A 230686-nucleotide genomic window follows, 5' to 3' on the forward strand; every position below is an offset into this window, starting at 1 on the left:
ATTATTTTTTCGACAAATTGCCAGCAGGAGTCAGTCATTTCAGAGAAATTCTCTTTCATTTAGCTTGTTTGAGGTGAGATTCAACAAGCTAACGACTGACTCCTTTTATTGGTTTTATTCAATCCAAAACATATTCTTAGAACTGTAAAATATGTAATACCGCTAACGGTGTTATTGTAAAATTGTGACTGGAGGTTAAGCATTCATCTACTGACAGACTTTATTAACCAAAGAAGAAAATTAAACGACTACAACCAATAGTTCAGGAAGCACAAGGGTATTAGCAACAAACAAGATTATATGCTGACAGATATAAATCCCAAATTACCAATGCGGGACAAGAGCGCAACGAAAGAGTTCTATTTAAACAAATTAGGCTTTCGGTCAGTAGGAGCCACAGACTATGACGGTTATTTGATAATCGGGAAAGACAACATTCAAATTCATTTTTTCGAGTTTAAGTCTCTTGATCCCAAAGAAAATTACGGACAAGTGTATATCCGAACCAACGACATTGAGAAGTTGTATCAATCTCTTTTAGACAACAAAGTACCCATTCACCCAAACGGGGCACTACAATCAAAACCCTGGGGACAAAAGGAATATGCTTTACTTGACCCTGACAACAATTTGCTGACTTTCGGACAAAGCATCTAGCAAATTTTTCGCATTTGTTAATGTTAGTACCAGCGAATCAGGTACTATGAATCGTGCGCTTAAAAGTTGCCGGTGAGAAATACCAGCTACGGCGGAATTAGAATCCCCTTGTAAGGCCTGGAATTTTACACGGGCAAAAGTATATGAAAGGTTGAGCCTATATTCATTTCGCTGGTTGCCCAAATGTATCCGTTATGGTTTTCTGTCACTTTTTTGGCAATGGAAAGACCTATACCCGTTCCAGAATATTCGGCCTGGCCATGCAGTCGATTAAACATCCGAAAGATCCGCTCAGCGTATAGTTGGTCAAACCCAATACCGTTGTCACGAACTTCTATTAAATAGTAGGTCCAGTTTTCCTGATCAACCGGAAGATTGATAGACCTTGCTACTTCCGAACCCATGACTTTACGGGATTGTATGGAAATTTCAGGAGGTGTAGCGGGTTTGCTGTACTTGAGCGCATTACCAATCAGGTTGTAAAAAAGCTGCTGGAGCTGGCGTTCGTTTCCTTTTACGGTGGGTAATGGACCTACCTCAACTCTTGCTCCTTTTTCCTCTACGGGAAGGTCCAGGTCGGCAAGTACCTTCATGACCTTTTCATTAAGATCAACAGAGTCCATTTCACGGGGACGTTCATTCACATGCGAAAACTCCAGCAGATCATCCACCAGCAACTGCATGCGTTCAGCAGCTGTTTCAATCCGGTCGATCAGGCCGGTATCTTTTTCATCTAAACCTTCGGCTATCTTAGTTTTTAACCGACTGGCAAATGTTCTGATTTTTCGGAGAGGCTCTTTCATATCGTGAGAAGCAGCGTGAGCAAATTCCTCCAGACTTTGATTTGAGCGTCTAAGTTCTTCTACCAGCCGATCCTTCTGTAACTGCGCTTCCTTAATGGGTGTGACATCAGTAAAGACGTGGATGAGGTGGTCCCGGTCCATTCTGGACACACTAATTTCCAGCCACCTTCCACTTAATTCAATGAAGTATTGTGTTATGAAAGGTTCGCCGGTTTCAAGGGTTTGTACGCACATTAGAAAATAGGGTGACTGGAGCATATCTGGCTCTATCTCCGTAACCTTCTTACTCAGGTATATATCCCTGGGAATACCCGCGATTTGCACTGCGGCATCATTCGCCAAAATGGTGCGGCCATCCACTACCTTGCCCTCTTCATTACGGATAACTTTGGAAACCGATATACCATTGGAAGATCCGGATAGTATGTTATCCAGCAGTCTTTTTTGCTCTTCTATTTTCTGGGCAGCTGTCTTTTGCTCCAACACATCTGCAAATGTTATCACTACCCCATTTTCTCCCACTTTTACAGAAGATGTGTCAAACCAGGCGTTGAGACCCTCTCCTTGATACCTGACGTCAAACCGGGCCGAAACACCCGTTTCTATCACGTTGCAATGAATAGCAAAAGCACCGGAAGGTACCGCAGTCGGAAACAGTTCCTTCATGGTTTTTCCCAGTACCTCTTCTTCAGTCTTGCCAATCATCTGCTTATACATCTCATTGATCTGGGTATAGCGCAGATCCAGGATAGTACCTTCTTCATCCCGTATGGCCTCACACGTAAAAACGGCACTGAGTGAAGCATTCAGAATACTATTGAGGTAGTCGGTTTGTTGTTGAAGTACTTGTTGTGATTGTTTCAACTCTGTGATGTCACTAAGCATAGCCAGAAAACCATCATCCAGCTTTACCGTAGAAATAGAAAGCCACTTCTTAGATCGTTCTACATATTGCTCACGCTGTATAAAAGTACCTTTTTCTACCACTTCAACGTACCGGTCAAAAGCGTTCGCCGAGCCTAAGATTTCTAGTATTTCGCTAAACAGTAGGGTAGCGCCTTCTTCTTCGGTAAGTCCCAACAACCCATTTCGCTGCTCATTATACACCCGTACCTTAAAGTCAAGGATGGTATCATCACTATTTCTAACCGCATCAAATACGGCTATTCCAATGGGAGAAGCCTTCACGATCGATTCCATGGTGCGGCGGGTTACCTTTTCCCTGAGTTCAGCCTGCCGTTGGGCTCCGCGGTCACAAGTAATACTAAGTACTCCCTCATTATGAGGTTGCCGTACTGTTTCATATACCCGATTGGTGTAAGGAGTTGAAAAAGTGAATTCTTTCACCTCAGCTGTCTGATATACCTCAAGAAAGTGTTTGAAATTTTCAGGAGCACCCTTTTCGGAAGGAACACCATCACGAAGGATGCGTAAACCTTTCAGGTTTCCCTTTGGATGACCCACCCCTTCGATTGCTGCTTTATTGGCATATCCGATCTCAAAATCCTCAATAGTTGCATCGCTGGTAAATACAGGTTTTACCCAGATCAGCGCATTGGGCACCAGGTACAATACGGATGCCTCAAGAGAGGAAGTCTTTAGATCGTTACTGATCATAAGAATAGGGACAGGATATAGTTTTTGTAGAATCAGACAAAAATAATCACAACCAGATAAATACCTATTATTTCGCCTATGCTGGCTTTATCACCGGCGAATCAGGTACTAGCGAATGAGTGACTTTAAAAGTTGCTGGTGAAAAACACCAGCAACGGCTGAGTCAGGTACTTGCGGGTGACTTTCAGGCAGGTATGATTATGGTGAATTCCGCTCCTTCACCCGGAGATGACTGGGCTTTGATGGTACCACCGTGGTTTTCCACAATCTTACGACAGATAGCTAGTCCCACTCCGGTACCTTCATACGTTGATTTATTATGCAGCCGGTCAAAAAGATTAAAAATTCTTTCCGCATATTCCTGCTCAAAGCCGATACCATTGTCCCTGAATTGTATCTGTAGATACTGTTCTGCCGGCCAGATCTCATCTGAGTCTACCATTTCTTTATCCAGGAACTCCCACGTGATGGTGATGAGAGGAGCTTCCTCCTTTCGGGAGAACTTTAAAGAATTGGAGATTAAATTCTGAAACAATCTTCCCATTTGGGATGGAATAACAATAGCTTCCGGAAGCTGGCTATATTTCACCGTCGCTTTCTTTCCTTCAATAGCGTTTTCAAGTAGTTCCAGTGATTCTTTTATAATTGTTTCCAGGCTACTTTTCTGAAAATGCTGCTTTTGAGAAAGAGAGGAGTAGTTTAATATCTCTTCAATCATCGTGTTCATACGCTGTGAAGAGACTATAATTTTATCAAGAAATTCACGGTGCTTCTCGTGGGGAGGATTTGTTTTATCTTCCACGACCCGGCTCGAAAAAATCTGGATCTTACGCAGAGGTTCCTTCAAGTCGTGGCTGGCAGTAACCGCAAATCGCTCCAGCTCTTTATTGGTTGCCTCTAATATAAGGTTAGCCCTGGTTAGCTGTTCCATTTCCTTTCGCCTGGTAAGATCGCGGGTTACTTTGGAAAAGCCAATGTGGCTGTCGGTGTAAATGGGTGAAATGGTGACGCTTGCCCAAAAGCGGCTACCGTCTTTTCTGATGCGCCATCCTTCCTCTTCGTATTTACCGGTTCTTATCGCGATGGCAAGCTCATTGGCTGGCTTATCGGCCGCTTTGTCTTCGGCGGGATAGAAAATAGAAAAATGTTGACCAATGATCTCATAGGCTGCGTACCCTTTAATGCGTTCAGCACCTTCATTCCAGGTCAGGATATCTCCTGTAGTATCCAGCATAAAAATTGCATACTCCTTTACCTGGTTTACCAGCAATAGATAAAGCTCTTCGTTTCTTCTTTTTTCGGTAAGGTCACGGGTTACTTTGGCAAAACCAATGTGTTTCCTGCCTTCGTCATAGATTGGTGTGATGATAATGTTAGCCCAAAACCTTTTTCCATCCTTACGCATCCGCCATCCTTCTTCTTCGTACCTTCCTCTGGTTAGGGCAGTACTGAGCTCCATTAGGGGTTTTTCGTTTTCCTGATCTTCAGGAATGAAAAACATGGAGAAGTTCTTGCCAAGAACCTCTTCTGTACTGTATCCTTTCATCCGCTGCGCACCAACGTTCCAGGTGGTTATACGACCTTCAACATCAAGCATGTATATCGCATAGTCCTTAATGGAGTCAATAAGCAATTGATAATCGTCCTGCATAATGTATAAAAAGGGTAAACGTTAACTCACGTTCTATGGCTAATTCTGATATACCTGATTAAGTTGAAACAATACGTTTCATTTATACTTAATGCTGATTCTATAAAAATGTTTATAGAACAATGAGTATTCAGGTTTTAACTTTTGGTATACATATGCCTCAACACAGGCCCTATGTATAATTTTCTTCCTTCTACCGGGGGGCAAGATTATAGCATCGGTGACGCAAATACTGGTTTCTGCTCCCTAACCTGTATTCTCAGAGACTAAAAGTTTTAATTTTCATAGTACTTCGACCCCCCATCTTTTCTACTGACAAGATAGGTATGGGAATATTTTTAGCTACTTCTTTGGTACTTTGAATTTTTATTCTACATTTGTAGAAACAAATCTAAGTTTGTAGAATGAAACTCACTGAAGCGGAAGAACTACTGATGCACCACCTGTGGCAATCCGGCAAAGCCTTTATGAAAGACCTGCTGGAAGCCTATCCCGAGCCCAAACCGGCCCCTACCACCGTGGCTACCCTGCTCAAACGCATGATAGATAAGGGATTCGTGGCCTACCGCGAATACGGAAACTCCCGGGAGTACTATCCGCTGGTGGCCAAGGATGAGTATTTCTCTAGCCAGATGAAGGGGTTGATCAGTAGTTTCTTTAATGATTCAACGGCCCAGTTCGCTTCTTTTTTCGCGCAATCATCTAATCTGACGACGGCCGAACTGGAAGATTTGAAGAAGATTATTGACCAGCAACTCAAACAGAAGAAGCCATGATTATCTACCTGCTGAAAGTACTGCTGTGCTCAGCCAGTTTGCTGCTGTTTTACCGGGCCTTGCTGGAAAAGGAAAAGATGTTCCGGTTCAATAGGTTTTACCTGTTGGGGAGTCTGGTACTTTCGGTGGTACTGCCGCTTATTCCGCTGGAAATTCTGTTGGAGGAACCCATTTTTACCCCGCCTCCTTCCACCGTAACCGATTTTAGTAACGGTAGGCCCGAGCCCTATACTGTAAGTCTGCTGCCTCAGCCTGCTACCCCGGAAAGTGTTCAGTGGTTTTGGCTGACCGGAGGAATGTACCTGTTTATAACCGCCTGGCTGCTTTTCCGCTACGGCAGGAATATTTACCGTTTAAGGAGCCGTATCCAGACCCATGAAGTACGGATACAGCAGGGGCTGAACCTGGTACTGTTGCCTACCGAAACCATGCCGCATAGCTATCTGAAATATGTATTTCTGACTAAATCCGATTACCTGAACGGTACCGTCGAACAGCAGGTACTGGACCACGAGATGGCCCACGTACGTCAGTTCCACAGCCTGGATGTACTTCTTGTGGAGTTGGTAAAGGTACTTTTCTGGTTTAATCCTGCTTTCTATTACTACCGGGACGCCATTGCGCTGAACCATGAGTTTCTGGCCGATGAGGCGGTACTTGGTACCTGTGAGGATGTACCCGCTTACCAGCACCTGCTGCTTCGGAAAGTACTTGGTGCGGCCGACCAACCCTTCATCAGTAAGTTCAATTATTCTTTCACCAAAAAAAGATTCGTCATGATGAACAAACACACATCCCGTCGCCGGGCCCTGCTGGCCCAGTTGTCTGTCCTGCCTTTGGTGGTTCTGGCCGTTTTCGCATTCAGTGATTTCTCCCTGGCCCAAGTTCCACCGCCACCCCCGCCGGTACCTGCGCCAATAAGCCAGATGAGTACTACTGATTTAGTAAAGGAGTATAATGAGTTGGTAGAAAGGTACCTGGAGAAGAAGGAGTCAGGATTCACTTTGGTAAAGAATCCCTCGGCTGCTGATGCCGAGCGTATGGAAGAACTGATGAAGGCCATGAATAAAGAGCAGTTGGCATCGTTGCAACATGTAATCTGGACTTTTAAACCTTCTCCCCCCAATGTACCTACCGAAACAGAGTATGAGAAGTACAAAAATCCAGCGGTTTATGGGGTATGGATTGATGATAAGAAGGTACCCAACAGCGAGCTGAACAAGTACAAACCGAAAGATTTTTCGAAGGCATCAGTAAGTAAGCTTTATCTTAACGCCCAAAAGACCATTGGTTATAAATACAAGTACCAGCTGAACTTGATGACTACGGCTCACTATGAGGCCTATCGTAAAGAGGCACTGGCAAATCCAAGAAAATACCTTGTTCCCAATAAAGGCAAAATCCCTGAATAGCTATAACCTTATGGTCATCAGGCTATCCGAAAGTAGCAGTAGAGGTAAAGGCAAGGGAACAGCGGTATTCTTCTTTGGCTGATTCAGTAAAACTGCCTCAAACTGTCTTCAAGTGGTCAGCCAGGTCCTGAAAGTAAGCCGCCGACCAGATATCCAGTACGCGTGAATCAGGAATAAAACGACTGATGTCGGACTTCACCCGCTCCATGTTGACCGAAGCGATCTTCTCCCGCAGCAGTTGGTGAAATTCTTCCGGCGTCATGGTCTCTTTGTCCCAGTCGCCGCTGTCACGGGCCCGTAGTACCAAGTGGTCAAGATGCAGCGCTACCCCTTTTCGGATGTACCATTCCAGATCAAACCAATCGCGCCCCTTTACGTTTGTACCCCATTTGCGGAATAGCAGCGCGTGCATTTTACCGGCAAATAGATCGGGCAGCGTAAAGCACTTTACATAGAAGGAGAAGGGCCGTAGCAATAGCCTTTCTTCGGTATCAAAACCCGGCGGGGGCAGGGTATCTACTTCAATTTTGATCCGGACGGGAGCGATCTGTCTGAGCCCGTGCTGGGGGATGATATCTTCCAATACCAGTTCCTTCCAGACGGTCTCGGACTTCAAAAAAGCAGAATCAATGGCCGAACGCTCCTTTTTCTGCTTTTCCCGGACAGAGACCTGCATACCTACGGCTTCAAATTCGGTAACCATGCCTTTTAGGTACTTTTCCAGCCCAAATTCCGGATCGGGGCTAAGCAACGAAAAGTCAAGGTCTTCCGAAAAGCGGTTCAGCCCGTAAAAGATCCGGAGGGCCGTTCCATCGTAGAAAGCTGCTTTCTCAAAAAAGCCGGTTCGGTACAGTCCCGCCAGCGCTACCTCCTGCATAATCTCCCGCAAAGCCTGGGTAGCCTCAGCCTGATTGGTGGGCTGGTAGGCGTTCAGCCAGTCCTTCATCATAGTTTTCGTAGTAGTTTCAGCATCATCGCTATGCTTTCTTTTTTGGGAGAGTCGGGTAGCCATGTTTCTATTTGAACGATATCCATCTCTCTCAGCATACTTTCGTCCAGGCGAAGATTTTCCAGCAGGTAATCGGCCGCCGCGGACTGGCTACGTAGTGTGAGCCCGGCGGTAGTAATTACCTTATCAAGCAGGGCCTTTTCCGGTGAAGCCATCAGAGCCCGCTGCCCCGGCGCTACTTCTTTCTGAACCTGCCCGAAAGAGTAGTAAGGCAAAGGGAGACGGGTGTAGGTAAAGGTACCTACCGGCGTATGAAAACGCCGCGACACCTTGGAAGTAGCCGAAGCCAGTTCATACACGCGCTCGGGAATCATGCCATAGAAAGACAAAGCACTTTCCATAGATACATAACTGGGGCCATAGATATGATTAGCCAGTAAAACAGGCTCCGGGGTACTGCTATCTGGAGCCGCCGCTACGTACAGCCCCTTCCTAACGGGTAGCAGTACGCCGGCCGCAAGGAGCTCGTGGATTTTATCGTTAGGCCTTTTGTATCCCTTCAGTACCGAGAGCAGTAGCTGGTGCGTAAGGGGCTGTCCACGATAAGGCTGTATTAGTTGCAGAAAGTCCATGGCTAAATGTAATAATAAAACAGGATAATCGGAATAATTCCGATTATCCTGTTTTAAAGTTGCAATTAAAGGTTGGCCAAGGTGGGGCAAAGACTTTTAGATTTGGATTAAGAAGTTAATGTTTAAACAATTTTTAGGGAGGTGAGAGTAGCTTTTTGATTAGTTGTGTTGTTTGAGAATGGGTTAAAATGGTTTCGTGGGTTGCTCCGGGTAAGGCTACAAATTGATCGTTGGAACCTAAATAGGCTTTAAGTTTATAAGCAGTACTGTTTGGGTTATCGGTACTGACAACGACAACCGGACTTGGAGCTTTTTGTACGTCCTCTTCGGTGGGAAAGACAAACCCGTTCACTGAGGGGAAAGGAAAGTAAAGTATATCGGTAAATCGGTCGCTAAAGTCACCACCGGCTGAGGCTGGATCAATCAATAGGGTAAATTTAGGTCGGTTCGCAGACGCTAAATGAGCCGCCACCCTGCCCCCTAACGAGTAGCCACAAATGACAATGTCGGCTTCCCGATACCTATGTTTTAAAGAGTCGTAAACTGTCTGTGCATCATTATTGAAATTGGCTAAGCTGATGGCCCCTTTACTTTTCCCGTGTTGCCGATAATCGGTTATTAATACGTCATAACCGAATTGCAGAAAGGTCGGAGCCATGGCCCCCCAGTTAGCTAATGTTCCCCCATTGCCTTTCCAGAAACAAACTACCCCTTTGGCTTTCGGCACCTTAAAGAGTAGAGCATTCAACAGGCCACCTTGTGGAGTTTGAATAGTTAATTCTTCTGTACTTTGTGAGAAGTTGTACTTGAAATCACTCGGTAGCGATGTTGACCTATACCGGGCAGTCTGCTGTTCTCTACCCATATAGAGCAATATATAGACGCCAATATAGCATAGCAAAACTATCAAAAGCCCTGCCCAGAGCCATCTGGTTCCTATTTTTTTAGCTGACATTCTCCTTCGATTTGAATAGAATCAAAAGTAGAGTGCTGTCTGATAAGTAACTAGTTAATAAAAGTTAAATAGTATTGTGTAATCAGTGTAGTTACCTATGGTATATGTCCCCAAAGACCTAAGGAGCAGGGGACTTTGAATAGGCAATAACAACTACTTAGAATAAGCTACAGACCCATCAAAATATTTGATAACTCTTTTGTATCCGCCTCCGGTAAAAGTAGCATTTTTCAAAATGTCATACTCAGACATAGTCTCTCTTTGTTCTTTAGACAGCTTGTAAGACTTTCCCTGAAGACTTTGAAACACGAAGTCTGGATCGAGTGCCATTTGTAAGGTATTTGTGACCAGTTTTTCAACCCGGATTCTACTTGCATACGTATAGAGAGGGGGCGAGATCCACTCCAATAGTTCATTGTATACCAGTACCAGTCTGCCATCTACTATAGAATAGTAGCTGGGAAACCGTGTAAGTGAGCTTTCGTCAGATAGAGGATAACTCCAGGTAGTTAGGGTGACAGAAGCTACCACCTCTTTGGCATGTTTTTCGGTTTCCTGAATGGGTATAGGTCCGGGAGGAGACAACTTGAGGCGATCAATAGTAACGAATCCAAATCCATCCCTGAAAAGAGCCGAGCTATCTGATTGCTCCTGAATGAACCTCCTGACCTCCCTGTATAGAAAAGAATTGGCCCGGAGGTCAATGAATGAAATCTCTAAGCTATCTGTACGATTTTTAATTAATCCAGGATGAAGCCCCCCTTCATCCTGAGCTAATACACTGATGGAAAGTAGTGCTAAAAGTGAGGTGAGGAAAATTTCTTTCATAAGGTAAGTTTTGTGATTAAGCCTTACAAACCTTCTACAAGCACTCGACCCACCTTAGCTAATCCGGCTCCAGTTAGTCTCGGCGTGGCGGAGGTTGTCCAGGTGCGAGCGGATAGGGTCGTGCTGGGGAAGTACCAGTTCCGGATCCTGATCAAGGATGGATTCGGCAGAGGCACGGGCGGCTTTGAGTATTTCGCCGTCTTTGGCCAGATCGGCGATGAGGAAGTCCATGATCCCGCTCTGCTGGGTACCCGAAAGGTCACCGGGACCGCGTAGCTCGAGGTCTACCTCCGCTATTTCAAAGCCGTTGTTGGTGCGGCACATGGTTTCGAGGCGCTTCTTAGTCTCCTTGCTCAGCTTGAAGTCGGTCATCAGGATACAGTACGACTGCTCAGCCCCCCGACCTACGCGGCCACGCAACTGGTGTAGCTGCGCCAGACCGAAGCGCTCGGCGTTTTCGATCACCATCACCGAGGCGTTGGGCACGTTTACTCCTACCTCTATCACCGTAGTAGCTACCATGATCTTGGTCTCCTGACGCAGGAAGCGGGCCATCTCGTACTCCTTGTCTTTAGGTTTCATCTTTCCGTGCAGGATGCTGAGAGGTACTTCCGGAAACGAGCGGGATATACTTTCGTAGCCATCCATGAGGTCTTTCAGGTCCATCTTCTCTGACTCTTCGATGAGCGGGTACACGATGTACACCTGCCGCCCCTTCGCGATTTCTTCTTTCAAAAAGCCAAACAGGGTGGCGCGGTGGGCGTCGTAGCGATGGACAGTCTTGATGGGTTTGCGCCCGGCGGGTAGTTCGTCAATTACGGATATATCCAGGTCGCCGTAGAGCGTCATGGCCAGGGTACGTGGTATGGGTGTGGCCGTCATCACCAGTACGTGTGGATTAACGCGCTCATTTTTAGCCCACAGCCGGGCCCGCTGGGCCACTCCGAACCGGTGTTGCTCGTCGATGATGCAAAGGCCGAGGTTCTGGAACTGCACCACGTTTTCGAGCAGGGCGTGGGTACCTACAATGATCTGTATGGAGCCGTCCTGCAATTGCTCATGGATTACATCCCGTTCCTTTTTTCGGCTGGAGCCGGTGAGTTTACCGATGTTGAGACCTAACAAATCAGCGAACTCTTTCAGACCATTGTAGTGCTGGTCGGCCAGGATTTCCGTTGGTGCCATCAGGCAGGCCTGGGCGCTGCTGTCTATAGCCATCAGCATGGTAATGAAGGCCACAATAGTTTTGCCCGAGCCTACGTCGCCCTGCAGGAGGCGGTTCATCTGCTTGCCGGTTTTAAGGTCCTCCCGGATTTCGCGTAGTACCTTCTTCTGGGCGTTGGTAAGTTCAAAGGGCAGGTGGTTGTCGTAGAAGTCGCGCAGGAGGGCAACGTGCGTGAATATTTGTCCCGGAAACTCATTCTTCTGCAGCAGCTTGTTCTTAATGAGCCGGAGCTGATTGTAAAAAAGCTCCTCAAATTTGAGCCGCCGCTGCGCCTGTACCAGGTGCGCCTGGCTCTGCGGCAGGTGGATGTTCCAGAGGGCGTCGGCTTTGCCAATGAGCCGGTACTGTTGCCGCAGCGATTCGGGTAGCGTTTCGCGGATGTTAGGAGCCGCCAGTTCGAGCAGCGTGCGCATCATCTTGCCAATGGCTCGGCTGTCCACAAACCGCTTGCGTAGCTTGTCGGTAAGGGGGTATACGGGCTGCCAGAATCCACCCGCTTCGTTTTCGGGAGTAAGAAGTTCTATTTCGGGATGGGTAATGCTGTACTTACCGCCAAACAGGACTGGCTTGCCGTACACGACGTATTCGGCATTTCGGCGTAGCATTTTCTCAAACCACGTAATGCCCTGAAACCAAACCAGGTCCAGTACACCCGTCCCGTCCGTAAACTGCCCCACCAGCCGCTTCTTGGCACCTTCGCCTATAATCTCCCACTCTTTCAGTCGGCCCTTTACCTGGGCACCCGGCAGCAGTTCGGTCAGTTCGCTGATGCGGTAAAAGCGGGTGCGATCTTCGTGACGAAATGGGTAGTGCTGCAGCAGGTCGCCATAATTGAAGATGTTGAGTTCCTTGTTCAGCAGGAGGGCCCGCTGGGGCCCTACGCCTTTCAGAAACTCGATTTTGGTATCAAAGAAGTTGGTACGTTCGGTCATTCGCTCTTGAGTGCTCCTTCTTCAAAATTACACAAATCCCCGAAAAGCATCCCAAAAAATAGAGCAGTTTTAGACACCCGACCGGCTTCTGCGTTTCGGGCTTTATTTACATCAATTTCTCCGTTATGAGGAGGAGTCTATTGCACCAATCAAACAACTTTTTAGTTTTGTAGGCGTTTTGCACAAGAATATCAACCATAATTCCTGTTACAACTATGAAAAAGATTCTTTTAACCCTGACCCTTTCCCTGATCGCTTTTACCTGGGCGGCTGCTCAGGAGGCTAAACCCAGCCCCCGCATGAAAGCAGAGGGAACAAATGTAAGTGTAGATTACGGACAGCCATCCAAGCGCGGTCGTACCCTGTTTGGGGCCGACGGCAGCGGTAGCCTGGAACCCTACGGAAAAGTATGGCGGACAGGGGCTAACGAAGCGACTGAAATTACGTTTAAGAAAGACGGTACTTTTGGTGGTAAGCCCGTGAAGGCCGGTACTTATACGCTGTTCTCTATACCGGGTGACAAGGAATGGACTGTAATCCTGAACAGCGAGCGGAAGCAATGGGGCGCTTACAACTACGATAAGATCAAAGACAAGGACGTAGTGTCGGTGACGGTACCTACCAAGAAGTACAATAATTCCGCTGAAAAACTGAACTTTAATGTAAAGGATGAGGCGGTGGATTTTCAGTGGGATAATACTGGTTTCTCAGTACCTGTAAAGTTCTAAGCGAAACAGATATTGCTTGTATAGAGAGCGCCTCAGACCTGGTCCGGGGCGCACTTGTTTTTATGTACTTTAGCTTAGCCTATTAATGGCACGAGTAGTATCACGTATCTTACGTTCGTTATGAAAACTAACCTGCCTGATACTTATTTTTAGCTTCTTGATGAATTAAAAGCCCAAATCCAACAGGCACGGTTACGGGCGGTTGTGGCAACCAATGCCGAATTACTTCAGTTGTACTGGCAAATAGGTAAGGGAATCCTTAGCCAGCAGAAACAGGCGGGTTGGGGGGCTAAGATCATTGATCAGTTAGCGGCGGATCTCCAGTCGGTCTTTCCTGATATGCAGGGGCTTTCGCGCCGAAACTTGTTATATATGCGGAAGTTTGCTGAAACCTATTCCGGTTCTGAAATTGTGCAACGGACCGTTGCACAATTGTCCTGGTCCCATCATATCATTCTGATGGATAAGGTCAAACAAGCTGAGGCCCGCGTCTTCTATATGGCTAAATCCATAGAAAATGGTTGGTCGCGAGATGTATTAAGTTTACAGATCAAGTCAGGATTGCACCAGCGACAGGGAAAGGCGATTACTAACTTCGAAAACCATTTACCTGCTTCGCAATCAGATCTGGCTCAGCAGCTAACCAAAGACCCTTACTTGTTTGATTTTTTAACTTTATCAGAGGATTTTCAGGAAAAAGACCTTGAGAATGCCTTAACCAATCATATCACAAAATTTTTACTGGAATTAGGGGCAGGCTTTGCTTTTGTGGGGAGACAGTATCATCTGGAGGTAGGAGATCAGGACTATTACATTGACCTGTTGCTTGTGCGACCCGTTTATACTCGAACTGTTAGAACAACGGGACAGTGTAGGGCGGCTCCGGCCGCTTAACTCTATTGCGGTATTGGTGAAATTCCAATCTCCCCGACATCGGGATGATGCATAGCCCACACTCGATGACTGACAATCAACCGGGTGCCTGCATGGGCTAAACGGGGGTAAGCGGCAGCCTTGAGCCGTCACTCCCCCAAGCACAGTCGGATATGATTACGCGAGGAACCTGTGTCTGACTCGTCGTAAGGTCGTAGAAAAGCGAAACAAGGCTGTTACGCTTTAACCAAAAGGGTACGGGCTATAGAGATGGCGGAGAGTTGAATAGGTCTCTGTCGATGTTATCCAGCCCCGGCGAAAAGCAGGAATCTGTCTCCGACGACAAACAGCAATAGGGAACGGAGTAACCCTTTCGATGGCTCTTCTTCATGAAGTAGGTAGTCAGCCGCAAGCCCCGAAAGGGAGGGATTGTCTCAGAAGCGAATGCCGGGAGTAATGCCCCGGATAGGCCCACGGAGACACGCTAATCAGGATGATAGAGTTGTTAGTAGCAGTTAACACATTATGAACCAGGTGACAACACTTAGGTATGACTGGGATACGATTCACTGGCCAACGCTGGAGAGAAACGTATTTAAGCTGCAAAAGCGAATCTATCGAGCTTCTCAGAAAGGTGACCAGCTCGCCGTCAGAAAGCTACAACGCCTATTAATTTGTTCAGCCAGTGCCAAATGGCTGGCTGTTCGCCGAGTAACTCAGGATAACCGAGGCAAGAAAACCGCCGGGGTAGATGGCCAAACAGCCCTAACCAAAAAAGAGCGACACGGGCTGGTGAGGACTTGCCCTTAAGGGCCAAAGCGATGCCTGTTCGCCGAGTATGGATACCCAAACCCGGTAAGGCAGAAAAACGACCGTTAGGTATTCCAACGATCCGGGACCGAGTCAATCAGGCACTGGTCAAGATGGGGATGGAACCGGAATGGGAGGCTAAATTTGAGCCCAATAGTTACGGTTTCAGACCAGGCCGCTCCGCTCAGGATGCCATCGCGGCTATCTTTGGGACTATCAACAGGAAACAAGCCTATGTGTTGGATGCAGACATAGCAGGCTGCTTTGACACTATTGACCAGACTGCACTCCTTAGAAAGCTCAAGTGTAGCCCTTTTCTACGTCGGCGTATCAAAAGCTGGCTAAAAGCGGGCGTACTAGACGGAACCGTATTCAGGCCTACTCAGCAGGGTACACCACAAGGGGGTATAATCTCACCCTTGCTGGCAAACATTGCCCTCCATGGCTTGGAAATGGATACCAAAAAGGCACTTGGCCGACACTTACAGCAGTACATGAAACAGAAATGTGGTAAGGGCTCTTATATGCTCTCAGCCCGCATGTTATCGATTATTCGCTATGCGGATGACTTTGTGGTTATCCACGAAGATCAGACCCTGCTGCTGAAAGCGAAGGAGTATATAGCCACATGGCTGAAACAAATAGGCTTGCACCTAAAAGACACCAAGACAAGGCTTTGTCATACCTATCAACCGATAGGAGACCAACCAGCCGGGTTTAACTTCTTGGGCTTTCATGTACGTCAATACCGGTCAACGACTCGACAGGGGTATTCCACCCTAATTAAACCCAGTAAAGAAGCACTACAACGTCATCTGATGGCTATCCGACAACTACTCCGGTCTCACCGAGGAGAATCGCAGGATACCGTCATCAGAAATTTGAATCCCCTGATTAAAGGCTGGTCAAACTACTACAAAACGGTGGTAGCCCGCAAAACCTTTGAGAAGGCAGATCATTTGATGTTTCAAAAGCTTTGGCGTTGGGCCCGTTACCGGCATCCTCAGAAAGGTCGGCGTTGGGTCAAAGACCGCTACTTTTTGCGGCATGGAAACAATCATTGGCGGTTTAAAACGATAGACCATAAGCTCTTGGCTATGCACTCGGATTACCGAATCAAGTACTTCGTAAAAGTGAAAGATAGGCGCAGTCCCTATGACGGCGACCACGTATATTGGTCAGCTCGAATGGGTCGCTATCCGACTCTATCTCCACGAGTAGCTAAGTTATTAATGAAGCAACAAGGCCGTTGTAAGGGCTGTGGCTTGTACTTTAGACCATTGGACATTCTGGAAGTCCATCATGCCGACGGGCAGCATAGCAACAACCAGCCATCCAATTTGGTACTTTTACATGGCCACTGCCACGATCGAGTTCACCAAAGGAGTATGAATGACAAACACCTGATTAGTGAGGAGCCGGATGTTTTGAAAGGAGCAAGTCCGGTTCTGGAGCCGAGCATGGGTGGCGACGCCCATGCTTAGGTTAACTACCATTTGAAACTACGCTGTTACGTCGTGATAGAATTGAAACGAGGCAAATTTCAACCCGAATTTGCTGGAAAGCTAAACTTCTATTTATCCGTAGTAGACGATCAACTGCGGACGTTACACGATCAACCTAGCATTGGCCTGTTGATCTGCCAGGACAAAAATAAAGTGGTTGCTGAGTATGCTCTAAAAGATGTAAACAAGCCTATTGGAATATCAGAATATCAATTGACAGAGAACATTCCCAATGATTTAAAAGGGACCCTGCCTACCATTGAGGATTTGGAGCGTGAATTAGGGGCCAGCACCAGAAAATAAAAATAAAGTAGTTCTATCTGAAAGTAGTCCCCAGCACAGGAAGTACCCTACCGCTCCGGTTCCAGAAAAAGCAGGGCGTCGCGGTTGCGGAGCCAGACGGCCTGGTTGAGCTGACTATTGGCTTGCATGGATAAAGTTGAGGACACCAGCCCGGTACCCAGCGATACCCAGAAGAAGGTCTTGACGTTATTGCGGTTGCCACTGACCAGGGAGTAAATTGACCCCACCGACCCCACCAGCGAAATAACCATGGCAAAGTTGCGGTTACGCCGGGAGCGCAGGTACAACTGCATACCTCCTTCCGACACCATAAACTCGCGCCGGAGCTGCTGATGTCCGCTGTACACTACATTGTTCTTGATATAACGCGTAGGCCCCGCCAGATAAATGGTTTCCCGGTCGTACCATTGACGCATCCGGGCCCCATCAGTAGTCCCGGACTGGACAGTCTGCGCCTGGCTACCGGCGGCAAGGAAAAGAACAAAGAAAACGGTAAAAACAGAGCGCATGATAGAGCTTTTTGAGTAATGGAAGTACTTATAGGAACAGCGCCAGCAGTTTGGGAATAAAAACCAGACCACCTACGATAACGGCTGACAGCGCCACCATCAGTACCCCGCCCGCCGCCAGATCCTTAACGGCTTTGATGGTAGGATGGTAGTCGGGAGATACGACATCGGCCAGTTTTTCGAGCGCGGTGTTGAAAGCCTCGGCCATCCATACCAGTCCGATCTGAGTAATGACCAGCCCCCACTCAGCCAGGGAAATTTGAAGACCTACACCCAGAAAAATAACCAACAAGGCCGCCAGCAGGTGAATCCGGGCGTTGTTTTCGTACCTGAACAGGCTCATGATGCCCGCGCCGGCAAATCTGAAACTTCGGAAAGCTTTGCTGGTATCAATTAAATTTTGATTCATGACAAGGTAGCAGGCAAAGTGTTCATGCAAAGTACTATAACACCGTCATGAACAAAAAGGAGAGCATTTTTTCATGGATGTAAGGCCAGTCTATTTTTTGCTTGAAAATGCCTTCATCATGGCCCATTCCCGACCGGCGGTTTTGGCCCGAAATGTTTCGAGGCAGCCGCGATCCTGTAAGGTTATGTAACAGGTCTTGCCTTTGCGCCCACCAAAACAGATGTTCGATACATTTTTGCCAATAGTTGTAATGGTTCGCAGTACTTTGCCCTGCGGAGATACCACGGCTACTTCGCCCTTACCGTAGCGGGTTATGTACAGGTTTCCGGCTACATCACAACGCATGCCATCCATACCGCCGTCGTCGAACTTAATCAGGAGCCGCTTATTCGAAAGGGTACCGTCCGCTGCCAGGTCAAACGCCCAGACGTTGCGCTGTACACTTTCGTTAACGTACAGTGTCCGCTCGTCCGGACTAACCTCAATGCCATTGGTAGTACCCATATTTTCGGCTACCAGGCGGGCTTTACCCTCGGGTGATACATGCCAAACCTGCCCGGTGCTTTCCTTCCAGTTGGGGTCGGAGCAGAAGAGGTGTCCGCTGCGCGTAATAGCCAGGTCGTTGGGCTGGTTCATGCGGGGTTCGTGAACAAACACCGTTACCTCGCGATCCTCAACACTAGCCTTAAGTACATTATGCCCCGTAAAATCGGCAATGTAGAAGGTGGTGGCGTCGCCAAACCGGATGCCATTGCCGGTGCTGCCTTTGGGAAGGGTCCGGAAAAAACTGGTGCGTCCTCTGGGAGTTACCTGGGCAACGGTACCATCCTGGGCAAAGTTGACGGCATAAATATTCCCGTCGGCATCAACGGCCGGACCTTCACAGTTACTGGTAAATTCTTTCTCGGCGGTGAATGTTTTGGTAACGGTCTGGGCCTGCAACGGACTACTGATCCATAATGCCAAAACCAAAATACCTGGTACGTATTTACGCATGGGATAAGAGTGGGTTGAAAAATGCAATGGTGTTCCAAGGTAGCGAGTAAAGCCGAGAAGGCAAAAAACAGCAAGACCTACTTAGTGTCGGGGATTACAAAAAAAGCCGGAGCAAAAGCCCCGGCTCTATAAACAGTAAATAATTCGATTATTACATTTCCCGCCATTTGATGGCGCATCCGATAGCCTTGGTCGAGGTAATGACCACGGGCTTGTTGGCCAGCAGGTTTGACACAGCATCATCAACGTACCGTTTGGTAACGCCGCTGGGGTCCTGGGGATTATCGTCCAGCGTACCCATGTACTGTACTGTAAACTTGCCACCGTTGTTTTTAAGGACAAATACGTGGGGAGTACGGCTGGCTCCAAAAGCCTGAGCCACGCCCTGGCGGTCGTCGGCCAGGAAAGGGAAAGAGTAGGCTTTGCTACGCGCCCGCTCCTGCATCTGGTCAAAGGTGTCGTCCGGGTAAGCTACCGGGTCACTGGGGTTTACGGCCAGTACCGGATAACCCAGCGAAGAATATTTTCGGTCCAGCGCGGTAATGCGGTCTTCGTAGGCTCTGGAAAAGGGGCAATGATTACTCATAAATACCACTATTACCCCCTTCTGACCACCAAAGTCCGACAGGGATATCATGCGGCCGTCCACGCTCTTCAGGCGAAAATTAGCCACCATGTCACCAATCTGGTAGCCGTCGGGCAGGGCCGTCGGGAAACCTTCGGTGTCGGTACCTGCCGGTACCGGCGCTGTAACGGCGGCCGTATGAGCCAGCGCAACACCCGCCAGAGTTGTACTGGAAAGCAAAGCCATTACCAGCCAGAAAGGTACCTGCAGTTTTATTTTTTTCGTTTCCATCTATATGTTCTGATGTTAATATTCAATAAAAAAGCTCAGCTCCCGCGCCAGCGTTTCGTAATCTAATGCTTTTTCAAAAAACACGCGTTTCGGGCGGGTCGAATTGATGATGAGGGTAGCCGGTAAAGCGCCCGACCAAGATTTATCTACTTGTTCAATCCAGCTATTGGCATCTGGTTCATTTAATAGCCAAACCGTACTCTTAAGTTTCATTTTGTCAACAAAAGGAATAACCCGGTCTTCAATATCCTTTGCAAAATCCATGCTAACTAGTAAAACCCTGACTTTATGGCGGGCGTAGTCTTGCTGAATCTGCTCAAAGTGAGGCAATTCGGCCACGCAGGGGCGGCACCAGGTGGCCCAGAAGTTCAGGATATAAGTAGTGTCAGTAGAACGGTTCAGAAGCGTATCCAGCGCTGCCCACTTTACCTCATGTACGACCACGGGGGCTTCTTCGATCATAGTCAGGGTGTCGGCCGGGGAAGAATCGGGCGGGGCAGAGTCCTGGGCCAGAACAGGAAAAAAGGCGGCCATTACATATACAAAAAGGATGTTTCTCATGGTGGTGTCAACACGTACAACTGGCAGCCTCTACGCAATCTCCCCAACTTTTCGCTTCCTGCCTCTTCTTTCCTACGAAAATACGTAAATCTTTGCGGTTAATTGCCCTGATAATCAAAATAATTCCGGAGCAGCATTGTTATTATGTTCATAGGTAATTATCTTTGCACCTCATTTCGAAAAAATAAGTTTAAATAATCAAAATCATGTACGCAATCGTAGAGATCGCAGGGCAGCAATTTAAAGTTGAAAAGGGCCGCGAAATCTTCACGCATAGGCTTGAAGGTGACGTGGACGCTGCACTTGTGTTTGACAAAGTCCTCCTGGTAGATAACGGAGGCGATGTACAGATCGGGCTGCCATCCGTTGGAGGGGCTTCGATAAATGCAACCATCGTAGAACACCTCCGGGGTGAGAAGGTGATCGTATTCAAGAAGAAGCGCCGCAAGGGCTACCGCGTGAAGAACGGCCACCGTCAGTACCTGACCAGAATTCGCATCGACGACATTTTAATTTAATTGTGATTGAGAGATTGAGAGAATGTTTTTATTCCCTCAATCAATGTAGAGTTTGTACTTAAGAGTACTCCAATATCACTCACTCATTCCGATCATTTAGACATTCAAAATTAGAAAAAAACATGGCACATAAGAAAGGTGTAGGTAGCTCGAGAAACGGTCGTGAGTCAGAAAGCAAACGCCTTGGCGTAAAGTTGTTCGGTGGACAGCTTGCCAAAGCGGGTAATATTATAGTGCGTCAGCGTGGTACCAGACACAACCCCGGTCGTAACGTGGGTTTAGGTCGTGACCATACGCTGTTCGCTCTTACTGATGGACAAGTCGTTTTCCGTAAAACAGCTAACAACAAATCGTACGTTCACATTGAGCCAATTCAGGCCCAGCCGGTTCAGGCCGAAGCTTAATTGGTAGAACTGCCCCGGTGGTACTCCTGCCGCCGGCGAATTCGATATTCCGGACAGCCCGCCCTTTCGGCGGGCTGTCTGTTTTTTGGGTAAACCGGGCCCACGTAAACCAAATTTTTTTTTTTGATGTTCTGGAAACGGACGTAAAAAACCTGTCATCAGGTAGTCCGTGAAATTATACCAAACCTCCAACCGCTACTTTTCTAACTACCATGTTAAAGCGACCCATCTATATTTATACTGAGCTTAGCCCCAATCCTAACTCTATGAAGTTTGTGTTGAACTTCATGCTGGCACCCGACGGTCTTTCGTTCGATTATCCTAACCTGAAAGCGGCCCTGGAAGAAGGAAAGGCTTCACCGCTGGCGGGCGATTTGTTTCAGTTTCCGCACGTACAGCGGGTTTTTATCGCCAGTAATTTTATTACCATAACCAAAGATGAAGAAACAGCCTGGGAGGATGTACTATCCGATACCAAGCAGTTTATAAAGATATACTTCGAAGAAAACCAACCGGTTTTTGAGCAGCGTACTATTGACAGCAATACCGTTATTGTAGATGCCAACGATTCCGAAACGGTGCAGAAGATAAAAGCGGTACTTGACCAATACGTTCGTCCGGCGGTAGAGTCAGACGGTGGCGCTATTAACTTCCACTCGTTCGACGAGGAAACCGGCGCGGTGAAAGTACTTCTGCAGGGCTCCTGCAGCGGTTGCCCTTCTTCGACCCTTACCCTCAAGGCCGGCATTGAAAACCTGCTGACCCGGATGGTACCCAACGTAAAGGAAGTAGTAGCCGAAGGCGTATAGGTGGTAGCTTTTAGGTTGTTAGGCGTTAGTTTTCTTTATCTGATTGTCTGAAACTTACTTTAGAAGATACCAGATTATAATATGTATAGTGAGAGAGGCTGCTCTAAGGGGGTACCCTCTCTTTTTTATTACCTGAATATCGTCACGCTGCCGCTGCGCGAAGGTAGCTGTTCGTGGAGTTTGATAACGTAGTAGTAGGTGGCAGCCGGCAGGTCCTGACCTTCGTAGCGGCCATCCCACTCTTTAGGGTACCCCACCGACCGGTACACCCGACTGCCCCAGCGGTTAAAGATTTCGACTTCACAGCCCGGGTACGCGACTATGTCGGCCATTTCCCAGGTATCATTGACCCCGTCACCGTTGGGGGTAAATCCATTCGGAATGCTCACCAGCGGAAGTACTTCTATCGTGATTTCGGCCTCATTGTAACATCCATCGGCCAGGGCTACCCGCAGGCGGTAGGTAGTGGTTTGGGCAGGAGAGGCAGTAGGCTGGGGAATGGCCGGGTTATCCAGTCCTTCGGGCGGGCTCCAGCTGTAAGTAGCCCCCTCAGTCACCGAACTCCGGATCAGGACACTGCTACCCGCCAGAATAGCCTTATCGCTGGCAAGCTGCACGCGCGGAGCCGGTACTACCTGGGCAGTACGGGTAACGGAGCGGGTACAGCCATTAGGGCTCGTGTACCGGTAGGTAATCGGGTGGGTACCTAAGCCAGCCTGCCGGGCGTCAAAAATATTGGTGGCTACTCCCTTGCCCGAAAATACTCCCCCCGCCGGACTGGCAGTCAGGGTAAGGCGGGCGTTGGCTTGCCCGCACAGTACCGGAATGGAATCGAAAAGTACTTGGGGAACCGGATTCATCCGGATGCGCAGCGGCTCCGACGTCCCCTTACAGCCGGAAGCCACATCGGTTACCTCTACCTTGTACTCCCCTTCGGTACTTACGTGAAGGGTGGGCGAGAGGGCAGCCGGAAGCGGTGCGCTGTTGCGGTACCATACGTAGCTCAGGCCGGTACTTTGGTTGGTCTGTAGGCGCAGGCTGTCTCCTTCACAAAACTGGGTAGCACTATGTACCAGTTTGGCATCCGGACGTTCCTTCAGACTCACCTGAACGGTATCGGAGGCTTTACAGCCGGTTGAGCTACTGGTGACCTGTATGACATAGTTACCCGCCAGCTTTACATCGGGTAGCGTAGTACTGGTGGCTCCGGGGATGGGTTGGCCGTTGCGTTCCCAACGTACCTGCCAGTCGGTGTCGCCGCCACTGGCCGTCAGGGAAAGGGCGAGTCCTTCGCAAATACTGGCCGTAGGGCCGGGCGTAATGTCGGGCTGCGACAAGCTGCGGTACTTCACCTGAATCTTTTCACCCATCGAGCTGGCGTTTCCACAGCGGTTGGCGTACGTTTTCAGGACCGAATACACCCCCTCCTGCGTAATATAGATAGCGGGTTTGTTGCCTTTTTCAATATTAACCCCGTCCCGCTGCCACTGGTACGACCAGTCGGGAGCTTTATCGGCTTCCAGAAAAATAGTGTCGCCCCGGCAGATGCCTACCTCGAGCGCTTCATCGCCCTCCTCCACCTGGGTACCGGGCGGGTACAAGGCATTGGTAAGGTCCACGGGCGGTGGGTTTTCGTTGGGGCAGTCCACCACCAGTATCTGAAAGTCGCGGTGTACCTCGCCGATTTTCTTGCCTTTGCGGTACTCTTCGGCCACTACTCTGAACACGAACAGGCCGGTTTGGGTGGGGGTGAGGCTTATAGAGCCTGAGCTCGGGTCTAACCTAAGCGCCGGACTACCGGGTATGACTTTGGAAAGACTAAAACCGGTCGCCCATTCGGTTTTGGGGTAGGGACCTGCGGTAGCGGGGGCTACCGGGTCAATGTTAAAGGGTGGGCGGGTACTGGTAAAAGGAGTTTCGAGCCGGTACCGGAGTTCATCCCCGTCGGCATCGGTGGCACCTCCCGCAAACTGATAGGGATTGTTGAGGCAGAGTATTTCGCCGTTGGCCGGACTGAATACGGGCGAACTGTTAAGTACCTGCACGGGCGGAAACTCCACGTACAGGACCATGGAGGCTACTCCCGCACTCTTTATATTCACTACCGAGCTGTTGAGGCAGCAGCGCTCCCAGGTAATATAGTAGCCGTCGGCGTCGCTGTACTGGCCGGGGGTAAGACGAACGTCCGCCGCAAACTTTACTACGTTTAGCTGTAAGTTACGGGAGCGGGCGCAGCCCGGATTGGTAAAGACCAGTGGTTCTTTGCTGAGGCGGGGGAGCCGCAGGTCCTGTACGCGCAGATTATCTTTTTTGCGAAAGAAAGAAACCGTTACTTCATTCTGGTCAGCGTTGGGGTCGCTGCTGTTGGCGTCGTAATATAAAATTACGCTTACCGTGAACAGACCGCTCTGTCCCTGCTTTGGTGTAAGTACTATATTACCCCCTATGATATGAGAAGCATGTACCGCCGAGGTTACCAGCCCCAGCATCAAACACGCTATGACGCTAATCCACCTGATCCTTTTCGTCATCGTCTGCCGGTTATTCCTTTGCCCCACCGCAATTTCAATGCCATATTTTTATTTACACTGGCGGAAATTACCTCCGTTGGACGTAATATCAAATTTATAACTGGTGTGAGGCCCATAAAAAATTGGAAGGTACCGTAGCGAAGGCCGTCGGACATTCATTCCTAAAAATTGAAAAGTTTTTTAGACCAAAAAATCCCAAAAGGCAGTATCTTTGGCAGTAGTAGTATGCTTGCATACTTATTTTGAAAATGACCTGTTACATGCGCAATAAGCGGAGAAGCCGGACTGTTATTTGTTAATCAACCCAATGTAGAAAAAGTATGACCCAGTACTTTAGCCGACGCAACCTTGATTTCCTGCTACACGAAGTGTTTTCGGTCTCCGAGCTGACCAGGTACCCGTATTTTGAAGCCCACGACAAGGAGACTTTTGCCATGGTACTTGATTCGGTAACGCAGATTGCCGACAACCACATGTACCCCTACTTCCGCGACGTGGACCGCAATCAGCCAGAACTCCGGGACGGCAAGGTAACGGTACACCCCCAGATGAAACCTTTCCTGCGGGCCATGGGCGAAGCCGGACTCATAGGAGCGGGTTTCTCGTTTGAAAACGGAGGACAGCAACTACCGGAACTGGTCAATGCCTGCGCGGGCTATATTCTGACGGCGGCCAATAATGGAATGATGTACACCGCCCTGACCTCGGGGGCCGCCAACCTGATAAATACCTTTGGTACGCTGGAGCTGAAGCAGCAGTACGTAGAGAAACTGCTGTCGGGCCACTGGCAGGGTACCATGGCCCTGACCGAGCCACAGGCCGGTAGCTCCCTGTCCGATATCACTACCACGGGCGAGCCGCAGGAAGACGGCAGTTACCTGATTCGGGGGCAGAAAGTATTTATATCGGCCGGTGACCACGATGCCGTCGACAACGTCATTCACCTGATGCTGGTCCGCATCAAGGGAGCGCCCAGGGGTACCAAAGGAATTTCACTTTTTGTGGTACCCAAGTACCGGATTGAGGCGGACGGCAGCCTGACCGACAACGACGTAACTTCCACGGGACTGTACCACAAGATGGGGCAAAAGGGTACCCCGGCCCTGCACCTGACCATGGGCGAGCGCGGCGACTGCCGGGGCTGGCTGGTAGGTGAGCCAAACCGTGGCCTTAGCTATATGTTTCAGATGATGAACGAAGCCCGCATCGGGGTAGGTATGACGGGAGCAGCCATTGCATCGGCGGCCTACTATGCCTCGCTGCAGTACGCCCGGGAACGCCCGCAGAGCCGTCGTCTGAACGAAAAAAATCAATTGGATTCACCCCAGATAACTATAATTCACCACCCCGACGTAAAGCGTATGCTGCTGTTCCAGAAGGCCATTGTGGAAGGCTCGCTGTCGCTGCTGATGGAGAGCGCCCGCCTGTCGGACCTGGTGCACGTGTCGGAGGGAGAGGAAAAAGAAAATTATTCGTTGCTGCTGGACCTCCTGACACCCATTGCCAAAACCTTCCCGACCGAAATGGGGGTACGCTCGGTGAGTGAGGGCATGCAGGTACTGGGTGGCTACGGCTATACCGAAGACTTCCCGCTGGAGCAGATGTACCGCGACATTCGTATTACAACTATTTACGAAGGTACTACTACCATTCAGTCGCAGGACCTGCTGGGCCGCAAAATGACTATCAAAGGGGGAAAAGCGCCGCAACTTCTTTTTCAGGAAATTGAAAAGACCCTGCGGGAAGCCGACACCCACGATGAACTTAAACCCTACGCCGACCTGCTGCGAAAGGAGCTGGGCCGGGTACAGGACGTAACCATGGCATTATTGCCGTACGCCCAGCAGGGTGACTTTGAGCGTTTCCTGATGGATGCGACCCTGTACATGGAGCTGTTCGGTATTGTAACGGTAGCCTGGCAGTGGCTGAAGCAGGGCGTAGCTGCCCGCAAAGCGCAGCTCACCCAGAACCCGGAGGGCGACGAAGCCACTTTTTACGAAAGCAAGCTGCATACCATGAAGTACTACTTCCACTACGAAGTACCCAAAACCAAAGGACTGGCGGCCCGCCTCAAGGATACCGAGGTACTGACCATCGCTTCGGACCGGGAAGTAGTTATGTAAAAGAAATATAGAGTAGCCTGTTCAGGAATAAAAAATCAGTAAAGCAAAACTCCTGACCGCTACCTACCGATAAATAACTTCAACAACTAAGAACCAAAACAATGGAATAGGCCCTGCCACTGGTGGGGCTTTATTTTTGGGATAAGGGGAATAAATGGCAATTCTGTCCTTTTCAGGCATCCTGCTAAGCTACTATTGTCTATATTTGATTTACAGTAACAGCCGTATTACGTTCCAATCAGCCCGCTTTCCTATGGATTTGTTTAGTGTTATCGCTATCCTCACCACCGTTTGCGCCTTATTCGCCTATATTAATTTCCGGTTTGTAAAGCTACCTACGACCATTGGGCTCATGCTTATAGCCCTGCTGTTTTCTCTGGTACTATTGATTATTGGCCGTTTCAGTCCTTCCTTTCTGGTTAATATTGAAGGCTGGGTCGGGGATATTGACTTCTCGGAAGTACTCCTGGAAGTACTCCTGAGTTTTCTGCTGTTTGCCGGCGCCCTGCACACCAATATGGACCTGCTGCGGGAGCAGAAATGGAGCATCCTGAGTTTTTCAACCATTGGCGTACTTATCTCGACTTTCCTGCTGGGAGGTATGTTCTTTTACGTGCTGAACGCCCTTGGCTACCCGGTACCTTTTATTCATTGTTTATTGCTTGGCGCCCTCATATCACCCACTGACCCCATAGCGGTACTGGGTATACTCAAGCAGGCCAAGGTACCCAAGAGCCTCGAGATAGTAATTACCGGCGAATCACTCTTCAACGATGGGGTGGGAGTAGTGGTTTTTCTCACCATACTACAGGTAGCGACCTTAGGAGTAGACCAGGTGACACCCGGCGAAGTAGCTTTTCTGTTTGGAGAAGAAGTAGGAGGAGGGCTCCTGCTCGGGTTAGGTCTGGGCTACATAACCTACTACCTCATGCGGTCCATTGACCACTATCAGACCGAGGTACTTCTCTCGCTGGCGCTGGTGATGGGAGGCTACGCCCTGGCTACTGCCCTGCATTTTTCCGGCCCGCTGGCCGTAGTGGTAGCGGGCTTATTTATCGGCAACCGGGCGCGGGCCGATGCCATGTCTGATGAAACGGTTGAGTACCTTGACAAATTCTGGGAGCTGATTGATGAACTGCTCAACGCCCTGCTCTTCGTACTCATTGGGTTGGAAATAGTAATAATTCCCTTCCTGGACGACTATTGGCTACCGGGCCTGATAGGAATTTTCCTGGCACTTCTGGGGCGGTTCATAGCGGTACTGGTACCCGTGCTAATGCTGCGCCGGCTGGTCAACTTTATGCCCCGCACGCCCCTGATTATGACCTGGGGCGGCTTGCGCGGAGGAATTTCCATTGCGCTGGCGCTGTCGTTGCCGGAGACCATGAACAAAGAAATAATCCTATCCATAACTTATTGTATTGTTATTTTCTCGATTCTGGTACAGGGACTTACCCTGGGACCCCTGGTGAAACGGATAAAAGCCCGTTACGATTTGTAAAACCCAGCGTGTGGTCAGGGAGGTACTTAAAAAAAAGAAAGCCGGAGTGGTGTGCTCCGGTCTTCCTATATCAAGAGGAGTTGTTTACTAAAAAGCGGTATTAAAAGAGCAGGCTCAGACCTCCGCCCAGGTTGAGCAACCCGACGACGGGCTGGCTCACCGGGAGCGGCTGGGAGGTAATTTGCTGTCCTATTTGTATTTCCTGGGTCATATTGTCGTATTTAATGTCGGCCGTGATGTACTGAGCCGAGGCGTGGGCAGCCAGCCAGCGATTCAGTTTAAAGCGGGCCGTCAGACCGGCGCCGACCGCCAGGGCTTTGGTCTTTTGGGACGGGGTAATCATGGATAGGGGCTGGCGGGAAAACTCGGAACGAAGCTCGGTATGGGGGCTGGTAGCCAGGGCATAACCACCCGTTAGCTGGGCGTCCAGCAGGAAGCGCCCCCGGGTAATGGTCACCATAGGGCCCACCATCAGGGCCTGTAGGGAGCAGTTGGAAGCAGAGGCTTCCCAGCTATCCTGGCCCAATCCCTGACCGGACGCGGACTCGATTAGTACTTCTTTCCGGATGGTATTGGTAACGTGGGAGAAGGTGGCCACCGCGCCTAAGCGCCGACCCAGCAGGTACCCTACCGAAGCTTGTCCGCTTTGCCCGTGCCCCATCATCTTTTCATTAATTTTGCCAAAAGGCGAAACAGTAGGCAGGCTATACCCGGCCGTCATACTTATAAAGCCTTTGTGTTTGATGGTAGAAAGAATAAACGTTTGCTGGGCCGAGGCTGCCCCGGTTATTCCCAGGGCTAATCCCATTATAAGTAATAATTTTTTCATATAAATGGTACGTTTTATGGGTTATGATAATTTTATGGTAACAACTACCGTGCCAATTTTGTAACATATTAATTTTGAGTGATTTAAAAAGTGTATTGGTCAAAAGAATAGCCTCGCTACAGTCGGTGGGGCAACCGTTTTTTCCGGCGGGGCTGTTTCCGGCTTACCGGACTAACCCGCTGGTCGGTTACCACCGGCCGGATACAACTATTTTTTTTTCGGCTATTATTTCTTTTACTCTGCAGACTATCCGGGATTCAGTAGCCGATGCCGAAACCCGGCAACTCATTGACGACATCCGTGAAAAGGTAGTTGCCAACTACCCGCTCTTCCGGAACAAGGACGGCCTGAAGACCTACAATTTCTGGCCAACGCGTCCCTCGCGGCACTTTCCCAATGGGTACCTGTTCCGTCACTTTGAACACTTCCGCATTCCCGACGATGTGGATGACACCGCCCTGGCCTACCTCACTACTACGCCCACCCGCGAGGAACTGCACTGGCTCAAGGAGAAGCTACCCCAGCACGCCAACGGGACCCGCCTCTGGATACGCAATACCTATCCCGAGTACCAGCAACTGAGGGCTTACTCCACCTGGTTTGGAAAAAACATGTACATTGAGTTTGACTCCTGTGTCCTCAGCAACCTACTGTACTGTATCTTTCGGTATGGGCTACCCCTCAACCGGCACGACGAAGACAGCCTCACCTACATCCGCTCCGTCATCGAGTCCGACCGCTACCGTACCGACCCCTTTCGCTGCGCGCACCAGTACCCCCGCACGCCGCTCATTATCTACCACGTTGCCCGGCTCATAGCCGCCTTTGACCCGCCCCAACTCAGGTCGGTAAGGCCGAAACTGGTGCAGGACTCACAAATACTTTTAGCAGAAATCACGCACCCGATGGACCGGGTACTGCTGGCTACCTCGCTGCTACGGCTGGGGGAGCGGCCGGAGCGCCTGCCCGTTGAAAATTATACCGGGAAAGACTTCCGGGGCTTTTTCTTTTTTATCGCCGGCCTCCTGACCGCCTACGAGCATCCGCTGTTGTATAAGATGGCTTCCTGCCCGCTCCTGCACATGCGCTGGGAGTGCGAGGCGCACTGCTGGACCCTGCTGGCGGAGTACCAGAGCCTATGTGAAAATAGGGCGGAAGGGTAGAAAAGGGAGCCTTTTGGTTTTAATTCTGTATTATCTACAGGAAGAAGTTTTATGAACAGAGCAAGTAGAAGATTTTTTTGTGCAGTTGTTGGCCTTATTGCGATTGTTGTCAGTCCATTATTCGCGCAGCAGGCCCAACTGGGGTTGTTTGAGGAAAATACGGACGTAGGTAAGGTAAAGGTAAAAGGCTCTGCCAGTTATAATCCGGCCGACCAGACCTACACCCTCACCGGTGCCGGTACCAACATGTGGTTCGGGGCGGATGAGTACCACATGGTCTGGAAAAAAATGAGCGGCGACTTTATTCTCCGGGCCGACGCGGCGCTGGTAGGTAAAGGCGTGGACCCGCACCGCAAGGTAGGCTGGATTATTCGGACAAGTCTGGATTCCAACGCAACGCATATCAACGCCGCTGTGCACGGCGACGGCCTCACGGCCCTGCAGTACCGTCGCACAAAGGGAGGCAACACCGAGGAGAAACGGTCGGCGCTGAACGGGGCGCAGGTAATTCAGCTGGCCCGCAAGGGAAGTACCTATACCATGTCCGTAGCCAAAGACGGAGGTACCTTTGTGAGCGAGGAGGTTACTGACCTGGCGCTGGGCGACGAGGTGTACGTGGGCCTGTTCATCTGTTCGCACAATGCGGGGGTACTCGAAAAAGGTACCTTCCGTAACGTCCGGATCGTGGTACCGGCCCGGGAGAACTTCGTACCCTACCGCGAGTACATCGGCAGCAACCTCGAACTCATGGATATTGCCACCGGACTCCGGCGGATTATTTACCAGTCGCCCGTGTCGCTGCAGGCTCCCAACTGGACGCCCGACAATAAGTACCTGCTCTACAACAGCAAGGGGCTGATGTACCGCTACGACCTGGCCAAAGGTACCCCTACCGTACTTAACACCGATTTTGTTACCAACAATAATAACGACCACGTCCTGTCGTTTGATGGAAAGATGCTAGGCCTCAGCCAGAGCAGCAAGGAAGAAAACAACAAGTCTATCGTGTACACGGTACCCGTAACGGGCGGAAAACCAAAGAAAATCACCCCCATCGGTCACTCGTATCTGCACGGCTGGTCGCCGGACGGCAAATGGCTTACCTACACCGCCGAGCGCGACGGGGATTTCAATATCTACAAAATACCTTCCGCCGGAGGAAAGCCCGAAGTACAGCTGACTACCGCCAAGGGCCTGGACGATGGCCCCGAGTACAGCCCCGACGGCAAGTACATCTACTTCAACTCTACCCGCAGCGGGCTGATGCAGATCTGGCGGATGAAGCCCGACGGCAGCGGGCAGGAGCAGATTACCAACGACGAGTTCAATAACTGGTTTCCGCACCCCTCGCCCGATGGCAAGTGGATGGTGATTCTCTCGTTCCTGAAAGACGTCCGGCCCGACGACCACCCTTTCTACCGGCAGGTGTACCTGCGCCTGATGCCCATGGTTAACGGCAAGCCGGATATCTCTCAAATGAAAGTTATTGCGTACGTTTACGGCGGGCAAGGTACCATCAATACCCCGTCCTGGTCACCCGATAGTAAGACAATAGCCTTTATCAGCAATACCGACCAGATAGACCGGCTGCGGATTGTCGAAGCAAAAAACTAGAACAAGTACCTAATCAATCAATACATCATGACAAAAATCTCTCGTAAGGAGTTTCTGAAAGCCGGTTCGCTGGCCGTAGCTTCTACCCTGCTCACCCGTTTTGACTCTTTTGCCAAGCCCTCTAAACCCATTGGTTTGCAGCTGTACACCCTGCGTAATGAACTGGGTAAGGATGTAGAAGGTACCATTCGTAAGGCAGCCGAAATTGGCTATAAGGAAGTAGAACTATTCGGATATGGTAACGGCAAGTTCTTTGGCAAGACACCGAAAGAATTTGCCGCGCTACTTAAAGAATTAGGGTTAAATGCCCCCAGCGGGCACTATATGACCGGCAACACCATGCCCAATGCACAGGGTACCCTGACAAATGGCTGGGAGAAGGCCGTTGAGGATGCCGCTACCATTGGTCAGAAGTACATGGTATGTGCTTTCCTTTTTCCTGATGAGAGAAAGACGCTGGACCAATACAAGCAGCACATTGACCTGTTCAATAAAGCCGCCGAAACCTGTAAGAAGAGCGGCATTCAGTTTGCTTACCACAACCACGATTTTGAATTTCAACCCATAGATGGCCAGGTACCCTACGACCTGATCCTGAAAGGAACCGATCCCAAGCTGGTGAAAATGGAGCTGGATCTGTATTGGGCTGCTTTTGCCGGCAAAGATCCGGTAGAACTTTTCAAGAAAGATCCGGGTCGTTACCCGCTGTGGCACATCAAGGACATGGAGAAAAGCGCCGAGCGTGCCTTTGCCGAAGTTGGCACCGGCTCAATAGACTTCCAGCGCCTGTTCAACGCCCAGAAAACCGCCGGTCTCAAGCATTTCTTCGTAGAGCAGGACGTAGCCAAGAAGAATCCGCCTCTCCAGGCTATCGAAATCAGCTTCAACAACCTGAGCAAGCTGAAGGTGTAGTAGCTGGTACCTATTATATGGTTAGGTGTTAGTATTTAGTTGTAAGACCGCTGTAGTTCATAGCTGCAGCGGCCTTTTTTTACTTCACCGTCAACCTCACACCTAGCCCCTCTCCTAGGAGGAGAGGAGAATTTTAAAGCCCTTCTCCTAGCAGGAGAAGGGTTGGGATGAGGTTTTTTCACGACCTTTACACTATGGAAAAAACTTTCAACGAACTACCCGGGCGACGTCAGGAGCAACTCATGGCCTTTGACCGCCTGCTAACCATCATGGACGAGCTACGGGAGCAATGCCCCTGGGACCGGAAACAGACCCTGGAAAGTCTGCGCCACCTCACCATTGAGGAAACCTATGAACTCTCGGACGCTATACTGGAAAATGACCTGCCCGAAATAAAAAAGGAAATTGGTGACCTGCTCCTGCACATGGTTTTCTACGCCAAAATTGGCTCAGAGAAAGGAGCCTTTGACATAGCCGATGTACTGCACGGCATTAGCGAGAAACTCATTTCCCGGCACCCGCACATCTATGGCTCCGTCGTGGCCGATACCGAAGAGCAGGTAAAGCAGAACTGGGAACAACTCAAACTCAAGGAGGGCAACCGCTCGGTACTCTCGGGGGTACCGCAGTCGCTACCGGCGCTGGTAAAAGCCATGCGTATTCAGGAAAAAGCCCGGGGCGTGGGTTTTGACTGGGACGAACGGCAGCAGGTGTGGCAGAAAGTGGAGGAAGAAATGCAGGAATTCAAGGCTCACTACAATGCCGATACCGGCGAAGCCATTGACGTAAAGGAGGCTGAAGGAGAGTTTGGCGACCTGCTGTTCTCGCTGGTCAACTACGCCCGCTTTGTGGATATCAACCCCGAAACCGCTCTGGAACGTACCAATAAGAAATTTATCAGGCGCTTCCAGTACATGGAAGAACATTCCAAAGCCGACGGCAAACAGCTCCACGAAATGAGCCTCGCCGAAATGGATGAATACTGGAACCGGGCTAAGAAAGAACTGTAAACCATGTCGTCGCACCACATTGTACGGGAAAAGCAGGAACCAGCCCTGATTATTGCCAACGGAGAAGCCTGCAGCGAAGAACTGTTGGGCCAACTCTTGGAATGGAGTCCCTTCGTGCTGGTACTGGACCATGCCATTTATAGGGTACTGGACCTGGGAATAAAAATTGACGCCTGGCTTGGTGACTTCGACCACCGCCACGATTTCGAAGCGGTGCGGGAGCGGCAGCATCCGCTGGAAATAGTACACACGCCCGACCAGGACAAAACCGACCTGGAAAAAGCCATTGAGTTTTTAATCGAACGCGGGTTTCCGGCTGCCAATATCGTGTGGGCCACCGGCCGCCGCGCCGACCACGCCATTACCAACATGACCAATCTGGTACGTTACCGGGAGCAGATACGACTGGTGATGTTCGATAACCATTCCAAGATTTTTCCCCTGGCAGGTACCTTCGAAAAGTGGTACACGGCCGGTACGCCCATTTCGCTTATTCCCGTAGGACGAGTGGAAGGAATTACCACGAGCGGACTGAAGTACAACCTCCACGATGAAACCCTGACGCTGGGGTACCGCTCCGGCAACAGCAACGAAGCAGCAGCGGACGGCTTCGTGCAGATTAAGGCGCAGCAGGGCGACCTGCTCCTGATGGAGTGTTGGGATTGACTCTTTTATCTTTTTGTCCTATTTTTATAGAAAAACAGAAAGCATGGGAGAAGCTCTTCAAACGACGCACCTGACCGCCGAGGCCTACTTCGACTGGGAAGCTCACAACGAAATCCGGCACGAGTACTACCGGGGTGAGGTATTTGCCATGGCCGGTGGTACGCTCAATCATAACGAGTTGATTGGTAACATGAGGCGGCTACTGGAAGACGAGTTTCGTCGGCGGGGCTGCCGGGTATTTGCCGAGAACGTGAAGCTGGAGGTACTACGCAACGAGTACTACCCCTACCCGGATGTGATGGTGACCTGCCACGGCATGGACCAGCGCGAGCGCTATGTGGTGCGGTACCCGAGTGTGCTGGTGGAGGTGATTTCCAAGAACAGCGACTACCAGGACCGGGTGTTTAAGTGGGAGCGCTACCAGCAGTTGCCTTCGTTACAATACTACCTGCTGGTGTCGCAGTACGAGCCTAAGGTAGAAATATACGGCCGCACCGACGAACCCAACTTTTGGACGTACCAGGTGTACGATACCCCGGAGCAGATGGTAGAGTTGAGTCGGCTGGAGTACTCGTTTCCGCTGTCGGCACTTTATGAGAATATTGAGTTTCTGGCTCCGGAGAGTAATGACTGAGTTACTCTTTGTTGGTAGTAGTAGTTTGTGGAAGTGCCTATAACAAACATAGGCGAAACACATTTCGTTTATTCATATGTTGTGTTTAATTTAAAATGAAAGAAGGATACATATACATAAAGCTTGCGGACGGAACTGAACGTGAAATTGATTGGGTAGAACTTAACCAACTCAAAAAAGATATTCTTTGGATTTATGACGAGAATTTTGGCGACATCGTAAATGCTTTCGTACCACCCTATTCTTTTAAGACTAACTATTGGGAATACTTGACTCTAAACGGTGACAAATATTTTAATGAAGAGGAAAAAGCCTTTTATCACATAGGTTCATTGATGATTTTACTTTGCTGCTGCTCGGAATATATAGACATAGCAGGTGGAAGCCAAGACGTTTTTAAAAGAAATAATTTATCAGTAATTACAGAATATGTAGAGCAATATCACCCAAAGAACCAACACGAGAAGCTGATTAGTGAAAAGGTGTTGTTAGGACTTAACTTAGCATACTCAATGACCATAGAAAATTTGAATGATAATAATTTCGTTCACGAAAGAACCGCGGAATATTATGATAGTTTGAATGATTTAGGAAATTCCGTAATCAAAGCCTATTACGAAAGAAAATTAAAAAACTAAACACAACAACATATAAAAACAATGCTTAAGCCGGTCTTGAATCGAAACTTCAGGCTCGCTTGCTTAGCGGATTGTCCTGCGGACAATCACGCTCACCAGCTCGCACTATTTTTGCCATTGCTGGTGTTTCTCACCTGCAACTTTTCCCCAGGTACTTATTCGTCGGGAATAAAACCGGCAAAGGCGAAGAATAAATTCAACTTTCACCTTTTAAATTTGTGTATTCGATCTATGGGAACAAACGAGTTAATTAAAGAAATAAAGAGGTTACCGATAAGCACAAGACTTAAGATCGTGGAGCAGACTTTAAAGTCCATCCGGGAGTCGGAAAACAAAATGCAGCTTGAAAAGGCTTCAGATGCCTTGTACGAGGATTATTCAACCGACAAAGAATTGACGGTGTTGACGGAACTTGACTTCGAGAATTTTTATGAAGCAAGGTGAAGTATGGCTGATTAACCTCGATCCGACTGTTGGTTCTGAAATTAAAAAGACCAGACCGGCAGTAATTGTAAATGATAACGCACTGGGGAAATTACCCCTGAAAGTCATAGTACCATTGACGGACTGGAAAGACCGATACGATATAGCTCCCTGGATGGTAAAAATAATACCTGACAAGAGTAACAACCTTTCAAAACTCTCTGCAGCGGATTGTTTCCAGGTACGCTCACTCTCAGAGTTCCGCTTCACAAAGAAGTTAGGGAAGATAACAACTGGACAGCAAGAAGAAATCAGGGCCGGACTTGCTAAAGTACTCTCAATAAAAGAATAGAGAAAAACATGTTCTACTATTTGGTAAACGCCTGTCCAGCCGACGGCCTTATCCGTCGCTTACGCTACTCCGTTGCCAGCAAATACGGAGAAGCACGGGCATCTGAATCTTTATGAAGAATATAGATAAACTGAGTCTGGAAAATGCTTATCGTTTGTTTGAGTCAGGCGATATCGACAAAATTGAAATAGGTACTACCAAAGGTTTACAGAAAATACATAACTACCTGTTTAGCGGCCTTTTTGATTTTGCGGGACAAATACGTACAAAAAATATTTCAAAGGGCGGTTTCAGGTTTGCAAATGCTTTATACCTAAAAGAGATTTTGGTAAAAATTGAGCAAATGCCCGAAAGCACTTTTGAAGAAATTATTGCCAAATATGTCGAAATGAATATTGCTCATCCTTTCATGGAAGGCAATGGAAGAGTCATGCGTATCTGGTTAGATATGGTCCTGAAGGTAAGACTAAGAAAAGTAGTAAACTGGCAGTTTGTAGACAAAACACTTTACTTTCAGGCGATAGAAAGAAGCCCGGTTAACGACCTGGAACTACGAACGTTGCTTTCCGCCAACTTAACCGACCAAATAAACGACCGGACCATTATTTTTAAGGGAATAGAGCAATCCTACTATTACGAAGGATACCAGAAAGAAGACGATGATGAATGATGGTTTAAGGCATAGTGGCAGAACGCCAGATGGTAAAAGCAAAATGTTAGGCCCCACCACTCACTACCATTGTCCCCAAACCCCATGTAGCTTGGCCATAACATCCGTCTGCGGAAGCAGGTGCAGCCAGGAAGCCAGCAGCAGAGCAAGGGCCAGGTACTTTATCCTTTTGATTGAAATATAAGGAGCCATTCGGATCAGAACTCCCCAAAGGACCAAAAAAGTAAAGGGCGAAAGCAGCCGGTAGCCGGGCGCATCGAAGGGACTAATCAGCCGGAGCACGAAGAGAAAAAGCAGGTAAGCCACCGCGGTCAGCCAAAAGTAAGGTACCTGTTCCGGCCTGTCCGTTTGATGAAATGTGCCTTTCCCGGAAATTACTTTACCCATCAGTCTCACCAGTACCAATTGAAGTATCGCCCCCAGCCAGAACAGTACATCACCCGACTCAAAGGTTGTATCGCGCAGCAGGAACAGTTCGTTGATTAGGCCTTGGGCAAACAGCAGAAGTACCTGTCCGGCCGCTTCACCGCCCGAAAGCCGGTCGCCCCCGTACCATTCACCTGACTGTACTTGATTAAGCCACAGGTACCCTATAAAGCCCAACGTCCACAGAAAAGCCATAAGAGCGGCATAAACGGCTTTTTGTCGTTGATTTTTTAGTAGCCAAAACAGAGCCATCGCCGCGGCCAGGGGTACGATAAATAGCCCCGCGTAGCGTACAAGCAGCAGGGCCAGACCTAGCGCGAGGGTCAGCAGGAAGTGGGTACCTTCAGAAAAAAAGTAATAGATCCAGACAAACAGCAACGTCAGGAAAAGCGGCTCCGACCAGGTGTGCGCCCACAACTTCACAAAAGGCCCCAGCAGCAGAAGCCCTCCCATGAGTAGTGCCTTTTTGGGCCCGTGTTTTCGTTGAATAAAACAAAGCAACCCGGCCGAAGCAAGTAGGTTAAGTACCTTGGAAGCCCACAGCACGGGTAGCTGGGTGAGGAAGGAAGTAGCGGCAATAAGAGCGGGATAACCCAGGGGAAAGATACCGTTCCAGACCAGACGGTCGCCTTCCTCGTATACATACCCCTGCCCGCTGAGCAGGTATTGGGCCGAGGTCAGGTAGTAGCCCGAGTCAATGGTCGTGAAATGATTGGGATTAAATAGGGCCAGCACCCCCACCAGGCCCAACTGCCCCAGCCAAAGCAGCAACAGCGTAAAACGACCGGTCATCTGGGCCTTTTTGGGAATAGAACCTACCATTGGCTACTGTTTTAGTATGCGTCCCTTTTGTACGTCGTTCCAGTCGCCGCCTGACAGTTCCATCCGGTACAGATACAGGCCCGGCGGTACGCCCTGCAACCCCCAAAGCAGCTCATTCAGTCCCAGGTGTGGCTCTTTTTTCAGGGTAGCCACCTGCCTTCCGGTTACGTCCATGATGTAGATGCGCCAGTGCTCCGGCGGGGCCGGGCCTTCCAGTTCTACCTGAAACTTCACCCACAGATTGGCCGGAACGGGCGACACGGTACTACTGACCACACGGGTCGTGTCACTGACCCGGAACCCAACCCGGTAGGGAGCCGCGGCGTTGCCAGTCACATCCGTAGCCGACACGTGCAGGATATAGTTACCCGCCGATAGGGGAGTCTCCGGCTTTATCCGTAGCTGAAAGTTTTGGGTAGCGACAGAGGACCATTCGGCCTGGTGAAGCCACAGCCGTTGGTACAGGCAAGTTGGACAGTCGCCCTGGAGCCACAACTGGATATTAGCCGTGTCTTTGCGGAGCAGTGTCTTGTTTTCATCCAGAATACGTACTTCAATCATGGGCCGGGGAGAAACGGCTTCGCCCTGCGTGGGGCGGCGGCCATCTACCATAACGTCCAGCACCGGCGGAGTACGGTCGGCCTCTACCCCAAAACTGATTTCAGCGGAGTTGTTGGAATAAAGCTGCTCGGCCAGTCGTAACTCGTTAAACCGGACCAGTACCCGATTCGGCCCCACCTTATTCAGGGTAGCCAGTGCCGGCTTTATAGAAACCGTTGCGTTGGCGGGTACGGGAGCGATGCGGTACTTCTGTTCGTGCAGGCCAGCGGAACTTTGCTGCCGGACCACCACCAGCAGCGAGTCCTTGAAGGCGACGTCTGTTATATTCTGAAAAAAGATTTCCGGCTGCACCGTAGCACCTTCGGGTACACTGGCCGAGGGGCTACTTTTGATATAGGCAATACCTTCCGGTAAGGTGGCAGTGGCCAGTCCCTTCGGATTGTAGCTGAATGAACGGGGAAGGGAGGGTTGCTCGCCCGTGATATACACCCGCCAGTACACTGTTTTGGCTCCCTCGCCGGTCAGCGTTATGGGTAAAGTAGCGTGTACGTCTTTGCTCTGCACCGTTTCCCGACGGAAAGCCGCCGAACCAAAATCAGGACTAAGGTCCCATTCAAACACGACACTATACCCGGCGGATTGGTAAGGTACCTGCGCCACCAGGTTCATTGCAGGCATAACAAGCGTAGCATTGGGGGCCGGGAGCAGCGGTGTGGCCCGGCCTTCGGCTATGTATATTTCGGTGGTGAGCCGGTTGTTGTTTTCGTCGGCTTCGCTGATGCTGTTTTGAGGGTCCAGTACCAGTTCCCACTGCTCATCGCCCCCCAGCCCGTCTTTTATTTTAGGTACATAAATTGTCAGCGTATCGTACAGAAGCACTGCCTTCCGGCTAAAGGTATATTCACCCAACAGCGCGTTGTTTTGGCTCCGGCGGACCCGCAGGGTGTAGGAGGTACCTTCGGGGTAGCGGCCGTAGTTGGCTACTACCGCCTGCACCCGCAGCGAATCGCTGGCCGCGTTGGGGGTACCACCTGTAGGGTCACTGATTTCGATGGTCGGTGTTTTCCAGGAATAATCCGGTAGCCGGGCCGGAAATATCCGGATAGCGGGGTCACCCTGTAGGGTCATTTGCTGAGCAGTGGCGCGGGCGTAAACCGACCCATCGTTTTGCATCAGCCTCCGGATGGTTTCCTGCTGAATAGTACCGAACGACTGGTTGATAAAAGCCTTGTCGGCCAGGACCTCGTAGAAAGTATTGGTATAGGCGATTAAGTTGCCGGTGCGGCCGTTGTGCGTATGGGCCACAAACAGCACCGCTCCCCGCTCGGGCGCATTGACCCAGCGGGTACTGGTTGTTGTGGGGCCAAAGTAAAAATTGCCAAGGGCGCAGCCGTTCATAAGTACCGCCGGATACCGCTCTCTGTTCCGATAACCCAGGGCATCGTTAGTTGGGTCACCAAGCTCTATATCTGTAACCTCCAGACTCGAATGACCGAACATCGTCATCAGCGCTACGCCTTCGTTGATATGGGGAGCCAGGTTCAATCGCTCCACGGGTTCGTCGGTCTGTTTGGAAAGGGTTTTAAAAGAAGCCCCCAGGTAGGTACTATCAACGATTTCCTTAAACTGATCCACAAAAGAGCGGAAGGTAGTAAGCTCGTTAAGAGAGCGACCGCCGCTCAGGTGCAGGATGTTTTTCCGCCAGGGTGCCAGGTCAGGCTGGGCCTCGTGCTGCTTTACTTTCTGGAGGTAGTCCCAAACGATCCGTCCGGTTACGGCCTGAAGGCGGCCAACGGGTACCAGCGGCACATCAGCCGGAGCGTTGCCCAGCCCCATGCTCAGAGCAGCGTCAGAGCCGGGCCATCCGGTGGTAGGTACCATGTCCTGGTCGCGTACATTGGGCGCGTGGCGGCCTGCCTGCGGCTCGCGGGCCTGCCCGATCAGGAATACATGCTTTAGTTTTCCCTTTTCAGAAAGCCAGGTAATCAAACGGCGCATCCCGTGCGGTCCCGGCTCGCCGTAATTAAACTGGTCAAATACCTCCTGGGCGTTAAGTACAAGCGGGTAGTAACCTCCTCCGGCGGCTGAGGCCCGGTAGTTGGCGTAGGCCTGTACCGCATCAGCCACCTGAGTACCGGGTACCGGCTGGCGCAGCAGTGGGTGGGAAATAATAAGGAAGTCGGTCCGGGTAGCCTCAATGGCTTTGAAGCTGATTTGTCGCAGACCGGTAACACCGAAGGGCTGCTGAACGGCAAGTACCTGACGGCTGCCGGCCAGGGGAACCTGTACCTTACTGCCCGTGCCGGAGGCGGAAAGCAGCCGGGGCAGCGCCGGATCGGACACATCAATAAACCGGGGAGTACCCGTAGCGGTCACGTTAAAGCGGGCAGGGGCCCCACCGGACGGGAAGTGCAGCAGTTGTTGCGGTGTGGTAGCAGCTAACTGGCCCGCCCGCGGGTACAGAAGGTTCAGGTACCCTACCGAAATCTCTTCCCGTTCTATTTTCGGCACCACCGACACGACCAGCCCCGTGGCCGGTAAATCGCTGCCCGGCAGGGTGGCTTTGAACAGCACCGACTTATAACCAATCCAGGTGACTTCTCCCAGTTTTCGGACCGGTGCCTGGGCGGTACCCAGCCATACTTCGGCCCGGTGGTTGCGGTCGGTGTGGCTGGTTAGCAGTACTTCCAGCTGTACAGGTTGGGCGGAGGAGCTTTTGACTTCCGTAAGTGGTAGGGTAAAGGTTTTCCAGGTATCGGTTTTAAACAGGGTACTGGTCCAGCCTTCGCTGTAGTCGTAGGGGGTAAGGGCGGTGCCATTGTCATAGTTGCTCCCTTCGGGGTACAGGCGTCCGGCCGGGTAGTTCTCCCGGATAATATGGAGGTCCTTAGCCAGGTACTCATTCGTACTACCGGTTAGGGAAGACTGAGGTACCTGGGCCATGCGTCGACCGGGCAGGCCGTCGGTACGCCAGGTAAGGAAGTAGGCGGCGGTGTCGGAGTAGAGGCTGTATTTTGTATGGGGCTGAGCTGCGGGAGCCAGGTAGAGGAGCGAGTCCAGGGTGCCGTCGTTTTTCTCCCCGTAAAATTCAATAAAATCAGTGGCGTCGAGTCGCCCGTCGGCTTCGCCGGTTACCGAAATGGCTACTTCCCGGCCGCGCCGAAACAACTGGAGCGAGCGGGCCGGCAGCGAAGCGAGCGGAATACCGGCGCGTTCCAGTTCGGCCGGGGAGAGGCGGTACCAGCCCGTCTGGACGACGGGGATTCGCAGGTACGTTTGCTGCGGATTGATCCATTCATTGCCGTAGGACGTTTGGGCCAATAGCTTTTCAGGAGCGAAAAGGAAAGCGACAAAGAGCAAAAAGGTACGTACTTGGGGTGGCCTCATGGTTCAAAAATACGATAAACTCCGCCACTACTTATTTTTAATCAGCTATTTATTCCGTTCCGCACGTACTGATTCATCGAAAAAGCATAGGCGTGGTCGGCGTCGGCCTCGTGCCGCTCCGACTGGACCAGGTGCCAGTCCGGCCAGTTTATTTCCGGAAAAAAAGTATCTCCCTGAATATGCGCGTGCACAATGGTCAGGTACAGTTTGTGGGTTTGGGGAAGCAATTTTTCAAAAAGGCTTTCGCCACCCAGAATGAATACCTCCTCTTCCTCCCGGAGCAAATCAAAGGCTTCGCCCAGACTGCGTGCCTGTTCTACGTTTTCGGGGAGGTCCAGGTCCGGTTGCGAGCTGAGTACCAGCGTACGGTAGGAAGAGTAAAGACCATCCTGCGATTCGAAGCTTTTCCGGCCCATCAGGAAAGGCTTTCCTTCGGTAACTTTTTTAAAATTGGCCCATTCGTCCGGAAGGTTCCAGGGGAGTCGGTTGTCCCGGCCAATGGTCCGGTTTTCGCTCATGGCCACGATGATTGATAATTGCATGAAGGCAGTTATAGTGCATGATTTCTGTATAAACCCCTGAATCGGGCCGTTGTTTGGGGGGCTGCCGTTATTTCTCCCCTAAAATTTACCATTCATCCTTTTATTTTTTCCGTTCATCCAAAGCAGCAAATTATTTTTACCTAGTACTTTGCATAACAAAGTACCTTTGCATACCTTTGTATTGTCGGAAGATCAAAAGGCCATTGATAAACCGATCATTTATTAGCCATGAAAATTTTAAAAAGTTAACCTTTTGGAAACGAAATGAATATCGAAAACGCCCAAGTGCAGATGCGCAAAGGAATCCTGGAATTCTGCATTCTGCACATCATATCGCGCGGTGAGGTATACGCTTCCGATATGCTGGACGAGCTGACCTCGGCCCGCATTATGGTGGTGGAAGGTACCTTATACCCGTTGCTGACCCGGCTCAAGAACGCCGGCCTCCTCGACTACAAGTGGGTAGAGTCCTCGTCGGGGCCGCCCCGTAAGTACTACGTACTGACCGATAGCGGAAAACAGTTCCTGGATGCCATGCAGGAAACCTGGCTTGATCTGTCCGACTCGGTACATACGGTGATCAGACGTACCGCCGAAGTACTGGAAAACCCCTCTACCAAAACATCCTGACTCTTTGATTTCCTAATGATATAATTATCATTTCAATCATGAAAAAAACTATCAGCATAAATATTAGTGGTATTATCTTCTACATTGAGGAAGACGGATACGATAAACTCAGAAACTACCTGAACTCGGTGCAGAGGTACTTCTCTTCCTTCGCCGACAGCAAGGAAATTCTGTCGGATATTGAAGGACGGATTGCCGAGCGGTTTCTGAACAAACAGAAAATCGAAAGCAAGCAGGTTATTTCCCTGGCCGACGTGGATGAGCTTATTGCCGCCATGGGTACCGTTGCCGACTTTGAGGCCATTGAACAGGCCGAAGACCTGTTGTCAGAGCCTCTACAGGCCGCATCCGGCGATGCATACAGCAGCTATCAGCAGACCCATACTTCTTACGAAGCTCCCCGCACCGAAACACACACGGCCACAGCCACCGCGCCCCGTAAGCTTTTCCGTGACCTGCGCCGGAAACTACTGGGTGGTGTAGCGGCCGGACTGGCCCACTATTTCACCGTGGATCCACTCTGGGTACGCCTGGCCTTTCTGATGGCCGTTATTGGACTGCCTGTTGGAGCCGGTGCCCTTAATCTGGAAGAAGTGTTCGGACCACTCGCGGGTATTACCGTTATATTGTACATAGCCATGTGGGTAGCGTTTCCGGGTTCGGCTACGCTGGAAGAAGACACCCAGATCAAGAAATTCTACCGCGATCCGGACCGTAAGGTAGTAGGTGGGGTAGCCGCCGGGGTAGCCTCCTACTTTGGGGTGGACCTGGGGGTGGTACGTTTCCTGTGGGTACTGGCTATATTTCTGTTCGGCTTTGGTTTCCTGCTCTACATTATTCTATGGGTAATTTCTCCCGTTGCCAAAACCCTCACGGAAAAAATGGAAATGCAGGGCGAGCCCATCACCTTGTCTAATATTGAGTCGAATATTAAGCGGGGACTGAACCTGAACGAAACCACCGGACAGGAAAGTACCCTTACCAAGCTGTTGCTGTTTCCCTTTCGGGCCATCGCCATCCTAATCAGCGGTCTGGGCAAAATTCTTAAGGGTATCGGTCCTATCTTTCGCATCGTGATTGGGGCCTTGCTGGTGGCCATGGCGGTACTGGCGCTGATCGGCCTCCTGATTGGCGGAACCGTAGGCCTGGGTATGCGCGACATGCTGCCCTTTGGTGATATTCCCCCGATGATGATCCTGCGCGAACTGCCGGGCGCTATGATACTCTCCATGATTCTGCTGACCACAATACCCTTTATTGTTATACTGCTGCTGGGCCTGACCCTGGTTGCAAACCGCCGGGTGGCGAGTGGTACGGTATGGCTGACGCTGGCGGGCTTGTGGGTAGTAGGAATCATAGGCACGGCCATAACCGGAGGCGTGTACCAGACCAACTTCTCACGCCGCGGCGAGGTGACCCAGACGGAGTACTTTCGTATGCCCAATAGCTTACTGACGCTTGACCAGCAGGAAAACGACGAGGATGATGATTTTAACTGGAGCGCGGGTATTATTCTGAACGGATACGAAGGCCTCGACAGCCTGCGACTTGAAAAGGAGATACGGGCCCGCGGCCGCAATACGGACGATGCCCGCAAAAATGCTTCCGACCTGAGGTACAATGTTGCCCTGCGAGATTCGGTGCTGCTGTTCGATGAGCAACCGGTACTGGCCGAAAACAGCCGCTTTCGCGGGCAGGAAATAACGGCTACACTATTTATTCCCTACGACCGCCCTTTTGCCATGACGCGTGCCTTTTATTACGACAGGTTATCGAGCCGGAGTTTTCAGGGTAGACGCTATGAAATAGAGTACCACGACAACAATGAGCAGGACTGGCGGAATCTGCGTTGGGTGATGCGGCGTGATTCGGGACTGGTATGCATAAACATGCCCGCCGGGTGGCTGGCAGAGAACAGCGGGGATAATGACGAATATACCTATGACAGTGACGACGACGACAACAGCGTAAACCTGGGCCAGCGGGGTAAGTTCATCAAGCAGTTTGAAGCCCGTGATTTTGAAGGCGTTGACCTGGGTGGTGCCTACGCGGTGGATATCCGCCAGGGACAGGAATTCAGAGTACAGGCCGACGGCGACGAAGAGGATATCGATAACCTGCAAGTAACCGTTCGGAACGGGATACTGCACGTGGAGCGTCCCGCCGAGTTCCGGCTGTTTAACGGCCGCTCACACCGGATTGGCCTGGTCATAACGATGCCTACTCTCAGAACGCTGGAGTTGGCCGGAGCCAATAAAACGCGCGTATCGGGCTTTACCGGTGGTACCGCTACCATGAGTGTAGATGTATCGGGCGCTTCTTCGACCGAGCTGAATGTAGACGTTTCCAAACTGGACATAGAAATTACGGGGGCTTCAAAGGTGTTGCTGAAGGGCAGTACCGGTACTCTGACGGCCGACCTGAGCGGTGCCTGCAAACTTGATGCTACCGGCATGCAGATTAATACGGCCGAAGTGGATGCCTCCGGCGCCAGCAACGCCCAACTGGGCCGCATCAACAACCTCAGGAAAAACTCAAGCGGTGCCAGTAAAATTGAAGCCTACGAGTAAATAACAGAGAGTACATGCAACCTTAGCCGACGTTCCGCCATCTTTCTTAAAACTAAAACTAATTGGTCATGAAAAAAATACTATTTATCTGTGTAGTGTGGGTAGCATCGGTAGCCGTGGCCGCCGCCGACGAAACCCGGACCTACAACCTTTCTAATTTCTCTAAGCTTTCCATGGGAAGCGCATTCAAGATTCAGGTAAAGCAGGGTAGTACCTACAGCGTAACCGCCTCCGGCCAAAAGCAGGACCTGGACGATATGGAAGCCAACGTTTCGAACGGTACCCTGCGCATCCGGTATAAGGAGCAAAAATGGAACAACCGCCGGCAAACGGTGAATATAAACATTACCATGCCTTCGCTGGACGCAGTAGATTTCTCGGGCGCTTGCGTAGCCAACGTAAGTGGCTTTGACAGCAATAAAAATATGGATATTGAGGTTTCCGGGGCTTCCAGGGTAACCATGGATGTAACAGCTGCCAAAGTACAGCTGGAACTTTCGGGGGCGTCGGTACTGACCCTGAACGGCAAAGCCGAAGTACTGAACGGGGAGTTGTCAGGTGCTTCTGTATTCCGGGGAAACAGCTTCCCGGTGCGGGAGGCCAATCTGGGTGCTTCCGGAGCCAGTAAGGCCTCCGTGGTTGCCAACGCCGCCCTCAGAGCCGACGCCAGCGGGGCCAGCAGCATAAGCTACTCCGGTAGCGCGCGGGAAGTCCGGTCCAGTACTTCGGGTGCCAGCTCCGTCCGGCGGATGAATTGATCCTAACGTACATGACTACCTACCAAAAGAGCCGGGCATTTGCCCGGCTCTTTTGGTAGGTAGCTGATAGTAATTATTAGTGTAGGTTTAGTGTAGTTTCGTGGCAGTAGTATCTATATATAAAGTACCCTTAAATCCTGAAGGGCTGTTCTGATCCGGGATTTTACCGTTCCTAAGGGCATGCTCAGTTTCTCCGAGGCTTCTTCGTGGGTATATCCCTGAAAATAGACCAGGTCTACCAGTACCTTCCGTTCTGGACGCAGCCGGTCCACCAGGTCTTTCAGGTCAAAGGTGGAAGCAAGTGGCTGGTAACTGATAAAAGGATTCAAACCGAAGTCCAGCCCGTTAAATAGGGTTCCTTTGCTATTGTCAACGCGTCTGTCTTTTCGGAGAATATCAATAGCCGTGTTGCGGGCAATATTTAACATCCAGGTAAACAAGGTCCCTTTATCACTACTATAGAATTGAATGTTTTTCCAGATTTTCAGAAAAGACTCCTGCATGGCGTCTTCTGCTTTCTGCTCATCCTTGATTATTTTACAAATAATACAATACAATGTGCCTGAGTAATTATCGTAAAGGTATTCAAATGCTTGCCTCTCATTTCTCTTCAGTGAGGCTATCAGATCACTTTCCGAATAACTGTATGTTTTCGTAGCCATAGACTCTGGGGCTTTTATTTTTCATTTATTAGTGGAAACTGACTTATTACTGAATTACTTTTATAAAGAGAGTTGAGAAGAGGAACTGGTCAGGGTGTACCTTTAACTAGGTAGGTTTATTCTGAATCACTTTTTCGCAACTGTGTGTATAGGATTGATGTTATAAAAATGGCGATTATTTGTATAATAAGTTTTTATGATGGCTATCAAAACCGGCCCCTGCTGGTGTTGAACAGCGTTTTAGTTTTAGGTGGTTATTATCTTTTATATTTTCACTACTTCACTCTTTCAACTTCACTTTTTAATTTCAGGATCTGCGTCCCGTCTTCCTGTTCTATAAGCAGGGCCGGGTCATTATTTGAGCCGTTTCGCTTTACAGGGGTACCTTTTATGGTTTTTTCTATTTCGCTGTTATAAGTTTCCTTTACTTTGCCCTCGGCATATCCCTTACCCCATTTCCAGCGCACCTGCGTACCTTGTCGTATCATATTGGTAAATACTTATTCAGTAGTATCCGGAAATGAACCCTTTGGCTGAGTGGCTGTTTTGCCACTGGCATACTTAACAGCCCTATTTGGCTTGTGTTGGTTACTTTTAGTCAATAATATTGTGCCAGAAGCAATTCAGCCAAGAATGGCGAAAGCAGCAGCGGGAGATGAGTATAGGCAGGGACAAATTGGGAAAAGTCTGAAACAATTTTGATTTTGTGGAAATTGCATTCCACAAAATCGCCAAAACTAATTTAATCATTAATAGTAATTCCCTATGCTTAAACCTAAACATGCCCGGGTATCAGAGGTGACGATGACTGAAATGGTACTACCCAACGATACGAATACCCTTAATAACCTCATGGGTGGGCGGCTGCTGCACTGGATGGACATCTGTGCCGCTATTTCGGCCCAAAAGCACTCTAATCGTATTGTGGTAACGGCTTCGGTAGATAATGTTTCCTTTACCGAACCCATAAAACTGGGCAATATCGTCACTATGAAGGCTAAGGTTACCCGGGCCTTCAACTCGTCGATGGAGGTGTTTATAGAAGTATGGGCGGAAGATATACCAGCCGGGCGGCGGGTAAGTACCAACCGGGCTTTCTACACTTTTGTCGCCGTTGACCAGAACGGCCGCCCCATTGAAGTACCCGAACTGCAACCCGAAACCGATGAGGATAATGAACTGTACGCCAGTGCTCTGCGCCGGCGTCAGCTGCGGCTGGTACTGGCTGGGCGCATGAGTCCGCAGGAGGCGACTGAACTGAAGGCCCTGTTTGAGATGGAGTAAAATCAGGGACGGCTGAGGAGGCGTTCTTTGGCCTGGAGGTAGTCGTCCCACTCATCGATATCGGTGAGGGGGGGCAGGAGCTGGTACTTAAGCCCGTGCTGCTGAAGTTTGAATATTGTCTTTTCCAGCAGCTCCGGCTGACTCCACGGCATCTCTTCAAACAGCATTTCGTGCAGTCGGGTCATGCCCAGCAGGTAGTAACCGCCGTCGGTAGAGGGGCCAAGTACTACATCGGACTCGTGAAGTACTTCAAAAGCCTGCTGCAGATGCGTAGGGCGCAGGTCCAGGCAGTCGCTGCCGATGATAACTACCCGCTCCGCCCCGGCTTCGAGCTGCTCCCGAAAGGCTTCCTGCATCCGCAGGCCCAGGTCGCCTTCGGTTTGCAGGTACCTGGCGTAGCCGTTCCAGAGGTCATTTTCATTTACAAAATCACCGTAGTAAACCGTGCGGTGCAGGTCTTCCGAAGGCAACGAATCAGTCAGATTTCGGGTGTATTCCAGCAACTCCCGGTATACCTCCACGGCTTTGGTATGGCCTACGGTTTTGGCCAGGCGGGTCTTTACTTTTCCTTCAATTGGGTTTTTTACAAAAATAATCAGGGCGTTACGCGGCATATTTTGGTAATTTTGCGGTCTGGTAGCTGGTAGCGGGTAGTACTTAGGTTAACTAATTACCTGATTCATGACAATTTGTATATATATAGTTTTAAGATAGTAGTGGGAACGACTTCTCAGCCTATCTGTAGATGCATCATCACAAACAAAATTCATTTAGCTTATAGCTACTAACAAATTACTAACAGCTAAAACCTAATTATGGGAAAAGAAATCATTTTTTCTGAAAATGCCCCGGCCGCCATTGGTCCTTATAGCCAGGCGGTGCGGGCCAATGGTACCTTGTACGTATCCGGGCAAATAGCCCTGGAACTGGCCACCGGCGGAGATGTACAGGCCGAGGCCCGCAAGGTAATGGAAAACATCGGACATATCCTACAGGCCGCCGGACTGGATTACTCCCACATTGTGAAAGCCAGTATTTTCCTGAAAAATATGGATGATTTTGCGGCTATTAACGAAGTATACGGAAGCTTCTTTACGAGCGAGCCTCCCGCCCGCGAAACCGTTCAGGTAGCCCGCCTGCCCCGTGACGTCAACGTTGAAATCTCGGTGATTGCCGTAGAATAGCCTCAAATAGCCCCGGCTACTGACACTTTATTTCCGGGCGGAGGTACTTAGGCAGGTACTTACCCGCTAATTATGAATATTTTAAAACAAAATGAATAAACAAAAAGTTAGAGTAAGATTTGCCCCTAGCCCAACGGGGCCGCTTCACATTGGCGGCGTCCGGACGGCCCTGTACAACTACCTGTTTGCCCGGCAGCAGGGCGGAGACATGCTACTCCGGATTGAGGATACCGACCAGAATCGCTACGTACCCGGTGCGGAAGAGTACATTCTGAAAGCCCTGGCCTGGGTGGGTATTCAAATCGACGAAGGCCCGCAGCAGGGTGGCCCACACGCGCCCTACCGGCAGTCGGAGCGGAAAGAGATGTACCGTCAGTACGCCGAGCGGCTGGTGCAGGAGGGCAAGGCCTACTACGCCTTTGATACCGCCGAAGAACTGGATGCCATGCGCAAGCGTCTGGAAGAAGCCAACGTTCCCGCTGCTCAGTACAACGCCATCACGCGTTTGCAGATGAACAATTCGCTGACGCTCTCCGCCGCCGAAACCCGGCACCGCCTCGATAGCGGTGACCCGTACGTAATCCGGATTAAGGTACAACCCAAGGACGACATCCGGTTCAACGACCTGATTCGCGGGTGGGTGGTAGTACATTCCTCGCAGGTGGACGATAAGGTACTACTCAAGTCAGACGGCATGCCTACCTACCACCTGGCCAACATCGTAGATGACCACCTGATGGGTATTACCCACGTGATACGGGGGGAAGAGTGGCTGCCGTCGGCGCCCCTGCACGTGCTGCTGTACCGCTACCTGGGCTGGGCCGATACCATGCCGCAGTTTGCCCACCTGCCCCTCCTGCTCAAACCCGACGGCAACGGCAAGCTCTCCAAGCGGGACGCCGACGTAGGAGGCTTCCCGATTTTTCCGCTGGAATGGACCGACCCCAAAACCGGCGACAAAGCCCTGGGCTTCCGGGAAGAAGGGTACCTGCCCGACGCTACCACTAACTTTCTGGCTTTCCTGGGCTGGAACCCCGGTACCGAGCAGGAGCTATTTACCCTGGACGACCTGATTCAGGCGTTCAGCTTTGACCGCGTACATAAGGCCGGCGCTCGCTTCGATATTCAAAAGGGAAAGTGGTTTAACCAGCAGTACCTCAAGCAGCAGGACGACGCGACCTTGGTCCGGGAGATACAACCGGTATTTAGCGGTAAGGGCATCCATATCACCGACGAGCAGGCGACCAAAATTGTCCAGTTGCTGAAAGAGCGGGTCTACTTCGCGCGGGAAATTGTGGACGAGTCGGCCTTTTTGTTCAGCGCTCCCGAAAGCTACGATGAAACTGTGGTAGCCAAGCGGTGGAACGAAGAAGCGTTACGTGCCATCGGTGGTTTCCGCGACGCGCTAAGTACCTACGAAGGTGAATTTACCGCTGATAACATCAAAGAACTCCTGCACCATACCCTGGAAAGCCTCGGCATCAAAGCGGGTAAAGTCATGCAGGCCCTGCGCCTGGCACTCACTGGCGTAGGAGCGGGCCCTGACCTGATGATTACGATGGAGATTCTGGGTAAGGAAGAGGTTATGCGCCGCCTGCAGCATGCCATTGATAAGTTGCCGGTGTAGTAGAATTGTTTTTTAGGTACATATTCAACGAAGGTCCTGACTGGAAGGCCCGAACCCTGTTCGGGCCTTCCAGTCAGGACTTTATTTGTTAGAAGTAGTCTTTGTTAAATTTATCTGGAAGATCACACGAACATTGACCCAGGTATAATTAATAGTGACAAAAGATAAAACTTCAATGAGCCTTCCGTACCTTACTTACTCACTCATTCACTCAATCACAACTCACTCAATGATTCTTCCCCTACCGCCCGCCCGTCTAAAACAACCAGGTATAGGGCAGTAGAACCGCTTACTGAAATCGGGTTGCCATTCGGCGGCAGGTTGTGTACTTTCGTGAAGGTGGCAGGTTTTTTTTGTTCTATACAAATCAGGTACTTAGTTTACGGTTCGGTACCTGTCCCACCCAAACTCAAACCACCTAACGCTATGGCGAAGAAAAAAAACACTGAAAACGAAAAGGACGAGAACGAACGCCCACGGGTTCACAAAGACCTGGAAGGTTTTGATATCCAGATCAACACCTTTGGGGAGATCAACACCAGCTACGATATGGACAAGATCAATGAGTTTCTGAATAAGAATGTAGATGATAAAAAACTTCGCGACCGCAACGACATACCCGGCCGCAAAACCCGGAAATCGAAACAAAAGCCGGAGGAGGGAGAGGAAGAAGAATAGTACTACGGCTTAATTATCAGCTACTTAACCAGTAAAACCACAAACCTTACATACCCATGACCTCACACGAAATTGATTACAAAATTATTGGTGAAGATATCCAGATCGTTGAAATAGAACTGGACCCCAACGAAACGGTGATTGCCGAAGCCGGTGCCATGCTGTTTATGGAAGACGGCATTCAGTTTGAAACCAAAATGGGCGACGGCTCGCAGGCCAACCAGAGTATCCTGGGCAAAGTATTTCAGGCCGGTACCCGTCTCATTACGGGTGAGTCGTTGTTTATGACCCACTTTACCAACCGCGGGTACGGCAAGCGCAAAGTAGCTTTTGCGGCGCCCTACCCAGGTACTATTATGCCCATTGACCTGAGCAAAATCTACGGCAACGAGTTGATTGTGCAGAAAGACGGCTTCCTGTGCGCTGCCCTGGGTACCAGCATGAATATCCACTTCAACCAGCGCATCGGCTCGGGCCTGTTTGGCGGCGAAGGATTTATCCTGCAGAAGCTGCGCGGCGACGGTATGGCCTTTGTACACGCCGGTGGTGTCATGATTGAGCGGCAGCTCAACAACGAAACCCTGCGGGTCGACACTGGCTGCGTGGTTGCCCTGGAGCCTACTCTGAGCTTTGATATTCAGCGTTCGGGCGGTCTTAAATCCATGATATTTGGCGGTGAAGGTATGTTCCTGGCTACCATTCGGGGTACCGGTCGCTGCTGGATCCAGTCCATGCCTATTTCCAAACTCATTGACCGCTTGTCGGTAGGTGGTCCCAACGCCAAAAAAGAGAGCGGATCGGTACTGGGTGGTTTGGGTAATCTGTTTGAAGATTAAGCCCGCTGACCGGCCCGGTACAGTAGCCCCGGTAACTGCGCAGGCAGTTACCGGGGCTGTTTTTTGGATACAATTAATACTGATTTTTCGGGTACTTTACATCCGGAATGGGCTTAAACCCGTATATATACTAAAATAAATGTTACACAGCGGGCAGAAATAGTTTTACTTTTGGTACTACTCATACTACTGACCTGCTACCAGATAAATGACTATGAACAACCTGACTAAAATAATTTTTGGCGTTTTTACCGTACTTCTCGTCGCTTGTGGTACTACGGCTCCCGCGTCCGACTCCGCCCCTTCTGATGTCAGCCATGACGTGTGGGACAAGCTGCTGAAAAAGCACGTGGATAATAAAGGAATGGTAGATTACAAAGGCTTCAAAGCCGACCGGGCCGAGCTAAAAAAATACCTGAAACAGCTGAGCAATAACGCGCCCAATCCCAAAACGTGGAGCAAAGACGAGCAACTTGCGTACTGGATCAATGCCTACAACGCCTACACCATTGACCTGGTACTGGAACATTATCCCATAAAAAGTATCAAGGATATTGGCTCTTCCATTAAAATTCCGTTTGTAAATACCCCCTGGGACATTAAGTTTATTGAAATAGGCGGGAAGAAAATGGACCTCAACAACATTGAGCACGGTATTATTCGTAAGCAGTTCGACGACCCCCGTTATCACTTTGCGCTGGTGTGCGCGGCACTGTCCTGCCCGCCCCTGCGCGACGAGGCCTATACACCCAAAGAACTGGACAAGCAGCTTGACGATCAGGGAAAAAGTTTTTTGAATAATCCCCGCACAAATGTCGTGACCAAGGACAAAGCCAGCGTTTCCAAGATTTTCGACTGGTACGGAGGAGACTTCAAGAAACAAATGTCCATTGAGAAGTGGATCAACAAGTACGCTTCAACTGACCTCAAAGAAGGAGGGTCTGTTTCCTATATGGAATACAAATGGCCGTTGAATGAACAATAGTAAAAAGTAGTACCCAGCCAATCCCACTTTAAGAGAGCCTATACCGGTATGGTATAGGCTTTTTTGTATTTCCGGGGTGTTTGTCCGGTTATCCGGCGGAAGTGCCGGTTGAAGTTGGACAGGGTATCAAAGCCACTTTCGTAGGCAATCTGGGAGATACTCAGCTTATCTTCCAGCAGCAACTTACAGGCCTGTCCGATCCGGATTTCGCTGACAAAGTCGGTAAAGGTTTTGTTGGCGCGGGTCTTGAAGTACCGGCAGAAAGCCGCCTCGCTCATACCGGCCAGCGAAGCGGCTTCGGTCAGGCGTATCTCCTGCTGGTAGTTTTGCATGACGTACTCGTGTACCTTCTGCATCCGCTCCGTTTCAGAAACCTTATGCGTATTGACGTAGCCAAAGCTGGCAATAGAGCTGCCTTCGGTGCTGTGCGCCAGTTCGTCGAGCAGCGCCAGCAGCCGCAGGATGCGCGGCAGGCCGTCCAGGTGAAGCAGCTCCGTTAGCTCTGACCGGATCTTTTGCCGCGCCCCGCCCACGTACTGAAACCCCCGCTTCGACTCTTCCAACAGCTGCGCAATGGGGTTTAGCTCGGGGCGGGTAAAGAAATCTTTCCCCAGAAAATCTTCCTGAAAATAAAGTACTATACCCCGGGTGGTCAGCTGCGCTCCTTCCTCAAAGTACCAGGCGTCGCTGCGCCAGAGGTGCGGTATATTCGGTCCCAGAAAAACGGTATCGCCGGGCTCAAACGGGGTAATAGAATCGCCGATGAAGCGGGTACCCGTGCCTTCCAGCACGGTGAAAAGCTGGTAGTGCGGGTGGAAGTGCCAGTTAGGGTCAAAATGCGGCTCCTGTAACTTCTGCACGGTAAAAGAGCGAACCTGACTTTCAATGGTTTTACGTAGAGCGGACTTCATCTGGCTAAATTTTATCTTAAAATTCGGGCTATTTTTATTTATAAGTCAAAATAAAGTCAGAACTAATCAATACCAGAAAAGTTTGTGGTACTTTTTTTTCGTAAAATTGTACTCTGGTTGTGAAGCTTTAAGCTGTATGCCTTAGGCAGTAGGCTCTTTTATGAAAAAAAGCAGTCTTGCCCGTTGTCTTGATACACGCTTTTTAGCTACTCTACGCGAATGAAATCAAACTCTCAAAGCATATAGCCTACAGCTTACGGCCTAAAGCATACAAAACATGAAATACAGTATGAATCTCCTCCTGTGGGGAACCCAGGTGGACGAGAGTCTTTTTCCTACGCTTGAACTCATTAAAGAAATTGGTTTTGAGGGCGTTGAAGTACCTATCTTTAATCCAAATCCGGATGCCTGGCACAGCTGGCGCAAAAAGCTGGACGAACTGGGGCTGCACCGCGAAGCCGATACTTTCTGCGGTGCCGACGTAAACCTCATCAGTCCCGATGCGGCCGTGCGTGCCCATGCGCTCGAGTACCTGAAGCGTTGCGTAGACTGTGCCGTAGTACTGGGTGCCGGCCGGCTCATGGGCCCTTACCACTCGGCCCTCGGGGTGTTTACGGGTAGTTCGGCTACGGCCGACGAATGGAAGTGCGGTGTCGAAGGTATCCAGATTCTGGCCGACTACGCGCAGCAGCAGGAGATTGTGCTGGGCATGGAGTACCTCAACCGCTTTGAAATGTACCTGACCAGCAGCAGCGACGAGCTGGCGCGTTTCGTGGATGAGGTGGATCACCCCAACTGCCGTATCATGTTTGATACCTTCCACGCCAATATTGAGGAAAAAAACATCGGAGACGCCATCCGGAAGTTAGGCGACCGCATTGAGTTTATTCAGCTCTCCGAAAACGACCGCTCTACCCCCGGCAAAGGCAACGTGGACTGGGCGGGCGTGTTCCGGGCTATCCAGGATATCAACTACGACGGCTGGCTGAGCATCGAAGCCTTCAGTCCCAAACTACCCGCCGCCAATATCTGGCGCCAGATGTTCGACTCGGAAGAACAACTCATGCGCGACGGACTGGCGTTTATTAAGTCAATGAGAGAAAGAGTGAATGAGTGAATGAGTGTTAGTAAGGAGGCTAATAACTAAGTACCTATTGATGAATCCCGGCTATAACCATTTTTGGAAAGCTCCATAGGAGCTACAACTTAGTAGTAACCAAATTTCAACCGGTAGTCTGAGCCCCGGAGGGGCGACACCTGCTAACTGTTACGTATCCTGAAACCATTTAGCTCCTGAAAAACAAAATCAATCAGCTAATACCTTTAACTACCAATGAAAAAGATTAACATAGCTATCGTTGGACTTGGGTTTGGGGCGGAATTTATCCCCATTTACCAGCGTCACCCGGACGTGAACATGTACGCCATCTGCCAACGCACGCAGTCAAAACTGAACGCCGTAGGGGACGAATTTGGTGTGGATGTACGCTACACCGACTACGATGAGCTGCTCAAAGACCCAAACGTAGACGCGGTTCACATCAACTCACCCATCCCCAACCACGCCGAGCAAACCCTGAAAGCCCTGCGGGCCGGTAAGCACGTGGCCTGTACGGTACCCATGGCTACGTCGGTGGAAGACTGCATGGAAATTGTGAAGGTATGCAAGGAAACGGGCCTGAAGTACATGATGATGGAAACGGTGGTTTACGCCCGGGAATTCCTGTTTGTCAAAGAAATGTACGAAAAAGGCGAGTTGGGTAAGGTACAATTCCTGAAGGCGAGCCACCAGCAGGACATGGACGGCTGGCCGGACTACTGGCCGGGTCTTCCCCCCATGCACTACGCTACCCACTGCGTAGGACCGGTGGCGGGCCTGCTCAAACTGGAAGCGGAGTATGTAAGCTGCTTCGGTTCGGGTACCATTCGTGAGGAACTGGCAAAGATCCACAACTCACCTTTTGCAGTGGAGTCGGCGCACATTAAGTTCAAGGACAGCGACCTGTCGGCCTACGTGTACCGTTCTTTGTTTGATACCGCCCGCCAGTACCGCGAGAGCTTCGAGGTTTACGGTAGCGAAAAATCATTTGAGTGGCCACTCATTGAAGGCGAAGACCCGGTAATACATACCGCCAAGAAACCCGAACACGAAATACCCGAGCGGGTCAAAACGCCCGACTACGCGCACCTGCTGCCGGAAGAAATCCAGCAGTTTACCGGACACGGGGTGTATAATCTGGATGAAAACGCCCACCTGTCATTTGTGCAGGGTGGCGGACACGGCGGTTCGCATCCGCACCTGGCCCACGAGTTTGTGCGGGCGCTCATCGAAGACCGCGACCCGTTCCCGAATGCCTGGCAGTCGGCCAACTGGACCAGCGTAGGAATCCTGGCGCACGAGTCGGCCCTGCAGGGTGGTAAACTCATTCAGTTACCTGATTTCAAAAATGCCTGATAAAATGACCCGTCCGAAGGTACTTCCTGCCTTCGGACAGGTACTTGCCTGATAATCATCAAAATAGTAGTAGGAGAATAGCCCTGACCAACCCTTTTATCCGAATACTTCCTTTTCATCTATCCCAATAGTCACTGCATGTGCCGGTACCTGTATTTCACGAAAACGCTCCTTTTGCTGCTGCTCAGCATGGGTTATTCGTATGGGGTAGAGGCTCAGTCGGCCAGTAGGCAGTATCCCTTGCGGCTCTGGTACCAGCAGCCGGCCGTACAGTGGACGCAGGCCTTGCCCGTGGGCAATGGTCGGCTGGGAGGGATGATTTACGGAGGAGTACCTACGGAGCAAATCCAATTCAACGAAGAAACCCTCTGGACCGGCAAGCCGCAGGATTCCTCCCATAAAGGAGCCCACCAGTACCTGCCCCAAATCCGGCAGCTACTCGCGGCAGGTAAACAGAAGGAGGCGGACTCGCTGGCTCTGCTGCACTTCATGGGTAATCCACTCCGGCAAATGGCCTACCAGGCCTTTGGTGACCTCTACCTCGACTTCCCCGGACACAGTACCTACTCGAAGTACCAGCGCGAGCTGGATATAGAAAAGGCGCTGGCGACGGTGTCCTATGAAGTAAATGGCGTGACCTACCGCCGCGAAGTACTTTCCAGTAATCCCGACCAGACTATAGCCATTCGGCTAACGGCTAGCAAAGCCAAAGCACTCAACTTTACCGCCCGTTTCGACGCGCTGCACGATCAGAAATCGGTAGAGGCAAAGGGCAATGAGCTGCGGCTGAACGTAAAAGTGAAAGATGGTGCTCTCGAGGCCGTAGCGCGGGTGAAGGTACTTACGGATGGAAAGGTGACGCAGGAAAACGGCGTCCTGCGCATTAGGAACGCCAGCCAGGCCACCCTCTTTCTGACGGCGGCTACCAACTACCTACGCTATGATAACATTAGTGGCAATCCGGCGGCACTATCAGAAGCCAGCCTCAAAAAGGTTTCGGATTATGAGAAAGTAAAAAAGGCCCACACGCAGGATTACCAGCAACTCTACAACCGCTTTGCCATTCAGCTGCCCGGAAGTACTACCGCCGAAGTACCTACCGACCAGCGGCTGATTCAATTTAAAAGTACTAAGAACGACCCCGGACTGCTGGCGTTGTACGTGCAGTACGCCCGTTACCTGCTCATTGCCTCGAGTAGGCCGGGTACCCAGCCCGCCAACCTGCAGGGCATCTGGAATGAGAGCCTGACGCCCCCCTGGGACAGCAAGTGGACGGTGAATATCAATACCGAAATGAACTACTGGCCCGCCGAACTGACAGGGCTGCCGGAATGCCACGAGCCGCTGTTCGCCATGATAAAGGATGTGTCGGAAACCGGCCAAAAGGTAGCCCGTGAACATTACAACCTGGACGGCTGGGTACTGCACCACAACACCGACATCTGGCGGGGTGCCGCTCCCATCAATGCCGCCGACCACGGTATCTGGGTGTCGGGCGGAGCCTGGCTGAGCCTGCACCTCTGGCAGCACTACCTGTTTACGCAGGATAAAGAATTTTTACAAAAGACGGGCTACCCGCTCATGAAGGGGGCTGCTCAGTTTTTTACCAATTTCCTGACCGAAGACCCCAAAACCGGCTGGCTCATCAGCACCCCGTCCAATTCGCCCGAAAACGGCGGACTGGTAGCCGGACCTACCATGGACCACCAGATTATCCGGGAGCTGTTCCGGGCCTGCGTGGAAGCCGCCGGAGTACTGCAGACTGACGCAGCCTTTGCAACGAAATTAAAAACGTTGGTGCCCCGCATTGCTCCGAACCAGATTGGTCGGTATGGTCAACTGCAGGAGTGGCTGACCGACCTGGACGACCCCAAAAACAAGCACCGCCACGTGTCGCACCTCTGGGGATTGTACCCGGGGAACGAAATTAATCCGGTCCAAACGCCCGATTTGTTCAAAGCGGCGCAGAAGTCACTGGAATTTCGGGGCGACGACGGTACCGGCTGGAGCCTGGCGTGGAAAATCAACTTCTGGGCGCGATTTCTGGACGGCGACCACGCCTACAGAATGATTACCCTGCTGCTGAATCCGGTGTTTGATTCAGATAAGAAAAATACGGGAGGAGGTTCCTACGCAAACCTGTTTGACGCGCACCCCCCATTTCAGATTGACGGAAATTTCGGCGGAGCCGCCGGTATACTCGAACTCCTGGTGCAGAGCCATCTGGATGAGGTAAATCTGCTGCCGGCCCTACCCGCAGCCCTGCCATCAGGTACCGTGTCGGGGCTGGTGGCCCGGGGTGGATTTGTGCTGGATTTAGATTGGAAAGACAATAAATTACAGGCGGTTAGGGTTGTTTCCAAAGCCGGAAAGCCCTGTACCCTACGCTATAAAGATAAGACAGTCACCTTCCCGACTGAAACGGGGAAGACCTACCGTTTCAACGGAGAACTGGTAATACTTAATTAAGCATTTGAACAAACCTGGTATATAATGAAGAAGATCGCTCTATCATTTGGATTGATGCTGGTAGCTCTGCTCGTGGGTTGTGCGGTGCAGCAATCCGCAAAAACGAGCAGTACTGCTCAGGAAACAGCAGTAAAGCCGCGGCGTCTGGAAATACTCTTTCTGGGAGATAACGGCCACCACCGCCCCATTGACCGGGTACCCACCATCATGGCGGCGCTGGGTGCCAGGGGGATTAACTTTACCTACACCGACCGGCTGCAGGACCTGAACGCGGAGAACCTCAACAAGTACGACGCCCTGATGCTATTTGCCAACTGGGACTCCATTGCTCCTCCGCAGGCGCAGGCGTTGCTGGACTTTGTAGCTTCCGGCAAAGGCTTCTTGCCCATTCACTGCGCTTCGTACTGCTTCCGTAACAATGCCGAAGTAGTAAAGCTGATGGGCGGGCAGTTCTGGCGTCACACCTGGGACACCATTCAGCCGGTCTGGACCAAGCCTGACCACCCGGCCATAGCGGGCGTGCAGCCCTTTAAAACGGTTGATGAAACCTACCTGCACACCCTGTTGCAGCCCGATAACATTGTCCTGACTGAGCGCATTATCGGGGCTGACCAAGCCAAAGACAAGCCCGGCCAAACCAAGGAGCCTTACACCTGGGTGCGTAACCACGGCAAAGGACGCGTATTCTATACCGCCTACGGCCACGATGAGCGTACCTGGTCGCAGCCTGAGTTTCAGAACATGATTGAGAAAGGTATACTGTGGGCGGTGAACGACGAGGCCCGGCAGGCCCACGCGGCGCTGAAGCCGCAGCCTTTTGCCTACCGAGAAGCCAAACTACCTAACTACGAGCAGCGCCCCGGCCCGCAGCTGCAGCAACTGCCCCTGTCGCCCGAGGAGTCGGTGAAGCATATTCAGGTACCCGTTGATTTTACCCTGGAAGTATTCGCGCACGAGCCGGACGTGATGCACCCCATTGCGATGTCGTGGGATGAGCGCGGACGCCTTTACGTATTAATTACCAAAGACTACCCCAACGAGCGTAAGGACACCGGCGGTAGTGACTATATCCTGATTTGTGAAGATACCAACAAGGACGGCAAGGCCGACAAGTTCACCCGCTTCGCCGACGGACTGAGTATCCCGACGGGGATGGTTTTCGCCAACGACGGTTTGATTGTTTCGCAAGCCCCGCATATGCTGTACCTGCAGGATACCGACGGCGACGACAAAGCCGATGTACGTAAAGTGCTGTTTTCGGGCTTTGGTACCGGCGATACCCACGCCGGTCCTTCCAATTTGCACTACGGTTTCGACAACTGGATTTACGGCTCAGTAGGGTACTCAGGCTTTAAAGGTAAATTCGGCACTAAAGATTCGCTGAACTTCGGTCAGGCGCTGTTCCGGTTCCGTCCCGATGGTTCCGACATGGAACTGATGACCCGTACCTCCAACAATACCTGGGGACTGGGCTTCAACGAAGCCGGTGACCTCTTTGGTTCGACGGCCAATAACTCGCACGGCTGGTACATGGCCATTCCGCACCGCTACTTCGGCGAGAGCCGGGCGGACAACGGCAGCCGCAGCACCGATACCCACAAGGACATGAAGCCTATTACCCCCAAAGTACGTCAGGTGGATGTATTCGGTGGTTTTACGGCGGCGGCCGGTCATAACTTTTATACCGCCCGGGCTTACCCTAAAAAGTACTGGAACACCGTTGCCTTCGTGTCGGAGCCCACTGGTCATGTACTGCACCAGAACGTAATGGTCAAAAAAGGTACTGACTACGTGGATACCGAAGGCTTCAACCTGCTGGCCGGAGCCGACGAGTGGGTGTCGCCCGTATTTGCCGAGGTAGGTCCCGATGGGGCCGTGTGGGTAGCCGACTGGTATAGCTTCATTATCCAGCATAACCCTACGCCAAGAGGCTTTCAGAACGGTACCGGTAACGCCTACGACACCGACCTCCGCGACTATACCCACGGACGTCTGTACCGCATCGCGTACAAGAATGCCCCGGCTTATACACCCGTTACGCTGAGCAAGAACCGTCCGGAGGAACTGGTCGCTACCCTCAAAAATACCAATATGCTCTGGCGTCGCCACGCGCAGCGAATGCTGGTAGAGCGCGGCAATCCCGACGTAGTACCCCAGCTGATTGCTCTGGTAAAAGATAATTCGGTTGATGAAATCGGGCTGAATACCGCCGCCATCCACGCTCTCTGGGCCCTGCACGGTTTAGGTACTTTGAGCGGTCAGGATAATCCGGCTCTGCAGGCGGCTACCGCCGCCCTGAAGCACCCGAGCGCAGCAGTTCGCAAGACCGCCGTTCAGGTACTTCCCCGTACTGCCGCCACGGCTCAGGCCCTGATGCAAACCAACGCCCTGAATGATAAGGAGCCACTGGTGGTACTAAACTCGCTGCTGGCCTTTACCGAAACTCCGCTGACGCCCGCTATCGAAAAGGCGGTACTGGCCCGCATGGAGCAGTCGACTGAGGCGGACGACCGCTGGATGCCCGATGTATTCGCGGTAGCTATGAACGCGCACGGGGGTAAAATGCGCCAGCAGTACCTGGCCAGCCGCAAGGCGAAGGCTAACCAGGCGGGTAGCCAGTCCGCTTCTGCCAAAGCCGGCATGGACCACAGTACTATGAATCACGCGGGGCAGCAGGCGAATAAGCCGGCGGCTGAGCTGGTACAAGGTACTTCCGAACTGGCTATTACCAACATCACCATTGAGCCCGGTACTCCCTACGTACGGGAGTACGCCCGGGTAGTAGTTGAAATTACCAACCAGGGTAGTGTGGCGGTTCCCAAAGACGTAGTACCCGTGGTAAACGTAGAGGTACGCGGCGGTGGATTGAACATCAATTACGTGAGCAAAAACCTGAATAAAGGTATTGCTCCGGGTGAAACTATTCAGCTTTCTGAGGGGAACAACGGTCCTTGGCGCGCCAACTTCGGCTTCACTTCCGAGCAAGCCGGTAAGGTACAGGTAACGGCCATCATTGACCTGGATAACGTAGTACCCGAAAAAGAAGAAAACCGCAACAACCGCCTCAGCAAGAGCTTTGAGGTACGTCGGCTGGATAAACTGTCGGACTTCGCTCTCGAACGCGCCGCCCGCAGCTACGCTTCCTTCGCCCCGGGCGACTCGGTACTGACGCTGCTGAAAACCGCGCAGACTCTCGATGCCGACGGACGGCTGGCGGTTGTGAAAGGAGTAGTAGGCGGCTGGAACGTGAAGCGTAAGGAAGCAGGGAACGAGGCCGCCCGCACGCTGCTGACCAGCCTGAAGAAAGAATTACCATCCGACCTGACTCAGCGCATGGCGGGCCTGCTGGAATCTTTCGGAGTGAAAGACGATGCTCCCGCCGACCCGAACATGCAGGTGGTACATATAAAGGCCGTACCGGAGGCGATGAAGTTTGATAAGACCGAGTTTGCGGTTATAGCCGGCAAACCCGTTGAAATTGTCTTTGAGAATCCCGACGCCATGCAGCATAACTTTGTGCTGGGTAAGCCCAAGACCCTGGAAATAATAGGAGCCGCGGCCGACAAGATGATCACGGCCAAGGATGGCGCCGAAAAGAACTACGTACCGTCTATCCCGCAGGTAATCATCGCTACCCCGCTGCTGAATCCGGACCAGACCTACCGACTGAGATTCACGGCTCCCGCTGAACCGGGCAGCTATCCGTTCGTGTGTACGTTTCCCGGCCACTGGCGCTTAATGAAGGGCGTGATGACCGTCACCAAAGAACAGGCGATGAATAGCACGAAATAATAGTATAAGTACCAATGAATAGCTCCCGCCCTCACTCAGCTTTTGAGTAACGGCGGGAGTTTTTATTTAGACAAAACAGATTTCATTTAACTCTGTGTTCTCTGTGCCCAACTCCATCCACCTCTGTGCCGGGCCGGTAAAAACCGTAAGTACTCATGAGAAAATTATACATAGCAAGTTTGCTGTTGCTTATCCGTACAGCTAGTATTCAAGCCCAGTCCACCGCCATTCCGGTACATGACCCGGTCATGATTAAGCAGGACAGCCTGTACTACCTCTTTGCAACGGGCCGGGGCATTGCCGTGTGGTCTTCGCCCGATAGAAAGGAGTGGAAACGCGAAAAACCCGTGTTTGAAGAAGCGCCGGAATGGGCGGTGAAGGCCGTACCCGGTTTCCAGCGCAACCATATCTGGGCCCCCGATATTTCTTACCATAATGGTACCTACTACCTGTACTACTCTATTTCGTCTTTTGGAAAGAATGGCTCCTGCATTGGCCTGGCCACCAACAAAACTCTGCATCCCGGCAGCCCCGACTACCGTTGGGTAGACCACGGCAAAGTAGTGGAGTCGGTACCCGGCCGGGACAACTGGAATGCCATTGACCCCAACTTGATCCGCGACGAGGAAGGTACCCCCTGGCTGGCCTTCGGCTCCTTTTGGGACGGATTAAAACTAGTCAAGCTCACCGACAACGCCCGCGCTATTGCTACCGATCCGCAAAGATGGTACACGATTGCCAGTCGCAGAGCCAGGAGTCCTACCGACTCCCTGGCCGGCAACACCGCCATCGAAGCGCCTTTTATTTTCAAAAAAGGAGACTACTACTACCTCTTCGCTTCAATTGACTTCTGTTGTAAAGGCGAAAACAGTACCTATAAAATGATCGTCGGACGCTCCCCAAAACTCACCGGACCCTACCTCGACAAAGCCGGGATTGAAATGAGCAAAAGCGGAGGTACCTTACTGCTGCGGGGCGACCAGGACTGGCACGGCGTGGGGCACAATGCCGTCGTTACCTTCGATGGAGTAGATTACCTGATTTTTCACGCTTACGACGCGCACGATAAAGGGCGTTCTAAACTTCGCCTGGAAGCGCTAACCTGGAACCGGGAGGGGTGGCCAGCGGTGAAGTAACCCGGGCGTTTGAGCGTGAAAGCCTGTAAACTAGAATAGTAACAACTATACGTACACGAAGTGAAGCTGGGTATCCTAACAAAATATGGGACAGAATTTGTACATTCGTAGCTGAAATTTAGCGCAGACCTCCCGAGAGAACATGAACCAGATTATTGAATTCTTTTCGAAATTAGGAGATACCTCCGACTGGCCGCCCCGCTGGTACTGTGGCACCTGGTCAGAATTTCACGGCTGGCTTTATATTGCTTCGGATCTGTTGATCTGGCTGGCCTATATGAGCATTCCACTGATACTTTTGCGATTTGTAGTTGTAAAGCGGGGCATACCTCTCAAACGTGTTTTCTGGCTTTTTGGGGCTTTTATCCTGCTTTGCGGCCTCACCCACCTGGTTGATGCCTTCATTTTCTGGGTACCTATTTACCGCATCAGCGCCCTGGTTCGACTTTTGGCAGGTATTGTATCTATAGGTACCGTTATTGCCCTTATCAAGTACTTTGACACCGCCGTAGGCCTGCGGACCTCCGATGAGTTTGAGTTTGAACTAAAGTACCGCCAGAAGGCACTACAGGCGCTGGAGCGGTCAAACGAAGAGTTGAAGCAGTTTGCTTATGTAGCCTCTCATGATCTTCAGTCGCCACTCAAAACCATAGAAGGGTACCTGGGGCTGCTGGAAAGTAAGTATAAGGAGCAACTGGATGAACCGGGCCTGAAACTGATAAAAACAACTACCAACTCCACCCACCGGATGCGGGATCTGATCAATGATCTGCTGGAATTTTCGCAGGTAGGGCTGGGGCAGGATTTATCGGAGGTACCTATGGATGACGTACTGGCCGAGGTCCTGGAAGAAATGCAGCAGGAGATAGATGAAAGCGGCGCCAAAATAACCGCTACCCGCCTACCGGTACTTCGGGCTTCGAGGATCGATATGAAACGGGTTTTTCAAAATTTGTTATCCAATTCAATAAAATATAGTCGCAAAGGTATTCAGCCGGAAATAAAGGTTTCGGTACGCGAAAAAGCTTTTGAGTGGGTGTTTTCGATTGAAGATAACGGGATAGGAATTGATGAAATTTACTTTGAAAAAATATTTCAAGTATTCCAAAGGTTACACGGACGCAATGAATACCCCGGTACGGGCGTTGGTTTAGCAACGTGTAAGAAAATTATTGAAACTCATAGCGGCAGAATCTGGTTAAATAGTAACCTGGGAAAGGGCAGCAATTTCCGTTTTACCATCCCCAAAGATTTAAAAACAATTTATGACTACGAATCGTGATTTGAGGTGTGTCCTATTGGTGGATGACGATCCGGATGATAACTTTCTGCACCAGATTGTTATCAAAGAAAGCGGGATGGACACCAGGGTAGTAGTCGCTGAGAACGGTGAGGTGGCCTGGCAGTACCTTACTTCCACCCGCTGCCCGGACTTTCATAAACCGGATGTGATTTTTCTGGATATCAATATGCCCCGGATGAATGGTTTCGAGTTTTTGTCATTGTACAAAACACTCGCCAACGAGCAGCGCGCAGGTACCAGGGTGGTGATTTTGTCTACATCGTCCAACCCGCACGATTTTGAAAAAGCCGTGTCAATCTATCCCGACGTCCATTACCGGACCAAACCGCTGACCGAAAAGATACTCCTGAATATCCTGAACGGGGAGTCTTCTTTGTCCAATGTTTAACGTAGAACCAATTAGTCAAAAATAGTAAAAGGGAAAAGGTAGCTGTGTCGCAGCTACCTTTTCCCTTTTATAAATCCGCCAGAACTTCCACCTGGTCCCCCACGCGTATAGTACCCTCAGTAAGTACCCGGGCGGTAATGCCGCCGTGCTGGCGCATGGCATTGTAGCCGCCGCTGCCAGGACCTCTTCCATGCGGCTGCAGGGGTGGCACTCGCCCGTATATGCTAGTACGGCATCACCGATTCGGAAGGTTTTGTCCTTCAGCGCCAGCAGGTTTATCCCTTCTACCACAATGTTACGGCGTACCAGCGCCGGGTCCAGGCTGTCACGGCCCAGGTAGGAAGCTACGGCCAGTAAGTGCTCCGCCTGAATCAGCGTAACCTGCCGCTTACTGTCGGGGCGGCCCCGGTAGCGGTCGCCGTCCAGGCCGGTCCCGCTGCGGGCGTAGGTTTCCGCTACGGGTAGTACGGGCTGCCGGGAAGCCGGGCGAACTCCCAGCCATACCACCCGCCCCGGCTGGGCGTACTGCTGCATGAGTTGGTACAGGGGCGAGGACTCGGGTAGTTTGGCCATTATAGATTATTCCCGGAAGTACCTCCTTACTTTTTGTGCAGCTTTTCGTAGTGCTGGCGCAGCAGGTCATCCCCGAAGTCGTTGGTCAGGTCGCGTACCACGGTATGAATATGGTTGGCGTCGTTTTGGGTATTATCAAACTCAATCAGCAGGGTAGGGCCGTGGATACGGTAGTAGTGGCCTTTGTCTTTCCCCATAATAAGTTCAGTGTCGCCAATCCAGGCAAAATAGATCTTGTTCATACCCGCTTTCTGAAGCTGCTCCATCTGCTGGTTTTTTAGCGTAACGTGGTAGCGGTTGAGATAAATACCAATAAGCTGACGAAAAACCTCCTGCTGAGCCGGTGTCATATCGCTGAGCGGAATACCTTCAAAGGTGGACAACTGGGCGGTACGGTTGTTGGAAGTAAACATTTCGTAGGGTGACTTATTACCAAGTATCACTTTCTGGCGCTGGGCGTCCGTGAAGGAGTTCAGGAGCCGGAAGCCCAGATCTTCTTCCTCTTTCAGAACCCGGCGGCCTTTCTGGGGCATATCCACCAGCACGTGGGCCGGATTGGTACCCATAAAGCTGGGGGTATACACCAGTTTGCCCGTTACCGACGAGAAATGCAGCGACAGGTGGTGCCCTTCGATACGCCAGCTCCAGGGATCCTTTTCGCCGGGAGTACCAAACACCAGAAACGAATAATTTTCGGGATCGCGGCGGGTGTCATTGGGCGGTCGGTTTTCTACTACCCGCAGTACATTTTCCAGGTCAATGATTTCGCTGATCTTGCGGTAGCCTTCGTCGCTCATCATTACTTTCACCATACCCATAGCGGCGGCGCGCTGCTTATCGTTCATTTGTTTCAGCGCCAGGCCCTTCCGCTCCCGTGGTACAAAGTGCCAGTCAAATCGTAGCGAATCATCAAACGCCCGTTGGGTTTGCTTGAGCTGGTCGGCATCCAGGGTACCCAGAAAAGCCCTGACCGCTTTGGTCATCTGCTGGTTCAGCGTTTCTTTTTTGCCGTCTTCTGGTGCGGCAGCCCACAGGCTGGTGGTTGCCATAAGCAGCAGGAGCAGGCTACGGGTCAGGAAGGCGGATTGGGTACGGCTTTGCATAGGTTTAAAAATTAAAATAGGATACAGACTGCCCCGGACGGACCAGCCGGTTATTGAGTAATTCTTATAGGGTACGAATGCGTATGTTACGGTACCACGACTGGTCACCGTGGTCCTGCAGGGCAATGTGGCCTTTGGCGTGGGCGGTAGCGTAGGGCCAGTTGGCAAACTTGCTTTTGGCTACGGTGGCTTTCCAGTCGGCCGAGCCGTATTCGTAGTCAACTACTTTTTCGCCATTGAGCCAGTGCTCCACGTGGTTGTCCTTTACTACTATGCGCCCTTTATTCCACTCACCGGAGGGTTTGACTACTTTCTTCGCCGGCGCATACATATCATAGTTGGCTCCGGTTTTCTGTTTATCGTTGATTTTTACCATTTTGCCTCCATCGTTAAAAGGCGGGTACCCTTCGTCGTCAATAACCTGGTACTCCGGCCCTGAGTAGTAGGTCGCGTTTTTGGGGTCTTCAACGACTTTATAGATCACCCCGCTGTTGCCTTTGGGGGCTACCTTGAACTCAAACTCCAGCTCAAAATTTTCAAACTGTTCATTGGTAACCAGATCCCCGCTTTTCCCGGGCGTCATCAGCACACCGTTCTCTACGGTCCAGCCTTTTACTCCTCCGCTGTGCTGGTAGCTGTGCCAGCCGTTGGTAGATTTTCCGTCGAAGAGGTTTTGCCATTTACCGGGCTGTTGGGCCCAGGCAGTACCTGCCAACAGGCAGGCGATCATAACGAAGCTTAATTTCTTCATATCCAGTATTGAATAATTATGGAGCTAGTACCTGTACATCCGGCGGGCGGACCAAAGTAAAAAGGAAATGCGCGTCTGGTTATACTGTTCCGGGCTTCTGTGAACCAGCGGAGGTAAGGCTTTGCCAATGGTGGCAGATTTGGGTGTGAAACCCAGGCCGGATCGGCTGCCTACGGCCTGTCTGGGAAGATTCCTCATCTGAGTACTTATTTCCTCAGCAACTGACGGGTAAACGGAAGTAAACCCCGTGGTGTAGTTTTTTTGCCAATGGAAGTACTTTGAACAACCAAAGAGAATATGAGAAGATTGAAAATTACCTCCGGACTATATGCTTTTTTGACGGTAGGCTGGCTGCTGGCCGGCTGTAATTCCGGCGGAGAAGACCGGGAACAAAAAAAGCTTGCGGAGGCCCAGGAAGAAGCCCTGGAAACCACCCAGGAAGCCTACGATGAATTACAGACTGAGCACGATAGGGATGACCTGGCGGAAGTAAGAGATGATTTGAAAGCAGCCAGAAAAGACCTTTCTGAAAAGCAAAAGGAATATACCCAGAAACTGCAGGATCGTCAGGAAAGGATTGAAAAACGTCTGGCTTTGATGGATTCCAAGATTAAGTCGGCCACTGGTACAACCAAAACCCGCTGGACCGAAAGACGTACCGAGCTGATTCAGGAGAGGGACCAGATTCAGGCCAATTTGATGGAGATGAAGAAGCCTATGACGGATGAGCGCCTGGCCACCATTGAAAAACAAATGGATGAGCTTATCACGGCCATTGATAAGGAATTGACAAACACAGCTAATCAATAACAAGTAGAGTATATATCCACAGCAGAAAATAACAAAAGTTCATATATCCACACCTAATAGTTGAGTAAAAAAGAGGGAGGGCCGAAAGGCTCTCCCTCTTTTTTTGTAAAGTCTTAGCCTACGCCAGCCGTCGCGTAATTAGGTTGCGGACCAGCTCGTAGAATGGCTGTGGCTGCATGGTACGCCAGTTATCAAGCTGTAAGGTACCTCCAAAGTTGAGGTAGTAGTCGAGGCGGTAGCGCTTCCATTCCTGCTCCACGTGGTCACGGAAACCCACGGCCGCAATCCAGCCGTCTTCCACATCCTCAAACCACTCGGCGTAGTACTCGTCGTCGGAGCCGTGGAAGTTCATTACGTTTTCTCCGATCAGGATAAACTGATTGATCCCCGCCGCTACCAGTTCATCTATAACGTGCCGTTTAAAGTGCATAATATCGTTGTGAAGCGTATCATTCCACTCTCCCAGTAGCTCAATCACCGCAAACCGTTGATTATAATCCGCAAAAAGAATCTTTACGTACAGCGTCTCCGAGCCTATTTCGTCCCAAAGCGGGTGGATATAGTACCCGTATATGTCGTTCTCGTAGTAGTTGAGGTTGTACTCCCGCCCGTAGAAGGGCGAGCGTTTATCCTCATTAGCTATATAATGTTTTTCCCAGTTATAAAAGGGCTCAATTTCCTGCATAATTGTCTCTGCTAGTATTCGACTATAAATACATTGGCTCAACAAAAAACATTCCCCAAAAAGATCAGCCAGCCTATAACCACTGCATGGGTCGCCGTATTTAATCATTGCAATGCTTTCAGCTTTTCCTTTTCCGGGTGTCTTAGGCCGGGAGGCTGTATTTTCCCTCTTCCCTTTAGGGGTATTAAGTACTTGTTAGGGGTATTAAGTACTTGCGCAAAATTACTTTGCATTAGAATTATTTACAATCCGTTCTTATACAGCAACTTAGAGAACTAACCACTAAAAGCTAATTTCTAATAGCTACTTAAATAGAATGGTATTACCAAAAAAGCGCAGTACCTGTGGGTAGTCAGGTACTGCGCTCTCCTAATTTTTAAAAGGAGTTACACTTTACCCAACGCCTTCTTAACCGCCGGGGCCACTACGGTACCCAATAGTTCAATGGAGCGCATGACGCTGGCATGGGGTAAGGTACCTACGCTGATGTGCAGCAGAAAACGGGTATTGCCGAATAGCTCATGTTCCCAGAGAATTTTGTCAATGACCTCCTGCGGGCTACCTACCAGCAGGGAGCCATCGGGCTCGCGCATCAGTTCGTAATGCTCCCGGTCCATGGGTGACCAGCCCCGCTCCCGCCCGATTTTGCTCATGACGTACGCGTAAGGTTTATAAAATTCATCGGCGGCTTTCTGGGAAGTATCCGCTATGTACCCGTGCGAATTGATGCCCAGCTGCAGCCGCGAAGGATCGTGTCCAGCCCGCTGATAGGTGTCTTTATAGAGTCGGGTAAACGGGACAAACCGCTCCGGCCCGCCGCCAATAATGGCCAGCGCCATGGGTAAGCCGTAGTTAGCCGCCCGCACCACCGACTCGGGAGTACCGCCTACTGCCACCCAGATTGGTAGCTCCGGTTGGTGGGGGCGGGGGTATACCCCCCGATTATCAATAGCAGGACGGTGTTTGCCTTTCCAGCTTACCTTCTCACTTTTATTTAGTTGTATGAGCAATTCCAACTTTTCGGCAAAAAGCGTGTTGTAATCTTTCATGTCGTTGCCAAAAAGCGGAAAGGATTCAATGAAAGACCCCCGCCCGGCCATGATCTCCGCCCGGCCTCCCGACAGCAAATCAACGTGGGCAAAATCCTGAAATACCCGGACCGGGTCATCCGAACTAAGGACCGTAACCGCGCTGGAAAGCCTGATCTGTTTGGTTTTGACCGCGGCGGCGGCCAATACTACCGCCGGTGAAGAAACAATAAAGTCGGGCCGGTGGTGCTCTCCGATGGCAAATACGTCCAGCCCCAGCTGGTCCGACAGTTCAATTTCTTCCAGGAGGTTCATCATCCGCTGGTGCGGACTGAGCAATTTTCCGGTAGCGGGGTCGGGGGTATTCTCGACGAAAGTAGTGATTCCTATTTCCATAATTAATGTAGGTACATCTATATTTTCCTAACACCAAAACCCGTCTAAAACGTTGCATGGGTTCCAGTTTCCGGAGCGGTTTCTTGCTATTTCGCTCTTTAAAACCCATTTTTAAATAAAGAACTAAAGAATACTCCTATGCTAGACATCGTGATTGAAGCCCGACAGGCCTCCATAGGGCCGGGCATGGATGTGCGGCGGATCTTACCTTTCCGCAAGCGCCGAATGGTCGGCCCCTTTATCTTTATGGACCACGCCGGCCCGGTACCTATACAACCGGACCTGCAAACGTCCATGGATGTACTGCCGCACCCCCACATTGGATTGTCAACGGTCAGCTACTTGTTCGGCGGGCAGGTTATGCATCGCGACAGCCTGGGAGTGGAGCAGCTAATTCGTCCGGGCGAAGTAAACTGGATGACGGCCGGGAGTGGTATTGCGCATTCGGAGCGATTTGAAGACCCGGCTGCCCTGGCCGGCGGACAACTGGAAATGATTCAGACCTGGGTGGCTCTGCCGGAAAAAGACGAAGAGGCCGCACCTGCTTTTGACAATTATAAACCCGAACAGCTGCCCATCTTTACCGACACCGGCGTTTGGATGCGGTTGATTGCGGGCGATGCCTTTGGACTAAAAAATGGCGTTAAGACCCATTCACCCCTATTCTACCTCCACGTCGTACTGGACCAGGGGGCGCGTTTTGGCTTACCCGGCGAGCATTCGGAGCGGGGTTTTTATCTGGCCAAAGGTAGGGTGGAGATAGGAGGAAGTACCTACAATGCGGGGCAAATGCTGGTATTTACAAAGGGCGTAGATCCCATCATTCTGGCCAAAGAACCCACTACCCTTATGCTGCTGGGCGGAGAGCCGCTGGGCGAGCGCTTTATCTGGTGGAACTTTGTGTCTTCCCGGAAAGAACGCATTGAACAGGCCAAAGCCGACTGGCAGGAAGGGCGTATACTTTTACCACCTACCGACAATCATGAATTTGTCCCGCTGCCCGGTGATGCCTCCTGCCCGGCAGGAAGTTCCCAGACAGGCAGTCCACCGCCACAGGCACTTTCGTGAGGGGAATATATTTAACTTCCTTGCCTGAACAATTTTAAGGTTGGCTCCATCAGAAGCTGAATGCTATCTTGAACCGAATGGCGGAGCTATAAATAGTAAAAAGCTTGGTAGTACCAGGTTGCCTCTTTCTGTACAATTAAAATTTCGTGGCTTTACCACTGCCATCTGCTGCGGAGGGTGCGTTCGATTACGGGCCGGAGTTTTGTTTAGCATCATCCCCAGCTATACCTTCTTTGGGAGTTTCTCGAAAAAAAAATGCACGTTCAATGATCCAAGTTGAGCCTTCAAGACGTAAATCCGGTGAAAAATCACTCCAACACTCAATTTTACGTAAATGAAGATTCAACACACCTGTTCTTTCCGCGGGCTTCTGGCCAGCTGCCTACTCGGCGCGTTACTCCTACTCCAGGCCTGTGAAGATCACCGCCTGGCACCGCCCGCGCCCGACCTTCCTGACCAGATTTTTTACGCCCTCACTGACGACAATCGTCTGTACGAGCTGAATGTCAAAAGTACTCAGACGCCCCTGCGCACCCTGACCATTACTGGTCTGCAAAGTGGTGAGCTGCTACTTGGCATCGACTTCCGCCCCGCTACCGGTCAGTTGTACGGTATTGGAAACAGTAGCAGGTTGTACCATATCAACTTACAGTCGGGAGCCGCTACGGCCCTGGGAACCGGACCTTTCACACCGGCATTCAGCGGGACTGTCGCCGGGTTTGATTTTAACCCTACCGTTGACCGCATTCGGCTGGTATCAACCACGACCCAGAATCTCCGTCTGCATCCCGAAACGGGCGCTGTGGCGGCTACCGACGGTAATCTGAACGGTTTCGCCAATCCGATGGTGGGCGCGGTAGCCTATACCAACAGCTTTGCTGGTACTACGTCAACGCAACTGTTCGACATTGACCCCACTACCGATAAACTGTACCTGCAGGACCCCCCTAACGCCGGTGGCCTTAAGGAGGTAGGTCCGCTGGGGCTAAACATTACTGCCGTGGGTGGCTTTGACATTGCCCCCACTGGTACCTTCGGTATTGCTTCGGTGCAGTTTCAGGGTGGTTGGGAGCTTAACTCCGTTGATCTAAGCACAGGTAGGCTACAAAAACTTGGCAACCTGCCGTCGGGTACTATTATTGGCCTGGCCATTCCAACCAATCCCGTGGCCTACGCGGTAGATCAGTCCAACAACCTGCTCATCTTTAACCCGATGTCCAGCCCCCTTAGCCTTATTACCAAACCTATCACCGGATTGCCCATGGGAGTAAGCATAGAGGGCATCGACTTCCGGCCTGTCAACGGTCAACTGCACGCGCTGGGTAGCAACAGTGTACTTTATACCATCAACCTCGCCAACGGCGAAGCCGCCGTGCGTTCTACCCTGAGCGTCAGCCTGAACGGTACCAGCTTCGGAGTGGACTTCAACCCCGTACCTGACCGTCTGCGGGTGGTGAGCAATACGGGTCAAAACCTTCGGATTAACGTAATGGATGGGGCTACGATCGTTGACGGTTCGCTCAATATACTGGCCCCGGCCACGGGAGTACCCTTTGTGAACGGAGCGGCCTATACCAATAGTTTTGCGGGAGCCACCACCACTACGCTCTTCGATATCGATAGCCAGTCAAATAAACTGTATCGTCAGAGTCCGCCCAACGACGGTGGTTTGCAGGAGATCGGTAATCTGGGTGTAGATGTCGAAGCGGCCAATGGTTTTGATATAGGTGGTACTTCAGGAAACGCCTACGCACTCCTGACCGTTGGAGGTACCACAGGGCTCTATTCCATTAACCTCACCACCGGTTTGGCCACCAAACTCGCTGACTTCCCCGCCCAGACTAAGGGCTTTGCCCTGGGCTTCGGCTTGTAGGCGCTGCCAGTCAGGATATTCATCCATCAGCGGTACCGATACGTTCGGTACCGCTGTTTTTTTGCTAATTCAGTAAGTCGGCAGTGACTATACAACCTGCTTTACGCAAGTTTATTTCTACCAGTTCCCGGTTATCCTGACCATAGGAACGTGTTACTACGACTCCTTTGTCCATAGACCGTAGTAGCAAGCCTCTTTGACTGTTTTAAAAGCAAGAATAAGGGGCTTATGAGGAGCATCATTTGGAGCCTCTGTAATGAAAGGCGACTTTGAATGAGCGATCAGCGAGGCACCCTTATTGCAGGAAGACCATCCACTTTGCCATCCTCCATTTTATGTAAGGGAACCCAACACTCCTATACGCAATAGAAGCGTACAAAGGCATATTTTAAAAAAAGTACTACCGTTTAATAAATTTTAGTGTGCTTTTGGATATTGTTTCTTTGAATAAAAGTCTTGATTATCTACATTTATTTCAGTTTCGAAACTACATCAATAGCCGGATCTTTATCAAGTTCTAAGTACCTTTTGTAAGCGGCTACTCCTACTACACTACCTGAGTCTTCAGGAAATACAAATAATCTTGGATAAGTAGATTGCACTACTTACATTTTATTTTATCGATTAATGATTTTAAATCTAGCTGTTCTTGCTAGGGATACTTCGTTGTTGGGTAATGGAAAAGGTTGGTGGTGAAAACACCAACAACGGCAAATTGTTCATTACTGTTAACGGAAATTGCCTTATCAGATGAAAAAGTATTTACCTATTTTTTGCCTCTAAATTTAAATACTATGAAATTATATCTATTTATCCGATTTTTGATTGTGCTTAAACTTTTTCTATTTATAAGTTATATATCAAAAGCACAATTTGCAAAAGAAGCATATGATTTCAAAGAGGTGGGTGAAAAAGGGTTAACGGAAATACAATTTGTTGGTACAGGTGATCTGCAAGTTTCTGTTAATGAAAAGAAAGACCTGCCTGCTAGTACCGGATTAGGAGCTATTTTTTGGAGAATTTGGCCAAATAACCAATTTGATGATGATATTGATGATAAAATATGGAATAAGAACCCTGAATGGAAGTCTGGCAGTAAGAAGATGCTAATGTCTGGAATGGAGCTTCAGTTAGAGGTAAAAATTAATGTTGCATCTACGACTGATACTATTTCTGCAAAATTTAGGAATAATAGTATAAATAGTATAATAAATAGTAGAGCTTTTGGTAGTTATACCCTTGCCCCTGTAAGTTCTGGACCATCAACCACAGTAAACTCTATCTTTTATTTCAAACCTAAATATTACAATGATTTCACTGGAGTAACTTATAGAGGTATACCGGGTAAGAGTATACTCGTGAATAATATCATTTTTAAATACATTGATGGTATAGAACTAGGTTTCACTGCTGCAAATCAAGTATGGAGTATTAATTCTGATACTTTAACAAAAGATGTTTCAATATATAGCTGGCGAGCAGGTATCTTTCATGAGTTTTTGCCAGACTTAGTTAGAAGAACAAAAGGATATTCTGTTAGATTGGGGTTGAACTATACCGGAAGAAGTATTAAGGGTGATGCAGGCATGAAAACTGAGGACGCAAGCTCATTTCGAAGAATGCTTTTGCAACATGATAAAATTTCATTTCATGGCGCTGAAATTGTTTTGAGTTTAAGATTAAGGAATATAAGAGCAGAAGCGTCTGTGCCAATGCTTAACATGCGTTCTAAAAGCCAAATTCCAGGCCTAACTGGCTCCCAGTTCCTGACTTCTATTAGCTTTGTCGGAGGGTTTCCGCTATCAATCAATTAAATTTTACTGTTCTTTATTTCTTACATCAAGAAAAGGTAAGAATCTAGAATGTTGTTGATTCTTATAATCATCTAATTGACTTTTATTGCTGATTATTATAAAAGATTCGCATTCATTGTAAATGTTTCTATATGATCGTAGAACCACAAATCCATATTGCTAAGCCAGAAGGGCCTGAAGAAAAAGTAAAAAAAGTAATCGTTGCTGTTCATGGAGTTGGAGATCAGTATAGTTTTAGCACCCTTCAATCAGTAGTAAATCAGTTTTGTCGTTTCTTCGGTGAACCTACAGCTATACCGCTTGGTTGTTTTCATGACGACAGAATAAGTTTTTCTTTAAAACCCCCATATCCTCACGAGAAATTAAAGAGTATTTCATTTGCTGAGGTTTACTGGGCAAAGATACCTAGAGAGGTAATAAGTGACCAGCATACACTAGAAGAGGCGAAAAAATGGGCAAACACTATCGTTGAAAGATTGCGTTTACGTTGGAAGCAGGCAAAAGTTTCAGGATCTCAGAGTAGGTTCAATGATAGTTATACAGAATCAGACTTTACGCTACTTAAGTTAGTCTTAATAGAAATGATTGAGACTATTTCGGTACTTGAGAGGTTGTGTTTAATATCAGAACGTGCTGGGTTATTTACTTTTGACCTTGGAAAATTGTTAAATGATTATTTAGGAGATGTACAAATTGTGACAGAGTTTGAAAAACAGAGGCTTAAAATACTACAAGCTTTCAGATGTGTATTAGAAAACGTTTATAAAGAATATCCAGAAGCAGAAATTCATTTAGTAGCTCATAGTGAAGGGACAGTAGTTTCATTTTTAGGCTTATTAGAAGCCATTCGAGAACCATCTAAATTTCTTTGGGTCAAAAATGTCAGAAGCTTTATGACTATAGGCTCTCCACTGGATACACATTTAATTTTATGGCCTGAGTTATTTGATTCACCTTTGCCTGCTCAATGGTCTCAATTTTCTAAAAAAATTGAATGGCGTAATTATTATGATTATGCTGATCCTATTGCTTTCAAACTTGATGATATTCGTGACTGGATTGGTAAAAGTGACTTTAAGACTGTTTTTAATTTTGAACTTAAACATGATATAGGTTTTAATAGATCACCTTTTCCTGGTAAAGCACATGTAGATTATTGGAATGATAATGATATTTTTGACCACTATATTAAAGATGTTGTGGATAAGTCTGAGGAAGTGGTTGTGCCCCCTAAAACTATCAATTGGAAGAGGTGGGTAAGTCTTAGCATACCACCTGTGATTGTAGTTTCTTTACTGCTTATTGCAGTTTATATTATGTTAAATTCAATATTTAATTATATAGACCCAAGCCACGATATTTATAGATTTAGGGATGATTTGTTCTTGTTAAAAACCGTGACAGGTACAAGTTTGTTATTATTAGGCGTAACGATAGTTAGCCGTATTCCGCGCTTAACTAACAATATGAGATTACGAATAATGGCATGGTTGTTATATTTCTCATTTGCTTTTTTTTACTTTATAGTTATACCTGATAGTAATGTTGATCGAGGAGAGATTAAAGAATGGCTTGCTAGTTCTTTCAATATCTTCGTGCCATCTGGATGGATTCGATTTACTATTAGTACTATTATATTGTTCGTTATTTATTTTGTGAATAAAGAGTGGCCTTCATTGGGTGTAAAGCCTTTGATTATTATAGGTACTATAACTATATTATTTATTATTTTGTATCATATTTTAAATACAAAGAATAACATTGAAGGAGCTATAAGTACTGATGTTGCTCTTTGGCCTGTAATATTAGCTATATCTGTTTTTTTTTATCTGTGGTGGTTAGCTGCATTAATATTTGACCTTATGTTCGTTTGGTACTTGTATATTCGACATTCTAAAGCACTTGAGAATATGGATGAGATAATAGGTTCTAGTGCTAGAGATTACAATAAGAATAATTTTGTTACTTAATTTTTAATCATTATTATAATTTGCAAAATTATATTTTCCACTAGTAGCTCGGCTCCGGCGAGTGACAACAATGTGTTAGATATACGGGCGGCTTCTATCAAATTTGTTTTTTTAAATTCGAATGATACAATTAGTTTCTAAACCGAATCATACTTGCGCTTTATTAATCTCACATATTAAATTTACATCGGTATACATAGGTTAGGAAAACTATCCCTTTCCAGTTCAGGTTGCCATAGTAAGAACAAAAAACAACAGCTACCTTCCATGCAAGCCATCATCTTCTGCGGCCTTCAGGCTACGGGTAAGACTACCTTTTACCGGGACCACTTCCTGAAGACGCATATCAGGATCTCGTTGGATATGTTGAATACGAGGAACAAAGAAACCCAGTTCATGGAGGTTTGCCTGCGTACGCAATAGCGGTTTGTGGTGGATAATACCAATCTGACCAGACCCGAGCGAGCTAAGTACATAGAAGCGGCCAAAGCCAGGCGTTTCAAAATTACCGGGTATTTCTTTGAGTCGAAGGTGGAGGAGGCTATCCGAAGAAACCGAAACAGGACCGGAAAAGAACTGATTCCGGAAATAGGTATCCGGGGAGCCAATAAGCGGTTGGAAGTACCAGGTTACGAAGAAGGATTCGACGAACTTTTCTATGTACGTATAGGGACAGACGGTTTTGAAGTAACTCCCTGGCAACCTCTATCCTGACCCCCTAATGACGAGTCCTTATAACTACCGGGATGGATTAGAATCAGAACGGCTGTATACCCGTTTTTTAACTCCTGATGACGCTGAAACCTGGAAACAGTTTTTTGAAGACCGGGAAGCGGTTGAATTTTTTCCGGATTTTGGCCTGACTACCACGGAAGAAAGAGCAGCGCTTTGGATAAAAAGGCAGTTAGGGCGCTACGAGGAAAAACGATTCGGACTCCAGGCGCTTTTTACGAAGCAGACCCATGAGTTTGTGGGGCAGGGCGGACTACTGATGCAGGAGGTAGATGGGCTGAGGGAAACCGAAGTAGGGTACCATGTATTCAAAAAGTACTGGGGGCAAGGCTATGCTCCCGAAGCCGCCCGGCTTTTTATTAAGTATTTGCGCAAAATTACTTTGCATTAGAATTATTTACAATCCGTTCTTATACAGCAACTTAGAGAACTAACCACTAAAAGCTAATTTCTGATAGCTACTTAACTATGCTTTTGAAAAGGGGTTGGCCGACTCGGTCATATCCATTATTGATATCCGCAACCTGAAGTCTCAAAGAGTGGCCGACAAAAACGGACTGAAAAGCGAAAAGCAGACCCAATGGTCGGACCTTGATGTATACATATACCGGATAAGCGGATCGATAGTGGGGAGTACGTAGGTGATTGTCGCAAATGCCCCTCCTAAAGTCCCAAATGCACCGCTTTAAAGTCGGGTACCTGTACTTACTTTGTAGTAACAAAAAACAAATACTATGGCTACTACAAAAACCACTAAGATCGTCTACTGGACAAGCACCGCTATTATCTTTCTTTTTGAAGGGGTCATGCCCGCTCTCACCTCACATACTGACCTGGCCGTGGAAGGCATCCGGCACCTGGGCTACCCGGACTATTTTCGGGTTATGCTATCGGTTTTTAAAGTACTGGGGTGTCTGGCATTGGTACTTCCCTTTGTCAACGGAAGGATAAAAGAATGGGCCTACGCGGGTCTTAGCTTTACCATGCTTTCAGCCTGCATCAGCCACTGGGTAGTGGATGGGTTGGGTCAGTACGCTATTTTCCCGCTCTTTATTTTATCCATCTTGATCCTTTCCTACGTTTCGTATCATCGGCTGAATAAAGAAAGCAAGTACTTATCCAAACCATCTACCGCCAGTACGCGTGTCGTTTCAGGCTTAGCTCACTAACATTAAGAATTAGTACTACACCAGTTGTCCCAGTAATTCCGGGCGCGCGTCTTTGGCGTTGGGATTCATGGCAACCATACTATTCCTGAACCGGAGCCGGACCTTATCGCCCTCAAAATGGCAGGTTACCTGGTCGTGGTGCGTTGACTCAATGTAGCGCCACAGCATTTCAAAAGTATTTTCATCTTTCCAGGTACCACTGGCCGCTACTTTGGCACTAAGAATATTCCGGACCGGGGTCACCACGAGGTTAGGCGGGGTACCCGGCAGGGAGGTAACTCCTTCTTTCCACTGGCCCAGTCCGACGGTAATGGGGTAGGTATCTTTGTCGTCTTTGAGGGTAATGGTACAATTGTCTTTGCCAAACTGAAAAGCCACGGACTGCACCTTCAGAGCGTTGTCGGCTACTTTGAAGGTCTGGCCGGATACCTTGGCGGCCACCGGCGATGTTTTCTGCGGCGGGAGCGGCGGCAGGCTCAGGGCGGCGAGCCGGGTTTTCAGAGTACCCGCCGTTTTAGTATTGGCCGACAGGGGCTTAGCCTGCATGGCCGGTAGCAGGTGCTCATAGATCAGGTCCAGCTGGCCCTGCATATTACTGGTTTCGCTGGTTATGGCAATCACGGCATCCTGGTCAGGCATTACAATGGTGTACTGGCCAAAGGCGCCGTCGCCGCGATAGGCGTTATGGCGACACCGCCAGAACTGGTAGCAGTAGCCCTGCAGCCAATCGCTCTTCTCTTTGGCGTCGGGGTTGTTAGCCGGTATAGGTTGCTGAATTTTAAAACTGGTTGCTTCTTCGACCCAGGCTTTGGGTAGTATTTGTTTGCCGTTCCACTGGCCTTTCTGCAGGTATAGTTGTCCAAACTTGGCCAGGTCTTCCGTCCGGACGCGCAGGCCCCATCCTCCCGTATCAATCCCCTTCGGGTCGCGTTCCCAATCCATCCCCTCTATACCCAGCGGGTCAAACAGCCGTGGCTTTAGGTACTCGACTACCCGCTGTCCCGTCAGTTTTTGAACAATGGCGGACAGCATATAGGTAGCGCCGCTGTTGTAGAGGAACCGGGTGCCGGGCTGGTACTTAATAGGCAGGGACAGAAACTTCCTGACCCAGTCGTCCTCCGTACGAATCTCGGCCGTGGAATCTTTTTCGTGCCCCACCGACATACTCAGCAGGTCCCTGACCCGCAGCGCAGCCAGGTTTTCGCTCACCTGCGCAGGCAGTTTGTCCGGAAAAAAGGAAATAACTTTATCGTCTACCGTTAGCCGTCCTTCGTGTACCGCCAGGCCAATGGCCGTAGAGGTAAAGCTTTTGCTCATGGAGTACAGCGTGTGCCGCAGGTCGGGGCGGTAGGGATTCCACCAGCCTTCGGCTACTACCTGTCCATGCCGCAGGATCATAAGGCTGTGGAACTCGTGCTTGCTCTGCGCTACAGCATCAAGAAAATTTATGATACCGGCTGAGTCCATGCCCTGTGCCTCGGGGGAGGTACTCCGGCGGAGACTTTTGGTGTAAGTAGGCTGCCCGAAGAGGTACCCGGAGAAGCCCAGCAATAAACCGGCTCCGGCGGTACCGGCTCCCAGCTGTTTAATAAATTCCCGGCGATTGGATGACATAGGTGGTTGACGGCTAGGTAAATTAGTTTGAAAAGGTTTGAGAAGGGATTAACTACTGAAATAGGGTGGGGAAGCGCTATGTATAATTTATCCAATGCTCCTCCTCCTGGAATAACAAAATGCAGTAGTGCTGACTATGCCGGGTAATGCCATCGCTTGCCCTCACGGCCGGGCGGGCCCCGCTGCCCCAACACCACTAAATTTTACAGCCCTGCTTTAGCCAGCCGCACAAATGGCTGTAAAATAAGGTGGTTTATGGGGTAGCTGATAAATTTAACATTGTACATATGTAGTAGCGATAATACTAAATTTTCAAAGATGCACTTTTGCCCTAATTATGCAGGGTGCTAACTATATCAGCTCTCCCCTAAGCCACCTTGCGCTGTGGGCATTTGTGCGTAAGCTCTGCGCAGGCCCACAGAGCACAGAGGCGTGGGGAGAGCGGGGCCTGCCCGGCCGTGAGGGCAAGCGATAGCATTACCCGGAAAAGCTAAAAAGAGCCGGAGATCATACAAAGACTTCCCCCGAAAAGGTTTGGATCAGTTTAAAAGTTTGTAGTAATCACTGCTACCACTTAAAAGCAAAAGCCCCGAAGCAGTTCGAATCTGCTTCGGGGCTTGGAAAAATCTATATCGATACTCTACTGCGCCATGGGAACGCCGGAGAAGGTTTGGCCTTGAGCATCCACGATGATCTTTGTGATTTTGCCCTGAGCGTCGCGCTCAAACTTCACTACGGCCTGTCCGCTGGCATCGAAGGTGTCGGCCTGGTTTGGTACCGGAATAAATACGCCTTTGTTATCACCCGCATCGAAGTGAATCTGGCCGTCTTTGAGCGATAGCTGCACAAACTCAAAATCCATCCCGGACATCTTGTACTTACCCACGTAATCGGTTAGAGCCGCAGCGGAGGCCATTTCTTTGGTTCCTTCAAAGGTACCATCGGGTATTTGCAGTTTCAGGCTGGCTACCTTGCCTTCGGTATTCCGGACAAATGTAACGGTGGCTTCGCCGTTGTTGGCACTGTAGGTATCGGCCTTGCCGCTTACTTCTACGAAATCACCCTCGTACTCACCCGCAACGTAGTGGAGTTTTCCGGCTTGCTCGGTAACAACTATTTTGTCAATGGGCAGGTCCTTTAGTTTATAGGTACCTACATAGTCCTGTAGGTCCGCCAGGGAACGGGAAACCGTGGTAGTTGTAGCTGACACTTCACCCGCCGACACCATAACCGGGGCCGATAAAAGCGTTAGCATAGAAAGAATTAAAGTAGTCTTTTTCATGGATCAGATGCGTTTAGATTTAGATGTAAAAGTAGAAAAAGAGAAGGTACCTGGTATCTACTTTGCCGGTTAAAAATATGGGAGGTTTATTTTGTATGTAAGCGGTAAAAAAGGAGCAGGATTTGAAGAAGATGTAGTACAAATTTCTATTTGCCTGACCCTTGGTATAAACTGAAAGCCCGCTGTTTCCGGCGGGCTTTCAGTTTATAAAGATAATATCAGGTTAGAAGTACCTTATAACTCACGCACCCAGATATTGCGGAAGCCAACGGGGTTGCCGTGGTCCTGCAGCAGGATGGGGCCTTTGCCGTGGGGTTGTACTCTGGGGTAACCAATGTACTCGGTAGTACCTTTGATGGCCGTGTGGTTCTGTACCAGTACGCCGTTAAGCAGTACCGTAACGTGGGCAGGCTGCGTCATCAAACCGTTTTTGTTGAAATGAGGAGCGGTGTAAATGATATCGTAGGTCTGCCACTCACCGGGCTTGCGGCTGGGGTTAGCCAGCGGAATCGCCTGCTTGTAAATGGAGCCCACCATCCCGTTGACGTAGGTCGGGTTGTCGTAGTTATCAAGTACCTGAAGCTCGTAGCGGCCCTGCAGGAAGATACCACTGTTACCGCGGCCCTGACCCGTGCCTTCTACTTTTTCGGGGGTTTTAAATTCAATGTGCAGCTGAAAATCGTTAAATTCCTGCTTGGAGCGGGCCGAAAAGCCTTTGGTTGAGTACATAACACCGTCGGTAACCGGCCATTTTAGCGGACCTTCGTTGGTGTTTTCCCAGGCCGAGGGCGCGTAGCCTTTTATGGCTACCCACTGGTCGGTATTGCGGCCGTCAAAAAGCACAATGGCATCCGAAGGGGCGGTAGTGCCGGTGGCAGTGGGGCCAGGTACGCCGGGCGTAATAACCGGCGGTACGGGTGTCCAGATTTCAGAGGACTGAGGGTTTTGTTTAACCTGTTCGTTTTGAGCCTGGGCTACCAGGACTGACACCATTCCCATGGCTAACAGTACTATTTTTTTCATGCGTTATGTAGGGTTATTATCAGTTAATTATTTAGGGATTGTATCTTCATTCAGCAAAAGCGGCCGCTTTATACATTCTAATCATCAAAACTACCAATTTGAAAGGAGAATATTGTAATTTTAAATCTCATAATCACTAATCAACTATTTCAAACAAAGATGCTACGATGTAATAGAATCGTCCTGGGAGCGGCCCTGACGGCTTTGATAGCCTGTGCCGGTATCCAGGCAGTTGCCCAGCCTATCCCGCTTACGGACATGAGCGCCTTTCGCACGCAAAGCGATAACTGGCGAATAGTAGGCGATGCCTCCGTGGAAATTTCTCAGGTAAACGTACTGAATACCAGTCCGGGTAAAGGGGTACTGGCCTGTATTCATAAGCAGGGTACTTACGGTGCCAATTATGAATTGCTTACCAATTTCAAGCACGGGGATCTGGATATTGAAATGGATTTTCTGCTGGCAAAAGGCTCTAACTCGGGTATATACCTGCAGGGCAATTACGAGATTCAGCTCTTCGATAGCTGGGGAAAGAATTCCGCCAAGTACAATGACCTGGGCGGTATCTACGAGCGTTGGGACGATTCAAAGCCCGAAGGACAAAAAGGATACGAGGGCTACGCGCCCCGCCTGAATGTAGCCAAAGCCCCCGGCCTGTGGCAGCACATCAAAATTTCCTACCAGGCTCCGCGCTTTGACCAGGCCGGTAAGAAAATCGCCAACGCGGTATTTCTGAAAGTAGAGGTGAACGGCATTACCATTCACGAAAACGTCGAGGTGAGCGGACCTACCCGGGGCGCTATGTCGGCCGATGTACCCATGGGTCCGCTTCGGATTCAGGGAGACCACGGCTCGCTGGCCATCCGGAATATCGTGGTCAATAACTTTGATAAAAAGCCGGGTATACTCACTGGACTTAACTACAAAACCTACTACGGCAACTATTCGCAGGATCTGGACCCCGCCACCCTGAAAGTGGCCGAAACCGGTACAGGAGAGGCCCTTAGCTGGGAGGTGCTGAAAGAGCCCAACAACTACGTGCTGGTGTACAATGGTACCTACAAGGCTCCTACGGCGGGCGAGTATATTTTTAAAATGCAGGCTTCGGGCAACAGCTACCTGAAAATTGACGGGAAATCAGTATTGCCCAATGAGCGGAAGAATGCGAACGAGTTTCGGGAAGGTACCACCAAGCTAACCGCCGGTGACCATAAAGTAGAGCTGTATCTGAATAAGCGTGAAGGCTATATGAAGCCGGTGCTGGGTCTTTGGGTAACGGGTCCGGGCTTCCGGGAGGTTGCCCACCATACCCAGGGGTCAGCTCTGGCCGGTAGCCCGGCCGATCCTATACTGGTCGCTTCGCCGGTCAATACCGTACTGCGCAGCTTTATGGATGTACGCAATGCCGACGGTAAGCGTCAGCGGGTAGTGCACTCCGTATCGGTGGGAAGCCCTTCCAACCTGCATTATACCTACGATCTGGATAAGGGGGCGGTGTTTCAGGTGTGGCGCGGGGAGTTTCTGGATGCTACTCCCATGTGGAACAACCGGGGTGATGGATCTTCCCGGCCCCGGGGCAGCGTAACTTCTCTGTCAACGGCTCCCTTTCTGGCCAAAGTAGCCGGACAAGCCAACTGGCCGTCCGATACGGCGGGTATTGGGTACCGCCCCAGGGGGTATGAACTGGATGCGAACAATGTTCCCACCTTTAAATACGAGGCATTCGGCACCTCCATTTCTGACAAAACCACTGTGATTGACAACAAACACTTTGAGCGGGAAGTCAAATTGTCCCGGCCTATCAGTGGATTGATGGCACGTTTGGCCGAAGCAAAAACCATTGAAAAGGTTTCGGAAGGGCTATATGCTATTGATGGCAAGTCCTACTATATCCAGCTGGCAGATAAAGGTACTGAGCCCGTAATCAGGAAAAAGGATGGTCGCCAGGAACTCCTGCTCCCGACCGACAAAGGTGAGGTTCGTTACTCTATTCTTTTCTAGGAATCAGGAGCCAATTCAGGAAAAAATCGTATTTAACTAATCCTAAAGTATTCCGGCTTCTCCGGTAAAGAGGGGCCACTACTATACAAAAAGCATGAAAAGAATCATTCAAATAACCTGTATGCTGCTGGCGAGCCTGTCGGTACTGTACGCGCAGGAATCGCCCAAGGAAGAAGATTTTTACAAGATCCTTACCCCCTCCATACCGGAAGGTATTATCCTGGAAGTAGGTGGACTGACCACTTTGCCCAATGGTTCGATGGGGATTTCTACCCGCCGGGGCGAAGTCTGGATCATGGAAAACCCAACCAGTCGTTCGCCTTACTTCCGGAAGTTTGCGTCCGGTCTGCACGAAATCCTGGGACTGGCCTGGAAAGATGGTGCCCTTTACTGCTCTCAGCGCGGTGAGCTTACCAAACTGATTGATAAGGACGGCGATGGCCGGGCCGATATCTACGAAACCGTATACGCCTGGCCTGTATCGGGACACTACCATGAGTACTCCTTTGGACCCAAAATAGCGCCCGACGGCAGTTTCTTTGTAAGTGGCAACGTGGCTTTTGGCAACGAAGAGTGGTGGCGGGGCGAAAGCCGCGTACCCAGCCGGGGCTGGATTTTCCGGATTACTCCCGAGGGCAAGTACGAGCCCTACGCCACGGGTGTACGCTCGCCCGCGGGTATCAGCATGCTGGACGGCGAGCTGTTTTATACCGATAACCAGGGCGACTGGATGGGGTCCGGCGGCATCTGGCACGTAAAGAAAGGGAGCTTTATGGGCCACCCGGCGGGTCTTCGCTGGGCCGGTGAGCCGGGCTCACCCGTGAAGCTGACCGAAAAGCAGTTCTTTGCCGAGCTGGACAACCAGCAGGTAAAAGATGCCAACGGCCGCTACATCAAGCCGGAGAATAATCCTGACGATAAGAACCCCCGTTACCTGTACCAGCTGAAGGAAAAATATCCGGAAACCGTACAGCTACCGGCCGTTTGGCTTCCCTACGGTATTCATGGCGTATCAACCGCCGAAATTATCAAAGATGACACTAAAGGCGGCTTCGGACCATTTGCCAGGCAGTTTTTTGTGGGCGACCAGGGACAGAGTAAGATTATGCGGGTAGTACTGGAAAAAGTAAAAGGCGAGTACCAGGGTGCCGCCATTGAATTCCGGAGTGGTTTCCAGTCGGGTGTACTGCGTATGTCGTACGCCAAGGACGGTTCCCTGTTCGTAGGCGAAACCAACCGCGGTTGGGGCTCCGCCGGTGACGCCAATCAGGGCCTGCAGCGCCTGGTATGGAACGGCAAGATGCCCTTCGAAATGTACACGGTAAAAGCCATGCCCGATGGATTTGAAGTGAACTTCACCCTGCCCGTTGATCGTAAGTCGGCGGAAAACCTGAATTCGTACAACATCAGCAGCTATATCTATAAGCACCACGCGGTATACGGTAGTCCTCCGATCAATACCGAAGCGGTACCCATCAAAGGGGTGAAGGTGTCGGAAGATGGCAAGACGGTACGGATCGTACTGGACGGACTGCGTCAGTACTATGTTCACCACCTCGACCTGAGTGGTATCCGGGCGGCCAATAACTACTATTCGCTGGTGCATCCTTCGGCCTACTATACCCTCAACAATATTCCCGATGGGGAAAAGCTGAAAGTATCGGAGCTGAAAACCAGCCGGACTGGCAACGCCACGGTGGCCGCTGCCACGGGGGCCGCTACCACGGGAACTGCTACCGAGCGGGTATCACCCGATGCAAAGAACCAGCCTGCCACTGCAGTAGCAACGGCCAAGGTACCTACTTACGAAGAAGTGCAGCCTTTGTTGCAGCGGAACACCTGCCTGGCCTGCCACGCCATTGACAAAAAAGTAGTAGGACCGGCCTATACCGATGTAGCCAAACGCAAGTACTCGAACGAGAGAATCGTGGAGCTGATTTATAAGCCGGAACCATCCAACTGGCCTGAATACGCTACGCCCATGGCGGCCATGCCACAGGTACCCAAAGCGGACGCCATGAAAATAGCCGCCTGGATTAACTCGCTGAGTAAGTAATCCGGAGAGACAAAGTCTTGGTAAAGAAGCAGTGCTGGTAAAACCTGGCACTGCTTCTTTTTTGATGATATTTTGAAAAAGAGTACTTTTCAGGCTATAAATCCTTAACACACTACCATGAACCTACTCGGCAATATTATCTGGCTCATCTTCGGCGGTCTGCTGGTCTTTATTGAGTACATGATTTCCGGCCTGGTACTTTGCCTGACCATTATTGGTATTCCTTTCGGCATCCAGTGCTTCAAGATTGGTATGCTCAGCCTGTTTCCCTTCGGCCGGGAGGTGCGGGAAGTACCCGGCAGTACCGGCTGCCTCTCTACGCTGTTTAATATTATCTGGATTGTGGTAGGAGGCATCTGGATCGCGCTCACGCACCTGGTGTTCGGTATCTTACTGGCTATTACTATTATCGGAATCCCCTTTGCCAAACAGCATTTCAAGCTCATGAGCCTTTCCTTTACGCCTTTTGGGAAGGAGATAGTATAAACCTTATTTTTTAACCACAGAGGTAAGGGAGTTTTGGCACAGAGTTGAAAAGAGTGAATGTAAACGCTGTGACCTCTGTGCTACTTTGTGGTTAAAATAAAAAGATCTACTGGTACCCCAGCGCCTGCAGGTTGAACAGCTCGGCGTACTTGCCATCCAGCTCCAGTAGCTCGTGGTGGGAGCCGTACTCCAGTAGCTGACCATTTTCCAAAAAAAGAATCCGGTCGGCCATCCGGACGGTGGAGAAGCGGTGGGAGATGAGTACCGCCATTTTTCCTTTAATCAACGTACTGAAGCGCTGAAAAACCTCGTGCTCGGCGCGGGCGTCGAGGGCGGAGGTAGGCTCGTCGAGTACCACAAGCTGGGCGTCGCGCATATAGGCCCGGGCCAGCGCCACCTTCTGCCACTGTCCGCCCGATAGCTCCTGTCCTTTCTTGAAGCGCTTCCCCAGTACCTGCTGAAACCGGTCCGGCAGGCGGTCCACTACCTCCTGCGCCAGGCTCTTGCGGGCGGCATCCTCGATCAGTACCTCTTCGTTACGGCGCTCAATATCACCCACGGCGATGTTTTCGGCGACGGTCATTTCGTAGCGGATATAGTCCTGAAATATAATGCCGATGTTGGCCCGCAGGTCCGAGAGCTGGTACTCGGCCAGGTCCCGGCCGTCGAGCAGGATGCGACCTTCGGTGGGTTCGTAGAGGCGGGCCAGCAGCTTCACGAGGGTAGTTTTGCCCGCGCCGTTTTCTCCCACCAGCGCCAGCTTTTCGTCCGGCTTTAGCGTAAACGACAGGTTCCGGACCGCCCACACCTCACTGTCGGGGTATTTAAAGCTGACTCCTTCAAACGTAAAGCCTTTCTGAATGGGGCGGGGTACCTTCAATCCCGTGGCGTTGGCGCCGATAGTAGGTATTATTTCAAAAAAATCAAACAGGTCCTGCAGGTACAGCGCACTTTCGGCAATGCTCGAAAAACGGCTCATGATACCCTGCAGCATCCCGTGCATCCGCTGAAACGACCCCGCCAGGAAGGTCATGGTACCGACGGTGATGAGCCCGCCGAGCGTCTGCATGAGCACAAACACAAAGGCTGCGTAGTAGGCCAGCGTACCCAGTACCGCCAGCAGGTACCCCCACACAGCCCTTCCGATGGCAATTTTACGGTTTTCGTGGTAGTACTTGTCCGACAGCGTTTTGAAACGCTCGGTGAGGTAATTTTCCAGACCAAATACTTTGACTTCCTTGGCCGTTTCGGCGCTGGCCCCGATGTAGCGCAGGTAGTCTAGTTCACGGCGTTCGGGTGTCCAGCTGCGGGTGAGGGAGTAGGTACGTTCGTTGAAGTGGGTTTCGCCCAGGAAGGAGGGGATTACGGCCACAATCAGGATCAGGATCAGCCAGGGGTTAAAGGCAATGAGTCCCACCCCTAGCAGGAGCAGCGTGATGATGTCCTGAATCTGGGAGAGCGTCTGCGACAGCAATACCGTACGGCTGGTAGTTTGTCGGCGGGCCCGTTCCAACTTATCATAAAACACCGGGTTTTCAAACTGGTACAGATCCAGTTTGGCCGCGTGGTGTACCAGGTCCACGGAGGTTTTATTCGCCAGAAGGTCGCCCAGCAGGCTATCGCAGAGGTTAATAGCGCGATTCAGCAGGTCAGAAATCACGGCCAGTCCCAGTTCCACCGCTACCAGAGTCCAGAGGTACCTTTGCGAGCCCAAGGGGGTATCCAGCAGTCGGATTACCTCGTCAATAATCTCCTTGCCCACGTAAAGTACCGCTAGGGGTATAGCCGACTTAAGCAGCCGAAACAGGATATTCCCAACGGTGAGCGATTGACTCGTATTCCATACCAGCCGGAAAAAACGCGGAAGGTTTTGCAAGGCCGAAAAGCGCTTGCGTAACGTTTGATTATCGGCGGGCTGGGCGGGTGGCGGAGGTTTCAATACAGGAATGACTTCGGGTTTATATTGAAATCATTCTTAGGCAGAAAAAGTTCTTGGAGGTAAGTCTGCCGGAGGAAGTGTTGAATAGAGATTATTTATGGAAAAAGTATAGGAAAAGCTACTCTGGGCTATCGTTATGAAGAATGAATTTACTCTCATATATCTCAATGCATCCTTTTGTAGTCTTAAATAACTCATGCACGATGGGCCAGTTATTTTCAAATATATCCAGTAGCCGGGACGTAGGTATATTTCCTAAATTTACCTTTAAAAGGCGTAAGGGACTCGATTGTAATAAATGAGAATCAAGAAAATCAGCATCTTTTGTTAGTACAACATATCCATGCTTATCAGCAAATTCACAAATAGCCTTATCAGTTGTAAAATATGAGTCAGGAAGTTCATTTACATGAATTGCCTCGATACCTTTTTTTTGAAAAAAACGTACAATTCGAAAAGCAATGTGTACGTCACATAGTATCTTCATGCAGCCAGAGGAAACGATTTTCCGGCTACAGTTTTACTGGCAAACTGCAGGCAGGCCAGAATATCCTCCCGTTCCAGCTCCGGATGATCTTCCAGAATCTCCTCTTCAGTCATCCCTGCTCCCAGCATATCGAGCAATACCGCTACCGGCCAGCGCATCCCTCTAATACAGGGCTTACCGTGGCAGATGTTACTATCAATAGTTATTCTGGATATTAGATTCATTATAAGGATAGGATTTTACCAAAAGTAGTAAAAATTTTATTTTCAGTTCCTGATTCCTCACCTGGCTTTCACCGCTTTGATCCGGATGGTACGTACGAAGTTGGAAGCGCTGGAAGTACACTGTATGGTTTCGGTAATGTAGAGGCTGTCGCCCCGGAAGTACCCCTCGCCGGTCATGGTAGTGAGGCCGCACTGGTCTTCGCCCACGCCCCGGTCGTAGCTGAAGCGGTTCTGGCTGCCAAGTTGAGCCGTAACTATTTGTTCGGTAGGTACAATTCCCTTTATCCCAAAACTACTATTGGTCTGTTTGGTGATCGTTAAGGAAACTTTCACCGTGTCGCCCGGAGCGCTGTTTCCCTGTTGGCTATTCGAAAATATTTTGATTCCCCGGTACTTACCATCCATACTGTCTGAATAAGCCAGGGGAGAAGCGGATTCATCTTTTTTATTGCAGGAAAAAATAAAGGTACCGGCGGTTATCAAACACGTTAGAAAAATTTTCATAACAACAATGGGTTAAATATCAACTAATAAAAACCAGCGGTCAGGGGCAGCCAAGAAAAGTGGTCAAACCAGAAGACTTGTTTTTTAGTAAACGATAAGCGGAGGCTTTTGTATATTTCGGCATCATTAAGTATACCAGATTAATAAAAATAGTAACAGAAGTCAGGATTATGATCAGAAACGACTGGACTCCGGAGGAAGTAAAAGCTATTTATCACACCCCCTTACTGGATCTTATTTTTAGAGCCGCCCAGACCCACCGCTCCCACCACGACCCGGCGGAAGTGCAGGTGTGTACGCTGCTATCGGTCAAAACGGGCGGCTGCCCCGAAGACTGTGCCTACTGCCCGCAGGCGGCCCGGTACAACACGGGTGTAAACGCCCATAAGCTCATGGACGTGCAGGAAGTACTACAGCACGCGCAGCGGGCCAGGGAGGCCGGAAGTACCCGCTTCTGCATGGGAGCCGCCTGGCGCGAAGTGCGCGACAACCGCGACTTCGACAAGGTACTTGACATGGTAAAGGGGGTAAACGCGCTGGGCATGGAAGTATGCTGTACCCTGGGAATGCTTACCGATACCCAGGCCCAAAAGCTGAAAGAAGCAGGCCTTTACGCCTATAACCATAACCTCGACACCAGCGAGGAATTTTACGACGACATCATCACCACCCGTACCTACAGGGACCGGCTGGAAACGCTGGAAAACGTGCGTAGTGCTAAAATTTCAGTTTGTTCGGGGGGAATTATCGGAATGGGTGAAACCCACGATGACCGCATGGGTATGCTGTATACCCTGGCTACCCTGCCTGAGCATCCGGAGTCGGTACCGGTCAATGCCCTGGTGGCGGTAGAAGGTACCCCACTTGAAGACCAGGAACGGGTACCGGTATGGGATATGATCCGGATGATTGCGACGGCCCGTATCCTGATGCCTAAGGCCATGGTGCGCCTTTCGGCAGGTCGCGTGTACATGAACATGGAGGAGCAGGCGCTTTGCTTCCTGGCGGGAGCCAACTCTATCTTCTCGGGTGATAAGCTCCTGACCACGCCTAACAATGAGTCCGACTTCGACGCTATGATGTTCCAGACGCTGAACATCCGGCCACGCCAGGCTTTTAAGGATAAGGAAGTAGATTTAACTCTCGTGCAGGAATGGTAGCAAGGCCATGCGGCCCGGATCATGTTTGAGATTCCTGTCATTTTCGTTGAAGTACCTCCTCGATTATTGCTTTGTAGCTGCGCCCAATGGGCAGTTCGATGCCATGGATTCGGAAATAGGTGGCGCTAACCGCCTGTACATGATCCAGGGACACAATAAAGGATTTGTGAATCCGTAGGAACTGCTCAGAGGGCAGTTTTTCTTCCAGATAACTGATCCGCAGATAAGACACCAGAGTACCCGACAATGTGTGTATCTTGACGTAATCCTTCATCCCCTCAATCCAAAGAATGTCTTCGAGGAAGATTTTAACCATTTCCTTGTTGACTTTAAAGTATTGGTAGGCTTTCCCAGTTTTGAGGGAGTGGGAAGGATCTGGTTCAGATGTGGGCAGGAATCGGTAGATTTTACCTACCGAGTGCAGGAAACGCTCAAAAGAAATAGGCTTTATCAGAAAATCCACTGCATCGAACTCATAGCTGTCGAGTGCATATTCCCGAAATGCTGTCGTGAAGATCACTTTTGGCCGGTAGCCCAAAGGGCGCAGTAATTCGAAGCCCGTCAGGCGGGGCATCTGGATATCCAGGAAAAGCACATCGACCTGATTTTGCTGTAGAATCTTCAAAGCCTGGGTCGGATTATGGGATACGCCGATCAGGTCCATGTCCGGCAACCGGCCGATGTGGCTGGCCAGTAAGGCGGTGGCAAGGGGTTCATCATCCAATACAAAGCAACGAATAGCCATCAGTTAACATTGAATTTTAGAACAGCCAAAAATTGACCTTCTTCCGAAAGTGTTTTTAATTTATACATGCCAGGAAACAGGATGTCAAGCCGTTTCCTTAGGTTGGACAGCCCCAAGCCTTGGGCTGCCGGTCGCGCCGGATCATCAGGCAGGGAGTTCTCCACCGTAAAAATCAGTCGGTTCTCCATTAGTGACAGGTGTAATTGGATCCAGCAAGAGCCTTCCGACTGGGCAGCTCCGTGCTTGAAGGCGTTCTCCACGAAGGGCAAAAGGAGCATAGGTGGAATCATCAGATCTTTTAGGTTGTCCAGCTCCCCGAAGTTAGTTATCACTTCCAACCGATCAGAATAACGAATCTGTTCCAGGGCAATATAATCCGTTAGGTATGTGATTTCTTTGGCAACCGATACTGTGGGACGGTTGCTTTCGTACAGTTGGTAGCTAAACAGTTCGGCCAGCCGCAGCAGGAGGTTTGGCATTTTATCCGGCTGGTGCATTGAAACAGAAACCAAATTATTGAGTGTGTTGAATAGAAAATGGGGTTGGACTTGCGACTGAAGCAGGCGGTACTCGGCGGCGAGTTTTTCGCGGCGATAGGTCTCGCTGAGTTGCTGCTGCCGCTGGGCGTGACGAATCAGTGAGACCACGACAAAGAGGGCTACCACCAAGTGCAGCTGCATCGTATCGGCCAGGATTTTAGGCCAATACCAAAAAGGTTTGAGCAATACAATTTGATAGTAAAGGGGGTAGAGCCAAATATAATTAATGGCGCGACGCACTATCCCGAATACAAGCAGGCCACCTAGCAAACTACCCCAAAATCCAAGCAAACGGCCGGGAAAAAGAAAAAATCGAACTGTAACCAACAGATGCCAATAGCCTGCCACCATTATGAGGGGGAGGTGTAACGTAATGGAGATAAAACTGTTCTGATAACTATCCCGGTGGGCCCCAGAATTGAGCCACTCGAATAGAAAATAACCTACCCAGAAAATGCCATGCACCCATATATCCCGATGAGATTTGAGCACACCAAAACTAAATATTGTCTGAAATCTCTTTACCATGTAGACACTAATATACATTTACTTTCTCTCTTCGTCACCGAAATTAGCCCAACTACCCAACTTCACCCCTTAACGGACGAAAAACTCGTCCAATGACAGAATTAACCGACCAACTACCCTGAATGGGTGCTGAATGTTGTGTGGAAGCATAAACTGGTCGTTAGTCTAAATTGCCTGCATGGTATAGGATTCGACCCTTTATTTGCCTAGGGAATAATCCTCCATTTATTTCATCAAACCCACCAGACATGTTACGACCTACCCAATCTCGAATATTCACTCCCGGGAGTTATACAGTAATTTTTCTAGCGGGAATAACCGTTTTACTCTGGCTTCTTGCCGCCACACCACTTCGGGCCCAATCCTGGGAAGTAGCGAATAAAAATCTTACCGCAACCGAACAGGCCCGGGGCTACTGGCGACTCGAAACGAATATCGTGGACCGAAGCACCTCCATTCGATTTTTTACCCCTACGGATGAACTACTGTATGAAGAGACATGGCCCGAAAAATGGGTAAAACTGACGGCAAGAAATAGGAGATATTTAGACCGGCTCTTAGCCAAACTAATGGCGAAGAACCTGGTTGCTTCCCGAATCACGATCCAACCGCTTCCTACCGTGCTGGTCCGAAATGAGGCAGACAGCAGAATGTCGCGCCCTGACACCTCCCGCAATACTGCCGTGACACCTCCTTTGGTTTTCGCCTACATCAATCCGACCGGCAAGATCTACCTCGCGGTGAATAACCCCGAAGGGCTACGTTATAAGGTATCTTTGAGGGACGAAACGGGGCTATCGCTGTACGAGGAGTTTACCTATCTTGACCACTACCGTAAGTGGTTAGATATCTCCAATAGTACCCAAGGTACCATCCAACTCACGGTCAGAATCAACGACAGGTCGTTCATCTACCAGGTGAAAAGAAAGGATCACCGGACGTACGAAATGGAGGCTCCCTCGGGTGGGGGCGAGCTTGAGCGGTCAGCAAAAAAGCAGGAAGGCAAAAACGGTAGCTTATCCCCACTTAACACCAGTATGTGAAAATCTAAAAAGCACCAGGCGACGTTCAACCTAACTGCCCTGTTTTAGGCCGGATTTCCAGCCGGTCCCCTACTGACCCCATGAAGCTCATGATTAGTCACGGTGACCGCGCCCGATAGATGGTCTATTCCACCGGTACCTTCGGGAGCTTTTAGGATAGTGGTTTTTAGGCTGTCCGTTAGGGTACTATCGGTATCATGGGCAAACGTAATCTGCGTCAGGCTGCACAGCAGCATTACAACACCTAGCACTTTACTCACCACAGCGGAACCTCCACCTACCTGCTTTTTCATCAGCTTGTTTGATTAGAACTTTACTGATGCAAAAGTAGCGGATGGAGTACCTCAGGGAAGAACAGATTTCAAAGCATTACTTACGAAAATCAAACAATGGGTATCGGAGGTCAGTGGTTGAGGGGCCTTGGTATCTGTGAGACATTTTAAAGAACAAATACGCCAGGCAGGTACTTTTTTTGATAAAATTTGTTAAGTTTTAGACAAGCATGTGAAAAATATGATCTCGGCAAAAGATATAATCGTAGTAGACAGGGAAATTCTGGGAGGAACACCTGTGTTCAAAGGTACTCGAGTAGCAGTCAAAACCCTTTTTGACTACCTGGAATACAGCTCACTGGAAGACTTTTTGGAGGGCTACCCCACTGTAAGCAGAGAGCAAGCCGAAGCGGCTATCGAGCTGGCGGCTACTCTGCTCTATGAAGTAACCTCCAAATGAAGGTACTTCTGGACGAAAATATTGATGTTCGTTTCAAAAAGTTCTTTACAGGTACACCCTTTGAAGTCTACACGGTGCGCGACATGGAGTGGAACGGAGCAAAGAACGGACAACTACTTAAATTAGCCTCCGAACATCAGTTTGATGTCTTCGTCTGTGTAGATAAAAATCTGCCGTATCAACAAAATCTTTCGGCTCTTCCTCTTCCCGTTGTGATTATTGATGTTCATCGAAATATACTTCCACAATTACAGGAGGTCCTGCCTGGGCTATTCGAATTACTTGAGAAACAACTTGTAAATCAGGTTTATATAGTCAGATAGCAGGGCAAGTTATGCGTTACGAAATTAAACGGTCAGGCCGCCGAAGGAATCTTTACTTCAATATTAAATTCCTGTAGCAGGTCAGCCAATTGTTGCACAAAACTTGCGCGTAACTGCATGAAATTCTGAATAGCATTCTCATCAGGTTCCTTGAACTGCCGGTGGAATGCTATCATTTGATTGGCTTTCTGAATTTCTTCGAGCGTAGCCACTATCTCCTGGGAACGAACGGTTGCTTCAGCTAACTCCATGTCCAAAGATGATTTTTAAGTACCCTTTCTTCTGCCTCTTCCTGTTTTTTGTAAACAAATCATTCCAGTATAGCTGATTCGTGCGATATCGTATGAAATATTCGTGATCAGGAGGATAAACTTTTTCAAAGTAACAATCCAAATGTAGCAAATGAAAACGACTTTTGCAGGATTGTATAGTTGCGTTGTGCCTTTCAAAAGTCTGATAGTCAATGAATATTACGACGTCTATGTCATTGGGATGAGCTTTAGCGGTGGTAAAGCTACCATTAACAAACTGGACAAAGTGTGGCGTAATCTCAAGCTGGAGGTATTCTACAAGAGCAAAGTAGTTAATAAGCAGCTCTTCTCTTGTTAAAGTACCTCCCAGACTGCCTATAAGAGTATCTTTGCTTTCGGTCCAGTTTAATTCAAGTCCCGTATGAGGAGTTAAGTTGCCGTTGCCATCAAATTCTATCATGGCCTTTTCCTATAGTTCCCCCAGCGCCGCGATCAACTCCTCCACCTGCTCGGTAGAAGTGGCGGGGAAGTTGGCGATGCGTACCTGTGTAGCCTTGTGCTCGCCGTAGCCGCTGCCCACTACCAGTCCTTTGGCTTTCAGGGTAGAGATAATTTCAGAAGAAGGCTGTTTGGTACTGGCTACTACTACCGTTTGTGACCGGTGTCTGGACTCCTGTACGAATGGTTCAAATCCCTCGTGCTGCTCAATACATTTATAAAGAAGTTTAGCTTTTTGTTCTGTTTCCTTCCTAATCGTATCAACTCCTATCTTATTCATTTCTTCCGCTATCTTTCCTAAGAGGTATATTCCCATTACATTAGGGGTGGCGGGCGTCTCGTGGTTCTGGGCGTTTTTCCAGAGCGTGGGCAGGTCATGGTGGGCGCCAATGGTCAGGTTGTCGTACTTGCGCAGGCGCTCGGCTTTCTGCAAACACTTTTCATTGACGATCCAGACCCCCAGGCCGGAAGGTAGTCCGAAGGCTTTCTGCACGGAAAAGAAAGCGGTATCGATCAGGCTATAGTCCAGCTCGGGATAAGGAGCCGAGGATACCATATCAACAGCTATCAACTTAGAGGCATAGTTGCGCTTGATCTTATGAATATCCGACACGCGCATCTGTACACCGGAACTGGTTTCGTTCTGGGTTACACCTATTACCTCCGCGTACTCAGGGACCTCTACTTCGGTAGCGTCAAATCCCTGACCCATGGGCTTTTCAAGCTTGTGGGCGTGCTTGTGCAGGGCCTGGGCGTACTGAAAAAATTTCTTGGAAAAGGACCCATTGACCAGATGAAAACTCTCGTGCTCCACACAGTTAAGCAGAATACGCTCCCAGGCTTCCGAAGCCGACCCCAGAAACAGAATGGCGTGGGTGTCGGGCACCCCCAGCAGCGTGCGTAACTGCTCTACCGTGTGCTGATGGAGCGCGCGGTACTGCTGGCTCCGGTGAGAGATTGACCCTAACTGTTGTGTTACGAAGGTACTTAGATGCTGCTCAAAAGTAGGAAAGAGCTGGGCCGGTCCGGGGGTGTAAAAGGTATATTTCATAGGTAGCAGTAGTCAAAAAAGAGGCAACGCACAGAAAGAAAAAATCAGGTCTCTGCGCATTGCCTCATTGTTGGATAGTAGTAGTTAATATAACATCCGGAACCGGATAGTACCTTCAATCTCTTTGAGTTCTTTGATAAACTCTTCGGAGTAATCCCGGGCTATATCCACAATCACGTAGCCAATGGTTTCGTTGGTCTTCAGGTACTGACCCGTAATGTTAATATTGTTTTTGGCAAAAATGCTGTTCAGTTTGGCCAGCACGCCGGGTACATTGGCATGAATATGCAGCAGACGGTGGGAATCGCCCAGCTTGGGTAGCTGCACTTCGGGGAAGTTAACGCTGGCGTAGGTACTTCCGTTGTTGATGTACTCGAGCAGCTTACCCGGCACAAAGTACCCTATGTTCACCTGGGCTTCTTCGGTGCTACCCCCGATGTGCGGCGACAGAATTACATTATTCAATCCGCAGAGTTCGCTTTCAAAAGCTTCGTCGTTGGTTTTGGGTTCTTTGGGGAATACGTCCACGCCGGCTCCTGCCACCTTACCGCTCTTAACGGCTTCCGCCAGGGCCTGAATATCCACTACGTGGCCACGGGCCAGATTCATAAAGATGACCCCGTTCTTCATCAGCTCAAACTCCCGCTTTCCAATGAGGTTGGTATTTTCCTTCCGGCCGTCCACGTGCATACTCACGACGTCGGCCAACTGCAACAGGTCATCCAGGCTACGTACCTTGCGGGCGTTACCAATGGCGAGCTTATCTACCACATCATAAAAGTACACCTCCATCCCCAGCGCTTCGGCCACCACCGACAGTTGGGTACCTATGTTGCCGTAACCGACCAACCCTAACTTTTTACCCCGTACCTCAAAGCTACCAACGGCCGATTTGTCCCAGCCGCCCGTGTGCATCATATTGCTCTTGGGAACAATGTTGCGGATGAGCATGATCATCTCCCCAATAGCCAGCTCTACAACCGAGCGGGTATTACTATAAGGAGCGTTAAAAACGGCCACACCGCGCTCGGTGGCGGTTTTAAGGTCAATCTGGTTGGTACCAATACAAAAAGCTCCGATTGCCATCAGGCGGTTGGCGTTTTCGAGTACCTTCTTGGTAATCTGAGTTTTGGAACGGATACCAATAATGGATACATCCCGGATACGCTCGCAGAGTTCGTCTTCGTCGAGGGCTCCTTTTACAAATTCCACTTTAAATCCTTCCTCTTCAAAAGCCTGAACCGCTACGGGATGTACGTTTTCCAGCAGCAGTACTTTAATACGGCTCTTGGGGTACGACTGGCTGCGGTTGAGCCTGTTATGATACAGGAATTCATCCAGCGAAGCCGCCACGTGATCGGCTACTTTCACTACCCGCGGACGCTGTACGTTTTCGGTAAAGGCATAAAAACGGTTGGCCAGGCCCGACTCCCGCAGTTCGTAGTCGGTGTAGCCGTCGCCGATGACGTACACATCGCCGGGGAGGCTCAGGGTACGCAGGAGTTTTATTTTTCCACCGTCGGTCGACAGTACATTGGATTCATCAATGCCAATAATGGTACCCTCGGCGTCGAACCGGAACTCGTTGGCGTACACATGATCTTCGCGGATACCCAGCTCAGTGACAATGGGTACTATAAACTCTTTGAATCCGCTGGAAATAATATAGATATGGTCTACCTGCTCACTCAGAAACCGCTTGTTGCGCTGAAACGAATCAGAAACTTTGGTACGAAGTAATTCGACCAGTACCTCAATATGCTGACGATTGGCCGACAACAGCTCGATCCGGCGGCGCAGCCCTTCCGAAAACGACATTTCCCCGTTCATTCCCTTTTCGGTCAGGTCCCGGATTTGCTCAACGATGCGCACGCGATCAGAGTGTCCGGCCAGGGCTATGCTGGCTAGTTCGTCCAGTCCTTCCACTTTGGTGAAGGTACTGTCAAAATCAATAATAAAGTAGGTAGGAGTGATGGTCTGAGTCAACATGAAGCGGCAGGTGACAAATTTGCAATAGTGAAAATGTTACAAGCTGAGTGATAGTTATTGACCACTCTTCCTGCAAAATTACAAATCTGTTAACTACCTCACTAATAAAAAGTCAATCGTTCGAGCGGAACTTGCTATTATTCAACTAATACGCCAATTAATTCAATATACGGGTTGTTCCCGGAGGAATTTTAGCGCCCGCCGCTCCGACCAGTAGGCACCGTCGGTCATTTGGGCCGGTCTAAAGCCACAATGTCCGCCGTCCGTTGTCAGTTCGAGCCATACGTTGGGCAGGTCTGCAATGAGCTGCTGCGGCAGACTCTCCGGCGGAATAAGCGGGTCGTTCAGGGCGTTGACAATAAGAGTAGGAATGGCAATGTGCTCCACGTAGTACTTGGCGCTGGATCGGGCATAGTAGTCGTCGGCGCTGTCAAAACCGTGCAGGGCGGCGGTGAAAATATGGTCAAAATCGTAAAAGGTCTTCACGCGCTGGTACTGGCTGGCATCCAGGCGGTCGGGAAAGTGGCGGCCCTTCAGTTCAACTTTGGGTTTGAGCGTGCGCAGGAAGCGACGCAGGTACACGCGGTTTTCACGTTTTTCAATGGCGCGGCTGCAGGCGAGCAAGTCCATCGGCACACTGAAAACCACCGTTTTCTGAATGGCCGGATGAATGGAAGTACCCTGTTCCCCCACGTACTTCAGGGTCAGGTTTCCTCCCAGGCTGAAACCCATCAGGTTTATTTCGGTATAGCCTTTGGCAAGCGCGTGCTGTACCACCAGGTCCAGGTCGTCGGTAGCGCCGCTGTGGTAAAACCTGGCCTGCTGATTCATTTCGCCGCTGCAGCTGCGGTAGTTCCAGGCCAGACAGTCGTAGCCGTGGCGCGTCAGTAGCCGTACCATCCCCAGTATGTACTGGCGCGTGCTGTTGCCCTCCAGGCCGTGCGAAAGTATGACCAGCGGCATAGACTTTTCTCCGCAGCGGCGGCCGCCTTTCGCACCTTTCCTCCTTTCTGACCCTTCCTGCTTTCCTCCTTCATTCTCCTTTCCTCCTTTACTAAAAGCCCAATCCAAATCCAGAAAGTCCTGATCAGGAGTTACCATGCGCTCCCGCTGGTAGGGAACGTCACCTATTTTTCTGAAAAGAGCAGGATAAATACTTTGAAAATGACCATTGGGAAGCCAGAAGGGGGCAATGGGGGAGGTGGTATGAACTACGGGCATGCGCTATTTTCGGTAAAGCTAAGGTACTTCTTCCCTAACACATGGGAACATTGCGTGGTTCAGGCTGGTGACCGACCGGGCGCTAAGTTACAGATTAAGTACCACCAATTACTCCAGTACTAACCAGTGGGGTACCAAAAGAAAAATAGAAAGGTTTTCCAACCAATGCGGTAGCGTTAAGGTCATTAATCAAAAAAAGTAAATGAAGAAGTTAAGTTTATTACTTGGTATAGTACTATTAATTAGCTGCGAAGCGGATGAGCTAACCGCCACCGAAAAGTCGCTGGTAGGTACCTGGCGGCTGGCCGAGTTTTGTGTGAGCCCCGGAACGGGCGAGTGTACACTGCAACCGGCCTCGGCCATTCAGACCCAGACGCTGGAATTCAGAAAAGATGGCAGTTTTATTGAAAGAATACCGGAGCGACAAAAGTTCTGGACGCCGGTGGTCAGTTCGGGTCAGTATACTGTGCTGGAAGAAAACAGCCGCATACAATTTCGTTTCGACGTATCGTCCAGTACCGTTCCGGCCGATTGGGGGTACCAACTGTCGGGAAAGCGCATGACCTTGCTTCCCACCTGCTTTGAGGGTTGTAAGTACACCTACGAGAAGATAAAATAGGGGAGCGGTTAGTCCCTGCGCTTTATTTCGGCTTGCCGCATGGGCATGGAGTCAATCAGTCCAAATAGTTTTTTAGTTTCGACCGGCTCCTCGCTCTGTAGCTTTACGGAGCCATCTTTACCGATTAGCCACACGCCAAAGTTGGACGGATTGCTCTGAAACTGGCGAATAAGGTAGCTTTGGTCGGCGCGGCTCAGCTGCGCAGGCAGGCACTCAATCACGACCAGATCCCGGTCATCGAACTCGGCTTGCTGGTCTTCAAACTGACGCATCTGCTCCTGGAAGGCGTCAGACTCCACGCTGGGCGCGTACACCAGTACAATCCGGTTTTTCCAGATCAAACTACCAATGCGGTCCTGTAGGGAAGGCATTTCCTGGGCAACCCATACCAACATCATCACTGCTATCCACATAGGTAACACTATTATTTCTACTAGCTTAACCCGTTGACAGCTGGATAGGTTTTGTTACTCGAATAAATCCTCGGTACGGTCAAGCATCAGAATGGACGACTGCGGCACAATCACATATTTTTCGCCGTCGTATTCCAGGTCAATGGCGTTGCGTTGCAGATAAATGGCCACATCGCCCTCCCTGGCCTGCAGAGGCATATATTTTACTTTCTCTTCCGTTTCTTTCCAGGGTTCCTCCTCGGCGGCTACCGGTATCGGGTAGCCGGGTCCTACTTTAATGACATAGCCGCTTTGTACCTGCTCGCGCTCCGTAACTGTAGGGGGTAAGTACAAACCACTGTTGTTGCGTTCATTGGGACTTTTGGGACGTATCAGTACCCGGTCACCTACTATAATGAGGCGTCTCAGGCGGTTATCGGCAGTAACTTCGTACATGGTTGTGAGCTGTTAGCCGTTAGGTTATTAGCTTTATCTGGATTTTTGTAAATATTAGTCAGCCTTTCTTCATAGGCTTGCCGGATAGGTCTCGCCCCTATATAAAATGGCTACTGGTCAATGGCTCACTGGTCACTGCAAAAAAAGTATGCACAGTACTTTCTCGTGCCAAAATGGCAGCGTCAGAACTGGAAGTAGATAAACTGATTGGAAGTAAATACCCCCAGGAAGTACGTCAGGAAGGCAATAAGGCCAAAGAGTACAAAAAATGTAAGGGAATTGCGGGTGGGGATGAAAAGGAAAAAGTGCTCCTTCACCAGCAGAATCAGGATCAGGAATCCACAGAACCACATTTCGACGCTATTGAAAGGCGTACGCAGGGGAGCGTCCCAGGAGAGCGTAAAAATCTTGTTCAAGATCATAAAAGCCTGACCGACGGGAGCTTTGTCATTCCGGAAAAACACCCAGGTCAGCATGACCAGTACAAACGTAAAAAATAAGTTGAAGGCCGTAACAGCCGGATTTTTGGGTACATGAATGCCTGACTTCTTCATCCACTTGTCGCGCAGGCCGCCCAATACCGAGTATAAGCCGTGCAAACTACCCCAGATGACATAGTTCCAGCTGGCTCCGTGCCACAAACCACTGACTAAAAACACCGTAAACAGGTTGACCTGGCGGCGGCCTTCGCCCCGGCGGTTTCCGCCCAGCGGTATGTACAGGTAATCGCGAAACCAGGTAGAAAGCGAAATATGCCAGCGCCCCCAGAAGTCGGAAATGGAGGTAGCTTCGTAGGGCCGGTGAAAGTTCTCCATCAGCGTAAAGCCCATAACCCGGGCAGCCCCGATGGCAATGTCGGAGTAACCCGAGAAGTCACAGTAGATCTGAAAGGTAAAGAACAAAGTAGCGACCAGCAGCGTGAGCCCGTTATGGTCGGTTGGGTTGTTGTAAGCGTAGTCGACCATCAGGGCCAGCCGGTCGGCTATGACTACCTTCTTAAACATGCCAAAGGCCATTTGCATCAATCCCGCCTTTACATTTTCAAAATCATATTTGAAAAAGGAATGATACTGGTAGAGCATGTTCTGCGGACGCTCAATGGGACCGGCCACCAGCTGCGGGTAAAACATCACGTACAGGGAGTAAATCCCGAAATGTCGCTCGGCGGGCTGATTTCCCCGGTATACCTCTATGGTGTAGCTCATGGCCTGGAAGGTATGAAAAGACAGACCAATGGGCAGGAGTACATTGCCCACCCCGTTGACCATCCACTCGGCCACCCGGTGCGGCAGCAGGCCGTCGAGCGGAGGTACTATGGCCCGAAAACCTACCGTGTTGAGAAAACCATTGACCGAGTCGCCCAGGAAGTCGTAGTACTTAAAAAAAGCCAGGATACCGATATTGGAAATCAGACTCAAGATCAGGAGCGCTTTTTTCTGTTTTTGGTCGTGCGTTTTTTCCAGCCAGATTCCCGCAAAATAATCAATGACAATGGTACCAAACAAGATCAGGATATAGACTGGCTTGAATACCATGTAAAAGTAGCAACTGGCTGTCAGTAGCAGTACCCAGCGCCCCCGCCACGACAGACTGTAATAGGCCAGCGTAACGACAATAAAGAAAATCAGGAATTGGAGAGAATTAAAAAGCATTGGCTCAGACGTACTCGCGGTTGACTATTTCTTCTTTTACAATGAAAAGTGGACGATTTTTGGACTGAAAAAATATTCTGAGCACGTACTCCCCGATAATACCCAGGGCCAGCAACTGCACCCCGCTAAAAAGGATAACAACAAAAAGCAAAGCGGTAAAACCTTCAATTACCGGGTCAAAGAACAGCTTCTTTATAACCACAGCAAAAAAGTATATTAACGATATAAGAATGGCGATGGCCCCGGTAGTGGTCATGAACTTAATGGGAAATTCACTGAAATTGAAGATACCGTTGTAAGCCAGCTTAAATAGCTGCTTGAGGGTGTACTTCGACTCGCCCGCCACCCGCTCGTCCCGCTCATACTCATAGCCAACTTGCTTAAAACCAATCCAGGTACGCATCCCGCGCAGGTACCGGCTTTCTTCGGGCATCTTGATCAGTACATTGGCAACACGGCGGCTGATGAGCGAAAAATCACCGCTATCCAGCGGAATTTCAACGTAAGAAATAGACTTCAGAATTCGGTAAAACAGGTAGTAGCTCGTCCGTTTGGCCATGTTTTCTTTCCGCTTGCGGCGAACGGCATACACTACGTCGTACCCTTCCCTGAGTTTTTTGTAGAACTCGGGCAGCAGCTCGGGGGGGTCCTGCAGGTCACCGTCAATGATGAACAAAGCCTCACTGCCCCGCGCCGAAGCGATACCCGCCGACAGAGCCAACTGATGGCCGTGGTTCCGCGACAGAAACACGCAGTGGTACCGGTCGTCGGTCAGGGCCAGCTGCCGCATCATCAGTGGAGTGTTGTCACGACTACCGTCGTCCACCAGTACTACCTCAATGGTCATCGGCATGCTGTCCATCAGGGCATTGAGCCGGTCTACCAGTAGCGGCAGTGACTCCGATTCGTTATACAGGGGGGCAACAATAGATATCTGTGGCGTTTCCAAGTAGTTTTTGTTTTACGGACCGATTTCGGTAAAAATACACCTTTCAGCCTATTTTGTTTTAAAACCTTAGCGTTCGGGTATGGTAACCGGGCGAATAATCCCGCTCTCAACCTGGTCAGCTTCGACCCGAAGTACTCCCAGGTCATAGGTACCCGGCGCGAGCAGGGAGTAGGGTACTATCAGGCTGCGCCCCTGCTCAAACAGGCGAAGCAGGTTGCGCCCTGCGTACAGGTTTTGTTCTATACGAAATATATACAGCTCGTTGGCGCTACGCAGGAATGCGTAGGAGCCATTGTTCAAACCAGAACTATACGGAGTACCCGGTTCCAGCACAAAGAGCGAGTCCGGCGTAGTGCGTACCTCGACGTTGAGCGAAGCGGGCAACGGCTGCTGTATGGTTCGCATCTGGTCGTAGTAGGGTTTCAGCTCGTCCGGGTAGGTATATATGCCGCGGGAGGTAACGTCTTTCATCAGGTCTTCTACGTACTCGCCCGTTGGGGTACCGGGGAAGTGCCCCAGCCCAAACGAGTGGTGCTCCTGGTTGAATACATTAACCAGCAGGTTTTTCCGGCGTTCCCGGATGGTAGGCAGGTAGTGCAGCAGACTCATTCCCCAGATAAAAATACTAAGCCCGAGGGCAATCTGATAGCCCCTTTTGCGCCACTTATCGGTCGATATAGCTCCCAGGTAACCCAGGTACCCTACAATAAGGAACACCGCCGGGTACAGCTTGTAATTACTTACAACCATTACTTCAAAACCAAAGCGGGGCCGCAAAAAGCCAATAATAGCCGCGTTGGCCAGGATAAAAACGATTACTCCAAGCGAGAAGTAGGTTATTTCGTGCTGGCGAGAGATAGTGTCGTCCAGGCGCAGGGTGAAGCGGGGCAGCCGGGCGGGCCAGCGCAGGGTCCGGCGCATCCAGGGCAGCCCTAGCCCCAGCAACCAGGCTCCTACCCATACCATAGCCAGTATCCCCATCAGAACCGGCAGGGCCGTACGTACCTGGATGGGGCGTTCGTAAAAAAAGTCAAACAGCCCGCCCAGGAAAGCAAAGAAACCCAGAAATGACAGATGCGGGTGGTTTTTGAAGTACTCAATGCTGGCTTCATTACCCATGGTGGTCATACCCTGGAAGTACAGCCATACGGCCACTCCGCCCGCCACAAGCCAGATGGCCAGCTGCCGCCACTGCGACCACAGCAGCAGAATAGCCGCCCCGCCAACCCAGACGAAAATACCGTTGCTCATGGCAAAATTGGCGCAGAAACCAGCCAGAATGGCCCAGGCGAACTGCTTCCTAACCAGCAGGTACATGGTCAGGCAGACAAAAAATACCACCGGCTGGTGCTGTAAACTACAGATGGCCCACAGAAATATAAGGTGGTACTGAATTTGGAAAAGCAGGAAAGGTACCGGAAGGAAGTACTTGAAAGACAGGCGGCTGCTCCTGAAAACGCTCCAGAACAAAGCAAAGGTACCAAAGGTAAACAAGGCCCCGACTATGTGCAGGTAGGTAAAATGCAGCGTACCCGTAAGCCAGTAGTATACCACCGTCAGCAGCTTTCCAAATACCATCCGGTGCTCGTTGTTGGGGTGAAAGAGGAGGGCTACCTTCTGGAGGGTACTTTCACTCTGCACCCACTTGTTAAGCAGGTCCGGAAAAGGTTCGAAGTCATCAAACCAGGGTACATTGACCGAATACCGCAGCAGTACGTACACCCAGAACAGAACGGGCAACGCGGCCATAATCCCCAGTGCTATATTTTTATTCTTATTCACTTTACGTCTGTAACTTCCTTTGAGTAAATGTCTTTTTTGCCATGATAGCTGGCCAGGCACTTATTCCACAAATAGGTAGAATCAGGCCGGATGTCCTCCACAAAAAGGGTGTACGGTTGGTTTTGGAGTAAAGGCAGGTACAGTACCGAATCCGGAGAAGCCTTGATGAGGTCGTACCGTTGGTACATTTCCCGGTCAAAGGCCGCCGCTTTTCCGCTCAGCCAGTCTTTGTAGAGCAGTCGGGTATTGATATTCCCATAAAAAGTACCTAAAATAGTAATGGCCAGTGCCGTGATCAGCGCCAGGTACCCCCAGTCAGGTACTTTAACGGCGAAGGAGTACCGGCGCAGCAGGTAGTCGGTCAGAACGCCCAGGTTATAAAACCACCCGACCAGGAAGAACAGGTACACGCAGTTGATAATCCGGGGGGCCGGACTGCCTATGCCGTAGTAGGCCGGGAATAGCTGGACGACCAGCAGCCCAAGCCACAGCAGCACCGGGTACCATAATGGTACCTGAAAGTTGGTCCGGGCCTGCGGGCTCATCCGGGCCAGTAGGAGTACCCAGGCCAGCGAGAACAGCAGCAGCGGCAGGCTGAACCAATCCAGGGTCAGTTCGGCCAGTTTTTGAAACGACGATGTAATGGAGAGGGGAATGTTGCCGCTGAGGGTATCTCCGCCCATTCGTATTTTGTTGCCCGGCGCCCTTGCGTAGAGGAAACAGGAGAATAAAGCTACGACGGCGGTACTTACCATCAGGCCGTCCCACGTCCGCTGAAACAGCAGCCTATACCCCCACCAGCCCGCAATCAGCGCCGCCAGAATTACCAGGTTAGTTTCGCTGCTCCCTATAATGGCAAAGGCCAGAAAACCTACAAAAATGCCGGTGGCAATTTGCATGGACCGGGTTTCCAGCCGGTACCACCGCAGTACTACCACTATCCAGTACAGGGTGAGAATATTAGGAATGGTATAGGTTACAAAGCCCGCCGTCCAGTAAAATGCTTCGGCAATACTGGCCAGATTCAGCATGTACAGAAAGAAAAGTACCCCGGCAAAACCCGCGTGACCCAGCCGCGACAGGGTAGGGGTAAGCTGCCGGACCAGCAGGTACATAGACCCCGTCAGGCCCACCAGCAGGAGCAGGGGCAGTACCTTGAAGCCTTCGACCCACCCAAAAAGTAACGGATTGGAATGGTTGAGCAAGATACCAAAGTACCGTCCCGACCAGCCAATATAGTACCAATGCATAGCCCCTAGCCAGCCCCAATTGAACACCGTATCAATATAACAGTAGTCATCGGCCGGGGAAGGGTGGTTGTACAACGACAGTACTACCAGTGGCAACAAAACGCTTCCCAGCAAGGCCAGATTCAGCCAGTTACCGACCACGCGGTATTTCGTATATAAATTATTCATTCACTACTTTTTCAATAATATAGCGGGGACGGGCCTTTACTTCCTCGTATATTTTACCAATATATTCTCCGATGAGGCTCAGGGCCATCATATTGGAACCACTAAAAAAAGTAACCGGCAGCAGGGTGGAGGTCCAGCCGGGGATGGTCTGGCCCAGAAAGTAAGCCAGTACAATATACAGGACTATACCCATGGCCAGTAAGAAATTGAACGCGCCAAAGTACAGCACCAGCCGCATGGGATAGTTGGTAAAAGAAGTTATGCCGTTCCAGGCAAAGAGGAGCATTTTGCTCAGGGGGTACTTGGTTTCGCCGGCGGTTCGTTCAAGGCGTTTGTAGAAAACCTTCTGGCTCCTGAAACCAATTACGGGAATAATACCCCTCAGAAACAGATTTACCTCCCTAAAGTGCCCCAACTCCTGCAGAATGCGGCGGTCCATCAGGCGGAAGTCCGCGTGGTTAAACACTACCGGTACCCCCATTTTCTGCATCACCTTATAAAAACCCTCGGCCGTGGAGCGCTTGAACCAGCTATCGGTACTGCGGTCGTCCCGAACCCCGTATACGACCATAGCTCCTTCCTGGTAGCGCTGGATCATGGAAGTAATGGCGTTGATGTCGTCCTGGAGGTCAGCATCAATGGTCACAAAGCAGTCAAAATGGTCGATATGGTGTTCCAGCCCGGCCAGAATGGCGCTTTGGTGGCCGAAATTGCGCGATAATTTTACCCCGATTATGTCCGAATCCTGCTGGCTTAGCTCTTCAATAATATCCCAGGTACGGTCGCGGCTGCCATCATTTACAAAACATATCTTACTACCGGGGGTAATGAGTCCCTGGCCTTTAATGGTGGCGTAGTATGCTTTAAGGGTACTGTAGGTGTAATGCAGGATGGCTTCTTCGTTATAACACGGAATGACTAACAGCAAGTGAGCTGGTTTCATGGATTTACTGGGATTGTGCGAGGCAAAAATATAAACTTATGCGTTTTTCCTGACTTTAATTTGCCATTTCGTTAGTAGTGGGTAGGCTAGTACTGCCAGCAATATGACCAGGGTACCCAAATAAAAGCCCGTGGTCATTCGCTCTTTCTCCCCAAAGATCAGAAAAGCCAGGGCTATTCCGTAAACGGGTTCAAGATTTACCGTAAGATTAACCATATAAGCCGAAAACTGTTTCATCAGGTGGGTGCCCATTGAGTAAGCATAGACCGTACATACCCACGCCAGTACCAGTATCCACAGCCAGTCGGTAGCCCTGGGCCAGAGGGAGGTACCTTCGGTCCAGCCCATGGCCTGAAACAGTAACACAAATAGTACCGAACAGATACTCGCCCCGATCATTTCGTAAAAAGTAATAAGAAAGGCATCGTACCGCCGTACCAGGTGACTGTTGAATACCGTAAAAAGGGCCGCCAGTACCGCCGAACCCAACGCCAGGAGCAGGCCGGTAGCGTGGTCAAACTCAAACCGGAAAACGATGTAGAGGCCGGCTACGGCCACCAGTCCCAGCCCTACTTCGAGCGGACGGATGCGCTGGCGGTTTATGGCGGGTTCAACCAGGCTGGTCCAGAGGGAGGTAGTAGACATACCCGCCAGGCATACCGAAGCGGTAGCCACCCGGGCCGAAGCAAAGAACAAGATCCAGTGCATCGAGAGCAGAAACCCCACCAGCAGCATCCGAACGGCGTCGGTACGCGGTAGGGCAAATTTCTTTTTCTGCACATAAAGTACCACGGCCAGCCCTACCGCCGCCAGCACCGTGCGGTACAGCACCAGAGCCACGGGCGATACCGAAATCAAAAGGCCCAGAATAGCCGTGAACCCCCAGATAAGTACCAGAAAATGCAGCAGCAGGTACGAGCGAAGCGGCGGTGAAGCGGGCGGGCTCATCGGGGCAGGGTTTTAAATAAAATCAAACCTATAAAGGTAAATACAATATTAGGCAGCCATACCGCTAACAGCGTATTGATGTTACCGGCTTCGGCTACTCCCTTCGAAAGCAGAAAAAACAGGATATAAATAAAAGCCAGTACAAAGCCCATCGCAATTTGCCAGCCTACGCCGCGGCGGCTCTTGCGGGCCGACACTATAACCCCGATTGCCGTCAGGATCAGGATGGCGAAGGGTTGGGTAAAGCGGGTGTATTTCTCAATAAGGTATACCTCAACGCCGTCGGCTCCCCGGCTTTGCAGCAATTCAATGTAGCTGTTCAGTTCGGGTAGCGTAAAGGTTTCGAAGAGGTTATAATTACTCTCAAAGTCCTTGGGGGTGAGGTTAATCGTAGTATCTACCTGAGCGCCGTGGGTAAGGCTTTCGCGTAAGCTATCCAGCGTCCGGACGCGGTAATCGTGAATAGACCACTTTTTCTTTTCGGGCTGCCACACAATCCGGTCCGCCGACAGCTTTTGTATCAGCTTGTTTTCCTTGATGGTTTCCAGCGTAAATTTATTGCCGGTCATGGTGGCGACATTGTAGCTTTCCAGGTAAGCGTACACATCGGGAGCAATCTTTATGTGAACATTCCGGCCGTCGTAGTAAAACTCATCCTTGACGTATTTCTGTTCAAAAGCGTTACGGACTTTGTTGGCCTTGGGCAGCACCCAGCCCACCAGATAAAACGTAAGACTTCCCAGTACTATGGCGCCCATGAAGTAGGGGAGCAGCAACCGCCCGAAACTGATACCCGTACTCAGCATGGCCACGATTTCGGTGCGGGCGGCGATGCGCGAGGTAAAGAATACCGTGGCAATAAACACCATCAGCGGACTGATGTAGTTGGCCCAGTAGGGGATCAGGTTGAGGTAGTAATCAAAAAGTATGGCCCGGGCCGGGGCTTGCTTGTTAAGGAAGTTGTCGACTTTTTCGGTATAGTCAATCATACAGATAATCAGTACGATGACCAGGGCCACAAACAGGTACGTCAGCAGGAAATTTTTCAGTAAATAGCGATCCAGGATTTTCAGTTTCATAGAGGAAAACAAGCCTTAAAGGCGTTGCACTAGTACATTTTTGGACACTTCCTGGCTTACAAACAAAGTGCGCTGGTTATCTATCCGGATCAGGGCTGATTTATCAAATTCATTTATTTCCCGGATTTCAATCTGGCAGCCCAGGGTCAGGCCGGAGCGGTCGAGGTGCTGCAGAAAAGCCGGTGTGTGCTCAAGTACCCCCATCATCAGGGCCTTATGTCCGGTGTTCACCTCAGAAAGTTTGGTATAATTCGGCACGGGCATGTTGCCCCTAGCGTCGGGAATAGGGTCGCCGTGCGGGTCAAACTGGGGGTGCTCCAGAAAAGCATCCAGCCGCTCTACCAGGCGCTCAGAAGGAATGTGTTCCAGTTCCTCGGCTATGTCGTGTACCTCATCCCAGCCAAACCCCAGCTTTTCCACCAGAAAAACCTCCCACAACCGGTGTTTCCGGATTACTTTCAGGGCGAGCGTCTGCCCCTGCTCGGTCAGCCGCACCCCCTGGTACTTCTTGTAGTGGATCAGCCCTTTGTCGGCCAGTTTGCGCAGCATATCCGTCACGGATGCCGCCCTGGTGGCGGTACTTTCGGCCAGGGCGTTGGTACTCACTTCCAGATCTTCCCGTCCGGACAGGTTGTGGATGATCTTGAGATAGTTTTCTTCGGTGAACGAATTCTGCATTGGCTACTCTGCTGGTTGCGAAGGTTTTCTTTTGTCTTAACGCAAAAGTACACTTTACTTAGTATAATTAAAAAAATTTAGACTGGTCTAAAAATATGTTTAAATAAATTTTTAGATTTGTATTGAAATAGTAAAAACTTATTTTAAGACTATTGGTTAAAGGTACAGCTATGAAGTCAGAATTATCCTATGATATGCCCTCACAAAATAAAAAACAAGAAGTACCATTAGGGGCAATGGAGCGTCGGGGACTACCCTCCTTACCCGAAGTACATGCTTCTATTGCGGTACCGGAAGGAGCGGGGTTCTGGAAAAAGATGCGCGCTTTTATTGGACCGGGGTTAATGGTAGCCGTGGGCTACATGGACCCCGGCAACTGGGCTACCGATATTGAAGGGGGCTCCCGCTTTGGGTATACCCTGCTGTCGGTTATTCTTATTTCGAACCTTTTTGCCATGTTGCTGCAGCATTTGTCCCTGAAGCTGGGAATTGCCACGGGGCGTGACCTGGCGCAGGCCTGCCGCGACTACTACTCCCGTCCGGTGTCGTTTGTGCTGTGGGTACTTTGCGAAATTGCCATTGCGGCCACTGACCTGGCCGAGGTAATTGGCTCGGCCATTGCCCTGAACCTGCTGTTTGGGATGCCCCTACCGCTGGGCGTGGTACTGACCGGATTTGACGTACTGCTGATCCTGTATTTCCAAAAGAAAGGTTTCCGGCTCCTCGAGAGTATCGTGGGGGGGCTCATTGCCATTATCCTGGTAAGTTTCCTTTACGAAATGATCGTTTCCCAGCCTTCGCTGTCCGGTATCATGGGTGGACTGGTACCCCAAACCCGGATTGTTACCGATTCGTCCATGCTGTACATTGCCATTGGTATTCTGGGGGCTACCGTTATGCCGCATAACCTGTACCTGCACTCAAGTATAATCCAGACCCGGGCCTACAAGCGGGACGATGTGGGCCGAAAGTCAGCTATTACCTTTGCTACCATTGACTCGACCGTATCGCTGGGGCTGGCGTTTTTTATCAACGCTTCTATTCTGATTCTGGCGGCAGCGGCTTTTCATGACAATGGTCGCTTTGAGGTAGCCGACATAACCGACGCCTACCACCTGCTGGACCCGCTGCTGGGAGCCAAACTAGCCAGTATTTTCTTTGCGGTGGCGCTGCTGGCTTCGGGCCAGAACTCCACCCTGACGGGTACCCTGGCCGGGCAAATTGTCATGGAAGGCTTTCTGAACCTGCGCCTCAAGCCCTGGCTGCGCCGCCTCATTACGCGCCTGATTGCCATAGTACCCGCCCTGGTGGTGGCTATCATATATGGTGAGCGCGGTACTACCGAACTACTGGTACTGAGTCAGGTAATCCTGTCGCTGCAGCTCAGCTTTGCGGTGGTGCCCCTGGTACTATTTACTAGTAACAAGAGCCTCATGGGACGTTTTGCCAACAGCCGTGGCCTCACGGTCCTAAGCTGGATAATTACCTCTATTATTGTGGTGCTAAACGGGTACCTCCTATTGAATTTTTTCATGGAGTAGGTTAAAAATCAAATCTTACATTTAATCCAATAACGGTACTATCTTTGCGGGCTGTTTCCTAACTTCCGCCGTTTTCCGGCCGACAAAACATGGACACCCACAAACATACGGACAAGATTTCCCTGGCGGGCTCTTTAGTCGCATTAGGTATTATTTATGGTGATATAGGTACCTCTCCCCTCTATGTAATGCAGGCTATTATAGGGGAGAGCGGTATTACCGAACAGGTAATCTACGGGGCCTTGTCCTGTATAATCTGGACGCTTACCCTGCAAACGACCATTAAGTACGTAATCCTGATCTTACGAGCCGACAACCGGGGTGAGGGAGGGATATTCGCTCTCTTTGCGCTGGTACGCCGCCATGCCAAGTGGCTTACCATACCGGCCATAATCGGGGGAAGTACCCTGCTGGCCGACGGGGTCATTACGCCGCCCATTTCGGTGTCCTCAGCTGTTGAAGGACTCCGGATTATTTATCCTACCATTGAAACCATCCCCATTGTTTTAACTATAATCACCCTGCTCTTTCTGGTGCAGGCCTTTGGTACCAAAATGGTGGGTAGGGCCTTTGGCCCAATCATGATAGTGTGGTTCGCTATGCTGGCTGTACTCGGCCTGAACCAGATTGTACAGCATCCCGAAGTACTTAAATCATTTAATCCCTACTACGGATATTTGTTATTAGCCGAGCATCCCGAGGGTTTCTGGCTGTTAGGTTCGGTTTTTCTTTGTACGACCGGAGCGGAGGCGCTTTACTCGGATATGGGGCACTGCGGCCGGGGGAATATCCGGGCTACCTGGGGCTTTGTCAAAATAGCTCTTTTGCTTAACTACCTCGGACAGGGGGCCTGGCTGATTGTCCACGCCGGCGAGTTTTTACACGGGCGTAAGCCTTTTTATGAACTTATGCCAACCTGGTGGCTGCTGCCGGGCATTGCCATTGCCACCCTGGCGACTATTATTGCCAGTCAGGCTATGCTTACGGGGTCTTTCACCCTTATTTCGGAGGCTATCCGGCTTAACTTCTGGCCCAAAGTGCGGCTTATTTATCCGACCAATGAAAAAGGGCAACTGTACGTACCCAGTATTAACTGGCTGTTGTGGGCGGGTTGTGTAGGTATTGTACTGTACTTTAAGGAGTCAGCCAACATGGAGGCGGCCTACGGACTGGCGGTGAACATGACCATGGTCATGACTACCTTCCTGATGAGCTATTACCTGTATGTCCACCGGGTCCATATATGGTGGGTTATTGGGTTTCTGGTACTTTATTTATCCATTGAGCTTGCTTTCCTGGGCGCCAACCTGCTCAAATTTACCCATGGCGGCTGGGCATCGCTCCTGCTGGCCAGTATGGTAGGCCTGATTATGGTGGTCTGGCTGCGCGCCTTCTATATTAAGCTACGCCTGACTGAGTACGTAAAACTGGACGAGTACCTGCCCGCGCTGCGCGAACTTAGCAACGACATCAGTATTCCGAAGTACACGACGCACCTGATATTCATGTCCAATGCTTCTAGGGTATCTGAAATTGAAAGTAAAATTATTTATTCTATATTCCAGAAGCGACCCAAACGGGCGGATATCTATTGGTTTGTTCATGTGGATACGACCGATGACCCGTATACGATGGAATATAAGGTCAATGTTATCGCGGAAGATGACGTCATTAAGGTAACCTTCCGTTTGGGATTCCGGGTGGAGCAGCGTATCAACCTGTTCTTTAAAAAGGTAATTGAGGACATGGTAAAAAACCGCGAGGTAGATATTACCAGCCGCTACGAATCGCTTAGCCGGCATAACGTAACGGGCGATTTCCGGTTTGTAGTACTCGAGCGCTTCCTGTCCGTGGAGAACGACCTGCCGTTTTTTGAGCAGTTGGTTATGAAAGCCTACTTCGCCCTTAAAGGAATTACTACGGCCGAAGATAAGTGGTTCCGGCTGGAGAGTAGTTCCGTTAAAGTTGAAAAGGTACCTCTGGTGATTCGTCCCATCGAAAATGTAAAACTCAAGCGGGTATATAGCTAGTAAGCCGGGTACCTGACATAATTATTAATGAAAAACCACAGATTGGCCGCAATCTGTGGTTTTTTGTGGCGTCCTGGAATAATTCTTTGATAAAGTTTGTCAATCATTTATTCTAATTCCATGGACTCTGTTATTAAAGACGACCGCACTTCTGCCGACTCGGGTTGGGTAAGGTACCTGCCCCTGGTGTTGTCAGGCGCTATCATTGGAGGAGGAGTGGCGGCTTACTTTCTACTACCCGCGTTTGGCGAGTTTTGCCGCGAAGCCTGGCAGGTACTTACCAGTAATGATGAGTCCCGCATTGCCGACTGGATTGCTCAATTCGAATTTTGGGGACCCCTGTTATTGCTGGGTTTGTTTATAGTACAAATGGTAGCCTTTGTTATTCCTTCCTGGCTGCTGATACTGGTATGTACCCTGGCCTATGGCCCCTGGTGGGGAAGTGGCCTGGCTTTTGTCGGAATCTTTCTTGCTTCCACCATCGCCTATTTTATTGGAAAATCGCTGAGCGAGCACACCCTGCTGGCGCTCCTGGGTGAAAAGGCCGAACATAAAATGAGAACCTACCTCGAAAACTACGGACTGGGTACGGTGGTGGTATTCAGACTGGCGCCTTTTTTATCCAATGATACCATCAGTTTCGTGGCGGGTCTTACGTGTATGAAGTACTGGCGGTTTATGCTGGGTACTGCTTTGGGAATCAGTCCGCTTATTATACTTATGGCCTACCTGGGCGGCGATATTGAGCGTCTGCAGCGAGGGCTGATCTGGGCCAGTGCAATCTGTCTGGTTGGTTTTGGACTGTATGTTTGGTGGGACAAAAAATGGGGACCCGAAGCCAAAGAAAAAAAGCAGGCATAAACCCACCCGGCCAGAGTAAAGGAGCGCCAGGCAGGTAGTAGAACCCCCGCTTCACCAGCTTTATTCAATACTATATTTATCTTCTTTTTGACCTAAAAACCAATACACATGAGGTACAGACGGCTTGGAAAAACTGATTTCAGAGTATCCGAAATCAGCTTAGGTACCTGGCAGGTAGGCGGGAAGTGGGGCGAGACGTTTAGTCACGAAAGAGCAGATGGCATACTTAATGCGGCCGTAGATGCCGGCATTAACTTTATCGATACAGCCGATGTGTACGGAAACGGCGAGAGCGAAAAGGCCGTAGGCCGGCTGGTCAGGAATCGCAGCGAGCAGCTCTACGTTGCTACCAAGTGCGGTCGGCAGCTTAATCCGCACGTCAACGAAGCCTACCGGCCCGGGGTACTTAGGAAGTTTGTGGAGGACAGCCTCCAGAACATGAACCTCGAGCGTCTGGACCTGATTCAGCTGCACTGCCCGCCCACGGAGGTATACTACCGTCCCGAAATTTTTGAGCTGTTTGACCGCCTGAAACAGGAAGGAAAAATACAGCACCTGGGGGTAAGCGTCGAAAAAGTGGAAGAAGCCCTGAAAGCTATCGAGTTTCCCAACGTCACCACCGTCCAGATTATATTCAATATGTTTCGGCAGCGACCCGCCGAACTGTTCTTTTCCGAAGCCAGCCAACGCGATGTGGGTATTATTGTGCGGGTACCTCTGGCCAGTGGCCTGCTGACCGGGAAGTTTGATGAGCAGTCTACCTTCAAGGAAGGTGACCACCGCCATTTCAACCGCCACGGCGAAGCCTTCGACAAGGGGGAAACGTTCTCGGGTATAGACTACCAGACCGGCGTAGACGCGGTAAAGGAGCTGAAAGAAATTTTTTCCGCCTACGAAAATCTGGCACCGGTAGCCCTGCGCTGGATCCTGGATTTTCAGGAAGTAAGCTGTATTATTCCGGGAGCCTCGCGCCCGGAGCAGGTAGTTTCTAACCTGCACGCCCAGGAACTACCGCCGCTGGCTACCACTGAGCTGGAGGCCATCAAGGACCTTTACGAGCGGACCATCAAAGGCCAGGTACATCATCTCTGGTAAATCATGAAGCCACTCAATCGGGTTATCGTTTTACTTCAATTTCTATTAATTACCTTATCCGTTTCTGCCCAGGGGCTGTCGTGGACGGAGGTGGCGCCGGGGGTATGGAAGGCGGTGGCGGGCAAACCCGAAGCCTACAACCTGCTTACGGCCGCCGACGTAACTCCCAATAAGACGGCCCTTGCCCGCCTGGAAAAAGCACCGTTCCCGCTGCTGCGGGAGGAGATTAAAGTCCGGTTTCAGGATGGAAAAACCTACCTCCGGCTCCCCCTGGACCGAACCGAACAGCTGTATGGATTCGGACTCAACTTTCAGACGGTACACCAGCGGGGTAAAATCCTGCAGTTGCACGTTGACCATTATGGCAAATCAGATAATGGTCGCACGCACGCGCCCGTTCCGTTTTATGTATCGTCGAAAGGGTACGGTGTACTGATAAACTCAGCCCGGTACCTGGATATTTACGCCGGTTCGGCGGTACGGAAAGACAGCAAAAATCCTCCCGAACTCAAAGACCGTAACACCGACAAAACCTGGAGTGCCCGGCCCTACTCAGATGCCGTTGAGGTACTTATACCGGCCGCCGGACTGGAATTTTACGTATTTGCGGGTCCCAGTCCGCTGGATGCCGTACGCCGGTTCAATCTGTTTAATGGCGGGGGTACTTTGCCGCCGCGCTGGGGCCTGGGCTTTACGCAGCGGGTACACCGCCTTTACACGGCCGAACAGGTACTGGGGGAAGCCCGGGAGTTTGAAGAAAAGGGTTACCCACTGGATTTTATCGGACTGGAGCCCGGCTGGCAGAGCAAGTCTTACCCCTGTACCTTCGAATGGGACAAAGGCCGCTTTCCGGAACCTGAACGTTTTGTAAGGGAACTCTTGTCAAAAGGCGTACGCATTAATCTCTGGACTAACCCCTACGTGTCGCCGGAGGCTTCCATTTATCCTGAAATTGCCCCCTTCACCGCCTCCCATACCGTGTGGGTAGGGGCGGTGCCGGACTTGAGTATGCCCCGGGCGCGGGAGGTACTTTTCTCCAAGTTTGAGCAGGATCACGTGCGTATTGGCGTGAGCGGGTACAAAATCGACGAAGTGGATGGCTACGACTCTTACCTGTGGCCGGATGTAGCCACTTTTCCGTCCGGACACAGCGCCGAGCAAATGCGCCAAACCTACGGACTGCTGGTACAAAAGCATACCTTTGACTTATTCAGGAAAAACAATACCCGTACCTACGGACTGGTACGCGCCTCCAATGCGGGTGGTTCGTCCTTCCCCTACGTTATTTATAATGACAATTACAGCCACGAAGACTTCATAACAGCCCTGATCAACAGCGGCTATTCCGGGGTACTCTGGACGCCGGAAGTACGGGCATCCAAAACCGGTGAGGAGTGGCTGCGCCGGATGCAGACGGTCTGTTTCTCGCCCATGGCCATGATCAACGCCTGGTCCAGTGGTACCAGGCCCTGGTCATTTCCGGAAGTAGCCGAACAGGTAAAGCAGATGGCCCAGCTCCGGATGCAGATGATGCCCTACTGGTATACCGAGTTTGCAAAGTACCACTACCAGGGTACCCCGCCGTTCCGGTCCATGAACCTGGAAGCGGGCTTTGGTCAGGAAGCCAGAAAAGAAAAGAACTCGGCCAGCCTGGAAGAAAACCCCTACGAAGAGGCCGTTACGCGTGAGGTAAAGGATCAATACATGGCCGGAGAGTACCTGCTGGTGGCACCACTCTTTACCGGGCAAAGCACCCGTAAGGTTATCCTGCCCAAAGGCCGGTGGTACGACTTCTACACGGGTACTTTCGTGGGCAACGGTGAGGTAATCAGTGTCACGGCGGATCTGGATAAAATTCCCGTATTTGTAAAAGACGGGGGTATTATACCCCTGATGGCGCCCCGGCTGCATGCGCCCAAAGCCGGGGAACGGGTGGATATGGAAATCAGGCATTACGGCCAAAAGAATGGTAAGTACCTGCTCTACGATGACGACGGCGAAACCTTTGACTACGAAAAAGGCCGGTATAGCTGGCGGGAGATAAAGGTAGAACGCCAGCCCGACGGCCAGTGGAAAGGTACCCTTGCGGTAGCTGAGCCGGGCAAGCCCAACTCGGTAGGTACCGTTTCCTGGCGCTTCATGACCCAATAATTTGTTGGAATCTGTTCACTAAAAACCATAAAAACTACCTGAATCAGGAGACATCCGGGCAAACAATGTCCAAATCAGCGGGTTAAATAACAGACCTACTGCTGAAAAAATGAATGTACTGCTACTGATTTCAGGGATTGTGTTAGTAGTCTGGACCTATATTGAGGGGCTATGGACTACTATTTGGGTAGATGGTAATTCGGCTCCTCTCACCTCAAGGCTCACCTCCTGGTTCTGGAAGTTGATTCGCCAGGTATTTGGTACTGGCAATCATAAACTATTGAGTCTGGCTGGCCCCCTCATCCTTTTTGGAACGGTGGTCTCCTACATACTCCTGCTGTGGCTGGGCTGGACCCTTATTTTCTATTCTCAATCCATGGCCATCGTAAACAGTTCTACGGGTGCCCTTTCTGACTTTACGGATGTGCTCTGGTACGTGGCCTATTGCATGTTTACGGTCGGCAACGGAGATTTTATTCCTAATGGAAATACCTGGCAGGTACTTAGTGCTCTGGTGGCTTTCAGTGGTATGGGCATGGTTACGCTGCTGATAACGTATGTATTGCAGGTTGTAGCCGCTGTATCCCAGAAGCGGGCTCTGGCCAGCCAGATAACAGGTATTGGCAAGACCTCCGAAGAATTCGTAATACAGCAGTGGCACAAAAATGACTTTGGGGCCATTGAGTTACAGTTGAGTTCGCTGTCCCAGCAACTGGCCCTAATCAACGAACAGCATATGTCTTTTCCCATTCTGCACTATTACCATGCTGTGCAGATGGAGAAATCGCTGAATATGGCAGTCGCGATCCTGGATGATGCTCTGACCCTGATTGAATTTGGAGTAGAAGAGAAATTTCATCCCCCAAGGACTATCCTCAATTCGGCCCGGAAATCAATTGATAGTTATCTGACTACCCTTCAATCTGCCTTTATCCAGGTCGCGGACGAAGAACCACCCAGACCTGATTTAGCCAGCATCAGTAAGCAGGGAATTCCTACAATACCGGAGCGGGAGTTTCACCAAAAATTTAAAGACCTGACCGAAAGGCGAAAGCTTCTTTTGGGCAATATAAACAACGGAGCCTGGCACTGGCCGGCTCCTCACTAACCAATTGGACTATGGATGATCCTGTATTTTTCTGGAGTGGCTGGGAGCCTATTCTCCGCATTCTGGTAGTAGGGACCCTTACCTATTTGGGTATCATAGTACTGCTGCGTATGTCGGGAAAGCGCACTCTGGCCAGTATGAACGCCTTTGACTTTATTATTACCATTACCATGGGGTCTGCTTTTGGCCGGATTCTTACGGCCAAAACCGTGTCGGTAGCGGAGTCATTGACAACCTTTCTGCTGCTGGTTTCGCTTCAGTATATATTTTCATTTATTGAAGTACGTTCCAGCTTCTTTTCAAAACTCATCACCTCTCAGCCTACTTTACTTTTCCACGGGGGCAACTTGCTGGAAAAAAATATGCGCAAAGAACGGGTCCGGAAAGATGACTTACTGGGGGCCGTCCGAAAAAAAGGACTAAGTGGCCTGGACAAGGTTGAAACAATTATTCTGGAAACAGACGGCTCATTTTCAGTCATAAAGAAAACGGATGGGGATTAGATGCTTTTCTTAATTGAGCTTAATGTTTTGTAAGTCAGCAAATTAGAGAATTGCTCTTCCTGAGATAGAAGCTCCGAAATTTATATCGCAAAATTAACAATCGGCATTTTTATTGCTGGTAGGTAGGGTGTAATTAAACATCCTGTGCGTATGAGGCCGCTATTACTTTTGCTAACGTTTTTTACCTTGGGTTGGCATACCGCCTGCTGCCAATCCGGCCTGCTTAATTTTTCTGAGAACGGTATAGTCATTGGCTCCCCGGCACCTACCCCCCATTCCTCGGCTGTCCTGGAACTTAACAGTTCTAATCAGGGACTTCTGATTCCCCGGCTTTCCTATTCCCAGCTAACCTCCATCAGCTCACCCGCTGTGGGTTTATTGGCCTATGTGCCGGATTCGAGTGGGTTGTATTATTTTACCAATACTACTTCAACCCCTGCCTGGCAGAAACTGGGCGTCGAAACCTGGCGGAAAGTGGCGGGTACCGACCTGGTACAGACCATTGAAAACAGCCGCTTTGTGATGGGGCCCATGGTCAATACCCCCGAGGGATATCGTTTGTACGTGAACGGAGGAATACTGGCTACCAGTATGCGGGTGGCTATTGCTAATTCCAGTAAGTGGGCCGACTATGTTTTTCAACCGGAGTACCCTATTTTACCCCTAAAAGAGGTAGAAAAGTTTATTCAGAAAAATGGTCATCTACCCCGGGTACCATCGGCCGAAACCGTAGCGAAGGAGGGAGTAGATGTAGCCGAAATGCAGGCCAGGTTGCTGGAAAAGATTGAAGAACTTACCCTCTATATCATACAGCAGGAAAAGCGAATAGAGCTGCTGGAAGGGAAATTAACCGCCGCCGGCAATGACTAATCAACTACCTTTTACCGGCTGTAAGGGGCAACTATTCCTTCGGTTCAGACTGCCGCTTCTGGTAGTGCTGGTACTATGCCTGGGGGCCGGAAGGGCCTTTGCGCAGCCAGCAGGATTTGTAGACGAGGCCGTGGCGGGATTCAGTGGGTCCGGCATTGTGGTAGGTATTACATTTGATGAAAGCGGGCGGCTCTTTGCCTGGCAACACGATGGAGCGGTGTGGGTTATTAATAATGGTGTAAAGGCCAGTGTACCCCTGATAGATATTTCCTCGGAATGCGAAGATGAGGGTGACCTGGGACTTATTGGTTTTGCCTTAGACCCCAATTTCCTAACCAATGGCTATATCTACCTGTCTTATGCTGTAAAGCCGGAAGCCATTCCCCTGTCAAGTTATGATAGCTCACCCTATGCCCGGATACTCCGCGTTAGCCGCTATACAGTCTCCAATCCTGCTGCTACTTTTCCAACGGCAAATCTGGCTACCGGGGTAAGTCTTTTCGGAGAAACCCCCGCTATGGGTGCTCCCATTCTTTCTTTTTACCACATGGGTGGTGGCATCTGTTTCGGTGGAGATGGCTCTCTCCTGATTTCCATTGGTGACGGGGGAATGTACGATAACCAGGATTTTGGGTCTCATCCGGCTACTGCCTTTCAATCGGCGCTTGACAATGGAATTATGACCGAAGACCAGGATATTGGCATGTTTCGGAGCCCTTACGACTATTCATTTTCGGGTAAACTTTTACGACTCGACCCCGCTACGGGCGATGGCTTACCGGGTAACCCGGGCTACGATGCCGCTGATCGGCGTTCGTTTCAATCCAGGATTTGGGCAAAGGGACTACGGAATCCCTGGAAATTAGTACATGTCCCGGGTACGGGTAAGTACCCCCATGATCCGGGTAAAATACTGATTGGGGATGTTGGCCAATCTGACTTTGATGAACTCAACCTGGTAGACCAACCCGGTCTTGATTTTGGCTGGCCTTTCTACGAAGGCATGAACCACCGGTACTACCGGCCGGAAAAGGTCTATCCTACCGAATGGGAAAAACCGATTCTGGCTTACCGCAACGGGGGCGAAATCCGTAACGGCTCCGTCATTACACCCCTGGGTTCGCTACCGGACAACGATGCCTCCATGTCGGGTACATCCATTGTAATCGGGGCTTTTTATAACCACGACGATTTCCCGGAGGAGTACCAGCGTGCTTTGTATATTGCTGACTACACGGGTAACTGGATTAACTACATCCAATTTGATGAAGGCCACCATCCGGTTGGGGTAAAGCGTTTTTTTACAAATTCACATAGTATTTTCAGTATTGCCGTGAGTCCTTACGGAAACGGTATTTACTATTCTGACCGGACCTCCGTCAGGAGGATTCGTTATGCACCAGGAAACAGGCCTCCGGTTGCCCGGATCAGTGCGGATTCGCTCTTCAGCCATGATAAAGTACTTACTACCGGCCTCAATGGCCAGAATAGCTACGACCCGGATGGTGATCTTCTCACGTACAATTGGGATTTTGGCGATGGTACTTCGGAGTCCGGGTTGGCTCCTCACCACAAATTTTCTACACTATCGGACGCGCCGGTTAAATTTAAAGTAATCCTGACGGTGACTGACACGTACGGACTTTCCGCTGCTGATTCGCTCTGGATTTCGTTGAATAATGCTCCACCGCTTATTGGCAACGCCGAATTGGCTTTTAGTCAGGCCAGTCCGTCCGATGTTTTCCAGATTAATTTAAATGGATCAGCCACTGACGGACAAACCGATGCGGCATTGCTAAAATATACCTGGGAAATTTACCTGGGCCACAACGGACACGAGCATCTGGATAAAAGGCAGGAGTCACAGTCAGTAAGTTTAAACATGGATGCACTGTACTGCGGAGACGAAGGGAGTGAGTCCTACTACTACAAGTTCCGCTTTATCGCTACTGATCCCGAAGGAAACAGCAGCTTTGCGGACCGGTTTATTTATCCGAATTGTGGCAAAAACAGCCAAACGCTGTCTTTTGACCTTATCGCTGATAAACTAACAACCGATGCCCACATTACCCTACAGGCATCTGCTACTTCTGGTTTGCCGGTTAGGTACTACATTGTGCGGGGTGAAGCCACTGTTTTGGGAAATACGCTTACCCTGATCGGTAAACCGGGAACCGTAACCGTAAGGGCTTCGCAGCATGGAGATGCCAGCTATAACCAGGCCCGGTATATTGACCAGACTTTTACGGTAAAAAGGCCTTTTAGTGCCCAGGAATTAAGCTTTGCCACTATTGGTGATAAAACTGTCAGTACGCCCCCATTTGGCTTAGAGGCATCGGCAGGTACTGGGCGAGCCGTCAGGTATATCGTTATGGGAGGACCAGCCGTGGTTAATGGAGGAGTAATAACCCTGACCGGGCAGGAGGGGTATGTACAGCTGCGGGCCTACGAAGCCGGAGATGACGCTACTGCGGGGGTATTTGCCGATCAAACCTTTTTGGTAAGAGATCCATGCCCTGCGCACAGAACGCTTAGCGGTACTTTAACTGTAACACCAGCGCATCCTTACGCTGCCGCCATTGACCTGATAACCACCAATACCGTTGAGTCTGGGGTTGAGGTATACTATAAAGCCGGTGAAAGTATACAACTCAATGAAGATTTCTTTGCCAGGGAAGGTAGCTTTGCCGATATGGCCATTGAAGGTTGTGAAAATGAATAGGCAGGGCTCTCGTCCCTGCCTACTTTCTACAATAATTAATACTCTTCATCTATTCATCCCATAGCTCAGCCGTGGTAGTATAGTAGGCACCTTCCCTGGCCCAGGTACTTCCGTTAATAAACCGGAAGCCACGGTCGAGTTCAGCAATTTGGGCCATATCTTCACCATCCAGGGCCACTGAAGCGGCTTCCAGGTTTTGTTGCAGACGAACGGGACTTACCGATTTCGGAATGACCGAGGTACCCCGGTGAACCGCCCAGCTAATCAGGACCTGAGCCGGTGAGCAACTGTGTTTTTCGGCAATAGCGGCAATAGTGGCGTCTTCCAGTAACACCGGGTCATTGGTTTGAATCAGGTGTACGGGCCGGTCGCTGGACCCCAGCGGAGAGTAGGCCGTGATGTGAACATTTTCCTGCTTACAGTAGTTGAGCAAGGCGTTCTGCTGCAGGTAAGGGTGCATTTCTACCTGGTTCATCTCCGGCCGGATCCGGGCCGTCGACAGCAGGTTTTTTATCTTGGGAATGCTAAAGTTAGAAACGCCGATGTGCCTTGCCAGCCCCTGTTCGGCGCACTGCTCCATGGCTTCCCAGGTTTCGGACAGGGGTACTTCATCCAGGCTAAGAAAATCTTCGGCGCTGCCGGGGAAACCAATGCCCTCTTTCAGGGCTACGGGCCAGTGAATAATGTACAGGTCCAGGTAGTCCAGGTTCAGGTCCCGCAGGGTTTGCTGGAGCGCGGGTAGTACCTGCTCTTTCCGGTGCGCGTTGTTCCAGAGTTTGGAGGTCACCCACAGGTCCTCCCGTTGTACTACACCCGACGCCATGGCGTCTTTAAAAGCCTGGCCAATTTCAGCTTCATTTCCATAAATAGCCGCACAATCGATGTGGCGATACCCGATACGAAGGGCTTCCGTGACGGCCTTGTATACTTCGCCTTCTTTGGATTTCCAGGTACCCAAACCAATAGCTGGCATTGTATCGCCATTTCTGAATTGCAGTATTTTCATCATACAGTAGGGAAAGTGTTTGTGATAGATAGTAAATGCTTTAACTATGGAACCGGAGAAGCAAAAGAAGGTTTAGGGCCAGACGTCATTATCGGTCACCAACCCGGCCCCGGAGGCCTTGTACAATTCCCCGTTCAACATTTTTCATATTCTGGCTTCCTATAAAAAGCAGCCTGTTGTATAACAGCTTATCTCCTCAGAATGCCTTACCGGGAGAAGTACTATCGTGTACTACCCGAGCAGAGGGCGTCAGTCGCCACCAAAGCATGTTGTTTACCTGCTGGTACTGCTCAAAGTGTAGTTTTTTCAGGGTACGCTGCGAGGCCAGGTTTTCCTGTTCGGTTTCGGCCAGTATACACTTTACCGCCGGTTGCTGAAACGCCCAGAGGATTATGCCCCCGAGGGCTTCAGTCATGTAGCCCTTGTTCTGAAAATCGTCATAGATGCCGTAACCTACCTCTACCTCCCCGGCTTCATTAGGGTCGCCCTTAAAGCACAAGTCGCCCACAATAATATTTTCCTGCTTATGGATAATGGTCCAGAGGGTAAAGAAAAGCGGTACGCTGAAGAGCCCCTCCATGCTGGGCAGCAGCATCACTTCCAGCGCTTCCATCAAAGCCGGAGGTACTGTACGGGGAACGGGTTTTACGCCCAGCTCTTTTTCCAGCGAAAAATCAGTCTTTATGTATTTTTTCAGCTGTCGGTGCGTCAGCGGTACTATCCGGAATCGCCCGGTTTCTACCAAAGGAGTAGTCATATCAGATTTTAGTGGTGCGGAGTTTCAATAAAAACCAGTATACGTGATAACAACAGGTCAGGGACAAAGTTACAGGTTTCTCTGACAGCCGGGGTACGGGTTCAAGTACAATTTTACGTTCAGATTAAACTTCGGCTGCGGGGTTAGGTACCTGAGGGTAGATGATAAGTACCCGCTGAAAAATAGTCGGTCTGTTTCTCCAATTTTAGGAATATTATAACTTTGGGCGCGGGAGTTAGTTATATACCCCGGACATCCTTTCATTCAATTATCTATTCATGAAAATACTCATCACCGGAGGAGCCGGGTTCGTGGGGTCGTCGTTAGCTATTTCGCTCAAACAAAATTATCCTGATTATCAAATTTTCGCGCTGGATAACCTTAAGCGCCGGGGCTCAGAGCTCAACCTCAGCCGTCTGAAGGAGCAGGGGATAGAGTTTGTCCACGGTGATATCCGTAGTAAGGAAGACTTTGACGCGCTGCCTGCCGTGGACAAGGTTATTGAGGCTTCGGCTGAGCCATCGGTACTGGCCGGCCTGGACGGTACCCCCGACTACCTCATTAACACCAATCTGTTCGGGACGGTGAACTGCCTCAACTACGCCCTCAGGCACAAGGCCGACTTTATATTTCTTTCGACCAGCCGGGTGTATCCCATCAAAACCATCGAAACGCTGAACTTCGTAGAGGAAGAGACACGCTTTGCCCTGGCCGATGAGCAGCCGGTTTCAGGAGTATCATCCAAGGGCATTGCCGAAGAGTTTCCGCTCGACGGAGCCCGTTCGCTGTATGGTACTACCAAGCTGGCGTCTGAACTGATTATTCAGGAATACAACGAATTTTACGGTTTAAAAACCATTATTAACCGCTGCGGTGTACTTACCGGCCCCTGGCAAATGGGTAAAGTAGACCAGGGCGTCATGGTACTTTGGATTGCCAAGCATTATTTTGACCAGCAACTCGGGTACTTCGGGTACGGCGGTACCGGGAAACAGATTCGGGACATGCTACACGTAGCTGACCTTTACCGGCTTATTGACTGGCAGTTGCACAACATCGATAAAGTAAACGGGGAAATCCTGAACGTAGGCGGCGGGCTGGAAAGCAGCGCCTCGCTGCAGGAACTGACCAAGGTTTGCCAAGAGGTAACGGGCCGCACTATACCCATCAAGGCAGTGGCCGAAACCCGCACCGCCGACATCCGTTTATACGTAACCGACAACTCCAAAGTGACCGCTATGACCGGCTGGAAACCCCGGATAGGAATCCGTCAGATTGTGGAAGAAATCACTGCGTGGCTGGCCGAAAATGAAAAGGACCTGGCGCCAATTCTGAAGTAATTATTGTAACAAAACACCCGGAGTCGCAGAGGTAGATTTTTTTCTCTGCGGCTCTTTCTTCCTTTTACCTGCTCCTCCTCTTTTAAATTCCTGTGCCTTAGCCCGGCTTTTTTTGTTATACTTAAACACTGTACAAAAAGCGGAAGCTATGAAGATAATTGAATGTCCCCGGGATGCCTGGCAGGGGTACCATCCTTTTATTCCGACGGAGCAAAAGGTTAAGTACCTCAACACGTTACTCCGGGTGGGCTTTGATACCCTTGATTTCGGGAGTTTTGTGTCAGCTAAAGCTATGCCGCAGGTAAGTGACACCGAGCTGGTAGTCAGGCAGCTTGACCTGACGGGTACCACTACACGGTTGCTGGCTATAGTGGCCAACGAGCGTGGGGCGCAGGAAGCCTGCCAACACGAAGCCATCAGCTACCTGGGGTACCCCTTTTCTATTTCCGAAACCTTCCAGCTGCGCAATACCAACGCCACCATTGTGGAGTCGGTGGGGCGGGTGGAAGCCATTCAGGAGCTATGCCGACAGCACGGCAAGGAACTCGTTATTTATATTTCCATGGGATTTGGGAATCCCTACGGTGACCCCTGGAATGCCGGGGTAGCGTTGCATTGGGTGGAGCAACTGGCGACGCTGGACATCCGGATATTTTCCCTGGCTGACACGGTGGGTGTTGCCGGGGCCGACGATATTCAGACTATTTTTAGTCAGCTGGTACTCTCGCGGCCCGACCTCGAGTTTGGGGCGCATTTTCACACCACGCCGACTAACTGGCGGGAGAAGGTACTTGCTGCCTATAAAGCAGGCTGCCGACGGTTCGACGGTGCCTTGTTTGGCTATGGAGGTTGCCCCATGGCGCAGGATACCCTCGTCGGAAACATGCCAACCGAAAACCTGCTGGACTTTGTGCAGGATAAGCAGGAACTACTGCCACTTGACTACGAAGCCCTGGCCGAGGCCCAAAGGCAGTTTTCTTTGTTAGTAAACTAACAGGCCCGGGGCAGCGATCTACAAAGTACCTTTTTAATTTTCAGCTTATGCGTTTTTATTCCAAAGAAGATACCCGCTCGTTTAGCCAGGTAGACTTCATCTTTATCCGAACAACTCAGCAGGAGCACATTTTCCGGATCAGGCTGAACCGCCCGGAAAAGCGTAATGCCTTCACACCAACCATGGCCGACGAAATTGCCTACGCGCTGGCCTATGCGCATTACCGGGAGGATGTGTGGTGTGTTATTGTGGAGGCAGAAGGGCCGGTTTTCTGCGCTGGTGCTGACCTGAACGCCTTTCACGATTCGTCCGTAGATACAAAAAATACTACCATGCCTAAGCCACGGGTATCTGTAACGCTGGGAGACGCTTTTTTAGAATTGGTAAAACCCTGCATAGCCCAGGTAGAGGGAGCCGTACTGGCGGGAGGTTTCCTTCTTATTGCCGGTTGTACCTTTGTAGTAAGCGTACCCGATGCTACCTACGGCCTGCCCGAGGTGAAGCGGGGTATCTGGCCCATGCAGGTTATGGCGTCGCTCTTACGCATCCTGCCTCCGCGGAAGGTACTTGAGATATGTATTACCGGCAACTCTTTTTCAGCGGAAGAAGCTTTGACCATGGGACTGGTTACCCGGGTGGTTGAAAAGGCCGAAATCCAGGCAAAAGTGGAGGAACTGGCCCGGCAGATTTGCCAGAATGCACCGCTGGCCATACGCGTAGGAATGGAAACCATTAACCAGCTGGGTGAGGTACCCGAAAGAAGAAAACACGCCTTCCTCAAGGCACAGCTGGAAAAGATATTGGAATCGGACGACGCTAAAGAAGGAATAAGCGCCTTTAAAGAAAAGCGCTTACCCGTCTGGAAAGGAAAATAACCCTCTCTTACTAGTACCTTAGTTTATCTGGGCAATGTCAATTTCTTCCCCAAAACGATTGTGGAATTTAAACTCTACCACCCCCAGCGAGCTATCGGCCATAAGCTTGACCCAGGTCTTGTACTTGATGAACCACTGCATTTGATGGGACATCAGGCCTTTGGTGAAATAGGCGTACAGGAAAGGATGTAAAGATATGCTGATACCGCGTTCGTTTTGCTTGGTAAGAATATAGTCCACATTGTTCAGGATAATATCTGATACCAGAATACTGGCCTGAATAGTACCCGTGCCGCCGCAGGTGGGGCATGTCTCCCGCGTAACAATATTCATTTCGGGACGTACACGTTGCCGCGTAATCTGCATCAGACCAAACTTGGAAAGGGGAAGAATGGTGTACTTGGAGCGGTCGGATTTCATTTCGTCCCGCATGACATCATGAAGCTTCCTTTTGTTTTCCGCTTTCTTCATGTCAATGAAGTCCACCACAATGATACCTCCCATATCGCGTAGCCGAAGCTGACGGGCCAATTCCTTGGCGGCCTCGAGGTTTACACTCAGGGCCGTAGCTTCCTGGTCTTCTTCGGTATTGGACTTATTGCCGCTGTTCACATCAATAACGTGCAGCGCTTCGGTATGCTCTATAATCAGGTACCCTCCACCGGGCAGGCTCACCGACCGGCCAAAGAGGGACTTGATTTGCTTTTCCAGTCCGAACTGTTCAAAAATTTTACTCTTGCCGTTGTGTAGCTTAAGAATGTTCTCCTTCTCGGGAGCAATAGTCCGGATGTAGGTTTTAATATCATCGAATACCTCCTTGGAGTCTACGGTGATACTATCAAAGGACTCATTCAGCATGTCGCGCAGGATCGACGAAGCACGGTTCATCTCACCGATAACGCGGTCGCGGGGCTTGGCATCACGAAGTGCTTTGATACCATTATCCCACTTCTCAAGGCAGTTCTGAAGGTCTTTATCAAGCTCTTCCACGTCGTGGCCCTGGGCTACTGTACGAACAATAACCCCAAAATTGGCGGGTTTGATGGAAGAGATGAGTCGCTGTAGACGCGTACGTTCCTGTTTATCGGTAATTTTTTTGGAGAGATTGACCGAATTGGAAAAAGGAACAAGTACTATGTAGCGCCCGGCAATGGAGATATCACAGGAGAGTCGGGGGCCTTTGGTAGAAATAGGCTCTTTGACAACCTGTACAAGTATGGGCTGATTCTTAGAAAGTACCTTGTCTATTTTACCGAGCTTCTCAATTTCGGGTTCCATTTTGAAGTTATTGAACCTACCCGAGTTAACTCGTTTGGCAATGACATCTTTTGTGAACTTATTGAGAGAGTTGATATTAGGGCCCAAATCAAGGTAGTGCAGGAAGGCATCCTTTTCGTACCCTACATCAACAAAAGCAGCATTAAGGCCCGTGACCAGCTTTTTAACCGTACCAAGATAAATATCTCCAACGGTAAAATTCTGATCGGGTTCTTCAACGTGGTATTCTAGTAGGCGTTTACTCTGCAAAAGGGCTATTCGTTCCCCTTTTTGAGTAGAATTGATTACTAATTCGTTACTCAATGTACAACCAATTAACTGGCCTGGAATAGGTGACAACTAAACACGCCATTCCGGGCGGAATGTGTGTAAAATAGAGACTGGTCAGGATAAAAGTAAGTAAAACCGGACCGCGGCTAAGCCCGACCAATCCGGTTTTACGTATACATTACTTCTTCTTATGTCTGTTCTTTCTGAGACGCTTCTTTCTTTTGTGCGTAGCAATCTTATGTCTTTTTCTTTTTTTTCCGCAAGGCATAGCTTAAAACGGTTAATTAGTTAAAAAATAAATTAATCAATGGGGAGCGAGTACCGGGCAGGCCGGTTACGCCTTTACTTAAGTCGCTGCTCCAGTTCGCCAATGGCTTGCTGAATCACCGGATCAGTTTCCTTCTTTTTTACTTCGGCCAGTACTTTACGGGCTTCATCGTCCCGTCCTACTTCCACCAGGCTCACACCCAGGTAGAATTGTGCCTTGGTATTGGAAGGATTATTTCGGACTATCTGCTGAAAACGTTCCACCGCTTTTGCGTACTGGTTGGAGCGCATCGACAGAATTCCTAAGTTAAACAAAGCCAGTTCGTTGGTTGGGTCGGCATCAAGTACCTCGCGTAGCAACATAATCCCCTGCATGGGTGAGGCAGTATTGACATAAGTCATGGCCAAATTGGCCTTCGCTGCCAGCAATTCGGGGTTTTTGTCCAGGGCTTTTTGATAGTATTCCCGGGTTTTTTCACCCATCCTCTTTGCCTTAGACTCATCTACGGCAAATCCAAACGCCTCGTAATAACGGTCACCGGCCCGTAGCCAACTCTCAACAGTAGGGCTTAGCAAAGCGGCCTGTTCGGCATAATAAGCAGCACTGTCAAACTTCTGATACTGCGAAAAAGCATCGGAAAGCCCGGCGGCCGCAGTTATACGGTCCGCAGGCGAAGCCTGGTTATAACTGGTCCGGAGGGCTTCGATCTTTTGTTGCTGCTCCGGAGTTAATGCCTGACTGGAATGATCATCCTTGTTAGGCGTTTCGGCCAGATGTCCTTCGCTCGCCGGCTCCTGCGCCGCGCTTTGTTCGGTACTCACTTTCTGATTTTTGGTATTGACTACTACTTTGGGCAGACTATACAAAGTCCCTACCAACGCAACAGCTGACACACAAACCAGAATGATTGACCTTTTCATACTTTACCTTTCAAAAATTGCCTTAACTAAGCGAAGGCGGGTTATTTCTCAGCGACAGCTTTCAGTTGTTCGCTGTTTTTTACTTGCTCAACAAACACTTTGGCCGGTTTAAAGCTTGGTACAAAGTGTTCATCAATAATCATGGAGGTACCCTGGGAAATGTTACGGGCTACCTTGCGGGCGCGCTTCTTGTTGATGAAGCTGCCGAATCCTCTAACATAAAGATTTTCGCCATCAGCGAGTGAATCTTTAACAACGGTGAAGAATGTTTCGAGGGTTTGCTGAACATCAGCTTTGTCTACACCTGTTTTCTCAGAAATTTGAGCGATTACGTCTGCCTTAGTCACTGTGATTACTAACTTTAAAGTGATATTACTATATTAAATTAAAAATTACCTCTCCTTTTTTTGGGAGTACAAAGGTAGCGCAATTTTACTAAAACATAAAAGAGTTACTTTTCCATTTTTTTTATAATTCATTAAAAAACAGCAAGTAAAAGTTGATAAGCCCCATAAATGAGCCTGCCGGACTCCTGGATTTCAGCAGTAAACTCATCAGGTGGTACCACCGCCACCACCGCGACCTCCCCTGGAGGCACACCAACGACCCGTACCGGATCTGGCTTTCGGAGGTGATACTGCAGCAAACGCGGGTAGCGCAGGGAATGCCCTACTACCTGCGGTTTGTGGAGCAGTACCCTACCCTGCGGGACCTGGCCGCGGCGGATGAAAAAGAGGTACTTCGCCTGTGGCAGGGGTTGGGCTACTACTCAAGGGCTCGCAACATGCACCAGACCGCCCGCCTGATTGTACAGGAACTGGGAGGGAATTTTCCGGCCTCCTACGCTGAACTGATTAAACTGAAAGGGATTGGAGCCTATACCGCCGCCGCCATTGCCAGCTTTGCCTACAATGAGCCGGTGGCCGCCGTTGATGGCAACGTATACCGGGTACTGGCGCGGATTTTCGGAATCAAGACGGATATAACCAGCAGCGGCGCCCGGAAGGAATTTACGGCGCTGGCCCAGCAACTGCTTCCACCCGATGATGCTGCCACCTTCAACCAGGCCACAATTGAGTTTGGGGCCATCCAGTGCCAGCCCGTAGCGCCCGACTGCTTGCTTTGTCCGTTCAACGACGTTTGTTATGCCTTTGCCCACGGGGCGCAGGCTCAGCTGCCGGTCAAAGGCAAGAAGAACAAGGTACGCGACCGGTACCTCAACTACTTTGTGGTGGAGAAGGAGGGACGACTGGCTCTGCGCGAGCGGACGACCAAAGACGTCTGGCAGGGCATGTATGATTTCTACCTGATTGAAGCCGCCGAAGAAACAACCGACCTGAATGAGCTGGAGTCGGATCACGTACTGGCGCACTGGCTGGAGATGGGGGAAGTAGTGCGCACGGCGGGCCCCTATGTGCACCTGCTCACGCACCAGCGGCTCTACGCTCGCTTCTGGCACCTTAGAATGCCGCCGGAACGCAGCCTCCTACTCCCCGATAACATGGCCTTCTACAATCAGGAGGAAGTGGAAGAATTGCCGAAGCCGGTTTTGATAAATTCTTACCTGATACAATACTTTTTTTCGTAACTTTATGAGAAGATCGGGAGGTGCCGATGCAGCCATTCCGGATCTTATATGTACCTTTTTTGGTTTATTTATTCAATTATACCTGTACTTATCAAGGCTAACAGCTAAGTACTACCAGCTGTCAGCTCAACAACTACCTAACACTACATACTATGGCAGGAAGCGTAAATAAGGTGATTTTGATCGGTAATCTGGGCAGCGACCCGGAAGTCCGGTACCTGGAAGGAGGCTCGTCCGTAGCCCGGTTCAATATTGCTACTTCGGAATCCTACACCAACAAAAGCGGTGAGCGGGTAGAACAAACCGAATGGCACCGGATTGAATTATGGGACCGGCTGGCTCAAATCGCCGAGAAGTACCTGCGCAAAGGAAACTCTGTTTATATTGAAGGCCGGATTCGTACCGAAAACTGGACCGACAAAGAAGGCCAGCAACGCTCCGGGGTTACCATCCGGGCCAATACCATGACCCTGCTGGGAGGTGGTGGCTCAGGTGGCAGCGGAAATTCCGACGGCGGAGATAACTCCTCCGCGGCCCCCAGCCGCCCGGCCGGCGCGCCGGCTGCTCCCCGTCGTCAGGACCCGGTACCCCCTGCCATGGCTCCCGGCGATGACGATGATGATCTGCCTTTCTGATGCGTGCTATTCTCATTTCACAAGACCCCACGGTGGTGGGGTCTTTGAGTTTTAGGGCAGTAATTTAAAATTATTCGCCCGCCAGCAGTAGCAAGTAGGAAAAGATTGTTCTAATTCGCATTGAAGAAGGTGGTGTGGAATGATTTTTAAATAGTTTAGTAAGCGACCAAGCCTAAGTACTACCCAAACCCAGCAAGCACAGTCCAGCCAGTGAAAGACCTACCCGACAGTGACGACCCTTTGTCCCGAACGTGTCCGACTACCCGTTTTTTTCGTCGTACTTTTCTTCCCCTTACGAGCCTGACCACCCCTGTTTTGTTTGATACATTTGCGCCGGAGGTAGCGCTCATTGCTTTATTACTGCTATTTTCCCTGTTCTTTTCGGCCCTCAGAGCGGCCTATGCTGCCGCTACCCTGACCGAGGCTCCCTGGGAAAGGAAAAACGTGTCCGAAGCGGTGCAACTGGACCGTTCCCAGCGGCTGGCGTTATCGGTTGTTCAGCGGGCTTTTACGTTAGTCGCTTTTCTGCTGGCCGCGCGCCTGGTATGGGTACTATTCTGGGAGACGAATGATGCCGGTTTTCATTGGGTACCCCTGGTAGTACTGTGTTTCTGGCTGTGGTGCGATGCTCTGGTTCGCTACTACGCTGGCCGCCATGCCCACGGCTTTACCCAACAAATGACCCCCCTGGTACGGCCGGTGTTACGAATGATGGCACCACTGACCCGGGTACTAACCTCCCTGGGTACCAGCTGGGGCATATTGCTGCCCGAAGGAGTAGAGGCCACCGCCGAACGCCTGGAAGCCCAGTCGGACAGTGAGGAAGAGCGGGACCTGCTGCGCGGACTGGCTACTTTTGCCCAGACTACTGCCCGGCAGGCTATGCACCCCCGCCTTAACATTACCGCCTTCGACATCGAGCTTGATTTCCACGAGTTGATGGATAAAATCAATAAATCGGGATACTCGCGGGTACCCGTATACCGCGATACGCTGGATTCGGTAGAAGGTATTCTGTACGTGAAAGACCTGTTGCCCCACCTGCACCACGACGAGCACTTCGCCTGGCAGAAACTGCTGCGGCAGGCTTATTTTATTCCCGAAAGCAAGCGCCTCGACGACCTCATGCAGGAGTTCCAGAAGCGGCGGGTACACATGGCCATTGTGGTGGATGAATACGGCGGTACCAGCGGGCTCATTACCCTGGAAGACATCATCGAAGAGATATTTGGGGACATTAACGATGAGTACGACGAGGAGGAGGAAATAAACTTTACCCAGGTCGACGAAAAGACGTATATATTTGAAGGTAAAGCCGATATTGATGATTTCTGCCGTATTTTGGGGCTGGAGCAGGACTACTTTGAGGAAGTCAATGGCCATAGCGAATCGCTGGCGGGCTTGCTGCTGGAGCTGTTTTCCCGGCTACCCCGTACCGGCGACCAGGTCACCTACCGGGACGTAACTTTTAAGGTGCAGTCGGCCGATAAAAAACGGATCAAGAAAGTAAGGGTACTGTTGGCCTGAATGATTCTCAGAAAAATAATAGTTGCGGATTCCTAAAAAACTTTGCCATCTGTAATCTTCTACGTAATTTTGCCCGGCAAATAACGATAGATTATTTGCTATGAGCACAGACCCATCTAAAGTCCTTTACGAGGCACTCACTTACGACGACGTCCTTCTTCTGCCTGCCTATTCGGAGGTTCTCCCACGCGACACCCGTACCACTACCCAGCTTACCCGTAATATCAAGTTGAACATTCCGCTGATTTCGGCGGCGATGGATACCGTTACCGAGTTTGACCTGGCCATTGCCATGGCGCAGGAGGGCGGAATTGGTATCATTCACAAAAATATGTCGCTGGAGGCGCAGGCGGAGCAGGTACGTAAGGTCAAGCGCTCAGAAAGCGGAATGATCCTGGACCCGATTACGCTGACCGAAGGGGCTACTCTCAACGATGCCCTTCAGATCATGCGTGAATTCAAGATCGGAGGTATACCCGTCGTTGATAAAGACAATAAATTAATCGGTATTCTTACCAACCGTGACCTGCGTTTTCAGCGGAATCTGACCCGGCCTGTAACTGAGATCATGACCAAAGAGAATCTAATTACGGCTTCCGAAGGCATTACCCTCGAGGAAGCCGAGACAATCCTGCAGGAGTACAAGATTGAGAAACTGCCGATTGTTGACGAAAACAACCACCTCACCGGCCTCATTACCTACAAGGATATCCTGAAAAGAAAGTCGCACCCCAACGCCTGCAAAGACCAGTACGGTCGTCTGCGGGTGGGCGCGGCGGTAGGCGTTACCCCCGACCTGATTAAGCGGGTGGAAGCCCTGGTGAAGGCGGGCGTTGACGTCATCAGCCTTGACACCGCCCACGGCCATTCCCGCGGGGTACTAGACGCAGTAAAATCAATTAAAGAACATTTTCCTAAGCTTGACGTCATTGCCGGCAACGTGGCCACCGGTGAGGGCGCTAAGGCCCTGGCTGATGCCGGTGCCGATGCCGTAAAAGTCGGTGTAGGGCCGGGGAGTATCTGTACCACCCGTATTATCGCTGGCATTGGAGTACCTCAGCTTTCGGCGGTGATGGCTGCGGCCGAGGCCCTGCGGGGAACCGAAGTACCCGTCATTGCCGACGGCGGAATCCGCTTCTCCGGCGACGTTACCAAGGCACTGGCCGGTGGTGCCAGCACGGTCATGATTGGCTCCATGCTGGCCGGTACCGACGAAGCACCCGGCGAGATCGTGATATACGAAGGACGTAAGTTCAAGATTTACCGGGGTATGGGGTCCATTGAGGCCATGGGCGAAGGCTCCAAGGACCGGTACTTCCAGGACGCCGAAGATGACCTGAAAAAGCTGGTACCGGAGGGTATCGTCGGACGGGTACCTTTCAAGGGGAGCGTGTCGGAAATAGTGTACCAGATGGTAGGAGGGCTAAAAGCCGGTATGGGCTACTGCGGAGCACCCGATATTCCAACCCTGCAGAACGCCAAATTCGTCAAAATTACCTCGGCTGGTGTCAAGGAAAGCCACCCGCACGACGTCATGATTCAGAAAGAAGCCCCCAACTACTCAACCAGATAGTTAGGTAGTAGATAAAGTACCACAAAGCCCCGGAGAAGGTACCTCCGGGGCTTTTGGTATTAAAGAACTTGTTGAACGGCTTGTCATTCCACTACTTAATCATACGTATAGGTATACAGTGCAACGGGCAGCTCAAAGGTACCTTGAGTCCGTTTAATACTGATGTTTTTAACCCGGTTGGCGTTGTCCTTAGTATATTCAAAGTTGAGTATATTGATGCCATTAATAGTTGCTTTGCTGACCAGATGGGTACTGTACTTTCCTAAAACATCTCCCCGGAAAGCAAAGTGAACCGCCTCCCAACGGTTAATTTCCTGGCGAATAGTATTAGGAATATCGGTATATTCGTAGGTAGCATTGTAAAGGACACTACCGTATTTGTCAATGGTTTGCCACTGTAATAAATTTCCTTCCTTAGAAAAAGCACGCGTCGTAATAGTGCCATCGGTGCCGTAAGAGCTAACCCAGTAACCATTTTTATAGAGGTAGTGCATTTCATTACTCTTGCCCTCGTAGGTAATGGTTGCTTTCTCCCCGATACCGCTTTCGTTCAGGGTATACTTTCCAACTAACCCACTATAGGTAATAGTAGCTTGTTTGTCTTCCACAATTAAATTCCAGAAATCTTCTTCGTTTGCGGAGATACCTGTTAATTTGTTTTGAGAAGTATACCGGAAATTGTAAACTGGTAAAGTAGTCGTTCGGTCTGCAATGAGGATAAGTGTAGCAGATCTGACTGAAGCCTGAGGTACTTCAGATGCTTCAATGGGTACCTGTTGGGCGGCAATTGTTTGCGCTTTTTCCTTCAAAGCTACCAACGGGTCAACCGGTGCAGGGGTCTCGGTTTGGGGCTTACAGCCCACAAAGAAAATAGCGCCTAAAAGAAAGGGAAGAATTTTTTTCATGAGATGGAAAGTTAGGTGAGCGTGGGTGGGAAGTACTTAGGTGTAACGTAAGAAATGCTTTTATAAATATAGAAAATGTTCAAGAGTAGTCAAAATTTTAAATTGGCTTTAGTTAGGTATGAAGTACTTGATTTCTCCCCGCGTTCAACTCCTTGGCCTGTGGGTACTTTTAGTACTGGTAATCGGGGCGTGCGAGCAGAAGGAAAACGCGCAGAAAAAGACCCAAAAGAAAGAGGCTGAAACCATTGCCGTTTTGGGAGCGCTCCCCCGTCAGGTCGTCGATCCGGCCGATAACCCCACTACTACCCGCAAAGTGGAACTGGGAAGGCTGCTTTTTTATGACCCGATTTTGTCCGGAAGCAAAGACGTTTCCTGCGCTACCTGTCACCAGCCTGAATTCAACTACGCCGAATTTCTGGAAACCTCCATTGGGGTGAATGGCGTAGGTAGCGGTAGTAAAAGACACTTCCTGAGCCCTAATAATATTCCATTTGTCAGGCGAAATTCGCAGTCCATTCTGAATACGGCTTTTAATGGAATCCGAAATGGGGAAACCTACCAGCCCGAATCGGCACCAATGTTCTGGGACAACCGGGCTAAAAGTCTGGAGGAGCAGGCCCTGATACCCATTGTAACGCTGGAAGAGATGCGGGGAAGAAGCCTGGCCGAGGAATCAATTCTGGACGAAATAATAGAGAGGATAAAAAATATCCAGGAGTACCAAAGCCTATTTTCGGAGGCTTTCCCCGGCGAGAAGGACCCGATACAGGCCGGTACGGTAGCCAAGGCAATCGCGGCTTACGAGCGGACCCTCATCGCCACCAATTCCCGGTTTGACCAGTACATGCGGGGAGATAGTAGTGCCCTTTCCACCAGCGAGAAGGAAGGCCTGGCTTTGTTCCTGAAAACCGGCTGTGCCCGGTGTCATTCGGGACCTATGCTTTCTGACTTTAAGCTTCATACCCTGGGGGTACCCGATTCCCAAAACCGGAAAGAACCGGATGCCGGCCCCAATAATAGTTTCGCTTTCCGAACGCCTACTTTGCGCAACCTGCGGTATACCGCTCCCTACATGCACAGCGGCAAATTTAATACCCTGGAGCAGGTACTTGAGTTTTACGAGGATATTTCCGGCGGGAAAATCTCCAATCCAAACGTTTCCGCCCGTCAGATGGACCCTTTGGCTACCCAAATGAACGTCAACTTTCGGGATATTTCCCGCATTGTTGAGTTTTTGAATACCCTCAACGACGACAACTTTGATAAGACCGTCCCCGAGCGGGTACCTAGTGGATTGCCGGTAAAGGGTAATGTAAATTAAAAAGTGAAATGCCTATATTGCAGAATCATCCAATATCACCACCACAACTTACCCTTTATGCAAATTATGCACCTAAAACCCCAATTGAAGCTTCTTCTCATTAGCTTTGTAGTTGTATCCTTAGGTTGTCTACTGTTTGTATCTGATGTAAAACCCCTGGGGCAGGTATTATTAGCGGCAGGTAGTGTTCTAAAGGTGTATGCAGTGATCAGGATATTCTTGAAAGTATATAAAGCAGCCTAAATAAGGAGTCATAAAAACATCAAATCGGATGCAGTTTAGTAAGTACTGCATCCGATTTTTGTTTAAATTCGAAAAAGAAGCTACTTCTGCCGGACCTGCTCGGCCAGTATGGCTATACCTTCCTGAAAGCTGTGGGGTTCGTAACCCAGTACATCGCGCGATTTATCCAGAATAAATCCCGTTCTGGCCGGACGACGGGCGGGTTGGGTAAAGGTACTTGAGTCGGCTTCGGCAATGAGCGACCGGTCCAGACCGAAAAATTCGGCGGTCATAATGGCCATTTCGTAGGGGGTAAGCAGGTCTTTGCCCGAAATATTAAAGATACCTTCGGCTTCGCCGTCGGCAATGAGATAGCAGCCCATGGCCAGGTCTTCGGCCAGGGTAGGGGTACGCCACTGGTCCGTCACTACCTTGATGTTTTTGCCTTCTTCCAACGATTTTTTTACCCAAAGAATAATGTTGCTGCGGCTCATATCGTGCGCAATGCCGTAAACCAGTACCGTACGCGCAATGGCCCAGCGGACCGGACCCGAGTGGATGACGGCTTTCTCGGCGGCGTACTTGCTCCATCCGTAAAAGCTCAGCGGATTGGCCTCGGCGTCTACATCGTAGGGGCCGTCGGCTCCGTCGAAGATAAAGTCGGTTGATACGTGCAGCAGAAAAGCATTAGTCTCCTGACAAGCTTCTACCAAATACTCAACGGCCTGGACGTTCTGCGCCCAGCAGGCGTCTTTTTCGGTTTCGCACTGATCCACGTTGGTCATGGCGGCGGTATGAATTACCACTTCCGGGCGAGCCTGTTTAATGACCTGGTGTACCTGCTCAGGGTTGGTAATATCCATGGAGAGGTACTCATAACCTTCCGTAAACGGCAAACGGTTTTCACCCCGGGCGGTAGCTATGGTATGAATATTAGACTGCTTGACCAGCAGTTCGATGAGCTTCTGGCCCAACAAACCGTTGGAGCCAGTGATAAGGATTCGTTTCTTTTCCAAATTTACCAGTAATAGCTTTATATCTTAACTCAGGACTCAAACGAGTACCCGTACCTCTTCGTGATTTTTTTCTTCCGGAGCAGCTCCACGGATACTTTCATAGTCATATTAGCCTCGGGCCGGTCGCGGGCGTCGCGGGGCTGGTCAGCCAGCGTGTCTATGAGAGGCAGCCCGTCAATGACCTGACCAAATACCGTATAGGCGCCGTCGAGGTGCGGCGTACCACCCACGGTCTTGTATACCTGCTGCTGCTCCGGGGTAGGCTGCCGGGCGGCGCGGCCCATCTGCCGGGCCAGGTCAGTCTCGCTCCAGGTCCGGCCATCGACAATATAGAACTGGCAGCCGCTGGAAGCCTTCTGGGGGTTGTTGTCGCGGGCGGCGGCCAGGGCCCCCTTGCGGTGGAACAACTCCGGTCTGAACTCAGCCGGAATGGTGTAGCCCACATCACCGCTGCCCAGGGCGGCGCCTGCTTCGGCTTTGCGGGAGTTAGGGTCGCCCCCCTGAATCATGAAGTCTTCGATAATGCGGTGAAACAGCAGGCCGTCATAAAAACCTTCTTTGGCCAGCTTTATAAAGTTAGCCTTGTGCTGGGGCGTCTGGTCGTGCAGGATCAGACGCATGGTACCCAGGTCGGTGGTGATGGTGACGAGGTAGTCTTTCTTCTTTTTTTTCTGAGCAAAACAATCGGGTACGGCCAGGAGGAGTCCCAGTAGTACTACGCCAAAAATTGATTTCATCGGTTAGAGGCAAATACAGTTTTATTGGAGGGTACAAAGGTCATTTTTAAACCAAAATCTTTTCCCACGGATACGTCTTCTATCACTACCTGCGCCGGACTTTTTTCCCAGGTTATACTTTTGGCGCTTTCCTGCCGGGGCGTGCCGAAGCGTTCGGTAAAGTTCCGGCGGGCGGTGTTCCACAGTTGTTGGGTAGCCCTAGGACTGTTGAGGTACACATCAACCGTAATTCGGCTGATGCGGTTGTTGGCGTGGAAGTACTGCACATCAATGGTTTCGAGCTGTTCGGTGTCGTGGGTGAAGCCAATGTGGTCGGTGGTGTCTTCAAACATTTCAAACCTTTCCCCGGCCCTGACCTTACTGACCGGGTCGCCAAACGAAATGCCCCGGATTATGCCGCCCTCGGCGCTACCGACCACGGTATTGAATAGTTCGGACTGGTCGCTGTTCAGGTCGGTCGGAACGGGATTGGTCTGGGCTATTGAGTCAGTAACTACCTCATTTTCGTCACCGGGTTTGGTTTTGGTACGGCAGCTACCTAAAACGACACTAATCAGTATCACCCCTACCAGCCATCGTAAAGCCGTAAAAGTATTCATGTGGTTATTGCGGATATAGTTTAGGCAAAAGTAAATATAAGCGGGACAAATGGTGCACAGTTATCAGAATTGTCGCCCAAAGCTAAAAAAGAAGCGTCGTTCGCCCATTCCGTTAACGGTAACATTAAAACGGGCCGTCATGTTATAAAATGTTACCAGGTCCAGCCCCAGCCCCGCTCCGTACAAGAGGGAGTTGCCCAGCCGCGTATTGCTGCGTTCGGGGTAGTAGTTGCGCACATAGCCCGCGTCGGCGAAGGTATTGAGGTAAGCAGCCAGGGGTATGGTATTGAACTGCCGGATGGGGACCCAGGGAAAGTGCTTTTGAATATCAAAAATTTTAAATTTAAGCTCATTCTGTAAAAGGGCATAGTGCTGTCCGTCCACTACGTACAGCTCATAACCCCGTACCAGGTCGGAGCGGTAGCCCATGCCGAGGGTCTGGAGGTATGGCTGCCTACGGGGCAGCGAAATGCGCCCCCGCAGGCCATTGTTGACAAACCAGCGCTTACTGAGCGGAGTGTAGCGCCGGTACCAGCCATAAATGTAAGCCAGGTTGAGGTCGTCGGAAGGTAGTATCCCCAGCTTACTGATTTGGACCCCGGCGGTTTGTCCGCGCAGTGGGTACTGCACGTTGTCGCGGCGGTCGTGGCTCAGGATATAAGAGAGCTGAAAGTACTGTTGCTGGTCGCGGCCCTGCAGCAGGTAGTTGGGGTTAAGGGCGGCAATGGTATCCGAAAGCCCGATGTAATTCCAGCGCAGGTCCAGCGAGTGGAACGTATAGAATTTGCTACGGCGGGTCAGGCTAACGAACGTGTAGAAGCGTTCCCGGTTGAGGTTTTCGCTGTTGAAGTAGTCAAGCTTGTCGCGCCAGGTGCGGTAGGGGAGGCTTTTGTTGGTGGTGTAGGATATACCCGTGCTGATTCCGATGGTCTGGGCTTTATCAATGTACGGGACCGAATACGTCATTTCGTACTTGGGAATAAAGCCGAATTCGGCCAGAAAGCGCAGCCGGTCGGCGCGGCCCGTCAGGTTATTGTAGCTCAGGTACAACCCGTAGGTAACGCGGCGCAGGTCGCGGTCGCGGTCGTACCACCATTCGTTAAAATTGCGGTCGGCCAGTTGAAATACGGGTATGGCCAGAAAATACCATCGTTCCTTTACAACTACCCGCACGTGTACCTCCTGAAGACCGTCGTCCGGAACAGTTTCCTGGGGAATGAGCTGCATCTCGACGGTTACGAAGAGGTTGGTATTGACAATTTTACGCCGGTCAATTTCCAGTTGCTCAGCCAGGGTACCGGCCCGTAGCGTATCACCGGGCTTTAGGGCCATTTCCCGCAGTATAATGGTAGTACGGGTTCGGTAGTTTCCTTCCACATCAACGTTCCCAATCACTACCAGGGCAGTACTATCAACCTGATTTACAAGGGTAGACTGCGAATTTGCGGTACCTATTACTAAGAAAAGCAATCCAACTAAATAAATACCCCCGTATCGCAACATAAACAAAAACTCCTCTTGAAGAATACCGTTAAAACGAAAGTTGGTTAAAAATGCCAGTAAAAAGTATTTTGGACAAAAATAATCCAAAAATCTCTTAAATTATTTTTATAATTGCTTTCCCTGTCAAAGCCTGCACCTATTTCTCCTCCTCTTTATGACAAGTTTTAGCCTTTCTATCATTGATTATGTGGTTATTGGTGTATACCTGGTAGGCATTATTATTTACGGGTTACGACACGCCAAAAGAAGCAATGCCGAAGAATATTTCCTTTCGGGCCGCGACTCCGGCTGGGTTATTATTGGTATTTCGCTGGTAGCGGCCAATATTTCCAGCACTACCATTGTGGGCCTGGCCGGCGACGCTTACAGTACCGGCATCGCCGTCTATAACTACGAATGGATGGCCACCGTAGTTTTAGTTTTCTTCTCTATTTTTTTTATGCCCTTCTACCTGCGGTCGCAGGTGTACACTATGCCCGAGTTCCTGGAGCGCCGTTTTGACTCCCGCTCGCGCTACTATTTTTCATTTATCACACTGGTAGGCAATATTGTCATTGACACGGCCGGTACTCTCTACGCCGGGGCCGTTATTATGCAACTGATTTTTCCGGGTACCAGTATCACCACCATCGCGGCGCTGCTGGCGCTGGCGGCCGCGGCCTATACCATACCGGGCGGTTTGTCGGCGGTAATGTATACCGAGGTAGTACAGGCGGTGCTGCTGTTTGTTTCGTCCATTGTTATTTCGACGGTAACTTTTATGCGCATAGGCAGCTGGGAGCAGGTACTGGCCGTAACGCCGCCCCACATGCTGAGCCTGGTACAACCTGCCGACGACCCCAGTGTACCCTGGCCGGGGCTGCTTTTTGGGGTACCCCTACTGGGATTCTACTTCTGGTGTACCAACCAGTTTATGGTGCAGCGGGTACTGAGCGCCAAAAACCTCGACCACGGCCGCTGGGGTGCCCTGTTTGCCGGTCTGCTGAAGCTTCCGCTGCTATTTATCATGGTGCTGCCCGGTACCATGGCCCGGGTCCTGTATCCGGACCTGGAACGGGCCGACTTTGTATTTCCAACGCTGCTATTCGACCAACTTCCCGCGGGCCTTATCGGGCTGGTAGTAGCGGGGCTGCTGGCCGCTATGGCCTCCAGTATCAGCGCCACGCTCAACTCCGCCTCCACGCTGGTCACGATGGACTTTGTCAGGAAGCTCCGGCCCGGTATGAGCAGCCAGCAACTTGTCCGGATCGGGCAGTTTTCTACGCTGGTATTCGTCATTTTTTCGGTGCTGTGGTCGCCGGTGATTGCCAGCTTTGATACGCTCTTCAAGTACCTTCAGAATGTACTCGCGTTTTTGGCGCCGCCGGTGGTGGCGGTATTTCTGCTGGGGCTTTTCTGGAAGCGGGCCAATGCCAGCGGTGCCTTCGCAGGTCTTATTGCCGGGTTTGTGGCTATGATCCTACTGGTTTTTTATGGGCAAAACCTGGGAATACATTTTCTGATCATAGCTCCGCTGTTGTGCCTGTTCTGTGTGGTGGTTATTGTGGCCGTGAGCCTGGCTACTGCCCCGCCTCCCGTCGAAAAAACCAACGCCTACATCTGGACCAGGCGGGTATACGAAGCCGATACTGCCGAACTGAAAGGGGTACCCTGGTACCTGAACTTCCGGGTACTCTCGGTCCTGCTTCTCCTGCTGACAGCCCTGGTCGTCGGGATGTTCTGGTAGAGGGGGTAAATGAGTTTATGAGAGAATGAGTGGATGAGTGTATAAGTAGCAGGTCTGCGTACCTCGGCGCGCAACTCCTTTTACTCTGTGTTTTCATTATAAATCGACATTTAGCAATAGACATTTGCAATCATTCTCCCAGCACTAGGGTACCAAAGCTGTCCGGACGGTGAAAGCGGGGCGTAGCACCACTTAAGGTAGGACTCCAGCACAGGTAGGAGCAGGTATCGGGGGTACCTTCCCAGTCGGGCGTGGTGGGTTTTTCAAGGAGTAGGATTCGGTAAAAGTTGAGTCGGTAGGTAGTACTTTGGGGGTCGCCAATCAGCCGACGCGGAATGCTTATCCGGCCTTTCCAGCTACCGGGGCTAGTACGTACTTCGTGCGCGATACCCGCTTGCTCATAAGGTACCATGTCCAGGGTTATGGCGTCACCTTCTTTGGTCGGGTTATGGATCCAGCCCACAAAAAGCGCGTTATTGGGATTAATTTCGAGTTCCAGATAGCGGGTAGGGGTGTCGGGGCCGGTAGCTATGAAAACTTCAAATACTTCCTGCCGCCAGAGTTCGGTATTGTGCTCCGTGTAGGTGTTCTGCTGCCAGTAGGGGTTATCCGGGCATTCAAAGTCAATCAGCAGGTACTCCTCATCGTAGCTGAGTTGAACATTGGTTTCAACCGTGGATTCGCTGCCATCCGTAGCTTCACGAAAGTGCTTTTGGGGAAGGGGTAGCCACTGGTTTGGGGCCAGGGTAAGGGTATAGTCAGGAGAAGGTACTTGCATCTGGGTGGACAAATGAGAGAAAAGACCTAAGGGTTACGCTCAAAGCAAAGCATAAAACGGGCCTGACCTACTTACGGGGATTCCGTGGCTCCTTGAAAATTCGGGCTTGACAGCCTTATTCTTCCGGTACTACTTATGTAGCAGCCGAATTGACTAAAAACCCGGCTTGGTTTAACATACGGGGATATTTAAGCTATTTATTGAAAAAACTTCCTTGATCATTTTCTGCACTTTCAACAACGTTGGCTACTTGGGTTTTTCCAAAACACGACAAAAAAATGAATTTAAGTTGTTAATTCTGAGTTAGAAATTACAACTTTGTAATTCGTGACATTTAAAAAATCATAGACCATACTATGAATTTTCGTTTTGAAGCAAGTCGCCTGTTTACCCGGGAGTGGAGTTGGATCGTGATATTGACCGGAATATACCTGGCCGCGAAAATTCCCTTTCTGCTCTATGATGGTCCGATCAATCCCGACGAAAGCCAGATACTGGGCCAAGTCATAACGCTCAGTTATGATCCGGTTTTTTGGCGGTCAGTAGACGGGACAACCAGTGGACCCCTCAACAGCTACCTGCTCTGGTTCCTGGGAAAGACTTTTTTTACCTATAATTACCTGCTTCTTCATTGGCTGGCAGCAGGGCTGGTTCTGTTTACCTTGTGGCTTATTTACCGTACGCTGCTACTGTTGGTAAACTACCGGGCGGCACTTTCCAGTGTATTGATTACCTATGGGTTCTTTTTGTTCAATAATCATAAGGATTTTAACCACTACAACAGTGAGTTGGTATCCGTTGTCCTGCTTACCGTAGGGTTTTATATTCTGGTTCGAATCAAAAGATTAGCACACCCCTCCCTGTGGCTGTACGGAGCCTTAGGGGCTGTGTGTTGCCTGGTACCATTAGCCAAACTACAAGGCGGTCCGCTTGCCTTTCTATACCTGCTTTATACCTGCCTGAGCTTGCTTTACCTGCCGCTGCCTAAAAACCGGAAAATAGCGGCGTTGGGAAGTCTGGTCGGTGGGGCGGGGGCAATACTGTTGTCGTTGGTTATTTGGTTGGTTAGCCACAATTTACTGGAAGAGGCCTACATAATGTACATTTCTACGAATTTATCATATTACAATACGGGAAATGGCTTGCGACTCTTTCTTAAATTAGTCTTCGGCTCTTCCTACGATTATTTGTTTTTCCTCGTGCTAAGTGGTACTGTGTGGTTATTTGCTGGTTTAACTTTTCTTCAGAACCGAACCCGCTCCCTGTCACCCAGCCTGTTCACTTGCTTTTTAGGGCTGAACCTGATTTTCTCTTTTTGGGTAATCGGCAAGACAGGCTATGTATTCGAGCATTATTTATTTTATACCCTCATACCCATTTCCATATTGAACGGGTATGCCATCCAGCAACTGTTTGCCCAGCGAAGTACCAGGGCTTTTTATCTATCTTACAAGTCCCTGCTGCTGATGGTGTTGGTGGGGCAGGTAGGTAATAGTTGGATCAAGTCTGAACGGCCCAGTCAACAATTTGCACCAATTGAAGTGTCAAAGCAGGAGAAGATGGTAATTAGTTTAATTAAGTACTACTCCCGGCCCACCGACTGTCTGGCGGTTTGGGGGTGGAACTGTTTGTACTACACAAAAACCCGCCTTTGGCAGGCTACGAGACAAAACCATTCGATTCGGTGCATGAAAACCAGGTCATTGGGTGCGCTGCACAATGTATCCTTAATTAATTATTATCGTCGTCAGTTTTTAGACGATTTAAAACAAAACCGGCCGGCCGTGTTCGTTGATGAAGTTGGGGCCAATTCTATGTTTGACGAGCCTGGTGAATTAGCTCACGAGAGAATACCTGCTTTGAAATCATTTATTGAAAAAAACTACCAACTGGTTAGTGAGGAGGGAGGTATCTCCGTGTACGTACGACTTGATCGATTATAGCCGGTCAGTAGGGCTGCTTGGGAAAACCAATTGAGGGCCTTTGCAACTATTTTGACTTTCCATCTGAGCTATTTTAAAAAACTAATTGACCAGCTGCCCTTGTGGGTAGTACGGTCAGTTCCTCCTGCCGGGGTCTATCACTTTTCGTTTTGGAAACTTAGAGCCGTATCTTTCCACAGGATATCATCGGGTATTTATTGACCATGAAACTAAAAAGATACGGTCTGGTAGCCGCCGGGGAACTCCTGGCGGATTTAATCGGTAGCGAATTCCGGGACAGCCTGCTGGATACCGAACATTACCACCGCTTTCCGGGGGGAAGTCCGGCCAATCTGGCGGCAAATCTGGCGCGGTTGGGGCATTCGGCGGCCCTAATAGCCAGTGTGGGTGATGATAATCTGGGCCAGTACCTTACCACCGAAGTTGCCCGCACCGGGGTCGATATTTCCGGTGTAGCTACCGATGCCAGTCATCCTACCAGTCTGGTGCTGGTGTCACGTACGCAGGGTACCCCCGACTTCATTGCCTACCGAGCCGCTGATTGCCAACTTCATCCCCACCATTTTCCGGACCATTTGCTGGCCGAAACTACCCTTTTCCACACTACCTGTTTTGCCTTAAGTCGGGAGCCCGCCCGGAGCAACCTGCTCGAAGCGGCCCGGCGAGCCCGTCAACTGGGGGCCCGGGTTAGCCTGGATGCCAACTACGCTCCGGCCCTCTGGCCCGACCGGCAGCAGGCCCAGCGGGTCATTGCCGAATACATTCAGGAGGGCCTGGTGAAGCTCAGCCAGGACGATGCCCTGCGGTTATTTGGTCAGCCGGTTGAGGACGAACTGGTACTTAACTTCTTTCACGGACACGGCGCGGAACTGGTATGCTATACCCTGGGGGCGGGGGGAAGTATTCTGTCGTGGGAGGGGGGCAGGCAGCAACAGCGGATACCCGTGGAACCCGTTGAGGTAAAAGACGCCACCGGAGCCGGCGATGCCTACTGGTCGGGCTTTCTGTCGGCCCTGCTGGATGGGCATTCGCCCGAACAATGCGCCCGGGCGGGTACCCGAATGGCCGCGCTGAAGCTGGGTACGGAAGGGGTGCTGCCGGTGCGGGTCGGGCGTGAGTACTTGTACCAGGAATAAAAAATAGCGCAGCTCCGGTGAGGGCTGCGCTTAGGGAGTAACTGCCGGAAGTCTGTATTTTATTTGAGAGCCGAGAGCTTATCCATGTCTAAATTGTCCAGCGACTTTTTCATCTGGTCCATATCAACATTATTTCCCTTTACATTAACAATATAGCGGTCGGCAACAATGATGTTAAGCTCGCCGTACTTCCCGTCGTTGTCATATTTTTCAAATGCCTTGTAGTTGCCGATCCGGGTGGTGCGTTCATAGCCTGTGGTAGTTTCTTTATCCACCTCGGTCATAGTCCAGGCCGCCATACCCATCAAAGCCATACCTCCCATTCCGCCCGTATCCATAATCTCAACTTCAACGGAAGACGAACCATCGCTGTTTTCGTACCGTCCTTCGGCCTGCGAAATAACAAAGCCCATGGCACCGCTTTTTTCGCCGGTTGCTTCTTTTCTGGTAAGTCCTGCCGCCTCAGCCGGGAGCAGGTCTTTTAGCTGACGAAAATCCACGGGATCTACCGGCTCTTTATTCTGCATTTCCTGGGCCTTGTCAGCCATTTGCTGGATAGCTTCCAATGAGTTCTTGGGTGCTTCCTGCTCTTCTTCGTTAGTTCCACAGCCCCAAAGGAGCAGGAGTGCCAATCCATAAGTAATCGGTAAACAGGTTTTCATAGTAGTAAGGGTAAAGGGTTTAAAGAGAGAGCAAAATACAAAATAATTGGAAATAGTACAGCCCGGTGCGGCAGTACTTATTAAGTTCATGGCAGAAGGAAACAGCAGAATGCGGTAGCGGCTAAAAGGCATGGGCAGAGTGAACGTTTCTTTACGAATATCCCGAATCTTTTCCTTACCCAAAAACCTGAGTCCTGCTAAGTACCCGCTGTTACTAGTTGTTCAACGTACTTAAAGTACCAGCAGAGGGAGATTTATCTGATACGGTCTTATATCCCTAAACCCAGCCAACCCTGATTTAAGTAAATATCAGCTTGGCGCCCGCGATAAAAAGTACTACGGACAAGATTCGCTTGATCAGGGCTGGCTCAAACCGGTGACTGCCAAAATAGGAACCGGCCGTGCCGCCGGTAATGGCGGCCAGTGCCAGCACCAGCGCGTAGGAGGGAAAGTACCGGGTGCTGCTGAAGTTACCGAGCAGGCCCGATGCCGAATTGAACAGAATAAAAAGTGCCGATACTGCCGCCGCTTCCTTAGCCCTGGCCCACCGCTTAAAAAGTAAAAGCGGAGTCAGAAAAATGCCGCCGCCCGTGCCGGTCAGGCCCGACAGTAAGCCCAGAACTCCCCCCACCCCCAGTGCCACCGGGCGGGACGGCTCGCTAAGTACCGTGTCTTCGGGGGGATTTACCAGAAAACGGGTAGCCGTAAAAAGCAGAATAACACCCACCATTATCTTGAAAACAGAAGTAGGCAGGCTAAGGTACCCACCCAAAAAAGCCATGGGGATAGCCAGTACGGCAAACGGCCAGAACAGCCGCCAATTGAAGTAGCCCGCCCGCCAGAACTGCCAGGTACCTATACAGGCAACCAGTATATTAAGTATGAGCGCCGTGGGCTTGATGACAGCGGGGGCCAGCCCAAACAACGACATCACCGCTATATAACCCGATGCTCCCGCATGACCCACTGAGGAATACAAAAAGGCTACAATCAGAATAGCAAGGGTTAGTAAGGTCAGCAACTCGGTACTCATGGGTACGGGGCGTAAGGGCTATCAGTTAATTTAGGAATTGGGTACTTTCCTACCAGGTTTGGCTGGTAAATATAGTCAGTCCGGAAGGTTAGACAAGGATTTGACCCACTAAAATAAGCAGGAGGCCAGGTACTTAAAAAGCCCTGCGGTACAAGGTAGGGTACCGCAGGGCTTTTTAAATAGTAGCTCAAAACTACCGGCTTAGTCCGGGTTGGTGGGCGGTAGCCTGGCGGGAGCGCCACAGAAAATAAACACCCAGTAATACCGCCGGTATGCTAAGTACCTGCCCCATGTTCAGGGCCAGGTTTTCTTCAAAGGCCACCTGATTTTCTTTCAGGAATTCGTACAGGAAGCGGAGCGTAAAGACCCAGATCAGGAAAATTCCCAGCATACTACCCGGCGGGGTCTGGTCTTTGTGGCGGTTCCAGAACCAAAGCAAAATGAAGAACAGCACCAGACAGGTAATTGACTCGTACAACTGGGCCGGGTGGCGGGGTATCTGCCGGTACTCAGTATTGAGCATAAACACAAATCCCCAGGGCAGGTCGGTGGGTCTGCCTACAATTTCATGGTTCATGAGATTACCAAACCGGATAAACGCACCGGCCAGGGCTACCAGAATCGCGATACGGTCAGTTACCCAGAGGAACGATTGGCCCGTTGCCCTCCGGGAGCGGGAGTAAAGCCAAAGGGCGGTCAGGATACCAATGATTGCTCCGTGGCTGGCCAGTCCGGCGTAAGGAGGCAGTATTATTTCAAGCGGGCGGGTAAAGAATACTTCCGGTTCATAAAATAAAAAGTGCCCCAGCCGTGCCCCCAGAACGGTAGAGATTACCATAAAGAGCGTCAGCGTATCAATATCTTCCAGGGGTTTGCCTTCTTTTTTAAAGATATGAATCATGATTTGCTGGCCAATCAAAAAAGCGGCCGCAAAAAGCAGCCCGTACCAGCGGACAATGAAGGGACCAAAGCCCGCAATCTCGGGTATTGTGAATAGTTCAGGGCTGGCGTTCCAGATGATATAAGCGGTCATGGGTTTTTGTATAAGTAGCGTAAAGAGGGTCAGGTTTATAAAAGCCCGTTCTTGTATCCGGCAAAGTTAAGAGGGTGTTTTAAAATTGATTAAAAAAGCAGAGAGATATTTTATAAAAGTTAGGAAGCAGGTGGTTTAGCCCCCCAAACATTACTCCCTTTAGCCCTACATTCCCTAGTAAAATACTCCTTGCTGAATTACGGGATGGTTTTTTAGAAAAGGTACCTACACCCATTACTCTTTGATATAGCTCATCAATTCTTCCACCATGTCGGGAGCACCAATGTACAGCGGCGTTCGCTGGTGCAGACTGGTGGGCTTTATGTTCAGAATGGCTTCCGTATCATTCACCGCAAGGCAACCGCTTATGCCCGCGATAAAAGCCAGCGGGTAGCATTCGTACAGGAGCCGCAGTTTGCCATCCGGATTTTTGGCCGTGGGCGGGTAGAGGTAGATGCCGCCTTTCAACAGGTTGCGGTGAAAATCAGCGACCAGCGAACCAATGTACCGGGCCGAAAAGCCACTTTCGCGGCAGGCCGACAGGTACTTCTGTACCGGTTCGGCGTAGGCGTTCAGGTTTCCGTCGTTGTACGAATAGGTAGTACCCCTCCGGGGACTGGTGATGGAAGGATGCGACAGAATAAATTCTCCCAGCGAAGTATCGTAAGTGAAGCCGTTGACACTGTGGCCGGTGGTATAAACCAGCATCGTAGACGAACCGTAGAGGATATACCCCGCCGCTACCTGCTCGTGACCACCCTGCATGAAATCGTCCAGTGTGGGCTCTGAACCAACCGGCGTTACCCGGCGATAAATGGAAAAGATAGTACCTATGGATACGTTTACATCAATATTGGAGGAGCCGTCGAGCGGGTCAATGGCTACTACGTACTTGCCCTTGTTATTTCCGGTCAGTAACAGGCCCTCTTCTTCCTCCGAGATGAGCGCGCATACTTCTCCGCCGTTGGTCAGGGCGCGCCGGAAACGTACATCAGCGATGACATCCAGTTTTTGCTGGGCTTCTCCCTGTACATTCTGCAGGCCCATATCTCCCGTCAGGTCAATGAGTCCGGCGCGATTTACTTCCCGGTGCACAATCTTACCCGCTAAGGCAATATCCCGCAGCAACTGCGAGAGTTCCCCCGTGGCAAAGGCAAAGGCGTTTTGGCGGTGCAGTATGTAGCGGTCGAGCGTAGTGCCAACGGGTAGTACTAAGGGATGGGGTGTGGTATTGTTCATCGGGCTAATTGAAGTGGAAAGCTCCTAAGGTACTATTATTCCCGGAAAAAGGACAATGTTAGTCTGGAAATGTGGGGACTAATCAGGAGCAGGTCCTCCATCCTGAATTGAGTGTACAATTTAAAACGGAGGACCAAAGTACTACGGGTGGTATTTTTAAACGGCAAATTGATAATTTAGTTGGCCTTCTAAGATTTGAATATGAAAAGGTACCAGAGATTGCTCCAGAAGTAAGGATTATCTATAATCGTAAGGGAGACTGTCCAAATCAAAACCCAGCGAACCCTCTTAAGATCCTGTAGTATGCAGATTATAATTTTTTTAACAGCCTGATAAGCTCATCTCCAACCTTACCCGAGGAAGGAGCAGGAGCGTTTACATTTACCAACTTTCCCTCCTGGTCCACAAGTATATAGCGAGGAATGCTATACAGCTGATAGGTATTTAAAAATGGTTCACCAGTTTCTGTAGTTGGCTGGTTGATATGCAACCCCATGAATTCCTTTTCTTTTGTTAATCGCTTTCTCCAGGCACTTTCATTCTTATCCACAGATACATACATAAAAGCTACCTGATTGTTTGTCTCAAATTGTTTTTGTAGCACCTTAGCAATGGGCAGTTCCTCCAGACATGGCTGGCACCAGGTGGCCCAAACATCAATATATACTACTTTCCCTTTTAAATCACTTAAAGAAATAACTTTCCCTTCTGGGGTAGTTCCAGAGAAGTTAGGAGCCATCTGGCCGGTTGCAAGTGGTTGCCACTTTCTGTACTTCTTTTCAAGAGATGGAGCGTAGGTATCATAACCAGGCTCTTTTTTTAGCGAAACCATTAGTGAGTCGGCAACCGCATTTACACCCTGACGTGTTAATAAAGTTTCTATATTTTTTGCCCGAAGAAAAGTTTTGATCGCTGCGGGATAACTTTGATTTTGGATTAACTGATCTGACAATAAAGGTAATTTATCACGTAGTGCGACTACTTCTTCCCTGGCTTTTCCCATTACCAGAGGCCATTGCGACTCTACCTGTAGATAAAACAAGAGCGCCATAGCGTATTCTGGTAGTTGAGCTTCCAGTAGTGAAGAATCAAGAGGTACCTTACTGATGTATGATTTAAGATCAGCAAGCGACTTTCCGGTCGAATCCTTGGGATTGAACTTGGCCATGCTATAATTGATTTGGTAAGTCAATAATTGCAATCTGTTTCGTTCTTCCAATAAACGTTGTATAGGACCGGGTAAGGCTTCAAATGCCTTGAACTGATTAGTAAGATCGGTATAACTTCGTTGTAAAGAGTCCAGCCGTCCAAAAAAGGCCTCGGGATCCAAGGCAGTCAAAGGCACTCCTCCCCGTCTCTCATACTGTCGATAGATCATTCCGGATTGGGTTAGATAATTGGATGCTTCTGCACCTTTACCTGTATAGTGAAATGGAGTAGAAGCATTCTTACTATCCAAAGCTACCTGAAGTTGATCGCCAGGGCTTACTAGTAGGGTACTGCGCTGCTCACCAATTTGTAAGCTGGCAAATACTACATTTTTAAGAGGGATTTCAAATGAAGCCATTCCATTAGTATCTACATAGGTTTCGGCAATAATAATGGGCTCCCTTGTTAGCATATCAGTTGTAGTTACCTTGACAGGCTGTCCTTTCTCGGTCACCGCGTGAATTGAAATAAGTACTTTACCTGGATTTGATATAAATTGGCTAAATGTCAAAGTAAGGGAGAATCCGACTATCAGATTGTAAAGGATCTTCTGTTTCATAGAGGACTAGATGTAGGTGAATAATTCTAAAAATTTATATTCATTTCTCAAATCTTAAATTAGAGAAAAATATGAATAAGAGTTTCATGTACTGAGCATTAATAGATATCAATTCATCTTAAATTTACCGAACGGCCAGGGAGGTATACTATCTTGATAATAAAGATATAACTGTTAGGAGTGAATGCATGAAAGAAGTTCAATATCAAACCTGCCTATGTCTCGTCCTGATATTTATATACAGTTTTTCAGTACCCTTTGTAGGGCCTCTATCCGATTAATTATTCCTAATATAAAGAAAAGGTAGTTTCTGATTGGGCACCACACCGGCTGCTAACCTTTACCGGCCCGCCTGCCGCTGACTGGTAGTTTCAGCCGTGGGAAAATCGGCTGGAACCGGAATGTCCACTTTTCCGGTGGCGGCCCACTGCGCTCCCCGCTGCAAAGTAGTAATGAACCCCACGCACTCAACCGAGTAGTCAACGTGACCCATGGGAGTATGAAAAATCCGGCCCTTGCCGTAGGTAATCGTCATCATCATGGGCTCGTGCCGATCGGTACCCCGGTTGTCTTTGGGAGAAAACGCAGTAGCCAGTACCTCCATGTTTTCGGCCGGTCCGCGGAGGCGGTCGTACATTTCGTCTTTAGTGTGCATCCAGGTGAGTGGCATACCCTTGGTGATAGGGTGGTCGGGCTTCCGGATCGTCACCAGAAACTCCTTCTGGGCTCCGTGCGAGCCGGCATTGCCCGGCTGCATGTCCCGGACCAGCTTGCCTTTCTGGTCGTAGTACACGTAAGGGCCGTCCTTTTCGGTCCGGTCGCCCCAGCCGCCCAGGCCAATCATTTTGTTGTAGGCGGGCCAGTCGGGAAATGAATTATTGGCGGCATGCACCACCACCAGCCCACCGCCTTTGCTGATAAATTGTTCAAAGGCCAGCTGCGTTTCGCGGGGCCAGGGGGCGGCATTCCACCCAAAATTACACACGACCAGATCATACTTTGAAAAGTCAGGACGAAAGCTGGAATCCACGCGGGACTTCGCCAGTGCCTGCGTGTTTTGGGTGCCTGCCAGGGTATAAGCGGAAATAAATTCATCGCCTTTCCAGGTATAACGGGTCCGTTTCACATCTACCGAAAACTTCCCGGTTTCTTCCAGGTACTGTTTCATCAGGTAGGTAATTTTGGGCCACTGGTCGTGGTTATTCTGCCCGTCCACGATCAGCGTCCGGATGGGCTTTGCCCCTTTTTTCGGCTGCGCCCAGGCCGGGTTTCCGCCGAGCAGTACCAGCAGCACCAACAGTAAATAACGTTTTATCATAGCAATAAGCATTTTGTTCATCTGTATTTACCTTTAAAGGAGCCCATGACCCTGAATTACTTCACGCAGAGCAGATCAATGAGCGAACTCCGGTAAGCTACCCAAAATCAAACCAGTAAAAGCGGATTGAAGTTGTCTGGCACGCCTGGATTTCGTACCTTCTCCAATTCAATCAATCTCATTTCTCACAGTGCTTTAAATCTGGATCCTATGGATATTATTATCACAGTACTTATTGGCCTGGTTGTATTGTTCCTGCTCTCCGGAATACGTATTGTTTATGAATACAAAAGAGCCCTGAAGTTCAGGTTCGGAAGCTATGTCAAAACCCTGGGGCCGGGTCTTCGCTGGATTATCCCCATCGTGGAAACCATTCAGATGGTGGATATACGGGTCATTACTATTAATATAGTTTCTCAGGAAGTCATGACCGAAGACAATGTTCCCTGTAGCATTGACGGCGTAGTGTTTTTTAGGGTCGATAATCCCGAAAAGGCGGTTCTGGAAGTAGAAAATTTTCAGTTTGCCATTAGTCAGCTGTCCCAGGCGGCGCTGCGGGATGTGTGTGGTAAAGTGGAACTGGATACGATCCTGTCAAAGCGCGAAGAGATGGGTAAAAACATTAAAGCGATTGTGGCCGAAGAAACCCTGCATTGGGGCGTAGTGATTATTGATGTAAAAATCAAAGACATCCAGCTGCCGGAAAACATGCGGCGCATGATGGCCAATCAGGCCGAAGCGGAGCGGTCGCGCCGGGCCCGGATCATTCTTTCGCTGGCCGAGGAGCAGGCGGCCGAAAACCTGCTCGCCGCCGGTAAAATCATTGATCAGTCCCCCTCGGCGATCAAGCTCCGGCTGTACCAGACCCTGGCGAACATAGCCTCTGAAAAGAACTCCACCATTATTTTTCCATTCCCGGAGGAGATTTTACATAGGGATACAAAGAAGGAATGAGGCAGAGGTACTAAGGTACCCATGCTGATCCGGCCGCGGCAGGTACCTTTGGTAAGGGGCTGGTCTGTGGCCGGGCCAGCGTGGTCGGACCAGCGTGGCCCGACCAGCGTGGCCCGACCACAGGTCTTATAAGTTGAATACATACTCCTGTTTGGGACAGGAACTGGTCTTCCGGGGCTGATGCGCTTTCATGGCTTTGTCCAAAAGCTCCGTTACATCCATACTGTGGGTAGCTGGTTCGGAGGTGATGCTAATGCGGGTCACCTCATGCCAGCTATGATCTACCTCTTCCACGTGCCCTTCAAATTCCAGAGGTGGTATCCCGCAACTTACCGGGTCAAACCATCCTCCATCAATAAAGGCTACTTTTATCAAGGCTTCGATTTGGCTGATGGTTAATTGGTAGAGGTTGCTCAGTACCTCTGAACCGTAGAGCTTATAATTTCCGGCATCCCGGTAGAGGTACTCAAACAGGATTTGGTGGGCTTCAGAGGTAGGTTTTATAAAATATCGTATTTTGCCTTTCGAGTAATTACTATACCGTTCCTTATGTTTCTAATGGATGAACTACCTGGTTTTTTGCAAAATGATCAGCCCATGACTTGCCCAACCTGTGGGACAAGGACGGTACTTGTGGCGGACTTCTTTCATACTAATTTTAAAGCAGGTATTCATTGGTGCGGCAATGATGATTATTGGTTTATGGAGCAGGAGGAGGAAGAATAGGTACTTCGAGGTTGATAATTCCGTCTTCATGCAATAAAACGTTCCAGCCGATACTCTAAAAACTCTTTTCGTGGCTGGTAATGGCGTGGGAGGAGTATAGTTTTATGTTCAAATCGCCCAAAGAAATCATTAAAAAATGGCTGAGTAGCTTCTTCTTTTAATCTACGAGAGATCAGTATTTTGTAATCCGTATCAATGCAAATCATTCCTTTTTCATACGCCCGGTCGTAAAGGTGTGAAAGACAAATTCCATTTGCGGGGTTCAAGCGTTCGTGTTCATTAGCCGCCCAGGGTACAATATGTCCCGCCACTAAAAGATCGGGCTGATTAATCAACGAAATAGCACAACGACTCTCATACGTTTTCAGGATCATCTGGCGAAAAACGCTTTGGTTAACCCGAGTTTTTACAGCCCTAATTTTCGTTTCCCCCTTCAGGTCCTTCAAGTCAAACGCAATTTCAGGGTACTCTTCTTCAATGGTACTTTGTTGATATTCAGCTAAGATTCGCTCACTTTCAAAAACCAAGTCTTCCTGGTGATCTATGAACTCATCCCAAATCGGCTTTACCTGATTGTACCCACCGCTCAAACCAGCTATTCCTCTTTCCTGATGATAGGGATCTACTGCAGCAAAATTATTCAGCCTCATAGCCACCGAACTTGGGCTGCGGGTACCTAGTAATTGGGAAAGTTTTATTATTTCTGGATTCCCACTGTGCAATTTGCCAAAAGGTAGTTTTAAATACAGGTTAAAGGCAAGGATGAGTTCTTCTCGGGTCCAGTTTGGGCTTTTTGCCATGAAGGAGTAGTGTAAAAACAGGTGGAATTTACATATCTCTTATGAGAAATTTAAGTTTTTACACTTATATTAGTCTTTTTTCATAATCGTGATATACAAATATTTAAAATGAATCGAATGGTAGGGGTTTTGTTAATGGGTGGAGGGATAGTAGCATTTTTAATTGGTTTATACATTTATAAATCATCCAATACTGAGAAACGATTAAGTAAAATAAATGCTTCATTCTCATTACCAGCTACTGCACCGAATGTAAAAGTAGTAGAAAGTAAGAAGAAAGCAGAAGTTGTAAAAAAGCATGAAAATATTTATAAAGTGCCTGAGAATCAGCACCTTCAATCTTTGGAGAAAGTGATAGAGATGGCCATTGCTGATGGGGTATTGACTGCGAATGAGAAAAAAGTCATCAAACGAATCGCCGAGGAAAATAATTTGAATTACGAGCAAATCATTAAAGATGTTGAAGCCAGGATCTTAGCATCAGATTTTGATTCAGAAACAGCATTGATTAATATTAATAAAAAGAGTGGTGATGATTTTGAGAAGTTCGTTGTGCAGAAGTTCAGCAAGAAGTATTTCCAAATTAAAGAGTGGGCAGGTGATAAGTATGTAAATGGGAGATATGCTCAAACAACTCAAAACCCAGACTTATTGATAGAATTTAGACTGGGAGAGAGTAATTATGATTTTGCAGTAGAATGTAAATGGAGAAAAGATATAAAAGAAAAAGGAATTGAATTTGCAAATGCTGCCCAATTCAAGCGATATAAAGATTTCGAAGTAAAGCGAGAAGTCCCAGTTTTTATAGCAATTGGTGTTGGAGGTAAAGCCTCAATGCCAGAAAAGCTTTATATTGTTCCTCTTCGGATGCTAACTTCAAATTTTATATTTCCAAACACATTAGAGAAATTCGAGAAAAAGGATACAAAAGGGTTTTTCTATGACTATAAAAATAAAGCTTTGAGGTAAGCAAGAAGAGCAGGAGAGCCCTTACCACAAAATCTTATTTTGCTCAAAGTTTAATAAATGAAAACCATCCTCATCACCTTCGTACGCGTGTACCAGGTAGTACTATCGCCCTTCCTGCCGAATGCCTGCCGCTATACCCCTACCTGCTCGCAGTACATGGTGGAGGCGGTGGAGAAGCATGGCGTGTGGAAGGGCGGGCGGATGGGCCTGCGGCGGTTGTCGCGCTGCCACCCCTGGGGCGGCAGCGGCTACGACCCGGTACCCTGACGTACCTACCTGTTAGCCTCCGATGGCTACTTTTCGGAGAATAGAATCAATGATGGTCATGGTACGTACGCCGTCGGCTTCGGCTTCGTAATTGAGCAGGATGCGGTGGTTCATGATGTCGGGTGCCAGCTCCTTGATGTCTTCGGGTAGTACATAGTCGCGGCCTTCGAGGTAGGCCAGGGCTTTGGCGGCCAGGTTGAGGTAGATGGTCGCCCGCGGCGATACCCCAAACTGAATGTACCGGGCTTCGTCGCGCAGGTTGTAGTCGAGGGGGCGGCGGGTGGCAAACACCAGCTCAATGATGTAGCGTTCCAGCGTCTCCGAAATATTGACCTTATTTACCTCATTTCGAATCGCAAATATCTCCTCCTTGTTCAGGATGGGCCTGACCTGGTGGTTAAAGTTCAGGTCGGCCATGCGGCGCATTACTTCCAGTTCCTGCGGTTTGTCGAGGTAGTCTACGTACACCTTCATCATGAAGCGGTCAAGCTGGGCCTCGGGCAGCGGATAGGTACCTTCCTGCTCCACGGGGTTTTGGGTAGCGAGTACCAGAAAGGGGCGGTCGAGCAGGTAGGTACTATCGCCGATGGTCACCTGCTTTTCCTGCATGGCTTCCAGCAGAGCCGACTGCACCTTGGCGGGCGAGCGGTTGACCTCGTCGGCCAGAATTATATTGGCAAAAATAGGCCCCCGTTTTACTTCGTAGTCCCCGATATTGGGCTTATAAATCATGGTACCTACCAGGTCGGCGGGCAGCAGGTCGGGGGTAAACTGTATCCGGTGAAAGTCCAGCTGAAGTACCTTGGCCATAACATTAATGGTGAGGGTCTTGGCCAGACCGGGTACTCCTTCCAACAGCACGTGTCCTCCCGTAAAAAGGCTGATGAGCAGTCGGTTCAGGAGTTTTTCCTGACCTACTACTACCTTGCCCATTTCGTCGAGTACTTCCTTTATTCTTGGTAAATACATTAATCCAATGCGTGATTGAGTGAATGATAGACTGAGCCACCGTGGCAGCGGCGGATGACGGTACGTTGTATCAATTACCGCTGCCACGGTGGCCGCTGCCACGGTGGCTCATTCCTGCCTTTGCACACCGATGGGTACCCCCGAAACGCTACTCCCGCACAGCCCGTACAAAGCGGTCTTTTCCGTGAATGTCGCGCAGCAACTCTACCTGCGTATAGCCCCGTTCCTCAAACACTTTCCGGGTTTCCTCCCCAAAATGTTCGTTGATTTCGACGTAGCAGCGGCCCTGTGGTTTCAGGTGGTGGCTGCCAAAGTCGGCAATGGCCTTGTAGAACAGCAGCGGATCATTGTCTTCGACGAAAAGCGCCTCGTGGGGCTCAAAACGAAGTACATTGGGCTGCATGTGGTCGGCTTCGGAGTAGGTCACATAGGGCGGATTGCTCACGATACAGTCGAACTGCTCGGGGGCGTCGGGTAGGGGAAAGCTCACGTTAAGCATGTCCTGCTGCGCAAACTGTACGTCGGCCATGAGCTGACGGGCGTTTTCGCGGGCTACGGTCAGGGCTTCTTCCGATACATCCCAGGCGTGGACGGTAGCGTGGGGCAGAAAGCGCGCCAGCACAATGGCAATACAGCCACTGCCGGTACCTATGTCCAGAATGGAAGCCTTTTCGTCCGGTTCGGCGTAGTCGCGGGTCACCAGGCGCACGAGTTCTTCGGTTTCGGGACGGGGAATAAGTACCGACGACGACACCCGGAAGGTCAGGCCACAAAATTCCGTGGACCCAATAATATGCTGGACGGGCTCATTTTGATTGAGCCGTTGCACAATAGTATCCCAGTCGGGCTGTACCTGTGACTCCGGAATGGGCCGGTCTACCAGTACATCTACGTTGCGCAGGCGCAGGTAGTGCTCCAGGAGCATAAAGGCGATTGCCTGGGTCTCTTTGGGCGGATATACGGTAATCCGGCTGGTTAATTGTTGATAAAGCTGACGCGCCGAGGCCATTCGTTACTCGTTTTCGGTTCTTAGGCGGGAAAGTTAAGAAAATTATAAGAACTGCGAATAAGAAAGGTTGGCTAAAATGGTTTACCGGATGCTCAACTGCGTACGCATAACACTAATCAACTCGTCAAATTTGAAGGGTTTGGTTACGAAATCATCAAACCGGCACTCCACCAAATCGGGATTTTTGCGGGCAAAGGTATCGGCCGTAAAGGCTATAACCGGCACGTGCTGGTGTCTGGGCATATCTTTCCGGATGCTTTTCATGGCCGTAATGCCATCCATAACCGGCATTTGTATGTCCATCAGAATCAGGTCAAAACCCCGTTCTTCCAGCGTGCGAAGTACCTCCTCCCCGTTGTTGCAAATCATGTAGTCGGCTTCCCATTTTTCGAGCAGGTGCTTCAGCAGCAACTGGTTGGCAATGGTATCTTCGGCCACCAGTATGCTGTATCCTTTCAGTGAGAAAGGGTCGCCGGGAGCAGGTACTATGGTTTTTACCTTTCGCTGAGTAACCTTTCTGAAGGGGAGCCGTACCGTAAAGACCGACCCCTCACCCAGGGTACTTTGCACCCTGATGGAGCCGCCCATCAGGCTGGTTATTTTTTGGGTAATGGTCAGGCCAAGGCCGGTACCGCCAAAGTACCGGTTGGCGTCGTTGGTATGTACCTGGGCGTAGCTGTCAAATATTTCATTTATTTTTTTCTCCGATATGCCAATCCCCGTGTCCCTCACCTCAAACCGCAGCTCAACGCTGTCGTTCAGGTCTTTTTCAAGGCTGACCATTACTTCCACGTAACCCTTCTGGGTAAATTTAAGCGCGTTACCCAGCAGATTCATGATGATCTGGTTCAGGCGATAGGGGTCGCCCATCAGCATCCGGGGTACTTCCGGCCCGGAATTTATCCGTAGTTCAATGTTCTGGTCCTGCGCTTTGCCCTGGAAGGCCGTCCGGAAGTAGTTTAGTTTTTCGGACAGGTCAAATTCCAGGTTTTCCAGGCTGAGTTTTCCGGCCTCAATTTTAGAAAAGTCAAGTACATCATTCAGGATCACCATCAGGTTTTCGGCCGAGTACTGAATGGTCCGGAGGTTTTGCAGGTTATTACCGGTAAAGTTTTCTTTCAGCAGCAGTTCGGTGAAGCCGATGATGGCATTCATCGGGGTCCTGATTTCGTGACTCATGGTAGAAAGAAACTCCGCCTTGATGCGAGCCGCTTCTTCGGCGTCTTTCTTGGCCTGAATCAGTTCTTTCTCCGCTTTTTTGCGCTCCGTAATGTCAATGGCGGTGCCCAGTACCTGACTTACCTTGCCCCGGGCGTTGCGCTTAAAGGGTACTTCGCGGGTAATAATCCATACCTCCGAGCCGTCTTTATGCAGCAGACAAAGTTCTTTTTCCAGTACGGCGCCATCCTTAATCCGGTGCCGGATACGGCAGTAGTGCCGGAGCAGGAGTTTTCGTTCTTCGGGCGTAACTATTTGCAAAAACAGCGACTGCCCGGTATGTAACAGGTCTTCATTGCTGTACCCCAGTATTTCCCGGATCTGTTCGTTGTGGTACACATTAATACCTTTCTCAATATCATTTACATAAATAATATTGGGCGAAAGCTGCGTGATTTTCTGGATAAATGCCTCTTTATCGGCCAGTTCGGAGCGTATTTGTTCCTGCTGCCGTTCGGCTTCTACCATGCGTTGAATGGCATGCAGCGTTTTGGCCAGTTTTTCGCCGTTTACTTCCGATTTGGGGAAGTAGTCGAAGGCCCCGGCCTTCATCATTTCTACGGCAATACGCTCATCACCGTGTGAGGTCAGGATGGTAATCGGAAGCTGGGGCGCTCCTGACTTTATCTTTTTGAGTAGCTGGAGACCGTTGGTCCGGGGCAGCTGGTAGTCAATGAAGGCGCAGTCGGGCAGCCAGTCGTTAAGCAACTGCAGGGCTTCTTCGGCGTACTTGCACACCCTGATTTCCCCCACCCTGATACCTGATTTTTTGATAGCCCGCTGAAACGACATGGCATCAATGTCATCGTCCTCTACCAACAAAATGGACATAACAGCTTTATGTTCTTCCGGTGTGTAGGAGGGTGGTATCATTTGGGAAATTCACATAGGGTCCAGTAGCTATTTAAGGTAGAAACCGCCGCGATAAAGCTATCCAGCGACAGGGGCTTCAGGATGTACCCGGCCACGTTCAGATTGTACGCCTTTATCTTGTCGCTGTCTTCGTTGGAAGTAGTCATGACAAAAACCGAGAGAGAGCTGAGCTGGGGGTCCTTGCGGAGTTCCTGCAGAAACTCAATGCCACCCATCATGGGCATGTTGAGGTCCAGCAGTATGATACGGGGCATGGGTACTTCCTGGTTGTTGCTACGGAGAATTTTCAGGGCTTCCAGACCATTGTTGGTGGTAACCAGCGGATTCAGGATGTTATTCTTTTTGAAAGCGCGCTTAACGTTCATGACGTCTACTTCGTCGTCTTCCACCAGCAAAATAGTAATGAGGTCCTGTGGTACCCGGTTCATCTTCTGAATTTCTGTTAACATTTTTTCTTTTAAATAGTGAGTGTATAAAAATAGTTGAGCATATAAAAAACTTAGCGTTCGGCTTTGGGCCAGGTAAAATGGAAGGTAGTACCTTCTCCCATGGTAGATTCCACCCAGATGTTGCAGCCCTTTTCGTCAATGATTTTCTTGACAATCGCCAGCCCCACGCCGGTACTTTCTATTTCGTCGCGGGCCTGTAAGGTCTGGAAAATGACAAAAATCTTTTCGTGGAATTCGGGCCGGATACCGGGGCCGTTGTCGGTAACCGCAAAGTTCAGGTGAGAGCCCTTGTCTTCCCAGGAAATGGTTATTGCTATCCGTTTTTTGTCGTTGTACTTAATACCGTTGGAAATCAGGTTCTGCAGAATCTGCTGAAGTACTATTTTTTCGGTATGGATAAACAGGTCGTCGCCCAGCAGGTTAAAGCTGAGCTCATCCTGTACCCGCAGGGCATCGCAGATTTCCTCCACCAGGGGCCGCACGGGTACCTGGTCGGCAATGGCCTTGATACGGCCCGCCCGCGAGTACTGGAGTATACCATTGATGAGGTTTTCCATCCGGAATACGCGCCCGCGCAGCAGCTTGAACTGGTCCCTGGTTTCGCCTTCGAGCAGGTGACTGATGTCTTCTTCAATCCATTCCGAGAGGTTGTTGATAGCCCGGAGCGGGGCTTTCAGGTCGTGGCTCACCACGTAGGCAAACTGGTCCAGTTCCGCGTTGATGCGTTCCAGGTCCCGGGTGTGGGCTTTGAGCTTTTTTTCGGCCTCTACCCGCTCCGTCACCTCATTCTGTACGGCAATGAAACCAATATGTTGCGTGTCTTCGTCAAACAAAGGTTCAATGAACAGCTCCACCCAGTACGCCCGCCCCGACCGGCTATAGTTAATAATTTCTCCCTGAAAACTCTCTTTCTCTTTTAGCTTCGTATTGATGATGGTTCGTACGGCCGGGTCGGTTTTTTCGCCCTGCAGCAGGCGGCCAGGTACCTTGCCCAGCGATTCTTCCAGCGAGTAGCCGGTAAGTTTGGTAAAGGCGTCGTTGGCCCAGGTTATCCTTCCGTCGGCATCGGCAATCAGCATACTGTTTTTGGTAGTTTTCACGACCAGGGCCAGGCGGCTCAGCTCCATCCGGGCCTGGTACTGACTCGTTACATCAACGAGGGTACCAATGTAGCCGATGTGCTCGTGCTGGGGTGATATCTGGCGTCGCAGCGACAACTGAAGCCACTTGTCGGTACCCGAAGTCGTAAAAAACTGAATGATTTCGTTCAGCGATTCGGCTTCCTGGCTGAGTAGCATGGCCAGGCTGAGGCAGGCCGAGGAGCTAAGGTCAAAATCGGATAGCTTTTTGTGCAGGCTGGACTTGACCGGGTAGCCCGTTACTTTTTCCCAGGCGGTATTGAGATAGGTGATGCTTCCCTTCCCGTCCAGCTGAATGATAATTTCGGAAATACTGCTTACAACCTCTTCGAGCCGACGACTGGTTAAGGCGGCCTCGGCAGTTTTTTCTTCGGCAATGCGTTTTAGCTCCCGGTTTGCCTTGAAAAGCTCGTTGGAACTTTGCTCCAGGATACGTTCAACCCGGTTAATATCTTCCCCGAACTCACCGTAGGCCAGGTCTACCGCCGCCAGAAAATCGGCCATGCCCGGGTGCTCAGCCAGCTCGGGAGGTAACTGTTTTCTAATCTGACGCCTGAGCAACCGGTGTGCTATCCGGTCCAGGGCTTCTTCTTGTAGCATAAAAATCAGGCTTCGCTCAGGGTAGTAATGGTCATGGTCTGATTGTGCAGATCGCACTGGGTGTCGCGGTCAAAGGGGGCCAGCTCGCCGTAGGAGTAAAAGCCCGTAATGACCGGCCGGTTCAGGACTTCTGACACTACCTCCACCTCTTCCTCTACCATTTGCTTAAGTACCAGTTTTCGCCCTATGCAGCTGACCAGCAGTGCAAACTCAGGATGGTGGTTCAGCCCCTGGGCGGCTACTTTGGCGGCTTCTTCGGCACCGTTAATCAGGCGGTCGTTGTTGGCCTTCATGAGCTTTACAAACGAGCCTTCGGGTATATCACCGGCAAACGTAAGACTCTTGTCGGTTTCGTTAATGGCCAGTATGGTACGTACAACGGGGGTCCGGTCTTCGCGGTCACGCATGCTGAGCGGAAACAGCAGGCCCGAGGCCGGCAACCCTTTGGCTTCGTCGCCCAGGAAAGATTTGTACAGGTCCAGCGCCGGCTGACCGTCTATTTCAAACAGGATATTACCGGTTGAGCGCGTAACCTGCCGGTCCACGCCGAAGCTGTCCCAGCCACCCCGGGAGCTGTAGCCCACCGTCAGGGCGTCGCCGTACAGGCCGATGGCCACCACTACCTCGCTGGTAAGGGTACCATCCGGCTCAATCACGCTGGTCTGCTGGAAGTTGGCTCCGTCACCGGCCAGTCCGCCGGTAATAGTAACCGAAGAAGGCAGTACCTGGGTCATTCCTTTTACCAGGTCGGTGCCATTTACTTTCAGGCCGTCTGATATTACAAGTACGTGTTTGAGCGAGTCAAGAGGAAGTTGGGAAACCAGCTTTTTTCCGGCTTCGGTACTGTTGAAATCAACGGCGCTGAGATGAATTTTAGCGGCTTTGGCGGTGGTTTTGTCAAACTGAATACCGGTTATTACCGCCGTACCATCCTTGACCGACTCGTTGGCTATTTCGCCGGAAGTAGAGCATCCACAAAAAACAGCACCTGGATAACTACTCTTTAACGCGTCCAGAATTGTTTCTTCCTGCAATAATTCCCGGTTTCCAAAAACAAGGATAAGATCCGGCGAAAATCCAAAATTTTGGGAAGAGTCGCTTCGGGTAGCTACGAATTGCTTAATTTTCATAGTAATTTTGTGTATAGTGGTGATGAGAGTTTTCGATTTACAAGCAATAAAAGTGCCATTTTTAGCAACTACACCCTATTATCTTTGAATAATCAGCCCTTTAAGGCAACTACTTCTTAACCATGAACAATGAACAGCAGTACATGCAAAGAGCCTTGCAACTGGCGGAGTACGGGCGCGGCAGCGTAAGCCCGAATCCGATGGTGGGTTGCGTGATTACCTGCCATGACCGGATTATCGGGGAAGGCTGGCACCGCCGCTACGGGCAGGCCCACGCCGAGGTAGAGGCCGTGCGCGATGCCCTGGCGCGGGGCAACGAACCGCTGCTTCCGCAGGCTACCGTTTACGTCACACTCGAGCCGTGTTCACACGTTGGCAAAACCCCTCCCTGTGCCGATTTGCTGGTTGAAAAAAAGGTAAAACGGGTGGTAGTCTGTAATGATGACCCGAATCCGCTGGTGGCGGGAAAAGGCTTACAACGATTACGAGAAGCGGGAATAGACGTACAAAGCGGACTGCTGGCGGAGCAGGGAAGGGAGCTGAATCGTCGTTTTTTTACCTTCTTTGAACAGAAACGGCCGTATGTTATCCTGAAATGGGCCGAGACCGCTGATGGCTTTATAGGCGGGACTGACCGGAAGCCGGTGGCCATCAGCGGGGAGTATTCGGGCGTGCGGGTACACCGCTGGCGCTCCGAAGAAGATGCCATTCTGGTGGGAGCCGCCACGGCGCTTGCTGACAACCCCCGCCTGAATGTGCGCCACTGGGCGGGTTATAACCCGGTCCGGATTGTACTGGACCGTCAACTGCGCCTGCCCGCTACCCTGCACTTATTTGACCAGTCGCAGCCCACTATCATTTACAACCATCTGCGGTCGACGCCCCCGGAAGCTTTCCCGGTGCGGTACCCGCAGGAGGGCGTTAATAAGGTAGCTTACGCCCAGTACCCGCCCGGCGGAGAAGAAATAAGTGAAATACTGACGGACCTGTACCACCGTAAAATTCAGTCGGTACTGGTGGAGGGAGGAGCCGCGGTACTTACGGCCTTTCTGGAAAGTGGGCTGTGGGATGAGATTCGTCGCTGCCAAAGTACCCTGCGCCTGGGCAATGGCGTAAAAGCCCCCGCTCCGCAGGGGGTACTTAGTGGTTCTGAAAAAGTACAGCAAGACCTCTGGACCTACTACCGCAACGCCTGACGAACCCCGCCAACCCACACCTCCTGCACCCGAATAGCCTGGTCTAAAGCCAGCAGGTCGGCCCGGTAGCCGGGCCGGATATAGCCTAGCTGGTCAGCCATGTTCAGCTGACGGGCCGGGTAGGCCGTGGCCATCCGGAAAGCTTCGGCCGGGTCAATCCCTACCTGGTTAATACAGTTCCGGACGGCGTCCAGCAGGGTAATAGCCGACCCGGCCAGCCGCCCTTCGTCGTTGAGGAAGCGCTGGCCGTCGTAGTTAATATTAAATCCTTCGAATTCAAACCGGGTACCGGTATAGTGGGCAAAAGTGGCGTCGGAGATTAAAAACAGCCGCTCACCTAGTAGTTTTTTGGCAATGCGCACCGCCGCATAGTCGCAGTGGTAGCCGTCTACTATAATACTGGCGTGAACATCGGTCCGGTCAAAAAGGGTACCTATGGCACCCGGTTCGCGACTTTCGAGCGGACGCATGGCGTTGTAGAGGTGAGTTGCCAAACCAAAACCTTTATCAAAGAAGTGGTTCAGTTCCCGGAAGGTAGCATTGGTATGACCGGCGGCAATAGCCCAGCCGCTGCTTTTGAGCAGTTTTAACAGGCTGTCGTCAAAGCATTCGGGGGCAATGGTCATTACCTTTACCGCTTTTTCTCCTTTCCGGATCAACTCTTCCAGTTCTTCCGCGGTTGGTGGCCGTACCATGTCTTCGCTGTGCGCGCCGCGTTTGGCCGGATTAATAAACGGCCCCTCCACGTGCAGCCCCGCCACTCCCGGCAGGCCCCGGGTCCAGTACTCTTCCACTACCTCAATGGCTTTCAGGATGCGCGCGCGGGACGTGGAGAACAGGGTGGGTACCAGGGTAGTAGTACCATCCTGCAGGTGAGTCTGGTGCATATTGGTCAGGGCCTCTACCGACAGGTCCCGGGTCAGGAAGCCGGTGCTGCCACCGTACAGTTGAAAGTCAACCAGGCCCGGCAGGAGCCACGCTCCGGCCAGGTCGTGGGTGGGAAGGCTGTCCGGCAGTGCGTCAGCTGAGGTAACTGCTTTGATTAAACCATCCTTTATCCAAACCGCTGCTTTTTCCAGTACATCGTCGCCCGTAAAAACAAGGGCATTCAGTAGGGCTACTTCATTGTTCATAGGTCGTCTTCGGAGTTCCAGATTTCCCAGGCCTTTTCGGCCTGCAGGTGCAGCATTTTCAAACCACTGTGGTTCGCTGCGCCCCGCTCGGCGCCCTTTTTCAGGAAGAGCGTTTCCAGCGGATTATATACCAAATCATATAGCAGGTGGTGGCGGGTAAGCAACGCGTAGGGAATGGGCGGTGCTACCTCTGTTTTTGGGTACATCCCCAGGGGAGTTGTATTGATTATTAATCGGTTTGCTATCATTACATCGTCGGTAAGCTCTTCGTAGGACAAGGCTCCCTCCGTCGCCTGGCGCGAAACCAGGGTAAAGGGTATCCTCAGGTCTTCCAGGGCTGTCATAACGGCCCGGGCAGCACCGCCGTTTCCCAGTACCAACGCCCGCAGGTCCGGGTCGGTTTCGGCCCGGTGGTCCAGCCATTCGGCCAGCGATTCCATAAATCCGTAGTAGTCGGTATTGAATCCTTTGGTAGAACCGTCAGGGTATACTTTGATGGTGTTTACCGCGCCAATACGCCGGGCCGAGGCATCGTCCAGGTCATTAAGAAGCGGCAAAACGGCCTGCTTATGCGGAATAGTTACATTGAGGCCACACAACCCAGGCGTAGTAGCGAGCAGGGCGGGCAAGGCTTCAACGGATTCTATTTCGAACAAGTCGTACTGACAGTCTTTGATACCTTCTTTTTCAAACTTGGCCGAGAAGTAGTTTTTGGAAAATGAATGGGTCAGGGGATAACCAATCAGACCGTATTGCTTCATGTTAGTTCTGGATTTACGCAGGGGAGGGAATTACTATAAACGGTTTTGGACCCGAAATATACAAAAAATCCAAACCCCACCGGTGGCGGGGTTTGGATAGGGAATAATGCCCAGGTGATTATACTACTTTGGGGCTTACTAACCGGCTCTTTACAAACTGCCAGACGATAGGAAGCACTGAGATAAAAATAATACCTAAAACAACCTTCTCGAAGTTATCACGTATGAAAGGTATACTGCCCAGGAAGTACCCGGCCAGGGTTAATCCTACTACCCAGAGAAGGGCACCTACCACATTGTAAGTCAGAAAAATCCGGTAGTTCATTCGGCCAACTCCGCCTACAAAAGGTGCCAGCGTACGGACAATGGGTACAAAGCGGGCTATCACGATGGTTACAGCACCATATTTGTCATAAAAGCCCTGGGTTTTCTCGATGTGCTCCGGTTGCACGAAGTTCTTGCCGAATATTTTGACTCTGAGCGCTTTGATACCAAAGTATTTGCCAATCAGATAGTTACAGGTATCCCCCAGAATAGCAGCTATCAGCAAAAGGACAATGACAGCCCACACGTTCAGGGATTCGGGATATTGCGCTGCCAGCATACCGGCGGCAAAAAGCAAGGAATCTCCGGGCAGAAAGGGCATGAATACAACCCCGGTCTCCACAAAAATGATCAGAAAAAGGATAATGTACGTTATTGCTCCATAATCCTGAATAATTTGTCCCAGATGCTTGTCCAGGTGCAGGAAGAAATCTAATGCTTGGCTGATAATCTCCATTGTTTTTTTGTTTACGGCTACAATTCGCAGTCCGGATAAGTTAGAGTTTAGTTAATTGAACCATACTGGTACTTCTTAACGAATCGGGAGGGTTATGCACTAAACTACGGATCGGTATCTATTTGTTAGCGGGAATCTTCCACTTTTGCCGGGTTTTTTGATTCAGAAAGTGATTGAACGTATCACCCCGCAGTCCTAACCGGATGGTTTCCAGGGGGATAATTTCGTGAGGAGCGATGTTTCCCAGGTTGACGTCGGTGCCCAGTAATTTTACAAACCACACCTGCTGCTCTTTCTGAGGAGCTTCCCACAGGATTTTCTCAAAAGGTATCTGGGTCAGAATTTCTTCTACCAGTCCCTGACGTACCTCTCCGCTGGACCGGAACAAACCGACGGTTCCGGCTTCGCGGGCTTCCCCGATTACTTTCCAGGCCCCGGCTTCAAGTTCGGCCTTCATCAGTTGAATCCACTTGTAAGGCGGGATAATCTTCTCTTCATCCTTTGATCCTACTTCTGACAAAACGGTAACCTGCTTGGCCAGCGTACTTATATATTCACATTTTACATCCTGAGGCATTTCCAGCGAACCATCCGATACCTCCGCGTGCTGCAGACCGTACTTGTCGAGCAGGCGACGGTAGTCATCAAACTGATTCCGGACGATAAAGGCTTCAAATAGCGTACCACCAAAATAAACCGGCACATTGGCCGAACGGTATACAGCCAGTTTTTCGGACAGATTGGGCGTAACAAATGACGTAGCCCAACCCAGCTTAACTATATCAATATAGGTAGTGGCTACCGACAGCATGTCCTCTACTTCGCGTATGCTGAGGCCCTTGTCCATAACCATAGTAATACCTTTGTCGCGGGGCTGTACTGAGCGGTCAGGTACCTGTGATAGTTTAAAATTCATATAGTAGGACGACAAAAGAGAGTATCAAAAATCGCCCAAAGGTAGTGATTACCTTTAATACGTAACAATAAAATACAGGGAATACACCAACATAGCTTGCAAATTCTGTGTATTTTACTATTTTTATAAAAAAGAACCACCCAGCCCACTAGTACTTAAAAGCACACTGAAATATGAGTGATATAGCCGAAATGAACCCCCGCCTCCAGTTTTTGCGTACCCAAATCGGGAATGATATGAGCAGGAGCATTTCGCCGGTTGGGCGCTGGCTCAACGGAACCCTGCGGGAGGCCCGCTACGGAGCCCTGAGTGTCGAGTTTGAGATTAAAGAATATATGACCAATCCTATGGGAATTTTGCACGGGGGAGCCGCCGCCGCCATGATGGATGATGTAGTAGGTACCATGGTTTTTGCCCTGGGGCGGGAGTTTGCCTATACCTCCGTCAATCTTAACTGCGACTTCCTGAACCCGGCCCGCCTGGGCGAAACTATAACGGCCCATTCCAGGGTAATCCGGGCGGGCAGGAACATAGTCCACTGCGAATGTGAAATCCTGAACGGGGAGGGGCGTATAGTTGCCAAGTGTACTTCCAACCTGATTCAGACGGGACTACGACTGCCGGATTGATTTTTACTCACCAGCCTGCGGTGACCCCTGCGCCACCGGGGTAGTTACTCGTACATATCCCTGGTGTCGGCCTGGGCGAGTTCTACCAGAAAGCCCCCAATCTTTTGGGTGACATCCTCAAAGTACTTCCTGCCTTTTTCGGCGGTAGCTTTGTGGGGGAGGCCTACGCCGGTGTCGGCCGTTACCTGGGTCCATTTTCTTTCGGCCCAGGCCCAGCCTTCCCGCAGAGCGGTCACTTTGAATTTTTTTGCGCTGCCATCGCCGGCTTCTTCCAGCGGAAGTACCAGGTCGGGGCGTAGGTACAGCAGCAAACTGGTCTCCATTTCGTCGGCGTGGTCACCGGCTTCTTCAAAGTACTGTTTCTTGTCCAGTACCTGAAACCACGAGCAGGTACAGATAAACATTTGTGGGTAGCGTACCCCCAGCTCCCGAATCATGGTTTTGAAGTCGTTGCCGCCGTGGCTGTTCAGCAGGAGCAGCTTATGTATACCCTGCCGGTCCAGTACTTCTATGATATCTCTGAGTATGGCCAGCTGCGTGCTGGGGTGCAGGTTCATATCCAGCAGGATGTCGGTTTGCCCGGTATTGACCCCAAAAGGAATGGTGGGTAGTACCACTACTTTTGCCCCCTGCTCCCACGCCACCCGCGCCGACTCGGCCGCTATGTGGTCCGCTTCAATGACATCGGTCGCGTAGGGGAGGTGGTAGTTGTGGGCTTCGGTTGCGCCCCAGGGCAGCACGGCTACTTCAATCGTGGCTTCTTTCAGGGCTTTCCAGTTGGTTTCGGCAAGTAGGTAAGGACGCATACAAGTACTTTGGTTTGGTATAAAAGCTGCAACAGCCCCTATTTTAACACTTTTTAAGGAGGCTATTCTGCAAGCGGCCGCCTGCGAAAGGCCAAGGCGGTCCTGGGCACCCGGCAAGATTTAGGCGATGGAAGCGTAGAAAGGGATAATTTTCCGCTTTCTTTGACACATTAATTATCCTGAATCTCCTCCATGAAATTTTTGAGAATCTTGCTTAGAATCCTCGCCGGGTTAGGGCTCGTACTAATTATTGTTCTCCTGTTTCTGGTTACGGTGGTTGACCAGTCGCACTACCAGGACCAGAGCTTTTACCAGCAGTGGAAACAAAATATAAATCAGGTAAAAATAAGTGCAGCGGATACGGCAGGACCCCTACAGGTAGGCTGGGCCCGGATAAATATTACCCCCTCAACTCCCACCCCCATGGCGGGCTATGGCAATCGCTGGGGCAAAGCCTACGAAAGTGTGCATGATTCCGTCTACGTCCGGGCCATTGTTCTGGACAACGGTACCAGCCGGGCGGCCCTAATCACGGCTGATTTGCTGATTATTCCCCCAACCGTTACGGAGCGGCTTAAGTGGAAGCTTAAGGCTATTAACTTTTCCTTCGACCAGGTATATCTGGGAGCTACCCATAGCCACAACAGCATCGGGGGCTGGGGCAATACCATTACGGGCGAATTATTCGCGGGGGATTTTGATCCCAATGCGGTGGAGCAAATCGCGCAGGCTATGTTTCTGGCGATTACCCGGGCGCGGGACGCGCAGGCCCCGGCCACTATGACCTACCGGGAAACCGTTGATTCCGTCAATGTCCGGAACCGGCTGGTCGGGGAGGAAGGTACCGTTGACCCGGAGGTGCGTACCCTGCAGTTTACGACCCGCGAAGGTAAAAAAGCCCTGCTGACTTCCTACTCGGCTCACTCCACCCTGTTGGGTTCAAAAGTTATGGCGCTCTCCCGCGACTATCCCGGCCTGCTGGTTGACTCGCTGGAGCGCAGTGCCGCCAGTTTTGCCATGTACATGGCCGGTGCCGTAGGTAGTATGGGACCTGTGGAGCGGGGCAAGGATGATTTTGAGGAAATGGTCAATCAGGCGGCGGGCGTGCAACGATCGGTTCTGTCGTCCGGGGCTATCGAAGAGGTCCAGGCGGGTTCGTTGATCCAGTCGCTGACGCTGGCCTTGCCCCTGCGGGAACCCAAGCCCCGCCTGACCCGGATTTTTGCGCTACGGCCGTGGGTATTCCGCTGGGCCTTTGGCGATTATCCCGTTTACGTCAAGGCGCTCAGAATTGGAAACGTACTGATGGTGGGGCTACCCTGCGATTTTTCGGGAGAACTTATGGCCGACCTGGACGCCTACGCTAAAAAGCAGGGGCTGAATCTGATGGTCACCAGCTTTAATGGGGGGTACATTGGCTACATCACCCACGACAGGTACTTTGAACGGGATACGTACGAAACTATCACCATGAACTGGTACGGTCCCTACAACGGAGCTTACTTTCAGGAAGTTGTTCGGGATATTGTGGATAAAATGAAGTAGTAGTTGTTAGCGTATTGGGTACTTTATACTATAAAAATAAAACTATGGGGGCAACTCGCAGCTTTACTCTACCAGGCAGAACAGGGCTTCTGCTGGTACTTTTACTCCTACTAATCAGACCGGAAAGCATGGCACAACAACAGGCCGTTCGGGTGGCCGTAGCGGGCATCAGCCACGGGCATATCGGTTGGATATTTAACCGGAAAGATAAAAAAGACATTGAGCTGGTGGGAATCTACGAAACCGACCCGGCGTTGGTAGACAAGTTTGTAAAGCGGTACGGACTGGACCGCAAGCTGTTCTACGATAATCTGGACAAAATGCTCGAAGCGACCCGGCCCGAAGCCGTTACGGCTTTTGGCCCTATTAATGAACACATAAAGGTAGTACGGGCCTCCGCTCCCCGCAAAATACACGTCATGGTGGAAAAACCCCTGGCCACCACGATTAAGGACGCCCGTGAAATAGCTTCCCTGGCCCAAAAGCACGGTATTAAGGTATTGACTAATTATGAAACTTCGTGGTACTCGAGCAACCAGCATGTGTACCAGCTGGCAGAGGAAGGAAAGCTGGGGGAGATTCGGAAAGTAATGGTCAACGATGGTCACCAGGGCCCAAAGGAGATCGGCGTAAGTAATGAGTTTTTTGCCTGGCTGACTGATCCCGTCCAGAATGGCGGCGGCGCCCTTACCGATTTTGGCTGCTATGGTGCCAACCTCATGACCTGGCTGATGAAGGGCGAGCGCCCGCTGTCGGTGACGGCCGTAACACAACAAAACAAGCCCGATATTTACCCCAAAGTAGACGACGAGGCTACCATTATTTTGCAGTACCCCCGGGCACAGTGTGTTATTCAGGGCTCCTGGAACTGGACTTTTGCCCGCAAGGACATGGAAGTGTACGGTACCAAAGGCTACGCCGTTGCCGTAGACCGCACCACGGTCAGGCAGCGACTTCAGGAAAAAGCTCCCGAAGAGAAGTTAAACCTTGCCCCGCGTCCGGCCCCTTTTGAAGACCCTTTTTCGGTACTGGCCGATGTGGTGCGGGGACGACTGGTGCAGGATCAAAACGATCTCTATGAACTACCTATCAATGTGACGGTAGTGGAAATACTGGAAGCCGCCCGGGAGTCGGCCCGGGCGGGGAAGAGGGTGGTTTTAAAGTAAGGTTACGTATATAGGTAGATTTATAAACCGGGAGTTTTTCTTTTGCCAGAATAGAAAAGGTACTGTAAAATCGAACCCCCGAAGAGGGCTTTAGTGTAGCAGCTTTTAGACAACTCAAAACACTATTTATAGCTGGTATGACCGTTATTTTTAGAACTACGAGATTTTTTCACGCATAATGTGTATTTAATTCTACACTTTATTTTGCGCTTTGGGAGGGGGTACAGGTGGCATGCTTTTCATAGAGAATACACCAGTTGTTTACTCTAAAATTCTACCAATTTCCTTATGAAAAGATCCATTACCTTATGCCTTCTGGGAGCTACACTCATGCTCGGAGGCTGTGCCCGCCAGTACCCTGTTTTCAACCAAATGCCTGCTCCTGAAAGATTTGCCCACGCTGAAAAAGCGACACCGGCTCCAGTAGATCAAGTTACAGTTCAGGAAGCAGCTCCGGTAAATGAGTCGGCACCAGCCCGCGTTTCTCTGCAAACCGAGGAAGTAGCCAGCGTAAGTCAGAACCCACAGGTATCGGCTGTTCTGGAAAAGAATACGCCCAAGCAAATTGACGCGCAGCTCGAAAAAGCACTGGCTACTACTGCCGGACAAAAACTAATGGCTAATCCGGCTATGGCCGAGCGTATACAGAAAGTACGTGCTATGATGGCGCAGCCCGAAGTACAAAACATGCAGCCAACCCAGGCTGAAATCGGAAAAGCCCAGAAGATGGCCGACAAAGCTATTAAAAAGCACATGGCTCCCGAGGCTGCCAAGGCTCTTAGCCGCAACCTGACCATTGGTCTTATCCTGATTGCAGTAGCCATTGTACTGGCTCTGATTCCGGGCCTGGGACTGGTATCTACCATTGTCGGGGTAATTGGTCTTATCCTGATTGTGCTGGGGCTGATTAATATGGCCTGACGCACCAATAAAAGCGCTGATTTCAGCAAACGAAGGAATATGCACGCCAGTCGGGACTTTTTTGGTCCCGATTGGCGTTTTTTATGAGATCCATCCTCCCAACTCCCGACATGAACCTACTGCTGCTGGTACTGATTACTGCTTTTTCAGCCTTAACTCCCGTAAAAATGCCTACCCTGACCATTGATATTACCAACATAAAAAAATCCGGAGGCAGCCTGCGGGTAGCTGTATTTAAGCCAACGAGTACCTTTGGCGGCAGCAAACCGGACTTTCATAAAATTATCCCCATTGAAAAACCAGCCTCCCAGCGTCTGACCTTCGAACTAGAGCCGGGAAACTACGCCGTTGCGGTGTATCACGATGTAAACAACAACGATAAGCTGGATAAAAACCTGGTGGGCTACCCCCGCGAACCCTTCGGATTCAGTAATAACTACCGACCCGTGCTGTCCGGACCGGACTTCAGCGACTGTAGTTTTGAAGTAGGTAGTACCAATAAACAAATAGCCATCCGGCTCCTGGATTAAGTACCCCGGAGCCGCCTGTTCATGGCCGGGCAAAGCTTTAAGGTACCGGTTCGGAGATTAAAGTTTTCCTGTACCTTTGCGGCATGAAAACCTATTGGCGATTACTTTCCTACGCTCGTCCGCTGCGGCAGTTTATTCTTCCTTTTTTTGTTACCTCACTGCTGGCGAGTGTATTCGGAATCCTGAACTTCACCCTGCTAATTCCCCTACTTAATATACTCTTTAATCAGGTTAGTCCGGCAGAGACGGCGCAAATGACCCAACTGCCCGAACCATCGGCGACTCTGGACTACCTTATTGACGTTTTTAATTACTACTTCGGGCTGGTCATGCGGCAGTACGGCCGGGCTGGGGCGCTGCAGTTTGTGTGTGCTATTATAATCGCCTCCGTATTGATGTCCAATATTTTCAGGTACCTGTCGGCCCGGTTGCTCGAGAGCTTCAAGGTTAATATGGTAGCCCGGCTGCGGCAAACAGTATTTGATAACGCGGTGGGGCTGCACCTGGGATTCTTTTCCAATGAGCGCAAAGGCAACCTTATTTCGCGCGTGTTGACGGATGTGCAGGAAGTCGAGAATTCCATTGCCAACACCTTTTCCGCCGCTTTTAAAGAATTCTTTACCCTGGTGGTGTACCTGTTCGCCCTGTTTAAAATATCCGTCAGCCTCACCCTGTTTGCCTTTCTGATCATTCCCATTACAGGTACTTTTATTGCTTTTATTGTAAAACAAATGCGTAAGGACGCCCGGGAAGGCCAGAACCGCCTGAGTGGGCTCATCAGCCTGATGGACGAAGCCTTTGGGGGTATGCGGGTAGTAAAAGGGTTCAACGCGGAAGGGTTTATCCGGGGAAAATTTCAGACAGAGAATGGAGCTTATAAACGGGCCATCCGCTCGATGGCCTACAAGCGCGAAATGTCCGCGCCCTTTTCGGAATTTATGGGGGTGACGGTAGTAGCTATAATTCTGCTGTACGGAGGTACCCTGGTACTTTCCAACACCTCTGACCTGACCGCCTCGCAGTTTATTTTTTACATCGCTACCTTTTCGCAGGTTATGCGGCCGGCCAAAGAAATTTCCAACGCCTTCAGTAATACCCAGCGGGGAATTGCTTCGGGAGAGCGGATACTCGAACTGGTAGATACCCAAAACATGATTGCCGACAGCCCCCAGGCAAAGCCCCTGGAAGAATTCAGGGATAAAATTGAGGTGCGAAATGTATCGTTTGAATACGAATCGGGTACCCCCGTCCTGAAAAACATAAGTTTTACTATGCCGAAGGGCAGGACCATCGCGCTGGTGGGTTCGTCGGGGGGCGGGAAGTCGACCATTGCCGACCTGGTACCGCGCTTTTATGATCCCAGCCGGGGACAGATTTTGATTGACGGACACGACCTGCGCGATATTACTACCGCTTCCCTGCGGAAAAAAATGGGTATCGTTACGCAGGAGTCCATTCTTTTCAACGATACCATATTTAACAACATCGTTTTTGGGTCAGAGGCCTCCGAAGCCGAGGTCGTGGCGGCCGCAAAGATTGCCAACGCTCACCATTTTATTTCTGAACAACCCGATGGCTACCAGACCATCATTGGGGATCGGGGAGCCAAGCTATCGGGCGGGCAGCGCCAGCGGATCAGCATTGCGCGGGCTATTCTCAAAAATCCGCCCATCCTGATTCTGGACGAAGCCACCTCGGCTCTTGATACCGAGTCGGAGAAGCTGGTACAGGAAGCCCTCACCAACCTGATGCAAAATCGTACCGTACTGGTGATTGCCCACCGCCTGAGTACCATCCAGCACGCCGATGAGATTTTGGTGGTGCATCAGGGGCAGATCATCGAGCGGGGTACGCACGATGATCTGCTTGGCTATACCGACGGTTTTTATAAGAAGCTGACGCTCATGCAGGGAATGTAAAAAAGTGGCTGAATTATGAATATTAAGTCTCCATTCGTAATTATTGGCACTCCATTTGCTCGGGTTGCTTTTGATAGTATATTACAGAGCATCTTTGGTTACTTTACTCCTCTATGCGTACATTTTACCTTAGGTTTGGATTGCTTCTGGCAGTCTTTGTGTGTGGTACCTTTAAAGAGATTTCAGCAGGAGGTATAAAGCCAAAAAATTGGCCCCAGGCTACCGAAAGGGTAATTCAGAGGGAGCACAGTGGAGAAAACAGTCAGGCGGTTAATCAGGGAAATGATGCCTCCGGAGTCATACTCCTGACACCCAGCCAGCAACAGGTGGTGTCGGAGTGGGTAGCTTTGCGCTGGGTCATTCAGCGGGAGAAAGCCCACGAAAAGTACCTTCTTTTTGTCCGGGATCTTACGGTCAATGCAACCATCGTGGAAGAGTTGGAAATTCCAAAAACCAGTTCTGCCTTTGGAATAGGGAATTTGCAGCCCGGGCACCAGTACGAGTGGGGAATCAAGGCGGTTAATTTGGTTGATCCTGCTATTACCTCCAGCACTACCACGCAGTTTAGCCGGACCGAAAGCGCTGAGCACAGCATTACGTTAGGTACTATTCCCAATCCATCCGTATGTGCCGGGGGTACAATTACGCTTCCCTATACCGTAGCGGGTTATGCCAATACCGGGCTGCAATCCTTTATTTCAGCGGGTACTACGCCCAACGGTTTTCTTTCCGAAAGCTCAGCTACCCAAACTCCCGAACATATCAGTACCCAGTTTTCCCAAACCGGAGAAAATTTCCTCGTCAGGACCTGTATCGTGCAGAATGATCTGGTGGGGTGTAGCAAGGCTTCAGAGAGTTTCAGTGTCCGGAGTGCCGGTACTGTTTCTGTTTTGAACCGGTCTGGAAGCACTTCGAGTCTGGCCTGCGAAGGTACTGCGGTTACCTTACGCGCTCTGGTACAGGGAGGGGCGGCGGGGCAGCCCCGTACCTACCACTGGTTAAAAGATGGCTGTCATATTATTGAAGGAGCTACCGATTCAACGCTGACCGTAGAAGAAGCGGGAAGGTACCAGGCGGTAGTGACCTCGGAAAGCGGTTGTCAGAGTACTTCGCCGGAGCATACAGTTAAATACACCACGGCTGAGGTACCTCCGGTCCTGGAAACGAACCAGTACGACGGCTTCCGCTGTTCGTGGGACGGAGCTTATATCAAAAGCAATACAGTCGGGCAGGGAGCCACCTATACCTGGTACCGCAACGATCAGGTACTTCTCACTTCTTCTGATCCAGTATTGTCCATCTCGGAAGAGGGTACTTACAAAGTAAAAGTCGCCAGCGCTACCTGTGATGTGACCTCTTCGCCTCTGGAAATCAAAACCAGTTCCGCCCTCGCCCTGACCATCCAGACTTCCGATCCTTATATCTGTGAAACTAGTCCGGAGGATAAGTACCTCTTTGCTGATATACCGCAAACGGAAACCGGAAAGATGCGGTACCAGTGGCTGAAAGACGGGGTAGCCATTTCCGGTGCCGACCAGGAATTTTTGTATACCCGTAGCCCGGGTAGCTATACCCTCAAGGTCCTGATTGGTAATTGTGAAATTCTCAGCAATTCCGTAGGGCTCCTATACGGTAATCCGCCCCAGCCTACGATCCTGAACGGCCAGTTTCCGGTAAAGGATACCCTCTACATTTGTGCCGCCGAAACCGTAACCCTACTGGCCGACGTTCCGCCGGGCGGAGTAGTGTACTGGAAAAAGGGAGATATTTTTGATAATACCAGCAGCCTGTACTGGGCTATTACCGAATCAGGTACTTATCGGGCCGTAGTGTATACCAGCAGCCAGCCGGGGGCCTGCTACACGGAGTCCAGGCCCGTAGAGGTTGTCCTGGGCAGCGAAATGGTGGTCAATCTGGAGGGTGACAGTCTGTTGTGTGGTTCCAATAAAGCGTTTCTCAGGTACGTGGGTCGTACCGGCAGCCGGGAATTTCAGTGGTATAAAGATGGCCAGGTAATGGTAGGAAACACATTTCCTAACTTTTATATCGACGAGCCGGGTACCTATGCTTTACAGATCAATACCCATACTGGTTGTCAGGGCAGGTCAAAGCCCGTTACCGTCACCAGTACCCCTACTTTAGCCCGACCCATTACGGTACTTGGCGAAACGGACCGCTGCCAGTCCGGGGGCGTACCGTTGCGTTTCTCTCCGGGTATGGTAGGTACTGTGCAATGGAAAAAAGACGGGGTTACCATTCCCGGTGCCAGTGCTGATTATTACTACGCCCTGTCGAGCGGTTCTTATAGCGTGGAGGTAACCAACGGAAGTTGTCATTTTACTTCACCCCCTGTACCTGTAACCATCCGTAAACCGGTATCTGCCGTAATATCCGGCAACAGAACCAATGCCTTCCCCAATATGGAAACCCCCTTACTGGTTGAACTGGCAGGAGATGGCCCTTTTAACCTTACGTTTGGAGATAGTACAGTTATCAAAAACGTAACCGGAACTACCTACCAGCGAGTCGTATCGCCCAGTGTAACAACCACCTACGGGCTTACCAGTGTCAGCGGGCCCTGCGGTACTGGTACCGTAAGCGGACTGGCCGTAGTCAATGTGCTGAATAGCGAAGTATTCAGTGTGCAAAGCGGTGCCTGGGACGACCCTGCTACCTGGAATTGCAACTGTATACCTACCGATGAGCATGATGTTGAGATCCGGGAAGGTCATACAGTTTTTATTTTTGAAGTTCAGGCCCAGGCTAAAAGCCTTAAATTTAGTGGTGGCGAAATTTTCTATCCACTTAAGCAAGAATTAAAATTTGGAAAATGACCTGACTGGAGCTAGCCAAAACCAATAAAGTCTCCCAGTTAACCAAATTGTTTTTAAAGAAAAAAATACTATTTATATGAGGAGAGGTATACTTGTTTGGGGAATAATGCTGATAACCCTGATGGTCTGGCAGGAGGCCGTTGCTACCGATTTGAAACCAATAAATCTCCGTTGCGAATACCGCGAAAATCCGGTTATTGATGTACCGGCTCCCCGCCTGAACTGGGTGCTTTCTACCCAGGAACGGAATCAGAAGCAGTCGGCCTACGAAATAGTCGTGGCCAGCTCACCCGATTTGCTCAGTCCCGAGTCCGCCGACCTCTGGTCCTCCTGCCCCGTTAAATCCGAACAGACTACCCATATCGAATACCAGGGAAAGCCCCTGCGGTCGCGTCAGGTTTGTTACTGGAAGGTGCGAAGCTGGGATAAGAGCGGCAGTGTTGGCGAGTGGAGTGACGTAGCCCGCTGGGAAATGGGCCTGCTGGCCAGAACCGACTGGAACGCCGAATGGATAGGTCTTAACCTTAATCATCTGGGCCGGGATATTCCCTACAATGGTTCCAATTATCACCTGCCCCCTGCCCCTTACCTGCGAAAAGAAGTACAGGTAGAAGCGGGCTTTGTCAAGGCCCGGCTGTACGTGACGGCCCTGGGTTTGTACGAATTCTCTATCAACGGCCAGCGGGTTGGTCACGACTACTTTACCCCCGGCTGGACCGATTACAACAAGCGGGTGTACTACCAGACCTACGACGTCACGTCGCTGCTGCAGCCCGGCTCCAACGCGCTTGGTTCGGTCTTGTCGTACGGGTGGTATGCCGGGTACCTGGGCTACGCGCTGCTGGTAGGCAACCCGGTAGTAAGAGCCTTCTACGGAGAGGTACCGGTACTTAAGGCGCAGCTGGAGGTGGAGTATCCGGATGGACGGCGGGAGGTAATCAAAACCGACGGCTCGTGGAGAGCAAACCAGGGCGCCCTAAGGGAAACCGACATTCTGAACGGAGAAACCTACGACGCCCGTCTGGAACTGGGGGGCTGGCAGCAGCCCAATTACAACGACCACGACTGGACCACATCCGAAGTGTTTGCGGATAAAGCCGACCGCCTGGTGGAAGCCTATCCGGCCAATCCCGTACAGGTGACTGGTACCTTATATCCCAAAAGCATTTCCGAACGGTCCGAAAATAGGTACATTTTCGATATGGGGCAGAACTTTGCCGGTATAGTTCGTATCAAAGTAAAAGGGGAAGCGGGAGATGTGGTAAAACTACGGTTTGGCGAAATGCTTCAGGATGGATGGCTGGTAACTGAAAATCTACGTAAGGCAAGAGCCATTGATACCTATATCCTTAAGGGCGATCCGGAGGGAGAAACCTGGGAGCCTCAATTTACCTTTCACGGTTTTCAGTTTGTGGAAATATCGGGTTTAAGGAACGTACCAACCACCGAAACCATCACCGGGCTGGTGCTCGGGTCAGTTACCCCGCAAACGGGTACTTTCGAAACCGATAACGACATGGTTAATAAGCTGTACAGTAACATTGACTGGACCCAGCGCGCCAATTTTCTGGATATTCCCACCGACTGCCCCCAACGGGACGAGCGCCTGGGCTGGACGGGCGACGCCCAGGTATATATCCGTTCGGCGGCTTATAACCGCGACGTAGCGGCATTTTTTACCAAGTGGATGGTTGATCTGAACGATGCCCAGTGGGGCGAAGGGCCTTACAATGGAGCTTTTCCCCTCTACGCACCGCGCCCCAACGTTCGTAATAACGACTCCTACTCTCCGGGTTGGATGGAAGCAGGCATTATTTGTCCCTACGAAATTTTCCGGAGCTACGGTGATACCCGCCTGCTGGCCAAAGGCTGGGATAACATGGTACGTTTTATGGACTTTCTGGAGCGGCATAGTGGCGGCCGGTATATTTTCAAAGAAAATTCATTCCGGAATATTGACCCGAATGGAGGCTTCGGTGACTGGCTGTCGCTGGGTAAGAAATCTTCGCCCGACCTGCTGGCTACCATGTATTTCGGCTACAGCGCCGGCCTGATGGCCGAAATGGCCGAGGCTCTCGGTAAGGCCGGTGACGCCCAGCGTTTTCGCGAAATGCACCGAAAGGTACAGACCGCCCTCCAGACCTACTACACCAACGGAAGCGGTCAGCTTTATTCCAACGAAGCCGCCTACGGCCGGGGAGATGGCTATATTCATGACGGTACCGGCTTTACGGGCCACTCCCAAACGGCCTACGCCAACGCCCTTTACATGAATATTATTCCAAAGACCATGCGGCCCAAAGCAGGTGCCTATCTGGCCGACCTGGTACGGCAAAACGGAGGAAAAATGTCCATTGGTTTTCTGGGAGCCAAGCAACTACTGCCGGCTCTTTCGCAGGAAGGGCACTCAGATGTAGCGTACCAGCTGTTTTTAAGAAAAGAATTTCCTTCCTGGGGTTTTGAAGTTGTTAACGGTGCTACCACTATCTGGGAGCGCTGGGACAGCATGGACCCAAACGGTAACTTTACGGGCAATGGCTCCATGAATTCGTTCAGCCACTATGCCTTTGGGGCGGTGTGTGAGTGGATGTTTGAATACGCTGCCGGAATACAGCCCCTGCAGCCAGGCTTCAAGTCGTTGCGCATCCGGCCCGAAATAGCAAAGGAGGGTCTTACTACTTTAAAAGCTACCTACCAGACCCTCCACGGGGAAGTACTTTCATCCTGGAAAAAAGAAGGTCAGAGTCTGGCCATGGAGGTGAGGGTACCGGTCAACACCACCGCCGAAGTTCACATTCCGATGGCAAATCCACAATCGGTTCGGGAAGGGGGGCAGCCGGTACTTGGCAGCAGCAACTGGAAAGTAAAGGGAGTTCAGAAAGGGTATCTGGTAGTTGAGGTTGGTTCAGGATATTATCAGTTCTCCTCGCAACTACCCTAAGTGTATAATGCTAACCAGGCAGAAGTCAGGTAGTACTGTTAGAAAGGTACTACCTGACTTTTTTTATTTACCTGAAATATTTTTCCAGCGCCTTGTCTTCGCCTTTCCACTGGGCTATGTTGGCCAGGCTCTTGAATAAGGCTTTCCAACCATGGTAATTTTACCCTCCTAAGTCCGAAAGTACTTGTCAAATATTTTGTGGTAATGCCAGCCGTTGCCACCTTGTGGCACCGACCAATGCTGGAGCCATGAGCCTCCTTTTTTGCCTGCCTGTTGCTATTTAATCAAATTTTTTCCTGATTTCATACAAGTACTATAAAAATAGTTTGCAAACTATTTTTATAGTACTATCTTTGGTATATGGAACTGGAAAAACTAACTAACAAGGAAGAAGAGGTGATGCAGGTACTTTGGAACCGACAAAGTGCTTTTGTGAGAGATATGCTCCCCCACTTCACCGACCCGCCCCTGCACTACAACACGCTTTCGACCATTATCCGGAATCTGGAAGAGAAAGGGTACGTGGCGCACCGGCAGTACGGTAACACCTACGAGTACTATCCGGCGGTGAACAAGGAAGAATATCAGAATAAGTACGTACTCAACAAGGTAGTCAGCAACTATTTCAATGATTCTTACAAAGACCTGGTTGCCTACTTTGCCAAACAGGAAAAAGTAAGCCCCGACGAACTGCGGGAAATAATCCGGATGATTGAAGAAGGAAAGTAAAGAACCTGAATTTTATCCCACCTATACCTATACCCATGCTGCTTCCCTACCTGCTCAAAGTAAGCCTGCTCCTGGCCGCCCTGACGCTGGCCTACCGCTGGCTCATTCAATACGAATCCTATTCCGGACTTAACCGTGTACTGCTGTGGCTGAATGTACTGGCCGCCTGGACGCTTCCCCTGATTCCGCTGGCTACCTGGGGGCCGGTAGAGGTACAGCAGGAGTTTCATAGAGTGATACCGGAAGTAATCAATAAAGTACCTGTCTTCGTTGGAGAAGCGGCTCCCGCTGCTTTGGCTCCGGCTATTGCGGCAACCCAACCGACCACCACCTGGGGCGTGATGGACTGGCTATTCCTTGTGTATGGAATTGGCTTACTTATTTTTTCAGCCCGCTTCCTGTTCCAGCTTTTTAGAATGCTGCGCGCCCTTTGGCGGCTTCCTTCCGAGCGCCTGGAAGGTGGCGTTATTCTGGTGCGGGATGCCCACACCGCCTCTCCCTACTCCTTTTTTCGTTGGATTATCTTTAATCCCGAAAAACACGGACTACTTGAATTGCAGCATATTCTGGCCCACGAGTCAGAGCACGTACGGCAATGGCACAGCCTGGATCTGCTGCTGGCCGAAGTACAGCGGATAGCGCTGTGGTTCAATCCGTTCAGCTGGGTACACCAGCGGCTGGTGCAGGGCAACCTCGAGTACCTGGCCGACCGCGCCGTGCTGGACAGCGGCTTCAATAAAAAGCAGTACCAGGTCAATCTGCTGAAGGCCGCCCTTCAAACTAATGAACTTCCGCTGACCAATTCCTTTGCCCAATCACTACTCAAAAAACGTATCAAAATGATGAACAAGCAACCTTCCCGCCTGTGGGTGTGGGGCAAGTATACCTGCCTGCTGGCGGTGCTGTACCTGTCTTCGGCCTTTGTGGCACCGTACCGTACACAACTCGTGGCACTGGCCCCGGCTCCCATTCAGCCGGTAGTAAGCGCCCTGATTGAGGAAGCAACCCCGGTTCAGGAAACAGCCCCGGAACCAAAAGAAATACCTGCTCCTGAACCCGTTAAAGAACCGGCCGTAGCTGAAGTAGTAGAGGATAGCCTCCGGCAGGGAAATTCGAGTAAATGGACATTGGTACAGAATAAAACTCTTTATTGGGTAATCCCGCCCAGGGCTACCTGGGACGATATCAATGCTATTAAAAAGGATGTGGCGGAGTTTGGAGGCGAAATGAAAATCAACGGCCTTCAGTACGACCCTTTGAACCTGTTTCTTACCAAAATCAATTTAAAAATTAATATACCGGGTAGCAGTGGACAAGGCGACGAAGAAGGAAGTACCTATACTCCCGCAAAGGGCTATTCGGGCTATATTGGAGCGGGTGGGTTAGGAATGGGTCCTCTTCCTCCGCAGCCTCTATTGAAAGCTATGCAGGAGGACTACGAGACGGCCTTGAAGTTGAAGGAGGAACACTTTCCTGAGTACGCGGAGGATAGTTTAAATAAAATCATTCACAATAGGGAGGGCAGAGGTTTTGGTACCAGTAGGTACTCTAAAAAAGCATTCGAAGGGGAGAGCGCACAAAGAAATTTGTCTAAAAATGGTGTTGGGAAATCTCCTGTGGGTACTTTACTAATAACAGATAGGTATAAGGACGCCGAGTTTTATCTAAATGGTCAGCCTTCGGGATATGCAGAGGTGAATAAGGTACCCATTGAGAAGATTTACTCGGTAAGTGTCAAGAGCGTAGGGGAGGTAGATAAATATATTCTGGTATTCACGAAGTAAAGCTGGACTTTTATGAAAATCTCTCTATCCTTATCGGGGCTATTAATCTCCTTGTGTCTGCACAGCCTGACGCTTCACGCGCAGGATACGGTGCGGCTGGCGTTTAGTTCAAATTCTGACTTTCGCTCTAAGATTTCCCGATCTGGCCTGATGCTTGAAAAGACAGATCAATTTGCCGGGATACCCGATGCAGTGGAGTGGAGCGTATTTGTAATGAACCTGCAAAGACAGCAATCCACCTATACCAACTTCAAAAAAGGGTACTATACCGAGGAGCAGTATCAAAAGATAGTGAATCTGTATAAACACGATACGGTGAATGTATACAAAGGAAAAGATATTAAAAACGCACTACCAGTACTGTCGGCTCTGTTTCCTGATAACAGAAAGTTAATTATACCCGATCTCAACTTTAATAATGACTTTGGCGATGACAAAGTGTACGAGTACAGGGTAACTGATTTCGATGCAGCCTTCCCCATTGATTCCATTGAGACCCTAAAAGTAGACTACGACTACTACTATGGTGATAAGATTTATAAAAGGCAGCTCCTATTTAAAATTTCGCCGACTACCCAAGGTTCGGGATTTACCGACTCTAAGGAAAAGCGACTGCAGGTAAAGTTTGTAACTGACGAGTCAAGAAGTGCACGTGTGGCGCTTGGTGGAATTGAATATGAGTTTAAAATAGGTCTTGCATGGGATGTAGCCGCCGATTATGGACAAGCTCGTGCGGTATATGTCAAAGATGTACAGCAGGACAAGATAATCTCATACAACCCTCTTTTAAAACTAGGTAAGTTCTTTCCCTTGGGTGAAAAGCAGGTAAAGATTGACAATGTTTCCTACTTCGGAGATTCGGCATTACTGATTGTCGAGAATGCGGAAACAGCCACGAAAGGTACTCGTCAGGGTGAGCAATTGCCTGACTCGACGCAGCAAGTACTTCATAAGGTACTCAACCAAAAGACTGACTACACCCTCATTGACTTCTGGGGAAGCTGGTGCGGTCCTTGCATAAAGGCACTGCCGGATTTACAGAAGGTACATACTAAGTACAAGGACAACCCGAATTTCCAGTTGGTCAGCGTAGCTTATGAGCAGTCAAGGGACCTGAAAGCGCTCAACAACCTGGTAGGGAAGCACAACATCACCTGGCAAAATATAGTAGAGTACCAGCCAAAGCAGGGAGAGGTGTACGACTACAACCGTCTGGTGAGCCATTTTTCGGTTGAAATATTTCCGACAACAGTACTACTCGACAAGCAGGGGCGAATTATCTATCGCGACTCCGGGTCGGATAGTTTTGAACGGTTGAATGAGGTACTTAAACGGGAACTGGGGTATTGATTGAAAAGTGGGTCTGGTAGATACATGGGGTCTAACAGAAAAATTCCGGCAAATGATGCAAGTGGTGAAGCGCTGAATAGTAAATTAGCGGAAATACTAAGCGCTAAACCCGATGAAAAATATAGTACTGTTGTTTGTCCTCCTTTCCTTCCCGGCTTTTTCCCAAAAACAGAAAGTGTGGCTTGACGCCGACACGGGCAATGAAATGGACGATGTATACGCTATTGTCCGGCTTCTGTGGGCGGCTGACCGGCTGGATATAGTCGGGCTAAGCTCAGCCCACTTCAACAACGCCGACCTCGTAGCATTTGACAAATGGAACCAGTACAATACCGCCGGTCTATCGCCTGTGCGGGTCAGCCAGGAACTGAACGAGGAAATCCTTACGACGATGGGGCGGCAGCAAATCCCGCATCCGATGGGGGCCGACCGGCAGATGGGCCGTGCCTGGGGTGGGTTTCAGCCGCGCCCCTCAGCGGCTACCGAGGGTATGATGCAAGCCGTAAAATACTTGGGAGCCGGGGAGAAACTGGACATCCTGACCCTGGGTGCCCTTACCAATGTAGCTTCACTCATTGCGCTGGACTCGACGGTAAAGTCCCGCATCCGGGTGTATTCGCTGGGAGGCGGCTATGATTTTGCCAAAAAAGCCTGGAACAAGAACGAGTTCAACGTCCGCTGTGACCTGAATGCCTACGACTTCATGTTAAACCAGGCTAACCTGGACTGGACCGTCATGCCCATCCATTCGGTGATGCATTATAAATTTGACCGGGAGATGGTGTATGAGAATTTCGCTGATAACAATCCTGTGGAGCAACTGATGGAAAAGCGCTGGCGCGAAACCAACCCGCAGGACAAAACCCGTACGCTCTGGGATTTGGGTCTGGTACAAGCCTACCTTTTACCCAAGCTGGCTCCCGTTGCTACGGTAGCTTCCCCATCCGAAAATACGCAACCTACAGTAAAGATTTTCACCAAACTGGACGCCAAAGGCATGAATGCCGACTTTTGGGAACAGGTAAAGAAGCACCGGTAGAAATAACCTGCTAACCTCGATTTGCAATCGGGACGGTCCCCGCTTGGGTTCAATCTATTTGCGTTTAAACCGGGACGCGTAGTTGCTAAAGGATGACGCACCGATTACAAATCGGTGCGAGCCTAGTGAGCAAGTAAGTACAGTGGCACCGTTTTTTCAACAGTGCCACCGCTAATACACCCTACGAGTACTTCTCAAACTTATCAAAATCCGGCTTGCGCTTTTCCAGAAAGGCGTCACGCCCTTCTTTGGCTTCTTCTGTCATGTAGCCCAGTCGGGTCGCCTCGCCGGCAAATATCTGCTGCCCCACCAGTCCGTCATCAATGAGGTTAAAGGCGAATTTTAGCATCCGGATGGCCATCGGGCTTTTTTCCAGAATCTCCTGCGCCCACTGGTAGGCAGTGCCTTCCAATTCGTCGTGCGGTACTACGGCGTTGACCATTCCCATTTCGTAGGCTTCCTGGGCGGAGTAGCTGCGGCCGAGGAAGAAAATCTCCCGCGCCCGCTTCTGTCCGATTTGCCGGGCCAGGTAGGCCGAGCCATAGCCCGCGTCGTAACTGGCAACGTTGGCGTCAGTTTGTTTAAAAATAGCGTGCTCTTTACTGGCCAAGGTCAGGTCACACACCACGTGCAGGCTGTGTCCGCCCCCGACGGCCCAGCCGGGTACAACGGCTATCACGGGTTTGGTCATGAAGCGAATCTGTCGCTGTACTTCCAGAATATTGAGCCGCGCTACGCCGTCTTCGCCCTTGTAGCCACCGGTACTGCGGGCATTCTGGTCGCCCCCGGAGCAGAAGGCATACACGCCGTCTTTGGGCGAAGGCCCCTCCCCCGACAGCAGTACCACCCCAATAGTTGGGTCATTTTTAGCATCCTCAAAGGCATCATACAGTTCAAATACCGTTTTGGGACGGAAGGCATTGCGTACCTCCGGCCGGTTGAAGGCGATTCGGGCTACGCCGTTTAGCTTTTTATAGGTAATATCTACGTAGTCTCCGGCGGATTTCCACTCTAATGCTGACATCTGATGTATAGTTTGTTTAGTAGGAACAAACTGACCAAATTTTGGCGAGGATTCAAATAGTTTTTTCAGGAAATATAGAGATTGTTACGAGGGAAGTATGGGGCTGGAGTGCGAAGGAACAGGGCGAGCTGGCCCTTTTGATCAACTCAGGTATTTCCTTTTCCCCCTGGTATAATTTTAGTTTCTGTAACGGAAGGCCTAACTTAGGCGCTCAGTCTTTTTACTACTACAACTAAATCAGCACTATGGCTAGTAAGGCGATTAAACCCATCGTAACCCTCACGATTAATCCGGCAGTGGACAAGAGTACTACCGTCGAACGCCTCGTTCCCGACGATAAACTACGCTGTGATAAACCTAATTTTGAGGCAGGAGGAGGTGGTATAAACGTGGCGAAAGCCATCCATCGGCTGGGAGGGAAGCCGCTGGCGGTATTTACCGCCGGAGGACCTTCGGGGCAGCGGCTTCAATCGTTGGTAAAAGCAGAAGGTGTTGATATTGAAGTAGTTGAAACCAAAGAATGGACCCGGGAAAACCTTAATGTGGTTGAAAAGGCCACCGGATTACAGTACCGGTTCAGTATGCCCGGCTCCAAACTGATGCCCACGGAGATAGATGCTATCCTGGACACGCTTCGGGAGGGTGATACTCCTTCCTTTATAATAGCCAGTGGAAGCCTTTCGCCGGGTGTACCTACCGATTTCTACGGAAAAGTAGCTGAAATAGCCCGTGAGCGAGGCTCGCGCTTTGTGGCGGATACGTCAGGAGAGGCGCTCCGGCTCGCCAGTGAAGCGGGCGTATACCTGCTCAAGCCCAATATAACGGAACTTTGCCAGCTGGTAGGTACCGAAAAACTGGAAATGGATGAGGTAGATGACGCCGCCCGGGCGCTTATTATTCGCGGACATTGTGAGGTAGTAGTTGTGTCTATGGGGCCCATGGGAGCCATGCTGGTCACTGACGACCAGGTAGAGCACATACCGGCTCCTCCCGTAAAAAAGAAAAGTACCGTCGGTGCGGGCGATAGTATGGTGGCCGGCATGGTCTATACGCTTTCGCAGGGTAAGTCGGTGCGGGAAGCGGTACGAATGGGCGTAGCCTGCGGCTCGGCCGCCACCATGAATCCTGGTAGCGAATTGTTTAAAATGCAGGACGTAGGCCGTCTGCTCGACTGGCTCAACCGCTACGGCAAGCGCTATGCGGTACCGGTGAACTAGCCATTAGTTTTTAGCTATTAGCCTGGCAAGTACCTTCTACCTATACGCCGGTAGAAGCAGACGGACCTGGATGAAGCTAAGTAGCTATTAGAAATTAGCTTTTAGCTGCCACGGGGCACACCCGTTTGTTTTATATAGTGTTGTATAATAGTACCTTATGAATAACTCTAATGCAGCCTGATTCTGTTCAGGTACTTATATTCTATCTCTTAAACTAATTACTAAAAGCTACCAGCTAACAACTTCTTTCCCTATGCCTGACCCTCACGTTATTGGAATTGATTTTGGTACTGACTCGGTGCGGGCCCTGGTGGTCAATGCCCTGACCGGTGACGAAGTAGGTACTCATGTGCACGAATACAGCCGCTGGAAGGCCGCTAAGTACTGTCTGCCCCAGGCCTCACAGTTCCGGCAGCACCCCCTCGACTACCTCGAAGGACTCGAAGCCTCGGTAAGGGGGGCGCTGAATAAAGTACCTGCGGAGGTCAAAGAAAGCATCAGAGGGATAGCCATTGATACGACCGGCTCTACGCCCTGCGCCGTGGATGAGCAGGGGATGCCGCTGGCCCTGCTGCCCGACTTCGCCGAAAACCCCAACGGCATGTTCATTCTCTGGAAAGACCATACCGCCAACGCCGAGGCCGAAGAAATTAATACCCTGGCCCGCCGGTGGGACACTGACTTTACCAAATACGTAGGCGGAATTTATTCGTCCGAATGGTTCTGGGCCAAAATCCTGCACACGCTCCGGACGGACGAGCAGGTACGCCGGAAAGCCTACTCCTGGGTAGAGCACTGCGACTGGATGTCGGCCGTGCTGACGGGAGATACCGACCCGCGTACCCTGCGGCGCAGCCGCACCGCCGCGGGCCATAAAGCTATGTGGAACGCGGAATTTGACGGACTGCCTTCCGAAGAATTCCTGACGGAACTGGACCCCCTGCTGGCAGGTCTGCGCGGTCGCCTTTTTCAGGATACCTATACTTCTGATCAGCCCATGGGTAAGCTGTCCGCCGAATGGGCCCGGAAGCTGGGTCTTTCGGAAGAGGTATTGGTAGGCGTGGGAGCATTTGACGCCCACATGGGAGCAGTGGGGGCTCACATTGAGCCTTATACCTTTGTGAGGGTCATGGGCACGTCTACCTGCGATATGCTGACGGCCCCCAACGAGGACATGACCGGCAAACTGGTACCCGGTATCTGCGGACAGGTAGATGGCTCGGTACTACCGGGTATGCTGGGCATGGAAGCTGGGCAGTCGGCCTTTGGTGATGTATACGCCTGGTTCCGTAACCTGCTGGCCTATCCGCTGCGCGAAGTACTGGCGCGGGAGGTGAGTGAGGAGGTAGTTAATAAAGTCATTGATGGTATTATTCCCGCGTTGTCCAAAGCCGCCGAAGCCCTGCCCGTGACCGAAAATGATATCATAGCACTGGACTGGCTGAACGGTCGGCGTACGCCGGATGCCAATCATGAACTGAAAGGAGCTCTGTTCGGTCTAAACCTGGGAAGTGACGCGCCGCGGGTATTCAAGGCACTGGTAGAAGCCACTGCCTTTGGTTCAAAAGCCATTGTAGACCGTTTTCTGGAAGAAGGGGTACCCATCCGGCAGGTAATCGGGATTGGAGGCGTTGCCAAAAAATCACCTTTCGTGATGCAGACCTTGGCCAATGTCCTGAACATGCCCATCAAGGTAGCGGTATCGGAACAGGCCTGCGCCCTGGGTGCCGCCATGTTTGCCTCGGTAGCGGCTGAAATTCACCCCAGCGTGGAGGCCGCGCAGGAGGCTATGTCGTCCGGCTTCGACGCCGAGTACCATCCCCAGCCAGAGCGGGTAGAAGTATACCAGAAATTGTATCAGAAGTACCTGAAGGCGGGGAAGCTGGTGGAGGGGAGTTTATGAGTAGATGAGTTTATGAGCGGATGTGATTATGGTTATAAGTTTACAGGAAGCAGGTAAGCAAACTTATTCTATCCACTCAATCATTCACTTACAACTCACTCAAAACCAGAATTTACCTTCCCCACACCCACTCATAAACCGCAGCGGCGGCCGCTCATGGACTCAATACTCATAAACTTTAAAACACCTTGACTCATATACTCGAAAAATACGAAGTTTGGTTCGTCACCGGGAGTCAGCATCTCTACGGAGAAGAAACGCTGAAACAGGTAGCGGAGCACGCGCAGGCTATTGCTTCCGGCTTAAATACAAATGAGAAAGTACCGGTTCGCATTGTATTCAAGCCTGTAGTCACTACGCCGGACGAAATATACAAGGTTTGCCAAGAGGCTAACGTAGCTCCTGATTGTATCGGAATCATTGCCTGGATGCATACCTTCTCGCCCGCCAAAATGTGGATTGGTGGATTGAAAGTACTACAGAAACCCCTGCTGCACCTGCACACGCAGTACAACCGCGACATTCCCTGGGCCACCATTGATATGGATTTCATGAACCTCAACCAATCCGCGCACGGCGACCGGGAGTTTGGATTCATGCTGTCACGGATGCGCCTGAACCGCAAGGTAGTAGTAGGCCACTGGCAGCAGGAAGATGTGGTTGAACGTCTGAACATATGGACCCGCGCCGCCGCCGCCCGCCACGACCTGCAGGGTGCCCGCTTTGTCCGGTTTGGTGATAACATGCGGCAGGTAGCCGTAACTGAGGGCGACAAGGTAGCGGCCGAGATGCAGTTTGGCTACTCGGTCAATGGCTACGGGGTGGGGGATTTGGTGAAGGTACTTAATGAAGTACCTGATGCCGCCATTGACCAGCTGTGCGCCGAATACGAAGACAGTTACAACCTGGCAAGTACCCTACGCAAAGGGGGCGACCAGAACAGTTCACTGCGCGAAGCCGCACGAATTGAGCTCGGGATCAGGAATTTCCTGGAAACAGGGAATTTTAAGGGCTACACCAATACCTTCGAAGACCTGCACGGCATGGTACAGCTACCGGGCATTGCGTCGCAGCGCCTGATGGCGGCGGGCTATGGCTTCGGGGCCGAAGGCGACTGGAAAACCGCCGCTATGCTGCGGGCTATGAAAGTAATGGCTACCGGGCTACCCGGTGGCAATTCGTTTATGGAAGACTACACTTACCACTTTGCCGACCCTGCTAATCCGGCTGATAGTCAGTTGGTACTGGGGGCGCACATGCTCGAAATATGTGAGTCCATCGCCGACGGCAAGCCTCATTGTGAAGTACACCCATTGGGCATTGGCGGCAAAGCCGACCCGGTACGGCTGGTATTCAATGTAGCGGCTGGCCCGGCTCTGAATGTATCGGTCATTGATATGGGGAATCGGTTCCGGATACTGGCCAATGAAGTAGAAGCCGTAGCGCCCCCGCACGACCTGCCTAAATTGCCCGTAGCACGGGTACTCTGGAAGCCCCAGCCCGACATGCAAACCGGCTGCGCCGCCTGGATACAGGCCGGTGGTGCTCATCATACCGTTTACAGCCAGAATCTGAGTGTTGAGTACATCGAAGATTTTGCGGATATGGTAGGTGTTGAACTCGTTACCATTGATAAAGATACCCGCCTGCGCCAGTTCCAAAATGAGCTGCGCTGGAACGAAGTTTACTACCAGATGAAAGGAGGATTTTAGTAATGTCGGCCTATAAGTACTTAAAAGAAGAGGTATACGAAGCCAATAGGGAGCTGCCCCGGAAGGGTCTGGTCCTGTATACCTTCGGCAACGTCAGCGGCATTGACCGGCAGGCGGGGGTGGTGGCTATTAAACCCAGCGGAGTACCTTACGAAGAGCTTCGCGTAGAAGACATTGTGGTGGTGGACCTGGACAATCAGCTGGTGGAAGGTACTATGCGCCCTTCTTCCGATACCAAAACCCACACGCTACTCTACCGCCACTTCGCTACGGTAGGAGGCATCTGTCACACCCACTCCACCTACGCCGTCGCCTGGGCGCAGGCTATGCGGCCCATTCCCAACCTGGGTACCACCCACGCCGACCACCTGGTCCAATCGGTACCGGTCACGGATGTCATGTCGGATGAGGCTATTCAGGGAGACTATGAACACGAAACCGGTCTGCAGATTCTGGATAAGTTTAAAGAACTAGCCCTGTCGCCCGAGGAGGTAGAGATGGTACTCGTAGCCTGCCACGGTCCCTTTACCTGGGGCAAAACCCCCGCCAAAGCAGTTTACAACTCGGCCGTGCTGGAAGAGCTGGCGCGCATGGCCTACCTCACCCTTTCTATCAATCCGGGAACTCCTGCCATTAAGCAGTCACTGAAAGACAAGCACTACTTCCGCAAACACGGCAAAGACGCCTACTACGGGCAGGGGTGCTAATTAGTAATTAAATCACTGAAGTATAAGAATTTTTTGCACCAGGATTCACAGAGAATAATTCCCTCTGTGACTCCTGGTGCTTAGCTATCTTACGAGTTCTGGGGTAGAAACCTCTTTAAAGATTTTGTAACTGTATAGGTCAGGAAAGTACTTTTATAAATCTATTTTAGATATTGTCAGGATAAACTTGCACTATTTTCGTCTTTCTATAAACCACTTATTCAATCAACTATAATAGGAGTAGCCATGCCGTAGCCAAAGGAGGCGCGGGAACCATTGCGCCCGGTTCGGGGTAGTGGTAGTAGAATCCGGGTGGTAACTGACTTATTGTATCTACAAGTAATTAAGCGTTATGCGATTAAGCTATGTACTTATTCTTCTGGCCGTAGCCATTATTACACTGAGCGCCTGGCAGTGGTGGGGAGGGAATAGAGTTGATTTTAATACGCAGATCCGGCCCATCCTGAATGCCAACTGTACCGGATGCCACGGAGGAGTGAAGCAGCAGGGGAACATCAGCCTGCTGTACCGGGAGAAAGCATTAAGCAAAGGCAAATCAGGTAAAGCCTGTATCGTTCCGGGGCATCCTGAGCAGAGCGAACTCATGGCCCGCCTTAAATCCACTGACCCCGACGACCGGATGCCGCTCAAGGCCCCGCCACTCAGCGACGAGCAGATTGGACTCCTGGAGCGCTGGATTGAGGAAGGTGCCGAATGGGAAACCCACTGGTCCTACATTGCCCCCGAGCCGCAAAAGCCGCCGTTTGTTTTTTCTTTCTGGCCGGAAAATGACATTGATAAATTTGTATTAAAAAAACTCAAAGCTGAAGGTCTTTCTCCGGCCGACGAAGCCGATAAGGCCGTACTCCTCCGCCGCGTCACGCTGGACCTGACCGGTCTGGCACCCACTCCTCAGGAGTACGACGATTTCCTGAACGATAAATCAGATAACGCTTACGAAAAAGTAGTGGACCGGCTGCTGGCTTCGCCGCACTACGGGGAGCGCTGGGCGGCCATGTGGCTGGACCTGGCCCGCTACGGCGACTCGCAGGGCTACCAGAAAGACCGCCACCGCGACATCTGGCAGTACCGCGACTGGGTCATTGAGGCCTTTAATCAGGATATGCCGTTTGATAAGTTTACAGTGGAGCAACTGGCCGGCGATCTCCTGCCTAACCCTACCGTTGACCAGCGTATTGCTACCGCTTTTCATAGAAATACCAATACCAACGACGAAGGAGGTACCGACGACGAAGAGTTCCGGGTCGTAGCCGTCATTGACCGCGTCAATACTACCATGGAGGTCTGGCAGGGTACTACTATGGCCTGTGTGCAGTGCCACAGCCATCCCTACGACGCTTTTCCCCACAAAGATTACTACCAGCTGATGGCTTTTTTCAATACCTCAGCCGACGCGGACCTGACCAGTGACAAACCGATACTGAGGGAGCTTTCTTCCATTCAGAAGCGCCAACTGGACGAATTGACCCGGTTCCTGAGCAGCCAACACGATACGACCGACGCCCAGTACCAGGCTGCCCAGCAGAAGCTGGAAAAGATAAAGCCTTCGCGTACACCCGTTATGGAGGAACTTCCCGCCGATAGTACCCGTAAAACGCATATGTTTGAGCGGGGCAACTGGATGGTACACGGCGAAGAAGTCTTTCCCCAGACTCCCAAAACCCTGACGCAACTACCCAAAGGGGTACCCACCAGTCGGCTGGGACTGGCGCAGTGGCTGGTGAGTCAGCAAAATCCGCTGACGGCCCGGGTTATGGTTAACCGTTACTGGGAGCAGCTTTTTGGCCGGGGACTGGTGGAGACACTGGAAGATTTTGGTACCCAGGGCGCCAAGCCTACCCATCCCGAACTACTGGACTGGCTGGCCTTGCGCTTCATGAACGAAAACCAGTGGAGCGTTAAGAAACTCCTGCGTGAGGTAGTACTTTCGGCTACCTACCGGCAGGGTTCCGAGGTGAGCGAAGAGGCGCTGGAAAAAGACCCGTACAATACCTTACTGTCAAGAGGCCCGCGCGTGCGCCTCAACGCCGAGCAGGTCCGCGACCAGGCCTTGGCGGCTTCGGGCTTACTATCACCAAAGCTATTTGGCCCCAGCGTGATGCCGCCGCAGCCCGACGGGGTGTGGCAGGTCATCCGGAATACCGTAAAATGGCGTACCGCCGAAGACGAAGACCGCTACCGCCGCGGGGTGTATACCTACTGGCGCAAGTCCAGCCCCTATCCTTCGTTTACTACCTTCGACGCCCCCAGCCGGGAGTTGTGCATTTCCCGCCGGATACGGACCAACACTCCCCTACAGGCGCTGGTCACGCTAAACGACCCGGTGTACCTGGAAGCCGCCCAGGGGCTTGGCTGGCAAATGAAGCAGGTGACGGCTTATAATCCGGCTGAGAGTATCAGGGAAGGGTACAAACGATTGACGGGCCGCGCGCCTTCCGAAGAGCGATTGAAACTGTTGCTGAATTACTACCGGCAATCGGTCAGGTACTACCGTACTTCTCCGCAGGATGTCCTGAAATTCCTGACGATGGATTATCCCAAAACACCCCACCTGGCCGCACTGACGGCTACGGCTAACGTGATGCTGAACCTGGACGAGGTGATTACGAAGCAGTAGGTGGGTAGTTAAAAATGAATAATGTAAAATTAAGAATGAAGAACGGAGAGTAAAGAAGGAAGTGGGATGTAAAGAGCTGATAAAATAGTAGTACAATCTTCTTTGTACCTCTGCGCAAAGCTCCCCAAACTCTGCGTTTACGTTTTAATTTCGACAATAGAAATACTGATGGAAAAGATACTGAAAGAACTGGAACAGACAGATAGAGAGGTAACGACCCGCCGTTATTTTCTGCAGCAGAGCATCGGACACCTGGGAGCCATGGCCCTGGGGGGCATGATGATGGGCTGTGATATGTTCAAGGGTGATACAAGTACTTCCAAAGATAGCTTCCGCCTCAGCCACTTTGCTCCTAAGGCCAAGCGGGTTATTTTCCTCCACATGTCGGGAGCCCCTTCCCAGCTCGAGCTATTTGAGAATAAGCCCTTACTGCGTGACCTGGACGGCCAGGATTGTCCGCCGTCTTTGCTGGAAGGAAAGCGCTTTGCCTTCATAGTAGGTACTCCCAAGATGCTCGGCCCCTACGCCGAATTTAACCAGTACGGACAAACGGGTAGTTGGGTTTCCAATCATATGCCGTACTTTCAGCAGTCCGTGGATGAGGTAACATTCCTGCGGGCCATGCATACTGACGAGTTCAACCACGCTCCGGCGCAGCTATTCATGCATACGGGCGGTCCGCGTACCGGGCGCCCCAGTTTTGGCTCCTGGGTAACCTATGGTCTGGGTTCTGAAAATGAAAATCTGCCCGGATTTATTGTACTGGCCTCGGGTGACGCCATTCCCAGCGCGGGCAAGAGTATCTGGGGCAGCGGTTTTCTGCCGTCGCAGTACCAGGGCGTGCAGTGCCGCTCCGAGGGTGACCCGGTACTGTACATCTCTGACCCCGCCGGAATGCCCCGCGACCTGCGCAAGGCCGCCATCCAGACCATCAGTGATATCAATCGCGTGCAGCACCAGGAAATGGGTGACCCCGAAATACTGTCGCGTATTGAGCAGTATGAGCTGGCCTTCCGTATGCAAACCACTGTACCCGAGGCCATGGACATCAGCCGCGAGCCCGATTACATTCACCAACTGTACGGTACTACCCCCGGTCAGAACTCCTACGCCAACAACTGCTTACTGGCGCGCCGGCTGGCCGAGCGGGGCGTCCGCTTTATCCAACTTTACCACGCCGACTGGGATACCCACGGTAGTAACTCCAACGAAGCGCTGGAAATTGGCTTTGTAAATCGTTGTAAGGAAACCGACCAGGCTACAACGGCCCTGCTTACTGACCTGAAACAGCGCGGTATGCTGGACGACACGCTGGTGGTGTGGGGAGGCGAATTTGGCCGGACACCCATGGCTGAAAACCGGGGTGGTAAGAAAGCGCCTTTCAAGGGCCGCGACCATCATAAAGAAGCCTTTACCATGTGGATGGCCGGTGCGGGTGTCAAGCAGGGATTCAGCTTTGGCGAAACCGACGAGATAGGGTACTACGGTACCAAAGACCGGGTACACGTCCACGACCTACAGGCTACCATACTGCACCTGATGGGCCTCGACCACGAAAAACTGACGTACGCATTTCAGGGACGTAACTTCCGGCTGACCGACGTGCACGGAAAAGTGGTACATCAGATTCTATCGTAGGCAGCGCATTTGCCGGGGCTTTGGCTTAATATGGTAATGGGGTTTAGTTTAGATTCTACTTTGTTGCTATATTTCAGCAGCAAACCTTCTCATTATGAATCAAAGTACCTGTCCGAACTGTGGTGGCGACCTGCAACCGGAGTTCAAGTACTGTGCGGGCTGTGGTCAGTCGGCACAGGTACACCGTCTGGACCTGCACCATATCATGCACGATATGATGCATGCCGTTCTTCACGCCGATAAAGGAATCATTCATCTCACTAAAGCCATGTTGCTGGCACCGGGGATAGTAGCCAGAGAGTACGTTGGCGGCAAGCGGAAGAAGTACTTCAATCCGTTCAGCTACTTAGTCATTACCGTGGCAATTTCGGCTTTTCTGACGGCCTACTTTCACCTGATGCAGGCCGATGTACAGTCGCCGAATCCAGTATCGGCTATGGTAACCCGGCACATTAATCTTATCTTTTTTGTGGCGGTACCTATCTCATCCTTTTTTACCTGGCTGCTGTTTAAAAGGTCGGGCTACAACTTCGCCGAAAACCTTACTTTTCATGCGTTTCTGGGCGGTTTGCGCATTGTTTTCTTTGTACTCATTTTTACCCCGATGGTTGTGTTTTTTCGGGAGCATTATTACACCGGGCTGATGGTTTATATGGGTATATGGGCTGCTTTTACCGCCTGGGCCTACTACCAGTTTTACGGAGGCAGACTGACCGGCGCTATTTTAAAAAGCTTCCTGGCGCTTTTCCTGACCCAACTCACTATTTCTGTCCTTCTTTTGGCAATAGTTAAGTTTTTTGTTTTCATATAAGTACTTTACAGCATTACTTTTTTGATTAACCTCCTCCGTCTATCATGAAAATAGCTCTCTACCTGGTTCAGCTTCTCAGCCTGCTTACGCTTATTCCGTGGTACCAGGCCGCCCAGACTTCCTTCCTGGCGCTTGATACTATTGATCCCAGCAAACGGGTTAGCGCCTACCTCTTCGTAGGCATGATTCTCTCTTTTCCAATAATAATACTGGCGTGTATCTGGATGTCGTGGAAATGGTGGCGGAAGGGGAACAAAAAATCACCGTTTGTACCCTCCTCTCTGCCGTTGCTGATTGCCCTGCTGGCTTTTTTATTTGTAAACCTGGTACAGTAAATCATATAATAATCTGGTAGTAAGGTTATAAATAGTCTTCTACTGTCTTCTATAAAAAAATACAGATCCAAACATGAGCAGTAACCCCACCCGCCGCCAATTTGCCAAAGCCGCCGCCCTTACTACGGCCGCGCTAGCATTTAAGCCGTTTTATATCTTACAGGCCCGTCCCAAACTGGACGGGGAAATCCTCGGTCACGGGGGGCAACGCTACCGGCTGCAGCAGGGCTGGGGTAATCTGGATTCGTCCAAGTTTCCGGTCAAGAACTGCCACGAAATGGTGCAGGACAAGCAGGGGCGGCTGATTATGATTGGCGACGAAACCAAAAATAATATCCTGATATACGACCGCTCGGGCAAGCTGCTTGATAGCTGGGGGCACGAGTTTCCCGGCGGCCACGGCCTCACGCTCTGGAATGCCAACGGGGAAGAGTTCCTGTTCATCTGCGACCCGAATTTGAGTAAGGTTTTCAAGACCGACATGAAAGGGAACATCCTGATGACCATCGAGCACCCGTCCAAAGTAGGTGCCTACAAGGCGGACGCTCCCTTTAAGCCGACCGAAACGGCCATTGGTCCGGATGGTACCATCTACATTGCCGATGGCTACGGTTCGCAGTGGGTACTTCGTTATTCGGCCAAAGGTGAGTATATTGATAAATTCGGCGGCCCCGGCGATGGCGATGATCAGTTTGCCACCGCCCACGGTGTCGCAATTGACAACCGGGATAAGGCCAATCCGACGGTACTGGTTACGTCCCGGATTCATAACTCGTTCAAGCGATTCACGCTGGACGGCAAGTACATTTCCAGTATATTCCTGCCGGGAGCCTACGTATGTCGCCCGGTTGTGAAGGATGATAAAGTATACGCCGGTGTATGCTGGTCGCGCTTAAAGTACCTCAATCAGACCCCTAATTCGGGCTTTGTAACGATCCTGGATAAAAACAATAAAGTAATCTCCAATCCGGGGGGTACCAAGCCCGAGTACAAGAACGGACAACTGCAACTGATGGTGCAGGAGAAGCCCCTGTTTATGCACTGCCACGACGTGTGTATTGACGAGGACGAGAATATCTACATCTGCCAGTGGAACGCCAAACAGACCTATCCGGCCAAACTGGTGCGCGTATAGCAGTATTAAAAAATACCATGAAGTACCGGCCCGGATAAACATCCGGGCTTTTTTAGTAAACAATTTGTAGGTGGCAGGAGTAAAAAGAAAAAGGAATTAATGTAAATTAGCAAAGTACCAACCCATACCAGCTTGAAAACGCTCAGTCTCCGCGAACCCGGACAATTTGAATTTCTGGATATCTCTTTTGAACCTACTTTGCAGGAAGGCGAAACCCTGGTAAAAGTACTGCGGGTGGGCATCTGCGGGACCGACCTGCACGCCTTCCGGGGCAAACAACCTTTTTTCTCGTATCCGCGGGTACTTGGCCACGAGCTGGCGGTAGAAGTAGTCGAAATCAGCGGTGACTCCTACGGGCTGAAAGTGGGGGACCGCTGCTCCGTAGAACCCTACCTGGACTGCGGACAGTGCCAGGCCTGCCGCCGGGGCCTGACCAACTGCTGCGAAAAGCTTCAGGTACTGGGCGTACACATTGACGGGGGCATGGCGGAGTACCTGATAGTACCCACCGACAAGCTACACCCTTCCAACCGCCTTAAAGAAGACCAGTTGGCTATCATAGAAACGCTGGCCATCGGAGGACACGCCGTGGAGCGGGCCGAACTGGGTACGGAGGACATCGTGCTGGTCATTGGGGCCGGGCCCATTGGCCTTTCGGTGATAGAGTTTGTGAAAATGGCCGGCGCTACGCTGGTGGTAGCTGACCGGGAAGAAAGCCGGTTAAAGTTTTGTGAAGAGAGGATGGGGGTAAAGCATACCCTGCTGGCCGATGAGTGGTTCCACGAGCGGCTCCTCACACTCTTTGACGGATACCTGCCTACCGTAGTATTCGATGCCACCGGCAATCCGGCGTCTATGATGAAGGCCTTCGAATACTGTGCGCACGGCGGAAAGCTGGTTTACGTGGGGCTGTTTCAGGGAGAGGTGACGTTTCATGATCCGTCGTTCCACCGTAAGGAGCTCACCCTGCTGGCCAGCCGTAACGCTACCCACCATACGTTTCGTACCATTATCAATCATCTTGAAAATGGCCGCATGGGCCCAACCCCCTGGATTACGCATCAGCTTTCCTTCGACGAATTACCCGCGCAGTTCCCATCCCTGCTGGAACCATCCAATGGTACCATCAAAGCCGTAGTACAACTCCAGTAATTAGCGGATGAGGCGTAAGGTAAGACCGTTGAGCAGCATAGTACCTACAGTTAGCAGGAGGTAAGCCCAGCCAATGGGCATAATAGGAGCCAGAAAATAAACGCCAACCAGAAAAGCCGTAAAGCCGTAACCCGCCAGCAGGAGTCCGTACAGGATACGGGAAGTGGCATCGCTGCCTTGCTGGGCGTGGGTAAAAACCGCTAGGGTAGAGGTCATTATAGGAAAAGGAGTAAGGATACCACTCCACTCAGGGCCCAGTAGCTCGGCCGCCTGGGTAAGCCCCACCACAAACAACGTAGCCACCAGCATGCGTAGCGGAATATCGAACCGCGGCTGGCGAAGGATGGCCGGGATGTTTTTGGGCTTGGGAAAAAAGTAAAGAGTAAGCGAAAGGACTACTACATTCAGGCCGGTAGCTACGGCCAGGGACGGTGTGTTGTCCAGCGATAAAAAGGCCAGGACAAAGAAAGTGACGTAGCTTAGGAGTACCGTTGGTAGCCAGGCCAACCGGTACGACAAACCCGCATAGGTAAACGCAAACAGAATGGTACCCGCCGAGCCCATCAGAGCCGAAGGTATGGTAGCGGCCACGAAAGCAGGGCCCTGCTCCCAGGCCATAAAGAATGAGATAGGACCCGCTACCCACGGAAAACCACCAATCCAGCCACCCAGGCCCGCTCCCCACCGCCGGATGGCCAGCGTCACACAGGCAATCAGAACGGGCACAAGTACTATTTTGAGGAGAAGAATGTAGCTCACTGCAAAAATTTCGGCATCTGGTTAATCAGCCGCAAAGGTACGGGCTTTTTCCTTTGTACCGTGCGGGTCCCTGAGTTTTAAATCCTGGAAGCAGTAGTTTAATCCGGAAGAAAGAGTTGCCGGACGTTCGTATTTGTTAATGTGAATGCTTTTACTTGTTGCTATTTGAATCAGTCTGGGTGAAGGACGAATTAACAACGATTACTAAATTCCTTGCTTCTCAAAAAATACAGGTCAGGTATAATCTTTTTTGGTTAAAAGTCTGAGCATAAAAAACAAAATTGAGTAACACTTGCAACATTGTTGCATAAAACTTAGTTTTGCAACAGAGTAGCATGTACAGACAATGACAAAAGAACGGAAACGGAATAGATTAACCAAAGGCTTGTTTCAGCGGGTAGGGGTGTCCCTGTTGCTGCTGTGTCTGTATTCTATCCCGGCCGTATTTGCTCAGCAGGCCCCCTGTGATTGTTTTGTAAAAGGAATAGTGCGCGACAAACACACAGGACAGCCTGTTGCCGGGGCTACCATAGCCCTACTCGGGGAAAATAAAGGAGTATTTACGGATAAAGACGGACGGTATCAGATCGAACGTCTGTGCCCCGGCCGGTACGAGCTGGAGTGCCGTATTATTGGGTACCAGCCTTTCAGCGAAACCATTGACCTTACCGCCGGGCACGAAGAAGACTTTGCGCTGACCGAAGATGAAATTCACCTGAAAGACGTAGAAATTACCGCTCACCGCACCGACGCCCCCAGCTCTCAACCACTAAGTACCCTAACCGGGCAGGACCTGGCCCGAACCCGTGGACAATCCCTGGCGGAAAGTCTGAGGGGTATTACAGGCGTTACTACTCTACAAACGGGCTCTTCCATTTCTAAACCTGTAATTCACGGCCTGCATAGCAATCGGGTACTGATCATGAACAACGGCGTGCGGCAGGAAGGCCAGCAGTGGGGCTCAGAACATGCTCCCGAAATTGACCCGTTTATCGCCACCCGGCTATCTGTAGTAAAAGGAGCCGCCGGTGTTCGGTACGGTTCTGATGCCATTGGAGGGGTAATTCTGGTGGAACCTGAGGAGCTGCCAATTGGCAAGCCAATCAGCGGCGAGTTTAATGCAGTGGGTTTTTCCAACGGTCGCCAGGGGGTCTTTTCCAGTACGTTACAGGGGGGTATAAAAGGTCTTAAGGAAGTAGGGTGGCGGGCGCAGGGTACCTTCAAGCGCGGCGGAAATATTCATACCCCCGATTACTTTCTGGCAAATACCGGTACCCGGGAGCGAAACTTTTCCCTGGCGGCGGGCTTTCGCCGGAAGGCTTTTGGGGCCGAAGTCTTTTTCAGCCATTTTGATACGCAGCTGGGTATATTTTCGGGAGCGCATATTGGTAGCGTTACGGATCTGCTACAGGTCATAGAAAGGGGCGAACCTTTTGTAAAAGGCAATTTTAGCTACGACATCGGTCGGCCCTTTCAGGACGTGGCTCATAACATGGTGAAGGGGGAGGCGCACTACCATTTTGCCGACGGGCACCGTATTCAGTGGGTGTCGGCCTGGCAGTACAACGACCGATCCGAGTTTGACTTGCACCGTCCGCGCAATGACTCGTTGGCGGGTCTCAACCGCCCCGAGCTGAACTTTCGCCTGACCACCTTTACCAACGACATTACCTGGGACCATAAGCCCATTGCCAATAAACTGGCCGGTCAGGTGGGCATAAGTACCCTGTACCAGTACAACCTCATGAGTGGCCGCCCGCTGATTCCCAACTTCGACCAGTGGAACGTTGGCTTGTTCCTGATTGAGCGGCTCGTGCAGGACGGCTGGGAGTGGGAGGCGGGTCTTCGGTACGACTACCGTTACCTGACCACCTACCGCCTTGTGAACCGGGTACCGCAAACCGACGAGTTCCGCTTCAGTAGTGCCTCGGGTACCCTGGGCGTTACCCGCTCTGTTAGCGAAAAACTATCGGCCCGGCTTAATGTAGGTACGGCCTGGCGGGCTCCTAATGTAAGTGAGTTGTTCAGTGATGGGGTACACCACGGTGCGGCGGCCTACGAAGAGGGAGACCGCACGCTACGGCCCGAGCAGGCTATCAATACCGTGGCGAGTGTGGCGTTTGATACTGACCGCTTCAATTGGGAAATAGGGGCGTACCATAATTACATAGCTCACTACATCTATCTTAAGCCGCAGCCGGAGCCAATCCTGACTATCAGGGGCGCTTTTCCCTACTTTCGTTACACCCAAACCGACGCCACCTTCACCGGAATTGACGCTTCGCTGGGTTGGAAGCTGTCGGGACGGTGGTCCTGGAAGAGCAAAGCCTCCTACCTGCGGGTGTACGACCAGCGCAACGAGCAGTACCTGGTTATGATCCCGCCCAACCGCTGGGACAATCAGCTGGCCTTTACCATAGGGAGAGCCGGAAAGTGGCAGGGGTTGTTTGTGTCGGCGGGGAACCTGTGGGTGGGTGAGCAGCGACGCGTACCCCTGAACAGTGATTTTGCGCCGCCGCCACCGGCTTATTCGCTGTGGAATATTATGGCGGGAGGTACTTTGGCTATCACCGCTAAACAACAGGTAGAGGTAGGCCTGACGGTACATAACCTGCTGGATACAAGGTACCGCGACTACCTGAACCGCTTCCGCTACTTCTCCGACGAAATGGGACGAAACATTTCTTTACGGCTGAAATGGCGGTTCGGAGCCTAAGACTGTACTACTTTTCTATAAAGCTTTTTATTCAAGTTAAACTGGTAATTTTTTAAACTAAATTTTGGTATGAACATGAATCGTAAATTGTTTGGATGGGGACTACTAATGGGGATGATGGTACTGCTGACCGATTGCCGCCGGGCCGATGATCCCGAACCACAGGACGAAAACGAACTCATAACTACGGTGCGCCTGCACTTTACCGAGCAGGGTACTACCACGGTCAATACCTTTGAGTACAAAGATCCCGATGGAGATGGTGGTAACGCTCCCACCCGTTTTGACCAGATAAGGCTCAAACCGAATACCACCTACAATATGACCGTTGAGATTCTGGACGAAAGTAAAAGTCCGGCTGAGAATATAACTGAGGAAATAGCCGAAGAGGCCGACGAGCATTTGATGGTGTATACGGCTACCCCCGCCAGCCTCCTGACTTATACCTACGGAGACAAGGACAGCCGTAATCAGCCCCTCGGGTTAACTGGTACCGCCCGCACGGGTGCTGCCGGTACGGGTACGCTGAAAGTACAACTACGCCACCAGCCACCGGTTAATGGTACCCCGGTAAAAAATGGCACTGCCGCCCCCGGTAGTGATGATATAAACCTGGATTTTGGACTGAGGGTAGAGTAGGGAAGTTAATTTTGAATGAGTGAATTGTGAATGATTGTAAAACGCATGCTGATGCCTATTCACTCAATCTATTATTCCCTCATTCAAAATTTAATTACAGGCCGGACAACGGCCCTGAATGAGCAGGTTAAGTTCGTTGGCGCGGTAGCCGTCGGGAAGTTGCACGGCCGGTATATGTACATTGGCCAGGCAGTTGGTCTGCCCGCATTGAATGCATTTAAAATGGATGTGGTCGTGGTGGTGGTCGTGCTCGGAGCAGTGGTCTTTGCACAGGGCGTAGCGGACGCCCTCATCGTCTAGTACCTTATGAATAATTCCTTTTTCCAGGAAGGTCTTCAGAGTCCGGTAAATGGTGACCCGGTCGAAACGTTCGCCCAGGTAGTTTTCAATATCTCCGTGCGAAAGGGCCACTTCCTTACTGAGAAAAGTATCCAGGATGTCCTCCCGGCAGGAAGTACTCCGCAGGTTGTGGTCTTTGAGGGTATCTTTTACAAAACTTTCCATACTCGTTAAGCCGGTGGTTCACCAGGTAAATTTACACTCTTCGTCTTAGTAATACTAAAAATAAGTGAAAAGGAGGGAGAGAATTAAACAATTAATAATGCAACATTGTTGCAGAAGATATAGTTTCCACCTACCTTTGTAGCTGATATGAAACCACAACCGATACATACACACGGAAGAGCCGATTACGTAGGGATTGCAGGATCGTTGCTTTGTATCGTACACTGCCTGCTGACCCCGGCCCTGGCCTTAGGTACCTCCCTGTCGGCCAGCCACCATGTCGTGGCGGGTTTTCTTCACCTCGACTACCTGTTTATACTGGTCAATGGCCTGGCCGTATTCTATGCTACACGCGAACACAAATTTCCGGTAGTAAAAGGGTTGCTCTGGCTGGCTTTCGGGCTGTTTGCTGTGTCGCTTCTATTTGAAAATCAGGCCTCTGCTTTTGTGTGGTTGGGGTACGTAGGCTCCGGTTTGCTGGTGGTGGGGCATGCTATTAACCTCCTGCTGTGTCGTCCCTGGCTGATGGCCCAGAAGTAAGCTACTTGTCGTATTCAACTTCGAAGCGGCTCAGGTCCGGCCTTTCCCGGCGTTTCCGCTGTACTTCGTACTCAAATATTGTTTTGCCCAGGTCCGCCATAAACGGAAATCCTACGCTTTCATATTCGTACTTGTCGTCGTTAAAAATTCCGTTTTCATTGCAGTAGATTACCGCCGATAACATAAACTCTACGCCCCGCTCAAAATCGACGATATAGGCATTGTCGAGCAGGTAGCCGTAGGCGTCACCCACTTTATTGAAACTACGGATGTGGCGCGGCGCGCGGCGCTTACTGGCGCCAAACAGCAAAAACTTGCAATAGCTGTCGTGGTAGTCTTCGGCATAGTGCTCCGGATAGCTGGTTTCCATAGGAAGCTGCGACATGTACCTGTACATAAACTCGTAGTCTTCGTCCGACAGGTCAAAGCGGCGCTGCGGCTCCACGCTCTGCGGAAACATAAGCGCCTTAAGTACCTCGTGCTGGTCTTCCAGGGCAAAAAAGTTTTTCTCCCTGAAGTCAAACGGTTCATTCACCGGCCTTTCTCCCTGCATGTACCCTTTTCCTCGCAGAATGGGCTCACTGGCGGTATAGCTTTTCCCCGAGTGGGCCAGCGGTTGCTCGTAGAGTACCTCTCCCTCTTTAAGGAATTTTACCGGATTGGTGTAGCGGTTATTTTCGGTACTCATGGGCAGCTGGAGCCGGTGCGCAATGCGGGTGTTAGTGTACCCCTTGGCCCGCATCGTTTCATTAAAATTTTCTTGTCCGATAAACTCATACAGCCGGTTAAAGGCGTCATTGTCGCTCACCAGCAGAATTTTCCGGGCGTAGTGGGCTACGGAGGGGAGGCCGTTTTCGGCGGTAGTATCCGTCAGGGTCTCCGTCTGTTCGGGGCGGGCGGCCCCGGTGAGCATGGGAGTGTACTTGTCCAGGCCAGGAACCCGCAGCTTATTCAGTTTTTCCATCGCTACCAGCACCGCGGGCAGCTTTACCGTACTGGCCGGATAAAAGTACCGTTCCGGGTTCAGGTTGTAGCGGTAAGTAGTAAAACTGGGTTCGTTTTTCTTGTTGCGGTCTATCCGCGTATACAGGACCTGTACGTCATATCGGGCTGGGTCGGCGAGTATTTTCTCAAAGCGCTCCGGGTACTTTTTAAGTAGTTTTTCCAGAAAAGCGTCTGTTTTGGGTTGGGCAGAAACCACCTGAAAAAAAATCATGGAAAGCAGGGGGGAGTAAATCAATACCCGGAGGTACAGCGGCCCGGGCGACCGGGTTGCGGTGGGGGTCGTACAGTTAGTACGGCATCCGGTGGTCCGGCATCCGGTGGTCCGGCACCCGGTGGTCCGGCACCCGGAAAGCAGCTTCAAAAACATACTGGTAACATTATCGGGGATTCTCTCTACAAAGTACTTTTAGGTTGGACACTACTTGAAAAGGCGGCTACCTCAGGCATTATCTTTCCCTATTTTCCAAAATACTTTAATCTGAAAGTAAGATAAATGTTTGGTGATTCCCTACTTTTAAAAAATTAATAGGAATTTTGGGCGCTGAAGACAGGGTGACCATTTTTGACGCGTGCCTAGTTGAAAATGTTTAAACGCCCCGTTTTAGTTAAAATAAGGGGGGCTTTGCCTTTCCTGTACATACCAAAGTCATTATATCATTCAATATTTGTTTACCAATGGATAAAAAAGAACTTCGTAGCCGTGGCTGGTTTGGAAAAACGGGAAAAGATGGATTCATCTATCGCGCCTGGATGAAGAATCAGGGCTTCCCCGCCGATGAGTTTGAAGGCCGGCCGGTCATAGGTATTTGCAATACTTTTTCAGAATTAACCCCCTGTAATGGCCACTTTCGCGAACTGGCCGAGTCGGTAAAGCGGGGGGTATGGGAAGCCGGGGGTTTTCCGCTTGAGTTTCCGGTGATGTCGCTGGGTGAAACGCTCATGAAGCCAACGGCTATGCTGTACCGTAACCTGGCCAGTATGGACGTAGAGGAGTCGATCCGGGCTAATCCGGTGGATGGGGTAGTACTGCTTTGTGGCTGTGATAAAACCACGCCCTCGCTGGTAATGGGTGCCTGTAGCGTCGATATTCCCAGTATTGTTGTGTCGGGCGGACCCATGCTGACTGGTCGCTACCGGGGCAAGAGCATTGGTACCAGCGACGTTTGGCGCTTCAGCGAAGCTTACCGGCAGGGCTTAATGTCACAAGACGAATTTACTACCTCGGAGGCTTGTATGTGCCGGAGCCAGGGCCACTGCGCCGTAATGGGTACGGCCTCAACTATGGCCTGTATGGTAGAGTCGCTTGGTTTGACCCTACCCGAAAACGCGGCCATTCCGGCGGCTGATTCAAGGCGGAAAGTAGCCGCGCACCTGTCGGGGCGGCGTATTGTGGAAATGGTCAAAGAAGACCTGCGCCTGTCGCAAATCCTGACCCGCGAGGCATTTGAAAATGCCATTCGGGTCAATGCCGCCATCGGGGGCTCTACCAACTTTGTAATTCACCTGCTGGCCATAGCCGGCCGGATTGGCGTTGAGCTGACCCTGGATGACTTTGATAAACTATCCAGAGACATACCCCTCCTGGTCAACCTGCAACCGTCGGGCGGGTACTTCATGGAAGACTTCTACTACGCCGGAGGGCTGCCGGTTGTCATAAAAGAAATGCTCTCCAGGCTGCACGGAGATATTATCACGGCCAGTGGTAAAACCGTAGCGGAAAACTGCGCCACCGCCGAGTGTTTTGACCCGGAAGTGATCGGTACTCTCGAAAAACCGGTAAAAGACCTGACCGGGCTGGCCGTGGTTCGGGGTAACCTGGCCGAAAACGGAGCCGTGCTGAAACCTTCGGCTTCGCTGAAGCCCGAACTGATGAAGCACCGGGGACGCGCGGTGGTTTTTGAAGATATTGACCACTACAAATCCCGCCTGGACGACCCCACCCTCGACATAGATGAGAACTCGGTTCTGGTGATGAAAAATGTGGGGCCTAAAGGGTACCCCGGTATGCCCGAAGTAGGTAACATGGGTATTCCGAAGCGCCTGCTCGAGCAGGGCGTTATGGACATGGTACGTATCTCGGACGGACGCATGAGTGGTACCGGCTTTGGTACTGTGGTGCTGCATGTATCGCCGGAAGCCGCCGTGGGTGGAATACTGGCCCTGGTGAAAGACGGCGATTATATTGAATTGGACGTGGAGGCTCGTCGCCTGCACCTGGACGTATCCGACGAAGAACTTGAGCGCCGCCGGGCCGACTGGAAACCGTTGGAAATGGGCTACGACCGGGGTTACGTGAATCTGTATATTAACCACGTTACCCAGTCGCACGAGGGTGCCGACCTGGACTTCCTGCGAGGCTGCTCGGGCGATAAGGTGACCCGCGATTCTCACTAAGCTGACCGGGCTGTCAGGTACTTAAAAGTCGTTTTCAAAGGTTCTGTCCGGGATCTTTGAAAACGACTTTTGGCAAAAGATATGTCCGTGTATCTAACAAATCGGCCCGGAGGCTGTATACATAGGAACAGTAGTACTTACTAAAATGAGGTACCTCTCCGGGTCTTTGAGCCAGGGGTACCTTTACATAAAATACTCTTTTATCTATGACTGATAAAGTTTTTAAAGACCAGGTAGCCATTGTTACTGGAGCCGGACAAGGCATTGGCTTTGAAATAGCACGACAACTGGCCAACCAGGGAGCCTGTATTGTACTGAATGACCTCGACGCTGAACTGGCCGAGCAGGCCGCCGCTGATATCCGGGAAGCGGATGGAAAGTGCATCGCCGTACCTGGCGACTCTTCCGACGAGGCCATAATCAATGACATGGTACAGGTGGCGGTGGATACCTACGGTCAGCTAACCATCGCGGTAGCCAACGCGGGCATTACTTTATTTGGCGATTTTTTTGAGTACAGGGCCGAAGACCTGCGCCGCGTGCTGGAAGTTAATATTATGGGTAGTTTTCTGCTTACCCAGGCGGCCGCCCGCCAAATGCGCAGGCAAAAGGGCAGTGGACGCATTCTGTTGATGTCATCGGTGGTGGGGCATCAGGCGCATCAGTACCTGGCTGCCTACGCCATGACCAAAGCCGGCCTCGAGATGCTGGCCAAAAACCTGGTGCTGGAGCTGTCGCCCTACGGAATTACCATCAACGCCGTGGCTCCGGGCGCTACTCTTACCGAGCGTACTTTACAGGAAGACCCGGAATACCCTAAAGTCTGGTCAGCCATTACGCCCATGGGGAGGCCCGCTATCCGCGAAGATATCGCCAATGCGGCTCTGTTTCTGCTTTCGCCCCTGTCGGGGCATATTACCGGACAAAGCCTGGTCGTGGACGGTGGCTGGACGGCTGTGAGTCCCCTGCCGGACCTGAGTAATATGAAGGTGAAGAAAGGGGATTAAAAATCGGTGTCGTCTTCCCCGAAAAGGTGTGCTTCCAGGTCTTCCACACCACCTTCTTTGGCGATGTACAATTCCCGCGGTTTGGCCGAGCGAACCGGTTTGACTTTCAGGAAAGTCTGGTATTGTGCCTCCGTAATGGTGCGGAGGGCCAGCGCCCGCTTAAGTACCACCGGGAAAGGTACCTTAAAAAAATCAGCAATATCAGCCGCCAGGAAAGGGGGGAGCTTGGTAATTCCTTCCCGAAAAAAACTACTTACATCGTCGGGTGAAAGAAGGGGCTCCACCACCAGGTACTCGGCGCGTGTTGCCAGGGAAGTCGGCTCCGTATAAGAAGTGTAAAGCCCCAGGGAAGCCGTAAGCAGACAGGCGTTGTAGTAGCGTTCGTTAATATCGGCCCGGGCATTCAGAAACACCCATCCTTTTTGTTGATAAATAGCCGAAAAGCCCACAAAGTCTTCGTCTACCTGGTGTAGCTGGGCTACCTTGATAATTTCAGGATACGGTAATTTATTGCCAATCTGCCGAATCATATCCTGCGCGGAGGAGATATCGGCTACTTCACCGGCCGGTTCAACCCGCCAGCGGCCTTGTACCAGCTCTTCAAAAAGTGCATCGGCCTTCACCTGACTTTCGGGTGGCCCCAGGTGCAACACAACCCGGTCGCCGCGGACGGAGTAGTCGAGTGGTAGCTGATTTTTGGGTTGCCGCTTAGCCATTTTCTGAACGCTTAGTTCCTTAATTGTTAATCAAATATACACGCTCGGGTAGTCTATGGCAAGAGTACCCCCTGATTTTATTGCCACTGTAAGGTGTTCAGCATCCGCATTAAATCTTGCTGGATATAGTCAATGACCGGGGCCAGCGAATCGTTTTTGGTAGCCGTTGGAAAATAGATAGCGCCCCGCAGGAAGTGCCGCGAGCTGTCGGTTGTATAAAACTGAAAAGGACTGGGTACATCACCTTCCAATTGAAAAAGGGTAGCCGTACGTCCGCTGCGGGTCTGGATGGTTTGTTCTTTTATCGAGGAGGCGCGAATCTGATGCTTTCCGGCCAGTTTGTAGGCATCGTCAATAAAGTCTTTCAACCGCTTGGGATCGTTTTTGATCTCCTTGTAGGTTAGCTGCACATTGGCCTTGAGTTGGGGGTAATGCACAAATATCCAATGGGGTTCGGCGTCGGCAAAAGTATCCGGCAGGATGGTGGCGTGCCGGGAATACATAAAGTTATAGGGGTGTCTTTCGGTTAACGGCTGGTAGCTATGGGAAGGTAAAGCCAGCCTGTTGTATCCCTTTGGTTTGGGTACGTAGGTCTGGTCGGACGACTGACAGGCACTCACCAACAGCAGGAATGAGAACGCGCCAACCAATACAAGGGTACTAAACAATGAACGCATGGAGGTTGTACAAAATAGCGTGAGTCAAATCAAAAAGCACAGGTATACATCAGCAAAGCTAACGAAATAGGGTAAAGAATATTTTCAGCAATGCAAATAGGCTGTATTGCTGAACGTCAGAGGGCCGGGAATAGCTCCGTAAACCAGTTAAAATTATTGGCCCGATAAGTGAATATTCGGAATGATTGTAATGCTCAAAGCACAGCGATACAAAAAAGAAGGCCCCCTTTAGAGGACCTTCCTTATATTCTATACTTAAAAATAAATCGACTACTCAACAGTCACTGATTTGGCCAGGTTGCGGGGCTGGTCCACGTTACGGCCACGCATGACGGCCACGTAGTAGGAGAGCAGCTGCAAAGGGATCACCGACAGCAACGGGACCAGAATATCGTGCGTACGCGGAATTTCAATGACAAAATCCACCATATCCTTTATGAGTGTATCGCCTTCGGTTACGATGGCGATAACCCGGCCCTTGCGGGCTTTTACTTCCTGAATGTTGGACACGATTTTCTCGTAAGAGCTGTCTTTGGTAGCCAGGAAGACTACCGGCATGTCCTCATCAATAAGCGCGATGGGGCCGTGCTTCATTTCGGCGGCCGGGTATCCTTCGGCGTGAATGTAGGAGATTTCTTTCAGCTTGAGCGCCCCTTCCAGCGCCACGGGGAAGTTCAGCCCCCGGCCCAGGTAGATGAAGTTGCGGGAATAGGTAAAAATGGAGGCAATCTCCTTTATTTTAGCGGCGCTTTCCAGTACCTTTTTTACTTTTTCCGGAATATTTTCCAGCTCAATGAGCAGCTGCCGGTAGAGGTCCTCGGATATGGTACCCTTGCGTTTGGCGGCTTCAATGGCCATGAGAGTAAGTACCGTCACCTGCGCCGTAAAGGCCTTGGTACTGGCTACCCCTATTTCGGGGCCGGCGTGGGTATAGGCACCCGCGTGGGTAGCGCGCGGAATAGACGAGCCTACTACGTTACACACCCCAAAAATAGTAGCGCTTTTGGACTTGGCCAGTTCAATGGCAGCCAGGGTATCGGCGGTTTCACCCGACTGGGAAATAGCGATGACAATATCATTTTCCCGAATAACCGGATTGCGGTACCTGAACTCCGATGCGTATTCCACTTCGACGTTAATGCGGGCCAGTTCCTCAAAAATATACTCCGCTACCAGTCCGGCGTGCCAGGAGGTACCACAGCCAATAATGACGACCCGACCGGCGGCGGCCAGCTTGTCCATGTGGTTGCGCAGGCCACCTAGCTGAAGGTGTCCATCTTCTGCCCTGACCCGCCCGCGCATGCTGTCGCAGATCGAGCGGGGTTGCTCAAATATTTCCTTTAGCATGAAGTGCTCATAGCCTCCTTTCTCAATGGCTTCCAGTTCCAGTTCCAGCTTATGGATATAGGGCGTTTTCTGAACGTTGTCCAGGCTAAGGATATTCAGTTCGTTGTCGCGCACAACGGCGATCTCGTAGTCGTCGAGGTACACTACGTCTTTGGTATACTCAATGATTGGCGTAGCGTCAGAAGCAAAAAAGAATTCATTTATTCCAATCCCAATCACCAGCGGGCTTCCCTTGCGGGCAGCAATCAGTTGGGTCGGGTTTTCTTCGGTCATGATGACAATCGCATAGGCGCCTACCACTTCCTGTAAAGCCAGCCGAACGGCTTCTTCCAGCGACTTGCCGGTTTCCTTTCTAACGTCCTCAATAAAATGGATCAGTACCTCCGAGTCGGTCTGGCTCTTGAATACGTGCCCTTTTTGCTGGAGCTTCTGCTTAATGGTGGCGTAGTTTTCAATAATACCGTTGTGAATGATAGCCAGCTTGCCGTCATCGGAGTAGTGGGGGTGGGCATTGATATCGTTGGGTTCGCCGTGGGTGGCCCAGCGGGTATGGCCCATGCCTATTTTAGCGGTCAGTTCTTTGTCGGCCAGTTCGGCTTTCAGGTCAGAAACTTTACCTTTTTTCTTGTAAACGTTCAATCCATGACCATTGAGCAGAGCCACCCCGGAACTGTCATAGCCGCGGTATTCAAGGCGTTGTAAGCCTTTAATAACTAATGGGTAAGCTTCTCTATGTCCTACGTATGCAACAATTCCACACATATATTTATTAAATTAATTTAAGAATAAGTCTTTGGAAAGTACAAATAAAGGTAATTGACAGTTCTGCCCCAAACCGTTAAATAAAAAAACCGGCAATAGATAAATTGCCGGTTTTGGGTAAGAACTTTCAATCAGGGTTATTCCCTGGCCACGGTATAAAACACAATTAGTTTCACGTCTTCCGGTTTATTACCAACTACCATTCGGCTGATTCGGTTATTCAATTGTGATTCAAAACGAGTACCCGCCTGTCCCAGCGACTGCGTATAAACGGGTGTTAACAAAAAGCTGTTGTTCTTTTTATTACCGGTCAATATGGCCTGAAGCTGGGTGGTAAGATAAAAGGTAAAGTCTTTGCTGACGGTATTATAGGGGGCAACATATGGGGCAACCGGTGAGGTATTATAGCCGAATTCGTCCGAGTTTACAACAAGTTCAAAGCCGGCATTCCGCTTGATTTGATTAGTGAAATCGGTTTCGAGCAGTACCAGGTTTATGGGCAGCGTAATGCCGGGCTGGTTAAAGCTTAAATCTGGTTTAATTGTAAGCTGAGCCCTGTTAATGGCCGTTGGTCCGTTGCCTTTGAGGGAGTTCAGGTAGGGTATTTCAATTTTGGTCATAATTCCCAGGGCGTCCTGCACATACGTGTAGCCATTGGTTGACGCGGCAGGAATAGGCTGTAAAGGTTTAATGCCTGCCAGCGGAGTGCCGGTGCGGTCGGCCGTGACGCGGTTGAAACCGGCACGGTAAGTACCACCAGTTGCCAGGGGCAGGTTGGCTTCCAGGGAGTAGGCTTTTGCCACCGAATCGGCGGAAGTATTGTGATAATAGACCTGTAGCAAAAGCCCCTTAGTACCCGGAATACCCAGAATGGCAGTATTGTTCTGGCCAGGTACTAAGGCTAATCCTTTTAAAACGCCGTGAATTTTATCGTTTGTCTGGTTGGAAGAAGTGGAAAGCAGCGTGAACAACTCTCTTCCCAGGTCATTGGACAACCGCATACGAACAGTACCTTCGGCAAAAGGGCGGGCATTAAATGTTTTTTCGCCCAAAGGGGTACTTTCATAGGCTACCCTGCTGGTATTATAGTAGGTAGTTGTCCGGGAAAGATCTTCGGTGAGCCGGTGTACGGCAATGGTCTGGGCGGGCAGTGTATCGCCGTAAGTATAGCCATAGGCCATCAGCAGCACCAGAGAGTCATAGCGGGCGGCACCCGTAAACTCTACCGGGGTGGCAGAGGCGGTATTTACCCAGAAATGACTCGAAGCAGTAACTTCGCCAAATAAGGGGTCTTTGTACTTACCCACCAGGAATATATCGGGGTTGCCGGTACGTACCGAATCGGCCAGTACAGTGGAGGTGCGGACGGTAAGTGTGTCGGTATAGTAGGTTCCTACGGGAGAAAGGGGAGTGAGGCCAATGTCTTTGGGAGGATCACAAGACGCTAAAAGGGTGGTCAGCAAGACCACCCCCAGGGCAAAGGATTTAGCTAACCAGGTCGTTATACAGGTTGTAGTACGCTTCTGAAAAATTGTTGACTTCTTCGACAAGGTCGACACGTTTGGGTGAATCATTAAAAATTTGGTTTAAACTACCGCTAATTGTTTCGTCGGCTTTCAAAACAGCATCAGCGTAAGCGCATCCGAGCTTTACAAAACCTTCAAAATCTGCTGAGTTAAGATGGGCCAGGGCTTCGTCACTTACGTCCATAGCTTTGGCCTTGTTCAGCAAATCCGCATCAAATTTATAATTGAAAGCGTTATTATGCACAGTAAATACGCTTTTTGTATCCTTAAACATGGGGTCATTCCGGTAGGTAGTCTTCAGATACATCGGTATCAGGGAAGTCATCCAGTCGTTACAATGCACAATATCAGGGGCCCAGCCCAATTTTTTGACAGTTTCCAGTACTCCCTTGCAGAAGAAGATGGCCCGCTCGTCGTTGTCGTCAAAAAAGTTGTCGTCTTTGTCAAAGAAAACGGATTTCCGGTGGAAATAGTCTTCATTATCTATGAAATATACCTGCAGTTTGGCATTTGGAATAGAAGCAACTTTAATAATGAGCGGTTTCTCTTCGTCGCCTACCGTGATATTGATGCCAGACAGACGGACAACTTCATGAAGTCGGTTCTTACGTTCGTTGATGAGACCAAAGCGGGGGACAAGAATTCTGATTTCAGCACCTCGTTCTTGCATTGCCTGGGGGAGCCTTCTTACATAATCGGCAACGTCTGTAGTTTGGAGGAAGGGGTTAATTTCACTAGCGACATACAAAATTCGTAGTTTGTCCATAGACTTTCTAAACTGTTTGTGAAGATAAGATTTGCAAAATTATACAAAAAAAAACCGACTTTCAATAAATTATGCCAACTAATTGTAATATTGTGCAGAGTTTGGCCTATCCTGTGCCTTTCCATTTGTATTCGAAATAACCCCGGGTCGGTTGTGCCTTGCCTCCTCTTAGTATAGTACAAATTTTGTTTATTGCCTCCCGGTTACTATTCTGTTCTTTCAATCTTTTATAAATGCAAGTTTTCTCCTCTGTTACCGAGTTGCGGTCATACCTGGCGGCCCGACGTAGCGACGCCCGACGTAGCGAAAAAAAGACCATAGGCCTGGTACCTACCATGGGTGCGCTGCACGAGGGACACCTGGCTTTGATTGAGGCTTCGCGGCAGACCAACGACATCACCGGGTGCAGCATTTTTGTTAATCCTATTCAATTTAATAACCAGGAAGACCTCGCTAAGTACCCCCGCACGCTTGAGCAGGACTGCGCCCTGCTGGACCGGGCCGGCTGCGACTTTGTGTTTGCGCCCTCGGCCGACGACATGTACCCTAAGGCGCCGTCGCTGGTGCTGAACTTCGGACCCTTGGAGTCGGTGATGGAAGGGGCTTTTCGTCCCGGACATTTTAACGGCGTAGGTATAGTGGTGGCCCGGTTGTTTAATATTGTACATCCGGACCGGGCTTATTTCGGGCAGAAAGATTTACAGCAGGTGGCTGTCGTAAGGCAGTTGGTGGAGGACCTGGCGTTTCAGTTGGAAGTAGTACCCTGCCCAACGCTACGCGAAGCGGATGGGCTGGCCTTATCGTCGCGCAATCGTCGCCTGAGCCCGGAGGAGCGAGCCCTGGCCCCGCAGCTGTACCAGGTACTTACGGAAGCCAAAGAAAGGCTGCTGAGGGGGGAGCGGGTAGCGGAGGCGAAACAGTTTGTACAGGATTACCTGGCAGCTATACCGGCTTTCCGGCTCGAGTACTTTGAGGTAGTCCACAGTGTAACCATGCAGCCCCTTGAAGCGGTCAAGCCCGGACATACCGCGCTTTGTATTGCCGCCTACCTCGGGCCGGTACGGCTAATTGATAACGTAGTGTTCTGAAGCTGGCCTGAGTACCTTACATGAGCCCGGACACTGGTACTTAGCAAGAATAAAAAAGAAAGCCCCCGGCCGGTTAGGGTCGGGGGCTTTTACGGTTACGGCAGAAGTGCCTATACCAGCTTCCAGTTGCCGCGGTACTGACGCTTTACAAACTGGTTGGCTTCGTCGAAGTTAGTTACCTTCATGTTCTTACCATCCCACAGCATCTTCTTACGACCCGGATACGAGAAGCCCCGTCCGTCGGCATTAGGAGTGCGCAAGTTGTAGCTACGGATAGCCAGGTTACCCATAATCACTGTTTCGGTAAGCGGACCGGCGTAGTCAAACGACGACGTCAGTTCTTTGTGCTCCTTGCTGTTAAAACCAGCCTTACAGGCGTCGGTCCAGGCTACCTGGTGGCCAAACTCCGGCATGGAGGTATACTTGTTGGTAAAGCTGTCTTTCGGCATTTCTATTTTGGTGCCGTTTTTCAGGTAAATCTTAGGATTGATACCGTAGGTGGCGCAGGTCATTACCCCTTTATCACCAATGAGCATGGCTCCGTTGCTGCTGTCCGCTTCGCCCAGCGGCTCGTTGGCCGGAATCCACTCGGGATGGAACGGACGCAAACCTCCGTCGTGCCATATCATTGTTACCTCCGACTTGTTTTTGGCGGTAGCGGGAAATTTGAGCTGCACACGCGAGGAAGGAGGACATCCTTCGGGAATATACTCGGGAGTCCAGTCTTTGATGAACACCTGTCCTACGCTGGCTTCTACCTCAGTCGGATAACCCAGACCAAGTACCCGGAAGGGAGGGTCAATCAGGTGGCAACCCATGTCACCAAGGGCACCGGTACCGAAGTTCCACCAGCCACGCCATTTGAAGGGGTGCCAGGCCGGGCTGTAATCTACCCAGTCGGCGGTACCAATCCACAGATCCCAATCAATATCCTGGGGAACATCGGCCTTGGAAGTAGGTACGGGTATACCCTGGGGCCACACGGGGCGGTTGGTCCATACCTGTACTTCTTTTACAGTACCAATGAGGCCCTTGTTGAACCAGTCCATCATCTGGCGCTGTCCGGGGTTAGAGGCACCCTGGTTACCCATCTGGCTTACTACTTTGTATTTACGAGCCGCCTCAGTCAGCATACGGGCTTCGTAGATATCGTGGGTCAGGGGTTTCTGCACGTACACGTGTTTACCCAACTGCATGGCAGCCATGGCAATAACCGCGTGCTGATGGTCGGCCGTCGATACCGTTACGGCATCGATGCCTTTGCCCATTTCGTCAAACATAACCCGGAAGTCTTTGTACTTCTTGGCGTTAGGGTGTTTTTCAAAATTGCGCTTACCCTGAATCCAGTCTACGTCACAGAGGGCTACCATGTTTTCGGCACCGTTGTTCCAGGCATTATTGGTATCCGAAAAACCCTTTCCGCCGATACCAATACCCGCGATGTTCAATTTATCGCTGGGGGCACGGTACCCTTTTCCCAGCACGTGACGGGGAACGATAAAGAATGTTCCTACTGCGGCTGCCGCACCTTTCTGCAGGAAATCGCGGCGTGTTACACCGCTCGTTTCAACTTTCTTACTCATTATGGCTTTGATTAAAAATATGTAAAGGGTCAAGTTTCCAACTGTAAAAGTACAGAGGTTCTTTATAATACTTGATTTGCAGTCCTTTTATTATTCTATTAAAGATTGAATTGCTTACATCGTCAATTTCCTTTTCGTAGTTCTTATAAACTTTTCAAGGTCATTCTTATAGTCGGTGAAAGGACTATAGCCGGTTCTTCCCATCACCTGCTCGTTCAGGTAGGAGTTCTCCATTAATTCCCCCGTCAGGACATTAAAAGGGCGGCGCATGTACATTTTCTCAACCGGGATATCCGACCACAACGGCGAGTAGTACATACAGTCTTTAAAGAAGTAATGGGTTACCTGGCTGTGCCGGGTACGGCCCGGCTGCAGGATAGGCTCCCCCCCGTGAAACAGATTAGCCGACCAGATCAGAGCTTGCCCTTTTTTGACTTTGAAAACCTGTTTTTTCTGCCCGGTAGCTTCCATCAGGTTCTTTACAAACTTTTCGTACTCGAGGTACTGGTTGTAGTGGCCTACGTCATTGGAACCTTTTAAACCAATATCGGACATATCGTAAAACGGAAGCTTATGGCTACCCGGATAGTAGTGCAGTGGCCCGTTGTTTTCGTCAGTATCTTCCAGGGCTACCCAAACGCCACACATAAAGCGCTGCGGTACCGAGTAAAAATGGATGGCATCGCTATGGGTTTTTTGCTGCGAACCTACGTGGAAATTGAGGGTTTGAAAGGGAAAGGGCTCCCGCCGGTAGAGTAAACGCAGCATATCCATTACTTTCGCACAGCCGGCGACCTCTTTCACCAGGGGCGTTATTTTCCAGGCATCCTGAAGGCGCGGTTCATTGAAGTGGGGCTGCAGGAGTTCAATAATGCGGTCGAAGGTACTTTCGGGCAGGCCGGTGTCAATAATAAGGTACCCCTGCTCGGCATATTGCCGTACTTGTTGTTTGGTGGCTTCATCCAGAGACGAAGCTTCAAGCTCTTTTTCAAAGAAAGGAGAATCTACCCAGGGTAGATTCATCTGGTAGGTAGTGGTACTCATAGGACTCGTATGTAAATGGTGAAAGATATGATATATTTAGGACTATAAATTTATGATAATCAAATAGATTAAAAACCAAAAAGTTCAGAATATTATTCAATGGCAGGCCGGGAACCCCGGGACGCGAAGCGGTGTTTTGATGGGTGAGTACAAATGCCCTACCTTTGCGCAGGCAAGTACCACCTACCTGATAGGGAATTTTCGTACGCTCATTAACCTACTTTTTGATTGATGCAGATTACATTGATGAAGTCGAAGATCCACCGGGTCAAAGTAACGCAGGCCGAGCTGAACTACGTCGGAAGCATTACGATAGACGAGGACCTGATGGACGCGGCGGGTATTTTTGAACATGAGCAAGTCCATATTGTTAATAATAATAACGGCGAGCGCCTGGTTACCTACGTCATAAAAGGGGAGCGTGGCACGGGTACTATCTGTCTGAATGGCGCTGCTGCCCGCAAGGCGCAGGTAGGGGACATTATTATCATTATCACCTACGCCAGCATGACGCCCGAGGAAGCCAAAGACTATAAACCTAAAGTAGTGTTTCCGGACGATGCCAACCGGCTGGTACACTAAAACAGAGCAAAGCTTATACGAATTTATAAAAGCAGACCGCGACAATGTTAGGAAATTGTCCGTTGTCTGCTTTTTTTTGCTGGATATTCACTACAACTTTTTTTCATGAAGAATTTTCTCCGATATGCCATTTCCTTAGGGTTGGCTGGTGGTTTGCTCTGGTACGTGTTTAAGGATATTGACCTGGCAGCCATGCTGGAACGCCTGCAGCAGGCCGACTGGAGCTGGATAGCGGTATCGTGTCTTATTATGCTGGGCGCGCATATAACCCGGGCCTGGCGCTGGCAGATGCTTATGGAACCTCTGGGCTATAAACCTACCTTATTCGATGCTTCAATCTCGGTCTTTACCGGCTACTTTGCTAACTATATAGTACCTCGTATGGGGGAGGTAACCCGCTGTGGTACCCTGTACCGTCTTGAGCGTGTCCCGGTCAACCTTAGCTTTGGTACGGTAGTAGCCGAGCGGATTTTTGATGTGGTGACGCTGCTGGTCCTGATTGCCCTGAACTTCCTGCTGGAATTTGACCGGTTGAGCGGTTTTTTTGCCGATCTGTTTGGCAGCAAGGTAGGTGGGGGCGACGGCAGTGGTGCTACCAATTGGCTACTGATAATAGTCCTTGTTGGGGCTGTAGGCGTAGTATTGGTTGTGTATATATTCTTTAAAAATAAAACGTTGCGGGAAAAGGTACTGGCCAACGGTATTGCGCAGAAAATCGTGAACTTCTCCAAAGGGATGCTGGAGGGGCTGCTGAGTATCCGCCGCCTGAAGAGTCCGGTGTTGTTTGTGGTTAGTACACTCCTGATATGGGTATTTTACTACCTGAGTTCCTACGTTCTTTTTTTCTGTATCCCCGAAACCTCGGACCTGGGGCCGCTGGCCGGTCTAACCCTGCTGGTGATAGGTGCTATTGGGATGGCTGCTCCCACCCAGGGTGGAATTGGGGCGTATCACCTGCTGGTGGGAAATGTGATGATACTGTATGGCCTGACCCAGAAAGATGGGATTACGCTGGCTACGTTTGTACACGGTACCCAAATGCTTTTAATGCTGGCAGTAGGCGCTCTGGCATTTCTGGTAGTATTATTTATGAATAAATCGCGGGAGAAAGTGGTCGAAGAAGCCCAGGTATGAGCTAAATCCCAACTACTGTATATCTCTGCTACTACGCTAAACTTTACTTAAAATGATATCTACCGAAACCAAAATAATGCGTCTGGATGAGGCAGTGACGCAGGTGCAGGACTGGCAACGGGCCGGCCAAAAGATTGTCTTCACCAACGGCTGCTTCGACATTGTACACCTGGGGCATATTGACTACCTCGAGAAGGCCCGCGCCACCGGCGACCGGCTGGTACTTGGTCTGAATACGGATTCTTCGGTTAGCAGCCTCAAAGGCCCCCAGCGGCCGGTAGTAAACGAACACGCGCGGGCACGGCTGGTAGCGGCGCTGTCGTTTGTGGATACTGTCATTTTGTTCGATGATCCCACCCCACTACGGCTTATTGAGGCTATAAAACCTGACATTTTGGTCAAAGGTGACGATTATTCGGTCGAAACTATCGTTGGCGCAGATTTTGTACTTTCTAACGGAGGCGAGGTGAAAACAATACCGCTGGTACAGGGCTATTCCACTACCTCGCTCATTAAGAAAATCAAGGAAAGCTATTGAACCGGTAATGTGATTTTCGGAAAGAATTACGTTTATTTAAAGTATAGATTTCTCGCAGATTCAGGAAATAAAACATTAAAAAGTAAAAACATGATAGGAGCATATTTGATAGGTATTATCGTCATGGTCGTGAGCTTATACGTCCAGTGGCGTTTGAAAAGTAAGTTTAACGAATACTCCCAGGTAGGCCTTAGCATTGGCCTCAGTGGTAAAGAAATCGCGGAGAAAATGCTGCGGGACAACGGTATCCATGACGTGCGGGTGGTTTCGGTGGAAGGAATGCTGACTGACCACTACAATCCGCAGGACAAAACCGTGAACCTGAGTTCTGATGTATTTTACGGACGGAGCGTATCGGCGGCGGCAGTTTCCGCCCACGAATGCGGGCACGCGGTACAGCATGCTACGGCCTATTCCTGGCTTAAGTTCCGGTCCCAGATGGTACCTTTTCTAACCGTTTCGTCGCGGTATATGCAGTGGGTTATTCTGGCGGGTATCCTGATGATTAACACTAGCATTATACCGCTGGCGATTGGGGTGGCTTTGTTCGCTGCTACTACCTTATTCTCTTTTATTACTTTGCCGGTAGAGTACGATGCCAGTAACCGGGCTCTGGCCTGGATTCAGAATAACCGTGTAGTGAACGAGCGGGAATATGGTATGGCCTCAGATGCACTCAAATGGGCGGCCCGTACGTACCTGGTAGCAGCCCTGGGTTCACTGGCTACTTTGCTGTACTACGTAAGCCTGCTGATGGGCCGAAGAGACTAGTGTTAATTAGTGTATGGGTGAATGAGAGAAGGAGTGAATGGATAACAAAAAGAGCGATTGAAGGAAAATACCTCAATCGCTCTTTTTGTTATTACGAATTGCTACTATTGTATATTATCTCAATCACTCATCCAATCAATCTCTCATTCACCCACTATATGCCCCACAAACTGGGCGGTGTTGTCCAGAATTCGCCCGCCCCGCCGGAAGCCCAAGGCGCAGGGTTCACCGGCATAAAATACCCCCGCCTGGTAGGAGTGCCCGTCGGCGTCGGTAGGAAACTCCACGTATTCCTGATAGATGCGGGGTTGGTTGTCGTATTCTCCTTCTACTTTTTCCAGCGCTTCGCCCCCTTTTTCAAGAATAGCTACGTTAGCCCCTTCCCGGCCAAAAAGTACCTTACTGACCGAACGCTTGTGCGGCAGGGCGTACCGCTCGGTCTGGAGCAGGAGCGGATGGTAGGGGTACAGATCCCAGAGTACCTTGAGGATATACTTCGACTGAAACAGCAGCGTGTAAGCCGGGTTAAGTACCACGGCTTTGCGGTTACGTACTATCTGGGTCAACAGATTAGTCAGTTCTGATTCTTCCCAGCCGATAGCCTCCCAGGGTACCAGCTTAAACCAGAAGTCAAAACGGACAAAGTGCCCGTGTATCGATTCCTGCATGAAAATACCCTCTTCGGGCGAGAACTCCACCTCATCAATAAAGGCAAAGTCTACTTCAAAACCGGCTTCGCGGGCCGCTTCCCCCAGTAGAGCAACATTGGTGTCGTCCTCGGGGTAATCGCGCATAGCCGACAGCAGCAGGGAAGGCGTGAGGTCGCTGTTTTGTTCCCGTAGGTACCTGAACTGTCCCACCAGGGTTTCGTACAGGGTATTGAACTGCCGGGTTTCTTCCAGGCCGTTGGCTTTCAGGTGCGCCCATTGTACCACAGCGGTTTCGGGCAGGCAGGTAGCCGTATCGGCGTTGAATTCAATGAACTTGATAGGGTCACCGTTCAGGCCCCCGGCCAGGTCAAACCGGCCGTAGAGGTGTACGTGCCGGTCGTCTTCCCAGGAGTACTTTATAAGATCTATGAGGTTTTCGGGAATACCCAGGTCCTTGAAAAGTTGGTTGTCAATGACGTACTGCCCGGCTTCCACCAACATATCGTACAGGGTATTGGCAGCTTCGTAGTAGGCATTGGCTTCGGCTTCCTGCACTACTACGGCCTCCTGCACCAGGTAAGGCAAGGTGTCTTCGCCCAGCATCCAGTTCCAGCCCAGCGAGCGGAGTGCCTGCTCGGGATGCCGGGGAAAAGGTATAAGGGTAATCATGGTAATAGGAAATAGGATTTCTGACTAAGAAAAAATAGGGGAGCCATGGCTGGTACTCCCCTTATAGGTACTTTGATTCTTAATACAAATTATCCGGTAGCGCGGCCGGATGAGCGGTTAAAGAAACCGGTACGGCCTCCGGCCGGGCGGGTATTGACTACCCGCGAACGGCTAACATCCGTGTAAGCACTCTGGGACCGCTGGTAGGTAGCCGGATTGCTATAAAAGCGACCCGTGTTACCGGCGCGGTTGCGGTAGTTATTCATATAGCCCATGTTCATGGTGCGGGCCAGCAGGTACCCCATCCCCCCGTACAGCAACATACTGGACAGGCCGTTATTCATACCTACGGAGGCTTCGTCGGTCTTTATCTGTTCATCAATGAGCGCTTTGGCTGCCGTGGGGCTCAGGGTGTCGCTGTGGCCGTCCTGGTAAGAAACTATGGCCGTCGACTGGTCAAAAGGGACGGATTCCTCGTTGGTAATCTGAAATTCGCCCGGCGAAACCTCCCGGATATGGGAGCGGATACCGCGCGAGTAGGAAGTATCGGCCGCGTAACTGTAGGCCTCGTCTTCGTTGTTATTGGTAGAGCAGCCGGGCAATGCTATGCCCGTGGCCAGCAGGGCCAGCGCCAGGGTACTGCTGATGGTTATATCTTTGGCTCGCCGGATAAAGGAGCCGGAACGTGCTGGTGTCATGGTGTAAATCAGGATTAGTAGAAGTTGTAGAACAAATATAAGCCTTAGATGTTTGGCGACATCGGGAAGCGGGTCAAACGGTAAAGTACCCCGGGCAAGGGACAGGTACCCGTGACGAACGGCTACCTGCATAAAAAAATCCCCATCCGAAGCTCAACCCCCTAAAGTGTTTTCTTGATCAACTGCGGGGATGGTACTTCCGGATGGGGAGGAGATACTTTGGCTTACTTTTTGGGTAAGGTAGTCATGTGAACGATTTTCCAGTTACCTCCTATTTTTTCGAGGTACCGGCTTTCCAGATTTGTGTACCTGTCGCCGTTAGGCCGCAGGAAGGTCTGCTCAAAGGTAACCCAGGCGGCATTCCCGTTGGGACGGATGTCGTAGCGGGTATTACTGAACGACATGCCCGCTTCGTTGGGCTTCTGAGTGGAGAGGCGCAGCAGCATATCGCTCATTTCAGAGGCAGTTACTACGTAGGCTTTTCCGCTGTCGTCGGTCAGGGTGTGGGCGGCGTAGGAAAGGTCAGCCCAGCACGACTGCATTTGTTTTCCATCGTTCTGCAGCCAGGCGTTTGTCTCGTCTTCGATTACT

General features: G+C 50.5%; 207 protein-coding genes and 1 pseudogene (1 of these 208 cut by a window edge). 113 read left to right on the forward strand and 95 right to left on the reverse strand.

All coding sequences use genetic code 11. The features are described from left to right. Positions 1-300: 300 nt before the first annotated feature. A complete protein-coding gene (locus VGN67_RS10645) occupies positions 301-657 on the forward strand; it encodes a VOC family protein (protein WP_327486804.1) in 357 nt (118 codons plus the stop codon). A 125-nt stretch (positions 658-782) separates the two neighbouring features. Here VGN67_RS10645 and VGN67_RS10650 read toward each other — a convergent pair whose 3' ends face one another. Together VGN67_RS10650 and VGN67_RS10655 are read right to left on the reverse strand one after the other, a co-directional pair. Beyond that, a complete protein-coding gene (locus tag VGN67_RS10650) occupies positions 783-3077 on the reverse strand; it encodes a PAS domain-containing sensor histidine kinase (RefSeq protein ID WP_327486806.1) in 2295 nt (764 codons plus the stop codon). Positions 3078-3261: 184 nt separating this feature from the next. Then, the gene (locus VGN67_RS10655) at positions 3262-4728 is read right to left on the reverse strand and encodes a PAS domain S-box protein (RefSeq protein WP_327486807.1); all 1467 of its coding nucleotides are present in this window, start codon (positions 4726-4728) and stop codon (positions 3262-3264) included. Positions 4729-5132: 404 nt separating this feature from the next. On the opposite strand from VGN67_RS10655, the gene VGN67_RS10660 reads away from it, so the two are divergent. Continuing rightward, positions 5133-5504, forward strand: coding sequence for a BlaI/MecI/CopY family transcriptional regulator (locus VGN67_RS10660; protein WP_327486808.1), 372 nt, complete (start codon positions 5133-5135; stop codon positions 5502-5504). Continuing rightward, positions 5501-6916, forward strand: coding sequence for a M56 family metallopeptidase (locus VGN67_RS10665; protein ID WP_327486809.1), 1416 nt, complete (start codon positions 5501-5503; stop codon positions 6914-6916). Before VGN67_RS10660 ends, VGN67_RS10665 begins: the two co-directional genes overlap by 4 nt. A gap of 97 nt (positions 6917-7013) precedes the next feature. Here VGN67_RS10665 and VGN67_RS10670 read toward each other — a convergent pair whose 3' ends face one another. From VGN67_RS10670 to recG, 5 genes are all read right to left on the reverse strand, one after another. Then, positions 7014-7865, reverse strand: a complete 852-nt coding sequence (locus VGN67_RS10670; protein ID WP_327486810.1) for a nucleotidyl transferase AbiEii/AbiGii toxin family protein — start codon at positions 7863-7865, stop codon at positions 7014-7016. After that, positions 7862-8497: a hypothetical protein gene (locus VGN67_RS10675; protein ID WP_327486811.1), complete on the reverse strand. Its 636-nt coding sequence runs from the start codon at positions 8495-8497 to the stop codon at positions 7862-7864. The genes VGN67_RS10670 and VGN67_RS10675 overlap by 4 nt, the downstream gene beginning before the upstream one ends. A gap of 133 nt (positions 8498-8630) precedes the next feature. Then, entirely contained in the window at positions 8631-9452 is an 822-nt protein-coding gene (locus VGN67_RS10680) for an alpha/beta hydrolase (RefSeq protein ID WP_327486812.1), read from the reverse strand. A gap of 153 nt (positions 9453-9605) precedes the next feature. After that, positions 9606-10280: a hypothetical protein gene (locus tag VGN67_RS10685; RefSeq protein WP_327486813.1), complete on the reverse strand. Its 675-nt coding sequence runs from the start codon at positions 10278-10280 to the stop codon at positions 9606-9608. A 54-nt stretch (positions 10281-10334) separates the two neighbouring features. Further along, the gene (gene recG / locus VGN67_RS10690; protein WP_327486814.1) at positions 10335-12437 is read right to left on the reverse strand and encodes an ATP-dependent DNA helicase RecG; all 2103 of its coding nucleotides are present in this window, start codon (positions 12435-12437) and stop codon (positions 10335-10337) included. 215 nt (positions 12438-12652) lie between these two features. Between recG and VGN67_RS10695 the strand changes: the two genes are divergently transcribed. From VGN67_RS10695 to VGN67_RS10715, 6 genes and pseudogenes are all read left to right on the forward strand, one after another. Next, on the forward strand, positions 12653-13165 hold the full coding sequence (locus VGN67_RS10695; RefSeq protein WP_327486815.1) for a DUF2911 domain-containing protein: 513 nt from the start codon (positions 12653-12655) through the stop codon (positions 13163-13165). 174 nt (positions 13166-13339) lie between these two features. Beyond that, positions 13340-13726, forward strand: a pseudogene (locus tag VGN67_RS10700) (DUF1016 N-terminal domain-containing protein); the annotation flags it as partial. Beyond that, entirely contained in the window at positions 13727-14059 is a 333-nt protein-coding gene (locus VGN67_RS10705) for a PDDEXK nuclease domain-containing protein (protein WP_327487127.1), read from the forward strand. It abuts the pseudogene before it with no gap. 504 nt (positions 14060-14563) lie between these two features. After that, on the forward strand, positions 14564-14848 hold the full coding sequence (locus tag VGN67_RS24525; protein WP_414717305.1) for a reverse transcriptase N-terminal domain-containing protein: 285 nt from the start codon (positions 14564-14566) through the stop codon (positions 14846-14848). A gap of 11 nt (positions 14849-14859) precedes the next feature. Next, positions 14860-16332 carry a group II intron reverse transcriptase/maturase gene (gene ltrA, locus VGN67_RS10710; RefSeq protein WP_327486816.1) on the forward strand — a complete coding sequence of 491 codons (1473 nt, stop codon included), beginning with the start codon at positions 14860-14862 and terminating at the stop codon, positions 16330-16332. A 12-nt stretch (positions 16333-16344) separates the two neighbouring features. Next, positions 16345-16656 (forward strand): PDDEXK nuclease domain-containing protein, encoded by a 312-nt coding sequence (locus tag VGN67_RS10715; RefSeq protein ID WP_327486817.1) that lies wholly within the window; start codon positions 16345-16347, stop codon positions 16654-16656. Positions 16657-16703: 47 nt separating this feature from the next. On the opposite strand, the gene VGN67_RS10720 is transcribed toward VGN67_RS10715, so the two are convergent. From VGN67_RS10720 to VGN67_RS10740, 5 genes are all read right to left on the reverse strand, one after another. Next, a complete protein-coding gene (locus VGN67_RS10720) occupies positions 16704-17165 on the reverse strand; it encodes a hypothetical protein (RefSeq protein WP_327486818.1) in 462 nt (153 codons plus the stop codon). A 28-nt stretch (positions 17166-17193) separates the two neighbouring features. Next, positions 17194-17574, reverse strand: coding sequence for a diacylglycerol kinase family protein (locus VGN67_RS10725; RefSeq protein WP_327486819.1), 381 nt, complete (start codon positions 17572-17574; stop codon positions 17194-17196). 90 nt (positions 17575-17664) lie between these two features. After that, positions 17665-18570 carry an SMP-30/gluconolactonase/LRE family protein gene (locus VGN67_RS10730; RefSeq protein WP_327486820.1) on the reverse strand — a complete coding sequence of 302 codons (906 nt, stop codon included), beginning with the start codon at positions 18568-18570 and terminating at the stop codon, positions 17665-17667. A 151-nt stretch (positions 18571-18721) separates the two neighbouring features. After that, positions 18722-19426 (reverse strand): thioredoxin family protein, encoded by a 705-nt coding sequence (locus VGN67_RS10735; protein WP_327486821.1) that lies wholly within the window; start codon positions 19424-19426, stop codon positions 18722-18724. 15 nt (positions 19427-19441) lie between these two features. Beyond that, the gene (locus tag VGN67_RS10740) at positions 19442-19987 is read right to left on the reverse strand and encodes a TlpA disulfide reductase family protein (RefSeq protein ID WP_327486822.1); all 546 of its coding nucleotides are present in this window, start codon (positions 19985-19987) and stop codon (positions 19442-19444) included. Positions 19988-20193: 206 nt separating this feature from the next. Between VGN67_RS10740 and rplU the strand changes: the two genes are divergently transcribed. From rplU to VGN67_RS10755, 3 genes are all read left to right on the forward strand, one after another. Continuing rightward, a complete protein-coding gene (gene rplU, locus VGN67_RS10745; protein ID WP_327486823.1) occupies positions 20194-20505 on the forward strand; it encodes a 50S ribosomal protein L21 in 312 nt (103 codons plus the stop codon). A 122-nt stretch (positions 20506-20627) separates the two neighbouring features. Then, positions 20628-20909, forward strand: a complete 282-nt coding sequence (gene rpmA / locus VGN67_RS10750; protein WP_327486824.1) for a 50S ribosomal protein L27 — start codon at positions 20628-20630, stop codon at positions 20907-20909. A 212-nt stretch (positions 20910-21121) separates the two neighbouring features. Next, a complete protein-coding gene (locus tag VGN67_RS10755) occupies positions 21122-21718 on the forward strand; it encodes a NifU family protein (protein WP_327486825.1) in 597 nt (198 codons plus the stop codon). A 128-nt stretch (positions 21719-21846) separates the two neighbouring features. Here VGN67_RS10755 and VGN67_RS10760 read toward each other — a convergent pair whose 3' ends face one another. After that, positions 21847-24249 (reverse strand): gliding motility-associated C-terminal domain-containing protein, encoded by a 2403-nt coding sequence (locus tag VGN67_RS10760; protein ID WP_327486826.1) that lies wholly within the window; start codon positions 24247-24249, stop codon positions 21847-21849. 320 nt (positions 24250-24569) lie between these two features. On the opposite strand from VGN67_RS10760, the gene VGN67_RS10765 reads away from it, so the two are divergent. Together VGN67_RS10765 and VGN67_RS10770 are read left to right on the forward strand one after the other, a co-directional pair. Next, positions 24570-26372, forward strand: a complete 1803-nt coding sequence (locus VGN67_RS10765) for an acyl-CoA dehydrogenase (protein ID WP_327486827.1) — start codon at positions 24570-24572, stop codon at positions 26370-26372. A gap of 253 nt (positions 26373-26625) precedes the next feature. Beyond that, positions 26626-27873: a sodium:proton antiporter gene (locus VGN67_RS10770; RefSeq protein ID WP_327486828.1), complete on the forward strand. Its 1248-nt coding sequence runs from the start codon at positions 26626-26628 to the stop codon at positions 27871-27873. 100 nt (positions 27874-27973) lie between these two features. Here VGN67_RS10770 and VGN67_RS10775 read toward each other — a convergent pair whose 3' ends face one another. Beyond that, a complete protein-coding gene (locus VGN67_RS10775; RefSeq protein ID WP_327486829.1) occupies positions 27974-28702 on the reverse strand; it encodes a hypothetical protein in 729 nt (242 codons plus the stop codon). 74 nt (positions 28703-28776) lie between these two features. On the opposite strand from VGN67_RS10775, the gene VGN67_RS10780 reads away from it, so the two are divergent. From VGN67_RS10780 to fic, 10 genes are all read left to right on the forward strand, one after another. Continuing rightward, positions 28777-29865, forward strand: coding sequence for a hypothetical protein (locus VGN67_RS10780; protein ID WP_414717306.1), 1089 nt, complete (start codon positions 28777-28779; stop codon positions 29863-29865). Between the two features lie 51 nt (positions 29866-29916). Continuing rightward, on the forward strand, positions 29917-31479 hold the full coding sequence (locus VGN67_RS10785) for a biopolymer transporter TolR (RefSeq protein WP_327486830.1): 1563 nt from the start codon (positions 29917-29919) through the stop codon (positions 31477-31479). Between the two features lie 27 nt (positions 31480-31506). Beyond that, positions 31507-32391 carry a sugar phosphate isomerase/epimerase gene (locus tag VGN67_RS10790; RefSeq protein WP_327486831.1) on the forward strand — a complete coding sequence of 295 codons (885 nt, stop codon included), beginning with the start codon at positions 31507-31509 and terminating at the stop codon, positions 32389-32391. Between the two features lie 194 nt (positions 32392-32585). Then, positions 32586-33401, forward strand: a complete 816-nt coding sequence (gene mazG, locus VGN67_RS10795; protein WP_327486832.1) for a nucleoside triphosphate pyrophosphohydrolase — start codon at positions 32586-32588, stop codon at positions 33399-33401. A gap of 3 nt (positions 33402-33404) precedes the next feature. After that, a complete protein-coding gene (locus VGN67_RS10800) occupies positions 33405-34067 on the forward strand; it encodes a thiamine diphosphokinase (RefSeq protein WP_327486833.1) in 663 nt (220 codons plus the stop codon). A 43-nt stretch (positions 34068-34110) separates the two neighbouring features. Further along, the gene (locus tag VGN67_RS10805; RefSeq protein WP_327486834.1) at positions 34111-34701 is read left to right on the forward strand and encodes a Uma2 family endonuclease; all 591 of its coding nucleotides are present in this window, start codon (positions 34111-34113) and stop codon (positions 34699-34701) included. A gap of 95 nt (positions 34702-34796) precedes the next feature. Further along, positions 34797-35339, forward strand: a complete 543-nt coding sequence (locus VGN67_RS10810; protein WP_327486835.1) for a hypothetical protein — start codon at positions 34797-34799, stop codon at positions 35337-35339. A gap of 294 nt (positions 35340-35633) precedes the next feature. Further along, positions 35634-35783: a hypothetical protein gene (locus tag VGN67_RS10815; protein ID WP_327486836.1), complete on the forward strand. Its 150-nt coding sequence runs from the start codon at positions 35634-35636 to the stop codon at positions 35781-35783. Further along, positions 35770-36114, forward strand: coding sequence for a type II toxin-antitoxin system PemK/MazF family toxin (locus VGN67_RS10820; protein ID WP_327486837.1), 345 nt, complete (start codon positions 35770-35772; stop codon positions 36112-36114). The genes VGN67_RS10815 and VGN67_RS10820 overlap by 14 nt, the downstream gene beginning before the upstream one ends. A 112-nt stretch (positions 36115-36226) precedes the next feature. Further along, positions 36227-36784, forward strand: a complete 558-nt coding sequence (gene fic, locus VGN67_RS10825; protein WP_327486838.1) for a protein adenylyltransferase Fic — start codon at positions 36227-36229, stop codon at positions 36782-36784. Positions 36785-36847: 63 nt separating this feature from the next. On the opposite strand, the gene VGN67_RS10830 is transcribed toward fic, so the two are convergent. Genes VGN67_RS10830 through VGN67_RS10840 form a run of 3 tightly spaced genes read right to left on the reverse strand, consistent with a single transcriptional unit; the run spans position 36848 to position 42522 of the window. Then, positions 36848-38032: a hypothetical protein gene (locus tag VGN67_RS10830; protein WP_327486839.1), complete on the reverse strand. Its 1185-nt coding sequence runs from the start codon at positions 38030-38032 to the stop codon at positions 36848-36850. 3 nt (positions 38033-38035) lie between these two features. After that, complete coding sequence (locus tag VGN67_RS10835) at positions 38036-41980, reverse strand: C25 family cysteine peptidase (protein ID WP_327486840.1); 3945 nt, start codon at positions 41978-41980, stop codon at positions 38036-38038. A 41-nt stretch (positions 41981-42021) separates the two neighbouring features. Further along, complete coding sequence (locus VGN67_RS10840; RefSeq protein WP_327486841.1) at positions 42022-42522, reverse strand: dihydrofolate reductase; 501 nt, start codon at positions 42520-42522, stop codon at positions 42022-42024. A gap of 264 nt (positions 42523-42786) precedes the next feature. On the opposite strand from VGN67_RS10840, the gene VGN67_RS10845 reads away from it, so the two are divergent. From VGN67_RS10845 to VGN67_RS10855, 3 genes are all read left to right on the forward strand, one after another. After that, positions 42787-43152, forward strand: coding sequence for a PadR family transcriptional regulator (locus tag VGN67_RS10845; RefSeq protein WP_327486842.1), 366 nt, complete (start codon positions 42787-42789; stop codon positions 43150-43152). Between the two features lie 38 nt (positions 43153-43190). After that, positions 43191-45722, forward strand: coding sequence for a PspC domain-containing protein (locus VGN67_RS10850; protein ID WP_327486843.1), 2532 nt, complete (start codon positions 43191-43193; stop codon positions 45720-45722). 68 nt (positions 45723-45790) lie between these two features. Further along, positions 45791-46480, forward strand: a complete 690-nt coding sequence (locus VGN67_RS10855) for a head GIN domain-containing protein (protein ID WP_327486844.1) — start codon at positions 45791-45793, stop codon at positions 46478-46480. A gap of 113 nt (positions 46481-46593) precedes the next feature. Here VGN67_RS10855 and VGN67_RS10860 read toward each other — a convergent pair whose 3' ends face one another. Together VGN67_RS10860 and VGN67_RS10865 are read right to left on the reverse strand one after the other, a co-directional pair. Beyond that, positions 46594-47142: an RNA polymerase sigma factor gene (locus VGN67_RS10860; RefSeq protein WP_327486845.1), complete on the reverse strand. Its 549-nt coding sequence runs from the start codon at positions 47140-47142 to the stop codon at positions 46594-46596. Between the two features lie 275 nt (positions 47143-47417). Beyond that, positions 47418-47630 (reverse strand): DUF2945 domain-containing protein, encoded by a 213-nt coding sequence (locus VGN67_RS10865; protein WP_327486846.1) that lies wholly within the window; start codon positions 47628-47630, stop codon positions 47418-47420. Between the two features lie 277 nt (positions 47631-47907). Between VGN67_RS10865 and VGN67_RS10870 the strand changes: the two genes are divergently transcribed. After that, positions 47908-48426, forward strand: coding sequence for an acyl-CoA thioesterase (locus VGN67_RS10870; RefSeq protein WP_327486847.1), 519 nt, complete (start codon positions 47908-47910; stop codon positions 48424-48426). 2 nt (positions 48427-48428) lie between these two features. Here the strand turns inward: VGN67_RS10870 and VGN67_RS10875 are convergent, their stop codons facing one another. Continuing rightward, positions 48429-49040 carry a TIGR04282 family arsenosugar biosynthesis glycosyltransferase gene (locus tag VGN67_RS10875; protein WP_327486848.1) on the reverse strand — a complete coding sequence of 204 codons (612 nt, stop codon included), beginning with the start codon at positions 49038-49040 and terminating at the stop codon, positions 48429-48431. A gap of 201 nt (positions 49041-49241) precedes the next feature. Between VGN67_RS10875 and VGN67_RS10880 the strand changes: the two genes are divergently transcribed. The 5 genes from VGN67_RS10880 (at position 49242) to VGN67_RS10900 (ending at position 53736) form a co-directional block, all read left to right on the forward strand. Continuing rightward, positions 49242-49610: a RidA family protein gene (locus tag VGN67_RS10880; protein WP_327486849.1), complete on the forward strand. Its 369-nt coding sequence runs from the start codon at positions 49242-49244 to the stop codon at positions 49608-49610. A 91-nt stretch (positions 49611-49701) separates the two neighbouring features. Further along, positions 49702-51237, forward strand: coding sequence for a glutamate--tRNA ligase (gltX, locus tag VGN67_RS10885; protein WP_327486850.1), 1536 nt, complete (start codon positions 49702-49704; stop codon positions 51235-51237). Positions 51238-51663: 426 nt separating this feature from the next. Further along, entirely contained in the window at positions 51664-51915 is a 252-nt protein-coding gene (locus tag VGN67_RS10890; protein WP_327486851.1) for a hypothetical protein, read from the forward strand. 56 nt (positions 51916-51971) lie between these two features. Continuing rightward, a complete protein-coding gene (locus tag VGN67_RS10895) occupies positions 51972-52751 on the forward strand; it encodes a TIGR00266 family protein (protein ID WP_327486852.1) in 780 nt (259 codons plus the stop codon). A gap of 214 nt (positions 52752-52965) precedes the next feature. Continuing rightward, on the forward strand, positions 52966-53736 hold the full coding sequence (locus VGN67_RS10900) for a DUF547 domain-containing protein (protein ID WP_327486853.1): 771 nt from the start codon (positions 52966-52968) through the stop codon (positions 53734-53736). Positions 53737-53774: 38 nt separating this feature from the next. Here VGN67_RS10900 and VGN67_RS10905 read toward each other — a convergent pair whose 3' ends face one another. Further along, positions 53775-54647 carry an AraC family transcriptional regulator gene (locus VGN67_RS10905; protein WP_327486854.1) on the reverse strand — a complete coding sequence of 291 codons (873 nt, stop codon included), beginning with the start codon at positions 54645-54647 and terminating at the stop codon, positions 53775-53777. Positions 54648-54936: 289 nt separating this feature from the next. On the opposite strand from VGN67_RS10905, the gene VGN67_RS10910 reads away from it, so the two are divergent. The 7 genes from VGN67_RS10910 to VGN67_RS10940 all read left to right on the forward strand — a co-directional run bounded on the left by VGN67_RS10910 (position 54937) and on the right by VGN67_RS10940 (position 66190). Next, complete coding sequence (locus tag VGN67_RS10910; protein ID WP_327486855.1) at positions 54937-55764, forward strand: sugar phosphate isomerase/epimerase family protein; 828 nt, start codon at positions 54937-54939, stop codon at positions 55762-55764. A gap of 216 nt (positions 55765-55980) precedes the next feature. Next, positions 55981-57102 (forward strand): Gfo/Idh/MocA family oxidoreductase, encoded by a 1122-nt coding sequence (locus VGN67_RS10915; protein WP_327486856.1) that lies wholly within the window; start codon positions 55981-55983, stop codon positions 57100-57102. A gap of 189 nt (positions 57103-57291) precedes the next feature. Next, on the forward strand, positions 57292-59571 hold the full coding sequence (locus VGN67_RS10920) for a glycoside hydrolase family 95 protein (protein ID WP_327486857.1): 2280 nt from the start codon (positions 57292-57294) through the stop codon (positions 59569-59571). 24 nt (positions 59572-59595) lie between these two features. Then, positions 59596-63363 (forward strand): PVC-type heme-binding CxxCH protein, encoded by a 3768-nt coding sequence (locus VGN67_RS10925; RefSeq protein WP_327486858.1) that lies wholly within the window; start codon positions 59596-59598, stop codon positions 63361-63363. A 155-nt stretch (positions 63364-63518) separates the two neighbouring features. Further along, on the forward strand, positions 63519-64499 hold the full coding sequence (locus tag VGN67_RS10930; protein WP_327486859.1) for an arabinan endo-1,5-alpha-L-arabinosidase: 981 nt from the start codon (positions 63519-63521) through the stop codon (positions 64497-64499). A gap of 142 nt (positions 64500-64641) precedes the next feature. After that, positions 64642-65781 carry a sensor histidine kinase gene (locus VGN67_RS10935; protein WP_327486860.1) on the forward strand — a complete coding sequence of 380 codons (1140 nt, stop codon included), beginning with the start codon at positions 64642-64644 and terminating at the stop codon, positions 65779-65781. Continuing rightward, complete coding sequence (locus tag VGN67_RS10940; protein ID WP_327486861.1) at positions 65765-66190, forward strand: response regulator; 426 nt, start codon at positions 65765-65767, stop codon at positions 66188-66190. Before VGN67_RS10935 ends, VGN67_RS10940 begins: the two co-directional genes overlap by 17 nt. A gap of 15 nt (positions 66191-66205) precedes the next feature. On the opposite strand, the gene VGN67_RS10945 is transcribed toward VGN67_RS10940, so the two are convergent. The 3 genes from VGN67_RS10945 to VGN67_RS10955 all read right to left on the reverse strand — a co-directional run bounded on the left by VGN67_RS10945 (position 66206) and on the right by VGN67_RS10955 (position 68617). Beyond that, positions 66206-66763 carry an MOSC domain-containing protein gene (locus tag VGN67_RS10945; RefSeq protein ID WP_327486862.1) on the reverse strand — a complete coding sequence of 186 codons (558 nt, stop codon included), beginning with the start codon at positions 66761-66763 and terminating at the stop codon, positions 66206-66208. A gap of 26 nt (positions 66764-66789) precedes the next feature. Beyond that, positions 66790-67866 carry a DUF3500 domain-containing protein gene (locus tag VGN67_RS10950; RefSeq protein WP_327486863.1) on the reverse strand — a complete coding sequence of 359 codons (1077 nt, stop codon included), beginning with the start codon at positions 67864-67866 and terminating at the stop codon, positions 66790-66792. A 64-nt stretch (positions 67867-67930) separates the two neighbouring features. Next, on the reverse strand, positions 67931-68617 hold the full coding sequence (locus tag VGN67_RS10955) for a DUF1080 domain-containing protein (protein WP_327486864.1): 687 nt from the start codon (positions 68615-68617) through the stop codon (positions 67931-67933). 297 nt (positions 68618-68914) lie between these two features. Here VGN67_RS10955 and VGN67_RS10960 point away from each other — a divergent pair, with 297 nt between their 5' ends. Next, entirely contained in the window at positions 68915-69427 is a 513-nt protein-coding gene (locus tag VGN67_RS10960; RefSeq protein ID WP_327486865.1) for a hypothetical protein, read from the forward strand. 118 nt (positions 69428-69545) lie between these two features. Here the strand turns inward: VGN67_RS10960 and VGN67_RS10965 are convergent, their stop codons facing one another. Then, positions 69546-70112 (reverse strand): hypothetical protein, encoded by a 567-nt coding sequence (locus VGN67_RS10965; RefSeq protein ID WP_327486866.1) that lies wholly within the window; start codon positions 70110-70112, stop codon positions 69546-69548. 386 nt (positions 70113-70498) lie between these two features. Then, a complete protein-coding gene (locus VGN67_RS10970; protein WP_327486867.1) occupies positions 70499-71536 on the reverse strand; it encodes an LLM class flavin-dependent oxidoreductase in 1038 nt (345 codons plus the stop codon). Positions 71537-71674: 138 nt separating this feature from the next. Between VGN67_RS10970 and VGN67_RS10975 the strand changes: the two genes are divergently transcribed. The 8 genes from VGN67_RS10975 to VGN67_RS11010 all read left to right on the forward strand — a co-directional run bounded on the left by VGN67_RS10975 (position 71675) and on the right by VGN67_RS11010 (position 80162). Continuing rightward, the gene (locus VGN67_RS10975) at positions 71675-72604 is read left to right on the forward strand and encodes a pirin family protein (RefSeq protein ID WP_327486868.1); all 930 of its coding nucleotides are present in this window, start codon (positions 71675-71677) and stop codon (positions 72602-72604) included. A 334-nt stretch (positions 72605-72938) separates the two neighbouring features. After that, complete coding sequence (locus tag VGN67_RS10980) at positions 72939-74477, forward strand: DUF4394 domain-containing protein (protein WP_327486869.1); 1539 nt, start codon at positions 72939-72941, stop codon at positions 74475-74477. 692 nt (positions 74478-75169) lie between these two features. Beyond that, entirely contained in the window at positions 75170-76291 is a 1122-nt protein-coding gene (locus VGN67_RS10985; RefSeq protein WP_327486870.1) for a hypothetical protein, read from the forward strand. Positions 76292-76422: 131 nt separating this feature from the next. Continuing rightward, on the forward strand, positions 76423-78261 hold the full coding sequence (locus VGN67_RS10990) for a hypothetical protein (protein ID WP_327486872.1): 1839 nt from the start codon (positions 76423-76425) through the stop codon (positions 78259-78261). Between the two features lie 267 nt (positions 78262-78528). Further along, the gene (locus VGN67_RS10995; RefSeq protein WP_327486873.1) at positions 78529-78684 is read left to right on the forward strand and encodes a hypothetical protein; all 156 of its coding nucleotides are present in this window, start codon (positions 78529-78531) and stop codon (positions 78682-78684) included. A gap of 9 nt (positions 78685-78693) precedes the next feature. Next, the gene (locus VGN67_RS11000; protein WP_327486874.1) at positions 78694-78975 is read left to right on the forward strand and encodes a hypothetical protein; all 282 of its coding nucleotides are present in this window, start codon (positions 78694-78696) and stop codon (positions 78973-78975) included. A 7-nt stretch (positions 78976-78982) separates the two neighbouring features. Beyond that, positions 78983-79384 carry a GNAT family N-acetyltransferase gene (locus tag VGN67_RS11005; protein WP_327486875.1) on the forward strand — a complete coding sequence of 134 codons (402 nt, stop codon included), beginning with the start codon at positions 78983-78985 and terminating at the stop codon, positions 79382-79384. Between the two features lie 343 nt (positions 79385-79727). Then, a complete protein-coding gene (locus VGN67_RS11010) occupies positions 79728-80162 on the forward strand; it encodes a DoxX family protein (protein ID WP_327486876.1) in 435 nt (144 codons plus the stop codon). 15 nt (positions 80163-80177) lie between these two features. On the opposite strand, the gene VGN67_RS11015 is transcribed toward VGN67_RS11010, so the two are convergent. From VGN67_RS11015 to VGN67_RS11025, 3 genes are all read right to left on the reverse strand, one after another. Then, positions 80178-81776 (reverse strand): serine hydrolase, encoded by a 1599-nt coding sequence (locus VGN67_RS11015; RefSeq protein ID WP_327486877.1) that lies wholly within the window; start codon positions 81774-81776, stop codon positions 80178-80180. A gap of 640 nt (positions 81777-82416) precedes the next feature. Continuing rightward, positions 82417-83058, reverse strand: a complete 642-nt coding sequence (locus tag VGN67_RS11020) for a DUF3471 domain-containing protein (protein WP_327486878.1) — start codon at positions 83056-83058, stop codon at positions 82417-82419. A 234-nt stretch (positions 83059-83292) separates the two neighbouring features. Further along, positions 83293-84081, reverse strand: coding sequence for a DUF1080 domain-containing protein (locus VGN67_RS11025; protein WP_327486879.1), 789 nt, complete (start codon positions 84079-84081; stop codon positions 83293-83295). A 159-nt stretch (positions 84082-84240) separates the two neighbouring features. Between VGN67_RS11025 and VGN67_RS11030 the strand changes: the two genes are divergently transcribed. The 3 genes from VGN67_RS11030 (at position 84241) to VGN67_RS11040 (ending at position 88624) form a co-directional block, all read left to right on the forward strand. Then, on the forward strand, positions 84241-86082 hold the full coding sequence (locus VGN67_RS11030; RefSeq protein ID WP_327486880.1) for a family 16 glycoside hydrolase: 1842 nt from the start codon (positions 84241-84243) through the stop codon (positions 86080-86082). A gap of 94 nt (positions 86083-86176) precedes the next feature. After that, positions 86177-88138 carry a c-type cytochrome gene (locus VGN67_RS11035; RefSeq protein WP_327486881.1) on the forward strand — a complete coding sequence of 654 codons (1962 nt, stop codon included), beginning with the start codon at positions 86177-86179 and terminating at the stop codon, positions 88136-88138. A 117-nt stretch (positions 88139-88255) separates the two neighbouring features. Next, on the forward strand, positions 88256-88624 hold the full coding sequence (locus VGN67_RS11040; RefSeq protein ID WP_327486882.1) for a YccF domain-containing protein: 369 nt from the start codon (positions 88256-88258) through the stop codon (positions 88622-88624). 106 nt (positions 88625-88730) lie between these two features. Here the strand turns inward: VGN67_RS11040 and VGN67_RS11045 are convergent, their stop codons facing one another. The 4 genes from VGN67_RS11045 to VGN67_RS11055 all read right to left on the reverse strand — a co-directional run bounded on the left by VGN67_RS11045 (position 88731) and on the right by VGN67_RS11055 (position 91778). Beyond that, on the reverse strand, positions 88731-90563 hold the full coding sequence (locus VGN67_RS11045; RefSeq protein ID WP_327486883.1) for an ABC transporter ATP-binding protein: 1833 nt from the start codon (positions 90561-90563) through the stop codon (positions 88731-88733). 118 nt (positions 90564-90681) lie between these two features. After that, positions 90682-91050, reverse strand: a complete 369-nt coding sequence (locus VGN67_RS24530; protein WP_414717307.1) for a DUF5615 family PIN-like protein — start codon at positions 91048-91050, stop codon at positions 90682-90684. Further along, the gene (locus tag VGN67_RS11050) at positions 91047-91274 is read right to left on the reverse strand and encodes a DUF433 domain-containing protein (protein ID WP_327486884.1); all 228 of its coding nucleotides are present in this window, start codon (positions 91272-91274) and stop codon (positions 91047-91049) included. Before VGN67_RS11050 ends, VGN67_RS24530 begins: the two co-directional genes overlap by 4 nt. Before the next feature lie 57 nt (positions 91275-91331). Next, positions 91332-91778: a hypothetical protein gene (locus VGN67_RS11055; RefSeq protein ID WP_327486885.1), complete on the reverse strand. Its 447-nt coding sequence runs from the start codon at positions 91776-91778 to the stop codon at positions 91332-91334. 170 nt (positions 91779-91948) lie between these two features. Here VGN67_RS11055 and bioB point away from each other — a divergent pair, with 170 nt between their 5' ends. Continuing rightward, complete coding sequence (gene bioB / locus VGN67_RS11060) at positions 91949-92938, forward strand: biotin synthase BioB (protein WP_327486886.1); 990 nt, start codon at positions 91949-91951, stop codon at positions 92936-92938. Between the two features lie 37 nt (positions 92939-92975). Here the strand turns inward: bioB and VGN67_RS11065 are convergent, their stop codons facing one another. Both VGN67_RS11065 and VGN67_RS11070 read right to left on the reverse strand, forming a co-directional pair. After that, the gene (locus VGN67_RS11065; RefSeq protein WP_327486887.1) at positions 92976-93683 is read right to left on the reverse strand and encodes a LytTR family DNA-binding domain-containing protein; all 708 of its coding nucleotides are present in this window, start codon (positions 93681-93683) and stop codon (positions 92976-92978) included. Next, a complete protein-coding gene (locus VGN67_RS11070; RefSeq protein ID WP_327486888.1) occupies positions 93683-94573 on the reverse strand; it encodes a sensor histidine kinase in 891 nt (296 codons plus the stop codon). Before VGN67_RS11070 ends, VGN67_RS11065 begins: the two co-directional genes overlap by 1 nt. A gap of 425 nt (positions 94574-94998) precedes the next feature. Between VGN67_RS11070 and VGN67_RS11075 the strand changes: the two genes are divergently transcribed. After that, positions 94999-95793, forward strand: a complete 795-nt coding sequence (locus VGN67_RS11075; protein ID WP_327486889.1) for a hypothetical protein — start codon at positions 94999-95001, stop codon at positions 95791-95793. 44 nt (positions 95794-95837) lie between these two features. Here VGN67_RS11075 and VGN67_RS11080 read toward each other — a convergent pair whose 3' ends face one another. Beyond that, positions 95838-96086 (reverse strand): hypothetical protein, encoded by a 249-nt coding sequence (locus VGN67_RS11080; RefSeq protein WP_327486890.1) that lies wholly within the window; start codon positions 96084-96086, stop codon positions 95838-95840. Positions 96087-96306: 220 nt separating this feature from the next. On the opposite strand from VGN67_RS11080, the gene VGN67_RS11085 reads away from it, so the two are divergent. Both VGN67_RS11085 and VGN67_RS11090 read left to right on the forward strand, forming a co-directional pair. Continuing rightward, on the forward strand, positions 96307-96525 hold the full coding sequence (locus VGN67_RS11085) for a DUF433 domain-containing protein (RefSeq protein WP_327486891.1): 219 nt from the start codon (positions 96307-96309) through the stop codon (positions 96523-96525). Further along, positions 96522-96848, forward strand: coding sequence for a DUF5615 family PIN-like protein (locus VGN67_RS11090; RefSeq protein ID WP_327486892.1), 327 nt, complete (start codon positions 96522-96524; stop codon positions 96846-96848). Before VGN67_RS11085 ends, VGN67_RS11090 begins: the two co-directional genes overlap by 4 nt. A 32-nt stretch (positions 96849-96880) precedes the next feature. On the opposite strand, the gene VGN67_RS11095 is transcribed toward VGN67_RS11090, so the two are convergent. The 5 genes from VGN67_RS11095 to VGN67_RS11115 form a co-directional block, all read right to left on the reverse strand. Continuing rightward, entirely contained in the window at positions 96881-97099 is a 219-nt protein-coding gene (locus VGN67_RS11095; RefSeq protein WP_327486893.1) for a hypothetical protein, read from the reverse strand. Beyond that, complete coding sequence (locus tag VGN67_RS11100; protein ID WP_327486894.1) at positions 97086-97559, reverse strand: DUF6932 family protein; 474 nt, start codon at positions 97557-97559, stop codon at positions 97086-97088. Before VGN67_RS11100 ends, VGN67_RS11095 begins: the two co-directional genes overlap by 14 nt. A gap of 9 nt (positions 97560-97568) precedes the next feature. Then, positions 97569-98648, reverse strand: coding sequence for an aminotransferase class V-fold PLP-dependent enzyme (locus VGN67_RS11105; RefSeq protein ID WP_327486895.1), 1080 nt, complete (start codon positions 98646-98648; stop codon positions 97569-97571). 84 nt (positions 98649-98732) lie between these two features. After that, positions 98733-100637, reverse strand: a complete 1905-nt coding sequence (gene serA, locus VGN67_RS11110) for a phosphoglycerate dehydrogenase (RefSeq protein ID WP_327486896.1) — start codon at positions 100635-100637, stop codon at positions 98733-98735. 162 nt (positions 100638-100799) lie between these two features. Continuing rightward, entirely contained in the window at positions 100800-101858 is a 1059-nt protein-coding gene (locus VGN67_RS11115; protein ID WP_327486897.1) for a YheT family hydrolase, read from the reverse strand. 202 nt (positions 101859-102060) lie between these two features. Here VGN67_RS11115 and VGN67_RS11120 point away from each other — a divergent pair, with 202 nt between their 5' ends. Continuing rightward, positions 102061-102477 (forward strand): hypothetical protein, encoded by a 417-nt coding sequence (locus VGN67_RS11120; protein WP_327486898.1) that lies wholly within the window; start codon positions 102061-102063, stop codon positions 102475-102477. 8 nt (positions 102478-102485) lie between these two features. Here the strand turns inward: VGN67_RS11120 and VGN67_RS11125 are convergent, their stop codons facing one another. The 10 genes from VGN67_RS11125 to VGN67_RS11170 form a co-directional block, all read right to left on the reverse strand. Next, positions 102486-102890 (reverse strand): DUF4174 domain-containing protein, encoded by a 405-nt coding sequence (locus VGN67_RS11125; protein WP_327486899.1) that lies wholly within the window; start codon positions 102888-102890, stop codon positions 102486-102488. A gap of 54 nt (positions 102891-102944) precedes the next feature. After that, positions 102945-103325 carry a co-chaperone GroES family protein gene (locus tag VGN67_RS11130; RefSeq protein ID WP_327486900.1) on the reverse strand — a complete coding sequence of 127 codons (381 nt, stop codon included), beginning with the start codon at positions 103323-103325 and terminating at the stop codon, positions 102945-102947. Between the two features lie 182 nt (positions 103326-103507). Continuing rightward, complete coding sequence (locus tag VGN67_RS11135; protein WP_327486901.1) at positions 103508-104977, reverse strand: MBOAT family O-acyltransferase; 1470 nt, start codon at positions 104975-104977, stop codon at positions 103508-103510. A 4-nt stretch (positions 104978-104981) separates the two neighbouring features. Next, complete coding sequence (locus tag VGN67_RS11140) at positions 104982-105926, reverse strand: glycosyltransferase family 2 protein (RefSeq protein WP_327486902.1); 945 nt, start codon at positions 105924-105926, stop codon at positions 104982-104984. 66 nt (positions 105927-105992) lie between these two features. Then, complete coding sequence (locus tag VGN67_RS11145) at positions 105993-107708, reverse strand: hypothetical protein (RefSeq protein WP_327486903.1); 1716 nt, start codon at positions 107706-107708, stop codon at positions 105993-105995. Further along, the gene (locus tag VGN67_RS11150) at positions 107705-109126 is read right to left on the reverse strand and encodes a DUF6056 family protein (protein WP_327486904.1); all 1422 of its coding nucleotides are present in this window, start codon (positions 109124-109126) and stop codon (positions 107705-107707) included. Before VGN67_RS11150 ends, VGN67_RS11145 begins: the two co-directional genes overlap by 4 nt. Beyond that, the gene (locus tag VGN67_RS11155; protein WP_327486905.1) at positions 109119-110069 is read right to left on the reverse strand and encodes a glycosyltransferase family 2 protein; all 951 of its coding nucleotides are present in this window, start codon (positions 110067-110069) and stop codon (positions 109119-109121) included. The genes VGN67_RS11150 and VGN67_RS11155 overlap by 8 nt, the downstream gene beginning before the upstream one ends. A 36-nt stretch (positions 110070-110105) precedes the next feature. Further along, entirely contained in the window at positions 110106-111017 is a 912-nt protein-coding gene (locus tag VGN67_RS11160) for a DMT family transporter (protein ID WP_327486906.1), read from the reverse strand. Beyond that, a complete protein-coding gene (locus VGN67_RS11165; protein WP_327487129.1) occupies positions 111014-112090 on the reverse strand; it encodes an LptF/LptG family permease in 1077 nt (358 codons plus the stop codon). The genes VGN67_RS11160 and VGN67_RS11165 overlap by 4 nt, the downstream gene beginning before the upstream one ends. 21 nt (positions 112091-112111) lie before the next feature. Next, a complete protein-coding gene (locus VGN67_RS11170) occupies positions 112112-112774 on the reverse strand; it encodes a metal-dependent transcriptional regulator (RefSeq protein WP_327486907.1) in 663 nt (220 codons plus the stop codon). 236 nt (positions 112775-113010) lie between these two features. Between VGN67_RS11170 and VGN67_RS11175 the strand changes: the two genes are divergently transcribed. The 9 genes from VGN67_RS11175 (at position 113011) to VGN67_RS11215 (ending at position 125655) form a co-directional block, all read left to right on the forward strand. Then, positions 113011-114315, forward strand: coding sequence for an Nramp family divalent metal transporter (locus VGN67_RS11175; RefSeq protein ID WP_327487130.1), 1305 nt, complete (start codon positions 113011-113013; stop codon positions 114313-114315). 89 nt (positions 114316-114404) lie between these two features. Next, positions 114405-116345: a KUP/HAK/KT family potassium transporter gene (locus VGN67_RS11180; protein ID WP_327486908.1), complete on the forward strand. Its 1941-nt coding sequence runs from the start codon at positions 114405-114407 to the stop codon at positions 116343-116345. Positions 116346-116465: 120 nt separating this feature from the next. Further along, positions 116466-117206, forward strand: a complete 741-nt coding sequence (locus tag VGN67_RS11185; RefSeq protein ID WP_327486909.1) for a TVP38/TMEM64 family protein — start codon at positions 116466-116468, stop codon at positions 117204-117206. Positions 117207-117314: 108 nt separating this feature from the next. Next, the gene (locus VGN67_RS11190) at positions 117315-118301 is read left to right on the forward strand and encodes an aldo/keto reductase (RefSeq protein WP_327486910.1); all 987 of its coding nucleotides are present in this window, start codon (positions 117315-117317) and stop codon (positions 118299-118301) included. 3 nt (positions 118302-118304) lie between these two features. Further along, the gene (locus tag VGN67_RS11195; RefSeq protein WP_327486911.1) at positions 118305-120452 is read left to right on the forward strand and encodes a TIM-barrel domain-containing protein; all 2148 of its coding nucleotides are present in this window, start codon (positions 118305-118307) and stop codon (positions 120450-120452) included. A 109-nt stretch (positions 120453-120561) separates the two neighbouring features. Further along, positions 120562-121560, forward strand: coding sequence for a potassium channel family protein (locus VGN67_RS11200; protein WP_327486912.1), 999 nt, complete (start codon positions 120562-120564; stop codon positions 121558-121560). Between the two features lie 11 nt (positions 121561-121571). Next, positions 121572-122063: a DUF421 domain-containing protein gene (locus tag VGN67_RS11205; protein ID WP_327486913.1), complete on the forward strand. Its 492-nt coding sequence runs from the start codon at positions 121572-121574 to the stop codon at positions 122061-122063. A gap of 150 nt (positions 122064-122213) precedes the next feature. After that, positions 122214-122933, forward strand: a complete 720-nt coding sequence (locus VGN67_RS11210) for a hypothetical protein (RefSeq protein ID WP_327486914.1) — start codon at positions 122214-122216, stop codon at positions 122931-122933. Further along, the gene (locus tag VGN67_RS11215) at positions 122926-125655 is read left to right on the forward strand and encodes a PQQ-dependent sugar dehydrogenase (RefSeq protein WP_327486916.1); all 2730 of its coding nucleotides are present in this window, start codon (positions 122926-122928) and stop codon (positions 125653-125655) included. Before VGN67_RS11210 ends, VGN67_RS11215 begins: the two co-directional genes overlap by 8 nt. Positions 125656-125704: 49 nt before the next feature. On the opposite strand, the gene VGN67_RS11220 is transcribed toward VGN67_RS11215, so the two are convergent. Beyond that, entirely contained in the window at positions 125705-126664 is a 960-nt protein-coding gene (locus VGN67_RS11220; RefSeq protein WP_327486917.1) for an aldo/keto reductase, read from the reverse strand. Between the two features lie 193 nt (positions 126665-126857). Then, the gene (locus tag VGN67_RS11225; protein ID WP_327486918.1) at positions 126858-127418 is read right to left on the reverse strand and encodes a GNAT family N-acetyltransferase; all 561 of its coding nucleotides are present in this window, start codon (positions 127416-127418) and stop codon (positions 126858-126860) included. 278 nt (positions 127419-127696) lie between these two features. Here VGN67_RS11225 and VGN67_RS11230 point away from each other — a divergent pair, with 278 nt between their 5' ends. The 3 genes from VGN67_RS11230 to VGN67_RS11240 all read left to right on the forward strand — a co-directional run bounded on the left by VGN67_RS11230 (position 127697) and on the right by VGN67_RS11240 (position 130627). Further along, positions 127697-128758, forward strand: coding sequence for an NAD-dependent epimerase/dehydratase family protein (locus tag VGN67_RS11230; protein WP_327486919.1), 1062 nt, complete (start codon positions 127697-127699; stop codon positions 128756-128758). Positions 128759-128906: 148 nt separating this feature from the next. Further along, entirely contained in the window at positions 128907-129752 is an 846-nt protein-coding gene (locus VGN67_RS11235) for a hydroxymethylglutaryl-CoA lyase (protein ID WP_327486920.1), read from the forward strand. Between the two features lie 47 nt (positions 129753-129799). Beyond that, on the forward strand, positions 129800-130627 hold the full coding sequence (locus tag VGN67_RS11240) for an enoyl-CoA hydratase/isomerase family protein (RefSeq protein WP_327486921.1): 828 nt from the start codon (positions 129800-129802) through the stop codon (positions 130625-130627). Positions 130628-130645: 18 nt separating this feature from the next. On the opposite strand, the gene VGN67_RS11245 is transcribed toward VGN67_RS11240, so the two are convergent. The 3 genes from VGN67_RS11245 to VGN67_RS11255 form a co-directional block, all read right to left on the reverse strand. Beyond that, complete coding sequence (locus VGN67_RS11245) at positions 130646-132208, reverse strand: Rne/Rng family ribonuclease (protein ID WP_327486922.1); 1563 nt, start codon at positions 132206-132208, stop codon at positions 130646-130648. A gap of 309 nt (positions 132209-132517) precedes the next feature. After that, the gene (locus tag VGN67_RS11250; RefSeq protein ID WP_327486923.1) at positions 132518-133363 is read right to left on the reverse strand and encodes a tetratricopeptide repeat protein; all 846 of its coding nucleotides are present in this window, start codon (positions 133361-133363) and stop codon (positions 132518-132520) included. A 41-nt stretch (positions 133364-133404) separates the two neighbouring features. Then, a complete protein-coding gene (locus VGN67_RS11255; RefSeq protein WP_327486924.1) occupies positions 133405-133710 on the reverse strand; it encodes an HU family DNA-binding protein in 306 nt (101 codons plus the stop codon). Between the two features lie 152 nt (positions 133711-133862). Between VGN67_RS11255 and mutY the strand changes: the two genes are divergently transcribed. The 4 genes from mutY (at position 133863) to guaB (ending at position 138686) form a co-directional block, all read left to right on the forward strand. Further along, positions 133863-134951, forward strand: a complete 1089-nt coding sequence (gene mutY / locus VGN67_RS11260; protein ID WP_327486925.1) for an A/G-specific adenine glycosylase — start codon at positions 133863-133865, stop codon at positions 134949-134951. 152 nt (positions 134952-135103) lie between these two features. Beyond that, positions 135104-135586, forward strand: coding sequence for a single-stranded DNA-binding protein (locus tag VGN67_RS11265; protein WP_327486926.1), 483 nt, complete (start codon positions 135104-135106; stop codon positions 135584-135586). Positions 135587-135796: 210 nt separating this feature from the next. Further along, complete coding sequence (locus VGN67_RS11270) at positions 135797-137113, forward strand: transporter associated domain-containing protein (RefSeq protein ID WP_327486927.1); 1317 nt, start codon at positions 135797-135799, stop codon at positions 137111-137113. A 100-nt stretch (positions 137114-137213) separates the two neighbouring features. Further along, a complete protein-coding gene (guaB, locus tag VGN67_RS11275; protein ID WP_327486928.1) occupies positions 137214-138686 on the forward strand; it encodes an IMP dehydrogenase in 1473 nt (490 codons plus the stop codon). Positions 138687-138781: 95 nt separating this feature from the next. Here the strand turns inward: guaB and VGN67_RS11280 are convergent, their stop codons facing one another. Further along, a complete protein-coding gene (locus tag VGN67_RS11280) occupies positions 138782-139591 on the reverse strand; it encodes a hypothetical protein (protein WP_327486929.1) in 810 nt (269 codons plus the stop codon). A gap of 118 nt (positions 139592-139709) precedes the next feature. Between VGN67_RS11280 and VGN67_RS11285 the strand changes: the two genes are divergently transcribed. Next, positions 139710-140912 carry a cytochrome-c peroxidase gene (locus VGN67_RS11285; RefSeq protein WP_327486930.1) on the forward strand — a complete coding sequence of 401 codons (1203 nt, stop codon included), beginning with the start codon at positions 139710-139712 and terminating at the stop codon, positions 140910-140912. A 323-nt stretch (positions 140913-141235) separates the two neighbouring features. Here VGN67_RS11285 and VGN67_RS11290 read toward each other — a convergent pair whose 3' ends face one another. The 4 genes from VGN67_RS11290 to VGN67_RS11305 form a co-directional block, all read right to left on the reverse strand. Further along, entirely contained in the window at positions 141236-142150 is a 915-nt protein-coding gene (locus VGN67_RS11290; RefSeq protein ID WP_327486931.1) for an NAD(P)-dependent oxidoreductase, read from the reverse strand. A 29-nt stretch (positions 142151-142179) separates the two neighbouring features. Continuing rightward, on the reverse strand, positions 142180-142887 hold the full coding sequence (locus tag VGN67_RS11295; RefSeq protein ID WP_327486932.1) for a peptidylprolyl isomerase: 708 nt from the start codon (positions 142885-142887) through the stop codon (positions 142180-142182). Next, complete coding sequence (locus VGN67_RS11300; RefSeq protein ID WP_327486933.1) at positions 142884-143486, reverse strand: hypothetical protein; 603 nt, start codon at positions 143484-143486, stop codon at positions 142884-142886. Before VGN67_RS11300 ends, VGN67_RS11295 begins: the two co-directional genes overlap by 4 nt. Positions 143487-143549: 63 nt before the next feature. Further along, positions 143550-144956: a BamA/TamA family outer membrane protein gene (locus VGN67_RS11305; protein WP_327486934.1), complete on the reverse strand. Its 1407-nt coding sequence runs from the start codon at positions 144954-144956 to the stop codon at positions 143550-143552. 187 nt (positions 144957-145143) lie between these two features. Here VGN67_RS11305 and VGN67_RS11310 point away from each other — a divergent pair, with 187 nt between their 5' ends. Further along, positions 145144-146715, forward strand: coding sequence for a sodium:solute symporter (locus VGN67_RS11310; RefSeq protein WP_327486935.1), 1572 nt, complete (start codon positions 145144-145146; stop codon positions 146713-146715). A gap of 130 nt (positions 146716-146845) precedes the next feature. On the opposite strand, the gene VGN67_RS11315 is transcribed toward VGN67_RS11310, so the two are convergent. Further along, positions 146846-147493, reverse strand: a complete 648-nt coding sequence (locus tag VGN67_RS11315) for a carbohydrate-binding family 9-like protein (protein WP_327486936.1) — start codon at positions 147491-147493, stop codon at positions 146846-146848. 356 nt (positions 147494-147849) lie between these two features. On the opposite strand from VGN67_RS11315, the gene VGN67_RS11320 reads away from it, so the two are divergent. Both VGN67_RS11320 and VGN67_RS11325 read left to right on the forward strand, forming a co-directional pair. Next, positions 147850-149436 (forward strand): hypothetical protein, encoded by a 1587-nt coding sequence (locus VGN67_RS11320; protein ID WP_327486937.1) that lies wholly within the window; start codon positions 147850-147852, stop codon positions 149434-149436. A 203-nt stretch (positions 149437-149639) separates the two neighbouring features. After that, complete coding sequence (locus tag VGN67_RS11325) at positions 149640-150572, forward strand: carbohydrate kinase (protein ID WP_327486938.1); 933 nt, start codon at positions 149640-149642, stop codon at positions 150570-150572. Positions 150573-150631: 59 nt separating this feature from the next. Here the strand turns inward: VGN67_RS11325 and VGN67_RS11330 are convergent, their stop codons facing one another. The 6 genes from VGN67_RS11330 to VGN67_RS11355 form a co-directional block, all read right to left on the reverse strand. After that, on the reverse strand, positions 150632-151234 hold the full coding sequence (locus VGN67_RS11330) for a hypothetical protein (RefSeq protein WP_327486939.1): 603 nt from the start codon (positions 151232-151234) through the stop codon (positions 150632-150634). A 298-nt stretch (positions 151235-151532) separates the two neighbouring features. Beyond that, positions 151533-152267 (reverse strand): sulfite exporter TauE/SafE family protein, encoded by a 735-nt coding sequence (locus tag VGN67_RS11335; RefSeq protein ID WP_327486940.1) that lies wholly within the window; start codon positions 152265-152267, stop codon positions 151533-151535. Positions 152268-152460: 193 nt separating this feature from the next. After that, the gene (gene lgt / locus VGN67_RS11340) at positions 152461-153300 is read right to left on the reverse strand and encodes a prolipoprotein diacylglyceryl transferase (protein WP_327486941.1); all 840 of its coding nucleotides are present in this window, start codon (positions 153298-153300) and stop codon (positions 152461-152463) included. Between the two features lie 234 nt (positions 153301-153534). Then, positions 153535-154539: a class 1 fructose-bisphosphatase gene (gene fbp, locus VGN67_RS11345; protein WP_327486942.1), complete on the reverse strand. Its 1005-nt coding sequence runs from the start codon at positions 154537-154539 to the stop codon at positions 153535-153537. 310 nt (positions 154540-154849) lie between these two features. After that, positions 154850-156307: a TlpA disulfide reductase family protein gene (locus tag VGN67_RS11350; protein WP_327486943.1), complete on the reverse strand. Its 1458-nt coding sequence runs from the start codon at positions 156305-156307 to the stop codon at positions 154850-154852. A 340-nt stretch (positions 156308-156647) separates the two neighbouring features. After that, on the reverse strand, positions 156648-157625 hold the full coding sequence (locus VGN67_RS11355) for a ThuA domain-containing protein (RefSeq protein WP_327486944.1): 978 nt from the start codon (positions 157623-157625) through the stop codon (positions 156648-156650). A 210-nt stretch (positions 157626-157835) separates the two neighbouring features. On the opposite strand from VGN67_RS11355, the gene VGN67_RS11360 reads away from it, so the two are divergent. Further along, complete coding sequence (locus VGN67_RS11360; protein ID WP_327486945.1) at positions 157836-158579, forward strand: slipin family protein; 744 nt, start codon at positions 157836-157838, stop codon at positions 158577-158579. Between the two features lie 126 nt (positions 158580-158705). Here VGN67_RS11360 and VGN67_RS11365 read toward each other — a convergent pair whose 3' ends face one another. Then, entirely contained in the window at positions 158706-158954 is a 249-nt protein-coding gene (locus VGN67_RS11365; protein WP_327486946.1) for a hypothetical protein, read from the reverse strand. 377 nt (positions 158955-159331) lie between these two features. Further along, entirely contained in the window at positions 159332-160105 is a 774-nt protein-coding gene (locus VGN67_RS11370) for an HNH endonuclease (RefSeq protein WP_327486947.1), read from the reverse strand. A gap of 108 nt (positions 160106-160213) precedes the next feature. On the opposite strand from VGN67_RS11370, the gene VGN67_RS11375 reads away from it, so the two are divergent. Both VGN67_RS11375 and yidD read left to right on the forward strand, forming a co-directional pair. After that, complete coding sequence (locus VGN67_RS11375) at positions 160214-161074, forward strand: TerB family tellurite resistance protein (RefSeq protein WP_327486948.1); 861 nt, start codon at positions 160214-160216, stop codon at positions 161072-161074. A 57-nt stretch (positions 161075-161131) separates the two neighbouring features. Beyond that, the gene (yidD, locus tag VGN67_RS11380; RefSeq protein ID WP_327486949.1) at positions 161132-161341 is read left to right on the forward strand and encodes a membrane protein insertion efficiency factor YidD; all 210 of its coding nucleotides are present in this window, start codon (positions 161132-161134) and stop codon (positions 161339-161341) included. A gap of 12 nt (positions 161342-161353) precedes the next feature. On the opposite strand, the gene VGN67_RS11385 is transcribed toward yidD, so the two are convergent. The 6 genes from VGN67_RS11385 to VGN67_RS11410 form a co-directional block, all read right to left on the reverse strand. Further along, positions 161354-162310, reverse strand: a complete 957-nt coding sequence (locus VGN67_RS11385; RefSeq protein WP_327486950.1) for a MoxR family ATPase — start codon at positions 162308-162310, stop codon at positions 161354-161356. Positions 162311-162458: 148 nt separating this feature from the next. Continuing rightward, on the reverse strand, positions 162459-163319 hold the full coding sequence (prmC, locus tag VGN67_RS11390) for a peptide chain release factor N(5)-glutamine methyltransferase (protein WP_327486951.1): 861 nt from the start codon (positions 163317-163319) through the stop codon (positions 162459-162461). Between the two features lie 81 nt (positions 163320-163400). Further along, positions 163401-165368, reverse strand: a complete 1968-nt coding sequence (locus VGN67_RS11395) for a response regulator (protein WP_327486952.1) — start codon at positions 165366-165368, stop codon at positions 163401-163403. 38 nt (positions 165369-165406) lie between these two features. Continuing rightward, complete coding sequence (locus VGN67_RS11400) at positions 165407-165859, reverse strand: response regulator (RefSeq protein ID WP_327486953.1); 453 nt, start codon at positions 165857-165859, stop codon at positions 165407-165409. Between the two features lie 50 nt (positions 165860-165909). Continuing rightward, positions 165910-167598, reverse strand: a complete 1689-nt coding sequence (locus VGN67_RS11405; protein WP_327486954.1) for a PAS domain S-box protein — start codon at positions 167596-167598, stop codon at positions 165910-165912. A 5-nt stretch (positions 167599-167603) separates the two neighbouring features. Then, positions 167604-168728 (reverse strand): FIST signal transduction protein, encoded by a 1125-nt coding sequence (locus VGN67_RS11410; protein ID WP_327486955.1) that lies wholly within the window; start codon positions 168726-168728, stop codon positions 167604-167606. Between the two features lie 122 nt (positions 168729-168850). Between VGN67_RS11410 and ribD the strand changes: the two genes are divergently transcribed. Then, positions 168851-169924 carry a bifunctional diaminohydroxyphosphoribosylaminopyrimidine deaminase/5-amino-6-(5-phosphoribosylamino)uracil reductase RibD gene (gene ribD, locus VGN67_RS11415; protein ID WP_327486956.1) on the forward strand — a complete coding sequence of 358 codons (1074 nt, stop codon included), beginning with the start codon at positions 168851-168853 and terminating at the stop codon, positions 169922-169924. On the opposite strand, the gene nagA is transcribed toward ribD, so the two are convergent. The 4 genes from nagA to VGN67_RS11435 form a co-directional block, all read right to left on the reverse strand. Further along, entirely contained in the window at positions 169909-171057 is a 1149-nt protein-coding gene (gene nagA / locus VGN67_RS11420; RefSeq protein WP_327486957.1) for an N-acetylglucosamine-6-phosphate deacetylase, read from the reverse strand. The genes ribD and nagA overlap by 16 nt on opposite strands. Beyond that, positions 171054-171818: a shikimate dehydrogenase gene (aroE, locus tag VGN67_RS11425; protein WP_327486958.1), complete on the reverse strand. Its 765-nt coding sequence runs from the start codon at positions 171816-171818 to the stop codon at positions 171054-171056. The genes nagA and aroE overlap by 4 nt, the downstream gene beginning before the upstream one ends. A gap of 118 nt (positions 171819-171936) precedes the next feature. Next, positions 171937-172599 carry a DedA family protein gene (locus VGN67_RS11430; RefSeq protein WP_327486959.1) on the reverse strand — a complete coding sequence of 221 codons (663 nt, stop codon included), beginning with the start codon at positions 172597-172599 and terminating at the stop codon, positions 171937-171939. Between the two features lie 118 nt (positions 172600-172717). Next, on the reverse strand, positions 172718-173515 hold the full coding sequence (locus VGN67_RS11435; RefSeq protein WP_327486960.1) for a phosphosulfolactate synthase: 798 nt from the start codon (positions 173513-173515) through the stop codon (positions 172718-172720). A gap of 173 nt (positions 173516-173688) precedes the next feature. Here VGN67_RS11435 and VGN67_RS11440 point away from each other — a divergent pair, with 173 nt between their 5' ends. Then, the gene (locus VGN67_RS11440) at positions 173689-174144 is read left to right on the forward strand and encodes a PaaI family thioesterase (RefSeq protein WP_327486961.1); all 456 of its coding nucleotides are present in this window, start codon (positions 173689-173691) and stop codon (positions 174142-174144) included. A 44-nt stretch (positions 174145-174188) separates the two neighbouring features. Here the strand turns inward: VGN67_RS11440 and VGN67_RS11445 are convergent, their stop codons facing one another. Then, positions 174189-174950 (reverse strand): creatininase family protein, encoded by a 762-nt coding sequence (locus VGN67_RS11445; RefSeq protein ID WP_327486962.1) that lies wholly within the window; start codon positions 174948-174950, stop codon positions 174189-174191. A gap of 210 nt (positions 174951-175160) precedes the next feature. Between VGN67_RS11445 and VGN67_RS11450 the strand changes: the two genes are divergently transcribed. The 11 genes from VGN67_RS11450 to VGN67_RS11500 all read left to right on the forward strand — a co-directional run bounded on the left by VGN67_RS11450 (position 175161) and on the right by VGN67_RS11500 (position 191708). Next, positions 175161-176495, forward strand: a complete 1335-nt coding sequence (locus VGN67_RS11450) for a neutral/alkaline non-lysosomal ceramidase N-terminal domain-containing protein (protein ID WP_327486963.1) — start codon at positions 175161-175163, stop codon at positions 176493-176495. Between the two features lie 128 nt (positions 176496-176623). Then, a complete protein-coding gene (locus tag VGN67_RS11455) occupies positions 176624-177661 on the forward strand; it encodes a Gfo/Idh/MocA family oxidoreductase (protein WP_327486964.1) in 1038 nt (345 codons plus the stop codon). Positions 177662-177949: 288 nt separating this feature from the next. After that, positions 177950-178582 carry a hypothetical protein gene (locus tag VGN67_RS11460; RefSeq protein WP_327486965.1) on the forward strand — a complete coding sequence of 211 codons (633 nt, stop codon included), beginning with the start codon at positions 177950-177952 and terminating at the stop codon, positions 178580-178582. An 83-nt stretch (positions 178583-178665) separates the two neighbouring features. After that, positions 178666-179112 carry a DUF2141 domain-containing protein gene (locus tag VGN67_RS11465; protein ID WP_327486966.1) on the forward strand — a complete coding sequence of 149 codons (447 nt, stop codon included), beginning with the start codon at positions 178666-178668 and terminating at the stop codon, positions 179110-179112. A gap of 83 nt (positions 179113-179195) precedes the next feature. Continuing rightward, positions 179196-181031, forward strand: coding sequence for an ABC transporter ATP-binding protein (locus VGN67_RS11470; RefSeq protein WP_327486967.1), 1836 nt, complete (start codon positions 179196-179198; stop codon positions 181029-181031). A gap of 113 nt (positions 181032-181144) precedes the next feature. Further along, positions 181145-183865, forward strand: a complete 2721-nt coding sequence (locus VGN67_RS11475) for a hypothetical protein (protein WP_327486968.1) — start codon at positions 181145-181147, stop codon at positions 183863-183865. Between the two features lie 106 nt (positions 183866-183971). Beyond that, a complete protein-coding gene (locus VGN67_RS11480) occupies positions 183972-186806 on the forward strand; it encodes a family 78 glycoside hydrolase catalytic domain (protein WP_327486969.1) in 2835 nt (944 codons plus the stop codon). 366 nt (positions 186807-187172) lie between these two features. Continuing rightward, positions 187173-187535, forward strand: a complete 363-nt coding sequence (locus VGN67_RS11485) for a BlaI/MecI/CopY family transcriptional regulator (RefSeq protein ID WP_327487131.1) — start codon at positions 187173-187175, stop codon at positions 187533-187535. Positions 187536-187570: 35 nt separating this feature from the next. Beyond that, positions 187571-189319 carry a M56 family metallopeptidase gene (locus VGN67_RS11490; protein ID WP_327486970.1) on the forward strand — a complete coding sequence of 583 codons (1749 nt, stop codon included), beginning with the start codon at positions 187571-187573 and terminating at the stop codon, positions 189317-189319. Between the two features lie 12 nt (positions 189320-189331). Next, positions 189332-190669: a TlpA disulfide reductase family protein gene (locus VGN67_RS11495; protein WP_327486971.1), complete on the forward strand. Its 1338-nt coding sequence runs from the start codon at positions 189332-189334 to the stop codon at positions 190667-190669. Positions 190670-190781: 112 nt separating this feature from the next. Then, positions 190782-191708, forward strand: coding sequence for a nucleoside hydrolase (locus tag VGN67_RS11500; RefSeq protein ID WP_327486972.1), 927 nt, complete (start codon positions 190782-190784; stop codon positions 191706-191708). A 181-nt stretch (positions 191709-191889) separates the two neighbouring features. Here VGN67_RS11500 and VGN67_RS11505 read toward each other — a convergent pair whose 3' ends face one another. Continuing rightward, complete coding sequence (locus tag VGN67_RS11505) at positions 191890-192732, reverse strand: 1,4-dihydroxy-2-naphthoyl-CoA synthase (RefSeq protein ID WP_327486973.1); 843 nt, start codon at positions 192730-192732, stop codon at positions 191890-191892. A gap of 245 nt (positions 192733-192977) precedes the next feature. Here VGN67_RS11505 and VGN67_RS11510 point away from each other — a divergent pair, with 245 nt between their 5' ends. From VGN67_RS11510 to VGN67_RS11555, 10 genes are all read left to right on the forward strand, one after another. Beyond that, a complete protein-coding gene (locus VGN67_RS11510; protein ID WP_327486974.1) occupies positions 192978-193949 on the forward strand; it encodes a 1-phosphofructokinase family hexose kinase in 972 nt (323 codons plus the stop codon). A gap of 253 nt (positions 193950-194202) precedes the next feature. Then, positions 194203-195852 carry a ribulokinase gene (locus tag VGN67_RS11515; RefSeq protein ID WP_327486975.1) on the forward strand — a complete coding sequence of 550 codons (1650 nt, stop codon included), beginning with the start codon at positions 194203-194205 and terminating at the stop codon, positions 195850-195852. A 188-nt stretch (positions 195853-196040) separates the two neighbouring features. Further along, on the forward strand, positions 196041-197564 hold the full coding sequence (gene araA, locus VGN67_RS11520) for an L-arabinose isomerase (protein WP_414717308.1): 1524 nt from the start codon (positions 196041-196043) through the stop codon (positions 197562-197564). Positions 197565-197566: 2 nt separating this feature from the next. Further along, complete coding sequence (locus VGN67_RS11525) at positions 197567-198271, forward strand: L-ribulose-5-phosphate 4-epimerase (RefSeq protein WP_327486976.1); 705 nt, start codon at positions 197567-197569, stop codon at positions 198269-198271. Positions 198272-198623: 352 nt separating this feature from the next. Beyond that, complete coding sequence (locus VGN67_RS11530; RefSeq protein ID WP_327486977.1) at positions 198624-200909, forward strand: PSD1 and planctomycete cytochrome C domain-containing protein; 2286 nt, start codon at positions 198624-198626, stop codon at positions 200907-200909. Between the two features lie 168 nt (positions 200910-201077). Further along, complete coding sequence (locus VGN67_RS11535; RefSeq protein WP_327486978.1) at positions 201078-202547, forward strand: DUF1501 domain-containing protein; 1470 nt, start codon at positions 201078-201080, stop codon at positions 202545-202547. Between the two features lie 94 nt (positions 202548-202641). Continuing rightward, complete coding sequence (locus VGN67_RS11540; protein WP_327486979.1) at positions 202642-203358, forward strand: DUF3667 domain-containing protein; 717 nt, start codon at positions 202642-202644, stop codon at positions 203356-203358. A 44-nt stretch (positions 203359-203402) separates the two neighbouring features. Then, the gene (locus VGN67_RS11545; protein ID WP_327486980.1) at positions 203403-203693 is read left to right on the forward strand and encodes a hypothetical protein; all 291 of its coding nucleotides are present in this window, start codon (positions 203403-203405) and stop codon (positions 203691-203693) included. A 73-nt stretch (positions 203694-203766) separates the two neighbouring features. Beyond that, positions 203767-204828, forward strand: a complete 1062-nt coding sequence (locus VGN67_RS11550; RefSeq protein WP_327486981.1) for a 6-bladed beta-propeller — start codon at positions 203767-203769, stop codon at positions 204826-204828. 132 nt (positions 204829-204960) lie between these two features. After that, entirely contained in the window at positions 204961-205980 is a 1020-nt protein-coding gene (locus tag VGN67_RS11555) for a zinc-binding alcohol dehydrogenase family protein (RefSeq protein ID WP_327486982.1), read from the forward strand. On the opposite strand, the gene VGN67_RS11560 is transcribed toward VGN67_RS11555, so the two are convergent. After that, a complete protein-coding gene (locus VGN67_RS11560) occupies positions 205981-206739 on the reverse strand; it encodes a hypothetical protein (protein WP_327486983.1) in 759 nt (252 codons plus the stop codon). A gap of 346 nt (positions 206740-207085) precedes the next feature. Between VGN67_RS11560 and VGN67_RS11565 the strand changes: the two genes are divergently transcribed. Together VGN67_RS11565 and VGN67_RS11570 are read left to right on the forward strand one after the other, a co-directional pair. Continuing rightward, positions 207086-209455, forward strand: coding sequence for a TonB-dependent receptor (locus VGN67_RS11565; RefSeq protein ID WP_327486984.1), 2370 nt, complete (start codon positions 207086-207088; stop codon positions 209453-209455). A gap of 69 nt (positions 209456-209524) precedes the next feature. Beyond that, positions 209525-210094 carry a hypothetical protein gene (locus VGN67_RS11570; RefSeq protein WP_327486985.1) on the forward strand — a complete coding sequence of 190 codons (570 nt, stop codon included), beginning with the start codon at positions 209525-209527 and terminating at the stop codon, positions 210092-210094. Positions 210095-210184: 90 nt separating this feature from the next. Here the strand turns inward: VGN67_RS11570 and VGN67_RS11575 are convergent, their stop codons facing one another. Continuing rightward, entirely contained in the window at positions 210185-210598 is a 414-nt protein-coding gene (locus VGN67_RS11575; protein WP_327486986.1) for a Fur family transcriptional regulator, read from the reverse strand. A gap of 147 nt (positions 210599-210745) precedes the next feature. On the opposite strand from VGN67_RS11575, the gene VGN67_RS11580 reads away from it, so the two are divergent. Next, positions 210746-211138 (forward strand): MerC domain-containing protein, encoded by a 393-nt coding sequence (locus VGN67_RS11580; RefSeq protein WP_327486987.1) that lies wholly within the window; start codon positions 210746-210748, stop codon positions 211136-211138. 1 nt (position 211139) lies between these two features. On the opposite strand, the gene VGN67_RS11585 is transcribed toward VGN67_RS11580, so the two are convergent. Then, entirely contained in the window at positions 211140-212504 is a 1365-nt protein-coding gene (locus VGN67_RS11585; protein WP_327486988.1) for a serine hydrolase, read from the reverse strand. A 314-nt stretch (positions 212505-212818) separates the two neighbouring features. Between VGN67_RS11585 and VGN67_RS11590 the strand changes: the two genes are divergently transcribed. Both VGN67_RS11590 and VGN67_RS11595 read left to right on the forward strand, forming a co-directional pair. Beyond that, positions 212819-214537: an IlvD/Edd family dehydratase gene (locus VGN67_RS11590; RefSeq protein ID WP_327486989.1), complete on the forward strand. Its 1719-nt coding sequence runs from the start codon at positions 212819-212821 to the stop codon at positions 214535-214537. Positions 214538-214743: 206 nt separating this feature from the next. Then, on the forward strand, positions 214744-215544 hold the full coding sequence (locus VGN67_RS11595; RefSeq protein ID WP_327486990.1) for an SDR family oxidoreductase: 801 nt from the start codon (positions 214744-214746) through the stop codon (positions 215542-215544). On the opposite strand, the gene VGN67_RS11600 is transcribed toward VGN67_RS11595, so the two are convergent. The 5 genes from VGN67_RS11600 to VGN67_RS11620 all read right to left on the reverse strand — a co-directional run bounded on the left by VGN67_RS11600 (position 215541) and on the right by VGN67_RS11620 (position 221338). Next, complete coding sequence (locus VGN67_RS11600) at positions 215541-216260, reverse strand: hypothetical protein (RefSeq protein ID WP_327486991.1); 720 nt, start codon at positions 216258-216260, stop codon at positions 215541-215543. The genes VGN67_RS11595 and VGN67_RS11600 overlap by 4 nt on opposite strands. A 77-nt stretch (positions 216261-216337) precedes the next feature. Then, on the reverse strand, positions 216338-216937 hold the full coding sequence (gene gldD / locus VGN67_RS11605; RefSeq protein WP_327486992.1) for a gliding motility lipoprotein GldD: 600 nt from the start codon (positions 216935-216937) through the stop codon (positions 216338-216340). Between the two features lie 270 nt (positions 216938-217207). Continuing rightward, entirely contained in the window at positions 217208-219046 is a 1839-nt protein-coding gene (glmS, locus tag VGN67_RS11610; RefSeq protein ID WP_327486993.1) for a glutamine--fructose-6-phosphate transaminase (isomerizing), read from the reverse strand. Between the two features lie 137 nt (positions 219047-219183). Next, positions 219184-220620 (reverse strand): DUF4270 family protein, encoded by a 1437-nt coding sequence (locus VGN67_RS11615; protein ID WP_327486994.1) that lies wholly within the window; start codon positions 220618-220620, stop codon positions 219184-219186. Continuing rightward, the gene (locus VGN67_RS11620) at positions 220532-221338 is read right to left on the reverse strand and encodes a glycogen/starch synthase (RefSeq protein WP_327486995.1); all 807 of its coding nucleotides are present in this window, start codon (positions 221336-221338) and stop codon (positions 220532-220534) included. Before VGN67_RS11620 ends, VGN67_RS11615 begins: the two co-directional genes overlap by 89 nt. 233 nt (positions 221339-221571) lie before the next feature. Here VGN67_RS11620 and panC point away from each other — a divergent pair, with 233 nt between their 5' ends. Continuing rightward, the gene (gene panC, locus VGN67_RS11625) at positions 221572-222426 is read left to right on the forward strand and encodes a pantoate--beta-alanine ligase (RefSeq protein ID WP_327486996.1); all 855 of its coding nucleotides are present in this window, start codon (positions 221572-221574) and stop codon (positions 222424-222426) included. Positions 222427-222536: 110 nt separating this feature from the next. Here the strand turns inward: panC and VGN67_RS11630 are convergent, their stop codons facing one another. Next, positions 222537-224009 carry a Gfo/Idh/MocA family oxidoreductase gene (locus VGN67_RS11630; RefSeq protein ID WP_327486997.1) on the reverse strand — a complete coding sequence of 491 codons (1473 nt, stop codon included), beginning with the start codon at positions 224007-224009 and terminating at the stop codon, positions 222537-222539. Positions 224010-224123: 114 nt separating this feature from the next. Beyond that, positions 224124-225053: a phytanoyl-CoA dioxygenase family protein gene (locus VGN67_RS11635; protein WP_327486998.1), complete on the reverse strand. Its 930-nt coding sequence runs from the start codon at positions 225051-225053 to the stop codon at positions 224124-224126. Between the two features lie 231 nt (positions 225054-225284). On the opposite strand from VGN67_RS11635, the gene panD reads away from it, so the two are divergent. The 4 genes from panD to VGN67_RS11655 all read left to right on the forward strand — a co-directional run bounded on the left by panD (position 225285) and on the right by VGN67_RS11655 (position 228078). Continuing rightward, positions 225285-225635 carry an aspartate 1-decarboxylase gene (gene panD, locus VGN67_RS11640; RefSeq protein WP_327486999.1) on the forward strand — a complete coding sequence of 117 codons (351 nt, stop codon included), beginning with the start codon at positions 225285-225287 and terminating at the stop codon, positions 225633-225635. Between the two features lie 105 nt (positions 225636-225740). Further along, on the forward strand, positions 225741-226769 hold the full coding sequence (locus VGN67_RS11645; protein WP_327487000.1) for a lysylphosphatidylglycerol synthase transmembrane domain-containing protein: 1029 nt from the start codon (positions 225741-225743) through the stop codon (positions 226767-226769). 52 nt (positions 226770-226821) lie between these two features. Next, positions 226822-227307, forward strand: a complete 486-nt coding sequence (rfaE2, locus tag VGN67_RS11650; protein ID WP_327487001.1) for a D-glycero-beta-D-manno-heptose 1-phosphate adenylyltransferase — start codon at positions 226822-226824, stop codon at positions 227305-227307. Positions 227308-227397: 90 nt separating this feature from the next. Further along, on the forward strand, positions 227398-228078 hold the full coding sequence (locus tag VGN67_RS11655) for a zinc metallopeptidase (protein ID WP_327487002.1): 681 nt from the start codon (positions 227398-227400) through the stop codon (positions 228076-228078). Between the two features lie 143 nt (positions 228079-228221). On the opposite strand, the gene VGN67_RS11660 is transcribed toward VGN67_RS11655, so the two are convergent. From VGN67_RS11660 to VGN67_RS11670, 3 genes are all read right to left on the reverse strand, one after another. Next, positions 228222-229397 (reverse strand): glutathionylspermidine synthase family protein, encoded by a 1176-nt coding sequence (locus VGN67_RS11660; RefSeq protein WP_327487003.1) that lies wholly within the window; start codon positions 229395-229397, stop codon positions 228222-228224. Positions 229398-229486: 89 nt separating this feature from the next. Then, positions 229487-230095, reverse strand: coding sequence for a hypothetical protein (locus VGN67_RS11665; RefSeq protein WP_327487004.1), 609 nt, complete (start codon positions 230093-230095; stop codon positions 229487-229489). 224 nt (positions 230096-230319) lie between these two features. Further along, a protein-coding gene (locus tag VGN67_RS11670) for a nuclear transport factor 2 family protein (protein WP_327487005.1) crosses the window boundary here: on the reverse strand, positions 230320-230686 show its end. Its footprint extends 572 nt past the window's final position; 367 of the gene's 939 nt are visible here — the last part of the coding sequence; its start codon lies beyond the right edge, outside the window; it ends in the stop codon at positions 230320-230322.

The sequence above is a fragment of the Telluribacter sp. genome, from assembly GCF_035998675.1.
GTDB lineage: Bacteria > Bacteroidota > Bacteroidia > Cytophagales > Spirosomataceae > Telluribacter.

Excerpts from the sequence above, each read along its gene's own strand:
- VGN67_RS10980 (WP_327486869.1), top strand. The coding sequence starts at position 72,939 with ATGAAGATTCAACACACCTGTTCTTTCCGCGGGCTTCTGGCCAGCTGC.
- VGN67_RS11050 (WP_327486884.1), bottom strand. The coding sequence starts at position 91,274 with ATGAATCTAATATCCAGAATAACTATTGATAGTAACATCTGCCACGGT.
- VGN67_RS11580 (WP_327486987.1), top strand. The coding sequence starts at position 210,746 with ATGAAACCACAACCGATACATACACACGGAAGAGCCGATTACGTAGGG.
- serA (WP_327486896.1), bottom strand. The coding sequence starts at position 100,637 with ATGTTGACTCAGACCATCACTCCTACCTACTTTATTATTGATTTTGAC.
- VGN67_RS11655 (WP_327487002.1), top strand. The coding sequence starts at position 227,398 with ATGATAGGAGCATATTTGATAGGTATTATCGTCATGGTCGTGAGCTTA.
- VGN67_RS11350 (WP_327486943.1), bottom strand. The coding sequence starts at position 156,307 with ATGAAACAGAAGATCCTTTACAATCTGATAGTCGGATTCTCCCTTACT.
- VGN67_RS11135 (WP_327486901.1), bottom strand. The coding sequence starts at position 104,977 with ATGCTTTTTAATTCTCTCCAATTCCTGATTTTCTTTATTGTCGTTACG.
- VGN67_RS11550 (WP_327486981.1), top strand. The coding sequence starts at position 203,767 with ATGAGCAGTAACCCCACCCGCCGCCAATTTGCCAAAGCCGCCGCCCTT.
- VGN67_RS11410 (WP_327486955.1), bottom strand. The coding sequence starts at position 168,728 with ATGAAAATTAAGCAATTCGTAGCTACCCGAAGCGACTCTTCCCAAAAT.
- VGN67_RS11370 (WP_327486947.1), bottom strand. The coding sequence starts at position 160,105 with ATGGCAAAAAGCCCAAACTGGACCCGAGAAGAACTCATCCTTGCCTTT.
- VGN67_RS10770 (WP_327486828.1), top strand. The coding sequence starts at position 26,626 with ATGGATTTGTTTAGTGTTATCGCTATCCTCACCACCGTTTGCGCCTTA.
- VGN67_RS11035 (WP_327486881.1), top strand. The coding sequence starts at position 86,177 with ATGAAAAGAATCATTCAAATAACCTGTATGCTGCTGGCGAGCCTGTCG.
- VGN67_RS10755 (WP_327486825.1), top strand. The coding sequence starts at position 21,122 with ATGTTAAAGCGACCCATCTATATTTATACTGAGCTTAGCCCCAATCCT.
- nagA (WP_327486957.1), bottom strand. The coding sequence starts at position 171,057 with ATGAACAATGAAGTAGCCCTACTGAATGCCCTTGTTTTTACGGGCGAC.
- rfaE2 (WP_327487001.1), top strand. The coding sequence starts at position 226,822 with ATGATATCTACCGAAACCAAAATAATGCGTCTGGATGAGGCAGTGACG.
- VGN67_RS11300 (WP_327486933.1), bottom strand. The coding sequence starts at position 143,486 with ATGAATACTTTTACGGCTTTACGATGGCTGGTAGGGGTGATACTGATT.
- VGN67_RS10810 (WP_327486835.1), top strand. The coding sequence starts at position 34,797 with ATGAAAGAAGGATACATATACATAAAGCTTGCGGACGGAACTGAACGT.
- VGN67_RS10865 (WP_327486846.1), bottom strand. The coding sequence starts at position 47,630 with ATGATACGACAAGGTACGCAGGTGCGCTGGAAATGGGGTAAGGGATAT.
- VGN67_RS10650 (WP_327486806.1), bottom strand. The coding sequence starts at position 3,077 with ATGATCAGTAACGATCTAAAGACTTCCTCTCTTGAGGCATCCGTATTG.
- VGN67_RS11215 (WP_327486916.1), top strand. The coding sequence starts at position 122,926 with ATGACTAATCAACTACCTTTTACCGGCTGTAAGGGGCAACTATTCCTT.
- ribD (WP_327486956.1), top strand. The coding sequence starts at position 168,851 with ATGAACAATGAACAGCAGTACATGCAAAGAGCCTTGCAACTGGCGGAG.
- mazG (WP_327486832.1), top strand. The coding sequence starts at position 32,586 with ATGGAAAAAACTTTCAACGAACTACCCGGGCGACGTCAGGAGCAACTC.
- VGN67_RS11535 (WP_327486978.1), top strand. The coding sequence starts at position 201,078 with ATGGAAAAGATACTGAAAGAACTGGAACAGACAGATAGAGAGGTAACG.
- VGN67_RS10905 (WP_327486854.1), bottom strand. The coding sequence starts at position 54,647 with ATGAAGTCCGCTCTACGTAAAACCATTGAAAGTCAGGTTCGCTCTTTT.
- VGN67_RS11125 (WP_327486899.1), bottom strand. The coding sequence starts at position 102,890 with ATGTGGATAGCAGTGATGATGTTGGTATGGGTTGCCCAGGAAATGCCT.
- VGN67_RS11530 (WP_327486977.1), top strand. The coding sequence starts at position 198,624 with ATGCGATTAAGCTATGTACTTATTCTTCTGGCCGTAGCCATTATTACA.
- VGN67_RS10890 (WP_327486851.1), top strand. The coding sequence starts at position 51,664 with ATGGCGAAGAAAAAAAACACTGAAAACGAAAAGGACGAGAACGAACGC.
- VGN67_RS11600 (WP_327486991.1), bottom strand. The coding sequence starts at position 216,260 with ATGGCTAAGCGGCAACCCAAAAATCAGCTACCACTCGACTACTCCGTC.
- VGN67_RS11200 (WP_327486912.1), top strand. The coding sequence starts at position 120,562 with ATGAATGTACTGCTACTGATTTCAGGGATTGTGTTAGTAGTCTGGACC.
- VGN67_RS10950 (WP_327486863.1), bottom strand. The coding sequence starts at position 67,866 with ATGCAAAGCCGTACCCAATCCGCCTTCCTGACCCGTAGCCTGCTCCTG.
- VGN67_RS11375 (WP_327486948.1), top strand. The coding sequence starts at position 160,214 with ATGAATCGAATGGTAGGGGTTTTGTTAATGGGTGGAGGGATAGTAGCA.
- VGN67_RS10925 (WP_327486858.1), top strand. The coding sequence starts at position 59,596 with ATGAAGAAGATCGCTCTATCATTTGGATTGATGCTGGTAGCTCTGCTC.
- VGN67_RS11025 (WP_327486879.1), bottom strand. The coding sequence starts at position 84,081 with ATGAAAAAAATAGTACTGTTAGCCATGGGAATGGTGTCAGTCCTGGTA.
- VGN67_RS10765 (WP_327486827.1), top strand. The coding sequence starts at position 24,570 with ATGACCCAGTACTTTAGCCGACGCAACCTTGATTTCCTGCTACACGAA.
- aroE (WP_327486958.1), bottom strand. The coding sequence starts at position 171,818 with ATGAAGCAATACGGTCTGATTGGTTATCCCCTGACCCATTCATTTTCC.
- VGN67_RS11020 (WP_327486878.1), bottom strand. The coding sequence starts at position 83,058 with ATGAAAAAGACTACTTTAATTCTTTCTATGCTAACGCTTTTATCGGCC.
- VGN67_RS10920 (WP_327486857.1), top strand. The coding sequence starts at position 57,292 with ATGGGTTATTCGTATGGGGTAGAGGCTCAGTCGGCCAGTAGGCAGTAT.
- VGN67_RS11225 (WP_327486918.1), bottom strand. The coding sequence starts at position 127,418 with ATGACTACTCCTTTGGTAGAAACCGGGCGATTCCGGATAGTACCGCTG.
- VGN67_RS11330 (WP_327486939.1), bottom strand. The coding sequence starts at position 151,234 with ATGAAAACCTGTTTACCGATTACTTATGGATTGGCACTCCTGCTCCTT.
- VGN67_RS10720 (WP_327486818.1), bottom strand. The coding sequence starts at position 17,165 with ATGCGCTCTGTTTTTACCGTTTTCTTTGTTCTTTTCCTTGCCGCCGGT.
- VGN67_RS10975 (WP_327486868.1), top strand. The coding sequence starts at position 71,675 with ATGCTAGACATCGTGATTGAAGCCCGACAGGCCTCCATAGGGCCGGGC.
- VGN67_RS11590 (WP_327486989.1), top strand. The coding sequence starts at position 212,819 with ATGGATAAAAAAGAACTTCGTAGCCGTGGCTGGTTTGGAAAAACGGGA.
- VGN67_RS10735 (WP_327486821.1), bottom strand. The coding sequence starts at position 19,426 with ATGGAAACGAAAAAAATAAAACTGCAGGTACCTTTCTGGCTGGTAATG.
- VGN67_RS11105 (WP_327486895.1), bottom strand. The coding sequence starts at position 98,648 with ATGAAATATACCTTTTACACCCCCGGACCGGCCCAGCTCTTTCCTACT.
- VGN67_RS10940 (WP_327486861.1), top strand. The coding sequence starts at position 65,765 with ATGACTACGAATCGTGATTTGAGGTGTGTCCTATTGGTGGATGACGAT.
- panD (WP_327486999.1), top strand. The coding sequence starts at position 225,285 with ATGCAGATTACATTGATGAAGTCGAAGATCCACCGGGTCAAAGTAACG.
- VGN67_RS11040 (WP_327486882.1), top strand. The coding sequence starts at position 88,256 with ATGAACCTACTCGGCAATATTATCTGGCTCATCTTCGGCGGTCTGCTG.
- VGN67_RS11315 (WP_327486936.1), bottom strand. The coding sequence starts at position 147,493 with ATGCAAGTACCTTCTCCTGACTATACCCTTACCCTGGCCCCAAACCAG.
- fic (WP_327486838.1), top strand. The coding sequence starts at position 36,227 with ATGAAGAATATAGATAAACTGAGTCTGGAAAATGCTTATCGTTTGTTT.
- VGN67_RS10655 (WP_327486807.1), bottom strand. The coding sequence starts at position 4,728 with ATGCAGGACGATTATCAATTGCTTATTGACTCCATTAAGGACTATGCG.
- VGN67_RS11055 (WP_327486885.1), bottom strand. The coding sequence starts at position 91,778 with ATGAAAATTTTTCTAACGTGTTTGATAACCGCCGGTACCTTTATTTTT.
- rplU (WP_327486823.1), top strand. The coding sequence starts at position 20,194 with ATGTACGCAATCGTAGAGATCGCAGGGCAGCAATTTAAAGTTGAAAAG.
- VGN67_RS11065 (WP_327486887.1), bottom strand. The coding sequence starts at position 93,683 with ATGGCTATTCGTTGCTTTGTATTGGATGATGAACCCCTTGCCACCGCC.
- VGN67_RS11615 (WP_327486994.1), bottom strand. The coding sequence starts at position 220,620 with ATGATTCACCCAAACGTGTCGACCTTGTCGAAGAAGTCAACAATTTTT.
- VGN67_RS10805 (WP_327486834.1), top strand. The coding sequence starts at position 34,111 with ATGGGAGAAGCTCTTCAAACGACGCACCTGACCGCCGAGGCCTACTTC.
- VGN67_RS11660 (WP_327487003.1), bottom strand. The coding sequence starts at position 229,397 with ATGATTACCCTTATACCTTTTCCCCGGCATCCCGAGCAGGCACTCCGC.
- VGN67_RS11570 (WP_327486985.1), top strand. The coding sequence starts at position 209,525 with ATGAACATGAATCGTAAATTGTTTGGATGGGGACTACTAATGGGGATG.
- VGN67_RS11160 (WP_327486906.1), bottom strand. The coding sequence starts at position 111,017 with ATGAGCCCGCCCGCTTCACCGCCGCTTCGCTCGTACCTGCTGCTGCAT.
- VGN67_RS11405 (WP_327486954.1), bottom strand. The coding sequence starts at position 167,598 with ATGCTACAAGAAGAAGCCCTGGACCGGATAGCACACCGGTTGCTCAGG.
- VGN67_RS10855 (WP_327486844.1), top strand. The coding sequence starts at position 45,791 with ATGAAAAAAATACTATTTATCTGTGTAGTGTGGGTAGCATCGGTAGCC.
- VGN67_RS11465 (WP_327486966.1), top strand. The coding sequence starts at position 178,666 with ATGAGATCCATCCTCCCAACTCCCGACATGAACCTACTGCTGCTGGTA.
- VGN67_RS11395 (WP_327486952.1), bottom strand. The coding sequence starts at position 165,368 with ATGTCCATTTTGTTGGTAGAGGACGATGACATTGATGCCATGTCGTTT.
- VGN67_RS11505 (WP_327486973.1), bottom strand. The coding sequence starts at position 192,732 with ATGTCAGCATTAGAGTGGAAATCCGCCGGAGACTACGTAGATATTACC.
- VGN67_RS11115 (WP_327486897.1), bottom strand. The coding sequence starts at position 101,858 with ATGCCCGTAGTTCATACCACCTCCCCCATTGCCCCCTTCTGGCTTCCC.
- VGN67_RS11665 (WP_327487004.1), bottom strand. The coding sequence starts at position 230,095 with ATGACACCAGCACGTTCCGGCTCCTTTATCCGGCGAGCCAAAGATATA.
- VGN67_RS11630 (WP_327486997.1), bottom strand. The coding sequence starts at position 224,009 with ATGAGTAAGAAAGTTGAAACGAGCGGTGTAACACGCCGCGATTTCCTG.
- VGN67_RS10870 (WP_327486847.1), top strand. The coding sequence starts at position 47,908 with ATGCTTAAACCTAAACATGCCCGGGTATCAGAGGTGACGATGACTGAA.
- VGN67_RS11080 (WP_327486890.1), bottom strand. The coding sequence starts at position 96,086 with ATGAAAAAGCAGGTAGGTGGAGGTTCCGCTGTGGTGAGTAAAGTGCTA.
- VGN67_RS10965 (WP_327486866.1), bottom strand. The coding sequence starts at position 70,112 with ATGCAGGAAATTGAGCCCTTTTATAACTGGGAAAAACATTATATAGCT.
- VGN67_RS10685 (WP_327486813.1), bottom strand. The coding sequence starts at position 10,280 with ATGAAAGAAATTTTCCTCACCTCACTTTTAGCACTACTTTCCATCAGT.
- VGN67_RS10835 (WP_327486840.1), bottom strand. The coding sequence starts at position 41,980 with ATGAGGCCACCCCAAGTACGTACCTTTTTGCTCTTTGTCGCTTTCCTT.
- VGN67_RS10995 (WP_327486873.1), top strand. The coding sequence starts at position 78,529 with ATGCAAGCCATCATCTTCTGCGGCCTTCAGGCTACGGGTAAGACTACC.
- VGN67_RS11235 (WP_327486920.1), top strand. The coding sequence starts at position 128,907 with ATGAAGATAATTGAATGTCCCCGGGATGCCTGGCAGGGGTACCATCCT.
- VGN67_RS11265 (WP_327486926.1), top strand. The coding sequence starts at position 135,104 with ATGGCAGGAAGCGTAAATAAGGTGATTTTGATCGGTAATCTGGGCAGC.
- gldD (WP_327486992.1), bottom strand. The coding sequence starts at position 216,937 with ATGCGTTCATTGTTTAGTACCCTTGTATTGGTTGGCGCGTTCTCATTC.
- VGN67_RS10895 (WP_327486852.1), top strand. The coding sequence starts at position 51,972 with ATGACCTCACACGAAATTGATTACAAAATTATTGGTGAAGATATCCAG.
- VGN67_RS10820 (WP_327486837.1), top strand. The coding sequence starts at position 35,770 with ATGAAGCAAGGTGAAGTATGGCTGATTAACCTCGATCCGACTGTTGGT.
- VGN67_RS10930 (WP_327486859.1), top strand. The coding sequence starts at position 63,519 with ATGAGAAAATTATACATAGCAAGTTTGCTGTTGCTTATCCGTACAGCT.
- VGN67_RS11475 (WP_327486968.1), top strand. The coding sequence starts at position 181,145 with ATGCGTACATTTTACCTTAGGTTTGGATTGCTTCTGGCAGTCTTTGTG.
- VGN67_RS10875 (WP_327486848.1), bottom strand. The coding sequence starts at position 49,040 with ATGCCGCGTAACGCCCTGATTATTTTTGTAAAAAACCCAATTGAAGGA.
- VGN67_RS11195 (WP_327486911.1), top strand. The coding sequence starts at position 118,305 with ATGAAGCCACTCAATCGGGTTATCGTTTTACTTCAATTTCTATTAATT.
- glmS (WP_327486993.1), bottom strand. The coding sequence starts at position 219,046 with ATGTGTGGAATTGTTGCATACGTAGGACATAGAGAAGCTTACCCATTA.
- VGN67_RS11355 (WP_327486944.1), bottom strand. The coding sequence starts at position 157,625 with ATGATAAAACGTTATTTACTGTTGGTGCTGCTGGTACTGCTCGGCGGA.
- VGN67_RS10960 (WP_327486865.1), top strand. The coding sequence starts at position 68,915 with ATGAGAAGATTGAAAATTACCTCCGGACTATATGCTTTTTTGACGGTA.
- VGN67_RS24525 (WP_414717305.1), top strand. The coding sequence starts at position 14,564 with ATGAACCAGGTGACAACACTTAGGTATGACTGGGATACGATTCACTGG.
- VGN67_RS11335 (WP_327486940.1), bottom strand. The coding sequence starts at position 152,267 with ATGAGTACCGAGTTGCTGACCTTACTAACCCTTGCTATTCTGATTGTA.
- VGN67_RS11180 (WP_327486908.1), top strand. The coding sequence starts at position 114,405 with ATGGACACCCACAAACATACGGACAAGATTTCCCTGGCGGGCTCTTTA.
- VGN67_RS11030 (WP_327486880.1), top strand. The coding sequence starts at position 84,241 with ATGCTACGATGTAATAGAATCGTCCTGGGAGCGGCCCTGACGGCTTTG.
- VGN67_RS11495 (WP_327486971.1), top strand. The coding sequence starts at position 189,332 with ATGAAAATCTCTCTATCCTTATCGGGGCTATTAATCTCCTTGTGTCTG.
- VGN67_RS11525 (WP_327486976.1), top strand. The coding sequence starts at position 197,567 with ATGTCGGCCTATAAGTACTTAAAAGAAGAGGTATACGAAGCCAATAGG.
- panC (WP_327486996.1), top strand. The coding sequence starts at position 221,572 with ATGCAAGTTTTCTCCTCTGTTACCGAGTTGCGGTCATACCTGGCGGCC.
- VGN67_RS11095 (WP_327486893.1), bottom strand. The coding sequence starts at position 97,099 with ATGGAGTTAGCTGAAGCAACCGTTCGTTCCCAGGAGATAGTGGCTACG.
- VGN67_RS10945 (WP_327486862.1), bottom strand. The coding sequence starts at position 66,763 with ATGGCCAAACTACCCGAGTCCTCGCCCCTGTACCAACTCATGCAGCAG.
- VGN67_RS10935 (WP_327486860.1), top strand. The coding sequence starts at position 64,642 with ATGAACCAGATTATTGAATTCTTTTCGAAATTAGGAGATACCTCCGAC.
- VGN67_RS11515 (WP_327486975.1), top strand. The coding sequence starts at position 194,203 with ATGCCTGACCCTCACGTTATTGGAATTGATTTTGGTACTGACTCGGTG.
- prmC (WP_327486951.1), bottom strand. The coding sequence starts at position 163,319 with ATGGCCTCGGCGCGTCAGCTTTATCAACAATTAACCAGCCGGATTACC.
- VGN67_RS10860 (WP_327486845.1), bottom strand. The coding sequence starts at position 47,142 with ATGGCTACGAAAACATACAGTTATTCGGAAAGTGATCTGATAGCCTCA.
- VGN67_RS11210 (WP_327486914.1), top strand. The coding sequence starts at position 122,214 with ATGAGGCCGCTATTACTTTTGCTAACGTTTTTTACCTTGGGTTGGCAT.
- VGN67_RS11090 (WP_327486892.1), top strand. The coding sequence starts at position 96,522 with ATGAAGGTACTTCTGGACGAAAATATTGATGTTCGTTTCAAAAAGTTC.
- VGN67_RS11480 (WP_327486969.1), top strand. The coding sequence starts at position 183,972 with ATGCTGATAACCCTGATGGTCTGGCAGGAGGCCGTTGCTACCGATTTG.
- VGN67_RS11510 (WP_327486974.1), top strand. The coding sequence starts at position 192,978 with ATGGCTAGTAAGGCGATTAAACCCATCGTAACCCTCACGATTAATCCG.
- VGN67_RS11005 (WP_327486875.1), top strand. The coding sequence starts at position 78,983 with ATGACGAGTCCTTATAACTACCGGGATGGATTAGAATCAGAACGGCTG.
- VGN67_RS11595 (WP_327486990.1), top strand. The coding sequence starts at position 214,744 with ATGACTGATAAAGTTTTTAAAGACCAGGTAGCCATTGTTACTGGAGCC.
- VGN67_RS11500 (WP_327486972.1), top strand. The coding sequence starts at position 190,782 with ATGAAAAATATAGTACTGTTGTTTGTCCTCCTTTCCTTCCCGGCTTTT.
- yidD (WP_327486949.1), top strand. The coding sequence starts at position 161,132 with ATGAAAACCATCCTCATCACCTTCGTACGCGTGTACCAGGTAGTACTA.
- VGN67_RS10900 (WP_327486853.1), top strand. The coding sequence starts at position 52,966 with ATGAACAACCTGACTAAAATAATTTTTGGCGTTTTTACCGTACTTCTC.
- VGN67_RS11280 (WP_327486929.1), bottom strand. The coding sequence starts at position 139,591 with ATGAAAAAAATTCTTCCCTTTCTTTTAGGCGCTATTTTCTTTGTGGGC.
- VGN67_RS11470 (WP_327486967.1), top strand. The coding sequence starts at position 179,196 with ATGAAAACCTATTGGCGATTACTTTCCTACGCTCGTCCGCTGCGGCAG.
- rpmA (WP_327486824.1), top strand. The coding sequence starts at position 20,628 with ATGGCACATAAGAAAGGTGTAGGTAGCTCGAGAAACGGTCGTGAGTCA.
- VGN67_RS11440 (WP_327486961.1), top strand. The coding sequence starts at position 173,689 with ATGAGTGATATAGCCGAAATGAACCCCCGCCTCCAGTTTTTGCGTACC.
- ltrA (WP_327486816.1), top strand. The coding sequence starts at position 14,860 with ATGCCTGTTCGCCGAGTATGGATACCCAAACCCGGTAAGGCAGAAAAA.
- VGN67_RS11175 (WP_327487130.1), top strand. The coding sequence starts at position 113,011 with ATGGAGCGTCGGGGACTACCCTCCTTACCCGAAGTACATGCTTCTATT.
- VGN67_RS11120 (WP_327486898.1), top strand. The coding sequence starts at position 102,061 with ATGAAGAAGTTAAGTTTATTACTTGGTATAGTACTATTAATTAGCTGC.
- gltX (WP_327486850.1), top strand. The coding sequence starts at position 49,702 with ATGAATAAACAAAAAGTTAGAGTAAGATTTGCCCCTAGCCCAACGGGG.
- VGN67_RS11205 (WP_327486913.1), top strand. The coding sequence starts at position 121,572 with ATGGATGATCCTGTATTTTTCTGGAGTGGCTGGGAGCCTATTCTCCGC.
- VGN67_RS11645 (WP_327487000.1), top strand. The coding sequence starts at position 225,741 with ATGAAGAATTTTCTCCGATATGCCATTTCCTTAGGGTTGGCTGGTGGT.
- VGN67_RS10665 (WP_327486809.1), top strand. The coding sequence starts at position 5,501 with ATGATTATCTACCTGCTGAAAGTACTGCTGTGCTCAGCCAGTTTGCTG.
- VGN67_RS10840 (WP_327486841.1), bottom strand. The coding sequence starts at position 42,522 with ATGCAATTATCAATCATCGTGGCCATGAGCGAAAACCGGACCATTGGC.
- VGN67_RS11430 (WP_327486959.1), bottom strand. The coding sequence starts at position 172,599 with ATGGAGATTATCAGCCAAGCATTAGATTTCTTCCTGCACCTGGACAAG.
- VGN67_RS10915 (WP_327486856.1), top strand. The coding sequence starts at position 55,981 with ATGAAAAAGATTAACATAGCTATCGTTGGACTTGGGTTTGGGGCGGAA.
- VGN67_RS11545 (WP_327486980.1), top strand. The coding sequence starts at position 203,403 with ATGAAAATAGCTCTCTACCTGGTTCAGCTTCTCAGCCTGCTTACGCTT.
- VGN67_RS11170 (WP_327486907.1), bottom strand. The coding sequence starts at position 112,774 with ATGCAGAATTCGTTCACCGAAGAAAACTATCTCAAGATCATCCACAAC.
- VGN67_RS11620 (WP_327486995.1), bottom strand. The coding sequence starts at position 221,338 with ATGGACAAACTACGAATTTTGTATGTCGCTAGTGAAATTAACCCCTTC.
- fbp (WP_327486942.1), bottom strand. The coding sequence starts at position 154,539 with ATGAACAATACCACACCCCATCCCTTAGTACTACCCGTTGGCACTACG.
- VGN67_RS10760 (WP_327486826.1), bottom strand. The coding sequence starts at position 24,249 with ATGACGAAAAGGATCAGGTGGATTAGCGTCATAGCGTGTTTGATGCTG.
- VGN67_RS11445 (WP_327486962.1), bottom strand. The coding sequence starts at position 174,950 with ATGCGTCCTTACCTACTTGCCGAAACCAACTGGAAAGCCCTGAAAGAA.
- VGN67_RS11295 (WP_327486932.1), bottom strand. The coding sequence starts at position 142,887 with ATGAAATCAATTTTTGGCGTAGTACTACTGGGACTCCTCCTGGCCGTA.
- VGN67_RS10850 (WP_327486843.1), top strand. The coding sequence starts at position 43,191 with ATGAAAAAAACTATCAGCATAAATATTAGTGGTATTATCTTCTACATT.
- VGN67_RS11310 (WP_327486935.1), top strand. The coding sequence starts at position 145,144 with ATGACAAGTTTTAGCCTTTCTATCATTGATTATGTGGTTATTGGTGTA.
- VGN67_RS11455 (WP_327486964.1), top strand. The coding sequence starts at position 176,624 with ATGGCACAACAACAGGCCGTTCGGGTGGCCGTAGCGGGCATCAGCCAC.
- guaB (WP_327486928.1), top strand. The coding sequence starts at position 137,214 with ATGAGCACAGACCCATCTAAAGTCCTTTACGAGGCACTCACTTACGAC.
- VGN67_RS11150 (WP_327486904.1), bottom strand. The coding sequence starts at position 109,126 with ATGAATAATTTATATACGAAATACCGCGTGGTCGGTAACTGGCTGAAT.
- VGN67_RS11230 (WP_327486919.1), top strand. The coding sequence starts at position 127,697 with ATGAAAATACTCATCACCGGAGGAGCCGGGTTCGTGGGGTCGTCGTTA.
- VGN67_RS10740 (WP_327486822.1), bottom strand. The coding sequence starts at position 19,987 with ATGAGAAACATCCTTTTTGTATATGTAATGGCCGCCTTTTTTCCTGTT.
- VGN67_RS10775 (WP_327486829.1), bottom strand. The coding sequence starts at position 28,702 with ATGAAAAAATTATTACTTATAATGGGATTAGCCCTGGGAATAACCGGG.
- recG (WP_327486814.1), bottom strand. The coding sequence starts at position 12,437 with ATGACCGAACGTACCAACTTCTTTGATACCAAAATCGAGTTTCTGAAA.
- VGN67_RS11540 (WP_327486979.1), top strand. The coding sequence starts at position 202,642 with ATGAATCAAAGTACCTGTCCGAACTGTGGTGGCGACCTGCAACCGGAG.
- VGN67_RS10910 (WP_327486855.1), top strand. The coding sequence starts at position 54,937 with ATGAATCTCCTCCTGTGGGGAACCCAGGTGGACGAGAGTCTTTTTCCT.
- VGN67_RS11130 (WP_327486900.1), bottom strand. The coding sequence starts at position 103,325 with ATGTACGAAGTTACTGCCGATAACCGCCTGAGACGCCTCATTATAGTA.
- VGN67_RS11325 (WP_327486938.1), top strand. The coding sequence starts at position 149,640 with ATGAAACTAAAAAGATACGGTCTGGTAGCCGCCGGGGAACTCCTGGCG.
- VGN67_RS11575 (WP_327486986.1), bottom strand. The coding sequence starts at position 210,598 with ATGGAAAGTTTTGTAAAAGATACCCTCAAAGACCACAACCTGCGGAGT.
- VGN67_RS11185 (WP_327486909.1), top strand. The coding sequence starts at position 116,466 with ATGGACTCTGTTATTAAAGACGACCGCACTTCTGCCGACTCGGGTTGG.
- VGN67_RS11015 (WP_327486877.1), bottom strand. The coding sequence starts at position 81,776 with ATGTCATCCAATCGCCGGGAATTTATTAAACAGCTGGGAGCCGGTACC.
- VGN67_RS11250 (WP_327486923.1), bottom strand. The coding sequence starts at position 133,363 with ATGAAAAGGTCAATCATTCTGGTTTGTGTGTCAGCTGTTGCGTTGGTA.
- VGN67_RS11400 (WP_327486953.1), bottom strand. The coding sequence starts at position 165,859 with ATGTTAACAGAAATTCAGAAGATGAACCGGGTACCACAGGACCTCATT.
- VGN67_RS11155 (WP_327486905.1), bottom strand. The coding sequence starts at position 110,069 with ATGAAACCAGCTCACTTGCTGTTAGTCATTCCGTGTTATAACGAAGAA.
- lgt (WP_327486941.1), bottom strand. The coding sequence starts at position 153,300 with ATGACCGCTTATATCATCTGGAACGCCAGCCCTGAACTATTCACAATA.
- VGN67_RS11240 (WP_327486921.1), top strand. The coding sequence starts at position 129,800 with ATGCGTTTTTATTCCAAAGAAGATACCCGCTCGTTTAGCCAGGTAGAC.
- VGN67_RS11100 (WP_327486894.1), bottom strand. The coding sequence starts at position 97,559 with ATGATAGAATTTGATGGCAACGGCAACTTAACTCCTCATACGGGACTT.
- VGN67_RS11460 (WP_327486965.1), top strand. The coding sequence starts at position 177,950 with ATGAAAAGATCCATTACCTTATGCCTTCTGGGAGCTACACTCATGCTC.
- VGN67_RS11635 (WP_327486998.1), bottom strand. The coding sequence starts at position 225,053 with ATGAGTACCACTACCTACCAGATGAATCTACCCTGGGTAGATTCTCCT.
- VGN67_RS10790 (WP_327486831.1), top strand. The coding sequence starts at position 31,507 with ATGACAAAAATCTCTCGTAAGGAGTTTCTGAAAGCCGGTTCGCTGGCC.
- VGN67_RS10800 (WP_327486833.1), top strand. The coding sequence starts at position 33,405 with ATGTCGTCGCACCACATTGTACGGGAAAAGCAGGAACCAGCCCTGATT.
- VGN67_RS11075 (WP_327486889.1), top strand. The coding sequence starts at position 94,999 with ATGTTACGACCTACCCAATCTCGAATATTCACTCCCGGGAGTTATACA.
- bioB (WP_327486886.1), top strand. The coding sequence starts at position 91,949 with ATGATCAGAAACGACTGGACTCCGGAGGAAGTAAAAGCTATTTATCAC.
- VGN67_RS11285 (WP_327486930.1), top strand. The coding sequence starts at position 139,710 with ATGAAGTACTTGATTTCTCCCCGCGTTCAACTCCTTGGCCTGTGGGTA.
- VGN67_RS10845 (WP_327486842.1), top strand. The coding sequence starts at position 42,787 with ATGAATATCGAAAACGCCCAAGTGCAGATGCGCAAAGGAATCCTGGAA.
- VGN67_RS11085 (WP_327486891.1), top strand. The coding sequence starts at position 96,307 with ATGATCTCGGCAAAAGATATAATCGTAGTAGACAGGGAAATTCTGGGA.
- VGN67_RS11070 (WP_327486888.1), bottom strand. The coding sequence starts at position 94,573 with ATGGTGGCAGGCTATTGGCATCTGTTGGTTACAGTTCGATTTTTTCTT.
- VGN67_RS10725 (WP_327486819.1), bottom strand. The coding sequence starts at position 17,574 with ATGAATCAAAATTTAATTGATACCAGCAAAGCTTTCCGAAGTTTCAGA.
- VGN67_RS10695 (WP_327486815.1), top strand. The coding sequence starts at position 12,653 with ATGAAAAAGATTCTTTTAACCCTGACCCTTTCCCTGATCGCTTTTACC.
- VGN67_RS24530 (WP_414717307.1), bottom strand. The coding sequence starts at position 91,050 with ATGAAGATACTATGTGACGTACACATTGCTTTTCGAATTGTACGTTTT.
- VGN67_RS11360 (WP_327486945.1), top strand. The coding sequence starts at position 157,836 with ATGGATATTATTATCACAGTACTTATTGGCCTGGTTGTATTGTTCCTG.
- VGN67_RS10880 (WP_327486849.1), top strand. The coding sequence starts at position 49,242 with ATGGGAAAAGAAATCATTTTTTCTGAAAATGCCCCGGCCGCCATTGGT.
- VGN67_RS10675 (WP_327486811.1), bottom strand. The coding sequence starts at position 8,497 with ATGGACTTTCTGCAACTAATACAGCCTTATCGTGGACAGCCCCTTACG.
- VGN67_RS10670 (WP_327486810.1), bottom strand. The coding sequence starts at position 7,865 with ATGATGAAGGACTGGCTGAACGCCTACCAGCCCACCAATCAGGCTGAG.
- VGN67_RS10990 (WP_327486872.1), top strand. The coding sequence starts at position 76,423 with ATGATCGTAGAACCACAAATCCATATTGCTAAGCCAGAAGGGCCTGAA.
- VGN67_RS10830 (WP_327486839.1), bottom strand. The coding sequence starts at position 38,032 with ATGGTAGGTTCTATTCCCAAAAAGGCCCAGATGACCGGTCGTTTTACG.
- VGN67_RS10730 (WP_327486820.1), bottom strand. The coding sequence starts at position 18,570 with ATGCGTAAATACGTACCAGGTATTTTGGTTTTGGCATTATGGATCAGT.
- VGN67_RS11190 (WP_327486910.1), top strand. The coding sequence starts at position 117,315 with ATGAGGTACAGACGGCTTGGAAAAACTGATTTCAGAGTATCCGAAATC.
- VGN67_RS11490 (WP_327486970.1), top strand. The coding sequence starts at position 187,571 with ATGCTGCTTCCCTACCTGCTCAAAGTAAGCCTGCTCCTGGCCGCCCTG.
- VGN67_RS10660 (WP_327486808.1), top strand. The coding sequence starts at position 5,133 with ATGAAACTCACTGAAGCGGAAGAACTACTGATGCACCACCTGTGGCAA.
- VGN67_RS10680 (WP_327486812.1), bottom strand. The coding sequence starts at position 9,452 with ATGTCAGCTAAAAAAATAGGAACCAGATGGCTCTGGGCAGGGCTTTTG.
- VGN67_RS11220 (WP_327486917.1), bottom strand. The coding sequence starts at position 126,664 with ATGATGAAAATACTGCAATTCAGAAATGGCGATACAATGCCAGCTATT.
- VGN67_RS10785 (WP_327486830.1), top strand. The coding sequence starts at position 29,917 with ATGAACAGAGCAAGTAGAAGATTTTTTTGTGCAGTTGTTGGCCTTATT.
- VGN67_RS10970 (WP_327486867.1), bottom strand. The coding sequence starts at position 71,536 with ATGGAAATAGGAATCACTACTTTCGTCGAGAATACCCCCGACCCCGCT.
- VGN67_RS10645 (WP_327486804.1), top strand. The coding sequence starts at position 301 with ATGCTGACAGATATAAATCCCAAATTACCAATGCGGGACAAGAGCGCA.
- VGN67_RS11320 (WP_327486937.1), top strand. The coding sequence starts at position 147,850 with ATGAATTTTCGTTTTGAAGCAAGTCGCCTGTTTACCCGGGAGTGGAGT.
- VGN67_RS11565 (WP_327486984.1), top strand. The coding sequence starts at position 207,086 with ATGACAAAAGAACGGAAACGGAATAGATTAACCAAAGGCTTGTTTCAG.
- VGN67_RS11010 (WP_327486876.1), top strand. The coding sequence starts at position 79,728 with ATGGCTACTACAAAAACCACTAAGATCGTCTACTGGACAAGCACCGCT.
- VGN67_RS11435 (WP_327486960.1), bottom strand. The coding sequence starts at position 173,515 with ATGAATTTTAAACTATCACAGGTACCTGACCGCTCAGTACAGCCCCGC.
- VGN67_RS11385 (WP_327486950.1), bottom strand. The coding sequence starts at position 162,310 with ATGTATTTACCAAGAATAAAGGAAGTACTCGACGAAATGGGCAAGGTA.
- VGN67_RS10955 (WP_327486864.1), bottom strand. The coding sequence starts at position 68,617 with ATGAAGAAATTAAGCTTCGTTATGATCGCCTGCCTGTTGGCAGGTACT.